The sequence below is a fragment of the Polaromonas sp. 39-63-25 genome (assembly GCF_002278925.1).
Classification (GTDB): Bacteria; Pseudomonadota; Gammaproteobacteria; order Burkholderiales; family Burkholderiaceae_C; genus Polaromonas.
This window is the reverse complement of sequence record NZ_NCJH01000006.1, coordinates 1-226,611: the sequence shown is the minus strand read 5'-3', so window position 1 is coordinate 226,611 and position 226,611 is coordinate 1. Positions and strand designations below refer to the sequence as shown.

Sequence of the window (226,611 nt, the reverse complement as noted above, 5' to 3'; positions counted from 1 at the left end):
GGATGCGCGCAGGATGCGGTTGGCTTTCTCGTTGTCGCGCAGTGCCGCTTCCAGCTGCTCGGTGCGGCGGCGTACCCGCTCCGTCAGCATGATCGTTGTCTGGAACGCGGTGAAATCGGACACATGGGCACTGGTGTTGCGTTCGGCGCGATCCATCAACGCCTGGATGATCTTGTTGAGCCGGGCGACCTCGGTCGGTCCGTCCGGCTGATTCGGGGCGGGAGGTGGGCCGGGCTCAGCCATTGACAGCCTCGCCGATGGCAATACCGGTCAGCGTCTGGTTGACATGGACGCCCTGGTACTGTTCCCCGTAGCTGTTAAAGCCGATGACCTTGTTGGAGAGGAATACCGCTTCGACACGATCAACCAGTCCGCTTTGGGCGATTTCCAGCTTGCGCAGGATGCAGTCGAAGCCGAGAATTAATTGCGGCGGGCCGATGACGGCCTGGATCCGGGCGAAGGCGTGCTCCAGATTCTCGACCAGGTCCACGCCGCGCGCCACACGCAGGACCACACCTTCCTCGATGGCGCAGAAAAAAGTCAGGCTGCCGTCGGGGTTGGCCTTCTGGATCGAGCGTACGTAATTCGTGCCGTCAATCACGACCACCACCGGCGACGCTGCAAAGCGCATCGGGTCCAGATTCTGCGCGTCCACTCCGACCAGCCGGGCATAAGCCTGCGCGGCTGGCCAGCCGTCGATTTCCCTGACTATCCTTTGTGCGGCATCGGCCTGCGTGACCACGACCCGCTGGTCCGTGGGAACGACATGCTGGATCTTGAATGTCTGGAAGGGCAAAGGCGTGGTGACCAGCACCAGGACGGCGCTGTCTGCGTGAAAATGCCCCTCGAAATACACCTGCGTTTTGCCGAAATTCATGCCGTCACCCGCCGAGCCGCCCACCAACGGGCGGCTTTCCAGGGCATTTTGCAAGGCCTGCGTGACCGGCTCTTCGCGCACGGACAAACCGTCGATCAGCAGCAATGCGAAACTGTTGGCGGCATTGGCCTGCGGCGCATGTTTTTCCAGCCCTTGCAATACCTCCTGGGCGAAAGCCTGACCCGTGGCCAGTTCGAATTGCTGCAAATGATCGATGCGACCACTCGCGGCAACAAAGCTGTCAGCAGGAAAACTTGCCCCGGAAAGGCTGTGATCTCGGCAACCCGTGGGGCCCATTTCGCCCGCCGTGGTGCAGCCGACGACCTGGACGCCGGCGAACAGCCTGTCCATCTCGGCGGCCAGAAGATCGAGATCGTACTGGCTGGAACAGAAGAACATCACCAGCACCATGTCCGGTTGCGCCACTGCAGCGTGAAATTCGCGCACGGCTTCAGACGGGTCTGTCGCGCTGGACTGCGCCCTGCGTATACGGTTCTTCATGGGAGCTTCCTGGTTTCGTCCGCTCGGGCTGATCGGGGATTCTGTGCCCGGATCTGCTGGCTAGTCGTGGTCGAAATTTTCCGCCACGGCATGTCTGCTGTTGTTGCTGTACATCAACGGCGAGACGGTTTTCCTCATCAGGGAGGGCCCCGGGGCGATCACCTTGCCGTCGCTGCTCCGTCAGGCCTCAGAAGAGCTGGTCAATAGTCGCTATCGAATCAATAGCGGTTTGCGCAACAGGGCCAAGGGTCGCTGCCGTTTTTGATTCAATGTGTTGAGCCTCGGCCGATGTGCCTGCCTTGAGCAGCGTGCCCACGCGCACGCCCAGCAGGCGCAGGCGCTTGTCCAGCGGGACGCGCTTGAGGCACAGGCCGGCGGTGTGGCGTATGGTCCTGGCGTCGGCGGTGTAGGCCTCTATCGTCTGGTCGCGCGTCACACTCTTGAAGTTGTCGTAACGCAGCTTGATACCTATGGTTTTCCCGACGTAGCCCTTGCGCTGCAGGTCGTCGGCCAGCTTCTCGCAGAGGCTGGTGAAAATGGCGCCCAGCTCCGCGCGGTCGCGCACCGCATGCAGGTCGCGCTCGAAGGTGGTTTCGCGGCTGATGGACACCGGTTCGCTTTCGGTGACCACCGGCCGCTCGTCGCGGCCCCAGGCGGCCTCGTGCATCCAGGCGCCGGTGGCCTTGCCGAAATGCCGGATCAGGAAGGCCGGCTCCTGGGCAGCCAGTTCGCCGATGGTGTGGATGGCCAGCGCCGCCAGTTTTTCGCCGGCCTTGGGGCCGATGCCGTTGATCTTGCGCACATTGAGCGGCCAGATTTTTTCCTGCAGGTCCGCTTCATAAACAACCGAGATGCCCTTGGGCTTGTTGAATTCGCTGGCCATCTTGGCGAGCAGCTTGTTGGGCGCCACGCCGACCGAACAGGACAGGCCGGTTTTCTCGAGAATCTGTTTCTGGATCAGGCGCGCCAGCACACGCCCGCCCTCGCGCTGGCCGCCGGGCACGTCGGTGAAGTCGATGTAGACCTCGTCGACGCCGCGGTCCTCCATCAGCGGCGCGATGTCGGTGATGGTGCTCTTGAACAGCCGCGAGTACTTGCGCACCTCGTCAAAATCCACCGGCAGCACGATGGCCTGCGGGCACAGTTTGGCGGCCTTCATCATGCCCATGGCCGAGCCCACGCCGAACTGGCGTGCGGCATAGGTCGCGGTGGTGATGACGCCGCGGCCCACATAGTCCTTGAGCAGCGGGAACTCCGCGACCGGGATGAAGCGCAACGCACGTTCGCCCTGCGCGGCCATCAGCGCTTCGTCCACCTTGCGGCGGCCGCCGCCTATGACCACCGGCAGGCCCTTGAGCTGCGGGTAACGCAGCAGCTCGATGGATGCAAAAAAGGCATCCATGTCGAGGTGCGCAATGCGGCGGATTCTGGACGGGCTGGAAGGGTTGGACGGGAGAGAGGCGCTCACCCGGCAAGCATAGCGTTGAACGGGGCGCCCCGCTGTTCCCGCCCGCCAGGGCGGTGGTCCGGCATTCGCCAGACGCAGCGGATGTAAATAGTTGCCTTCGCCAACAGGGGTTGCTGTGACTTATTGCCCGGCTTCCAGCGTGACAAGGCAGCGCCTGCTTTCTAGAATTTCGCCTTTGTCCCAAACGGGTGTGGACAGGGATCAAACCAGAGGAAAAACAATGAAACGATGGGTCAAGTGGGTTCTGGGCGCAGGGGCCGCCCTGGTGGTGCTGGCGGCCGGTGCGACGCTGGTGGGGACGGAGCTGGCTGATCAAAAAGCGCAGCGCCTCGTCAAGGTGAATGTGCGGCCCGTGGCTTTTCCGGCCGATGCGCAGTCGCTGGAGCGCGGCAAATACCTGTTCAATTCGCGCGGTTGTGTGGACTGCCATGGCGTCAACGGCGCTGGCCGCGAGTTCGTCAACGACGGCCATGGCTTGCGTCTGGCGGGCCCGAACATCACGCCGGGTGAGGGCAAGGTGGTGGCGCGCTACACATCCGAAGACTGGGTGCGTACGCTGCGCCACGGCGTCAAGCCCGATGGCCGGCCGCTGTTTGTCATGCCCAGCGAAGACTACAACCGCTTCACCGATGCCGACCTCGGTGCGCTGGTGGCCTATGTGCGCAGCCTGCCGCCGCAGCCGGGCGGCGCAACGGTGCTGGAGTTGTCGCTGCCGGTCAAGCTGCTGTATGGCTTCGATGCGATTGAAGACGCGGCGCAGAAGATCGACCATTCCCTGCCGCCGGCCACCGCCGTGGCCGAAGGCGTGACGGTGGCGCACGGTGCCTATGTGGCCAACATGTGCATCAGCTGTCACGGGGCGGGGCTTTCCGGCGGCAAGATTCCCGGTGCCCCGCCCGACTGGGCGCCGGCTGCCAACCTCACGCCGGGTGATGGCAGCGCGATGACGCGTTACAAGGATGCCGGCCAGTTTGTCGCCATGCTGCGCAGCGGCAAGCGGCCGGACGGCGCAGTCGTCACCGTGATGCCTTTTGAGTCACTGCGCGAACTCAACGATGTGGATGCCCAGGCGCTGTACGCCTACCTGAAAACCGTGCCGGCGCGGCCTTTTGGGCAGCGTTAGGTCCTAAAGCTGTTCGGTAACGGCTGCAAAAGCCAGGGCCGCACGCAGCAGCTGCAGCGCCTGCGGGCTGGAGAGCAGGGAGTCAGGGCGAAACAGCAGGCAGACCACGCGCCGGCCGGCATGGGCCAGGGCCACCGGCTGCCCCTGCTCGTCCAGCGCCCAAGCCTGCCAGCCGGCCTTCAGGTCGTCGGCCTGCAGCACGGCGCTGGCATAACGCGCTGCCGCAAAAGGGCCGTCGCTGCGCCAGGGCGCTGCAGCGGTGGTGCTGCACAGCAGCGTGCGGCCATGTTCGGGCCGGTCGGGCAACACGGTCCAGCCCGATGCACCGAGCAGGCGCAGGGCCGCATCACCGACAGCGACCAGGTGCTGCTCAGGACAAGCCGCCAGGTCGTTCGCCCCGACAAGCAGGCAACACGGCGCTTGCGGCGCGAGATCCAGGCCGAGGCCCAGGCCCAGCAGGCAGTCGCGCATGGCATGACCAAAGGGATCGCCGGCATCCACCAGGTGAACGGCGACGGGCAGGGCGATGTCTTGTTGCGCAGCAGCTTGTGCGGCTGCAGCTTCCAGCCCGAAAGCGCGCCACAGCGAAAGTGTCTTGAGCCGGGATTCCTGCTCCTCGCGTTCCGGCGACGAGTCGGCCATCAGGTCCCCGCCGGTGCGCACCTCCGCCACGCTACCCCGAACCGCGGCGGCGCGCAGGATGGTGCCGGCAAGGGCATCGCCGTTGGATGCCACCTGCACCACCAGGCCGCCGTACCAGCCGCGCGGGCTGGCCTCGAGTTCATCGATGGCCCGCAGCGCCTCGGCCCGCGGGGTGCCGGTGACCATCACCGACGCCGCCGTGGCCACGATGGCGTCCCAGGCATCGGCGCCGTCGCGCAGACGTCCTTCGAGCCGGTCCACCGCATGCACCACGGTCGCCAGCGACATCGGCCGGCGCCGGTCCAGCAGGCGCAGCGAGCCGGGCGCGCACAGCGGCGCCAGATCATTGCGCAGCGCGTCGGTGCAGACGGCAAGCGACGCGGCGTCCACCTCTTCATTGAGCAGCTCGCGCAGCGACTCGGCCTCGCCGATGGCGCCGGGCCGGCGTGCCACCGTGCCGCAGACCGGAAGGGTCTGGACGATGCGATTGGTGACGACCAGTTGCAGGTCGGGTGAGGCGCCGAACAGGCGCAAGCCCGAACCGTCGTTGACAAAAAAACTGGCCGGCGCGGGATTGGCCTCGCGCAGGCGCCCGAAGGCCGTCACGGCCGGCAGTTGCACGCGGCGGCGGTAGCTCTGGCTCAGGGTCAGCGACACCAGCGGACGCGCGCGCAGGCATTCCAGCGCGCGGCGCACCATGTCGGCGTAAGCGCCCACCGGAAAATCGTCACGGGGTTCGGCTGCGACCGGATCGAGGGCAGACCGGGAGGCGATGGGCGCTGCCAGCGAAGCGGTCGGCGGTGAGGCCGGCAACAGGGACCCGGGAAGGCTCAAGGCGACGTGTTGCCAGTCGCCTGCGCCATCCCGCCGAAGCAGGTGCTGGCCGAAAAAAAGCACACCCAGCGCGCCGGCATCGTTGCCGGGTTCGGTCAGGCGGTGGGCCGCAAACGGCAGGGCGCCCAGAAGCAGCACGTCGGCAGAAGGATCAAAACACGCCAGGAAAGCGCGCAGGGCCGTGATGCCTGAGACCTGCGGCCCCCGCACGGTCTGAGCGCGCCAGCGGGCCAGCCCGGGCTGCGCCAGCAGGTCTTGGCCAAAAACGGTGAGGGCCTCGACTTCCAGCCCGTCGCCATACAGACGCAGGGCCAGTGCGGGTTCGACCAGCAGCGTGGCCTGCAGCGGATGCAGGCCGGCAATGCCGGCATCGACGCCGAAATAAATGCCGGCCTCGGTCTCCAGCCGCGCCAGCGCCGCGTCGACCTCTGCCAAGGTGGCCGCGCTGCGCTGGACGCGCAGGCCGATCATGCGCACTGCGGCGCTACTCGACGGAGATGCCGGTGCGCTTGATGATGGGGGTCATCACGCGCAATTCCTGCTGCATGAACTTCTGCAGGTCCTGCTCGGAGCCGCCTATGGGTTCCATGTACTGGGCGTGGAGTTTTTCCCTGACCTCGGGCATGGCGAGCACGGCGTTGATTTCCTGGTTCATGCGCCGCACGATCTCGGTCGGCGTGCTGGCCGGGGCCATCACGGCCATCCAGGCGAGATTTTCGATCTCGGGCAGGCCGGCTTCCTTCATGGTCGGGATGTCGGGCATGAGCTGGCTGCGTTTGGCGGTGGACACGGCCAGAGCGCGCATCTTGCCCGCCTTGACCTGGGGGATCACCGCCACCGCGGGCACGCAGGCAAACTGCACGTCGCCCTGCAGGATGGCCAGGATGGCCAGCGGCGAAGAGGCATACGGAATGTGGACCGCGAAGGTGTCGGTCTTGACCTTGAGCAGCTCCACACCGAGCTGCGACAGGCTGCCCACGCCGGTCGATGAGAAGTTGAACTTGCCGGGATTTTTCTTCATCGCGTCGACCAGATCCTTGAGCGTGGTGATGCCCGAGTCGGCGCGTACCGCGCACACATTGGCCTGGCCGCCGGCCAGCACCACCGGGCGCAGCTCGGTGAACGGGTCATAAGGCAGCTTCTTGTAGAGCACGGTGTTGTACACCAGCGGCCCGTTGGTGCTGATGACGAAGTTGTAGCCGTCACCTGCCGATTTGGCCACGGCGCCGGTGCCGTTGTTGCCACCGGCGCCGGCGCGGTTTTCGATGATCACCGGCTGGCCCAGGCGCGGCGAGAGCTTGTCGGCCACGATGCGCGCGATCACATCCGGCGACGAGCCTGCGCCGTAAGGCACCACGATGCGTACCGGCTTGTTCGGCCAGGCCTGTCCTGAGCCTGTCGAAGCGGCCTGGGCCATGGCGCTGCTTGCTGCAAGCGCAACGGTGGCCGCCACGGCACAGCGTGCCAGCAGGTGTGTGAGTGGAAAGCGGGGCAGGGTGGTGTTCATGGCTTGATCAGTTCCGTGTCGTGAAAAAAAGTGCCCTCGCCCGCGATGTAGCCGGCGACAAGGGTGCGGTAGGTGGACTCGACGATGTCGGACAGTCCGGGGAAAGCGGCTTCGTGGTGTGCGGCAAGGGCCCGCACGCGCGCGAAGACTTCGGCCTGGCGCGCCGGCGCGGCCACCTGGAAGGCGTCGCGCTTGAAACGGGTGGCGTCACGCACACACAGCGCGCGCTGTGCGAGCAGCTCGACGATCTGCCCGTCCAGCGTGTCGATGCGCTCCCGCAGCGCGGCCAGTGTCGGGGCGACCTCGACATAGTCCGGGTCCTTGAAGCGGCGCACCGGGGGCGTGTGGATGGCGGGTTCCTGGGGAGAGGTCATGGGGAAAGCGAAGCGCCTGGAGCACCCCGGGTAATTGATAAGCAAGCTTATTTCTTTGGCAGCGCACTGTCATGGGGATATTCCCCAACAGGGCGACCGTCCATTGATCATCTGGCGGGCTGGATTTGGGGCGGGCTTGACCCGGCGCAATACGGTGCGGTGGCCTTTCGGGGATGATGTGGCGTTGCCTGTAGCGGGTGCATACGTGAGAGATGAGAGGCGAGAGATGAAGGGCTTGTGGTGCTGGATTTGATGACGAGTGATTGGCCGGATAGCGCGGCAACGGCGACGGACAGGGAGGTAGGCCGCCTCATGTACGCCAGCCAGAGCAATTTCACCGGCCCGGTGTTTCAGGAAATGCAGCGCATTCGCGAACACGCCTTGCAACGCAATGTGGCTGACGAGGTTCATGTGGCGCTTCTTCACCAGAGCGGCTGGTTCGTTGAATGGATGGAAGGGCCGCCTGCGGGTGTGCATGCCCTGATGGGGCGCGTCGCACGCGACACGCGTCACCGCGGCCTGCGCTTGCTGCATTCGAGCCGCGGCCCGCGCCGGCTGACGCAGCCCTGGTCCATGGCCATCGTGCAGGCGCTCGAGCTGCCGGCCGATTTCGCCCGGCGGGTGGTCACACTGCGCGAGGAGCATCAACAGGGCCGCGCGCCTGGTCCTGCGACGGTGTGGCGGCGCCTGTCCACACCGCTGACGCATCCCGGGGCGGCTGAACAGGCGGTCAGCGACCGGTTCCAGCGCGTCATGGTCTGTGCGGCCAGGGGTGAGGCTTCCTTCGACATGGTGCGCTGGCTGGGCAGGACGCACAAGGCCGAGGTGGTGCACCGGCGCTTCGCCGGCAGCCGCGCCGACGGGCTGGACGTGGCGACCGATTATGTGGATCTCGATTCCGGCGCCGTCGTGCGGCGGGTGATCGCCATGGCACGCAATGGCCTGCATCTCGGATTGACGCAGGCCTTTCTGCCCGACTATTCCCACGTGATCCTGCTTCTCAGCGGCGACAGCACCCGTGACGGCGACCTGATGCAGCGGCTGGTGGTGGCCTGTGCGCGTCTGGTGCACCGGCCCGTGGTGGTAGGACTGGGACAGCCGTTTTGCGATCACGCCGCGCTGCAGAAGATGGCGCACCGCGGCGGGCTGGTCTACCTGGACTGTGATCTCGCAGGGCACATAGACGCGCAGGCCTGGTGGGATGCCGCCGAGCCCCTGCTGGACCTGAGTCTGGCGGCCAACTCCGACTGGCTGCCGCTGTCAGTAAGTGCCGGGTAGCAAAATCCCCTTGTTCACCGTCTCGATGTTGGTGTGGCCGCAAAACGCCATGGTCAGGTCCAGCTCGCGGTGGATGATCTGCAGCGCCTTGCTCACGCCTTCCTCCCCCATGGCGCCCAGGCCGTACAGGAAGGAGCGCCCGATGTAGGTGCCCTTGGCGCCCAGCGCCCGTGCCTTGAGCACGTCCTGGCCGCTGCGGATGCCGCCGTCCATGTGGATCTCGATCTGGCTGCCGACGGCGTCCACAATCTGCGGCAGTGCGCGAATCGACGACTCGGCCCCGTCGAGCTGGCGCCCGCCGTGGTTGGAAACGATCAGCGCATCGGCGCCCGAGTTCACCGCGAGTTTCGCGTCTTCCATGTCCTGGATGCCCTTGAGGATCAGCTTGCCGCCCCAGCGTTTCTTGATCCATTCCACGTCGCCCCAGTTCAGGCCCGGGTCGAACTGCTTGGCGGTCCACTCGGAAAGCGAACCCATGTTTTCCACACCCTTGACGTGGCCGACGATGTTGCCGAAGCCGTGGCGTTTGGTGCCCAGCATGCCCAGGCCCCAGCGCGGCTTGGTCATCAGGTTCAGGATGGTGGCCAGTGTCGGTTTGGGCGGCGCACTCAGGCCGTTCTTGAGGTCCTTGTGGCGCTGGCCGAGGATCTGCAGGTCCAGCGTGAGCACCAGCGCCGAGCAGTTGGCGGCCTTGGCGCGGTCGATCAGGCGCTCGATGAAGTCGCGGTCCTTCATCACATAGAGCTGGAACCAGAAGGGATGGCGATCGGTCCCGGCCGCCACGTCCTCGATGGAGCAGATGCTCATGGTCGAGAGCGTGAACGGAATGCCGAACTTTTTCGCCGCACGTGCGCCCAGGATCTCGCCGTCGGCATGCTGCATGCCGGTCAGGCCGGTAGGCGCAATCGCCACCGGCATGGCCACGTTCTGGCCAATCATCTGCGTGGCCGTGCTGCGGTTTTCCATGTTGACGGCCACGCGCTGGCGCAGCTTGATGGACTGGAAGTCGCTTTCATTGGCGCGGTAGGTGCTCTCGGTCCACGAGCCGGAGTCGGCGTAGTCGTAGAACATGCGGGGCACGCGCTTTTTGGCCAGAACGCGCAGGTCTTCGATGGTGGTGATCACGGGCATGGAGTCTCCTTGGAAGCCCTTGATGCTAGCGGTTTGCGGAGCGCCCGGTTTGAAGAAATTTGCATGCGGGCGCACAATTCCGGAATTTTCTTCATGCCAAGCTTCACAACACCTGTTCTTCCGGACCTGAAACGGGTCATCAATGCCTGGGGAACGCCCACCCCTTATGGCGTCTCGCGCAGCGACCCCGCCGTGGCCGAGGCGGGGTCGCTGATGCTGCAGCGCCACGTGGTGCTGGCGGACCTGCAGGCCCTGGCCGGGCGCGAACTGGCGGCCTGGAGCGGGGCCGAGTCGGCCTGCGTCACCCACTGCAGTGCGGCGGCCATCACGTTGGCGGTGGCCGCCTGCATGGCCGGCACCGATGCGGCACGCGTGGCGCAGTTGCCGGACAACACGGGCATGCCGAACCGTGTGTTGCTGCTCGCGGCCCAGCAGGTGAATTACGGCCAGGCGATCACGCAGGCTGTGCGGCTGGCCGGCGCGCACCCTGTGCCGTGCCCGGCGCTGGCCGACCTTGCCGCCGACCTGGCGCGCGGAGGTGTTGCCTGTGTGCTGGCCGTCGAGTCGCACCTGGCGGTCGGCTCGGGGCCGGCGGTCACCGGCGAACTGGCGGCGCTGGCCCATGCGGCCGGCGTGCCTCTGGTGCTGGACGCGGCGGCGCAGGACTGGCGTGCACGCGAACTGGTCACCGGCGGGGCTGACCTGGTGCTGCTCAGTGGCCAGAAATACCTGCGTAGTCCGACGGCGGGGCTGGTGCTGGGGCGTGCGGACCTGGTCGCGGCGCTCGACGCACAACACGGCGGTGTGGGCAGGGCCATGAAGCCGACCAAGGAGGCGCTGGCCGGCGTGCTGGCTGCCCTCCGCCTGCGCGCCGACATGCCGCGCGATGCATGGTGCGCGGCCCAGCAGCGCAAGCTCGATGCCATGGCAGCCGCGGCCCGCGGCTGGCCGGGTGTGACGGTGGAACGCACGCCCGATCCGCAAGGCAATGGTTTTGCGCGCCTGTGGCTGAAGGTGGACGCGGCTGTCACTGGCATCAGCGCCGGCGGTGTGATCGGGCTGCTGCGCGCGGGTGATCCGGTGGTGGTGGTGGCGCCGCACCGGGCTGCGCAGGGCAGTATCGGGCTGGAGCTCACGGCGGTGCACGGGGAGGAACTGCCCGAGTTGTGCGCGCTGCTGGCCACTGCGCTGAACGCTGGCTGAGGCTGTTTACCGGCGCCGGCTCAGCTCCGGCCGGCCTTCACGCCCGCACCGCGCACTTCGATGCGGATCTCGTCCAGCACCTCGCCGCGTTCGCTGACCAACTGCACCACGTGCCGGCCCGGCCAGGGCAGCCACTGGGCCTGCGCGCCGCGCGCAAACTCCTTGCCGTCCATGCGCCAGCGCAACTGGTGGCCTTCGGCGGCAAAGCCCAGGCGTTGGCGCTTGGGCGGAATGTCGGGGTCCAGCGCCACGATGGTGCCGTTGGCGGGCGCGGTGATGCGAGCTGCGACAGACGACGCGCTGCCCGGATTTTTCAAGCCTTTTTGGCCTCCAGCCCTTGTCCTGTCTGCGCCAGCTGCTCCTGAATCGATAGTAAACAAGGTTTGCTCCGTGCCCCGGAGAAACCATTCGCTGCGCGCCGCCTCGATCGGTGTGCCCGCCGCATCGGCAAAGCTCACTGGTTTTTGCAGCACACCCGCCGGCGGCACCGGTGCGCGGCTGGGTTCGGTCTGGTGCAGGTAATTCATCAGTGCCGCCCAGACCGGTGCGGCGCCGCTGGTACCGCTGACGTCCCACATGGGCGCACCGCTGGCGTTGCCGACCCAGACACCCACGGTGTAGCGCTGCGAGTAGCCCAGCGCCCAGTTGTCGCGCATGTCCTTGCTGGTGCCGGTTTTCACCGCAGTCCAGAAACGGGTGGCCAGAAGGCTGTCCGTCCCGAAGGTGCGCGCGCGTGCCAGCGGGTCCGAAAGGATGTCGCTGACGATGAAGGAAGCACGTGCGTCGATGGCCGGGGTAGAGGCCAGCCTGGTATTCCTGGTGAGCGAGAGCGCGCTATAACGCCCGCCATTGGCCAGGGTGCGGTAGGCGTTGGTCAGCGAAAGCAGCGAGACCTCGCTGCTGCCCAGCGCCAGGCTGTAGCCGTAGTAGTCGCCGGTTTCCCGCAAAGGCAGGCCCACCGCCCTGAGCTGCTTGTGAAAGGCATCGGGCGAGACCATCACGAGCGTGCGCACCGCCGGCACGTTGAGCGAGGCACCGAGCGCGGTGCGACTGGACACCAGGCCCTTGAACTGGCGGTCGTAATTTTGTGGAATGTAGAGACCGCCGGCCGTGGGGATTTGCGAGGATGAATCTTCCAGCAGCGATGCGGCCGTGATGCGCCGCTCCGCGATGGCCTGGGCGTACAGAAAGGGCTTGAGCGTGGAGCCCGGCTGGCGCAGCGCCAGCACGCCATCGACCTCGGCCGCGTCGCTGAGTTCGCCCGAGGAACCGACCCAGGCCAGCACCTCGCCGCTGGCGTTGTCGAGCACGACGATGGCGCCGTCTTCCACGTGGCGGCCGCGCAGTTCGCGCAGGTGCTGGGTCAGGGTAGCCACGGCGAAGCGCTGCAGCGGGGCGCGCAGGGTTGACCTCATCACCGTTCGGGCTGAGCTTGTCGAAGCCTTGGATGCTGCGAACCCTTCGACAGGCTCAGGGCGAACGGTGGTGGAGAGCAGTCTCCGCGCCAGATGCGGCGCCACACCTTCGGAAGGGTCAAACGATTTACGCTGCAGCGCCGCGCTGGCAAACAGGTCCAGCCCCTCGCAATCCGTCTTGGCCGGGGCCTGCATGGCTTTCAACACGCCGCAGGCGCGCTGGCTCACTTGCACCGCTTTTGCATTCGGCGCCCGCACCAGCGCTGCCGCCAGCGCCGCCTCGCGTTCATCGAGACCGTGCGCCGCCTTGCCGAACAGCGTGCGGCTCAGCGCATCGATGCCGACGATCTCGCCGCGAAACGGCACGAGGTTGAGGTAGGCCTCGAGGATCTGGTCCTTGCGCCAGCTGCGCTCCAGCAGCTGCGCCGACACGGTCTGGCCAATCTTCTGCGCGACGCTGCGCCCACCCGCTGCGGCGCGCCAGTCTTCGTCGAGCAGCCCGGCCAGCTGCATGCTCAAGGTGGAAGCGCCGCGGGTTCTGGTGGCCCACAGATTTCCCCAGGCGGCGGCCGAGACGGCGCGCCAGTCCACGCCGCTGTGTTCGTAAAAGCGCTTGTCCTCGCTGAGCACCAGCGCCGTGCGCAGCGCCGGAGAAATGTCTGGCAACGCCACCCACTGGCCGCGCCGCACGGTGGCGTCGGTGCGCAGGCGCTGGATCACTTCGCCGTTGCGGTCCAGGATCAGCGTGTCGGAAGGTTTGAACTCGCGTTTTACTTCATTAAAAGTGGCTGTAGCCCAGGCGGGCCGGGCGCAAGTAGCTATTAAAAAAATAGCAACTGCGGCTGCCCTGATGGCGGAGGCGTTCATTTGACCGCTTCCACCTTGACCCGCGCATTCGGCGCTTCCCCAAACATCTCGGGCGCATACATCGCTTCCACACGACTCGGCGGTAGCGCGAAGTCGCCGACGTTGTTCAGGCGCACGGTGTATTCCATCTTCACCACGCCCTTGGGCAGGTATTCGTAATAACTGCGGAAGGCCTCGAAGCTGCGTTCTTCAAACGCCGGCCAGCCCGAGCCCGTTTTCTTCTCACCGCTGGTGGCGATCTGCGAATCGCGGCCCAGGCCGCTGCCGAGAATGGTCGCGCCGCCGGGCACCGGATCGCTGATCACCACCCAGGTCATGTCGGTACTGGCGTTGACTTCCAGCGTGATGCGGATCACGTCACCTCGTGTGTAGAGGCCCATTGGCAACGATTTATTGGCTTGCTCCACCGGTGTGATGGTCTTTTTGATCTGGTAGCCGGCGTTGAACGGCGCTTTCAGTGGGACCGCTGCGAGCGACTGCAAGGTCAGCCAGGGTTTGCCCGTGCCCTGGTGCGTCACGGTCAGCGTGTCTTTGCCTGTGCCGGCCCAGGGCAAAAACATGCTGTTGCCCCGGAGGTTGCCGGGTGATGCGGGCGCACCGAAGAAGGTGGTCTGGTTGGGTGCGCCGCTGGCGTCGGTCGTCTTGATGCGTTCGACCTTGCGCCAGTCCACACTGGCGGTTGCTGCGGCCAGCGCGGCCTTGGTGATACCGGCCACCGGCGTGGCCTCGAATTTCGCCGAGAAGCGGTCGAGTGCCAGCCCGCCCCACAGATTGGCGGTGGTGGTGTGCCACGCGCCTTGCTGCTGGCGTGCTATGAAGCCATTGGCCAGGCGACCCATGTCGTCCTTCCAGGCCGCATCGTCCATCACCGCCAGCATCAGACGCGCGGTGTTGACGTCGCCATTGGTCATGAGCCACCACCAGTAGTCGTCTTTTTCGGTGCTGAAGCTGACCTTGGTGCCTTGCCACGACAGGCGCGACTTGAGCACCTGGTTCGCCTCGGCCAGACGCTGCTCGCGCTGTGGCACGTCGGCCACGCGTTTGAGGATGTTCAGCCAGTCGATCACCGTGTGGGTCGGCCACTGATTCGGCGCAATCGTGATGCTGCCCAGCATGCGGCCCTGGGCCTTGCCGTAACGCGACAGCGCCTCGATCGCCGCGAGCTTGCGCATGTCGAGGTCCTTGCGCGGGCTCCAGAACTCGCGTTGGATGCGGCCCTCGACAAACGCAATCAGGCCGCGTTCCATCGGTGCGCGGGCGTCGTCGGGCAGGGCGAACGCCGGATTCAGGGCCGCGGCTTCGTGCGTGGCCGCCAGCAGGTAGGCCGTCAAGGTGTCGCTGCCGCGCGAGGCGTCGCCGTCACGCGGCGGGAAATAACTGGCCAGGCCGTCGCGGTCGAGGTAACCCGGTAGCTGCGCCAGCACGGTCTGCCAGAGTCTGGCGTCGCGCAGGCCGACGGCCTTGCTGGTTTTCTGCTCCAGGCAGACGAACGGGTAGTTGGCCCACCAGTCGCGCACGCCATCCAGACCCTCTGCGAGTTTCGGTTGCAGCGACATCTTCAAACCTCCGCGGCCGGGCAGGGCATCGGCCGGCGGGTTCACGCTGAGCATGAACGAACCATCGACCTGCACCAGCGTGGCTTGCTGCACCGTGAGCGGCACAGCGGGGATGATGCGCTGGCGTGCCTTGAGGCCGTCACGCGCGCCGCTGATGTTGTCCTTCGCCTCGATTTCCCACAGGATGGCTTCCGCGCGTGTCAGCGCCAGTTGCGCCGGCGCCGTGACCATCCACGCCACTTCACGCGCTTCGCCGGCGGGAATGTCGACGGTTTGCGGTTTGAGTTCGAGCAAGGTCGCACGCGGACTGACCTCGACCTTCATCGCCGCCTGGGTCGTGTTGCGCAGGGTCAGTTGCGCGCGGAACTGGTCGTCCTCGCGCACCAGCGGCGGCAGGCCGCTGATGATCTGCAGGTCCTGCGTGGCCCGGATGCTGGTCTGGCCGGTGCCGAAGAGGCCGGTGGCTGCATCTGCCACCGCGACGATCCTGAAAGTGGTCAGCGCATCATTGAGCGGCACCGTGACGACGGCCTGGCCTTTGGCGTCTAGCATGACCTTGGGGTTCCACAGCAGCAAGGTGTCCAGCAACTCGCGTGTGTTGCTGCGCCCGCCGCCGCCGCCCGCCGGCACGGCCTTGCGCCCGTAGTGCCTGCGGCCGATGATTTCCATTTGTGCGGTCGAGGTTTCCACGCCCCAGGCGCGGCGTTGCAGCATGGCTTCCAGCAGGCCCCAGGAGGTGTTGGGCATCAGCTCCAGCAGTGCCTGGTCCACCGCGGCCAGCGCCACCTCGGCGTTGGCGGCCGGCTGGCCATTGGGCAGTTTGGCGGTGATGGTGACCTGGGCCTGCCCGCGCACCGGGTAGCTCTCCTTGTCGGCCTTCACGCTCACCTCAAGCTGGTGTGCCTTGGTGCCCACGCGGATTTCGGCCACGCCCAGGCGGAAGGCTGGTTTGCTGAGGTCCACCAGCGCGGTGGGGGCCACATACTCGCGGCCCTCGTACCAGAACGAGGTCCACCATTCGCGCGGCGCCTTGAAACCCCAGGTGAAAAAGCTGTACCACGGCACTTCGCGCAGCCGGCCGCGCAGGGCCAGCACACTGACGTACACGTTCGGGCCCCAGCCGTCCTTGACCTGCAGCTGGATGGTTGGGTCCTGGCCGTTGAGCTGCACCACCTGGGTCTCGAGGATGCCTTCGCGCTCGATCGCCACCAGCGCGGTGGCAAAACGGAAAGGCATGCGCACCTGAAACTTGGCGGTCTCGCCGGGCTGGTAAGTTTTCTTTTCGGGCAGCACGTCCATGCGGTCGTGGTCCTCGCCGCCGAACCACAGCTCGCCCTGCTTGGTCACATACACCGAGCTGGCGGCCTGAATGGTGTTGCCGTCCTTGTCCTTCGCGGTCACGACCAGTTCCACTTCGCCGGGCTCGCCGAGTCTGGCCTCGCACAGCAGCAGGCCGCGCGCATCGCTGGGGCCGCTGCAGACAGAGCCGAGGTCCTTGATGTCGGTCTTGTTGTCGTAGGTGTAGAAGCCGCCCACCATGCGTTTGCGGCTGGTGGTGACGATGCGCGCCACCGCCTTCACCTCCAGGGGCACGCCGGCCGCCGGTTTGCCCGTCAGGTCCAGCGCCAGGGCCTGGAACCTGATCTTCTGGCCGGTGGACACCCAGCCCTCGGTCTTGATGCCGGCGACCACGGCGGCCGGCCAGAGCGTGGAGACGCTGCGAATCGTCTGGACCTCGCCGTTCGGGTCGGCGTAGCTGGCTTCGAGCAGCAACTCCCTGGGCTGCTTGCTGGCCGGCACGTCCTGGATGGTGAGCTTGCCGGCACCGTTGCGGTCCAGGCTCAGGGGCAGCTTGTCGGCAATCACGCGCTGGTCTTGCGCGGCCGTGGCTTCCTCCTCGCCTTCGCTGCCTTCCCCGCGCCGGGCGCGCGGCGGCGAGAAACTGAAGGCCTCGTGATCGCTGTAGCTCAAGGTTTTGCCGCGTACCAGTGCCGACACGCGCACCGGCAGGTTGACGGCGGCACCGCCAGAGACATAGTTGACCTGCACATCGGTGGGCACCGAGCCCACGTTGACCAGGGCTTTTTTGTCGGCCGGGGTGATGCGGCCTTCGAGCACCGGCAGGCGGAACTCTTCCACGCGGAATTGCCCGCTGCTGAAGCTGCGGTTTTTTTCGTCGTTGGCCTTGAGTTGCACCTCGTAGATGCCGAGTTTGGCCGCGGGCGGAATCACAAAGGTGTTTTCCGCGCTCTGGCCGCCGGTGGCGGTTTTTCGCCAGACGATGGGCTGGGTGTACTGCTGGCCGCTGCCGATATGGGTCACCACCAGGGTGGCTGGCGGCGCTTCGACGATGCCAAACCCGCGGCTGGTTTCGGTGCGCAGGATGTGTTTCATCGACACGATTTCGCCGGCGCGCAGCAGTGTGCGGTCGAAAATCGTGTGGGCGCGCGCATCGGGCTGCGGGTCCTGGCTGGTGGGCAGATTGAAGCGCCAGGGCTCGATGCCTTTTTGCCAGTTGCTCCAGGTGAAGGCCAAGTCTTCAATACCTCCCGAGGTGGCGCGCGCGCTCACAAAGTAGGCGTTGCCGCCGTAGTCGCCTTCGCCGCAGCGCAGCGGGTCCGACGACAGGCCGGTGAAGCGGGCCATGCCTTGTGCGTCGGTGACGGACTTGGCCAGCTCGGTCCCCCGGCAGTCCGACACGCGCACCACGGCGCCGGCGACCGGCGCGCCCTTGTCCAGCGTGGTCACCCAGGCCAGCGCGTTTTCGCGGCCCAGCTTGAAATGCACGCCCATGTTGGTCACCAGCGCCGAGGTGCGCACAACCATGGTCCGGCTGTCACCGTGGCGTTCGTCGAGCAGCGAGGTACCGAGTTTTTGCGAGGCGATTTCGACCACGTGAAAACCGGGCGAGAGCGGGATGCCGATCACCTCGAACGGACGCGGGTCGCCGCTCGCAGGCTTGGGCAGATCCAGCGTTTTTACGCCGGGTTGGCCGGCCAGCAGCGAGAGCATGCGCGACTGCACGTACTCCTTGCTTTGTGCGTCGAGGGCCTTGGGCAGCGGTCCCTTCACGTCCCGGCCGGCCTGGTCGCGGTCCACCTGGTAGTCGTTGTAATGCTCCACCTTGCGGAACCAGGCAATGATGTCGGCATCGGTTTTGGGCTGCAGGTCGCTGACCTTGCCGGGGGACAGGCCTTTGACCTGTAGCGCGGCTTCCACATTGCGCAGCGTCACGGGCAGCAGCGCCGGGTCACCCGCTCTGGCGCCGGGTTCGGCAAACCGCTCGACGATGCCAAACGGTGCGGCAGCAAACTTGGCCAGCGGCGGCATGGCACCGGTAGCCACCTTCAGGGGGAAGTTGTCGGCATTGCGCAGGCTGCGGCCGGACGCGTCCTTGAAGTCCTTGGGAAGCTCCAGCGTGAAGGCGGTCTGCTCTGCAAAAGGCGGCTTGAAGCTGACACCGTTGACCACGTTGTCGCCGTCGCTGCTCTCCGCGTCGAACACCGGCTTGAGCGTGTTTTTGGCAGATGTGAGGCGAATCGCCTCGGCCAGCTTGCGCGGCACCGGCGCGTTGAAGTTCAGGCTCATGGGTCGTATCGGCAGGCAGGCCGACTGGGCGTTTTCGCGCTCGCAGTTGAAGCTGGCAGAAAACGGCTCGCGCACCTGGAAGTTGTAGCGCCGCTCCACCGAGTTGGCCACGCCGCTCGGAGTGGCGACACCTTTTCCGTACACCAGCTGGAGCTTGCTCGCGGGTGTGAGGCGGCGGTTGCAGGCCAGTGTCACCACGCTCAAGGGGTCTTTTCCCGCCGCCTTGTCCAGGTTTTGCGACTTGAGCAGCGCATCCCGCTCCTTGCCTTCGATCAGTTTCACGGGAACCCGCTCGCCCAGGCCCTCGACCGAGCACCAGACGTTTTCGCGGATGCTGGCCAGGGTGGCCGGGCCGTTGAGCTGGAGCACGAAGTACTGTTCTTCGTCGATGCGTTGGTAAGTGCCGGGCCGCAGGTTCCGTACGAAAGGACCGCCGGTGTTGAACTTCCACGACACCTTGCCGCTGATGGCCTGGTCTTTGGGCGAACGGAAGGTGGTGATGCCTTGCAGCGTGCAAGTGATGCCGGGCGGAAGATCGTTGTCGAATTCAAACGCCCACTGGCGGTCGCTGATCCAGCGGCCCGAACCTTTGGTGGCCTGCGCGTCGCTGCAGCTCAGGCTGACAGGGGCGGGGGCTTTGGGGTCGCCGAAGTTGACGGCGCTCTCGTCAAACTTGACGGCAATCTGCCGTACCCTGGCAATTTCCCCCTGAGGCGAGACGCTGGTGACCTGCAGGGCCTGCGCGCTGGCGGGCAGGTACAAAGCAGCGGCTGCGGCCAGTGCTTCGGCTGTTCTTCTTATGGTGCTTGTGGCCACGGTTCCTCCTCGTTGGGAGGTCAAGCGTAGCTGATTTGCATGTAACAAAACAGCGCAAACGCATGGAATAAAGGCGCAAGAAAAAAGCGGGCTGCGGCCCGCTTTTGCCATCAACAGCGCTTGAAAATCTCAGCTGAGTTTGACCGGTACAAAAATCTTGCTGTCGCCACGCTGTATCAGCAGTGCCACCGATTTCTCCGCTTTGGCCACAGTGGCACGCACCTGCTCAATGTTTTTCACGGGAACTCCATTGATGGAGAGCAACACATCACCGGCCTCCACGCCGGCCAAGGCGGCGGGACCGCTGGCCTGCTGCACCAGCAGGCCGCTGTCCACACCGGCTTCCTGTTGCTCGTCGGGCTGCAGGGGCCGCAGCGCCAGGCCCAGCTTGCCCTGGGCGACGCTGTCTTTCGGGCCTGCAGCCTGGGCGGCCTTCTGATCGGCGCTGCCGAGCCGGGCCGTCAATTCTTTCGCCGCGCCCTGGCGCCAGATCTCCAGCTTGAAGCTGTCGCCGGGCGCTGCCAGGCCGATCACCGCCGGCAGGTCGCCGGAGGACACGATGGGCTGGCCGTTGACCTTGCGGATCACGTCGCCCGATTGCAGGCCCGCCTTGTCGGCCGGCCCGCCTTTTTCAACGCTGGAGACAAGGGCTCCCTCGGGTCTGTCGAGCTTGAAGGAGTCGGCAAAGGCCTGGTTGACTTCCTGCACGGCCACGCCCAGACGCGCATGCTCGACCTTGCCGGTGGCCACGATCTGGTTCTTGATGCGCCCCGCCACGTCGATGGGAATGGCAAAGGACACGCCCTGGTAGCCGCCGCTGCGGCTGTAGATCTGGGAATTGATGCCCACCACCTCGCCGCGCGCATTGAACAGCGGGCCGCCCGAGTTGCCGGGATTGATCGCCACGTCGGTCTGGATAAAGGGCACGCTGCTGTCGTCGGGCAGCGAACGGCCCTTGGCACTGACCACGCCGGCCGTCACCGTGTTTTCAAAGCCGAAGGGCGAGCCGATCGCCAGTACCCATTCACCGACCTTCAAGTCGCTGGTTTTGCCGATGGCGACCACGGGCAGGTTGGTCGCTTCGATTTTCAGCACGGCCACGTCGGTCTTGGGGTCGGCGCCCAGCACCTTGGCGCGGTACTCGCGCCGGTCGGTCAGCTTGACGCTGACTTCCTTCGCGCCGCGCACCACATGGGCGTTGGTCAGGATGGTGCCGTCGGCACTGACGATGAAGCCCGAGCCCTGGCCGCGCGTCGGCATTTCCTGCAGCGGGCCGCCGGGCCGGCCCTGACCTTGCTGGAAACGTTTGAAGAACTCGAAGAACGGATCGCCTGACGCGCCGTCCTCGTCATCGCCCTGCGCCAGCGGGGAGTTGTTGCTGACCGTGGTGGTGCCGGTCACGCTGATGTTGACCACGGCGGGCCCATAACGTTCGGTGATCTGCGAGAAGTCGGGCGGTGCGACGGCCTGGATGGGGGCCGCGGCGGCGATGGCCGGCGGCGCCGCAAAGGCCGCCGTGTGCACGGCGTTGAATGCGCTGACGCCGGCGCCGCCAATGGCGCCCGCGGCCAGCAGGGCAACAACGAGGCGGGTGTTTTTCAATGCTGCAGTGGTCATGACGAGTTTCCTTGAGTGGGGCACACCGCGGTGCCGACAGGACAACTATGGAGAGGCAGGCTTAGCTGAACCTTAAGCCGTGCCGCGCAGGGTACCCGGCAAATTCCATGATAAAAAGTGGCTCAAGCCCTTTGTGAGTGGGCGCAATATGCTATCAATTAGATAGCATTAAAAGCGGAGGCTGTTCAGGCCGCCGACGGCGACGGCGGAAAAAACACGCTGACCCGCAGGCCGCCCAGGCGCTCCGAGCGGTCCAGATGCAGCGTCGCGCCATGGCGCTCGGCGATCACCTCGACGATGGCCAGGCCCAGGCCGCTGCCGTTCTCGGCCACCGTGCCGCTGGCACGGTAGAAGCGGTCGAAGACGCGCTCGCGGTCCTCTGCCGCAATGCCCGGGCCACTGTCTTCCACTCGCAGCAGCGGCCGGCCCTGTGCCACGGCGAGCGACACGTCGACGCGGCCCGCGGCGGGCGTGTACTTGACGGCGTTGTCCAGCAGGTTGCGCAGCAGCACACGCAAGGCTTCGGGCTGTCCCTGCACACGCGCCGAAGAAGGCGGCGCATCGCCCGACAGGCCGAGGTCGATCTGCTTGAGCCGGGCCTGCGGCAACACGTCGGCCACCGCCAGCTTGACCACGTCCTGCAGATCGACCGGAACACTGCCCGCAGCCACCTGCCCGGGCCCCGATGGACCGGCCTCTTCGCGCGCCAGCACCAGCAGTTGCTCGACCAGCCGGATCGCGCGGTCTATGCCCTGGTTCAGGCGGGTGATACCGGCTTCGCGCTCGGCCGGGGTCTGGTCCGCCAGGCCATTCGGGCGCAGCGCCTGCGCCTGCAGCTTGAGTGCCGTCAGCGGCGAGCGCAGCTCGTGCGCAGCATCGGCGACAAAATTTTTCTGCGCATCGAAGGCGCCGCGCACCCGGCCGAACAGCAGGTTGAGCTCGTCGACCAGCGGCCGCACCTCGTCGGGCAGGCCGGCGCCGGCCAGCGGCGAAAAATCGTCGGCCGCGCGCTGCGCGACCTGGCGCCGCGTCCGTTCGATGGGCGCCAGCGACCGGTTGATGACCCACCAGACCGCCAGCATCAGCAGTGGCGTCAGCAGCGCGAATGGCAACACCGCTCGCGCTGCCAGGGCGCGGGCACGCGCGGTGCGGGCGTCCAGGTCCTGCGCAATCTGCACCGTCTGGAAAGGCGTCTGCAGCGAATACACGCGGTAGTGCTTGCCATGGGCCTCCACGTCGGAAAAACCCAGCACCGCGCGCGGCGGCAGCGCCGAACGGGTGGAGCGGAAAATCTGCGTACCGTCCTGGCCCCAGATCTGTACATAGAGGTCAAAGCCCGCATCGTCCTCGCCGTCGGGCAGCCCCGAACCCGGCGCGATGCCGCCGCGCAGCGAGCGCGCCATCTGCTGCAGGTGGTCGTCGAACATCGCGTCGGCTTGTCGCAAGGCGCTGCGGTAGGCGGTGGTGGCCTGCGCCACGGCGGCCAGCAAAATGGCGGCAAGCACGAACCAGAGCAAACGTTTTCTCAGGGAATGGCCTCTCACGCTTTTCGCTTCGCCGGATGCGCTGCCCTGGCTGGGAGGGATTGTCATTGTTTGGGTACCAGGTAGCCGAGGCCGCGCACGGTCTGGATGATGTCGCTGCCGAGTTTTTTGCGCACGCCATGGATATAGACCTCGACCGCGTTGCTGCTCACATCGTCCTTCCAGCTGAACAATTTTTCCTCGAGCTGGGCGCGCGACAGCACCGTGCCCGGCCGTGCCAGCAGCGGCTCAAGCACCGCCCATTCGCGCGCCGACAGTGACACCGGCTCGCCGTTCAGGCTGGCTTCATGGGTGGCGGGGTTCAGGCTCACGCCCCTGTGTTCAAAAGCCGGCTCGGCCCGGCCCGCGCTGCGGCGTATCAGCGCGCGTATGCGGGCCAGCAGCTCGTCGGTGTCATAAGGCTTGACCACATAGTCGTCGGCGCCGGCATCCAGCCCGGCGATGCGGTCGCCGATCGCATCACGCGCGGTGGCCACCAGCACCGGTGTGGTGTTGCGCCGCGCCCGCAGTGTGCGCAAGACCTCGAGCCCGTCGCGTCTGGGCAGGCCCAGATCGAGCAGCACCAGGTCGTAGTGCTCGCTGCGCAGGGCGGTATCGGCCATGGCGCCATCACGCACCCAGTCCACGGCATAGTGGGCGGATCGCAGTACCGCCAGCACGGCCTCGCCGATCATGGCGTCGTCTTCAACCAGCAACAGGCGCATGGCGCGGGCCCCCACGTTCGCTCACTGCGTGTAGCTCTCTGCCCCCCGAGGGGGCGCTGCGCCTGCGGCCCGGCGAAGCCGGTTCCGCGGCCCTGGCTGGAATGGAATCGCAGTTTGGCGGTAAGCGCATGGTGGTGTCCTTTGCAGCTCTTGACTCTACAAAGGACACCTTAGCCGGAGCTTAGGCCAGCCGCGCCCGGTGCCGCGCGATCTGTGCCCGCACCTGCACCGGCGCCGTGCCGCCCAGGGTGTTGCGGGCGTTCAGCGAGCCGCGCAGGCTCAGCACGTCGTAGACGTCTTTCTCGATCTTGGGATTGAACTCCTGCAGCACGGCCAGCGGCAACTCGGACAGATCCACCGCATGCGAGATCGCTGCCTTGACGGCATGGGCCACGGCCTCGTGCGCGTCGCGGAAGGGCAGGCCCTTCTTGACCATGTAGTCGGCCAGGTCGGTGGCGGTGGCATAACCCTTGAGGGCGGCGCGCTCCATGGCTTGTCTTCCTGGTTGTCCTTGTTGTAGGCCAGCGGCTGGCCTTTCATCAGGGTGATCAAACCCATCAGGTGGCCGACCACGCGGCCGGTCTTGCCGCGTGCGAGTTCGGGCACGTCGGGGTTTTTCTTCTGCGGCATGATGGACGAGCCGGTGGTGAAGCGGTCGGCAATTTCAATGAAGCCGAAGTTCTGGCTCATCCACAGAATCAGCTCCTCGCTCATGCGGCTGATGTGGACCATGGCCAGCGAGGCGGCGGCCGTGAATTCAATCGCGAAGTCGCGGTCGCTGACCGCGTCCAGGCTGTTCTGGCAGACCTGCGGCTGGCCCTTTTCATCGACCATGCCCAAGGTGGTGGCGACACGTTCGCGGTCCAGCGGGTAGCTGGTGCCGGCCAGTGCGGCGGCGCCCAGCGGCAGGCGGTTCACGCGTTTGCGCACGTCCTGCAGGCGCTCGGCGTCGCGCGCAAACATCTCCACGTAGGCCAGCATGTGGTGGCCAAAGCTCACCGGCTGCGCCACCTGCAGATGCGTGAAACCGGGCAGGATGACCTCGACGTTTTTCTCGGCAATATCGACCAGCGCCTTTTGCAGGTCGGTCAGCAGCGCATCAATCAGGTCGATCTCGCCGCGCAGCCACAGGCGCACGTCGGTGGCGACCTGGTCGTTGCGAGAGCGGCCGGTGTGCAGGCGTTTGCCGGCGTCGCCGACGAGCTGGGTCAGGCGCGCTTCGATATTGAGGTGCACGTCTTCGAGGTCCAGCTTCCATTCAAAGGCGCCGGATTCGATTTCGGCTGTGATCTGCGCCATGCCTTTCTGGATGGCCGCATGGTCGGCGGCGCCGAGGATTTTTTGCGCGGCCAGCATCTCGGCGTGCGCCAGCGAACCGGTGATGTCGGCTTGAGCCAGCCGCTTGTCAAAAAACACGCTGGCGGTGTAACGCTTGACCAGGTCGCTCATGGGTTCCGAGAACAGGGCGGACCAGGCTTGGGATTTTTTGTCGAGTTGGCTCACGGGAGGCTTTCTGTGGAGGACCGTCTGGCGGCAGCGATGGCGTGTCGCGGCGACAACATTATTGGGGGAAGTACGGGTTTGACGCCGGTTTCAAGCGGGTTGCCGGTGCAATACTAGGGCCTGATTTTATCTGCGTGCAGGAAAGCCCCGTCAAGCGGGGCGCCCGGGACCTCCGGGCCGGCCCGCGCGCAGAACCGGACACGGAACAAGCGAGCCTTTTTCATGCAGTTCAAGCCCGACCTTTCGTCCTTCGGCGAGTCGACCGTGCTGGGTGGTTACAGCCAGCCCGGGGATGCGCCTGCGCCCCTGCCGCCCCGTGTCAATGTGTTTGACGCCTGCAATGTCGGTGTGGTGCTGCGCGCCGTGTTGTTTGTCGAGGCGGTGGTGGGCGTCGGCGCGATGTTCGGCGCCGGCGTCTTTGTCGACTGGCTGCTGCGTTTTTCGCTGCTGACCGGCGGCGTGTTGCCCGCCACGCTGGCCTGGCTGATCGCCGCCTGTGTGCTCAAGGGGCGGCTGGCCCGGCTGGGCACGGCGCAGCAGTGGATGGCTGGCGTGTCGCTTGGCGCGCTGGCGGGCCTGTATGGCTGCGGCCTGCTGGTGCTGCTGAACCTGCTTGATCCGGCGCCCTGGTGGGCCAGCGCTGCGGCCGGCGCCCTGCTGTCGGCGGTGCTGGTGGCCGGGCTGGTCTGGCGCGCCAAGGCGCGCACACCGGCGGCCACGGCGGCGCGCCTGGCCGAGCTGCAGTCGCGCATCCGGCCGCATTTCCTGTTCAACACGCTCAACAGCGCCATCGCCCTGGTGCGCGCTGAACCGGCCAAGGCCGAAGCCGTGCTGGAAGACCTCAGCGAGCTGTTTCGCCATGCGCTGGCCGACCAGACCGAGTCGGTCACGCTGGGGCAGGAAATTGCACTGGCGCAGCGTTACCTGGCCATCGAGCAGATCCGTTTTGGCGAGCGCCTGCAGGTGCAGTGGAGTCTGGACCCCGGGGCCGACCCGGCCAAATTGCCGCCGCTGCTGCTGCAGCCGCTGGTGGAAAATGCGGTGCGCCACGGCGTGGAGCCCAGCGCCCAGGGCGCGCAGATCAAGATCACCACCGAACGGCGCGGCGGCGTGGTGGTGCTCAAGGTGACCAATTCCACCCCGGCCGGCGTCGGCGAGCGGGGGCACGGGCTGGCGCTGGCCAATGTGCGCGAGCGCCTGGCGCTGCTGCATGATGTGCAGGCGCAATTCAAGACCGTGTTCAAGGACGGTGTTTTTCAAGTGAGGCTGGAGATTCCGCTATGACAGGCAAGTTGAGGGCGCTGATTGTGGATGACGAGGCGCTGGCGCGTTCGCGCCTGCGCACGCTGCTGGGCGACTGCACGGCGCCGCCCGCCTGCGTGGCCGCCGAAGCCGCGCATGCGGCGCAGGCCATGGACGCGCTGCGCCGCGAAACCTTTGATGTGGTCCTGCTCGACATCCGCATGCCCGGCGCCGACGGCATCGCCCTGGCGCAGACCATTGCCCGTTTGCCGCAGCCGCCGGCGGTGGTGTTTGTCACCGCGCATTCCGAACACGCGGTGCAGGCCTTCGATCTCGAGGCGGTGGACTACCTGACCAAGCCCGTGCGGCTCGAGCGCCTGCAGCAGGCGCTACAAAAAGTAGAGCGGCTTGCGCATACGGGTAAAGGGCTGGAGGCCGATTCGAATGGTGATTTTCTGATCATCCAGGACCGCGGCCGGACCGAGCGTGTGCCGCTGGCCGAGGTGCTGTACCTCAAGGCCGAACTCAAGTACATCACGGTGCGCACGGCGGGCAAAAGCTACATCCTCGACGGCAGCCTCAACGAACTGGAGGAAAAATACCCCCAGCAGTTCATGCGCATCCACCGTAACGCGCTGGTGGCCCGCCGCGCGGTGCGCGCGCTTGAAAAACACTTTGATCCCGAAGAAGGGGAGGGCTGGGCCGTGCGGCTCAACGGCATCGACGAGTTGCTGGCGGTGTCGCGGCGCCAGCTCAGCGCGGTGCGCGAGGCCATCGCCGCTTGAGCACCCCACCTGGCTTGAAACCCTACCTGTTCTGGCGACGGCGTCCTGCACCGCCCGCCCGCCTGCCGCGGTGAAATGGGGCCGGTACAGGAATGGAGACTTCGTCCCAGGGCGGTTTTGCCAGTGACACCCCGCGGAGCGCCCCACAAGGAACACCAATGAGCGAAGAACACGTGCCCGAAATACTGCCGGCAGAACCTGCGGCGCCTGCCGATCCCGAGGTGACGACCTTCCCGGAGCCGGATCGCCTGCTGCTGCACATGCCGGTGGACATCCGCAACATGTCGCTGATGGTGCTTGCCGGCCTGGCCATTTTGTTCGTGCTGCACTGGGCCAAGGCAGTGTTCATTCCGGTGATGCTCGGCGTGTTGGCCAGTTATGCGCTCTCGCCGGTGGTCAACTGGCTGGAACTCAAGCGTGTGCCGCGCTGGCTCAGTTCTGCCGTGCTGCTGCTGGCGATTTTCGGTGCCATCGCCTCGACCACCTGGTCCCTCAGGGACAACGCGGCGCAACTGGTGGAGTCGCTGCCGGTGGCCGCGCAAAAATTCCGCAACGCCATGAAGGTCAAGGCCGGAGGTGCGGACAGCACCCTGGACAGCGTGCAGAAAGCCGCATCGCAAATCGAGCAGGCCACCCAGGAAGGCGCCAGACCGGGCAACACCCGTGGCGCCATGCGGGTGGTGGTCGAGCGGGCAAGTTTCAACGTCAAGGACTATCTCTGGACCGGCACCATCGGCCTGGTCACGCTGGTCGGTCAGGCCGTTGCGGTCATTTTCCTGACCTACTTCCTGCTGCTCTCGGGCGACAGCTTCCGGCGCAAGCTGCTCAAGCTGGCCGGCCCCAGCTTCAGCAAGAAAAAAGTGACGCTGCAGGCCCTGCATGAAATCACCGGCCAGATCCAGCGCTACCTGCAGGTGCAACTGCTCACCAGCGCGCTGGTCGGGGTGCTGACCTGGCTGGCCCTGCTGGCCATCGGACTGGAGAATGCGGCGGTCTGGGGCATTGTCGCCTTCGTGCTCAACTTCGTGCCTTATGTGGGCTCGCTGATCACCGCGGCCGCCACGGCGCTGGTCGGTTTCCTGCAGTTCGGCACGCTGAACATGGCGCTGGTGGTCGGCGGCGCCTCGCTGGTCATCCACACCATCGTCGGCAACCTGGTCACGCCCTGGCTCACCAGCCGGGCCAGCCGCCTGAGCCCGGTGGCGGTTTTTGTCGGCCTTCTGGCCTGGGGCTGGCTCTGGGGCGTGTGGGGACTGCTGCTGGGCGTTCCCATCATGATGATGGTCAAGTCGGTCTGCGACCGGGTGGACGACCTCAAGCCCCTGGGTGAGTTTCTGGGCCCCTGAGTCGGGCCGGATCTTTTTTAACCATTTTGGCCTCCAGCCCTTTCATAGACTGCGCAAAGTGCTATTGATTTGATAGTGAATGCATCGCCGCCCTGCCGCCCGGATTGTGCAGTCTGCCTGCGTCCGCAAAGCGCCTGCATCTGTGCCTGGGTCACGCCGGTGGCGCATGAGGTCGAGGTGCTGATCCTGCAGCACCCGCTGGAGGTCGATCACCCCAAGGGCAGCGCGCGGCTGCTGCACCTGAGCCTGCCGCGCAGCCGCCTGGTGACGGGCGAGGGGTTTGCCGACGCGGCCCTGTTGGCAGCACCTTTCGAGGCGGCCGGGGCCGTGGCGGGCACTCCCCGGCACAACCTTCTTTTGTACCCGGACATGCCGCAGGATCAGGCGCTGGGCGAACCGGCCCCGCCCGCCTTGCCGGCCGGGTGGCTGCGCGAGCCCGCCAGGCTGCGCCTGATCGTGCTCGACGGCACCTGGCGCAAGAGCCGCAAGATGCTTTACCTCAGCCCGCCGCTGCAGGCCTTGCCGCGCCTGTCGCTGCAGGGCTTGCCGCCGTCGCGTTACAGCATCCGCGAAGCGCACCGGCCCGACCAGCTGTCGACGCTGGAGGCAACCTGTGCGGCGCTGGCGCAGCTTGAAGGCGATGCCGAGAAGTTTGAACCGCTGTTGACGGCCTTTGACGGTTTCGTGGCGCAGCAGCTCGGCTACCTTTCTAGTCACCCAGGTCGATAACACCCGCCAGCGGCACACCGGCCGGTGCCGCATAGTCAGCGACCACGAAGGCGCGCAGGGGGTGGGCTGCGGCATCTTCCAGCAGTGCCAGAACAAAACCGATCGACGCCTTGTCCAGCGCGGCAAACGGCATGTCCAGCAGGGTGAGTGCCGCACCCGAGGCAAAGGCCGCCGCCAGCCAGACCTTGCGCTTTGAGCCGGTAGACAACATGAAAATCTGCTTGGTCAGCTCCGGCGCCAGCGCCAGGCCGTCCACACAGGTGGCCAGCACGCCATCGTCAAAGCCGGCATAGGCTCGGCGCTGCACATCGAAGTAGTGCGCCGGTGTCATCTGGTCGAATGCCTCCGTGCGTGGCTCTGTCCAGAACACCTGCCGGCGGTAGTCCGCAGCCTGATCCTGCAGGGACACGCTGTTGATCTTCAAGGAGCCTGCTGCAGCCGGTAGTTGCCCTGCCAGCAGACGCAGCAGCGTGGTCTTGCCACGCCCGTCGCCGCCATGCACGAAGGTGACGCCCGGTGAAATGGCAACCGACAAGCCGGCGAACAGTTCGCGCTCGGGATAACAAAAACGCAGGCCTTCCGCCTGGAGAACCATGGGGGAGGCCGCCGCACGCGGGGAGGGAAGGCTTTGACGATTCGTCTGGTCAGGCTGTGTCATGCCTGTATTGGACATGATCCGCCATGGCCCGCATGCCGGTGCCAACCACCGTTTCCATCGGCGCGTGCCAAAGGCCAGCCGGGTCAGGGTTGGTGGGCTGTGCAAAAAAAAGATCCCGGCCCTTCATTTTTCCTGCCCGCAGCCGTTATGCATGAAGGCACGCGTCACTGCGCGCCTGCCGTGCTCATCCGGCATTCCGGATTCAGAAAATAAAGGAACAGTCATCATGAAAAAACTTCTCCAGGTACTTGTGTTCGGTTTGGCGGCCCTGAGCTTCAACATGACGGCCATGGCTGCCGGCGAACAGGGGTCGGCCGCAGAAGCCACCGCGCTCGTCAAGAAAGCCATTGCCTACATCAAAGCCAACGGCAGGGAAAAGGCCTTCGCCGAATTCAGCAATCCGAACGGCCCGTTCAGGGATCGCGACCTTTACATGACCACCGTTGACACGGAAGGAAAGATGCTGGCACATGGCGTCAATCCCAAGCTCGTCGGCAAGTCGCTGATCGAACTCAAGGACATCGACGGCAAATATTTCGTCAAGGAATACGTCGACCTGGCGAAAACCAAGGGCAATGGCTGGGTCGATTTCAAATGGCCCAACCCGATCACCAAAGTCGTCCAGCAAAAATCCATGTATGTCGAGAAAATGGACGACCTGGTCGTTGGCTGCGGCATTTACAAATAAAGCGGCTCCGGCGTGGTCTGCGTGACAAGTCCGTCTCGCGCCAGCACTGCGAATGAAAAAGGCCGTTGGCCCTTATCCGGCAAGCGCAACATGCTCCCAAAAAAATAGCATTCCAGTTGCCGCTCGCCTCAGGGGCCGGCCTGCACCAGCAGGCTGGCCGACATCGGCAGGTCCGCCAGCCGCACTACTTCGCCGGGCGCCAGCACACGGTCCGGCTTGAAGCTTTCTTCCTGCGCCACATCGGCACGCTGCCAGCGCAAGGTCACCACGCGTCCGTCGAGCCGCAGCGTGATGCCAAACGATGGCCAGTGCGCGGGCACACGCGGCGTCAGCGACAGCTCGCCCTGGCGCACCGACAGGCCCAGCAGGGTTTCCAGCGCCGCGCGGTGCAGCCAGGCCGCCGAGCCGGTGTACCAGCTCCAGCCGCCGCGCCCGACATAGGGCGGGGCGCTGTAGATGTCGCCGGCCAGCACATAGGGTTCAATTTCATAGGCCGGGCCGCGGGTGGGGTGGGCGCTGCGGTGCGCCGGGCTCAGGGCTTCAAAGCTGCGCCAGGCGGTTTCGATGTCGCCGCCCAGGGCCTGCGCCATCATGGCCCAGACCCCGGCGTGGGAGTACTGGCCGCCGTTTTCGCGCACGCCGGGCGGGTAGGCCTGGATATAGCCCGGGTTGTTTTCAGAATGCTGCAGCGGCGGGTCCAGCAGGCGCAGCAACCCGGCGTCGGGGTCGGTCAGCTGCTGCTTGAGGGCCAGCATGGCCGGCACGGTGAAGGCCTCGGTGGAGGCGCCGGACAGCACGGACCAGGCCTGCGCGATCAGGTCGATCCGGCATTCGCTGTTGGCGCTGGAGCCGAGCGGCGAGCCATTGTCAAAAAACGCGCGGCGGAACCAGGCGCCGTCCCAGCCGGCGTCGTGCAGCGCGGCGATCCAGCCTTGCCGCGCGTGCAGCCATGTGTCGGCGCGTGCGGTCTCGCCTCTGGCCCGGGCCAGCGGCGCAAAGTCCTGCACCACGCGGCACAGGAACCAGCCCAGCCAGACGGACTCGCCCTTGCCCTCGTGGCCGACACGGTTCATGCCGTCGTTCCAGTCGCCGGTGCCCATCAGCGGCAGACCGTGCGTCCCGACGGCCAGGCTGCGGTCGATGGTGCGCGCGCAGTGTTCGTAAACGCTGGCCGACTGCGTGCTGGTTTGCGGCGGGTAGTAGGCGTCTTCGGCGCCGTCCGGGATGGCCGGTCCGTCGATGAAGGCCACGGATTCGTCGAGCAGGGCCAGGTCGCCCGTGATGTCGATGTAGTGCGCGCAGGCATGGGGCAGCCAGAGCAGGTCGTCGGAAAAATGCGTGCGCACGCCCTCGCCGCCGGGCGCGTGCCACCAGTGCTGCACGTCGCCTTCGGGGAACTGGCGCGAGGCATTGAGGACAATCTGCGCACGCAGCCGTGCCGGGTCGGCCAGGCCCAGCGCCATGGCGTCCTGCAGCTGGTCACGAAAGCCGAAGGCGCCACCGGCCTGGTAGAAGCCGGCCTTGGACCACAGCCGGCAGACCACGGTCTGGTAGATCAGCCAGCGGTTGACCAGCGCGTCGAACAGCGGGTCGGGCGTGCTGACCTCGACCTTGCCCAGCAGTTGCGACCACCAGGACTGAACCGCCTGCAGGGCCTGGCCGGTGTCCCGCTGTGCCCACTGCCTGGCCAGTTGCTCGGCGCCGGCCCCGTCGGCCGCATGACCGAGGAGGAAGCTGAACGTCAGGTCTTCGGTGCCCGCCAGCGAGAACTCGGTGGCGAGGGCTGCGCACGGGTCGACGGCGCCGCCGCTGCGCCGTCCGAGGATGGCGGGCAGCACCAGTTGGCCCAGCGTGTCGAAAAATTCGCTGCGGTCGCAGGTCCATTGCGTGCCGCCTGCCGCACCCGACAGGGCCAGGAAGGCCGTGCTGCCGCCAAAACCATCGCGGCTTTCACGCTGCTGGGCAAACACGGCCGCGCGTTCGGCGCCGTTCCAGGTGTGAAGCGTGCGCCGGCTGCCCCTGGCTTCGCCCATCTGCCACTCGACCATGGCCACGGCGCGCAGCCGCCGCCGGGCGCTGCCTTCGTCCAGCCGCACGCGCACCTGGACCACCTTGACCGCTTCATGCAGGTCGGCAAAAAAAGTGGTCTCCAGCTGCAGGCCGGCGTGCCGGCCCTCAAACACCGAATACCCCTGGCCATGGCGCACGTGCCAGCTGCTGCCGGGTGCGGCCAGCAGCGAAGGCGCCAGCGCGAACACTTCGCCGCTGTCCAGGTCCTGCAGCAGCCAGTGCTCAAACGCGGGGTCACGCACCGGGTCGTTCGACCAGGGGGTGATCTGATGCATGCGGCTGTTGCCGGCCCAGCTGTAGCCACTGCCGGTTTCCGACACCTGGAAACCAAAAGACGGATTGCCGATGACGTTGACCCAGGGCCGGGGAAGGCGCTGGCCGCCAGCCAGCTCGAACCGGTACTCGCCGCTGGCGGCATCGAAGCGGCCCGGGGCAAGCCCGTCTGCCACGGCAGGCGCGTGGCCGGCCAGCGCGGTTGGTGCCACGGTGCCGGACCGCCTCGGCAACCAGCTTTCGCGCAGGGCCGCGACCTGCATTTCCAGCGGCCGTCCGTCGGCGTTGAGCACCACCCGTGCCAGCCCGGTCAGCGCACTTTTTTCGCCGGAAGACATTTCCTGCTCGCGCAGCAGGAAAAAGCCCGCAGCCGACGATGCGGCTTCATCGCGCGGGAAACTGTGTTGCACCGCCTGCGTGAGACGGTCGCGCAGCGCCAGGATGTCGCGCTGCAGCGGCATGAGGTAGGAGTTGACTTCGCTGTTGACCACCACCACGTCGACCGCCAGCCCGCCGAAGGCCCACCAGGGCTGGGCGCGCAGCAGTGCATGCACCAGCGGCAGGCCGCTGGGTGAATGGATGCGCAGCAGCACGATGGGCTTGTCGCCGGAGATGGCGAAGCGCCAGAGCTGGCGCTGGTCCAGCGGCGTGCGTTCCGCCGGCCGGCCCACGCTGTACATCAGCGCCGTGCTCATGTCCTGCAGCGCCAGGTTTTCCTCCGGAGTCAGCGCCAGGTCGCGCAGCCGCACCTGGGCCAGCGTCGCGGCCATGCGGGTCGCGCGCTCCACGTGCATGGGTTGCAGGTATTTGTCGATGCGGGGCACCAGCTCGTCGGCCGTCTCGGCGGCCGTCGTGGCAAAACTCAAGCGGGCCAGGGCGCCGGGCGCCAGCCGCAGCGTCACGCGCAGGCTGGCCACCGGGTCCAGGCCGTTGACGGGATGGCCCTGCGCATCAAAGGGCTGCTCGCCCAGGGCCGGCTGGTGTGCCGGGTGGTGGCGTCCGGCGAATACGCGGCGGTCGGCGATACACGCCACCGAGATCAGGTCGGCGTCAGCCTCGGCCAGAAAATGCGCCACCGCCATTTGCGGGTCGCCGTGCAGGCGCGGCCGGCGCGTGAGCATGAGGGCGCGCCACTGCGGCTCCCAGCGGGTCTGCACAAACAGGCTGGAAAATGCCGGGTGGGCTTCGTCGGCGCGCGGGTCGGCCAGCACCGCCTCAAAGCAGGACACCAGTTCCAGCACCTGCTCGGTGCGACCGGTATTGAGCAGCGTCACGGTGCGCAGCTCGGTGTCGTCCTCGGGGCTGACCAGCACGGTCAGGGTGGTGCTCAGGTCTGCGCCCTGCGCGTCGAACTGCACCCGGTCGGCCATGAAGCGGGCCTGGTAGTGCCAGCCCGGGCCCGGCGCCGGCCGCGCCGTGAGCGAGCTGACGCTGGGAACACCGGCCTGGTCGGGATGGACCAGGTAGAAAAAGCTGCCGTAGCCGTCACGCAGCAGGTCATCGCGCCAGCGCGTGATGTTGCGGCCGCGCCAGCGGCTCAGCCCGGCGCCGTTGGCGCGCAGAGCAACGTTGTAGTTGCCGTTGGACAGCAGGTGCGTGGGTTTCCAGCCGCTGCCCAGCGGGTTCAGCTCGCGGGACTGGAACACCGGCTCCGGCGTGTAGCCGCCGGGCTCCGGCGGCAGGCGCGGGTCGGCACTGCGGACGATCTGGCGCGGCGTGTTTTCATGCAGCAGGCTTTCATGTGCCCGCACCAGCGGGTCGCCGCAGAACCAGCGCCGCGGTGCGTTGGTGCACAACACGTTGCACAGCGCCACCAGCGCCATGCCCTGGTGGTGCGCCATGAAGGCTTCCACAACGCTGAACGCCTCGGTGCCCGACTTTTCCGGCTGGCGGGCGACGGTGAAGTCCAGGGCTTCGTAAAACCCCAGCTCGCCGCGTGCGCCCAGTTTTTCCAGGCGCTGCAGGTTGCGCACCGCGCCGCGCGCATCGAACAGTGTGGCCAGCAGGGTGGCGTAGGGCGCGATCACGCGGTCGGTGTGCGGGGTGCGCCGCAGCGCCAGCCGCGGGACACCGAAAGGGGAGTACTGGAAGGCCAGCGAATGGTCCTGCGCGAAATAGCCGGACTCCGACACGCCCCACGGGAGTTGCTGCGCGGTACCGTAGGCGCGCTGCTCGGCCACAGCCGCGTGGGCCGCCGTGTGCAGCAGGCCGTGACCGGGCTCGGACATCAGCAGCGAGGGCATCAGGTATTCGAACATCGAGCCCGACCAGGACTTCAGGCCCGGCACCACGCCCACCGACAGGAAGGGCCGGCCGAGGGCGGCCCAGTGGCGCCGCGGAACGTCGCCCTTGGCAATCGCCAGAAAGCTGGTCAGCCGGGACTCGGAGGCCAGCAGGTCGTAATAACTCGCGTCGAGCACATGTTCGTTCACGCGCAGGCCGATATGAAACAGGTGGCGCTTGGCGTCGTACAGGCCGCGAAAGTCCATGGCTGCGTACAGGGCCTGGCAGCGCGCGGCCAGCTGCAGCAGGCTGGCCTGCGCCGGCTTGCCGTCGGCGCCGCTTTGCGCCAGGCCGGTGCAGGCCTGCGCGACGGCCAGCAACAGGCCGGCCAGGTTGCCACTGTCGACGACCGACACATAGGCCGGCTGCAGCACCTCCAGCGTTCGCGTGTCGTACCAGTTGAGCAGGTGGCCATCGTGCCTGGGCAGGCGGTCTATGCTGTCCAGTGAGGCTTGCAGCCGGCTGATGACTTCGTTCGTGCTGATCCAGCCGAACTCGCGGGCGCAGCAGATGGCCAGCAGGTACAGGCCGATGTTGGTCGGCGAGGTGCGATGCGCCAGCGTGGGCTCGGGCACCAGTTGCAGGTTGTCCGGCGGCAGGTGGTTGTCCTCGGCGCCGACCGATTGCTCGAAAAAGCGCCAGGTGTCGCGCGCCAGCGTGTGCAGGTAGGCCCGGTCCTCATCCCGCAGGCGGCGCGCGGGATCGGGCGGACGCGGTTTGCTGGCCCACCAGGCGCCCAGCGGCGACGCCGCCCACAGCAGGAACAGCGCCGTGCCAGCAGCCGGGTATGGGCTCCACAACGCGGCGACCGCCAGCGCCGCGCACAGCAGCGACACCGGCGCATGCTGGCGTACGAAGGCAGACAGCTCGTGGCGTGCGGCGGCCTGGGCCTGGGCAGCGGTGCTCCATTCGAGCAGCCCGCGGCGGCTCACACGCATGCGCCAGACAGAGCGCACGATGGCGTCCAACAGCAGGGTGGCCTGCACCGGCAACTGGCTGAACTGCCAGGCGGCGCCGCCCAGGGCACGCAGCATCTCGCTGCGGCCCACATGGAAAAAATGGCGCCAGGCAATGCCACGGCGTGTCGGCACCAGGCCGGCCAGCGCGCCGAGCAGGGGCCCGGCCAGCAGGGCCGCGAAGGTGACGAGCAGGGCCGTGGACAAGGGCATGGCCGCCGTGAAAACAACGCAGACGAGCAGACCGACGGTGGCAGGGATCACCAGCGAGCGGCGCAGGTTGTCGACCATCTTCCACAGGCCCAGTGCGTCGATGCCGTAGTGCCTGGCGCGCGCCATGAAGGGCAGCAACTGCCAGTCGCCGCGGGTCCAGCGGTGAATGCGCGAGGCGGCCACGCCCGCATGGTGGGGCTGCTCCTCGACCAGCGTCACGTCGCTGACAAAGCCGCAGCGCGCGATGTTGCCTTCGAGCAGGTCGTGACTGAGGATGGAACCCGTGGGCAGGCGGTCGTCGAGGACCGCATGTACGGCGGCGACGTGCAGCAGGCCCTTGCCGCTGAAACTGCCGCTGCCGAACAGGTCCTGGTAAACCTCGGACACGCCGTTGCTGTAGGGGTCAATCCCGCATTGCCCGGCAAACAGGCGGTGAAAGGGGGTGCGTTCAGCGGGCCCCGGCAGCGGTGTGACCACGCGCGGCTGCAGGATGCCGTAACCGGCCACCACGCGGCGCGACGCGGCGTCGACCTGCGGTGTGTTCAGCGGGTGAGCCGCCACCGCCACCAGGTCGCGCAGGGCGCCGGGCGGCAGGCCGGTGTCGCTGTCCAGCGTCACGATGTACCGGATGTCGTCGGCCAGCCGCTGGTCGTTGGCCAGCGGCATGAAGCCGGCCATGCTGCCGGTGACCAGTGCGCGCACCAGCTGTTCGAGTTTGCCCCGCTTGCGCTCCCAGCCCAGCCATTTTTGCTGGGTGTCGCTCCATTCGCGCGGGCGATGGATCAGCAGAAAGCGCGGTGCCAGCCCGGCCGCCGCGGGGTGGCGCGTATTGAGTTCGGCGACTTGCGCCAGCGCCGCGTTGAGCAGGGCCGCATCGCCCGGCATGGTTTCCCGCGGTGCATCCACCCAGTCGGTGAGCAGGGCAAACTGGGCCTCGCGCTCGCGGTTGGCCAGCCAGTGCAGCTCCAGCCGTTCTGCCAGCTCGCCAATGGTTGCGCTGGAGCTCAGCAGCGTCGGCAGGACCACCAGCACACGGTGTTCCGGCGGGATGCCGGCCGCGAAATCGAGCCGTGGCAGGGCGCGGATCTTGAGCGATTCGGCGATCAGGCGGTGCACGAAAGCCGCGGCGGCTTCGGACGCCGGCCAGGCCAGCAGGAACAGCGCCGCCACCGTCGGCCAGCTGTGCAGGTTCATGCGGTTGGCCGCCGCCAGCACGATCAGGACGGTGCCCAGGATGATGGGAGCGATGTACAGCGGCAGGCGCCAGTTGCGCAGGGCGGCCGCCGGCGCGCCGCGTGCCGTCATGCCCAGGGTCGCCTCCAGGACGGCCCGGCCGCCGCCGAGCAGGTAGTAGCCGGCCGTGCGCTCCACGGCGGTCGCGGGCAGGGTGTGGGGCACCGCCCGCGCGGCGGCGACCACGGCCTGCGCCACCTCGCGCTCGGACTGGCGGCTCAGGCGCGCCAGCCGCTCCATGGATTGGGTGATCTGCTGGCGCGTCAGCTCGCTTTCCCGGGCAAAGCTGGGCAACCGGCTGAGCATGCGCAGCGACCGGCTTACCGGCTCGATCAGCTCGACCCAGTCGGCCTGTCCGATCAGGCGCAGGGTGGTGATGATGTTGCCGACGGTGAGGTTGGCGGCCACTTGCGCGGTCTGGCTTTCAACCATCAGCGCGGGCCCGTCCGGACAATGCCGTTCGGTCCAGAGAACCAGCGAGGGCGAGATGTCCAGTTTGACCGTGGGCATGCGCTGCCACAGCTGCGTGAGGTAGTTGCGCTGCAGGCCCCGCTGCTGCATCAGGGCGTTGATCGCGTCGAGGTCGGCGTCGTCGAGGCTGTCCACGCAGTCCCACACCGCATGCGCGACTTCCCGGGCCACCTTGCTTTGGGCAATGTTGTCGGCCATGCGGCGAAGGTTTTCAAGCAGCACCACGCGCAGGGTGGTCGGCAGGGCCCAGAGCTCGCTCAGGCGCAGTTCGCTGTATTCCTGGTAGGCATTGAGAAAGGCGGTGAACAGTTCCGGGTTGAGCACGCTGTCGGTATGCGCGACATAAGCCCAGGCGATGCCGTAGACGCGCGGCAGGCCTTCCAGCGGTGCCGCCGCCAGTTTGGGCAGGCTCGCGTAGTAACGCCGCGGCACGCCCTCGCGGATCTGCTGCAGCTGGGCTTCGACGAGGTGAAAGTTGTCGAGCAGCCATTCGGCAGCAGGCGTCACATAGTGGCCGCTGCTCGAGGTCAGCGCCACATAGTCGTAGGCCTGGCGCAGCGCGACCAGGTTTTCCTCGACGCGCGGAAAAAAGGAAGGGCCACGCCGCGAGGGGCCGTCGGCCTGCACGGTCTGGGCCGCGGCCAGGCTGCGGCCATGTTGTTCGAAACGGTGGATGCCGAACAGTTCGGCGCGAATGGGCGGATCGGCTTCCGACCTCTGGGTCAGGAGGATCTGGCGTGCGTGCGGGGTGAGTGATTCCAGCCGGTCAAGAACAGCGGCGTTCACCCTCTCAAACCACGGCCAGCAAGGCTACGCCGCAGCAGACGAAGAGGGCGCCTGTGGTCACGATGCGCGGGGACGCGGTGGCGTGCAGGGACTCCAGTGCGGCACGCAGTGCAAAAAAGCGGCCGCGCGAAAGCTGGCAATCGTTCATGTGTGCGGCCAGTGCCGTGAAGTCACTGCTCACATGCGCATTGCTCATGGAATCATGGTGGGCGGAAAGGCGGCTGACCGCCTCGGCGTGTGGCGTAGACATGGTTCAGGCTCCAGGGGGGTGAGCGCCAGCAATGCCTTGGGCAATGCCGTGTGGCGTTAAAACCCATCTTAGGTTTCACCTGCGGTCGCCGCCATCGGATTCCACTGGAAGACCTGTAGGAGTAGTCCGACAGTGTGGTCCGCGGGCTTATTGCCGCCGGATCTTCCGCGCGGACCGGGCCTGCCAGAAAAAGAACGGCAGTCCATGCTGTCGTTTCTGGACAGGAAAATCGCATGGCTGGACGCCGGAGCGAACGGGCCGGCTTGCAGGCATGGCGGCGAACCGGTGATCCCGGCTCAGTGACCCAGGTCTGCCACCAGCTTGTTTGCCGCCTGAACGGCCTCCTCACGGGTGGGCCAGGTCCTGTCGCTGTCGTGCAAAGGCGGCATTGATTCCACGTGAATGACGGCTATGTACCAGGGACCGTCAGGGACATGACACAGCCGGGCCATGTAGTGCCGGCCGCCCGCGATGCCAGGGACGTATTCCTCCAGCGGCTCCGGTTCTTCCATTTCTTCCGGTTCTTGTGGTTCTTCAATTCCCATCGGGGTTCTTTCCAAATCCCGATTATCCGCAACCCGACCCGCGCTTCGGGGTCTGACGCTCAGTCCTTGAGGTCCACCCCCAGAAGTGCCAGCTTTTTCGCATACGAATCCCTGCGTTTTGCTGCCTTGGAGGCTGTTTCGACGGCCGCCTGAATCGCCTTGGGCCCTTTGCTTGCCACCGCTTTGATCAATCCGGCCTTGTGGGCAGCCTCTGCCTGCGCCCTCCTGTAGGTGGCGATGAGTTCGGCATGGGCAGTGGATGGATTCACAGGGACCTTGTTGGCTAAAGCGTCATTTTCTGCGCTTTGTTGCGCCCATCACCGTTGACGGAAATTCTAAGGAAAAAAGGCCGCCAGCCCTTATGAAAAGTGCGCCAGCAGCTACTGAATCAATAGCAACCTCCGCCTGCGCAGCGCAGCTCAACCGGTGTTGCGCAAGCCCGCCGCGATGCCGTTGATCGAGATGTGAATGCCGCGCTGCACGCGTTCGTCGGCCTTGCCTTCGCGGTAGCGGCGCACCAGCTCGACCTGCAGGTGATGCAGCGGGTCGATGTAGGGAAAGCGGTGGCGGATGGAGCGCTGCAGGGCCGCGTTGTTGGCCAGGCGCTGCTTGTCGCCGGTGATCAGCGTCAGCGCTTCGGCCGTGCGGTGCCACTCGACCTCGATCGCGCTGAAAATCTTCTTGCGCAGGCGCGCGTCGCCGACCAGTTCGGCATACCGCGAGGCCAGCGCCAGGTCGCTTTTGGCCAGCACCATGTCCATGTTACTGAGCAGGGTGCGGAAAAACGGCCACTGCTTGTACATCTTCTGCAGCAGGGCGAGCGCTTCCTTGCGACTGGCCGGTGTGCCTCCCTGGTCGAGAAACTGCGCAATCGCCGCGCCAAAGCCGTACCAGCCCGGCAGGGTCAGGCGGCACTGGCCCCAGCTGAAGCCCCAGGGGATGGCGCGAAGGTCCTCGATCTTCTGGGTGGCTTTTCTGGAAGCGGGCCGGGAGCCGATGTTGAGTTCGGCAATCTCGCGGATCGGTGTCGCGCTGAAGAAATACTCGGTGAAGCCCGGGGTCTCATAGACCAGCGCACGGTAGGCGCCCATGCTGGCCTGCGACAGCTGGTCGGCCGCTTGCAGAAAGGCCTTGGTGGCCGGCTTGGTGGGCTGCAGCAGGGTCGCTTCCAGCGTGGCAGCCACCAGGGTTTCCAGGTTGCGCCGGCCGATTTCCGGGTTGGCGTATTTGGAGCCGATGACTTCGCCCTGCTCGGTCAGGCGGATCTGCCCGCGCACCGTGCCCGGGGGCTGTGCCAGGATGGCCTGGTAGCTGGGGCCGCCGCCGCGCCCGACGGTGCCGCCGCGGCCGTGGAACATGCGCAGCTGGATGTTGTGCGAGTTGGCGAGCTGGTCGAACAATTCGACCAGCGCGATCTCGGCGCGGTACAGCTCCCAGTTGCTGGTGAAAATGCCGCCGTCCTTGTTGCTGTCGGAGTAGCCGAGCATGATGTCCTGCTCGGCGCCGCTGCGCTGCACGAGCCTGGCGATGCCGGGCAGGGCATAAAACTCGCGCATGATGGGGGCGGCATTGCGCAGGTCTTCAATCGTTTCAAACAGCGGCACGACGATCAGGTCGTTGCTTGCAGCGCTGTCCAGCGTGTTGTGCATCAGACCCACTTCCTTTTGCAGCAGCAGCACTTCCAGCAGGTCGCTGACGGTTTCGGTGTGGCTGATGATGTAGTGGCGGATGGCCTCCTTGCCGAAACGTGCACGCGCCGTGCGGGCCGCCTCGAAAATCGCCAGTTCGCCGGTGGCGTGCGCCGAGTAGGTGGTGCCGACCACACGCAGCGGCCTGGCGTCGTTGAGCAGTTGCAGCAACAGTTCCCGCTTGGCCATTTCGTCGAGGCCGGCGTAGTGGGGCTCGATACGCGCGACGGCCAGCAGCTCGGCAACCACTTCCTCGTGTTTGTCCGAGCTCTGGCGCAGGTCCACCGTGGCCAGGTGAAAGCCGAACACCTCCACCGCACGGATCAGCGGGTGCAGGCGCTGCGCGACCAGCGCGCCGCCGTGGTTGGCCTGCAGCGAGGAGGCAATCGTGCGCAGGTCAGTCAGAAAGTCCCCGGACGTCAGGTAGGCGTTTTGCGGCGCCACCGCATGGCGCGCGGCTTCGGTGCCGGTGAGATCTTTCAGTGTGGCGGCCAGCCGTGCGTAGACGCCGGTCAGCGCGCGGCGGTAGGGCTCGTCGAGGCGGTGTTCGTTGGTGTCGGGCGAGCTTTCGGCCAGCGCCCGCATCTGCGGCGTGAAGTCCACCAGCATGGCCGACAGCGAGAGCTCGCCACCCAGGTAATGCACCTCGGTCAGGTAGTGGCGCAGCGCCACTTCGGCCTGGCGGCGCAGGGCGTAGTTGAGGGTGTCCGCGCTGACGTTGGGGTTGCCGTCCCGGTCGCCGCCTATCCACTGGCCCATGCGCAGAAAGCTGTGCACCGGCTGGTTGCCCAGCGCACGTTCGAGGTCGGCGTAGATTTTGGGAATTTCACGCAGAAAGGTCGATTCGTAATAACTCAGCGCATTCTCGATCTCGTCGGCCACCGTGAGTTTGGTGAAACGCAGCAGCCGGGTCTGCCACAGCTGCATCACGCGCGCGCGCAGCTGCGCTTCGTTGGCGGCGAGTTCGCGCGGCGTCAGCGCGTCGCGCGCCGCATGGACGGCCAGGGCCAGCGCCTTGATCTCGTCGCGCGCCGTCAGCAACTGCGCGATGTCGCGCTCGGCGTCCAGGATGCTCTTGCGCTGCACCTCGGTCGGGTGCGCGGTGAGCACCGGCGAGACAAAACTGTGTGCCAGCATGTTTGCTATTGTTTTGGGAGCTATTCCCGCCCAGCGCAGGCGGGCCAGCGCCACTTCGATGCTGCCTTCCTGGGTGTCGCCGGCACGTTCGTGAATGGCGCGGCGGCGGATGTGGTGCCGGTCCTCGGCCAGGTTGGCCAGGTGGCTGAAGTAGGTGAAGGCGCGGATCACGCTGACGGTCTGGTCGCCGGACAGGCCCTTGAGCAGCTTTTTGAGGGCCTTGTCGGCCTCGTGGTCGGCGTCGCGGCGAAAGGCCACGGACAGCTTGCGCACTTCCTCGATCAGCTCGTAGGCGGCCACCCCTTCCTGCTCGCGGATCACGTCGCCGAGGATGCGGCCGAGCAGGCGGATGTCCTCGACCAGCGGGCGCTCGTTGTCCCTGCTTCGGGCGCGCGGGCGTTCACTGTCTTTGGCAGATCCCCCGGTTTGTTCCTTGGGGGGGGTCGCACGCGCCGTCGTTACCATGGTTCACCTCGTGTTGGCTCTTGTTTTGCAGTGCAGCATGCTAGCATCCGGGCACCCCCCAAGATTACAGACAGGTTACGAGTGAGCGCAGCTTCTTCCCCTTCCCTCCGCGTTGTCATTGCCACGCGCGAAAGCCGTCTCGCCCTGTGGCAGGCCGAACACGTCAAGGCCTTGCTGCAGACCCGCCTGGGCTGGCAGGTCGAGCTGCTGGGCATGACCACGCTGGGTGACCAGATCCTGGACCGCTCGCTGAGCAAGGTCGGCGGCAAGGGCCTGTTCGTCAAGGAGCTGGAAACCGCGCTGCTCGACGGCCGCGCCGACATCGCCGTGCATTCGCTGAAAGACGTGCCCATGGACCTGCCAGACGGCTTTGCGCTGGCCTGCGTGCTCGAGCGAGAGGACCCGCGTGATGCACTGGTGTCGAATCATTTTTCGTCGCTGGACGAGCTGCCGCCCGGCGCCGTCGTCGGCACCTCCAGCCTGCGCCGTCTGGTGTTGCTCAAGGCCCTGCGGCCGGACCTGAAAATTGAACCCCTGCGCGGCAACCTCGACACCCGCCTGCGCAAGCTCGACGAAGGGCAATACCAGGCCATCGTGCTGGCCGCCGCCGGCCTGAAACGCCTGGGCCTGGCTTCGCGCATCCGCTGTGCCTTCGATCCGGCGCAGATGCTGCCGGCCGCCGGGCAGGGCGCACTGGGCATCGAAGTGCGTGCCGACCGGCAGGATCTGCTCGAAGCGCTGGCCACGCTGGCGCACCAGCCAACCTGGCTGGCGGTGACGGCCGAGCGCACCGTGTCGCGTGCCATGGGGGGCAGCTGCTCGATGCCGCTGGCCGCCTTCATCCGCGAACCGCAGGGCGACGAGATGTGTCTGGAAGCCGCCTGGGGCGAGCCCGGCGCGGACGGACAAGGCGTGGCCGGCCAGCCGCTGGTGCGTGCCGAACACCGCGCGTCGGTGCATACCTTTGCGGACGCCGAGGCCCTGGGTGAACGCGTGGCCGCTTCCTTGCGGGCCGGCGGCGCCGTCTGGGCCGCCCCTGCGCCGCAGCCTTGAACGCTGTGCGTGTCATCGTCACCCGGCCTGAGCGCGAGGCCGCCGGCTGGGTGCAGTCCCTGCAGGCGCACGGCCTGCAGGCCGAGGCGCTGCCCCTGATCGAGATCGCTGCGCTGCCGGAGTCGCCGGCCCTGCAGCAGGCCTGGCGCGAGATCGGTACCTATTCGGCCTTGATGTTTGTCAGCGGCAATGCCGTAGACGGATTTTTTGCATCCAATCAGGCTGCGGCCCTTGTGCAGAAGGCGCAAGCAGCTACTGATTCAATAGCATCAATGGCAAGCGCGGGGCCGCGCTTTCTGGCGCCCGGTCCGGGAACGGTGGCCGCGCTGCGCCGTGCGGGAGTACCCGAGGCGCTGATCGACGCCCCGGCGGCAGACGCCGGGCAGTTCGACTCCGAAGCCTTGTGGGCGGTGGTGAACCAGCGCCATTGGCAGGGCCAGCGCGTGCTGATCGTGCGCGGTCATGGCGCAGGCAAGGACCAGGCGGGCGGGGCCGGGCGCGACTGGCTGGCGCAGCAGTTCGCCGCCGCGGGTGCCCGGGTCGAGGTGGTGGCGGTGTACCAGCGCCGCGCGCCGGTTTTCACTGAATCGCAGCGGCAACGCATAGCAGCCGCGGCGCACGACGGCTCGGTCTGGCTGCTGAGCAGCTCCGAGGCGCTGGCCCACCTGCCGGCAGGGGACTGGTCGCGCGCCCGCGCCGTCGCCACCCACCCACGCATTGCCGAAGCGGCGCGTGCCGCCGGCTGGGGTGTTGTTGTGCAGTCACGTCCGGAGATGGCGGATATCGTGGGCTCGATAGAATCAATACCACCATGAGCGACAGCGAACCCGTCCCCCCTCCCTTGCCGGTGCCCCTGGCCGAGCTGCCAGCCGCACCAGCGGCGGGTGCGGGGCGCCGTTGGCTGCTGGTGACCGGCTTGGTGGCCATTGCCGGCCTCGTGCTCAGCATCCTGCTGTGGCAAAAGCTCGGCAACATCCAGGAAGAGCTGGCCAGGCGCAGCACCGACGCGACCGCGCAGTCCATCGAGGCCCGCACACTGGCGCGGCAGGCGCAGGAAGGCACGCGCGAACTGACGGCGCGCCTGGCACTGCTGGAGACGCGGCTCAGTGAGGTGAGCCTGCAGCGCACCCAGCTGGAAGAACTGATGCAAAGCCTGTCGCGCTCGCGCGATGAAAACCTGGTGGTCGATGTGGAGTCTGCACTGCGTCTGGCCCAGCAGCAGGCCCAGCTGACCGGCGGCGCCGGGCCGCTGCTGGCGGCGCTCAAGTCGGCCGACCAGCGGCTCACGCGCGCCGCGCAACCGCGCCTCAATCCGCTGCAGCGCGCCATCGCCCGGGACGTGGAGCGCATCAAGGCCACCACGGTGACCGATGTGCCCGGCCTGCTGCTCAAACTTGATGAACTGACCCGCGCGGTGGACGATCTGCCGCTGGCCAACGCGATGGTGACCGGCGCGGCCGCCGCCCGTTTGGTGGCGCCGGCGGCTGCACCCGTGCCGGCCAGGCCCGCTTCCTCAGCAGGCACCTCCATGGCCTGGCTGGACAGCCTGGCGCTCAGGGCCTGGTGGCAGCGCACGTTGCAGGGCTCGCTGGACGAAGCCCGCGGTCTGCTGCGCGTGAGCCGCATCGACCAGCCCGACGCCGCGCTGCTGGCACCCGAGCAGGCGTTTTTCCTGCGTGAAAACCTCAAGCTCAAACTGCTCAACGCCCGGCTCGGCCTGTTGTCGCGCCAGACGGCCAGCGCCCGTTCCGACCTGGCCGCCGCCGGCGCCTCGCTGGCAAAGTACTTTGATCCTGCGTCGCGCAGGACCCAGGCGGCAGCCCAGCTGCTGCAGCAGGTGCAAAGCCAGATGAAGTCCAGCGAGTTGCCGCGCCTGGACGAAACCCTGGCCGCGCTGGCCACGGCGGCCGCGGGCCGCTAGGAAGCCGGGCTCGGTATGCGCAGCGCTCTCTGGCTCCTGGCCCTGTTCGGCATTGCGGTGGCGGTGGCGCTGGTGGCCGGCAACAACCAGGCGGTGGTGACGCTGTTCTGGCCGCCGCACCGCGTCGACATTTCCTTCAACCTGCTGGTGCTGCTGCTGGCCGGCCTGTTCACCCTGCTGTACCTCGCGCTGCGTGCCGTGGTGGCGGTGTTTTCGCTGCCGGCCGAGGCCAGGCGCTGGCGCGCCCAGCAAAAAGAGCGTGCCATGTACGCCGCCTTCATGGACGCGCTGTCGCACCTGATGGCCGGGCGCTTTATCCGCGCGGCCAAACTCGCGCAGAACGCCATCACCCAGGAAAAAAGCCTCAGCCTGCTGGCACGCGCCTCCGGCCATGTCGGCGGCTACACGCCGGCGCGCGCGACCCAGCTGCGTCTGCTGGCGCACCTGCTGGCTGCCGAAAGTGCGCAGGCCCTGCAGAACAAGGCCGAGCGTGAAGAGCAGTTGCAGCAGGCGCTGGAAGTCAGCAGCCACCGGATTGCCCAGGAGACCCGCGAAGGTGTGCAGCTGCGCGCCGCACGCTGGGCACTCGACGACCGGGACCCGCTCGGCGCGCTGGCGCTGCTCAACCAGTTGCCGCAGGGCGCGTCGCGCCGTACGCTGGCGCTGCGCACCAAATTGCGCGCCACCCGCCAGGCCGGGCAGATTCCACAGGCGCTGGAAACCGCGCGCCTGCTGGCCAAACACCGGGCTTTTTCGCCCGCCGCCGCGCAAAGCATTGTGCGCGGGCTGGCACTCGAGCTGCTCGGCGGCGCCCATGATCCGGCGCAGTTGCAGACCGCCTGGCAGTCCCTTGACGCCGGCGAGCGCGCCATGCCCGAGCTGGTGATTCACGCCGCCTCTCGCCTGATGGCACTGCACGGCGACGCCGACCTGGCCCGCAGCTGGCTGCTGCAGGTCTGGGAACCGGTGATGCGGCCGCACTCCGAGGTCAGCGACTCCCAGCGCATCAAGCTGATCCGGGTGCTCGAGCAGGGGCTGGACTCCATCGACGCCGCCTGGCTGGCACGCATCGAGACGGCGCAGCAGTTGCGGCCGCGCGATGCCAATGTCCAGTACCTCGCAGGCATGGCCTTCCTGAAGCGCCAGCTCTGGGGCAAGGCCCAGCAACTGCTATCCCAGGCCGTGCTGGCCCTGCAGGACGGCACCCTGCACCGCAATGCCTGGCACGCGCTGGCACTGCTGGCCGAGCAGCGTGGTGATGCGGTGGCTGCGGCGCAGGCTTACAAGCGGGCGGCCGAGGTGGGGGTTGCCCGGCGGCAACTCACTTTTCTTTTGCGTCGCCAAAAGAAAAGTAAGCAAAAGAAAAGGCGACCCTGCTGTCTGCGTCCCTCCGCTTCGCTACGGGCGACCTGCGGTGCTCGGTCCAGCCGGGGCCGGGCTCGAACTCGCTGCGCTCAGACAATCGCCCGTCCTGATCCGGCTGGACCTGCGCTCCTCGGCGCAGCCAGAAGGGGGTGGGTTCGGGTGCGGGAGCGGATTCGGATACGCCATCGGACTCCGGCGAGGACGCGCAAAGCGCGTCCTCGCCTCCCCGTATCCGCATTTGTATTCGTTTCCCCCACCCGTCGGGCTGGGCCGAGGAGCGCAGGCAAAAGCGGATCAGGGCTCGCGATTGTCTGAGCCGAAGGCGAGTTCGAGCGGGACCCCGCTTTTGTCGAGCACCACAGGGTGCCCGCAGCGAAGCGGAGGGACCCAGACCATCGGGTCGCCTTTCTTTTCCTTAGGTGTGGTGTTCGCCTAACTTCGCTTCGCGAAGTGAGCGAACCCCGCGCGTGCAACGCGCCTTTGGCGAGCAAAGAAAACCCGCTTTGCGGGTTTCGCCAAAAGTAAGTCGCCCGCCGGGGCGAGACCCGGCTTGCTGGCAAACCCCATAAAGTCGAGGCTTGTGATGGCTTGACCTCGTTGCGTCGGGAGCACGAACGCACGCCCCCAGTACAGACGAAAAAAAGGCAGCCCGAAAGCTGCCTTTGATCTGAAGTGCCAAGCCGGCACGAACGGCAGGATTACTCCGTGCGTTCACCCGCTGCTGGCGCGGCAGGCTGCTCAAACGGCAGGGTCATGTCGCGCAGGTCGCGTTTGGTTTCGACCAGCACCAGCGGGCTGGCGTCCAGTTGTGGTGCCGGTGGGCGCTCGCGTGGCACATGAATCGGTTTCGGTTCGGCGGCCATCGCCGCTTGTATTTCCGCGATCTTGCTGGCGTCGGAATTGACCCATTGCAGACCCGAGGACTGGGCCACCTGGGCCAGGTCCTGCAGCGGCAAGTCGTAGGTCTGGACTTTCGGCAGCGCACGTGCTGCGGGTGCAGCAGCGGCTGGCGCGGCGGCCGCAGGCTGGACGACGGCGGGTGCGGCGACAGGCGCCGGTGCTGCCACCGGCATTGCCGGAACGGGCGTAGGCACGGGTGCCGGTGCGACAGATGCTACAAATTCAGTAGCTGCCGGTGCACGTGTTTCCTGGGCTGCGGCCTGATTTGGCACAAAGCTTTCAGCGACAGCAGCCGGGGCTGCACCTTCGGCCTGACCCTCGGCGGGCTGGTCGCTGCGTTCTGAACGCTCGCGGCGGTCGCGGCCATAACGGTCCCGGCTGCGGCGCTCGCGCGGCTGGCGGTCCTGGCCTTCTTCCTGACCTTCAGCGCGCGGCTGGACGTCGGTGGAAGAAGCTGGCACCACCGGGTTGCCGGCTTCATCGAGACCGGCCACGACGGCGGGGTGCGCCGCATCAAAGCTGTCGGCCTGGGCGCCGGCCGCGGGTGCGGTGCTGCCGTCCGTGCGCTCATCACGACGCTCGTTGCGACGGCCTGCGCCGCGTTCACCGCGTTCGCCACGCTCACCGCGGGCTTCACCACCACGCTCGCCGCGTTCACGGCGACCCTGGCCTTCAGCGCGCGGCTGGCGCTCGCCGTCACGACCGGCGTCCTGAGCCGGACGTTCCTGGCGCGGCGCGGCATCACCTTCGTTCATGGCTGCGGCCATGGCGGCCTGGTTGGCCAGGGCCAGATCCTGCTCGATGGAGTCGCGTGCCGGACGGTCGGCACGTTCGCCACCGCGCTCGGCACCTCGTTCGCCACGGCCACGGCGGCTGCGTTCACCACGTTCGCCGCGGCCTTCGCTGTCGCCCTGGCCTTCAGGACGCGGTGGCCGCTCTGCGCGCTCGGGGCGGGCCTCGTTGTTGCGGCCTTCGGGCCGTGCTTCACCGGCGGGGCGTTCCTGGCGGGCACCTTCGGCGCGGCCATCGGCATTGCGCTCGCGGCGCTCGCCGCCACGGCCTTCACCACGTTCACCACGTTCACCACGTTCACCGCCACGCTGGTCGGGACGGGCTTCGCCGCGTCCTTCGCCCGAGCGGCCTTCGCTGCGGCCACCACGGCCGCCACGGCCGCCGCGTTCACCCCGGCCGCCACGGTCACCGCGCTCGCTGCGTTCACCCCGTTCGCCGCGCTGCTCGTCACGCCGGCCTTCGCCGCGTTCGTCTTTTTTGACTTCCTTGACAGGCGCCGGTGCGGGTGCAGCTTCTGCGCCTACAAAAAACTCCTTGATTTTGGCAAAGAAGCTTTTTTCCGCCGGGGCGGCAACCACCGGCCGGACCGGCTGGGCCGCCACCGGGGCGGGCGCCGGTGCCGGCTTGGGCACGACGATGGGTGCCGGTGCATCGGGCAACACACCCTTGATGATGGGTTCCTGCTTGTTGTGCTTTTCCTGGCTGCGGCGGGTGACCGTGGTCGGGTCTTCCATTTCCTCGGCCATCTTGTAGCTCGCCTCGATGTTGTCCAGGCGCGGGTCGTCGTGTTTCAGGCGCTCGAGCTTGTAGTTCGGTGTTTCCAGCGTCTTGTTGGGCACCAGCAGCACGTTGATGCGCTGCTTCATCTCGATCTTGGCGATCTCGGAGCGTTTTTCGTTGAGCAGGAAAGACGCGACATCGACCGGCACCTGGCACAGCACCGAGGCCGTGCTGTCCTTGAGCGACTCTTCCTGGATGATGCGCAGGATCTGCAGCGCCGAGCTTTCGGTATCGCGGATATGGCCGGAACCGCCGCAACGCGGGCAGGGGATCGATGCGCCTTCTGACAACGCAGGCCGTAACCGTTGACGGCTCATTTCCATGAGGCCGAACTTGCTGATGGTGCCGAACTGCACACGCGCGCGGTCCTGGCGCAACGCGTCGCGCAGGCGGTTTTCGACGTCGCGGCGGTTGCGAGACTCTTCCATGTCGATGAAGTCGATGACGATCAGGCCACCGAGGTCGCGCAGACGCATCTGGCGCGCGACTTCGTCCGCGGCTTCCAGATTCGTGCGGGTGGCGGTTTCCTCGATGTCGCCGCCCTTGATGGCGCGCGCCGAGTTGACGTCGACGGAAACCAGGGCTTCTGTGTGGTCGATCACGATGGCGCCGCCGGAGGGCAGCTGCACGGTGCGGGCATAGGCCGACTCGATCTGGTGCTCGATCTGGAAGCGGCTGAACAGCGGCGCGTCGTCGCGGTAACGCTTGACGCGGTGCTCGTGCTCGGGCATCACGTGGGCCATGAACTGGCGGGCTTGTTCGTAGACGTCGTCGGTGTCGAACAGGATGTCGCCGATGTCGCTGTTGAAGTAGTCGCGGATCGCGCGGATCACGAGGCTCGATTCCTGGTAAATCAGGAAGGCGCCCTTGCCACCCTTGCCGGCGCCGTCAATCGCGGTCCACAGCTTGATCAGGTAGTTCAGGTCCCACTGCAGTTCGGCGGCGCTGCGGCCGATGCCGGCGGTGCGGGCGATGATGCTCGAACCTGCCGGGTATTCCAGCTGGTCCATGTTTTCCTTCAGCTCGGCCCGGTCTTCGCCTTCGATGCGGCGGCTGACGCCACCGCCGCGCGGGTTGTTGGGCATCAGCACGACATAACGGCCGGCCAGCGAGACAAAGGTGGTCAGGGCGGCGCCCTTGTTGCCGCGTTCTTCTTTTTCGACCTGGACCAGGATTTCCTGGCCTTCACGGATCACGTCCTGGATGCGCGCCTGGCTGACCGACACGCCCTGGGCGAAGTATTGCTTGGAGATTTCCTTGAACGGCAAAAAGCCGTGGCGGTCTTCACCGTAGTCGACAAAACAGGCTTCGAGCGAAGGCTCGACACGTGTCACGACGGCCTTGTAGATGTTGCCCTTGCGCTGTTCGCGCCCTTCAATTTCGATTTCGTAGTCGAGGAGTTTTTGTCCGTCGACAATGGCCAGGCGGCGTTCTTCCGACTGGGTGGCATTGACCAGCATGCGTTTCATGGGGTTTCCTTCGTTCTTCTGTTCTCAAACATCACTGCCCGAAAAACGGGCAAACGACGCCGGGAGCAGACGTTGTGCGAACGTGGGGAATTGCCGGAGAGCTTTTGACGAAGCTACGGCGACTGAAAATCAGTCGCAGAGCAGTCTGGGCGTAGGCGCGTGGATGGGGCGAGTCGGGGTCTGACAGGTGTTTGCTACAAAAAAAGTAGCTGCTTGCGCCCGCAGGACAAGGGCTGACGGCTGATTAATGCCTGAAAGCGGGGCCAGAAGGCGCCGCAGGCATAAAAAAATCAGTGCTGCCAGTGATGTCAAGAGGCTACCCATGTAAAGACCAGATTTCACCTGGATCCGTGTCCAGCCCGCGGGGCTGCACACATCGTATTCCGTAGTTGTATTCGCAAAACGTCGACTCGTCTGCACAACATGTTCCTGCCGCGGGGTGCCTGGCACCGTGCGCTTGCGGGCATTTGCTGCCAGTGGCGTCGACCTTCCAGCAAGGCTGTTGCAGTGGGTTGATGGGTGTGTGGACTAAACTCCCAGACAAATCAACCACTTACAGCTTGTCGCTAGTGAAACACATTATAGGCGCAGGTTCAGGTAAAACACGCCGCCCGGGTAAACCCCTGACGGCAGCGCTGCCTGACCGACCCCGATCCCCCCCGCCTTTGCAAGCACCGCCGGAACTGCCCGCAAAAGCGCCCCCCCAGGCCACGCTGGTGACAGTGGACGCTGACTTTGCGGGCCAGCGCCTGGACAACTTCCTGATCCGCCAGCTCAAGGGCGTGCCCAAGACCCACGTCTACCGCATCATCCGTAGCGGCGAAGTGCGCATCAACAAGGGCAGGGCGCAGGCCGACACCCGCATCGAGGCCGGCGACATCGTGCGCCTGCCGCCGGTGCGCACCTCGGAGCGGGCCGACGAGAAGGCCCGGGCCATGGCCGTCGAGGTGGCGCGTCACGGCGCTGCGTCCACCACAGGTGGTTACGCGCCGTCACGGGAGTTCCCCATCCTGTTTGAAGACGAGCACCTGCTGGCCATAGACAAACCGGCTGGCGTGGCCGTGCATGGCGGCAGCGGTGTGGCTTTTGGCGTGATCGAGCAGCTGCGCATGGCGCGGCCCGAGGCGAGGTTTCTGGAACTGGTCCACCGGCTGGACCGTGAGACCAGCGGCATCCTGCTGGTCGCCAAAAAGCGAATGGCGCTGAAAAACCTGCAGGAGCAGTTTCGCGAGCGCGAGACCGACAAGATTTACCTCGCGCTCGTCAGCGGCGCCTGGCCGGTCAATAAAAAAGTGCTGGACGCCTCCCTGCAGAAATATTTGCTGCCCGACGGCGAGCGTCGCGTGCGGGTGGTGGACAAGGACCATCCGGACGCCATGCGTGCGGTGACCCTGGTCAAGGTGAAGTCGGCGCTGGCTGCGGCCGGGCGCGATTTCACGCTTCTCGAAGTGACCATCAAGACCGGTCGCACGCACCAGATCCGGGTGCACCTGGCCAGTGCCGGCCACCCGATTGCCGGCGACGACAAATACGGCGACTTCGAACTGAACAAAGCCTTGCAAAAAGAAGCCGGTGGCGTCGCTCTCAAACGCATGTTTCTTCATGCCTGGCGGTTAAAGTTCACCCATCCGTCCAGCGGCAAACGTATTGACCTGCTGGCCGCGCTCCCCCCCGATCTCGAGAGTTTCACGATCCATGCCACGCCCGTCCTCCCCGCTCAACTTTGACCTGATTGCCTTCGACTGGGACGGCACGCTGTTCGATTCGACCCAAATCATCGTGCGCTGCATCCAGGCGGCGGTGCGTGACGTGGGCGGCACCGTGCCGACCAACGAAGCCGCGGGTTATGTGATCGGCCTGGGGCTGATGCAGGCGCTGGCCCATGCGGCGCCCGATGTCCCGCCCGAGAAGTACCCGGAGCTCGGCGCGCGTTACCGCCACCACTACATTGGCCACCAGAACGACATCAGCCTGTTTGACGGCGTGCTGCCGTTGCTGGCCGCGCTCAGGGCGCGCGGCCACCTCCTGAGCGTGGCGACCGGCAAGAGCCGGCACGGCCTCGACGAAGCGCTGCAGGCGGTCGAACTCAAGGGCCGGTTTGACGGCTCGCGCACCGCCGATGAAACCGCCGGCAAGCCGCACCCGCGCATGTTGCATGAGCTGATGGAAGAGTTTGGCGTGAGTCCGGAGCGTACGCTGATGATTGGCGACACCACCCACGACCTGCAGATGGCGCTCAACGCCGGCTGTGCCAGCGTCGGGGTCAGTTACGGAGCGCACGAAAGTGCGGCCTTTGACGCCCTGCAGCCACGTTTTGTTGCCCACTCCGTGCAGGACCTGCACGACTGGCTGGCCCGCCATGCCTGATCCGGACCTGGCCCTGATCCCGCTGTGCCGCATCGGTGAACTGTTGGAGAGGGGCGAGGCCGTGCCTTTCGACGTGAACTACGCAGGCCAGACCTGCCGCGCCTTTGCCGTGCGCTTCGAAGGACGGCCCCACGCCTACCTGAACCGCTGCAGCCATGTGGCGATGGAGCTGGACTGGCAGCCCAACCGGGTCTTCGACGACAGCGGCCAGTGGCTGCTGTGCGCCAGCCACGGCGCGGCCTACCGACCCGACACGGGCGAGTGCAGCGGCGGTCCCTGCCAGGGCGGGCTGGTCAAGATTGATATTTCAGAAGGCGAGGGCCTTGTTTTCTGGCACACGTCCTACAAACTTAAAACATTGGAGTTCTAAACTACCCGTATGAATGATTCAAACCGCACCGAACCGTCCGACAACCCGGATTTTGATCCAAACAGATCGTCAGCCCAGCAAACACGGGCGCAGGCAGCTCCTGAAAACGTAGCAACCAGCAAGTCCCTGAGCACCGAGCCGGGCTGGGAGCGCGCGACGCTGGAGAAGCTGGCTTTTGCCGCCCTCAACGAGCAGAAGGCCACGCGCCGCTGGAAGACCTTTGTGCGCCTGTCCTGGCTGGCCTTTTTTGTGTTCCTGGTGTGGTTTGCCATGCACCGCGGCGCGGCCACCACCAACGTCAGCGCGCCGCACACCGCGGTGGTGGAAATCAAGGGTGAGATCGCCGACGGCGCCGACGCGAGCGCCGAGTTCGTCAATGCCGCGCTGCGCGCCGCGTTTGAAGACGAGGGTGCCCAGGCGGTGGTACTGCTGATCAATTCACCCGGCGGCAGCCCGGTGCAGGCCGGCATGATGAATGACGAGATCGTGCGCCTCAAGGCCAAGTACAAAAAACCCGTTTATGCCGTGGTCGAAGAGACCTGCGCCTCGGCCGCCTATTACATTGCCGCCTCGGCCGACAGGATTTTTGTCGACAAGGCCAGCATCGTCGGCAGCATCGGCGTGTTGATGGACGGCTTTGGTTTTACCGGCCTGATGGACAAGCTGGGCGTGGAGCGCCGCCTCATGACCGCCGGCGAGAACAAGGGTTTCCTGGACCCTTTCAGCCCGCAGACCGAACAGCAGCGCGCCTACGCCCAGACCATGCTGAACCAGATCCACCAGCAGTTCATCACGGTGGTCAAAAACGGCCGCGGCAAACGCCTCAAGGAAACGCCGGAGATGTTCAGTGGCCTGTTCTGGACCGGCCAGCAGGCCATCGAGCTGGGTCTGGCGGACCAGCTGGGGTCGCTTGAATATGTGGCCCGCGAAGTCGTCAAGACCGAAGAAATCATCGACTACACGCGCCGCGAAAACGTCGCCGAACGCCTGGCCAAGAAATTTGGTGCGGCCATCGGGGACGGCGCGATCCGCACGCTGAAGACGGTTCCTGCGATTCGCTGAAACAGCGCATCCGCTGGCCGGTTGCCAGGTAAAAAAAGCCCGCTTGCTGCGGGCTTTTTTTTGTTGTCGCGCCGGTTTAGCGGCCTATGCAGAATACCGTTGGCAGGGCCAGCGGTGCAGCAGGCTTGTCGCGTTTCCAGGTGCTGACTGACGCGCTACGCGACCAGCCGCCGGGCAGGCTCAGGCCGCAGCTCAGGGCCAGCCGCGTGTTGTGTTGCAGCGTCTGCAGCAGCGCCTGCAACAGGGCGGTGTTGCGGTAGGGCGTTTCAATGAAGATCTGCGTCTGGCCGGTCTTCAGCGCCAGCGATTCGAGTTCCCGGATGCGCTGGCTGCGTTCGCCGCCGTCCTGCGGCAGGTAGCCGACAAACGCGAAATTCTGGCCGTTCAGCCCGCTGGCGGCGAGTGCCAGCACCAGCGACATCGGCCCCACCAGCGGCAATACCTGCAGGCCCAGCTCGTGCGCGGCGCGCACGACGGACGAGCCCGGGTCGGCAATGGCCGGCATGCCGGCTTCGCTGACCAGGCCGATGTCCCGGCCGACCAGCGCCGCCGCCAGCAGCGGCCGGGCGTCGAAGTTGCCGCCGTGGTCGCCTTTTTTATGCACCTCGCGCGGCAGTTCCTGGATCTGCTGCGCCTGCACCGGCTGCTGCAGCGGCACCACCTCGCCCACCCGCTTGAGGTAAGCGCGCGTGCTTTTGGCGTTTTCGCAAATCCAGCAGGAAAGAGTCGCAGCAATTTGCAGCGTGCCCAGCGGCATCACGTCCTGCAACGGGGCCTGCACGTCACAGCCGAAATCCAGCGGCGCGGGTACCAGGTAAAGCCGGCCTTTGGCGGTGCCGGTCATGGTTTTCCCCTGCGTGCCGGCAGCAGCGGGATGCCGGCGGCCTGGATCATCCGGCAGGTGCGTATCAGGGGCAGGCCGACCAGGGCGGTCGGGTCGTCGTTCTCGATGGCCTCCAGCAGGGCGATGCCCAGCCCTTCGCTTTTGGCGCTGCCGGCGCAGTCGTAAGGCTGCTCGGCCTGCAGGTAGTTTTCGATTTCCTCATCGCCGAGTACGCGAAACTGCACTTTCACCGCTGCCAGGTCGGTCTGTTCAAACCCGCTTTGCAGGCAGACCACGGCCACGGCGGTCTGGAACACCACGCTCTGGCCGCTCATCTGGCGAAGCTGGGCGACGGCGTTGGCATGGTTGCCGGGCTTGCCGAGGGCTTGGCCCTTGAGGTCGGCGACCTGGTCGGACCCGATCACCACCGCATCGGGAAAAGCCGCGGCCACGGCACGCGCCTTGGCCAGGGCCAGCCGCCGGGCCAGGGGCGCCGGGGCTTCGCCAGGCATTGGGGTTTCATCGACCGCGGGGGAGGCCACCTCAAAGGGAATCTGCAGGCGTTGCAGCAGTTCACGGCGGTAGGGCGAGGTCGAGCCCAGGATCAGGCGGCGCGCTGTTGGGGGGTGGGCGCCGTTGCGGGCATCGGGAGAAGGTGCAGGGTTCATGCGTCGATTCTCTTACACTGCTGCCATGTCCAGACATCTTCACGCCCGCCGGCTCAACATGCAGGCCTTCGCCCAGGAGGGCCAACCGCTCGTCGAGCGCACGCCACTATCAAATATGGAGCGCCTGGCGCAGGAGCTGCATGGGCTGGCGCCCGATTTGGCTGTTAACTGGCAGGCGCGGGCCGAGCTGCGGCCGCACGCGGGTGCTGAAGACGAGGTCTGGCTGCACCTGCAGGCCAGCGCGACCCTACCGCTGACCTGCCAGCGCTGCATGGGCGCAGTGCCCACCGCGCTGGACGTGGACCAGTGGTACCGCTTTGTGGCCGATGAAGACATTGCCATGGCCGAGGACGACCAGTCCGAAGAGGACCTGCTGGTGATGGCGCCGCAATTTGACCTGCTGGCCGTGGTCGAGGACGAACTGCTGATGGCCCTGCCGCTGGTGCCCATGCACGAGACCTGTCCGGTGGCACCGGTGTTCAGTGCCGGCGAGGGCGAACTGGCGCAGCAGGAAGACGCCAAACCTCACCCTTTTGCCGCCCTGGCGCAGCTGAAAAAGAAAAAATAACCAGAAATCGCGCTGTGGAGCAAAGCCCGCCGGCACTGTGCAGGCAGGCTGTTCCAGACGGTTGTTGGAGAGGGTTTTCAGAGGGGATGGCGCCTGCTTGGTAACGCTTACTGGAAAAGTCGGCCGTATCGCGCTATAATCAAAGGCTTGGCGCCAAGACCCGCTCACGGGTTTTGTGCGTAATTTACCCACCCTATACCCCCTCAGGAGCGGATCATGGCCGTCCAGCAGAACAAAAAATCACCTTCCAAGCGCGGCATGCACCGTGCGCACAACGCTTTGACCGTTCCGGGCATTGCTGTCGAGTCCACCACCGGTGAGACGCACCTGCGTCATCACATCAGCCCCACCGGTTTCTACCGTGGCCGCAAGGTGCTGAAAACAAAATCCGAAGCGTAATTTCGCGCTTTAACGACTGGCCCGCACTCATCCTGCGGGCCTTTGTTTTGTTGAATTCCCATTTCCTGACTGCACCGGTCCTGCCATGATCAGGATAGCTGTCGACGCCATGGGTGGTGATGTCGGCCCGCAGGTCACCGTGCCCGCCAGTCTGTCCTTCCTGGACGGCCACCCCGAAGCGGCCATCCTGCTGGTAGGCCAGCCTGCCGTGCTGGCGGCCCATCCGCTGTTTCCCCGTCTTCAGGCTCATTCGCGCTGCCAGGTGGTCGCTGCCACCGAGGTGGTGACCATGGACGATCCGATCGAAGTCGCCCTGCGGCGCAAGAAGGACTCGTCCATGCGGGTGGCGATTGCGCAGGTCAAGGATGGCGCCGCGCAAGCCGCAGTCTCGGCTGGCAACACCGGCGCGCTGATGGCCATTTCGCGCTACATCCTCAAGACACTGGACGGCATTGACCGCCCTGCGATTGCCGGGCAAATCCCCAACGCCAAGGGCGGCGCCACCACGGTGCTGGACCTCGGGGCCAATGTCGACTGCACGGAAGACCATCTGTTCCAGTTTGCGGTCATGGGTTCTGCCCTGGTCGCGGCCATCGCCGACAAATCCAACCCCAGCGTGGGGCTGCTCAATATCGGCGAAGAGGCGATAAAAGGCAGTGAAACAATTAAAAAAGCTGGTGAATTGCTGCGATCTGCTGCTAAAAGTGGCGATCTTAATTTTTACGGCAATGTCGAGGGCAACGATATCTTCAAGGGTGTGGTGGACATCGTGGTTTGTGATGGTTTTGTCGGTAATGTGGCCCTCAAGGCCAGTGAAGGTCTGGCTAGCATGATTGGTGGTTTCATCAAGGCGGAGTTTTCGCGCAATATTTTTACAAAAATTGCAGCTATCGTTGCTTATCCGGTGTTATCTGCGTTTAAAAATCGGGTTGATCACCGACGTTACAACGGGGCAGCCTTGTTGGGCCTGCGTGGGCTGGTCTTCAAGAGCCACGGTTCGGCCGACGTCTTCGCCTTCGAGCAGGCCCTGAATCGGGCTTATGATGCAGCTCGCAACAATTTGCTGGACCGGGTGAGGGAACGCATTGCTCACGCGGCGCCGCTGCTGGCCACGGCCGGTGCGCCGCCTGCGGAACCCCCAGTCGTTCCGGCGCAGGCTGAACTGGCCGCCTCTGGCGCCGCACACTAAGTTATTCATGAGCCCTTATTCACGTATCACAGGCACCGGCAGCTATCTGCCGCCGCGCCGTCTGAGCAATGCCGAGCTGGCCGCCGAACTGGCGGCGCAGGGGGTTGAAACCTCCGACGACTGGATTGTCGAGCGCACCGGCATCCGTGCCCGCCACTTTGCCGAGCCCGGTGTCTGCAGCAGCGACCTGGGGGTGGAAGCCGCCAAAAACGCCCTGCAGGCCGCCGGACTCCAGCCCGGCGACATCGACCTGATCATCGTGGCCACGTCGACGCCCGACATGGTGTTTCCTTCGGCAGCCTGCATCCTGCAGAACAAACTCGGCATCGCCGGCTGCCCGGCGTTTGACGTGCAGGCGGTCTGCAGCGGCTTTGTGTATGCGCTGACCATTGCCGACGCCCTGATCAAGACCGGCTCCGCCAGCAAGGCGCTGGTCATTGGCGCCGAGGTGTTTTCGCGCATTCTCGATTTTTCGGACCGCACCACCTGCGTGCTGTTTGGTGACGGCGCCGGCGCTGTGGTGCTGGAGGCGTCCGAGACGCCCGGCATCCTGGCCAGCGACCTGCACGCCGATGGCAAACACGTCGGCATCTTGTGTGTGCCGGGCACCGTGTCCGGCGGCAAGGTGCTGGGTGATCCGCTGCTCAAGATGGACGGGCAGGCCGTTTTCAAACTCGCGGTCGGTGTTCTCGAAGATGCGGCGCGTGCAACCCTGGTCAAGGCCGGCCTGCAGGAGAGCGACATTGACTGGCTGGTTCCCCACCAGGCCAACATCCGCATCATGCAGGGCACCGCCAAGAGGCTCAAGATGTCCATGGACAAGGTCATCGTCACGGTGGACCAGCACGGCAACACCTCAGCAGCCTCCATTCCGCTGGCGCTTGACGTGGCGGTGCGCAGTGGCCAGATCAAAAAAGGGGAGACGCTGCTGCTCGAAGGGGTTGGCGGTGGCTTCACCTGGGGCGCGGTACTCCTGAATCTATAGCGGCTTGCGCCCGTTCCATCAGGGCGGGAAGCTGTTTTTATCGATACTTTTATGAAACCTTTTGCTTTTGTTTTTCCCGGACAGGGTTCGCAGGCCGTCGGCATGCTCGACGCCTGGGGCGAGCATCCGGCCGTGCGGGATACGCTGCGGGAGGCCTCGGATGCGCTGGGCGAGGACCTGGCCCAGCTGATCAGCCAGGGCCCCAAGGAGGCGCTGGGCCTGACCACCAACACGCAACCCGTGATGCTGGTGGCAGGTGTGGCGGCATACCGTGCCTGGATGGCCGAGACCGGCGCCGCGCCGGCGGTGGTCGCCGGGCATTCGCTCGGTGAATATTCCGCGCTGGTGGCTTCGGGTGTGCTGAGTCTCGCGCAGGCTGCGCCGCTGGTGCGCTTTCGCGCGCAGGCCATGCAGGAGGCGGTGCCTGTGGGTATCGGTGCGATGGCGGCCATTCTGGGCATGGAAGCGTCCCGTGTGATTGAAGGTTGCGCTGAAGCCGTTCGCAGTTTTGGCCTGAACACCGCGGAAGTGGTGGAGGCCGTCAACTTCAACGACCCGATGCAGACTGTGATTGCCGGCAGCAAGGCGGCCGTGGAAAAAGCCTGCGAAGTCCTCAAGGCCAACGGTGCCAAGCGGGCCTTGCCGCTGCCGGTGTCGGCACCGTTTCACTCCAGCCTCATGAAGCCCGCGGCGGACAGGCTCCGGGAAAAACTGGCGGCTACGGCCTTCGCTGCGCCGCAGATCCCGGTGATCAACAACATTGCGGTCGCTGTCGAAACCGATCCCGACCGTATCCGCGCAGCCCTCTACGAGCAGGCCTTCGGACCGGTGCGCTGGGTCGAATGTGTGCAGGCCATCAAGGCGCGCGGCATCACCACGGTGGTCGAATGCGGGCCCGGCAAGGTGCTCGCCGGCATGGTCAAACGTATCGATGCGGACATGACGGGCATGGCCCTGTTTGATCCGGACAGCCTGGCGCAGGCGAAGGAGGCACTGGTATGAGCGAGGTCAAATTTGAAGGTCAGGTAGCCCTGGTCACCGGCGCCTCGCGCGGGATCGGCGCGGCGATTGCGCTGGAACTGGCGCAACGCGGCCTGAAAGTGATTGGCACGGCCACCACGGACGATGGTGCCGCCAAAATCAGCCAGGCGCTGGCTGCTTTTCCCGGTTGTGCCGGTAAAAATCTCAACGTCAATGACGCAGCGGCCGCCGAGGCGCTGATCGATGCCATCGTCAAGGAATATGGCGGGCTGCAGGTGCTGGTCAACAATGCCGGCATCACGCGCGACATGCTGGCCATGCGCCTGAAGGACGATGACTGGGACGCGGTGCTGGACACCAACCTCAAGGCGGTGTTCCGCATGAACCGTGCCGTGATGCGCACCATGATGAAGCAGCGTTATGGCCGCATCATCAGCATCACCTCGGTGGTGGGCGCTTCCGGCAACGCCGGCCAGGCCAATTACGCAGCGGCCAAGGCTGGCGTGGCAGGCATGACACGTGCGCTGGCCCGCGAGCTCGGCAGCCGCAACATCACCGTCAACTGCGTCGCACCAGGCTTTATTGAAACCGACATGACGGCAGGTTTGCCCGAGGAACAACAGAAGGCGCTGCTGGGACAGATTCCGCTGGGGCACCTGGGCAAGCCGCAGGACATCGCGCATGCGGTGGCCTTTGTAGCGAGCCCGCAGGCCGGCTACATCACCGGGCAGGAGCTTCACGTCAACGGCGGGATGTACATGTAAACCATCCGGCGGCTGCCGATCTGCCCTGCGTCACCAGGATCATGAATAATGGTGACGCATGCAGCCTGCAGGCACCGGACCACAAGCCGGGTTTTATCCGTCCGGCTGGCGGGTTGGGAAATCAACCCCAACAACGCTAAAATCACGGATTAATTCACAACCCTCAGAGGGAACTATGAGCGATATCGAAGCACGTGTTAAGAAAATCATTGCCGAGCAACTTGGCGTGGAAGAAGGCCAGGTCACCAGCGAAAAAGCCTTTGTGGCCGATCTGGGCGCTGACTCGCTTGACACCGTAGAACTGGTCATGGCTCTGGAAGACGAGTTTGGCATCGAGATCCCCGACGAAGACGCCGAGAAGATCACCACCGTTCAGAACGCGATTGACTACGCGAACACCCATCAAAAAGCCTAAAGACTCCGGTCTTTTTTCAGCTCGCTCGAAAGGCCTTTGGTCTTTCGGGACTTTCTTCAGGATTTGCGCATGAGCCGTCGTCGCGTCGTTGTGACAGGTCTGGGTTGTGTCAGCCCGGTGGGTAACACCGTGGCCGACTCCTGGGCCAATGTACTTGCCGGAACGCCCGGCATTGACCTGATCACGCAATTTGATGCAAGCAGCTTCGCCTGCAAATTTGCAGGTGAGGTCAAGGGCTTCGACATCACGGATTACATCCCTGAAAAAGAAGCCCGGCACATGGACCGCTTCATTCACCTGGGTCTGGCCGCGGCCTGCCAGGCGGTGGCCGACAGCGGCTTGCCCACGGGCGATGCGCTGGACGAAGAGCTGGCGACGCGCATCGGCTGCAACATCGGCTCGGGCATTGGCGGTTTGCCGATGATCGAGCAGACGCACACCGAGCTGATCAACCGGGGTCCGCGCCGGATTTCCCCATTTTTTGTGCCGGCCTCGATCATCAACATGATCTCCGGGCATGTGTCGATCAAGTTTGGCTTCAAGGGCCCCAACATTGCCGTTGTGACGGCCTGTACCACCGGCCTGCATGCGATCGGCCTGTCGGCACGCATGATCGAGCATGGTGATTGCGACGTCATGGTGGCCGGCGGTGCGGAGGCGACGGTGTCGCCGCTGGGGGTGGGCGGTTTTGCCGCAGCCCGTGCCCTGTCGACCCGCAACGAAGACCCGAAGACGGCATCGCGTCCCTGGGACAAGGACCGGGACGGCTTTGTGCTCGGCGAGGGCGGCGGTGTGCTGGTGCTCGAAGAGTACGAACACGCCAAGGCGCGCGGCGCGAAGATTTACGCCGAGGTGATCGGTTTCGGCATGAGCGGTGACGCGTATCACATGACCACGCCGGACGTGAACGGCCCGCGCCGTTCCATGGACATGGCCCTCAAGGACGCTGGCGTCAATGCCAGCGACGTGCAGTACCTCAATGCGCACGGCACCTCGACACCGCTGGGTGACCTGAACGAGACGAATGCCATCAAGGCCGCGTTTGGCGACCATGCCAAAAACCTGGTGGTGAGTTCGACCAAGTCCATGACCGGGCACCTGCTCGGTGGCGCCGGCGGCATCGAGTCGGTGTTTACCGTGCTGGCACTGCATCACCAGAAAATTCCGCCGACCATCAATATCTTCAACCAGGATCCCGAGTGCGATCTGGACTACTGCGCGAACACGGCCCGTGATGCCAACATCGAGGTGGCTGTCAAAAACAACTTCGGTTTTGGCGGCACCAACGGGACGCTGGTGTTCAAGCGCGTCTGAGGCCCTTCCCCATTCCACACGCCCGGCCGCACCTGATTCCCATCACTTCGCACCCTGACCATGCATAACGCCCCGCCGGTTACTTACCCGCTGGGGCGTTCGCTTTTTCAGGGCATTGCCGTGCTGGGCCTCTGGCTCGCCGGGGCCGGCGTGCTGGCCCTGTGGTGGCGTGCTGCACCCGCAGCGGACTGGCGCTTGTGGACGGCTCTGGCCGCCGTGCTGGCTGCCGGTGTGGCTGCTGGCTGGGCATGGCTTCATTCGCCGATTGGCCAACTGCACTGGGACGGGCAGGACTGGCGCTGGGAAAGCCAGGGTTACCAGTCAGGCACACCGGTGCGTGATCTGGTGGTCGCACTCGATCTGCAGCGCACCATGCTGCTGCGGCTGGAAAACCAGGACCACGCCACCCTGTGGCTCTGGGCGGGCCGTTCGGCCCAGCCCGAGCGCTGGCTGGATTTGCGCCGCGCCGTACACGCGCAGCACAGGCCGTCTGCGGACCTGGTGCCGTGGGACGCCAGCTCTCCCGTGACCATCTCTGACTTTCCGGCGCAGTCTCCTTCGCTGCGCTCCGGTTCATGAGTACCGACGAGTCCCCGCAGGAGCCGGCCGCGCCAAGCGACAGCGATGCCATGCTGGTCGAGCGCACTGTCGCGGGGGACCAGAAGGCCTTTGAGCTGCTGGTCATCAAGTACCAGCGCCGCATCCAGCGCCTGATCGGGCGCATGGTGCGTGATGTGGACCTGGTCGAGGACATTGCCCAGGAAACCTTCATTCGTGCCTACCGCGCGCTTGCCCAGTTCAGGGGCGAAGCCCAGTTCTACACCTGGCTGTACCGCATCGCTGTCAATACCGCCAAAAAGGCCTTGATGGAGCTCAAGCGCGACCCCACGGTGTCAGAGAATTCCTTCAAATCCGGCCAAAGCGATGAAAGCGATGAAACTTCCCCGCTGGAAAACGAACTAATCAGTTCGGAAACGCCCGAAGCCGTGCTGGCCGGCAAGGAGATCGCGCAAATGGTCAACGCCGCCATGGAGGCTTTGCCCGAGGAGTTGCGCCAGGCCATCACGCTGCGGGAAATTGAAGGGCTGAGTTATGAAGAGATTGCGGAAGTCATGAACTGCCCGATCGGCACCGTGCGGTCGCGGATTTTCAGGGCCCGGGAAGCGATCTCTTCCAGGATCAAGCCCTTGCTGGAAAACCAGTCCGGCAAGCGCTGGTAGTTTGTCGAGAAGTAGCGACGAGCCGATGCAAGCCAGAGTAAACGACAGAGTAAACGATTGAAACCGGCAGACCCAAGCTGCCCATGGACACCATGAAACCGATGACGCAACACAGTGAGTTGATCTCCGCCCTGGCTGACGGCCAGCTGGCAAGCGAGGACTTTGCCCGTGCGCTGGCGGCCTGCGAGGCCGATGCCCAGGCGCTGGACAGCTGGAACACCTATCACCTGATTGGCGATGTGTTGCGTTCGCCGGAACTGAGCCCGCACGCAGCGGATACGGCCTTTATGGCGCGCCTGCGGGTGCGCCTGAGCCAGGAGCCGGTCATCGTTGCTGCGCCGGCTCTGCCGGAAGTACGTCACGCGCCGGGCGGGCGAGCCGGATGGACCGTAGGCGAAGCCGCCAACGACGCCAGCTTCCCCTGGAAGCTGGTGGCGGGGTTTGCGTCCGTCGCTGCGGTGGCGGCGATTGCCTGGAATGCCGGCGCCGGCCTGCTGTCGCCTTCGGCTGCACCGCAACTGGCCCGCTCGGAGCCTGCTGCGCAGCAGGTGCTGGTGGTGTCGGAGCGGGGGACCCTGGTGCGCGATGCGAGGACGCAGGAACTGCTGGCGGCCCACCGGCAACTGGGTGGCGCGTCGGCCCTGCAGATGCCCTCGGGCTTCCTGCGAAACGCCACCTTCGAGTCGCCCCAGGGCGAGCGTCGCTGACGTGGCTAGCACAGGCAAGACCAGGCCGGTTCATCCCATGAATTTCAGCTATTTTCGCCCGCTGGCCCTTGCTGCGTGTGCGCTATTTGCTGCAAATTATGTAGCGGCCCAGGCCCCGGCACCCGCAGCAACAGCAGCAGCACCGGGCCAGGCTGCGGAGCCCAGGAGCATCAACGATTGGTTGATGCGCATGCATGAAGCCTCCAGAAACCGGTCTTACGTGGGCACTTTTGTGGTGTCCTCCGGCGGCGTCATGTCCAGCGCGAAGATCTGGCATGTCTGCGACGGAACCCAGCAGATCGAAAAGGTCGAGACCCTGACCGGGGCCCCGCGTACTGTTTTCCGGCACAACGACCAGGTCGTGACCTTCATGCCCGACCAGAAGGTGGTGCGTGCCGAAAAGCAGGAGTCGCTGGGCCTTTTTCCCCAACTGCTCAAGTCCACCGACAGCCACATCGCCGATTTCTACAAGGCCCGACACGAGGGCAGCGAGCGGGTGGCAGGGGTGGAGGCCGACATCGTCGCCCTGATTCCCCGCGACACGATGCGCTTCGGCTACCGCGTCTGGGCCGAACAGAAGAAGGGCATGGTCGTCAAGCTGCAGACGCTCGATGCCGATGGCAAGGTGCTGGAGCAGGCGGCTTTTTCGGAATTGCAGCTCGATGCGCCGGTCAGGATCGACAAGCTGGCGCAAATGATGGCCAAGGTCGATGGCTACCGGGTCGAAAAACCGGGACTGGTCAAGACCACGGCCAGCGCCGAAGGCTGGGTGATGAAAACGCCGGTGCCGGGCTTTCAGTCCATGAGTTGCTACAAGCGCCCGCTCGCGGGGCAGTCGGGAAGCGAGCCCATGCAGTGGGTTTTTTCGGACGGCCTGGCGTCGGTATCGATTTTTGTCGAGTCGTTTGATGCCCAGCGCCCTCTCCGGGAATCCAGGGTGTCCCTGGGGGCCACGCAGTCGCTGACCCGGCGTGTCGACGCTTACTGGCTGACAGTGATGGGCGAGGTGCCCATGGCCACCCTGAGCCTGTTTGCCAATGGTCTTGAACGCAGGAAATAGCGCACCCATGTCGTCCTGGCCCTTGCCTGTTGTCGCGGGCCGGCCGGCACCTGATTCAACACGCGGGTTTCTCTTCTTTCCCGACAATTTTTTCAAAGGCTGATGATGTTTATATTGAACTGGAAACAAGGTCGCTCCTGCCTCGTCGCCGGTACGCTGGCGTTGGGCACCGTCCTGGCCGTGATGCCTGTGCAGCCGGTGATGGCGCAAGTCAGGACCCTGCCGGACTTCACGGACCTGGTCGAAGCGGTCGGTCCTTCGGTCGTCAACATCCGGACCGTTGAAAAAGTCAAGGCCGGAGCAGCCGGCAGCGCCGACGAGCAGATGCTGGAATTTTTCCGGCGCTTCGGCATTCCGGTGCCGCCCAACATGCCGCGCACACCCAAGCCGGACCGTGGCCAGCCTGACGAAGAGCAGCCGCGCGGCGTGGGTTCGGGATTCATCCTCAGCACCGACGGGCTGGTCATGACCAATGCCCATGTCGTCGAAGGCGCCGATGAGGTGCTGGTGACGCTGACGGACAAGCGCGAGTTCAAGGCGAAGATCATCGGTACCGACAAGCGCACCGACGTGGCTTTGGTCAAAATCGAGGCCGCGGGCTTGTCGGCCGTGAAAATCGGCGATATCAGCCGCCTGAAAGTAGGGGAGTGGGTCATGGCGATCGGTTCGCCTTTCGGCCTTGAGAACACGGTGACCGCCGGCATTGTGAGCGCCAAGCAGCGCGACACCGGCGACTACCTGCCTTTCATCCAGACCGATGTGGCGATCAATCCGGGCAACTCGGGCGGCCCGCTGATCAACATGCGTGGCGAGGTGGTGGGTATCAACAGCCAGATCTACTCGCGCTCCGGTGGCTTCCAGGGCATCTCGTTTGCCATTCCAATTGACGAGGCCACCCGCGTGGCCGACCAGTTGCGCACCAATGGACGGGTGACGCGCGGTCGCATCGGCGTGCAGATCGACCAGGTCAGCAAGGACGTGGCGGAGTCCATCGGACTGGGCAAACCGCAAGGTGCGCTGGTGCGCGGCGTCGAAGCCGGATCGCCTGCGGAAAAAGCCGGGATCGAAGCGGGCGACATCATCACCAGATTTGAGGGCAAGGTGATTGACCGGGCAACCGACCTGCCGCGTATGGTGGGCAATGTGAAGCCCGGTACCAAAACCACGATCACCGTCTTCAGGCGCGGCAGTACCCGGGACTTCAACGTGACGATTGCCGAGGTGGAGGCAGAAAAGCCGGTGCGCAAGGCCCAGGCACCCGAGAGCAAAGCACCGGTGGCCGGACCGGCGCAGGTGATCGGGTTGGTGGTCAGCGAGTTGCCCGAGGCCCTGAAGAAGGAGCTCAAGCTCAAGGGCGGCGTCAAGGTGGATGCGAGTGAGGGCGCCGCCGCGCGCGCCGGCTTGCGTGAGGGCGATGTGATTCTGGCGATTGCAAACACGGAGGTCACCAGCGTCAAGGACTTTGAAGCGGTGCTGGCCAAAACCGACAAGAGCAAGGTGATCAACGTGCTGTTCCGGCGCGGCGACGTGGCGCAGTTCGCGCTGATCCGTCCCTTGCGTTAAGGGCTGCGAGGGGTGGGCAACCATGCCCGCCGACTGCGCAGAAGCCTGTCCTGGCAGCCCCCATACCCTGACGGGCTTGGGGGTTTTGCCTGAAATGCCGCCTGACCGGCATGTCAAAAAAATATTTTTTCCCTGCTCCCGGGCTCGACGAATGTTTGCGTCTGCTAACTTGAGATTTGGCTAATGAGCGATTTGGGTAGAATGGAAGCCATATTCCGGATCATTCCGATATATCAAGCGTTGAAAAAACCGCTACGCTGCATGAATTGGCACGATTCACTGCTGATCCACAGATCACCCACATGTTGTCCATAGGCTCTCAGTTAAAATTGTGAATAACTTGTGCATAAGATTCATGTTGCTGCCCTGCAACGAGAAAAATTTGGCAATTTCGAGGCTATGCGTGGTCGGCTTTTTGCCTACAATGAAGCTTCCAACTATCGCAGTTGCCATAGATTGTTGGTTCAGGGCGCGTCACAAGTGACGCGCCCTTTTTTATGGCTTTCGCGAATTGACCGCGGGCTCTTCGCAATACTTTCAAGCACTTAGGCGTTCCCTTTGATGAATCACATCAGAAATTTTTCGATCATTGCGCACATTGATCACGGCAAATCCACGCTGGCCGATCGCATCATCCAGCGTTGCGGCGGATTGCAGGATCGCGAGATGAGCGCGCAGGTGCTCGACTCCATGGATCTGGAAAAGGAGCGTGGGATAACCATCAAGGCGCAGACCGCCGCGCTCAAATACAAGGCCCTCGACGGCCAGGTTTACAACCTCAATCTGATCGACACGCCCGGCCACGTCGACTTCTCGTATGAAGTGAGCCGCTCGCTGTCGGCCTGCGAAGGTGCGCTGCTGGTGGTCGATGCGAGCCAGGGTGTGGAAGCGCAGACCGTGGCCAACTGCTACACCGCACTCGACCTCGGCGTGACGGTGGTGCCGGTGCTCAACAAGATGGATTTGCCGCAGGCCGATCCGGAAAACGCGAAGCAGGAAATCGAGGACGTGATCGGCATCGATGCCACTGACGCGATTCCCTGCAGCGCCAAGACCGGCATGGGCATCGACGAAATCCTGGAGGCGGTGATTGCCCGCATCCCGCCGCCGCAGGGCAACCCGGACGGGCCGCTGCGCGCGATGATTGTCGACAGCTGGTACGACGCCTATGTGGGTGTCGTGATGCTGGTGCGTGTGGTGGACGGCCGGCTGGTCAAGGGCGAGCGCATCAAGCTGATGGCCAGCGAGGCGACTTACAACGCCGACCAGCTGGGGGTTTTCACGCCGCATACCGAGCCGCGTCCCGCGCTGGAAGCGGGCGAGGTCGGCTTCATCATTGCCGGCATCAAGGAACTTCAGGCGGCGCGGGTCGGCGACACCGTGACGCTGATCAGGCCGGGCACCGGCGGCGCGGCCGCCACCGCCACCGAGGCCTTGCCCGGCTTCAAGGAAATCCAGCCGCAGGTGTTTGCCGGTCTGTACCCGACCGAAGCCAGCGAGTACGACTCGCTGCGCGACGCGCTGGAAAAGCTCAAGCTCAACGATGCGTCCCTGCATTACGAACCGGAAGTCAGCCAGGCGCTGGGTTTTGGCTTTCGCTGCGGTTTCCTGGGCCTGTTGCACATGGAGATCGTGCAGGAGCGGTTGGAACGCGAGTTCGACCAGGACCTGATCACGACCGCGCCCAGCGTGGTCTACCAGGTGCTCAAGGCCGACGGCGAGATCATCATGGTCGAAAACCCGTCGAAAATTCCCGATGCCGGCAGGGTCAACGAAATCCGCGAGCCCATCGTGACCGTGCACCTGTACATGCCGCAGGAGTACGTGGGCGCCGTCATGACGCTGGCCAACCTCAAACGCGGCGTGCAGCTCAACATGGCTTACCACGGCAAGCAGGTCATGCTGACCTACGAAATGCCGCTGGGCGAGATCGTGCTGGACTTCTTCGACAAGCTCAAATCGGTCTCGCGCGGCTACGCGTCCATGGATTACGAGTTCAAGGAGTTCCGGGCGTCCGACGTGGTCAAGGTCGACATCCTGCTCAACGGCGAGAAGGTCGATGCGCTGTCCATCATTGTTCACCGCAGCCAGTCGGCCTACCGCGGCCGTGCGGTGGTGGCCAAGATGCGCGAGATCATTTCCCGCCAGCAGTTCGACGTCGCGATCCAGGCCGCCATCGGGGCCAACATCATTGCGCGTGAGACAATCAAGGCGCTGCGCAAGAACGTGATTGCCAAGTGTTACGGTGGCGACATTTCACGCAAGAAAAAGCTTCTTGAAAAACAAAAAGCGGGAAAAAAACGCATGAAACAAATCGGTTCGGTGGAAGTCCCCCAGGAGGCCTTCCTCGCCATCCTGCAGGTAGAAGAATAATGCTGGGTTTCATGAGTACGCTCACCGCGCTGGTGCTGATCCTGTTTGCCGGTTACGGCGGCGCCTGGTACATGGGCATGGTGGAAGGCAACTTCTCCCTGCTGCTGTTTCTGGCGACCGTGGTGACGGGCCTTTACTGGCTGGCCGAGAAGTTTTACTTCTGGCCCCAGCGCCGCAAGGCGGCCGAAATCATCGAGCAGGAGGCGGTCCGGCGCCGCAGCGAACTGGCCGCCCGCGGCATCAGCCAGGTCGATGGCAACATCGAGGAGGCCCGGGCGAGGGTTATCATGCAGCCTTGGTGGCTGGACTGGACCGCCGGGCTTTTCCCGGTCATCGTGGTCGTGTTTCTGTTGCGTTCTTTCCTGTTCGAGCCTTTCAAGATCCCGTCGGGCTCCATGATTCCGACCATGCTGGTGGGCGACCTGATCCTCGTCAACAAATTCCATTACGGCGTGCGGCTTCCGGTCATCAACCTCAAAATCGTTGACAACAACAGCCCGCAGCGCGGCGATGTGATGGTGTTCCGTTACCCGCCCCAGCCCAGCCTGGACTACATCAAGCGGGTGGTCGGTGTGCCCGGTGACGAGGTGGCCTACCTGAACAAAAAACTCACCATCAACGGCAAGCCTGTATCCAAGGTGGCGCTGCCTGATTTTTTTGACGAAGACGCCCTGCGTTACGCCAAGCAGTTCCAGGAAACCAGCGGCAACAAGCCCTACCGCGTGCTCAATGACGAGGACCGGCCGGCCTTTATTGCCGGCGCAGCCGACTTTCCCTATCGGCAAAATTGCCGTTACAGTAGCGAGGGCGTGGTTTGCAAGGTGCCGCAGGGGCACTATTTCATGATGGGCGACAACCGCGACAATTCGCTGGATTCGCGTTACTGGGGTTTTGTGCCCGAGGCCAACATCGTCGGCAAGGCCTTTTTTGTCTGGATGAATTTTGGTAACCTCAAACGCATCGGCAAGGTGGACTGAGGGATGATCCGGGCTGGCCCTGCCGGCAAGGCAGGGGCGGCGCGGGGCATGGGGCGCAACTAACAACAGCTGGGGAAACACATGATGAAAAATCGGCAACGTGGCATTTCGTTCATCGGCATCCTGTTCGTGGGCGGTGTACTGGCTTTCGCGGGCGTGATCGCGGCCCAGGTGTTTCCCACGCTGGTCGAGTTCCAGTCCATCACCAAGGCGGCCAACAAGGCGGCCGAGGGCAGCACCGTGCCCGAGGTGCGGATGATTTTCGACAAGGCGGCCGCGATTGACGACATCAGGTCGATCGGCGGCAAGGACCTCGAAGTCGGCAAAGAGGGCGACAAGGTCATTGTCAGTTTTGCCTACAACAAGGAAATCCACATTGGCGGGCCGGCTTACCTGCTGCTCAAGTACTCCGGCCGCTCCAAATAAGTGCGTGCCAGTCCTTCTTTGAGCCCGGACCTGCAGGCGCTGCAAACGCGTCTGGAGCACGAATTTTCCAATCCGCGCCTGCTGCAGCAGGCCCTGACCCATCGCAGTTTTTCGGCCGACCACAACGAACGTGTCGAGTTTTTGGGTGACTCCGTGCTCAACCTGGCGGTGGCCGGGCTGCTCTACGAGCGGCTGAGCGAGTTACCCGAGGGCGATTTGTCGCGGGTGCGCGCCAACCTGGTCAAGCAGGACACGCTGCACAAGCTGGCCGTGCAGCTCGGCCTGCCGCTGTTGATACGCCTCGGCGAGGGTGAAGCCAAGTCGGGTGGACAAAAACGGCCGTCCATCCTGGCCGATGCGCTGGAGGCGGTCATTGGCGCCGTGTTTCTGGACGCCGGTTTCGACAAGGCCGACCGCCTGGTGCGCCGGCTGTTCCAGGACGTCGAAATCAACCCGACCATGCAGGCCATCGGCAAAGACCCGAAGACGGAGTTGCAGGAATGGCTGCAGGGCCGCAAAATGAACCTGCCGATCTACCGCGTGGTCGGAACGCTGGGCGCAGCCCACAAGCAGACCTTTGACGTGGAATGTGAAATCAGCGAATTCGGCCGTGCGGAGCGCGGCATTGGCGGCTCGCGGCGCGCCGGCGAGCAGGCAGCGGCCGCCGCGATGCTGGCTTATGTAAAAACGCTCCCTTGATTTGAAACAGGCGCTGCAAGCGCAGCCGCCAACAGGCGACCCCCATGACCCCCGCAAAAAAGACTCCCTCCAAGCCGGCACGCCCGGCAGCGCCTGCCGGCACTACCAAAGCCAAGGCCAAGGCTGCGCCTGCTGTTGAACCGGCAGAGGCCGTTGTGCCCGCGCAGGACGCGGCCCTGGAAGCCATGCTGGCCAAGGCCATGACCTCGCAGGCCAACAACGCCCCGCCGGTCGAAGGCCAGCGCTGCGGCCTGATCGCCATCGTGGGCAAGCCCAATGTGGGCAAGTCGACCCTGCTGAACGCGCTGGTGGGGCAGAAAATCAGCATCACCTCGCGCAAGGCGCAGACCACGCGGCACCGCATCACCGGCATGCGCACGCTGGGCGCCACCCAGTTTGTGTTTGTCGATACCCCCGGTTTCCAGACCCGGCACGGCAACGCCCTGAACCGCTCGCTCAACAAGACGGTGGTCGGCGCCGTCAACGACGTGGACCTGATTGTGTTTGTCGTCGAGGCGGGCCAGTTCAACCAGGCCGATGCCAAGGTGCTGTCGCTGTTGCCGGCGAACATGCCGGCCATCCTGCTGGCCAACAAGTTCGACCTGATCCACCGCCGCGCGGATATCGCGCCCTGGCTCAAGGAGATGCAGGCGCGGCACAATTTTGCCGAGTTCGTGCCGATGTCGGCCAACAACGCCAAGGATGTCGAGCGCCTGTTCGGCATCTGCGAGAAATACCTGCCCCCGCAGCCCTGGATGTACGGGGCCGAGGAACTGACCGACCGCAGCGAGCGTTTCATGGCGGCGGAGATCATCCGCGAAAAGCTGTTCCGCCTGACCGGCGACGAGCTGCCCTACACCTCGACCGTGATCATCGACAAGTTCGAGCAGGAGGGTGAGTTGCGCCGGATCGCCGCCACCATCGTCGTCGAGCGTGACGGCCACAAGGGCATGATCATTGGCGAGAAGGGTGAAAAGCTCAAGCGCATCGGCACCGAAGCCCGCCATGAACTCGAAGCCCTGACCGGCGGCAAGGTGTTCCTGGAAATCTGGGTCAAGGTGCGTTCCGGCTGGGCCGACGACGAGGCTCGCGTCAAGACCTTCGGCTATGAGTGATTGGCCCCCACGGTCGCTCACTGCGTGTAGCTCCCTGCCCCCCGAGGGGGCCGCTGCGCCTGCGGCCCGGCGAAGCCGGTTCCGCGGCCCCTGCTGGTTTGAGACCGGGACGGTGGCTCTTGTTGGCACTCTTTCCCTCGTCTGACCTTCATCTTGGCCACCAAACGCATCAGTGACGAACCCGCCTATGTCCTGCACCGCTACGACTGGAGCGAGTCCAGCCTGATTCTGGAAGTGTTCACACGTAGCTACGGCCGCATTGCGCTGGTGGCGCGGGGTGCGAAGAAACCCAGCTCGAACTTCCGGCCCATTTTGCTGCCGCTGCAACCCCTGCACATTGCCTTTGGCGGCGACGCCGAGATCCGCATGTTGCGCAGCGCCGAGTGGCAGGGCGGGCATGTCATGCCGACCGGCGACGCGCTGCTGTCGGGGTATTACCTCAACGAGTTGCTGATGCGCCTGCTGGCGCGCGACGACCCGCACCCGGTGCTGTTCGACGCTTATGCCGCCACCGTGCAGTTGCTGGCCAGCCAGACCATCGACACGCTGGAGGTGGCCTTGCGCGCGTTCGAGTTGCGCCTGCTGCAGGGCATCGGCCTGCTGCCGGCGCTGGACGCCCAGACCGCCACCCTGGCGCCGCTGGAGCCGCAGACGCCTTATGTGCTGGTGGCCGAGGCCGGCCTGCGCGAGGCGCATGACGACGACCGCGCCAGCCTGCAGGGCCGGCAGTGGCTGGATTTGCAGGACACGCTCAGGGACGATGCACCGTTTACCGACACGGTGCAGGCCTGTGTGAACCATTTGCCGGCGCTCAAAACCCAGCTGCGCTCCCTGCTGCACTACCATTGCGATGTGAAGGTTTTCAAAACCCGGCAGATGATGATCGATCTGCAGGCTTTCTAAGGGATCAATGCCCACCATGGCTCCTGTACACGCCCCCGCTCCCCGCCACCGCACAGCCCTGTCGGTCAACCTCAACAAGGTGGCTTTGCTGCGCAACACCCGGCACCTGGGCATCCCCGATGTGCTGCGCGCCGCCGAGCTGTGCCTGGAGGCAGGTGCCCAGGGCATCACCGTGCATCCGCGTCCCGACGAGCGGCATATCCGCAGCGATGACGTCTACGAGCTGGCCGCACTCATGAAGGACTGGCCCGACCGCGAGTTCAATGTCGAGGGCAATCCGCTGCAGAACCTGATGGAGTTTGTGCGCAACCTGTCGGCGCGCGGCCTGCCGCTGCACCAGTGCACCTTTGTGCCCGACAGCGAAGGGCAGTTCACGAGCGACCATGGCTGGAGCTTTCCCCAGGATGCGGCCCGTTTGAAGCCGCTGATTGAAGAAGCCCACGACCGGGGCGTGCGCGTCAGCCTGTTCATGGACCCGCTGCCCGAAGCCATGGCGGCCGCCCAGGCCGTTGGCGCTGACCGGGTGGAGCTGTACACCGAGACCTATGCGAGGGCCTGGGGCACACCTGAACAAGACAAGGCTTTGGAGCCGTTTGTCCTTGCGGGGCGGGCGGCGGCAGCTATCAATTTGGGAGTGAACGCCGGCCACGACCTGAACCGCGACAACCTCACCGATTTTCTGCACGCGGTGCCCGGCGTGCTCGAGGTGTCGATCGGCCATGCGCTGATTGCCGACGCGCTGGAGCTCGGTTACAGCGCCACCGTCGCCGCTTATCTGCGCTGCATCGACAACGCGTTCCCCGTCGCCTGATGGGCACGTTGTTGCATCTTCTTCTCTTTGCCAGCCGGGGTCGCGGGTCTGGCTTTGCCAGCCCGCAGGCGCAGCGGCCCCCTCGGGGGGCAGGGAGCGACACGCAGTGCGCGACCGTGGGGGCCATATCCGGATGATTTACGGCATAGGCACCGACATCTGCGACGTGCGCCGCGTGCGCGCCAGCTTCGAGCGCCATGGCGAGCGTTTTGCGCAGAAGATCCTCAGCGACGCTGAGTTCGCCACCTGGCAGGCCCGCAGTGCCCGCTGGCCCGAGCGCGGCCTGCGTTACCTGGCCACCCGCTTTTCCGCCAAGGAGGCTTTCAGCAAGGCCATCGGCCTGGGCATGCGTTTGCCCATGACCTGGCGCCACTGCGAAATCGCCAAGGCCGCTAGCGGCAAGCCTGAAATTGTTTTACACGGTGCGCTCAAGGAATGGTTCGAGGCGCGCGGCCTCACCGCCCATGTCAGCGTGACCGACGAAACCGACTATGCCGCCAGTTTTGTGGTTGTAGAGAAAAACCCGTTATAACCCAAGCTGTATGTACGCGAACAGCTATTAAACTCATAGTAAATCAGAGATCCCTTCATGAGCCAACACGCCCCCCTGATCATCGATATTGCCGGCCTGACCTTAAGCAAAACCGACAAACGCCGCCTCAAACATCCGCTGACGGGCGGCATCATCCTGTTTGCCCGCAACTGGGAAAACCGCGCGCAACTGACCACGCTGTGCACCGAGATCAAGAAAATCCGCAAAGACCTGCTGATCTGCGTGGACCACGAAGGCGGCCGCGTGCAGCGCTTCAAGACCGACGGCTTCACCCACCTGCCGCCCATGCGCGCGCTCGGTGAGTTGTGGCTGAAAGACGCGATGGCCGCGACCAATGCCGCCACCGCCTGCGGCTACGTGCTGGGCGCCGAGCTGCGCGCCTGCGGCGTGGACTTCAGCTTCACCCCGGTGCTGGACCTCGACTACGGTGAAAGCAGTGTCATCGGCGACCGCGCTTTTGCGCGCGACCCGCGTGTCGTCGGCCTGCTGGCCAAAAGCCTGATGCACGGCCTGCTGCAAAGCGGCATGGCCAACTGCGGCAAACACTTTCCCGGCCATGGCTTTGTCAAAGCCGATTCGCACACCGACATTCCGGTCGACAGGCGCAGCCTGAAAGCCATCCTGGCGGACGACGCCGCCCCTTATGAGTGGCTCAACACCACGCTGACCAGCGTGATGCCGGCCCATGTGATTTACCCCAAGGTCGATGCGCGTCCGGCGGGTTTTTCGGAGAAGTGGCTGACCTACATCCTGCGCGGCCAGCTCGGTTTTGGCGGCGCCATTTTCAGCGACGACCTCAGCATGGCCGGTGCCCGCCTGCTCGACGGCAAGCAGGTCAGCTACACCGAAGCGGCGATGGCCGCACTCAACGCCGGCTGCGACATGGTGCTGCTGTGCAACCAGTCGATAGGTGAAGGCCAGGAGGTGGACGAGTTGCTGGACGGCTTGACGCAGGGCCAGCTCAGGCAACAGTGGGAACCGCTGGAAGCCAGCGAAGGGCGCCGTCTGGACCTGCTGCCCACCACACCTGCGATCGACTGGGACGCGCTGATGCTGCACCCGGCCTACATGCACGCGCTCGGGCTGGTTCCCTGAGTTTCTTTGAGCCTTTTCGTGCCCCAGCCTATATGGCGTGTGCGCAGACAGCTATCAAATAAATAGCGAACAGCGCCTGCTCAGCGGCTCACCGGCCACGGCGCTTGACCGCCGGCGGCCATGTGCGTCAGGTACAGGCGCAGGTCCAGCTCGAACTGATGGTAGTCCGGCTCCATGTAGGTGCAGAGCTGGTAAAACGCCTTGTCGTGCGCCTTTTCCTTCAGGTGCGCGAGTTCGTGCACCGTGATCATGCGCAGGAACTCGATGGGCACCTCCTTGAACAGGCTGGCCACGCGAATCTCGCGTTTGGACTTGAGCTTGCTGCCCTGCACCCGCGACACCGTGGTGTGGGTGCCCAGCGCATGGGCAATCACCTGCAGCTTGCTGTCAAACGCCACCTTGCTCAGCGCGTCGGCATTGCGCAGAAAGCTGTTCTTGATGTCCATCACGTAGTCGTACAGCGCCTTGTCGGTGCGTATCTCGTGCGCGCTGCGGTATTTTTTGAGCAGCATGGCGCCCAGCCGGTCTTGTGCGACGAGATCACGCACCTGGCTCTGCAGGGTGTCGGGGTAACCCGTCAGGTAGTTCATGGGGTTGGGGAGGGAGGCGGGCGAAGGGCGGAGGCAATGCGCGATTTTAGTCCCGCGTCCGATTCTTGCTAAGCTTGTGGCATGAACCTGCCCGCCGCCCCGGACCCTGCTGACGTGCCCGACACCGTGACGCCGCGCATCAACCTGGCGCTGCAGGGCGGCGGCTCGCACGGCGCCTTCACCTGGGGCGTGCTCGACGCCCTGCTGGACGACGGCCGCATAGCCTTCGAAGGCATCAGCGGTACCAGCGCCGGCGCCATGAACGCGGTGGCGCTGGCCCATGGCTTTGCCCGCTCCGAAGGCAAACCCCGGGCTGCGCGGCACGACGCGGCACGCGAAGCGCTGGACAGTTTCTGGAACGGCATTGTCGACATGGGCGCGCTGTCGTCCTCGCTCTCGCAATCGGTCAGCAAGATTCAGCAGGCGCCGTTCGGCATCCTGTTCGGCCTGATGGGCGGCGGCAACTGGTCCAGCAAGCTGTGGACCGACGCCATGACACGCTACTGGTCGAATGCGCTCTCGCCCTACCAGCGCAACCCCTTCGACATCAACCCGCTGAAAGACTTCCTGGAAAAGCAGGTGGACTTTGAGCGCCTCGCGGCGGCGGCCGACCCCGACACGCCCCAGGTGTTTGTGGTGGCCACGCGCGTGAGCAGCGGCAAGGCCGAGGTGTTTTGCGGCAAGCGGCTGACCGCCAGTGCCGTCATGGCCTCGGCCTGCCTGCCCATGGTGTTTCAGGCGGTGGAGATTGACGGCGACCACTTCTGGGACGGCGGTTATTCGGGCAACCCGGCGATTCACCCGCTGATCTACCGCTGCGAGAGCCGCGACATCGTGCTGGTGCAGATCAACCCGATCCAGCGCAACACCCTGCCGACCAAACCCGGCGAGATCATGGACCGCATGACCGAGATCACCTTCAACGCCGCGCTGATTGCCGAAATGCGAGCGGTCGATTTCGTCAAGCGCCTGCTCGCCGAAGGCAAGCTGGACCCCGCGCATTACAAGGACGTGCTGATGCACCGCATCGACGGCGGCCAGGCGCTGGAAAAATTCACTGCCGCCAGCAAGTCATCGACGGACAAGAGCCTGATTCATTCGCTGCGCGACCTGGGCATCGTCTGCGGCAAAGAGTGGCTGGCCAAACGCTTCGACGCACTCGGCGTGAAAAGCACAGTCAACATCGCGCGCGATTACCTGGATGACCTGCGCATGCCGGTGGAAAAGGCGGAGCCGGCACAGATCGAACCGCCGCCACCTGAGCCGCCGCCGGTTTTTCTGCCGGGGGCCGGGTTGCTGTAGAGCTTGGGTGGACGTGGTTACTATCATTTTGATAGCTGGTGGCGCCCGTCCCGCTTGGGTTAACTGCCGGTTTGATGCTGTATAGTGAGATAAGCCTATGCTTTCAAACACTTTTTTGAACCAGAGTCGCCGGTGTTCTCTGACTGGTGGCCATGTTATTCCACAGTTTTGCGGGATATATCAAAGTTAGGCGGCAAGAACAGATGTCCATGCGAAAGTCGGATCTGCTGACACAACGTATCCGCCGCTACTCCAGCGCGGAGAGAATGACGTTGCTCCGAAATCTCGGTTATGGCGGGGCGGCAGCTTGTCTCGCCATCTTGGCAGGTCTCGCCCAAGTGGGCGCCAAGGATCCAGCTCTGAAGGTCGCCGTCTACGCTGCTTCAATCGCACTACCAGCTTGGCTTCTGATCGGCTCGGTCTTTGAGTACTACATTTTCCTGGGGAAGCAAAGCTACCGTCACCTTCGCAGCAAGTTTGTTATAGCCTTAACTTCGACGCTTTATGTCGTTGCTGGCGTGGGAATGTTCGCTGCCACGGGCGGTATCGCTTGGTATCTCGCTCCCGAGGCTGCGTATGCCTTCGCATTCTCCGCATTTTGCGCAGTGGTCCTAGGCCTTGCGTTTCATGCTCATCTAGCAGGATGGTGGGACCGGGAAGTCGTTTCGAAGGGAAAGGACGATGTGGATGGCTAACGCCGGACTATCAGCGAGTAGAGCGTTGCCGTCTAACAGGTCGTTCGACGCAGACACGCAACAGCATTGCGCAGCAATGCGTGCTGTTGAGCGTACGCCTCGCGGCGCAATGCCGCTGCGCGCCGGTCAACTCCGACGTTAGATACTGAAGCATGTATAGCACCCGCCGATCCAAGGCGGAATGTCAGACCAAACCTCAAGCCTCGTGTCGCAGCGCCGGGAACAAAATGACGTCGCGGATGCTGGCGCTGTCGGTCAGCAGCATCATCAGGCGGTCGATGCCGATGCCGCAGCCGCCGGTGGGTGGCATGCCGTACTCCAGCGCGCGCACATAGTCGGCGTCGTAATGCATGGCTTCCTCGTCGCCGCCGTCCTTGGCGTCTGACTGGGCGAGAAAACGCGCGGCCTGGTCTTCAGCGTCGTTGAGCTCGCTGAAGCCGTTGCCGAACTCGCGGCCGGTGATGTAGAGCTCAAAGCGCTCGGTCACCTCGGGCCGTGCATCGTTGGCGCGGGCCAGTGGCGAGATCTCGGTCGGGTGCTCCATGATGAAGGTGGGCTGCCAGAGTTTTTCCTCGACCAGCTCTTCAAAATAAGTCACCTGCAGGCTGGGCAGCGAGCGGGCATCGAGCCTGTCCTTGGCGCTGAATTTGCCGAGTTTTTTCAGGGCGGCCAGCAGCCAGGCGGCGTCGTCCACATGGGCGCCGGCGTCGGTGTGTTTGAGGATGGCTTCGCGGATGGTCAGGCGTTCAAACGGCTGGCCCAGGTCCACCGGCCGGCCCTGGTAGCTCAATTGCGTGCCGCCAGTCACCCGGGTGGCGACGTGGCGGATCAGGTCTTCGGTGAAGCTCATCAGGTCTTCGTAGTTCCACCAGGCGGCGTAGAACTCCATCATCGTGAACTCGGGGTTGTGCCGCACGCTGATGCCTTCGTTGCGAAAGCTGCGGTTGATCTCGAACACGCGCTCAAAGCCGCCGACGATCAGGCGTTTGAGGTAAAGCTCGGGCGCAATGCGCAAAAACATCTGCTGGTCCAGTGCGTTGTGGTGCGTCACAAACGGCTTGGCATTCGCGCCACCCGGAATCGGGTGCAGCATGGGTGTTTCGACTTCGAGAAAATCGTTGTCCACCATGAAGTTGCGCATGGCCGAGACGGCCTTGCTGCGGGCGGCAAAACGTTTGCGCGCGGCTTCGTCGGTGATCAGGTCCACATATCGCTGGCGGTATTTGACCTCCTGGTCGGCCACGCCGTGGAACTTGTCGGGCAGCGGCCGCAGGCTTTTGGTGATCAGGCGGATGCTGGTGGCGTGGATCGACAGCTCGCCGGTCTTGGTCTTGAACAGCGTACCGGTCGCGGCCACGATGTCGCCCAGGTCCCAGTGCTTGAAGGCGTTATGAACCTCTTCACCCACGCCTTCGTTGTTGATGTACACCTGGATGCGCCCGCCGGAAGGGCCGAACGACGCGTCCTGCAGCGTGGCAAAACTGGCCTTGCCCATCACGCGCTTGAGCATCATGCGGCCGGCCACGCTGACGTTGACGGCCAGCGGCACCAGCTCTTCCTTGGTCTTGTCGTCGTACTGCGCAAACAGGGCTTCGGCCCGGTGTTCCGGCTTGACGTCGTTCGGGAAGGCCACGCCCTTGCCGTCGGCCTGGTGCTGACGCATGACCTTGAGCTTTTCGCGGCGCTCGGCCATGAGCTGGTTCTCGTCATGCGCGGGCGCGGCGGCGGGGCTGGTGATGGTGTTGGACATGAAAAAGGTTCTCGAAGAAAGAGGGCAGGCCGGGCGCACAGGGCGGCAGGCCGGAAAAACCGGCGGGACCGGGCAAAGTGCCAAACCCCTGATTTTAGGCTGCGTTGCCGCCCGCACCGGGGGCGGCCTGGGGGCTACATCGCGATACCGGTTTTTTCGAGGATGTCGCTGACCAGTTCCAGCCGCACCAGCGGGTTGTCCAGCTCCATCAGGCGCTGCTTGAGCTCCAGCGGCATGGGCAGCAGTTCGCACCAGCGGTTGGCCACCCAGCCGCAGTCGTCGAGCCGGTAGGGCGGCTCCAGCGGCATCTGGTCCGCTGGCACGCCGCGCTCCTGCAGGCTGCGGATCAGCTTGCCCAGCGCATTGGCCGTGCCGCGCAAGTCTTCGGGTACCGGGATGGCCTGGTCGTCGTCCAGCCGCGTCACGTCGGCGATCCACAGGCCGTGTTTGAGCTTTTCGCGGCTGGAAATCTCGAAACGCTGCGTGCCGCTGCAACGAATCACCATCAGGCCCGGTTGCGGCACCGAAAAGCTGGTGATGGTGGCCAGCGTGCCGACGTTGTAGAAGGCCTCGCTGGCAAAACCATCGCCGCTGGGCCCGTCCTCGGGCTTGCGCACTTCGGAGCCCTGGGTCAGCGCCACCACGCCGAAGGGCGCGCCGGTCTTGTGGCATTTGCCGATCATGTCGAGGTAACGCACCTCGAAAATCCGCAGCGGCAGCAGGCCACCGGGGTAAAGCACCGTGCCCAGCGGGAACAGCGGCAGCGAGGAGAGGGTGAGCACGTCAGACATCGATCAGGCGGGGGAATTTCTGTGAAGCACTATCTTCCCACGATCCTGTTTCCCCATGTGCGGGCTTTGGTGCCCGCCGGGCTATTCGTGCCAAGTGGTTTGCCGACGGGTAGACAGGGCCCGGACCGGCTGGGCGCGTTGTCATTCATGAAAACAGCCTCCAGCCCTTTTCCACAGGGCGCCGGCAGCTATCAATTTGAGAGTGAAGCCCTGCCGGGCCGACGCCCGTGGCTGCCGTGGCCTCAGGCGACGGCGTCCGCCGGCTGGCGCAGCAGCATGGCCAGTGAGTTCGCCACGGTCTTGCGCAGTTCACGCCGGTCGCAGATGAAATCCACCGCCCCCTTGGTCTGCAGGAACTCGGCGCGCTGGAAGCCTTCGGGCAGGGTCACGCGCACGGTGGACTCGATGACACGCGGGCCGGCAAAACCGATCAGCGCTTTCGGTTCGGCAATCACGATGTCGCCGACAAACGCGAAGCCGGCACTCACCCCGCCCATGGTCGGGTCGGTCAGCACGCTGATGTAGGGCAGGCCTTTTTTGGCCAGGCGGGTCAGCGAGGCATTGGTCTTGGCCATCTGCATCAGGCTCAGCAGGCCCTCCTGCATGCGTGCGCCGCCGGTGGCGGTAAAGCAGATGAAGGGCACTTTCTGCTCGATCGCGGCATGCACACCACGCACAAAACGCTCGCCGACCACGCTGCCCATGCTGCCGCCCATGAAGTCGAACTCGAAGCAGGCCACCACCACGCCGATGCTGTGCACCGCGCCGCCCATGACGATCAGGGCGTCGGTTTCGCCGGTGTTTTCCAGCGCTTCTTTCAGGCGCTCGGGGTATTTGCGGCTGTCCTTGAACTTGAGCGGATCGACCGGCAGCACTTCCTGCCCGATTTCATAACGGCCTTCCGGGTCCAGAAACGAGTCCAGCCGGGCCCGCGCGTCCATGCGGTGGTGGTGGCTGCACTGCGGGCAGACGTTCTGGTTTTTTTCCAGGTCCGTCTTGTAGAGCACGGCTTCACAGCTGGGGCACTTGACCCACAGGCCTTCGGGCACGCTGCGGCGCTCGGTCGGGTTGGTCGGGCTGATTTTCGGCGGGAGGAGTTTTTCTAGCCAAGACATGATGGGTCCTTATGTCCTTGTGGGGTGGTGCCCCCGGACGGCGCAGGCCGCTCGCAGGGGTAAAACCGGAAAAGAAAGGGGATTATGCGCTGTCTCCGGGCCCGGCCGGCGCGTCCAGCGCCTGCCGGACATCGGCCAGGAAATCACGCACCAGGGGCACCACTTGCGCGCGCGGCTGGTCGGTGATCAGCTGGATGATGCGGCTGCCGATGACCACCGCGTCGGCGACCCGGCCGATGGCCCTGGCCGTGGCGGCGTCGCGGATGCCGAAGCCCACACCGACCGGGATGCTGACGTGTTGGCGTATGCGCGGCAGCATGGCCTCCACCGCACCCAGGTCCAGCGTGCCGGCCCCGGTCACGCCCTTGAGCGACACGTAGTACACATACCCACTGGCCACCTGGGCGACCTGCGCCATGCGTTCCGGCGTGGAGGTTGGCGCCAGCAGGAAGATCAGGTCCATCTCGTGGGCGCGCAGGGTGGCGGCAAAGGCCACACATTCTTCGGGCGGGTAGTCCACCACCAGCACGCCGTCCACACCGGCCGCCGAGGCGTCGCGCACAAAGGCGTCCTTGCCGCGTTTGAGGTCATAGGCTTCGATCGGGTTGGCGTAACCCATCAGCACCACCGGTGTCTTGCTGTCTTTCTGGCGAAAGAGGCGAACCATCTCCAGCACCTGCGCCAGGCCAATGCCCATGGCGAGCGCCTGGTCGCCGGCTTTCTGGATCACCGGGCCGTCGGCACTCGGATCGGAAAAGGGCACGCCAAGCTCAATGACGTCTGCGCCGCCGGCCACCATGCCGTGCATGAGATCGGGCGTGATGTCGGCAAACGGGAAGCCGCCCGTGACGTAGGGGATCAAAGCCTTGCGGTTTTGCGCCTTGAGCGCTTCAAAAGTTGTGGCAATACGGCTCATGATGGTGTTCCACTTCCCTTGACGGTGTGGCCGCGCATCGAGGGCCGGTCGTAAAAATCCGCGCCCGACAGGTCGGCCACGGTGCCGATGTCCTTGTCACCACGGCCTGACAGGTTGACCAGGATGGACTGGTCGCTGCGCATGGTACTGGCGAGTTTCATCGCGTAGGCCACGGCGTGGCTGGACTCCAGCGCGGGAATGATGCCTTCGGTGCGGCACAGGTAATGAAAGGCCGACAGCGCTTCCTTGTCGGTGATGCCTACATATTCGGCGCGGCCGATGTCTTTCAGAAACGCGTGTTCGGGGCCGACACCGGGGTAATCCAGGCCGGCGCTGATGCTGTGGGTCTCGGTGACCTGGCCGTCCTCGTTCTGCAGCACATAGGTGCGGTTGCCATGCAGCACGCCCGGGCTGCCGCGCTGCAGCGAGGCCGAGTGTTTGCCGCTGTCCATGCCTTCACCGGCCGCCTCGACGCCGATCAGGCGTGTTTTCTCATGCGAGATATAGGGGTGGAAAATGCCCATGGCGTTGCTGCCGCCGCCGACACAGGCAATCACCGCGTCAGGCTGTTTGCCGCTGGTCATTTCCGGCATCTGGGTCAGGCACTCCTCGCCGATCACGCTCTGGAAATCGCGCACCATCATCGGGTAGGGGTGCGGGCCGGCGACCGTGCCAATGATGTAGAAGGTGTTGTCCACATTGGCGACCCAGTCGCGCATGGCTTCGTTGAGTGCGTCTTTCAGGGTCTTGCTGCCTGACTCGACCGGCACCACGGTGGCGCCCAGCAGCTTCATGCGGTAGACGTTGGGGCTCTGGCGCTTGACGTCCTCGCTGCCCATGTAGACCACACATTCGAGGCCGTAACGCGCGCAGATGGTGGCCGTGGCCACGCCGTGCTGGCCGGCGCCGGTTTCGGCGATGATGCGCGGCTTGCCCATGCGCCGGGCCAGCATGGCCTGGCCGATGGTGTTGTTGATCTTGTGCGCGCCGGTGTGGTTGAGGTCTTCGCGCTTGAGGTAGATCTGCGCGCCACCCTGCTCGCGGCTCATGCGGGCGGCATGGTAGATCGGGGAGGGGCGGCCGACGAAATGCTTGAGCTCGTAGTGGAATTCCGCGAGGAAGGCCGGGTCGTGCTGGTATTTTGCGTAAGCGTCTTTCAGCTCATTGATCGCATGGGTCAGCGTTTCAGAGACGAAACTGCCGCCGTAAATCCCGAAGTGACCGGTTGGGTCAGGTTGCTGGTAGGTGTACATGGTTTTCTGCAAGTAAGTCGTCGGCGGCACGAACGGCTGCGACGAACTGATGGATCTTGTCGGCGCTTTTGATTCCCTTGAGGGTGGCCCCTCCGGTAGCGGAAATCTCGACGCCCGAACTGACATCGACGGCCAGCGTCTTACAACGCGGCCGCACTTGCAAAATGCCATCGGTCACATTTGCAGGTGTGAGTCCACCAGACAAAACGAGGTGAGCGTTGACGCTTGGAGGAAGAAGTGACCAATTGAATGTTTTTCCGCCGCCCCCGAATCCGTCGACATGGGCGTCGAGCAGGATGGCCTGGGCGGCCTTGAAGTCTTCCGCGTATTTTACGAGATCAAAAGCGGCACTCCCCTCGGCGGGGTTTTCCTCCAGGGGAATACGTGCCGCGCGCAGGAAGGGACGCCCGGCCCGCAGGCAGGTTTCCGGCGTTTCATCACCATGAAATTGAAGTAAAGCCATTGGTACACGGGCGCAGGCAGCTATGATTTCAGGAGCATCTGCATTGACGAAAAGCAGGACCGGGGTGACAAAAGGCGGCAGGCGGCGGGCCAGCTCGGCGGCGCGTTCAGCGCTGACGCTGCGCGGGCTGGGCGCGTACATGACAAACCCCACGGCATCGGCGCCGGCGGCCACGGCGGCGTCCACGTCCTCTTCACGCGTGAGGCCGCAGATCTTGATACGAGTCCTGTGCATGGTCATGGCAACCAATCATAAGCCGCGGTGCGCTCGGGCAGGCCGTAACCAGGGTCATACCGGGGCCCCAGGAAGTACAGGCCGTCGGGCGAAAACGTGGGGGCGGCCACGTCCCGGCGGCGTGCGGCCAGCACCTCGGCGAGCCAGTCGGGTGGATGCTGGCCCTGTCCGACGGCGACCAGGCAACCCATGATGTTGCGGATCATGTGGTGCAAAAAGGCATTCGCTTCAAACTCGAAGCGCCAGTAGCCTGCCCGTTGCGAAATCTCGATGCGGCTGATGGTTTTGACCGGCGACTTCGCCTGGCACTGTGCCGCGCGGAAGGAGCTGAAGTCGTGTTCACCCAGCAGGTGGACGATGGCTGCGCGTATGGCTGCCGCGTCCATCGGCCGGTAGACCCAGCCGACACGGCCGACCTCGACACTGGGGCGCACCGGCGACTCCAGCAACACGTAGGCATAGCGACGGCTGATTGCGCTGCCGCGGCAATGAAACTCGGCAGGCACCTCACGCGCCCATTGCACGGCGATATCGCGGGGCAAAAAAGCGTTGGTGCCGCGCACCCAGGACGGCAGCTCGCGCTGCAAGGAGGTGTCGAAATGAACCACCTGCATCAGGGCGTGAACCCCGGCGTCGGTGCGCCCGGCACACAGGGTGCGCAAAGGCTGGGCGGCGAACTTGCCCAGCGCCTTTTCCAGCCGGTCCTGCACCGTGTTGCCCGAGAGCTGGCTTTGCCAGCCCTCGTAAGCGGTGCCGCTGTAGCTCAGTCCCAGAGCGATCCTCACGGGCAGCCCTCAGGGGAAAGGTGCAAGGGGTCAGGCCAGGGCGTTAAGAAATGCCTGGGCCTTGCTTTTGAGCGAGCCGCTCGATTGCGCCAGCACTTCCTCGGCCAGCGAGCGTGCGCCATCGACATCGCCAATCGCGCGGAACTCTTCGGCCAGTGCAAACTTGGTTTCCAGCGGGTCGTCACTGTCTACCGACGGCGTGAGCTCGCTGGCGGCGGTGATTTTCTGGCTTTCCGTGGTCGGGCTGTCGAGATCGAGCGACAGGGCGCCCATATCAAACTCAAGCATGCCGCCAGAGGTGTCCAGATCTGCGGCACCTGTGTTCACGGTGGCCGCTTCGGTGGAGAAGTCCAGGCTGTTCCCTGCTACGGGCGAGGCGACGGGGGCATCGGCTTTCGCCGGAGCCGGTGCCGGTGCCGCAGCAGGCATGGACACTGTTGCGGAACTGAAGTCCAGGCTGTTGTCGGCGGGCGCGGGCGCCGCAGCCGGCATGGCCAGAACGGGTTGAACCGGTGCCACGGGGACCGGCGTCGCAACGGCTACGGGTGCGGCGGGTTCGTCGTCCAGCGAGAAATCAAGGTCCAGGTCGAAATCCACGGCCGCAGCCGCCGGCTCTGGCGCCGGGCTGGCGGCCTGGGCCACAGTCGGTGCGGTCAATCCTGCGGCGGTGGCGCCGGCAACGGCCATGCTGCTGCTTGCGGCTGTGGCCCCAGGTTGTCCACCGGGTTGGTACATGGGGTTGGCAGGGTCCAGCTCACGGCCCATTTCAGCCATGTGCGCCCATTCAACACCCTGGCCCCGGGTCAGGTTGAACGCTTCGTTCGCCACCATTTCAAAAGCCTTGGTGTCGCGGCGTTTGGCGTAGATCTCCATCAGCTTCGCATGGATGGCCACACGTGTGGGGGTCACACGGATGGCTTCCTTGAGGATTTCCTCGGCTTGGAGGTCACGACCGTAAGCCAGGTAAACATCGGCTTCAGCCACCGGATCCACATCGCCGGCGGCATCGAGCTGGCTCGGTGAATACACCATCGACGAGCCTGTGACGTTGGCCTCATTGGTGTCTATGCGCTGGCCGCCGCTGGCGCCGAAGAAGGAATCGGGCTGCAGGCGACTTTCAAGGAAGGAGCTGTCGACCGAGACAGCATTTTTGCGCTGACGGGAGCGGTACACGCCGAAGGCTGCCAGAAGCACCAGCAGGGCAGCGCCGCCAGCCAGCATCAGCGGGTTGTCGAGCAGTTCGTCGATCAGGCTCGGCTCCGGTGGCGGAGGAGGAATCACGACCGGTTTTTTCACCGGCGCCGGGGCCGCTGCAATCACTGGGGCGGTGGCGCTGGCAGTGGCTGCGGGTGGCACGGCCGCGCTGGCGGGACTCGCGGCAGCGGCGGAAGCCGCAGGGACTGCAGCAGACAATGCGCCGGGTGCAGCGGATACGGCCGCCGGTGTTGCCACGGCCAGTCCCGGCGCTGCAGGGGTGGTTGCCGCAGGAGCAACGGGAGGCGTGGCGGGCGTCGCCGGAGCGGCTGGCGCTGCAGGCGCACTGGTCAGCTTGTTCAGGTCGCTGATATTTTTCGACAGCTCGGCCACGCGTGCGGCCGCTTCCTTGGCCTGGCGTTCCTGCGCGATTTTTTCTTCGGCCGCTGCCTTGCTCTGGACCGCACCTTTGGAGAGGGTCAGTTTGTCAGGCGTTGCGGCGGCAGGCGTCTTGTCCTCGACCTTGGCCTGGACCTGGCCTGCGGCCTTGCGGTCTGCACCGGCAACCTGGGTCGTCGGGGCGCCTTCGGCCAGTTTGCGGCGGAACTCGTTGAAGTCCTTGCTCTGCGCAACAATGGTCCGGGTGGCCTCGCCGGCGGGGATGTATTCCGCCTGGTCGCCAGCCGGGATATCCAGCACGGCACCGGCTTTGAGGCGGTTGACGTTGCCGCCTATGAAGGCATCGGGGTTGCTGCGCAGCAGCGCGACCAGCATCTGGTCCAGCGACACGCTGGCCGGTTTGGCCTGCGCCGCAATTTTTCCGGCTGTATCGCCAGGTTTGACAACAATTTTCTGGCCATCCGCGGAGGCTGGCCGTTCGGCGGGTGCCGGCTGCGGCGTGGGCGCCTTGGCCACCGGGGCCGGCCTGGACGGAGGGGCCGACGGTGTCGCCGCGACGGCCGGCCGCGGTGGAGCCGGCAAGGCTGCCACCGGAGGCGGGGCGGCAGGCCGCGAAATGACGGGTGCGGTCGGGGCCGGCATGGCAGGCGCGGCGGCCTGGCGCAGATTCGGTGGATCGAACAGCATCGTGTAGTCACGCACGATGCGTCCGGATGCCCAACGGGCTTCTAGGATCAGGTCGACAAAAGGTTCGCTGACGGGCCTGTCGCTGCTCAGGCGCAGGAAAGACCGGCCATCGGTGCGGCGCTGCAGGCTGATCTGGACATTGGCAACTGCGGCGGTGTATTCCAGTCCGGCGGCCTTGAAGGCATCGGCATTGGCGACGCTGGCCCGCAGGGATGCTGCTTCGTCGGCACTGATTTCGACGATTTCGATTTCTGCCCGCAGTGGTTCGCCCAAGGCGGACTGGACGATGACCCGGCCCAGCCCCAAAGCATGTGCCGGCAAGGTGGCGATGCTACCCAAAACAGCCATGGCAGCCGCCACGGCTCCCATGCGCCAACGGACGGGTTGATTCATGGGAATTGGAGCCTCCGGTGCCCGGGTTGCATTAAATTTTATTCTGCTGGTCCGCACAAAAACCTCAACGCTAATTTTCGACAAAACAACATTAACATCAAGGCATTAGGCTGACAAGCTAAGACAGCACTTAAGTTTTGACACCCGGGGTTAGCATCAACTTACAACTTCCAGATGTTGCCTGACGACAACGGGCCGTCACAAGTGGTTACGGATGGTGGCCGGGCATCACCAGCCACTCCCTCCTGATTTCAGGCCTGCAGCAGGATGCGCAGCATGCGGCGCAAGGGCTCTGCCGCACCCCACAACAACTGGTCGCCGACCGTGAAGGCGCCCAGGTAATCCGGCCCCATGGCCAGCTTGCGCAGACGGCCGACCGGAATGGTCATGGTGCCGGTCACGGCGACCGGTGTCAGGTCGGTGATGCTGGCTTCGCGGGTGTTGGGTACCACCCTGACCCACTCGTTGTCGGCCGCGATCATGGCCTCGATGTCGGCCAGCGGCACGTCTTTCTTGAGCTTGAAGGTCAGCGCCTGGCTGTGGCAACGCATGGCGCCGATGCGCACGCAAAAACCATCTACCGGCGTTTCGGCGGTGCCGAAGCTGGCGCCCTGGCCCAGGATTTTGTTGGTTTCGGCGCCGCCCTTCCATTCTTCCTTGCTCATGCCGTTGCCGAGGTCCTTGTCGATCCAGGGGATCAGGCTGCCGCCCAGCGGCACGCCGAAGTTCGCAGTTTCTGCGGACGACAGCGATTGCTGTTTGGCCAGCACGCGGCGGTCGATTTCGAGAATGGCCGATTTCGGGTCGTCCAGCAGCGCCCGGACTTCACCGTTGAGTGTGCCGAACTGGGTCAGCAACTCACGCATGTGCTGTGCACCGCCGCCGGAGGCGGCCTGATAGGTCATGGAAGTCATCCACTCGACCAGGCCGGCCTTGTACAGCGCGCCCACACCCATGAGCATGCAACTGACCGTGCAGTTGCCGCCAATCCAGTTCTTGCCGCCCTTGGCCAGCGCGTTCTGGATCACCGGCAGGTTGACCGGGTCCAGCACGATGATGGCGTCGTCGTTCATGCGCAGGGTCGATGCGGCATCAATCCAGTGGCCGGTCCAGCCGGCCGCGCGCAGCTTGGGGTAGACCTCGGAGGTGTAGTCGCCGCCCTGGGCGGTGATGATCACGTCGCAGCGCTGAAGGGCCGCGATGTCGTAGGCATCTTTCAGCGTGGTTTCGTTTTTTGCCTGCGCCGGGGCTTTGCCGCCGGCGTTCGAGGTCGAAAAGAAGACCGGCTCGATCAGGTCGAAGTCGCCTTCGGCCTGCATGCGGTCGATCAGCACCGAGCCGACCATGCCGCGCCAGCCGACGAGTCCTGTGAGATTGCCCTTGAGTTTCATGATGCGCCCTTCAAAAAGTCAAAAATGAAGCTTTTCGGCCCGGCTCATCGAGCCGGCAGGGCACGACGAACCAGGCTTGTCAGCCTTTAATGGTGGTCGTTTTGGTGGTCTGGGCAAAAACCGGCGCAGCGCTGATCGCGCGCGAAGCGGCGATGAGGCGGATGAGTGCGGGGTTTTTGCGCATGGAGCTATTGTAACCAGGGCGCGCCCGACTTCGATGACAAACGCCGTGTGCGATGAAAACCTGTCAGCTGATTACCACGGACACAAAGTCAAGCAGGGGCCGCGGAACCGGCTTCGCCGGGCCGCAGGCGCAGCGGCCCCTCGGGGGCAGGGAGCTACACGCAGTGAGCGACCGTGGGGCTCTATTTCAAGGCTTTGACCACCGCGTCGCCCATCTGCACCGTGCCGACCTTGGTCGTGCCTTCGCTGTAGATGTCGGGCGTGCGCAGGCCTTGCGTCAACACCGCGTCCACGGCTTTTTCAATCCGTGCGGCGGCTTCCGGCTGGTTCAGACTGAAACGCAGCATCATGGCCGCGCTCAAAATCGTTGCCAGCGGATTGGCCACGCCCTTGCCGGCGATGTCCGGCGCGCTTCCGTGGCTGGGTTCGTACAGGCCCTGGTTTTTCGTGTTCAGGCTGGCCGAGGGCAACATGCCGATGCTGCCGGTCAGCATGGCGGCCGCGTCGGACAGGATGTCGCCGAACATGTTGCCGGTGACCACCACGTCGAATTTCTTGGGCGCCTTGACCAGCTGCATGGCGGCGTTGTCCACATACATGTGGTCCAGCGCGACGTCGGGGTACTGCAAACCGACCTCGGTGACGATGTCTTTCCAGAACTGGAAGGTTTCCAGCACATTGGCCTTGTCCACGCTGGTCACGCGGCTGCCGCGCTTGCGTGCCGCCTGGAAGGCGACATGGGCGATGCGTTCGATCTCGGGGCGCGAATAACGCATGGTGTCAAACGCTTCCTCGCTGCCGGGGAAGTGGCCGTCCACGGCGGTACGCCGTCCGCGCGGCTGGCCGAAGTAGATGTCGCCGGTCAGCTCGCGGATGATCAGGATGTCCAGGCCGGACACCAGTTCGCGCTTCAGGCTGGAGGCATCCACCAGCTGCGGATAACAGATGGCTGGGCGGAAGTTGGCGAACAGGCCCATGTTCTTGCGCAGGCCCAGGATGGCCTGCTCGGGGCGCAGGGGGCGGTCGAGCTTGTCGTACTTCCAGTCGCCGACGGCGCCGAACAACACCGCGTCCGAGGCTTGTGCAAGTTTCAGGGTGGCGTCGGGCAGCGGATGGCCGTGTGCTTCGTAGGCGGCGCCGCCCACCAGTGCAGTTTCCGTTTCAAATGCCAGGTCCAGTGCGCCCAGGACCTTGACGGCCTCGGCGACGATTTCGGTGCCGATGCCGTCACCGGGAAGAATTGCGATTTTCATGGTTGCTCTTTTATTGATAGCTGTTGGCGCACGTCCCATAAGGGATGCAGGCACTTTTTACATATAAAAACAGGGAGATCAGGCGATCAGGGTGTGCGCCAGCCAGGGCTTTGTCGCCAGGCGTTCGGCTTCAAACGCCTTGATCTTGTCGCTCTGGCGCAGGGTCAGGCCGATGTCGTCGTAACCGCCGAGCAGGCAGAATTTCTTGAAGGCCTGCACCTCGAAAGGAATTTCTTCGCCTTGCGGCCTGATCACCACCTGGCGCTCCAGGTCGATGGTGAGCTGGTAGCCGGGGAAAGCCAGCGCCTCGTCGAACAGCTGGCTGACCTGCGCCTCGCTGAGCACGATGGGCAGCAGGCCGTTCTTGAAGCTGTTGTTGAAAAAGATGTCGGCGTAGCTGGGCGCGATGATGGCGCGAAAGCCGTACTGGTCCAGCGCCCAGGGTGCGTGCTCGCGCGAGGAGCCGCAACCGAAGTTCTTGCGCGCCAGCAGGATGGACGCGCCTTTGTAGCGCGGCTGGTTCAGCACGAAGTCCGGGTTCGGCCTGCGTGTGGCCGGGTCCTGGCCCGGAAAGCCGGGGTCCAGGTAGCGCCAGGCGTCAAACAGGTTGGGGCCGAAGCCGGTCTTGCGGATGGACTTGAGAAACTGCTTGGGGATGATCGCGTCGGTATCGACGTTCTCGCGGTCCATCGGAGCGACCAGGCCTTTGTGTACGGTGAATTTCTGCATGATGTGACTCTCAGGAGAATTTGCGGATATCGACGAAGTGGCCGTGTACCGCAGCGGCAGCGGCCATCGCCGGGCTCACCAGGTGGGTGCGGCCGCCAGCGCCCTGCCGGCCTTCGAAGTTGCGGTTGGACGTCGAGGCGCAACGCTCGCCCGGCTCGAGCCGGTCGGCGTTCATCGCCAGGCACATGGAGCAGCCGGGCTCGCGCCACTCAAAGCCTGCGGCGACAAAAATCTTGTCCAGGCCTTCGCGCTCGGCCTGTTCCTTGACCAGGCCGGAGCCAGGCACGACCAGCGCGAGCTTGACGTTGCCGGCGACCTTCTTGCCGATTTTCTGGAGGATGGCGGCCGCTTCGCGCATGTCCTCGATGCGGCTGTTGGTGCACGAGCCGATGAAGACCTTGTCGACCAGGATGTCGTTGATAGCCTTGCCGGGCTGCAGGCCCATGTAGGTCAGGGCGCGTTCGATGGCGTCGCGCTTGTTCGCGTCTTTTTCCTTGTCCGGGTCGGGCACGCGGTCGTCGATGGACAGCACCATCTCGGGCGAGGTGCCCCAGGTGACCTGCGGCCGGATCTGGCTCGCGTCGAGCTGCACCACGGTGTCGAACACGGCATCGGCATCGGACTGCAGCGTGCTCCAGTACTGCGCCGCCTGCTCCCACTCGACGCCGGTGGGTGCCAACGGCTTTCCCTTGACGTAGGCGATGGTCTTGGCATCCACCGCCACCAAGCCGGCTCTGGCACCGGCTTCGATGGCCATGTTGCAGACCGTCATGCGGCCTTCCATGCTCAGCGCGCGTATCGCCGCGCCGCCGAATTCAATCGTGTAGCCGGTGCCTCCCGCGGTGCCGATTTTTCCAATGATCGCCAGCACGATGTCCTTGCCGGTCAGGCCCGGGGCCAGCATGCCGTCCACGCGGACCAGCATGTTTTTTGCTTTTTTGGCGAGCAGGGTCTGCGTGGCCATCACGTGTTCGACTTCGCTCGTGCCAATGCCGTGCGCCAGTGCGCCAAACGCGCCGTGGGTCGAGGTGTGCGAGTCGCCGCAGACCACGGTCATGCCGGGCAGGGTGGCGCCGGTCTCGGGCCCCATCACATGCACGATGCCCTGGCGTTTGGACAGGAAGGGGAAGTAGGCGGCCGCACCGAACTCGGCGATGTTGCTGTCCAGCGTGGTGATCTGTTCCTTGCTGACCAGGTCGGTGATGCCGTCATAGCCGAGCTCCCAGCCGGTGGTCGGCGTGTTGTGGTCGGCGGTGGCGACGATGGAGCTGATGCGCCAGACCTTGCGGCCGGCTTCGCGCAGGCCCTCGAAGGCCTGCGGGCTGGTCACCTCGTGCACCAGGTGCCGGTCGATGTAGAGGATGGCTGTGCCGTCTTCCTCGGTGTGGACGACGTGTTCGTCCCAGATCTTGTCGTAAAGGGTGCGTCCCATGTGTTTTTCCTTCGTGGTCTGTCGATTTTAAGGGGGGAGGGGTGCGCCGTCCGGGGTCACCGCACGCGCAGTGAGGTGGTCGACCAACAGGCGAGCGGTGACGGGCAGGCTGGAAAAATCGCGTGCCACCAGGGCTATCTGGCGCGACGCCCAGGCATCGGTCAGCGCGACCGATTCGAGTTCGCCGACGCCGTGCATCAGTTCGAACGCCCGCTGCGGCATCACGCCGACGCCCAGGCCGTTGTGGATCATGCGGCACATTGCGTCCAGCCCGGTCACGTGGATGCGCAGCTTGATCGTGCGGCCGGCCTGCGCCGCGGCATCGCGCATGGCCAGGTAGATCGAGCTGTTCGAATGCAGGCCGACATGGTCGAAGTCGAGGCTGTCCGCAAAGGCGATGCTGTCCCGCGTGCCCAGCACATGGCCGCGCGGCACGATCATCACGAGGCGGTCCTGGCGGTAGGGCAGGGTCTGCAACTTGCCGATGCCGTCGGCCGTGTTGCAGATGCCGAGATCGGCCGCGCCTTCCTGCACCGCGCGCACGACTTCCGTGCTCAGGTGCTCCTCGAGGTCGATCTTGACCTCCGGATGCTGGCTGATGAAGGTGCCCAGGTCTTCCGGCAGGAACTGTACGATGGCCGAGATGCTGGCATGCACACGCACATGGCCGCGCACGCCGGCCGCGTATTCGCTGAGTTCGCCCTGCATTTTCTCGAGGCTGAACAGCACCGAACGGGCATGGTGCAGCAGGCTCTGGCCGGCCGGCGTCAGGTCCACGCCGCGCGTGTGGCGGTACAGCAGCGGGGTGTCGAGCGCGGCTTCGAGGTCGGACAGGCGTTTGCTGACGGCCGACGCGGCAATGAATTCCCGCTCCGCCGCCTTGCCGATGCTGCCAAGCTCACACACGGCCACAAACAATTGCAGCGACGTGAGGTCCATGCGGCGGGCGAAATTGCGTTCTGAGCTGCTCATCAAAGGGGTCAAAGTCATCGTGGTTCACGATGTTTGCCTATTTTGACCGCTTTGTTCGGGCTCTGTCATCGCGGAATGCGATGACTGGCTTGCCCGCTGGCTGGGGCAGGCGCGGCCGTCCGCGGGGAGGCTTTCAGGTGTTTTTGGCCTCCAGCCCAGCGGGGACGGGCGCAAGCAGCTATTTAATTGATAGCAATCAGTCGATGATCCCGCCGGGATCGAGCGCCCGCACCCGGTGGTCCACGTTGTAGCCGCCGAACTCGGTGTAACGCAGCAGGTGCCGCTCGCAGCGGCCGCAGTGCCAGACCTCGCAGCGGTTGTAGGGGAAAAAGCCGACGGCCACCGGGGCATCGGGCGAGTCGTAACGGGTGCCTCGGGGGTGTTTTTCTTCCAGGGTGGGTTCGTCCACGGTGGGGTCGCGCAAGGTGGCGATCAGGCTCATCTGCTTGGCTTCCCAGCGGTACTCGGCCAGGCTCTCCCAGCCGGCGCAGGCGCCCAGTGCGCAGTCGCAGGCGCGAGGCGCGGTGGGGCGGGCGATGGCCGCACGCAGTTCAGCGGCAGTCTGGATGAATGTCAAGGGTGAACTCCTCAAGTGGTCTTCATGTGGCCAGGGCCGCAAAAAAGCCCGCCCATGTTGCCACGGGCGGGCTGGATGTCAGGCGTACAGGCGGATCAGCGTGCGTTGATCGGCTTGACGTCGCGCTGGACGGAACCGTTGAACAGCTGGCGCGGACGGCCGATCTTGTACTCGGGGTCGCCGATCATCTCGTTGAGCTGGGCGATCCAGCCGACCGTGCGGGCCAGCGCGAAGATCGCGGTGAACAGCGGCACGGGGATGCCGATGGCGCGCTGCACGATGCCGGAATAGAAGTCGACGTTGGGGTAGAGCTTGCGCGAAACGAAGTATTCGTCTTCCAGGGCAATCTTTTCCAGCGCCATGGCCAGCTTGAACAGCGGGTCGTTTTCCAGACCCATTTCCTGCAGCACTTCCTTGCAGGTTTCCTGCATCAGCTTGGCGCGCGGGTCGTAGTTCTTGTACACGCGGTGGCCAAAACCCATGAGCTTGACGCCGGAGTTCTTGTCCTTGACCTGCTTGATGAACTCGCCGATGTTCTCGATGCCGCCGTTCTTCTGGATGTCGCCCAGCATGTTGAGGGCCGCTTCGTTGGCGCCGCCGTGGGCCGGGCCCCAGAGGCAGGCAACACCGGCTGCAATTGCTGCAAACGGGTTGGTGCCGGACGAGCCGCACAGGCGAACGGTGGACGTGGAGGCGTTCTGCTCATGGTCGGCATGCAGGATGAAGATGCGGTCCAGCGCACGTTCGAGCACCGGGTTGACCTTGTACTCCTCGCATGGCGTGGCAAACATCATGTGCAGGAAGTTGCCGGCGTAGCTCAGGTTGTTCTTGGGGTACATGTAGGGCTGGCCCATGGTGTACTTGTAGGCCATGGCGACCAGGGTCGGCATCTTGGCGATCAGGCGGATCGCGGCAATCTCGCGGTGCTCGGGATTGTTGATGTCGGTGCTGTCATGGTAGAAGGCCGACAGGGCGCCGACCAGGCCGGTCATGATGGCCATCGGATGCGCGTCACGGCGGAAGCCGCGCAGGAAAAACTGCATCTGCTCGTTGACCATGGTGTGGTTGGTCACACGGCTGACAAATTCCTTTTTCTGGTCGGCCTTGGGCAGTTCGCCGTAAAGCAGCAGATGGCAGGTTTCCATGTAGTCGCAGTTGGTGGCCAGCTGCTCGATCGGGTAGCCGCGGTACAGCAGCTCACCCTTGTCGCCGTCGATATAGGTGATGGCCGACTGGCAGGACGCGGTGGACAGGAAGCCCGGATCGTAGGTGAACATGCCGGTCTGTGCATACAGCTTGCGGATGTCGACGACGTCGGGACCCACGCTGCCGTGGTACACCGGCAAATCAACACTGGGGCTGCCATTGCTGAAGGAGAGGGTGGCTTTGTTGTCAGCTAGCTTCATTTTTGCGTCTTTCTTGTCAAATCAAAAGGGGTCAGTCACGGGGGCTGTGGCTGCGGCGCGAATCAAGTTTAAGACCTGCATGGCCTCGTAAGTAGATGCACTTACCTGCGCGTCCGCTTCAGAAAGCTGGCTGGGCTCTTTTCGTTTTAGCAGAAGGTCCAGCAAGTCGTTGTCAGACAAATCCATTAAATCATTCAGGCCTTGGGCCTGGCTGACGGTCAGGGTGGCTTCGTGGCGCCGGAAGAACTTTTCGATCAGCAGGTCGTTTTCCAGCAAGCCCCGGCGGCAACGCCATTTGAGTTTGCTCAGGGCCCGTTCGCCAAGCAGTTCGTCGGTTGTCTGCATGGTTCAGCTGGAGGTTTCGCTGCCGAGCGAAGCGATGGGCGCGGGACCTCTGTCTTCACCAGCCGGGGCCGCGGAACCGGCTTTGCCGGGCCGCAGGCGCAGCGCCCCCCCGGGGGGCAGCGAAGTACGCGAAGCGACGAGCGTGGGGGCCATATTTTTAGACCGTGCGCAGGACCATCATTTCCTTGATCTTGCCGATGGCCTTGCTGGGGTTCAGACCCTTGGGGCAGACATCGACGCAGTTCATGATGGTGTGGCAGCGGAACAGGCGGTAGGGGTCTTCGAGGTTGTCCAGGCGGTCGGCGGTGGCTTCATCGCGGCTGTCCGCAATGAAACGGTAGGCCTGCAGCAGGCCGGCCGGGCCGACAAACTTGTCCGGGTTCCACCAGAAGCTGGGGCAGGACGTCGAGCAGCTCGCGCACAGGATGCACTCGTACAGGCCGTTGAGTTCGTCGCGTTCCTCGGGGCTCTGCAGGCGCTCTTTTTCAGGCGGCACGTTGTCGTTGATCAGGTAAGGCTTGATCGAGTTGTACTGCTTGAAGAAGTCCGTCATGTCGACGATCAGGTCGCGCACCACCGGCAGGCCGGGCAGCGGCTTGAGCACGATGGTGCCCGGCAAGGTGCGCATGTTGGTCAGGCAGGCCAGGCCGTTCTTGCCGTTGATGTTCATCGCGTCCGAACCGCACACGCCTTCGCGGCAGGAGCGGCGGAAGGAAATGGTCGGGTCCTGCGCCTTGAGTTTCATCAGCGCGTCCAGCAACATGCGTTCGCTGCCGTCGAGCTCGACCTCGATGGTCTGCATGTAGGGCTTGGCGTCGGTGTCGGGGTCGTAGCGGTAAATCTGGAAAGTGCGTTTGGACATGGAGGTTCTCGCTGATCTTGTTGGCTTGGGCTTAGAAGCTGCGCACGGTGAGCGGCACGGAGTCGACCGTCAGGGGCTTCATCTGCACCGGTTTGTAGGCCAGGCGGCTGCCTTCGCTGTACCACAGGGTGTGCTTGTGCCAGTCGGTGTCGTTGCGGCCGTTCGGGTGTTCCGGCGTGTCGCCGTAATCGTCCACCGAATGCGCGCCGCGGCTTTCGTGGCGGGCCGCGGCCGAAACGATGGTGGCCTGCGCCGCCTCGATCAGGTTTTCGACTTCCAGCGCCTCGATGCGTGCGGTGTTGAAGATTTTCGACTTGTCCTTCAGGCCGATGTTGCTCACGCGCTTGCGCAGTTCGGCGATCTTGGCGACACCGGCATCCATGATGGCCTGGGTGCGGAACACGCCGGCATGCTGCTGCATGGCTGCACGGATGTCGTTGGCCACGTCCTGGGCGTATTCGCCGTCCGTCGCGTTGTCCAGGCGGGCGATGCGCGCCAGCGTGGCGTCGGCGGCGTCGGCAGGCAGGGACTTGTGGGCGGTGGTCTTGTTGAACTCGACGATGTGGTTGCCGGCGGCGCGGCCGAACACCAGCAGGTCCAGCAGCGAGTTGGTGCCCAGGCGGTTCGCGCCGTGCACGCTGACGCAGGCGCATTCACCGACCGCGTACAGGCCGTTGACAACCTGGCTCTTGTTGTCGGCGTCCTGGGTGACCACCTGACCGTGGATGTTGGTCGGAATGCCGCCCATCTGGTAGTGGATGGTGGGCACCACGGGAATCGGTTCCTTGGTGATGTCCACGTTGGCGAAGTTGTGGCCGATCTCGAACACCGAAGGCAGGCGCTTCATGATGGTCTCGGCGCCCAGGTGGGTCATGTCGAGGTTGATGTAGTCCTTGTTCGGACCGCAGCCGCGGCCTTCCTTGATTTCCTGGTCCATGCAGCGCGAGACATAGTCGCGTGGTGCCAGGTCCTTGTAGGCCGGTGCGTAACGCTCCATGAAACGCTCGCCGTTGCTGTTGCGCAGGATCGCGCCTTCGCCGCGGCAGCCTTCGGTCAGCAACACGCCGGCGCCATGCACGCCGGTCGGGTGAAACTGCCAGAACTCCATGTCTTCGAGCGGAATGCCGGCGCGCGCAGCCATGCCCAGGCCGTCGCCGGTGTTGATGAAGGCGTTGGTCGATGCGGCAAAAATGCGACCGGCGCCGCCGGTGGCCAGCAGCGTGGTCTTGGCTTCGAAGATGTGCACGTCGCCGGTTTCCATCTCGATGGCGGTCACGCCAACGACGTCGCCGGCGGCATCACGGATCAGGTCCATGGCCAGCCATTCAACGAAGAAGCTGGTTTTTTCCTTGACGTTCTGCTGGTACAGCGTGTGCAGCATGGCATGACCGGTGCGGTCGGCCGCGGCGCAGGCGCGCTGCACCGGCTTTTCGCCGTAGTTGGCGGTGTGGCCGCCGAAAGGGCGCTGGTAAATCGTGCCGTCGGGGTTGCGGTCGAAAGGCATGCCCATGTGCTCGAGGTCGTACACGACCTTGGGCGCTTCGCGGCACATGTACTCGATCGCATCCTGGTCGCCGAGCCAGTCGGAGCCCTTGACGGTGTCGTAGAAGTGGTAGTGCCAGTTGTCTTCGGACATGTTGCCGAGCGAGGCACCGATGCCGCCCTGGGCCGCCACCGTGTGCGAGCGCGTCGGGAACACCTTGGAGAGAACGGCCACGTTCAGGCCGGCACGCGCCAGCTGCAGCGAGGCGCGCATGCCGGAGCCGCCGGCCCCGACGATCACCACGTCAAATTTGCGTTTGGGAAGCTTGGAGGATGCAGTCATGATTGCTTTTTCAAAAGTCGGTCGTCAAAAGTGGAGGCTCGGTTCCGGGGCTCAAAGGCGCCACAGCACCTGGATGCCCCAGCCGGCGCAGGCCACCAGCCACACGATCGTGAACACGTCCAGGGACAGCTTGAGCCACACCGGCTTGACGTAGTCCATCCAGATGTCGCGCATGCCGACCCATACGTGGTAAAGCAGCGCAAGGATCACGACAAAGGTCAGCACCTTCATCCACTGCGACGAAAAAATACCGGCCCAGCGGTCATAACCGAGGGGCCCCTTGGTGAAGATCACTTGAGCCAGCAGCAGGATAGTAAAAAGGGCCATCAGGGCCGCGGTGACGCGCTGGGCCAGCCAGTCACGGGTGCCGTAATGCGCGCCGACAACGAGGCGTTTGGAGCCGTAGTTCACAGACATGGGTTGCTCCTTGAATCAGTAGAGGCCGAACAGCTTGGCGCCCAGCACCAGCGTCAGCGCGATGCTCAGTGCCAGCGTGACCAGTGCGGTGCTTTTGCCGAATTCGTTGCTGAGCCTGTGGGTGGCGTCCATGTAGAGATGGCGCAGGCCGGCGATGAAATGGTGCAGGTAGGCCCAGATCAGGGCGAGGGCCACCAGCTTCCAGATGAAGCCGGGCAAACCCAGCATGCCGATGTTGAAGGCCGCCTTGAATTTCTCGAATGAAATTTCGGAAGAAATCGAGGTGTCGAACATCCAGATGATGAAGGGCATCAGGATGAACATGATGGCGCCGCTGGCGCGGTGGAGGATGGACACCCAGGCCGCCGGTGTCATGCGGTAGGTGGTCAGGTCTTTAAAAGCGTTGATGTTGCGGAACTCGGGCCGCTTTGCACGCTGTTTGGATGCCAGCTCTGTCATTGTTGGGCTTTCGTGGGGAGAGGTCTGGTAACTGCCTGGTAACTGCCCGTGAAGCACGACGCAATTACAACTGAAAACCTTCGAATTCTATTGCAACGCAGCATCCATCCGGACCAACAGGACGATGGCAGCAGGTTATTGTCAGAAAAACGGGGCAAGAACAGAGCCATTCGGGCGCCGATGGTCCCGGGCCTGGGGTAAGCTGACTCAAGCATTACAGCTCTCCGCTGCGGCCGGCATGAACTTTCCTGTTGCTGGTTTGTTCGCGCGGCCGGGCCTTGCACGGCAGCGATGACTTGTTGCCCTTGAAACCCATCGCTGCTTTCAGTTCAGGGTATTGCGGTAGTAGTGGGTGTCGGTGCGGTAATAACCGCGCCGCAACTCCATCGGCACATCGTTGTAGGTGTAGGCGATGCGCTCCACGCTCAGCAGGGGCGTGCCATGCGCTACTTTCAGGAGCAGCTCGCGCCCGTCGATGGCTGCTTCGGCGCGTATTTTCTCTTCAGCGCGAACCATGCGCACATTGAACTCGGTCTCGAACAGCGCGTACATCGGGCCGTGGTAGTCGGCCAGCCGCTCGGCGGTCAGGCCCTTGAACGGGGCGGCAGGCAACCAGAGGTCTTCGAGAATCGTCGGTGTTCCGGCAAAACTCAGTACGCGGCGTGCCTGCAGCACGGCATCGCCGGTGCGCAGCGCCAGCGCGCGGGCAATGTCGGCGCTGGCGCGCACGCGCCGGCAGTCGATGATGTCGCGCTGGGCCGGGCCTTCGCTGCCCGGTGTGCCGCTGTCGGGCACGAGTTTGAGGAAACGGAACTGCACATGCTGTTCGGCATGGGTCGCGACAAACGTGCCCTTGCCCTGGCGGCGCACCACCAGGTTGTCGGCCGCGAGTTCATCAATGGCCTTGCGCACCGTGCCTTGGCTCACGCGGTAGCGGGCGGCCAGGTCCATCTCGGAGGGGATGGCTTCGCCCGGCTTCCACTCGCCCGATTGCAGGCTTTGCAGGATCAGGCCCTTGATCTGCTGGTACAGCGGGCTGAAAGCCGGCGTGGCACCTGGAAAATCGTCAGGGGAGGGGGTGGGGAGGGCGGCCATGGCTTGGGGTGTGAATACCTGCAATGATATCTTATATAAGACATAAGACAAATTGACGCCCGCAGGTTTTCCAGCGTAAAATCTTTGGCTGAGCCGACCGCAAGGCTGCGTTTCATGTGACGTATTTCACATGTCCGGAACGCATCCAGCCACGCCAAACCCCGCACTCTCACCCCTTCAACCGATTTTCAACCTTCCTGGAGTTCTCCATCATGAGCAAAAAACCCGTCCGTGTTGCCGTTACAGGGGCCGCTGGTCAAATCGGTTATGCGCTGCTGTTCCGTATCGCTTCCGGCGAAATGCTGGGCAAGGACCAGCCGGTGATCCTGCAACTGCTGGAAGTGCCTGTGGAAGGCCCGCAAAAGGCGCTCAAGGGCGTGATGATGGAGCTCGACGATTGCGCTTTCCCGCTGCTGGTCGGCATGGAAGCCCACAGCGACCCGATGACCGCCTTCAAGGACGCCGACTACGCACTGCTGGTCGGTTCGCGTCCACGCGGCCCGGGCATGGAACGTGCCGAACTGCTGGCCGTCAATGGCGCCATCTTCACGGCCCAGGGCAAGGCACTGAACGCGGTGGCCAGCCGCAACGTCAAGGTGCTGGTGGTCGGCAACCCGGCCAACACCAATGCCTACATCGCGATGAAAAGCGCGCCCGACCTGCCACGCAAGAACTTCACCGCCATGCTGCGCCTGGACCACAACCGCGCTGCCAGCCAGCTCGCTGCCAAAACCGGCAAGGCCGTGGCCGACATCGAAAAACTCACCGTCTGGGGCAACCACTCGCCCACCATGTACGCTGACTACCGCTTTGCCACCATCAACGGCGAAAGCGTCGCCAAGATGATCAACGACCAGGAATGGAACGCCAACGTGTTCCTGCCGACCGTCGGCAAGCGCGGCGCCGCCATCATCGAGGCGCGCGGTTCGTCGTCGGCGGCTTCGGCTGCCAATGCCGCCATCGACCACATGCGCGACTGGGCGCTGGGCACCAAGGGCAAATGGGTCACCATGGGCATTCCGTCGGACGGCCAGTACGGCATTCCCAAGGACACGATGTTCGGCTTCCCCGTCACCTGCGAGGGCGGCGAATACAAGCTGGTCGAGGGTCTGGAGATCGACGCTTTCAGCCAGGAACGCATCAACAAGACCCTGGAAGAGTTGCAGGGTGAGCAGGCGGGTGTCGCCCACCTGCTCTGATTGCAGAAGCACATACTGTAGTGACACATCCTCGCGACGTTCTTCTGGGGGCACAGGCCGCGGCGGTTTTTTTGCCGGTCTGTGATCATTACAGCGGCGTCGAGGCGCGGATGCGCAAAAGCCTGCAGCTGCAGGCGGAGATGACCGAGGAGTTCGGCACCTGCATGTTCGACGTGACGCTGGACTGCGAGGACGGCGCGCCCGTCGGTGGCGAGGCCGACCACGCGGCGCTGGTTTGCGCGCTGGTCGCGCAGGCCGGTGACGGGGCGCGTGTGGCGGTGCGGGTCCATGCGGTGGACCATCCGGCGTTTGAGGCGGACATTGCCACCATTGCCGGCCAGGTCGGCGGCAGGCTCTGCCACCTCATGGTGCCCAAGGTCGAATCGGTTGCGGACGTCGAACGCGTGGTGGCTGCCCTGGCCGCCGTCTCGCGGGTTACGCTGCCGGTCCATGTGTTGCTGGAATCGCCCGCTGCGGTGCACCGTGCTTTCGACATTGCAGCCCACCCGCGCGTGCAGTCACTCAGCTTTGGCCTGATGGACTTTGTCTCCAGCCACGGTGGCGCCATTCCTGCCGGGGGCATGAGCAGCCAGGGCCAGTTCACGCACCCGCTGGTGGTGCGTGCCAAGCTCGAGATCGCCTCCGCCTGCCACGCGTACGGCAAAGTCCCCTCGCACTGTGTTGTCACCGAATTCAGTGACACTTGCGCCATGAAGGCGGCTGCGCAAAAAGCCGCCCTGGAGTTCGGCTACACCCGGATGTGGAGCATCCACCCGGGCCAAATCCCCCCCATCCTGGAGGCTTTTGCGCCCAGCGAAGGCGAGATTGAAAATGCTACAAAAATAATAGCTGCTGCCGCCCGTGCCGATTGGGCGCCCATCAGTTTTGAAGGTCAGTTGCACGACCGCGCCAGTTACCGCTATTTCTGGCAGGTGCTCGAACGCGCGCACCAGACCGGCCGTGTGCTTGCGCCAGAGGCGCAGGTCTATTTTTCCGCTGCGCTTCATTAGACCGATTGGCTCATCCTCATCCGTTTTCCAAGGACCCCTCATGAAACTCATTGTTCTCACCGCCCTGGCACTTGCCGCTCCCGCCATGCTGCTGGCCCAGACCGCACCTGCCAAGGCTGCACCTGCCAAGGCTGCCCCGAAGGCCGCGTCTGCGTCCACCCAACCTGTCCAGGCCGCCAAACGCGCGCGCATCAAACGCTCTGCCGCCAAGGTGGTGGAAGAAATGACGCCCATCGATGACGACCCCAGCGTCACGCTGACCCCCGAAGACCTCGAACTCGCCAAGCGGGTTCATGTGGGCACGATTCCCTGCGAACTCGGCGTTTCCGTCACCATCACGCCGAGCGAAAAGCGCCCGGGCTTTTTCCTGGTGCAAACCGGCAAGACGCGTTTCCGCATGCACCCTGTCGGAAGCCGCACCGGCGCCATCCGCCTGGAAGACGGCCGTGCCGGCGCGATGTGGCTGCAGCTGGGCAACAAGTCCATGCTGATGAGCCAGAAGCTGGGCCAGCGCATGGCCGATGAATGCATGAGCCCGTTGCAGGCCACCTTTGCCGACGAGATGAAGAAGAACCCTCCGGTGAGCATTCTGGATCCCCTGCCCGCAGACAAGCCGGCTACCGCGCTGGCTGGCACGGGTTCTGCTCAGCCCGCACAAACGCCGGCCAAAGCCGAATAACACCAGGCGGGTACCCCGCCAGGCGCGCACCACTTTGACTTTGCAAATTTTTGAGTACAGGAGAAGAAAACCATGATGCCCGAGTTCATAACCACCTACCGCAACCACGTGGCCGAGCGGGCCACACTCGGCATTCCGCCGTTGCCCCTGTCTGCCAAACAGACGGGCGAAGTCATCGAGCTGCTGAAAAACCCGCCCAAGGGCGAAGAGGCCTTCCTGGTTGAACTGATCACGCACCGCGTTCCGGCCGGTGTCGATGACGCGGCCAAAGTCAAGGCCAGCTATCTGGCCGCCGTGGCGCATGGCACCGAAAAGTGTTCCCTGATCTCGCGTGAAAAAGCCACGCAACTGCTGGGCACCATGCTGGGCGGCTACAACATCAGCCCCATGATCGATTTGCTCGACGACGCTGAAGAAAGTGTCGCCAACCAGGCCGCCAGCGGCCTGAAAAACACCCTGCTGATGTTCGACCAGTTTCACGACGTCAAGGAAAAAGCCGACAAGGGCAACAAATACGCCAAGGCCGTGCTGCAGAGCTGGGCCGATGCCGAGTGGTTCACCAGCCGCCCCGAAGTGCCGGAGTCGATCAAGCTGACCGTGTTCAAGGTGGCCGGCGAGATCAACACCGACGACCTGTCGCCCGCACCCGACGCCTGGAGCCGCCCCGACATTCCGCTGCACGCGCTGGCCATGCACAAAAACGCCCGCCCTGGCGTCACACCGGAAGAAGACGGCAAACGCGGTCCGGTCAAATTTATTGAAGAACTGAAAGCCAAGGGCAATCTGGTGGCCTACGTTGGCGACGTGGTGGGCACCGGTTCTTCCCGCAAGTCCGCCACCAACTCGGTGTTGTGGTTCACCGGCCAGGACATTCCCTATGTGCCAAACAAACGTTTTGGCGGCGTTTGCCTGGGCTCCAAAATCGCGCCGATTTTCTACAACACCATGGAAGACTCCGGCGCGTTGCCGATCGAGCTCGACGTGAGCCAGATGGCCATGGGCGACGTGATCGAGCTGCGCCCCTACGAGGGCAAGGCGCTGAAAGACGGCAAGGTGATTGCCGAGTTCAAGCTCAAGAGCGAGGTGCTGTTTGACGAAGTGCGCGCCGGCGGCCGCATTCCGCTGATCGTCGGCCGCGGCCTGACGGCCAAGGCACGCTGGGCGCTGGGGCTGCCGGTCTCGACGCTGTTTCGCCTGCCGCAGGCGCCCGTCGCCAGCGAGCGCGGCTTCACGCTGGCACAAAAAATGGTCGGCCGCGCGGTCGGCCTGCCGGAAGGCCAGGGCGTGCGCCCCGGAACCTATTGCGAGCCGAAGATGACGTCCGTGGGTTCCCAGGACACCACTGGCCCGATGACACGCGACGAACTGAAAGACCTGGCCTGCCTGGGCTTCTCCGCCGACCTGGTGATGCAGTCCTTCTGCCACACGGCGGCTTATCCGAAGCCGGTCGATGTGAAGATGCACCATGAACTGCCCGAGTTCATGAGCGACCGCGGCGGCATCCCGCTGCGCCCGGGCGACGGCATCATCCACAGCTGGCTCAACCGCATGCTGCTGCCCGACACCGTCGGCACCGGCGGCGACAGCCACACGCGTTTCCCCATCGGCATCAGCTTCCCTGCAGGTTCCGGCCTGGTGGCTTTCGGTGCCGCCACCGGCGTCATGCCACTGGACATGCCCGAGTCGGTGCTGGTGCGTTTCAAGGGCCAGATGCAGCCCGGCATCACGCTGCGCGACCTGGTCAATGCGATTCCGCTCTACGCGATCAAGGCCGGCCTGCTGACGGTCGCCAAGCAGGGCAAGAAAAACATCTTCTCCGGCCGCATCCTGGAAATCGAAGGTTTGCCCGATCTGAAGGTCGAGCAGGCGTTTGAACTGAGCGATGCTTCGGCCGAACGTTCTGCCGGCGGCTGCACGGTGCACCTGAACAAGGAACCCATCATCGAGTACATCACCAGCAACATCACCATGCTCAAGTGGATGATTGCCTCGGGTTACTCGGACGTGCGCACCATCAAGCGCCGCATCGCCGCCATGGAAGCCTGGCTGGCCGACCCGCAGCTGCTCAAGGCCGACGCGGACGCGGAATACACCGCCGTGATCGAGATCGATCTGGCCGACATCCACGAACCCATCGTGGCCTGCCCGAACGATCCGGACGACGTGAAGACGCTGAGTGAAGTGGCCGGCAGCAAGATCGATGAAGTTTTCATCGGCAGCTGCATGACCAATATCGGCCATTTCCGCGCAGCCTCCAAGCTGCTGGAAAACAAGCGCGACATTCCGGTCAAGCTCTGGATGGCGCCGCCCACCAAGATGGACGCCAAGCAGCTGAGCGAAGAAGGCCACTACGGTGTGCTGGGTTCGGCCGGTGCGCGCATGGAAATGCCGGGCTGCAGCTTGTGCATGGGCAACCAGGCGCAGGTGAAAGAGGGCGCGACCGTGTTCTCGACCTCGACGCGCAACTTCCCGAACCGCCTGGGCAAGAATTCCAACGTGTACCTGGGTTCTGCGGAACTGGCCGCCATCTGCTCCAAGCTGGGCCGCATCCCGACCAAGGCCGAATACATGGCCGACATGGGTGTGCTGACCGCCGCCAGCGCCGAGGTCTACCAGTACCTCAACTTCGACCAGGTCAAGGATTACACCGACATGGCCGACACGGTGAAAGACAGCGTGCCGGCCTGATTCCCGCCGCTGCGCTGACTGCCTGTGCAGCGAGCCCCGTGACTTCGGTCCCGGGGTTTTTTTATTCGGTGATGAAATGCCGAAAGCCCAGTAACGAGAATGTTAAAAATTGTTTCAATCGTTACAATGAGAAGGCAAAGCTCTTTTTGCCTATAAGGGATCAAAACAATGAAAAACAGTCTCAAATGCCTGGTGTCGGCTGTGCTGCTGTGCGCCGGCACCGTTGCGCTCGCCGTGGACGATTACAACGCCCCTCCGGCGGGCGACAAGCAGTATGCCGCCTGCATCAGCTATTCAAACAAGAATTACGAAGGCGGCAATGAAAAAAGCCCGGTGAAGGGCCAGTCCAAGGCGCAGGCGTTTTGCACCTGCATGTGGAACGAAACGCCGGAGGACTTCAAGGGCAGCCTGGCCAAGTTCGCTGAAACCGCCAAGGGCAAGTCCACCAACAAGACCTGCGAAAAGCATTCCGACTGGGGCAACTGAGTCGCGGCAGGCCCTGTTGCACAAGGCCTGATCCCACCACCAACATCACCATGCACCGCCGGCCACGGCGCTGCGCTCAAGCCCTGCAGCCTGGCTGCAGGGCTTTTTTCTTTTACAGCCCGGCCGGCAGCGGATCGACGATGCGCAGCTCCGAACCATCGACGAAACGCACGTACCAGAAGTCCGGCGCGGCGGGCAGGTTGGGCCGCACGTGGCTGATATTGCCTGGTGCGAAATACACCGTGCTGACCCGATCGTCGGGCGGCGGCGCCAGGTAGTGGCGCGTGGCGCTGACCAGGCCGCCGATGGCGCTGACCACGGTGGCGGTGGACTGGGTGACCGCGTTGACGCTGGTGCCCTGGCCCAGCAGGTGGATGATGGCCTGGCCGATCTGGTCCGGCCGTGACGCTTCGACGTAGAGCACGGCTGCGGGGTTGATCCGCAGGTCGTCGGGTGCGCTAGGGTCTGTGGCCTTGTTAAAGCAGAGAAGTGGCATGTCGTGCAACCGGTGTTTCAGGACAGGCTCAGTTCTTTGTGCTCGCCCAGGTTTTTGGGCGGCTCGCCGGTCAGCGCGGCTTTGGCCATCTTGGCCAATTGCACCATCTTGCTTTCCTTCACGTCCCAGTATTCGGCGTGGCGGATGCTGACTTCCAGCAGCGCCAGATCCGGATCGGTGGGGCCTTCCGGAAACCAGGCCTTGGCCATCGGCGACCAGAGGGCTGCCTTTTTGACGCCATCCTCGACAATCGCGCCCTGGCCCGACAGGGACACGTAGCTGTCCTTGCCCGGGTCGGCATAGGACACGTTGACGTTGCCGTCCTGCTGCAGGCGACGGGCGATTTCGCTGTGGTGCGAAACGAAGAAATACAGGCGCGAGCCTTCATCGGCGGACTGGTTCAGGGTGGTCAGCGGGTGGCTGTGCAGCATGCCGTCGCTGTGGCGGTGCGTCAGCATTCCGAATTTGATGTCCTTGATCAGGTCCCACAGGGTTTGCTGGTCGGAAGTGTTGGTGGTCATGCGGACTCCGTAAGTGGATAAATGGGTACGTCGGGCGGCTGGATTCATCAACCACCTTAGGCGCCGGTGGCACGGTCCTTCATCAGTCGCTGTCCCCGCTGGCTGTCAGTGCATGCCGACAGCTGTGCCGGGGCCGGCGCAGGCCGTTGTTGCAGGATGAATGAAAAAAGTGCCTGCAGCCCTTTCCGGACGGGCGCAAAAAGCTATCAAAAACAGAGCAACGGGACGCAGCGCCGGGCATCAACGCGGGCGGGAGTGGTGTGATGTGGACGCTGTTGATGGTCTTTGGTATGCTATTGTGTACGCCGTACACAATAGGCAAAGGAGTATTCGGTGGCAGCCTACGTTTTTCACGTTTGTTTTGAAAGCCGAACCATGGACCTGCCGACCTTGCGGCTTTCCGTCCAACCCGCATTGCCGGCGTCCGGCGTTTCCTGGAGGTGTGCATGAATGCCGGGATGGACAGCCGCAAACGCTGGTGGGCACTCACTGTGCTTTGCCTCGGTGTGCTGATGATCGTGCTCGACACCACCATCGTGAACGTGGCCCTGCCGTCGATCCGCACCGACCTGGCTTTTTCGGAAACCTCGCTGGTCTGGGTGGTCAACGCCTACATGCTGACCTTTGGCGGTTTTCTGCTGCTGGGCGGGCGGCTCGGCGATCTGTACGGCCAGCGCCGGCTGTTTCTGGCCGGCCTGGTGCTGTTCACGCTGGCCTCGCTGGCCTGCGGGCTGGCCAATTCGCAGTGGCTGCTGGTGGTGGCGCGTGCCGTGCAGGGCCTGGGTGGTGCGGTGGTGTCGGCCATCGCCCTGTCGCTGATCATGGCTCTGTTCACCGAGCCGGCCGAACGTGCCAAAGCCATGGGTGTGTATGGTTTTGTCTGTGCCGGCGGCGGCAGCATCGGCGTGTTGCTCGGTGGCGTGCTGACGGATGCCTTCAACTGGCACTGGATCTTTCTCGTCAACCTGCCGATCGGTGTGGCGGTGTTTGCCCTGTGCCTGGTGCTGCTGCCCGATGGGCGCGGGCAGTCCGCCGGTGCGCGGCTGGATGTATGGGGTGCGGTCACCGTGACCACGGCGCTGATGCTGGCGGTGTATGCCATCGTCAACGGCAACGAGGCCGGCTGGACCTCGGCGCTTACGCTGGGGCTGCTGGCCGCTGCCGCTGTGCTGATGGCGATTTTCCTGCGCATCGAATCGCGCGTCCCCACGCCGCTGGTGCCTCTGGGCCTGTTTCGCCTGCGCAATGTGGCCGTCGCCAACATCGTCGGCGTGTTGTGGGCGGCCGCCATGTTTGCCTGGTTCTTTATTTCCGCGCTCTACATGCAGCTGGTGCTGGGCTACAGCGCGCTGCAGGTCGGGCTGGGTTTTCTTCCGGCCAACCTGATCATGGCCGCGTTTTCGCTGGGTCTGTCGGCCCGCATCGTCATGCGTTTCGGCATCCGCCTGCCGCTGGCGGCGGGCCTCCTGCTGGCGGCGCTCGGGCTGGCGCTGTTTGCGCGGGCGCCGGTGGGCGGCCAGTTCGTGGCCGACGTGTTGCCGGGCATGCTGTTGCTGGGCCTGGGTGCGGGCATGGCCTTCAATCCCGTGCTGCTGGCCGCCATGAGCGATGTGGCACCCAGCGAGTCGGGCATTGCGTCGGGCGTGGTCAACACCGCCTTCATGATGGGCGGGGCGCTGGGGCTGGCCGTGCTCGCCAGCGCCGCTGCCGCGCGCACCGGTCACCTGACGAGCGCTGGCGCGCAGCCGCTGGCGGCGCTCAACGGCGGTTACCAGCTGGCCTTTTTGCTCGGTGCCGTGTTTGCCGCCATGGCGGCGCTGCTGGGCGCGTTGCTGATGCGCACCGGGGCCGCCGCTGCGCCTGGGGGCCGTGCCGACCGGCCGGCGGCCACTGGTCAGGGGGCCGAGTGAGCCGCACCGCACTTTTCAGATGGTCAACCAAGCAGATTGAGCTGCTATTTATTCAATAGCTGCTTGCGAAAGACCAGCAAGGGCTGGAGCCTTGTTTTGTTTAAAAAAATCAGGCGCCAACGGGTTCCAGCACCACCGGCACGCCGCTGAGCACGGCGTTGCCCGACAGCGGATCGCGCCAGTCTTCGTCAAGCAGTGCATTGAGGTTGACGCCTGGCCGTTCTGCGGCGAGCGCCATGCGGGTGCCGGTCAGGCCATGGCCCCAGCCGTGCGGCAGGCTGACCACGCCGGGCATCATCTCCTCACTCACCTGCACCTGCGCATCGATGCTGCGTCCCTGATTGCTGATGCGGGCCAGCGCGCCGTCGGCCAGGCCCAGGCGCTTCGCGTCGGCCGGGTGGACCAGCGCGGTGCAACGCATCGGCCCCTTGGCGAGGACGGGCAGGTTGTGCATCCAGCTGTTGTTGGAGCGCACGTCGCGCCGGCCGACGATCACCATCGCCGGCACCGGCTGCGTGATGGCCTGCGCGGCGCGCTGCAGGTCCTGCAGCAGCGCGGGCGGCGCCAGTTCGATCTTGCCGGACGGCGTGCGCAGCACCTCGGGCATGCGCGGCTGCAGTTCCCCCAGGTCGATGCCGTCCGGTGCGGCCCGCACCTTGGCCAGGGTCAGGCCCTCGGGCTCGCGGCCAAACTGATCGCCATAGGGGCCGGTGCGCAGCGCGAGTTCCAGCAGGCGGTCCGGGCCATGCAGGCCTTGCGTGGCATCGATCACGGCTGCGGCCTGCTCGCCGAACAGCTTTTTCGCGTCTTCGGCAAAGTAGCGGTCGTCGATCTCGCGTGCCGGGGTTTGTGCGCCCTGGCCCTGCACGATGGCGGCCAGCTTGAGCAGGGTTTCCCATTCCGCCGGCTGTTCTTCGGGCGCAGCAAACACAGGCGCGCTGTAACGGGCGTGGTTGCGCCAGGAGAACTGAGGGAAAGCCACGTCGTAATGCATGTCCTCCAGCGGCGAGGGACCGGGCAGGATCACGTCGGCATGGCGCGAGGTTTCATTGACATAGATGTCCAGGCTGACCATGAAGTCCAGGCTGTCCAGGGCCCGCGCGAGCCGCGCGCCGTTGGGCGAGGAGAGCACCGGGTTGCTGGCCACGGTGATCAGCGCGCGCACCTGGTCGGGGCCGGGCGTCTCGATTTCTTCGGCCAGGCAGGTCATGGGCAGTTCGCCGAAGACTTCGGGCGCGCCGCTGACCCGGCTGGTATGCCGCCCGGTGCTGATGCCGCGGCCGCTGCCCGGCTGGCCAGCGGTGTTGTGCGCAAACGCGGCGGCTTTCGGGAACATGGCACCACCGGGCTCGTCGAGGTGGCCGGTCAGCACGTTGAGCACATCCACCAGCCAGCTCGCCAGCGTGCCGTATTCCTGCGTACAGGTGCCGATGCGGCCATACACCGCGGCGCGCGGTGTGGCGGCGAGTTGGCGTGCCAGGCTGCGAATCGTTTCGGCGGCTATGCCGCAGCGCGGCGCGACCACCTCGGCACTGAAGGCTTCCACGGCGGCTTCAACGGCATCCACGCCATGGATCAGGGGCGCGATGCGTCCCAGCCGAACCAGCTTTTCGTCAAACAGCGTGTGCACCAGGCCGAGCAGCAAAAACACATCGGCACCGGGCCGGATGAAGTGGTGCGCATCGGCCATGGCGGCGGTTTCGGTGCGGCGCGGGTCGATCACCACCAGCTTGCCGCCGCGCGCCTGCATGGCCTTGGCCTTGCCCTTGAAGTCGGGCACGGTCCACAGGCTGCCGTTGCTGGCCAGCGGGTTCGCGCCCAGCACCAGCAGGAAATCACAGCGCGGGAGGTCCGGCACGGCGATGCTGAGCCAGTGGCCGAACATCAGCCCGCTGGACAACTGCTTGGGCATCTGGTCCAGCGTGGACGCCGAAAACACATTGCGCGAACCCAGGGCCTTGGCCAGGCGCGAGAAATAAAGCAGCAGCCCGATCTTGTGCGCCGACGGGTTACCTACGCTGATGGCCCCGGCCTGGCGGCCGTGCTGCGCAAGAATCGGCGGCAGGCGGCGTTCGATTTCGGTAAAGGCCTCGTCCCAGCTGGCGGGGACAAATTGCCCATCGCGCTTGATCAGCGGCGTGCGCAGCCGGTCCGGGTCTTCGTGCAGGTCTTTCAGCGCCACGCCCTTGGGGCAGATGTAGCCGGCGCTGAAGACGTCGCTGTCGTGGCCGCGGATGCTGATGACCTTGCCGTCGCTGACCTTGAGTTCCAGGCCGCAGCAGGCTTCGCACAGCGGGCAGATTCGGTGGTGGATGTTGTCGCTCATGGTTGTCTCCTGGCTGCATGGTGCGTCAAGCCCCGCCGCCGCGCGATCACGCGGGCGACAGCAGCTTGCGCAACACCTCGCCGGTCAGCGCGTCGGCCGGGAAAAAGGTCTCCAGCATCAGCTCCTGCAGGGTCACGTCCACCGGGGTGCCGAAAATCGTGACGGTGCTGATGAAACTCAGCACGCCGTAGGCCGTGCGGAACTGGAAGGGCATGACCACGCCCAGGTGTTCGCCTTCAAGGTGGGTGTCGTCGGCGCCTTCGGGCAGGGGGTAGGCCTGCAGTTCGGCCAGCAGCTCCGCCAGCACCGGGTCGGCGGTGGCGGCGATCTGCTGGCGCAGCCGCTCGAACAGGTGATTGCGCCATTGCGCGAGATTGACGATCTTGCTGGCCAGGCCGCGGGGGTGCAGGCTCAGGCGCAGCACGTTGATGGGCGCCTGCAGCAGCTCGGGGTCCGCGCCGGCCAGCAGGTGCGGCAGGGCGGCGTTCGCGGCCAGCAGGTTCCAGTGCCGGTCCAGCGCCAGCGCCGGAAAGGGTTCGTGGCCCTTGAGAATCAGCTCCACCGCCTGCCGGGCTGACGCCAGCGCCGGGTCGTCCAGCGGGCGTTCGCGGTACATGGGCGCGTACCCGGCCGCCACCAGCAGCGTGTTGCGCTCGCGCAGGGGAATCGCCAGGCGCTCGGACAGGCGCAGCACCATTTCGCGGCTGGGCACGGCCCGGCCGGTTTCCACAAAACTCAGGTGCCGGGTCGAGATGTCGGCCTCGCTGGCCAGGTCCAGCTGGCTCAGGCGCCGGTGCTGGCGCCAGTGGCGCAGGTGCTCGCCAAAGGGCAGTGGGGTGGACGGGTGAGGCCGTGCGGTGGGGTGAAGGCTGGCAGTCATGGCGCCATCGTAAGGCCGGCGCGGCCGGATGCCATTACCTGGGAGGTTATCGACGCTGCGCACTCCGGCGGCAATCATGGCGCCATGACCGCAGCGATGGACAGCCGGCTGCGGCAACGGAATCAGGCCGCTGTCCCCTGTCCCTCAACTTACCTACTCAAGGAGTTTTTCATGTCTGCTGTTGCATCCTTTTCCTCCCTGGCCGCATCGCCCCTGTTTTTGCGCCGTGTCTTGTGGCTGGACGCCGCCACCGGCGCGGCCACGGGCGCGCTGCAGTTGCTGCTGGCCGGTTTCCTGGCTGGCCTGCTGGGCCTGCCCGAGACCCTGCTGGTGGTGTCGGGCTGGGTGATGTTTGTCTATGTGGCGGGCATCGGTTTCATCGCGACGAGGCAGTTCGTGCCCGCAGCCCTGGTCTGGCTGCTCATCGGCGCCAACTTTCTCTGGGTGCTGGGCTGCCTGGCGCTGCTGCTGGGCGACCTGGTGATGCCCACGTTGGCTGGCAAGGTCTTTATCGCCATCCAGGCAGTGACCGTGGGCCTGCTGGCCGAACTGCAGTGGGTCGGACTGCGCAAGGCCGTGGTGCGGCCCGGCTGGTGAAGGGCAGGGCTGGCGCCGGACTTTCTTGTATGCTGTGCGTTCTGGCGATCCGACCGGGTCGTCCGACCGACTTCCTTCCCTCCTAGAAAGCCCTCTCCATGACACGCGCCTTGAACTTCAGTGCCGGCCCGGCCACCCTTCCCGAAACCGTGCTGCGCCAGGCTGCCGCCGAAATGCTGGACTGGAACGGTTCCGGCATGTCGGTGATGGAGATGAGCCACCGCGGCAAGGAGTTCATCTCCATCCATGCCCAGGCCGAGGCTGATCTGCGTGAACTGCTGGCGATCCCGGCCAACTACAAGGTGTTGTTCCTGCAGGGCGGTGGCCTGGCGCAAAACGCCATCGTGCCGATGAACCTGCTGCGCGGCCATGCCGGTGCGGACTTCATCAACACCGGCGAGTGGATGAAAAAATCCATCAAGGAAGCGAAAAACTTCTGCAAGGTCAACGTCGCCGCCAGCGCCGAAGCCGGCGGCTTCACCAGCGTGCCGAAATTCGACACCTGGAAGCTGGACCCCGATGCGGCCTATGTGCACATCTGCTCGAACGAAACCATTGGCGGTGTGGAGTACCACTGGACGCCCGACACCGGCAAGGTGCCGCTGGTGGCCGACATGTCGTCGAATCTGCTGTCGCGGCCCATCGACGTCGGCCGCTATGGCCTGATTTACGCCGGCGCGCAGAAGAACATCGGCCCCTCGGGTCTGACCATTGTGATTGTCCGCGAGGACCTGATCGGCCAGGCGATTCCCCACACGCCTTCCGTGTTCGACTACAAGCAGCAGGCCGACAACGACTCGATGTACAACACGCCGCCCACCTATGCGATCTACATCGCCGGCCTGGTGTTCAAGCACCTCAAGGCGCTGGGCGGCCTGACCGCCGTGGAGGCGCACAACCGCCGCAAGGCGGCCCTGCTGTACGACTACCTCGATGCCACCTCGTTCTACAGCAACCCGGTGGCGCGTGAAGACCGCTCGCTGATGAACGTGCCCTTCAAACTCAAGGACGAGTCGCTCGACGAGGCCTTCCTCAAGGGTGCGCAGGCACGCGGGATGGTGCAGCTCAAAGGCCATCGCTCGGTCGGCGGCATGCGTGCCTCGATCTACAACGCCATGCCGCTCGAAGGTGTGCAGGCGCTGGTGACGTATATGAAGGAGTTCGAGGCCAGCCATGGCTGAGGCCGCTGGCGCGGCCGGCCGGCGCTTCGACATCCTGGTACTCAACCAGATCTCGGCCAATGGCTTGAAGCGCCTGCCGGCAGACCGCTACAGCACCGGCAAGGACATGGCCCGGCCCGACGCCGTGCTGGTGCGCTCGGCCGACATGCACGCCATGGTGGTCCCCGACAGCGTGCAGGCGATTGCCCGCGCCGGCGCCGGCACCAACAACATCCCGGTCCAGGCCATGAGTGCACGCGGCGTGCCGGTGTTCAATGCGCCTGGCGCCAATGCCAATGCCGTGAAGGAGCTGGTGCTGACCGGCATGCTGCTGGCAGCGCGCAACATCGCACCGGCGCTGCGTTTTGTCGCCGGCCTGGACATCACCATGGCTGACATGGACAAGGCGGTGGAAGAGGGCAAGAAACACTTCGCCGGCTTCGAGCTGGCCGGCCACACGCTGGGCATCGTGGGCCTGGGCAAGGTTGGCTGCCTGGTGGCCGACGCCGCCATCAAGCTCGGCATGAACGTGCTCGGCTACGACCCCGACATCACGGTGGATGCCGCCTGGAGCCTGCCGGCGCAGGTCAAAAAGGCGGCCAGCGTCGCCGAGGTGTTGAAAAACTCAGACTTCGTGACCCTGCACGTGCCGCTGGTGGCTGCCACGCGCGACCTGGTCAACGCCGACAACATCAAGCTCATGCGATCGGCTGCGGTACTGCTCAATTTTTCGCGTGAAGGCGTGGTCAGCGAAACCGCGGTGCTGGCCGCCCTCGACGCGAAGCAGCTGCGCGCCTATGTCTGCGATTTCCCTTCTGCAACGCTCAACCACCACCCCCAGGTCGTGGCGCTGCCGCACCTGGGCGCGTCCACCCGCGAAGCCGAGGAAAACTGCGCCATCATGGTGGCTGACCAGCTGCGCGACTACCTCGAGCATGGCAATGTGGTCAATGCGGTCAACTTCCCGGCCGTGGCCATGGCGCGCGAGTCGGCCTACCGGGTGGCCATTGCCAACGCCAATGTGCCCAACATGCTGGGGCAGATTTCCACCGCCATGGCGCAGGCCGGCCTGAACATCCACAACATGGTCAACAAGTCGCGCGGCGACATGGCCTACACCCTGGTGGACGTGGAAAGCCCGGTGGGCGACGCGGTGCTGGACCACCTGCGGGCGATTGAGGGCGTGCTGGCGGTGCGTTACCTGCCCGATCCGGCCGGCGGCTAAGCCCCGCAGTTGTTGAGAGAAATCTGGCGGGGCGACAATAGCGAAAACCACACACCAAGGAGTTCGCCATGGCCCACGAGTTCGCCAAGACCCTGAAAACCTTCACCACCGCGTCAGGCAAGACCGGCAGGTTTTACTCCTTGCCCGCGCTGGCCAAGCAGTACCCGAAAATCTCGCGCCTGCCGGTGTCCATGCGCATCGTGCTCGAATCCGTGCTGCGCAACTGCGACGGCGAGAAGGTCAGCGCCGAACATGTGCGCCAGCTGGCCAACTGGTTCCCGAATGCCGACCGCACCGAGGAAATTCCCTTTGTCGTCTCGCGCGTGGTGCTGCAGGACTTCACCGGTGTGCCGCTGCTGGCCGACCTGGCCGCGATGCGCAGCGTGGCGATCAAGCTGGGCAAGAACCCGAAGGCCATCGAGCCGCTGGTGCCGGTGGACCTGGTGGTGGACCACTCCATCATGGTGGACCACTATGGCAAGAAAAATTCGCTGGACCTGAACATGAAGCTGGAGTTCCAGCGCAACAACGAGCGTTACCAGTTCATGAAATGGGGCATGCAGGCCTTTGACACCTTCGGTGTCGTGCCGCCGGGCTTCGGCATTGTCCACCAGGTGAACCTGGAGTATTTGGCCCGTGGCGTGCACAAACGTGCCGACGGCGTGTATTACCCCGACACGCTGGTCGGCACCGACAGCCACACCACCATGATCAACGGCATCGGTGTCGTCGGTTGGGGCGTGGGCGGCATCGAGGCCGAGGCCGCCATGCTGGGCCAGCCGGTCTACATGCTGACGCCTGACGTGGTCGGGTTCGAGCTGACCGGCCGGCTGCGCGAGGGCGTTACCGCCACCGACCTGGTGCTGCGTGTGACCGAGGCCTTACGCAAGGAAAAAGTGGTCGGCAAGTTTGTCGAGTTTTTCGGCGAAGGCACGCGTACCCTGGCGCTGCCAGACCGCGCGACGATCGCCAACATGGCGCCTGAATACGGCGCGACCATGGGTTTCTTCCCGGTGGACGAAAAGACCATTGACTACTTCACTGGCACCGGTCGCACCAAGGCCGAGATCGAGGCCTTCGAAGCCTACTTCCGTGCGCAGGGGCTGTTCGGTGTGCCGCTGCCTGGCCAGATCGATTTCTCGCAGGTGGTCAAGCTCGACCTCGGCGATGTGACGCCCAGCCTGGCCGGCCCCAAGCGCCCGCAGGACCGGATCGAGCTGGGCCAGGTGGCGACCCAGTTTGCCTCGCTGTTCAGCAAGCCGATTGCCGAGAACGGCTTCAACCAGCCGGCCGCCATGCTGGCCACGCGCCATCTGCTCTTGCAGGCCGGGCAGGCGCACCCCGACACGACGCCAGGTGTGCCGCCCACGCCGGCAGGTGCACCGCGCATGGTGGCCGAGATGGAGGCGAACCGCCCCACGCTGGAGACGGCCCACGCGGACGTCCCGGCGCCCGCCACGCCCAAGGCCGGCGGCATCACCATCGGCAACGGCGACGTGCTGATTGCCGCCATCACCAGCTGCACCAACACCTCCAACCCCAGCGTGCTGCTGGCGGCCGGCCTGCTCGCCAAAAAAGCCGTTGAAGCGGGGCTGAAGGTGCAGCCGCACATCAAGACCTCGCTGGCGCCGGGCTCGCGCATTGTCACCGAGTACCTGACCAATACCGGCTTGCTGCCCTACCTTGAAAAGCTCGGCTTTGCACTGGCCGGTTACGGCTGCACGACCTGCATCGGCAACGCCGGTGACCTGACGCCCGAGATCAACGAAGCCATCAACAAGAGCGACCTGGTGTGCGCCGCCGTGCTGTCGGGCAACCGTAATTTCGAGGCGCGCATCCATCCCAACCTGAAGGCCAACTTCCTGGCCAGCCCGCCGCTGGTGGTCGCTTATGCGATTGCCGGCACGGTGATGCGCGACCTGATGACCGAGCCGGTCGGCAAGGGCAAGGGCGGCAAGGATGTCTACCTCGGCGACATCTGGCCGACCAGCGACGAGATCTACAAACTCATGAAGTTCGCGATGAACGGCAAGGCCTTCCGCGAGAACTACGCCAAGGTCAAGACCGAGCCCGGCAAGCTGTGGGAAAAGATCCAGGGGGTGACGGGCACCGCCTACACCTGGCCCGTCAGCACCTACATCGCCGAGCCGCCGTTCTTCAAGGACTTCGCTATGGAAAATGTAGCTGCCCGCGCAGAGAGGACGGGGGCTGCAGGCCAAAAAGATGCAGTGTCTGTGAAGGGTGCCCGCATCATGGCGCTGTTCGGCGACTCCATCACCACCGACCACATCTCGCCGGCCGGCTCCATCAAGGGCAGCTCGCCGGCCGGCCAATGGCTGCTGGCGCACGGCGTGCAGAAAGCCGACTTCAACAGCTACGGCGCGCGCCGCGGCAACCACGAGGTGATGATGCGCGGCACCTTTGCCAATGTGCGCATCAAGAACCTGATGATTCCCGCCGGCCCCGACGGCTCGCGTGAGGAGGGCGGTGTCACGCTGTTCCAGCCGGGCGGCGACAAGATGTTCATCTACGACGCGGCCATGAAGTACATGAACGAAGGCATGCCCACGGTGATTTTTGCCGGTGAGGAATACGGCACCGGCTCCTCGCGCGACTGGGCCGCCAAGGGCACGCAGCTGCTCGGCATCAAGGCGGTGGTGGCGCGCAGTTTCGAGCGCATCCATCGCAGCAACCTGGTTGGCATGGGGGTATTGCCCCTGCAATTCCTGCCGGGTGATTCATGGCAGACCCTGCGCCTGACGGGCAAGGAAGTGATCGACGTGTTGCCCGATCCCGAGCTCAAGCCGCAAAGCCGGGCCAGGCTGGTGGTCACGCGCGAAGACGGTTCGCGCGAGGAGATCGAAGTCATCCTGCGCATCGACACGCCGATCGAGGTCGACTACTACCGGCACGGCGGCATTCTTCCTTTTGTGCTCCGGCAACTGCTGGCGTGATGCTCCGGCAGGCCCTGATTGCCGGCGGCGGCATAGGCGGACTGGCGGCGGCGCTGGCGGTGTCGCGCGCCGGCTGGGACGTGCGCCTGTACGAGCGTGCATCGGTGTTCAGTGAGGTCGGCGCCGGTATCCAGCTCGGCCCGAATGTCGTCAAGGTGCTGCATGGCTGGGGTCTGGCCGATGCGCTGGCCGGTGTGGCGGCTTTCCCCGAACGCCTGGAAGTGCGCAGCGCGCTGACCGGCGAAACCCTCGGTGTACTGCGGCTCGGCGATGTGATGGCGCAGCGTTATGGTGCGCCTTACGCCACGGTGCACCGCGCCGACCTGCATGGCCTGCTGCTGGACGCGGTGCAGCAGGCCGGTGTGACGCTCAAGCTCAACCGGACCTTGAACCGCTTCACGCAGAACCTGGAAGCCGTGACCGTGCAGAGCGGTGACGACCCGCCCGTCGAGGGCGAGGTGCTGGTCGGCGCTGACGGCTTGTGGAGCCCGGTGCGCCAGTGGCTGCTGGGCGACGGGCCGCCACGCGCCACCGGCCACGTGGCCTACCGCGCGCTGTTGCCGCAGGCCGACCTGCCCGACACCCTGCGCTCCGGCCAGGTCACGGCCTGGTTGGGACCGAAATTACATGTGGTGCAGTACCCGGTGTGCGGCGGCAGGTCGCTCAACGTGGTGGGCATTGTCGAAGGGCGCACCGGGGGTGATCTCGACAACTGGGACCAGGGTACCGATGGCGCCGGCCTGCACGCCGCGCTGGCCGGCAGCTGCGCGCCGCTGCAGGACCTGGTGCGGGCGATTCCTGCGTGGCGGCTCTGGGCACTGTGCGACCGGCCGCCCATGCAGGGTGCGTACCAGCACGCGCTGGGCCGCGTTGCCCTGCTCGGCGACGCGGCCCACCCCATGCGCCCCTACCTCGCCCAAGGCGCGGGCATGGCCATCGAAGACGCCGCCGAACTCGGGCGCATGCTGGCGCAGGCGCTGGACCCGGCCTTCGACGTACCGACGCTGCTGGGCCGTTACGCGCTGAACCGCTGGCAGCGCAACGCCCGGGTACAGGCGCGCGCCATCCGCAACGGGCAGATTTTTCATGCGGATGGGGTAGTCCGGCTGGGGCGGGATGCGTCGATGAAGCTGCTGGGGGAGCGTTTGCTGGATGTGCCGTGGCTCTATGGCGGGCCCTGACCGGATCCCGTTTTCGCTGTCGCCCCGGATTCGATCCGGGTCCATCCTGGCAATCCACCGAGTTGCCCGGCGGCAAGTAACTTTCTTTTGCGTCGCCAAAAGAAAGTCACCAAAGAAAAGGCGACCCGATGGTCTGGGACCCTTCGCTTCGCTACGGGCAACCTACGGTGCTCGCCGAAAACGGGGTCGAGCTCGAACTCGCTGCGCTCAGACAATCGCTCGCCCTGATCCGTTTTCGGCTGCGCTCCTCGGCCCAGCCCGACGGGTGGGGGGACCAATGCGGGGACGGATACGGATTCGGGGAGACGATGACGCGCTTTGCGCGTCATCGTCGGAGTACGGGACCGTCATGTTTGCACGCGGGCGCAGCACACGCGACCAAATGAAGTCCCCCTCCATCGCCCAGCGGGGCGAGGGAGGGGTTAGGGGTGGGAGTGGGGAGTTAGACCCTACTGTGCCTGCGCACGCCGCGAAAGCAGCGTGATGCCGATATCGCTATCAATTAAATAGCTACTGGCGACCGCAGGAAAAGGGCTAGGACCCTATTTGTCTTACAAATTGGTCCGCAGTTTCCAGATCTCCGGAAACAACACCACATCCAGCATCTTGCGCAGATAACTCACGCCACCGGTGCCACCCGTCCCGCGCTTGAAGCCGATCACACGTTCCACCGTCGTCACATGGCGAAAGCGCCAGAGCCTGAACGCGTCTTCGAGGTCGGTGAGTTCTTCGCCGAGCTGGTACAGGTCCCAGTACTGTTTGGGGTCGCGGTAGACCACCAGCCAGGCTTGTTCGACCGCGTCGCTTTCCACGTAAGCCCGGGTCCAGTCGCGCTGCGTGTGGCTGATCGGCACGGGCAGGCCGCGGCGTGCCAGCAGGCGCAGGGCTTCGTCATAGAGCGACGGCGCTTCAAAGGCGGCCTGCACCTGCGCCAGCAAATCGGGGCGATGTGCGTGCGGCTTGAGCATGGCGGCGTTCTTGTTGCCGAGGGCAAACTCGATGCAGCGGTATTGCGCGCTCTGGAAGCCGCTGGAGTTGGCGAGGTAGGGGCGTATCGCGCTGTACTCGGGCGGGGTCATGGTCGCCAGCACGTCCCAGGCGTGTACCAGTTGCTCCATGATGCGGCTGACGCGTGCGAGTTTCTTGAAGGCGTCGCCGAGTTCGTCCTTAGCCACGTTCGCAATCGCTGCGCCCAGCTCGTGCAGCATCAGCTTCATCCAGAGTTCGCTGGTCTGGTGCTGGACGATGAACAGCAGCTCGTCGTGCGCGGGGGAAAGCGGCTTCTGCGCGCCAAGAATCGCATCGAGCTGGAGGTAATCGCCGTAACTCATGTCGCGGCTGAAATCGAGCTTGGCTTTTTCGTCGGTGACGATGTTTTCGGGGGTGGTCATGGTCAGGTCACCGCGTGTTTCTGGTTGAATTCGGGGCGTTGCCACTCGCCGGTTTCCAGCACCTGCTTCAAATGCTCGACCGCATGCCAGACATCCTCAAACCCGATGTACAGCGGCGTGAAGCCGAAGCGCAGGATATCCGGATGCCGGCCGTCGCCGGAGCCGGCCCGGAAGTCGCCGATCACGCCGCGCGCAATCAGCGCTTGCACGATGGCGTAGGCGCCTTCGCTGCGCGAGAGGCAGACCTGTGAGCCGCGCTCCGCATGCTCGCGGGGTGTCGCCAGTCCCAGTCCATGGCCGGCGCAACGTTCTTCCACCAGCGTGATGAACAGGTCGGTCAGTGCCAGCGACTTGGTCCGCAGCGCACCCATGCCACCGAGGGCGTCCGCGGCGCCGAACACCTCCAGCCCGCACTCGAGCGCGGCCAGGCTCAGGATGGGCTGGGTGCCGCACAGGTAACGCGTGATCCCGGGGGCGGGCTGGTAGTCGGGCGTGAACTCGAACGGCGCGGCATGGCCCCACCAGCCGGACAGCGGTTGGCGGAAACGGTCGGCGTGCCGGGGATGCACCCAGACGAAAGCCGGTGCGCCGGGGCCGCCATTGAGGTATTTGTAGCCGCAGCCGATGGCAAAGTCGGCGTTGGCGCCCTGCAGGTCCACCGGCACGGCGCCCGCGCTGTGCGCCAGGTCCCACACCACCAGAACACCCGCCGCATGGGCGGCGCTGGTGAGCGCCGCCATGTCGTGCATGGCGCCGGTGCGGTAGTTCACATGGGTCAGCATCAGCACGGCGGCGTCTTGCGTCAATGCGGCAGTGATTTCCTCAGGCTCGACCAGCTGCAAGCGGTAGCCGCGCTCGCGGCACAGGCCCTCGGCAATGTAGAGATCGGTCGGGAAGTTGCTGCGTTCACTGACGATCACTTTTTTTGCCGGTGCATCTTCGGCGGCCATGTTCAGGGCCGCGCTGAGGACCTTGTACAGATTGACCGAGGTGCTGTCGGTGGCGACCACCTCGCCCGGCCCGGCGCCAATCAGCGACGCAATCCTGTCGCCCAGGCGCTGCGGCAGGGTAAACCAGCCGGCGCTGTTCCAGGCGCGGATCAGGTCCTGGCCCCATTCGCGCGTGATGACTTCGGCCACACGTGCCGCCGTGCTTCTGGGCAACACGCCCAGGGAGTTGCCGTCGAGGTAAATCACGCCCTCGGGCAGCACAAAGTGGTCGCGCAGCGGGCGCAGCGCGTTGCGAGCGTCGAGCGCGCGGCAGTCATTAAGTGTGGTCATGGGTTTCCAGCGCCGTTCCCGGGCAGTTCGCGCAGCACGGCGCGAACGGGCGAGGCGTCGGCTTTTGTCAGTTTGAGAGGCAGGGCAATCAGCTCGTAGTCGCCTTCCGGCACCTCGTCGAGCACCAGGTTTTCCAGCACGCGCAGATCGTGCTTGAGCAGCAGGTGGTGGCTGGGCAGGTCCTGGCTGGTGGCGGGGTCCACGCTGGGCGTGTCGATGCCGATGAGTGCTATGTTTTTTGTAGCTAACAGCGCAAGCGTGGCGGGCGCAATCGCCGTAAACGATGCCCAGGACTGGCTGGCGGCCGCGGCCGTGCGCAGCAACACGCGCGCGGGCAGGTTTTCCAGCGCGTGGGCGATGTGCTGCGGCTCCACCAGCGGCCCGCAGTCCAGGCAGTGGATCACGCGGCAGGGCCCGAGGTAGGGCTGCAGATCCACGGCGCCAATGGCCGGCGCGCCGTTGGCATAGTGCATGGGGGCATCGGCATGGGCGCCGGTGTGCGGCGAGAAGGTGAGGGTGTTGACATTGACCGGGCAGCCGGGCGAGAGCGCAAAGTGCAGCTTCTGCGAATACGCTGCGTCGCCCGGAAACACGGCGGCCTGCTCGTCCACGGCGGGCGAGATGTCCCAGATTTTCCGCGGCCGGGCGGCAGCGTGTTCAGTGGGTGCAGGGGTGGCGCGGGACGTCATCGCGCAAAGGTAGCACTGCTGCAAATGGCGTGGTGTCGGTAATTTCCAACAGCTTTTCAAAATAGTTGAAACCTAAAGCAGTTGCCCGGGACGCCGCCTGCTGCGGCACCCGGGCGCCAGCGCCACCGGTGTTGCTGGGGCACAATCTGCGCAGGGCGGGGCCACGTGCTGGCAGGCCGTCCTTTCCTCCACAACATCCAGAGACAAAGGCTCACCCATGACATCAAACGGCAAGGTTGCACTCGTTACCGGCGCAGGCACCGGCATTGGCAAGACGGTGGCGCTGGCGCTGCTGCGTGAGGGTTACCGCGTGGCGCTCGTGGGCCGGCGCGTGGAGCCTTTGAACGAGGTAGCCCAGGCGTCCGCCGCTGGCGACAGGGCACTCGCCGTGCCCTGCGATGTCAGCAACCCCGACGCGGTGCGTGCGGCCTTCGACAAGGTTCACGCCGCCTTTGGCCGCCTGGACCTGCTGTTCAACAACGCCGGCGTCGGTGCGCCCGCCGTGCCCATGGAAGAATTGACGTTCGAGCAATGGCAAAACGTCGTCAACATCAACCTGACCGGCTCCTTCCTGTGCGCGCAGCAGGCCATCCGCCTGATGAAGGCGCAGTCGCCGCAGGGCGGCCGCATCATCAACAACGGCTCGATCTCGGCGCACGCACCGCGTCCCCACTCGGCGCCCTATACCGCCACCAAACACGCAATCACCGGCCTGACCAAGTCGATCTCGCTCGACTGCCGCCAATACGACATCGCCTGCGGGCAGATCGACATCGGCAACGCCCAGACCGAGATGGCCGCGCGCATGGCCAAGGGTGTGCCGCAGGCCAATGGCGAAATTGCGATCGAACCCTTGATGGACGTGAACCATGTGGCCGACGCGGTGGTACACATGGCCGCGTTGCCGCTGGCGACCAATGTGCAGTTCATGACCATCATGGCGACGAAGATGCCATTTGTGGGGCGCGGCTAGTCCGTAGGGCTGAAGGCGCAGTCACCTTTTCACGCCAGCTGCTGTGGTGTGCCAGCAAGCCGGGACTCGCCCCGGCGGGCGACTTACTTTTCTTTGCTTCGCCAAAGAAACCTAAGGAAAAGAAAGGCGACCCGATGGTCTGGGTCCCTTCGCTTCGCTGCGGGCAACCTGTGGTGCTCGGCAAAAGCGGGGTCTGGCTAAACTCGCCTTCGGCTCAAACAACGCCAGCCCTGATCCGCTTTTGCCTGCGCTCCTCGGCCCAGCCCGACGGGTGGGGGAAACGAATGCGGGTTCGGGTACGGAGAGACATGACGCGCTACGCGCGTCATGTCGGAGAACGTGGCCGTCATGTTTGCACGTGCTTGCAGTACACGCGGCCAAATGAAGTCCCCCTCCATCGCCCAGCGGGGCGAGGGAGGGGTTAGGGGCGGGAGTGGGGAGTTGACACTACTGCCCGAAGTGAACCGGGGACGGAGCGTGATGCCTCAATGGACTTATCCCACCTTGCCCAGCAGCAAAAACTCCATCAAGGCCTTCTGCACGTGCAGCCGGTTTTCGGCTTCATCCCAGACAACGGACTGCGGCCCGTCGATCACCTCGGCTTCGACCTCTTCCCCGCGGTGCGCCGGCAGGCAATGCATGAAGAGGGCGTCGGGTTTGGCGGCCTTCATCATGTCGCTGTCCACGCACCAGTCGGCAAACGCCTTTTTGCGCTCTTCGTTCTCGGCTTCGTAACCCATGCTGGTCCAGACGTCGGTGGTGACCAGGTCGGCGCCGGCGCAGGCCTGCATCGGGTCCTTGAAGACCTTGTAGCTGTCGGCCGAGCGGATGCCGGCCACCGACTGGTCCACCTCGTAACCGGTCGGTGTGCTCAGGTGCACCTTGAAGCCGAGGATCTCGCTGGCCTGCAGCCAGGTGTTGGCCATGTTGTTGCCGTCACCGACCCAGGCGACTGTCTTGCCCTTGATGCTGCCGCGGTGCTCGATGTAAGTGAAGATGTCTGCCAGGATCTGGCAGGGGTGGAACTCGTTGGTCAGGCCGTTGATCACCGGTACGCGCGAGTGTTCGGCAAACAGCTCGATCTTGGTCTGTTCGTAGGTGCGGATCATCACCAGGTCCACCATGCGGCTGATGACCTTGGCGCTATCCTCGATCGGCTCGGCGCGGCCCAGCTGGCTGTCGCCGGTGGTCAGGTGCACCACGCTGCCGCCCAGCTGGTACATGCCGGCTTCAAAACTCACGCGGGTGCGGGTCGAGGCTTTTTCGAAAATCATGGCCAGCGTGCGGTCCACCAGCGGCTGGTGTTTGTCGTAGGCCTTGAATTTTTTCTTGATCAGGGCGGCGCGCTCGAAGACGTAGGCATATTCGGCGGCATTGAAGTCGCTGAACTGCAGGTAGTGGCGGATTGCGGTGTTGACCGGGGTGCTCATGGTTTTTCCGCCAGCAACTGCTTGATCAGCGGGCACAGAATGGCCACGACTTCGTCAGCCTCGGCTTGCGTGATGATCAGCGGCGGCACCAGCCGGATCACACTGTCGGCCGTCACACTGATCAGGAGGCCCTTGTCGGCAGCGCGTTTGACCAGGTCGCCGCAGGGTTTGGCCAGGTCGATGCCCAGCATCAGGCCCATGCCGCGGACTTCCTTGACCGTGCCCGAAGCCAGCTCGGCGGCCAGTTCGCGGCCAAGGGCCAACTTCAGGTGTGCGCCCACCTTGGCGGCGTTGGCCAGCAGGCCTTCTTCTTCCATGATCCGGATGGTCTCCACCCCGGCGCGCATGGCCAGCGGGTTGCCGCCGAAGGTGGTGCCGTGGTTGCCGGGGGCAAAGATGTGGGCCGCTTTCGGGCCTGCCACGACGGCGCCTATCGGTACGCCCGAGCCCAGGCCTTTGGCCAGCGGCATCACGTCCGGCTTGATGCCGGCCCACTGGTGCGCGAACCACTTGCCGGTGCGGCCCATGCCGCACTGCACTTCATCAATCATCAGCAGCCAGTCGCGCTCGTCGCACAGGGCGCGCACTTGCCGCAGGTAGTCGGCGTCCATCGGGTTGACGCCGCCTTCGCCCTGGATGGCTTCAAAAAAGACGGCCACCACATTCGGGTTGCCGGCCGTGGCGGTTTCCAGCGCGGCCACGTCGTTGAGCGGCACGCGGATGAACCCTTCGACCAGCGGACCAAAACCGGCCTGCACCTTGGGATTGCCGGTGGCGCTCAGTGTGGCAATGCTGCGGCCATGAAAGGCTTTTTCGTACACCACGATTTCTGGGCGTTCGATGCCCTTGTCGTGGCCGAACTTGCGCGCCAGCTTCAGCGCGGCCTCATTGGCTTCGAGGCCGGTGGAGCAGAAAAAGACGTTTTCCAGGCCCGACAGCTCGACCAGCTTGGCCGCCAGCACTTCCTGGTTGGGCACGTGGTAGTAGTTGGAGCTGTGGATGATCTTGGCAATCTGGTCCTGCAGGGCCGGCACCAGCTTGGGGTGGTTGTGGCCCAGGGTGTTGACCGCAATGCCGCCCAGCGCGTCCAGGTATTCCTTGCCGTTGACATCCCAGACGCGGCAGCCCTGGCCATGCGACAAGGCTATCGGCAGGCGGCCGTAGGTGTTCATCACGTGGGGGGAAGCGGCTTCGATGTGCTTGGGAAGGGCAGCGGTCATGAGGGAACTCCGGAAAAACGGGGACTGAAAAAACAGGAAACCGCGATGGGATCGGCGGTTCTGAAGTGATTTTAGGCGCAGACCCTGCGGCCTTTGGTGAAGATCCTGCATCACAGCCATGCGTGCAGTCGGAAGTCAGGTAAGCTGGCCTCAGTCTTATATAAGATAGAATCGTTGTGCGCTGCAACATGGGGCTCGATCCTGGCCCCGGGCACGCCAAAACCCTCCACCCGATGGTCTCCAACACCGCCAAAGAAGTCTTCATTCAAGGCATCACCCGCGACGGCAAAACCTTTCGCCCCAGCGACTGGGCGGACCGGCTGTGCGGGGTGATGAGCCAGTTTCGCCCCGGTGGCCCGCAGCCCGGCAGCCATCTGACCTATTCCCCGTGGTGTGTGCCCACGGTGATCAACGGCGTCAAATGTGTGGTGGTCAACAGCGACCTGCGCGACGCCGAGCCCATGGCCTGGGACTTTGCGATCAATTTCGCCAAGGACAATGACCTGCAGATCGCCGAGGCCTGCCTGATTCCGGACAAGCCATAAAGCTACTGCGCGGGCGCGATGAAGCGTTGCGCCTGACGGGAATGAAAAGGGGCCCGTCTCCCTTTTCGTCGTCATCCTCATGTACCCAAAGTACATTCCGGTGCCTGCGCTCCGTGCGCCTTGCTTCGCGCCCGCTCGCTACGCTTTCTGGCTTGTCCTCCGGGACTGAAGCGCAAAACAAAAAAGCCGTCGAAAGACGGCTTTTTTGCTTTGCTGGCAGCGCACCCTGCAGAACGGCGAACTGAAGATCAGTCCGGGCGGGTTGCCTGATTGCTCAGGCGGTGGGTTTTACGCGGCGGGAGTGGCCAGGGCGAGTGCCTTGACCTTGGTGGACAGGCGGCTCTTGTCGCGTGCTGCCTTGTTTTTGTGGAAGATGCCCTTGTCGGCGATCGTGTCCACAATGCTCTGCGCCTTGGCGAAGAGTTCGGTGGCTTTGGTCTTGTCGCCGGCGGCGACAGCTTTTTCGACGTTTTTCACGGCGGTGCGGTATTTCGAACGCAGCGAGGTGTTGGCGGCGTTGAGTTTGCTGTCCTGGCGGACGCGTTTGCGGCCGGAGGCCAGGCGGGGGTTCTTTTTCTTGGGTTTGGCGGTAGCCATATAAGTGTTCCTTTAAATGAGGAAGGGTCTGCGGATGATGCTTAGCAAAGCCCACCATTATATAACTTCCCTCAATGTGCCGCCTTAAAGCCCGTCCGGGCCTGTGATCCGGGGCGCACAGGGCTCCCGGCATCTGCCTAAATCAGGCTGACATCCTTCAGTGGCTTGAGCACGCTGGACGGTGTCATGCCGAAGGTTTGGCGGAACATGCGGCTGAAGTGTGAGGAATCCACAAACCCGCCGTGCAATGCGGCATGGGTCAGGTTGCTGCTTGTTGTCAGCCCGACCATGGCGGAGCGTACCTGGGACCATACGCGGTAGCTGCGAAAACTCACGCCCATTTCAGCGCGGAACAAGTGGTTAAAGCGTGAGGCCGACAAGTGTGCGGCGGCCCCGGCGCAGTCACGGCCGAGCGGTCCCTCGCGCTGCGTGCGCAAGGCGAGCAGGCCGCGGGCGACCCGCGCGTCGATCGGCGCGACCTGGTGGCAGGTCAATTGCAGCAGCGAATGCACATCGAAGGTACGCAAATGCGCATCCATGCGGCTGCGCGAGGTCACCCGCACAGCTGGCTCGAAAATCACCCCGCCTTCCACCTGAAAATGGGTGCGCAGACCCCGTGCTTCCACAGAGTCTGGCTCAAGGTACATGAGTGCGACATGTTCGCCGCAGGGGTCGAATACATGTTCCACACCGGTGTTGATCAGCGCGCTGTTGCAGGTCTGGGGGTGCTGGTTGGGCAATTGCACCGCGAAGCGGCCCGACAGCCCCATCAGCAGCACCGGCGACGCATGGCGGTGCCAACCCGTTGCCGGCAACTCGCCCACATACAGAGCCCGGTTGGCGCCGAGCGTCAGGGTATTGGTTGCGCGCATAGCCTAAACGTACAAGTTTTTCGTCATGCTTTCTGTATTCTCCCGAACGCTGCTCGTCCCCCCTGGCCAGCGGTATGGATCCACATCCCCATTACACGGAGACTTCCTTGAAACGTCTTGTTCCTGCATGGTCTGCATTTCTGTTTTTATTGCTTGCCGCGACGGTGTTGATGTACTACAGCTTGCCTGGCGCATTTGTGCAACCGTTGTTGAGCCTGAACCGTGAATTGTCCGGTCTCTCGGAAAAAACGGTATCAGTGGGCGCGCATGAGATCCATTATCTTGTTGGCGGAAGCGGCGAGCCGGTCGTCTTGCTGCATGGCATTTTTGCCGAGAAGGATCATTGGGTTGACTTTGCAAGGCCCCTGACCCGCCGCTATCAGGTGATTGCACCCGACCTGCCTGGCTTCGGGGAAAGCGGCAGGCTGCCGGATCAGAGCTATGACTACGCCAGCCAAACAGAGCGCCTGAAGGCTCTGTTGGATGTACTTGGTATCCAGCGGGTGCACCTGGCTGGAAATTCGATGGGCGGCACCCTGGCGGCGCTGTTTGCCATCCGTTATCCAGCGCGCGTGGCAAGTGTTGCCTTTATCGGTGCGCCGCACGGCATCAAGACGCCCAGGCCCAGCGAGATGGACGGATGGATCGATGCCGGCAAGACGCCCCTGATTGCGCACAACACGGTTGAGTTTGAGCAGATGATGTCGCTGCTGTTCAACCAACGCCCTTTCCTGCCGTATCCCATCCTGCAGGCGACGCAGGCCGATGCACTGCGCAATGCACCGTCGAATGTCCGTCTATGGACGGAGCAATTGAAAGACCGCTACCTTCTGGATGCGCACATTGGCGCCTTGAAACAGCCCAACCTGACGTTATGGGGCGGCGATGATCGTCTGTTTGATGTTTCAGGTGCGGACGTGGTGCATACGCGCCTGAAAAACTCCCGCATCCAGGTGCTGCAAGGGGTGGGACACTTGCCAATGATGGAGGCGCCGAAGTCAACGGCACAGCTGTACGCCGGTTTCCTGGCGGACTTTTCCACGCAGCGTTAGGGAAGCGCTGAACCCGGAGCGTGGGCCTTAAACTCCCGTTGTGTCACTTTTCAAATCCGCGTCCACCGTTTCCCTGTTCACGCTGGTTTCCCGGATCACCGGTCTGGTGCGGGAGCTGCTGGTGGCCTCGACGTTTGGCGCCAGCGCCATGACGGACGCCTTCAACGTCGCTTTCCGCATTCCCAACCTGTTCCGTCGCCTGTTTGCCGAGGGCGCATTCAGCCAGGCGTTTGTGCCGGTGCTGGCCGCCAGCAAGGCCCAGCACGGCGAGGCGGCCACCCAGGTGCTGGTCAACCGGGTCGCCACCCTGCTGGCCTGGGCGCTGCTGCTGACCTGTGTGATCGGGGTGGCGGCGGCCCCGGTGCTGGTCTGGCTGATGGCCAGCGGGCTCAAGCAGGAGCCGCGCGGTTTCGAAGCGGCGGTATTCATGACGCGCTGGATGTTCCCCTACATCGGTTTCATGTCGCTGGTGGCCCTGTCGGCCGGCATTTTGAACACCTGGAAGCGTTTTGCCGTGCCGGCCGCCACACCGGTGCTGCTGAACCTCTCCATGATTGGCGCGGCCTGGTTCGGTGCGCCCTGGCTCAAGACCCTGGGCATTGAGCCGATTTACGCGATGGGCGCCGGCGTGATGTTGGGCGGAGCCCTGCAGCTGGCGGTGCAGGTGCCGGCCCTGCTGCGGATCGGCATGTTGCCGCGCATGGGCCTGGGCTGGACGGCCATCCGCAACGCCTGGGCCGACCCCGACACCAAAAACATCGCCCGCCTGATGATGCCGGCGCTACTGGGGGTCAGCGTGGCGCATGTCTCCACCATCATCAACACCCAGATCGCCTCGCACCTGACGCCCGGCAGCGTCAGCTGGCTGACCTACGCGGACCGCCTGATGGAGTTTCCCACCGCCATGCTGGGTGTGGCCATCGGGGTGGTGCTGATGCCGCAGTTGGCCGCCGCCAAGGCCGCGGGCGACGGTGACGCCTATTCCGCCATGCTGGACTGGGGCCTGCGCATCGTCGTGCTGATGGCCGTGCCGAGCGCTGTCGCGCTGCTGACCTTTGCCCAGCCGCTGGTGGCCACGCTGTACCACTATGGCGCCTTCACCGACCGCGATGTGCAGCAGACCACGACGGCGCTGATGGGCTACGGTGCCGGCCTGGTGGGCCTGGTGGCCATCAAGGTGCTGGCGCCCGGTTTTTACGCGAGCCAGGACATCCGCACGCCCGTGAAAATTGCGCTGGTGGTGCTGGTGATCACGCAGCTGCTCAACCTGGCCTTTGTGCCGCTGCTGCAACACGCCGGGCTGGCCCTGGCCATCGGCATAGGCGCGCTGATCAATGCGCTCTGGCTGCTGATCGGCCTGCGCCAGCGCGGCAGCTACAAGCCGTCGCCCGGCTGGGGCATGTTCTTGTTGCAGGTGCTGGCCGCCACGGCGCTGCTTGCGGTCTTTTTGATGTGGTCCGCCCAGGCTGTCAGCTGGACCGGGTTGCGGGCCGAAGCCTTCAAGCGAATCGGGTTGCTGGCCCTTGTCCTGCTTGCGTCAGCTGCTATTTATTTCGGAGCACTTTGGGCCACCGGCCTGAAAGTGCGAAAGTTGATGCGGCGCTGACGGTTTTCCGGCGCTGGCACTCGCGTCGGCCGACGCTTTGTGAGAAAGTAGCGGCATGCCTCTCAATCTCGATGTTCCGTCGCCCCTGCAGTACTTTGCCAGCCTGGTGCAAAGCGATGAGCATTTTCCGCTGCTGGAAGCGGCGGTCAGTGTGGCCCAGGACGAGTACCCTGATCTGGATGTGGAGCAGGTGCTCGGCGATGTGGACCAGCTGCTGGCCCGCCTCAAGCGCCGCTTGCCGTCGGACGCCTCGGCCCTGCAGCGGCTGCGGGCGCTGAACCAGTTCTTCTTCCGCGATCTGAACTTCGGGGGCAACGTCAATGATTATTACGATCCCGACAACAGCTACCTGAACGCTGTGCTGAAAACCCGGCGCGGCATTCCGATCTCGCTGGCGGTGCTCTGGCTGGAACTGGCCGGCGGTGTCGGGCTCAATGCCCGCGGCATTGCTTTTCCGGGCCATTTCATGGTCAAGGTCAACCTGCCCAAGGGCCAGGTGGTGATCGACCCCTTTACCGGCCAGTCGCTGAGCCGTGAAGAGCTGGCCGAACGGCTCGAGCCGTTTCGCCAGCGCAGCGGCTTGGTGGACGACTTCGAGGTGCCGATCGGCCTGTACCTGCAGTCGGTGCCGGCGCGCGACATCATCAGCCGCATGCTGCGCAACCTCAAGGAAATCCACAAGACCCAGCAGGACTGGCCGCGGTTGATCGCCGTGCAGGACAGGCTGATCGTGCTGCATCCCGATTCCTGGCCCGAGTACCGCGATCGCGGCCTGGCGCTGGCCGAGCAGGGTGAGGCCGGACGCGCCGTGCCGGACCTGGAGACCTACATCGCGCATGCCGAAGACGCACTGGACCTCGACGTCATCGCCGACCGCCTGGCCCGCTTGCGGCGCCAGAAAAGCTGACCGGATGGCTGGTGCGGGGCCGCACGCAGCAAGTGATCGCGGGGGATTTTTTCGAGCATGGGCCGAGGGGCTGGAGCCTGCGGCTCCAAAGCTGCTTGAGCAGCTTTGGACAGGCGACAGAGGCGAAGCGTCTCGCGAGCCGCGGCCTGCAAGGCCTCGGGCGCTACACGCAGTGAGCAACCGTGGGGGCTCTGCTAACCGCTGCGTTTCAAAAACTGTGGAATCTGCGGGCTGTCGGCTGCGCGTGCGGGGCGGACCAGGGTGGGGGCGACCGGGGGGCTCGCCGGGGCGGGGGTGGTGCGACCGGCGCTCAGGGTGGACATGCGGCCGCCCTGGACCATGGACTCCTGGGCCGGCATCAGGCTGCCCGGCAGCGAACCCAGCCGTTTGGACACCACTTCGCCGGGCGCTTTCAAGGGTGATGCCGCACCTTTGGGCGCCAGGGTGCGTGCCGGGGGGCGCACCACGCCTGCCCCGTCGTTGGCGGCTTGGGGCGGGTAGAGCTGGGGCTTGAGCCACTGAAGGATGGGCGCCCACTGGGCCAGATCTGCAGCGGCCAACTGGGGCTGCAGGTCAAAAATCGTCAGGCCGCGCTCCAGGCTGCGCACGTAAAGCTGCGTTTCGCGCAGGGCGCCCAGAAAAGGCACGCCCAGCGATTCCGACCATTCTTCGAGGGTTTGCGCGGCATTGGTGCGCCCGTCGATACGCATGCCGACCACCGCCAGGCGGCAGCGGCCGCTGGCCACGCGCGGCATGGTCATCAGTTCGGCGTGGCAGGCTTCGGCCGATTCGCGGTCGAACATCGAGTTGCACACCGGCATCACGATGGCGTCGGCAAACATCACGACGCGAGCGAGTTCAAAGCCGTGCATGCCGCCGGGGGTGTCGAGCACGACGTGGGTGATGCCGGTCGGCACACGCAACATGTTTTTCTGGTCCACCGCCCAGGGCGCGATGGCCGGCAGCGAGCCGTCGCGCCGTTTCAACCAGGCACGCGCCGACTGCTGTCGGTCCACGTCGCCAAGCATGACGGAGCTGCCATTGCGCGCGCACCATGCCGCGATGTGGGCGGCCAGTGTGCTTTTGCCACTGCCCCCCTTGCGGTTGACGACTGCGATGACCGGCATGAACGCTCCAGAATCGGGTAGAAGGAACAGTTTGATACAAATTGCCTCAAAAGTCCAGTCTGCCCAATGAATGCGGGCGCAAGCAGCTAGTATTTTTGTAGCAAAAAAGTCTTATTCAGGGGGAGGCCGCGGCCGCATCGCGGACCCGCGCCCCGCGCCAGCACCCCAGCAGCGCCAACGCCGCCAGGCTGAAGACCGCACCCGCCACAAAGGTCACCGGGGCGCCCAGCTGGTCCCACAAGACCCCGGCCACCGTGCTGGCCAGCAGCATGGCCAGGCCGCTCATCAGGTTGAAAAACCCGAAGGCGGTACCGCGCAGGTCGGCCGGTGCGGCGTCGGCCACCATGGTGGCCAGCAGGCCCTGGGTCATCGCCATGTGCAGGCCCCACAGCGCAATGCCGGCCCAGACAAAGGTCCAGTGGTTGCCCGAGGCCAGCACCACATCGGCGGCGATCAGCACCACCAGCCCCGCTGCCAGCAGCCTGGTGTGGCTCATCTGGTCCGACAGCTTGCCGAAGGGGTAGGCGCCCAGGGCGTAAACGACGTTCATGCCGATCAGCACCAGCGGCGTCCAGGCGATGGGCAGGCCGCCCTGCAGCGCGCGCAGCACCAGAAAGGCTTCGCTGAAACGCGCGAGGGTGAAGACGGCGCCAATCACGACCACGCGCCAGTACGGGGCGCCCAGCCGCCGCAACTCGTCCCGGCTGATCGGGTTGCGGCGTGGCGCCGCGGTTTTGTCCTGTGCCGGCGCAGCCTCCTGTACGCCGAACAGCAGCAAGGCCACCGCCATGAAACCCGGAACCATGGCGACCCAGAAAATCGCCCGGAAGTCGTTGGCCCAGAGCAGCATCAGGCCCATGGCGAGCAGCGGCCCGACAAAAGCGCCCACGGTGTCGAGCGACTGGCGCAGCCCGAAGGCCGCACCGCGCATGCCGGGCGGGGCCAGATCGGCTACCAGCGCGTCACGCGGCGCGCCGCGTATGCCTTTTCCGGTACGGTCGATCAGGCGGGCGGCCAGCACCATGCCGGTGGTGGTGGCCAGCGCAAACAGGGGTTTGGAGGCGGCGCCCAGGCCGTAACCCAGCACCGCCAGCGGCTTGCGCCGGCCCCAGTAGTCGCTGAGCACGCCCGAGAAGACCTTGACGATCAGGGCCGTGGCCTCGGCTACACCTTCAATCAGGCCGACGGCCCACATGCTGGTGCCCAGCACCGTCACCATGAAGACAGGCAGCAGGCTGTGGATCATCTCGGAGGAGATGTCCATCAGCAGGCTGACAAAACCCAGTGCCCAGATGGCGGCCGGAAGCCGCCGTGGCGGGATGGGGGGTGTGCCGGGCATGGCGGGGTTGTCCGTGCGGTCTGTAGCGCCTGCCCCGTGCCTTGCGTCCTGGGGCCTGGTTCTAGCTGACCGCGACCGCGGCGCCGTCGCCCTGAGGTGCAATCACACCGATTTCATACACCTGCTCGCCGGCGTCGCGCAGGGTTTTTGCGGTGGCCAGGGCGCTGGCGGCATCCACCACCACCACCATGCCGATGCCGTTGTTGAAGGTGCGGTTCATCTCGAAGTCGGAGATGGCGGCGGTTTTCTGCAGCCAGGCAAACAGCTCGGTCTGCGGCCAGCTGCCCTTTTTCAGATGGGCGGCCGTGCCTTCGGGCAACACGCGCGGAATGTTTTCCAGCAGGCCGCCGCCGGTGATGTGGGCCAGCGCCTTGATCGGGTGGGCGGCCAGGGCGGCCAGCACGTTTTTCACGTACAGGCGGGTCGGCTCCATCAGGGCCTGCCTGAAGGGTTTGCCGTCCAGCGTGGCGGGCAGGTCGGCGCCGGCGCGTTCGATACATTTGCGCACCAGGCTGAAACCGTTGGAATGCACGCCGCTGCTGGCCAGGCCCAGCACCACGTCGCCGGGCTTGACATCCTTGCCGGTCAGGATTTTGGACTTTTCAACGGCACCGACCGCAAAACCGGCCAGGTCGTATTCGCCCTCGGGGTACATGCCCGGCATTTCGGCGGTTTCGCCGCCTATCAGTGCGCAACCGCTGAGTTCGCAGCCTTTGGCAATGCCGCCGACCACGGCTGCGGCGGTGTCCACATCAAGCTTGCCGCAGGCGAAGTAGTCCAGAAAAAACAGCGGCTCGGCGCCCTGCACCAGCACGTCGTTGACGCTCATGGCCACCAGGTCGATGCCCACGGTGTCGTGCATGGCCCATTCGAACGCCAGGCGCAGCTTGGTGCCCACGCCGTCGGTGCCGCTGACCAGCACCGGCTCCTTGTAGCGTTTGGGCACCTCGAACAGCGCGCCAAAGCCGCCGATGCCGGCCAGCACGCCTTCGCGCATGGTTTTCCTGGCCAGGGGCTTGATGCGTTCAACCAGGGCGTCGCCCGCGTCGATGTCAACGCCGGCGTCTTTGTAGCTCAGGGGGGAAGAGGAGGAGGTGGTCATGCTGCTTGAGTGGTGGGAAGGGGCCGGCGGGACGGACATGCAAGCCCGATAGAATCCAAGCCAAGATTCTAAGGGTTCACCCCCGTCCGCCTGCATGCAATTTACTTCTGCCCAAAAACGTACAGCCGCCTGGTGCCTGATCGCGGCCCTGGTGATGCTGGCGTTGTGGCTGCTGGGGCCGGTGCTCACGCCTTTTGTGGTGGGTGCCGTGCTGGCCTATGTGCTGACGCCGGTGGTGAACTGGCTCGACGGCCTGGGTCGCGGACGGATGCCGCGCGTGCTGGCCGTCCTGATCGTGGAGACCCTGTTCATCCTGGTCTTGCTGTCCATCCTGCTGCTGGTGGTGCCGATTTTTGCCAAGGAACTGCCGCTGCTGCGCGAGCAGTTGCCGCTGCTGGCCGATCGTGTCAACAACGCCCTGGGGCCGTGGCTGGCGCAGTTCGGCATCACCGTGGCGCTGGATGTGGCCAGCATCAAGGCCTTTGTCGTGAAGTACCTCAGTGCCAACTTTGAAGATGCCTTCGGCTCGGTCCTGTCTTCGCTCAAGCTGGGCGGCAGCGTGGCGCTGGCCATCGTGGGCAATGCCGTGCTGATTCCGGTGGCCCTGTTTTTCCTGCTCAAGGACTGGGGCCGCTTCGTCGGCCTCGTGGTCGAGCTGGTGCCGCCCAAGCTGCGCGCTTCATTTGACAGCTTCATGGACGAGGCGGATGCTGTGCTCGGTCAGTACCTGCGTGGCCAGTTGCTGGTCATGGGCGTGCTGGCGATCTATTTCAGCGTGGCGCTGGCGCTGTTCGGGTTCGACCTGGCCGTGCCGGTCGGTGTTTTCACCGGCCTGGCGTTTTTTATTCCCTACCTGGGCTTCGGGCTGGGGCTGGTGCTGGCGCTGCTGGCCGGCGTCCTCCAGTTCGGTGGCCTGTATGGCGTGCTGGTGGTCGCCGGCGTGTACGGCGCGGGGCAACTGGTCGAGAGTTTGTACCTGACGCCGCGGCTGGTCGGTGAGCGTATCGGCCTGCACCCGCTGGCCGTCATTTTTGCCCTGCTGGCTTTCGGGCAGCTGTTTGGCTTTCTCGGCGTGTTGATTGCCTTGCCGGCCAGCGCCGTGCTGCTGGTCGGCATTCGTCGCGTGCGCGCCGGCTACATGGCCAGCAAGCTGTATCAAGGCTAGAACATGGCCCCCACGCTTGTCACTTCGTGTACCTTCGGTGGTGCGCTGCCCCTTGCACGAATAGGAGGGGCCGCTGCGCCTGCGGCCCGGCAAAGCCGGTTCCGCAGCCCCTGCTTGAAGGGGAGATTTTCGCCACGTTCGAGCCTCGCCCGAGGGTTGCAAAGATGAAACAGATCGCACTGGACATCGGGCTGGCATCGCCACCGTCGTTCGCCAATTTTTTTGCCGGCCCCAACGAGGCGGCGCTCCGGCACCTGGAACTGTGGGCCGGCAACAGCCTGCGCTCCCCGGTGCCGACCTACCTGTGGGGGGAGCCCGGCAGCGGCAAGACCCACCTGCTCAAGGCCGTCAGCGAGGCGCTGCGCGAGCAGGGCGCGTCGGTGGGCTGGCTCGATGCCTCCATGCTGGAGCCGCCCGAATTCAATGAAAAATGGGCGGCGGTGATCATGGACGACTGCCACCTGTACACCGCGGTGCAGCAGCAGGCGGCCTTCAACTGGTTCGTCAATGCCCTCAATGCCGCCGACGGCCACCCGCGCTGGGTGCTGGCGGCTGGCAACGCGCCGCCGGCCGATCTGGCCCTGCGCGAGGATCTGCGCACGCGCCTGGGCTGGGGCCATGTGTTTGCGCTGCAGGCCCTGACCGAGACGGAACGCCGTGCGGTGCTGCGCCAGGAGGCCGACGCGCGTGGCGTGTTCCTCAGCGACGAGGCCATGGATTTCATCCTGAGCCGCTTCTCGCGCGACCTCGGCAACCTGATGCAGCTGCTGGACCAGCTCGACGCCTACGCGCTGCAGACGCAACGCGCGATCACCATTCCGCTGATCAAATCCATGCTGGAGACCCTGTGACATCACGCCCTGGCGCCGCAAAACGGCGCATCGCCCTGTTCGACCTCGACCACACGCTGATTCCCATCGATTCCGACTACGAGTGGGGCGAGTTCACGATTGCACTGGGCTGGTGCGAGGGCCACGAGTTCAAGCGCCGCAACGCCGAGTTTTTTGCCCACTACCAGGCCGGAACGCTCGACATCCATGACTACGTGCGTTTTGCCACCCAGGCCATCCGGGAGCAGGGCGCTACAAAATCAATAGCTGCTCACGCCCGTTTCATGGGCGAAATCGTGCAAAAAGGCATACAAGCCACGGCGCTGGATCTGGTCCGCGGCCACCAGGCGGCAGGGGACGACACCGTGATCGTCACCGCCACCAACGAATTCGTGACCCGGCCCATCGCCGAGGCGTTCGGGGTGACCGAGCTGATTGCGGTGGAACTCGAGCGCGACGCCGCCGGCCAGCTGACCGGTGAAATCCGCGGCACCCCGTCTTTCCGGGAAGGCAAGGTAGCCCGGGTCCAGCAATGGCTGGCCGACCGCGGGCTGCACTGGGAGGCGGTGGAAAGCACTTTTTACAGCGATTCCATGAACGATCTGCCTTTGCTGGAAAAAGTCACCCACCCGGTGGCCACCAACCCCGACGAGCGCCTGCGGGCGATTGCCACCGAGCGCGGATGGCGCATACTTGAGCTGTTCTAACTGCCGTGGACGGCCGGCCTTGCCCTGCAAGCGCGGTCTGTCCGGCAAAATCTCCTGATTCCATGATCAAAAAATTTATCGACAAGCTGTTTGGCAAGTCCGCCAGTCCCGCCAGCGGTGCCACCCGGTCCAAAAAATCAGTTTTCGGGGAGCGCCGCGAAGTCGGTCCCCAGGACCATGCGATCAACCCCAAGCTGGTCGATGAGCGCGCGATGGACGTGGTGCACACCCTCAAGCGGGCCGGCTACGAGGCCTTCATCGTCGGCGGTGCGGTGCGCGACCTGCTGGTCGGCCTGCGTCCCAAGGACTTCGATGTGGCCACCGATGCCACGCCCGAGCAGGTCAAATCGCTGTTCCGCCGCGCCTTCATCATCGGCCGGCGCTTTCGCATCGTGCATGTGATTTACGGCCGCGGCCGCGAACACGAGGTGATCGAGGTCTCGACCTTCCGCGCGCATCTGGACAGCAGCCTGGCCGAGCAGGTCGGCGGCAACGAGCGCACCAGCAAGAGCGAACTCGCCGGCATGAAACACGCCGTGGACGCCTCCGGCCGCGTGCTGCGCGACAACGTCTGGGGCCCGATGGAAGAAGACGCCGCGCGGCGCGACTTCACCATCAACGCCATGTATTACGACCCGGAGACGCAGATCGTGGTCGACTACCACCACGGCATCCGCGACGCGAAGAAAAAAATCATCCGCATGATTGGCGATCCGGCCACGCGTTACCGCGAAGACCCGGTGCGCATCATCCGCGCCGTGCGTTTTGCCGCCAAGCTCAGCGATCTGGGCTTCAAGTTTGAAGAAAAGACCGTGGCGCCGCTGCGCGAGATGAAAGGCCTGCTGGCCGATGTACCGCAGTCGCGCCTGTTCGACGAAATGCTCAAGCTGCTGCAAACCGGCCACTCGCTGGCCAGCATCGAGCAACTCAAGTTCCTGGGCCTGAACACCGGCATCTATCCCCTGCTCGATGTGGTGGTGGATACGTCGGAAGAGCCCTTCCTGCAGCTGGCGCTGCTCGACACCGACCGCCGCGTGGCCGAAGGCAAGCCGGTTGCGCCAAGTTTTCTGCTGTCCTGCGTGCTCTGGGCCGATGTGCGCGAAGGCTGGGCCCGGCGCCTCAAGCGCGGAGAGAACACCATGCCCGCGCTGCAGGACGCGATCGACGATGCCTTCAACGCGAAGATTGGCGATGTGTCGGGTCGCGGCAAGCTGGGCACCGACATGCGCGAAATCTGGACCATGCAGCCGCGTTTTGAAAAACGCACCGGCAGCTCGCCTTATTCGCTGCTGGAGCAGCCACGCTTTCGCGCGGGCTTTGACTTCCTGCGCCTGCGCGCGCAGACCGGCGAGATCGAACCCGAGCTGTCCGAGTGGTGGGAGAAATTCAGCACCGCCTACGACGACGAGCGCCACGAGATGATCGAGCAGGCCAGGCTCGAACAGTCGAAAAAGCCGCAGCCGCCGCGCACCCGCGTCAAGCGCGCCGAAGGTGACGCGCCGCGCAGCGACGATGCCGGCCATGGCCCGGCACCTGCGCCCGAAGCCGGCGAATCCGGTGAACCCGCGCCCGCCAAAAAGCGCAGGCGCCGCCGCAAGCCGGCCAACCGCGAAGGCGGCTCGGCTGCATCGACAGGTCCGGCTTCCGACACCCCGACCGACTTCTAAGTCAGCCGGCCATGGGGACGGCCCTGCGCCCTGAGCGGTCCGATGGTGTCACGGCTTATGTCGCGCTGGGCGCCAACCTCGGTGACGCCGCCGCGGCGGTGCGGTCGGCCATGGATGCCCTGGCGGGCCTGCCGCTGACCCGGGTGAGCCGCCGCTCCAGCCTGTACCGGACCGCGCCGCTGGCTGACGCAGGCGACACGCCCGGCCCGGCTGCCGGCGGCGACTACATCAATGCCGTGGTGGAAGTGCAGACCGCCCTGAGCGCGCCCGAGCTGCTGCGCCAGCTGCAGGCCCTGGAACAGGCCGCCGGCCGCGAGCGGTCCTACCGCAACGCACCGCGCACGCTGGATCTCGATCTTCTTTTGTACGGCAGCGGCCGCATCGATTCAGCCCGCCTCACCGTGCCGCATCCGCGCATGCATCAGCGCGCGTTTGTGCTGGTGCCGCTGGCGGAAATTGCGCCGGCGCTGGTGCCGCAGGCGCAGCTCGAGGCGGTGGCGGATCAGGCGATCCAGCGTCTGGACGCTTGAGGCCTGAGGCGACCCGTTTCAGGGCGCCAGGCGCTCGCGCAGCCAGCCCGCCTCGACCTGGGTGTAGCGCAGCCGGTCATGCAACCGGCTTTTGCGGCCCTGCCAGAACTGCCAGTTGTCGGGCTTGAGCCGGTAGCCACCCCAGTGCGGCGGCCGTGGCGGCTGCAGCAGGAATTTCGCGCCGTACTTCGCCGCATTGGCCACCAGCACGCTGCGGCCGGAGATCACCTGGCTTTGCGGGCTGGCCCAGGCGCCGATGCGCGAATCCAGCGGCCGGCTGTGGAAGTACTCGTCGCTTTCCTCGGCGGACACTTTTTCGACCCGACCTTCGATGCGCACCACGCGCTCGAGCTCGACCCAGTGAAACTGCAACGCGGCGAAGGGGTTGGCGGCCAGCTCCTGGCCCTTGCGGCTCTCGTAATTGGTGTACCAGACAATGCCGCGCTCGTCATACCCTTTGATCAGCACGACGCGGGTCGAAGGACGTCCGTTGGCGGCCACCGTGGCCACCGTCATCGCATTGGGCTCGGGCACCTCGGCCGCGATGGCTTCCTTGATCCACTGGTCAAATTGCTGCAGCGGGTCGGCATGCGAGGCCTCTTCGTTGAGTTCGGCGCGTTCGTAGCTTTTGCGCAGGCTGGCGATGTGTTGGGTAGGCTCTGACATACTGGAAGTATAGGTAGTCCACCATGTCCTTGTCTTCATCGCCCGTCTCCCCCCCGCCTCTTGCGCTGCCCACCGTCATCGTGCTGGCCTCGGGCCGCGGGGAACGTTTCATCGCGTCCGGCGGCCACACCCACAAGCTGCAGGCCCTGCTGGCCGGCAAGCCGGTGCTGCAGCACACGCTGGACGCAGTGATCGCCAGCGGCCTGCCCTGGCACCTTGAGGACGCCGGGCATCCGGGCATGGGTGACTCGATTGCGGCGGCGGTGCGTGCCACGCCGGATGCCACGGGCTGGCTGGTGCTGCCGGGCGACCTGCCGCTGGTGCGCAGCGACACGTTGCGGGCCGTGGCCCGGGCGCTGGCGCAACACGCGGTGGTGATTCCGCTGTACCAGGGCGCGCGCGGCCACCCGGTCGGCTTTGCCGCGGCGTGCCGGGACGGTTTGCTGGGATTAACGGGAAATCAGGGCGCAGCGCCCGTAGTGCGGGCGCAGGAAGCTATGAATTCAGTAGCGGTCCTAGCGCTTGACGATGTCGGCATCGTGACCGATGTCGATACCGTGGACGACCTGGCGCGCGCCGAAGCACTGCTCGCCGCGCGTTGATTTCCCTAATCAAGCAGGGGCCGCGGGTCCGGCTTTGCCGGCCCGCAGGCGCAGCGGCCCCATCGGGGGGCAGGGAGCTACACGCAGTGAGCGACCGTGGGGGCTAACGTATTACCGCACAAGCCAGCCGCGGGCCGGCGTTGCCGGTCGGCTGGGTTTTGTAGTCATCGGGGTCGCGGTGAACAATCAGGCCGCGGCCCACGACGTCGGTCACGCCGCTACCGACAGCCAGAGAGCCTGATTCAAAGTTGAAGCGGGCGACACCGCCGGCATCGGCTTTCAGGCTGGGCAGGTCGCCGGTGTGGTGCATGCCCATGCCGTGGCTGCCATGCGGCGCGCCGGTGGGGTTGAAGTGCCCGCCCGCGCTCATGCCGTCGCCGCTGGAGCAGTCGCCTTTTTCGTGCACATGAAAACCGTGTTCCGCATTCGGCTTGAGGCCACGGATTTCGCCGCTCACCAGAACCTTTTTGCCCTTCTGGACAAAACTGACGCTGCCGCTGGTGGTGTTGCCGGTGGTGGGCTGCAACTGCGCGGTGGCGCGTGGGCCGCTGGGGGTGCTGGCACAGGCGCCAAGCAGGGCGGCGGCCGCAATCAAAAGCATTCTGGAAACCATGTGGAACTCCTTTTTTACAGTGGACGAAGCGGGCACGGCTTGACTCTAGGCCATGCGTCAGGCCTGCGAAGTAGGACAGGATGCCAAGTTGAGCAGCCGGGCCAGGGTGGCATCCGAAATGCCGTGGCTGCGCAGGCTTTCCAGCGTCTGGCGTGCGTAGTCGTGTGTGGTGCCGTAACACCCGCAGGCGCTGGAGAAAATCTGCCGGTAACGCGCCTCGCTGAGTTCGCCGGTGAAGCTGGGGCTGCGCCGTGAGAGGGTGAAGGCCAGCGCCTGGACCGGCCCCTTGTCGGTGTTGCAACGCAGAGAGCGCGGGTCATACACGCCCATGGCCATCTCGCGCAGCCAGAGCCTGGCCACCACGTCCGGCACTTCGTGGCGCGGCACACGGTAGACCACGCCGTGGCAGCTGCCGCCCGAGAGCAGCGCAAACACCAGCCCCGGGCACTCGGGCGTGCCGCGGTTGATGCGGCTCCACATCTTCAGCGCCCGGTGCCAGCCGTGCACCCGCGCGCGCCGCAGTTCGGCAAAGTCGAAATCGGGCCGCCAGATCAGCGACGCGTAGCCGAAAATCCAGAGGTCCTCTCGGCCGCCCCACTGGTGCAGAAAACGCTCCAGCATGGGCGCCGGATCACGCAGGGCGGACAGGTCATGGTGCGGGGGAGTTTCCACAGTCACACTTTACAATGACCGGCTCTCACCGGCGAAGCAGCCGGTTATTTTTTGCGGCCGGCACAGGCGCCGCAGCCTGTGCAGTTTCACGGAGTTTTATCCATGTCTTCCTCATCGGATGATGAACAGCTGGGCCCGGTCCTGGGCCTTGTTTTTGCCATCATTGCCCTCGTGATCGCGTTGGTGATAGGCGCCGCGCTGCAGCGCCGGGGTGCGCCGGCCTTGCCCGCCGTGGCAGGCGCCGCCGCGTTGCCTGTGCTGGCCGCGCCGGTGCCGGCTGCGCCTGCCAGTGCCGCTGCGCCGGCAACAGCGCCATCGGCACAGGCCGTGTCGGATGCCGCCAGCATCACGGTGGAATACGGGGTGGTGAAATTTTATTTTGCGTCGGGCAAGGCCGATCTGGCGCCTGGTGCCGGCGCGGTGCTGGTCGATGTGGTCAGGGCAGCTAAAACCGGCAAGAAGGTGGTCATTGCGGGTTTTCACGACCCCAAGGGCAATGCCGCAGCCAATGTTGAACTGGCCCGCCAGCGCGCACTGGCGGTCCGCGATGCGCTGACAGCAGCGGGTGTGACAGCCAGCCAGATCACGCTGCAAAAACCCGAGCAGGTGGCGGGCTCGGGCAGCGACGCCGAGGCGCGCCGGGTCGAGATCACCTTGCAATAGGGCGGGACGCCAGGGGCGCGCTCAGGGGCCGCGCTACCCGCGCCTCTTGTCCCTGCGTGGTACCCGGTCTGTAACCCGCGCCTTTCCAAAGGTGGGGTAAACAAGTACGATGAGCAGCGTAATAAAGTTACCGACTCATCTTCAGCCACCTGCTTGGCCCACACCCCCCATGACCCTTCATTCCACCGTCGCCGACGTCACCGCGCGCATTCGCGAGCGCAGCCGGGCGACGCGCAGCGCCTACCTCCAGCGCCTGGACGGCGCGGCCACCCGGGCCATCAGTGTTGACCGCATGGGTTGCGGCAACATCGCGCACGCGGTGGCCGGCATGCCGCTGGACGACCGCTTCAAGGTGGTCACGCAGCGCGCGCCCAACATCGGCATCGTGACCGCCTACAACGACATGTTGTCGGCGCACACGCCGCTGCAGCCGTATCCGGACCTGATCAAGTGGGAAGCGCGCCTGCATGGCGCCACCGCCCAGGTCGCCGGCGGTGTGCCGGCCATGTGTGACGGTGTCACGCAGGGCACGCCGGGCATGGAGCTCAGCCTGTTCAGCCGCGATGTGATTGCCATGGCAACCGCCGTCTCCCTGAGCCATGACATGTTCGATGCGGCGCTGATGCTGGGCGTGTGCGACAAGATCGTGCCGGGCCTGCTGATAGGCGCGCTGCATTTCGGCCACCTGCCCATGGTGTTTGTGCCGGCCGGCCCCATGCCGTCCGGCCTGCCCAACAAGGAAAAAGCCCGCGTGCGCGAGCAGGCCGCGCAGGGTCTGGTCGGGCGCGCGGAATTGCTCGAGGCGGAGCTCAAGAGTTACCACAGCCCCGGCACCTGCACCTTTTACGGCACGGCCAACAGCAATCAGATGCTGCTTGAAGCCATGGGCCTGCACGTGCCCGGCACTGCGTTTGTGAACCCCGGCGGCGACCTGCGCGACGAACTCACGCGCGAGGCGGCGCGTACCGTGTTGGGCATCGTGAAATCCTCGAAACGTTTTTCGCCCATCGGGAAAATCGTCGATGAAAAGGCCATCGTCAACGCCATGGTCGCGCTGCTGGCCACCGGCGGCTCCACCAATCACCTGATCCACTGGGTGGCAGTGGCGCGTTCGGCCGGCATCCTGATCGACTGGGACGATTTTTCCGCCTTGTCCGCGGTGGTGCCGCTGTTGACCCATGTCTATCCCAACGGCAGCGCCGACGTGAACCAGTTCCAGGCGGCCGGCGGCACGGGTTTCGTGATCCGTGAACTGCTCGATGCCGGCTTCATGCACGAGGACGTGCTTACCGTGCGCGCAGGTGGCATCCGCGAATACACCCGTGAGCCGGCCATGGACGGCGACAAGCTGGCCTGGCACGAGATGGGCGCGACGAAAGACGAGGCCATCGTGCGGCCGGCCAGCGCGCCTTTCAGCGCCACCGGCGGCCTCAAGCTGCTGCAGGGCAACCTGGGCCGCAGCGTGATCAAGGTCTCGGCCGTGCCCGACGACCGCCATGTCATCGAGGCGCCGGCACGCGTGTTTGATTCGCAGGAGGACCTGCATGTGGCTTTCCGTGCCGGTGAACTGGACCGCGACGTGGTCTGTGTGGTGCGCTGGCAGGGCCCGCAGGCCAACGGCATGCCCGAGCTGCACAAACTCACGCCACCGCTGGCGGTGTTGCAGGGCAAGGGGTTCAAGGTGGCGCTGGTGACCGATGGGCGCATGAGCGGCGCCTCGGGCAAGGTGCCGGCGGCCATCCATGTGTCACCGGAAGCGGCGGCCGGCGGCCCGCTGGCGAAAGTGCGTGATGGCGATGTGGTGCGAGTCGACGCGTTCACCGGCACGCTGGAGGTCAGGATCACAGCCGACGAATGGGCGGCGCGGCCGACCGCGGTCATGCCGCAGGCGCTGCGTGATGCCAATGGTCAGGGTCTGGGGCGCGAACTGTTTGCCGGCATGCGCCGGCACGCGCTGACGGCCGAAGAAGGAGCGTTATCGTGGATGTGAGTATCGATATCCAGGGCCCGCTGACGGCCCTGCAGGTGATGCAGGATGCGGCGGTCATTCCGGTGATTGTGCTGACCGATGTGGCGCACGCCGTGCCGCTGGCGCGAGCGCTGGTGGCTGGCGGGATACGCATGCTGGAAGTGACCCTGCGCACGCCGCAGGCGCTGGCCTGCATCGAAGCGATTGCGCGTGATGTGCCCGAAGCCGTGGTCGGCGCCGGCACGGCGCGCAGTGCGGCCGACGTGCAGGCCTGCGCGATGGCCGGCGCGCGTTTTATCGTCAGCCCGGGCTACACGCATGCGGTGGGCGCGGCCTGCCGCGATGCGCACCTGCCGCTGTTGCCCGGCGTGGCCACGGGCAGCGAAATCATGGCGGCGCAGGAAGACGGGTTCACCGAACTCAAGTTTTTCCCGGCCCTGCAGGCCGGCGGGCTGGCCATGCTCAAGGCCTGGAGCGGCCCGTTTGGTGACGTGACGTTCTGTCCCACCGGCGGCATCACGGCAGCGAACGCGGCCGAGTTTCTGGCACTGCCCAACGTGGTGTGTGTCGGCGGCTCCTGGCTGGTGCCGGCCGATGCGCTGGCGCGCGGCGATTGGGGCCGCGTGACGGAGCTGGCCCGGCACGCCAGTGAGTTGCCGCGGCAAGCGGGTTGATTTCGACTCGAGAAGAATCGTGTGTTGGCCCAATGGATTCGGGCGTATGCAGCTATTGAATTCATAGCGCCTGCTTTTCCGGCCCTGTCATCCCGGACTTGATCCGGGATCCATGTTCGTGGATCACCTGCGTTGTTCTTGCTGTCGTGGTCTGCCGGCAAGCCGGGGGTTGCCCGGCGGCAACTCACTTTTCTTTTGCGTCGCCAAAAGAAAAGTAAGCAAAAGAAAAGGCGACCCGATGGTCTGGGTCAAAGAAAAGGCGACCCGATGGTCTGGGTCCCTCCGCTTCGCTACGGGAAACCTCCGGTGCTCGCCGAAAGCGGGGCCGAGCTCGAACTCGCTTCGCTCAGACAATCGCTCGTCCTGATCCGCTTTCGGCTGCGCTCCTCGGCCCAGCCCGACGGGTGGGGGAATCGAATGCAGGACCGGGGTCGGGATCGTATGCGGGGGACGTGACGCGCGCAGCGCGTCACGTCGTTCTTACGCAGCAGTCATGTTTGCACGCGAGCGCAGCACACGCGGCCAAATGAAGTCCCCCTCCATCGCCCAGCGAGGCGAGGGACGGGATAGGGGAGGGAGTGGGGAGTCGCTCCTACTGCCTTGGGCGAACCGCAGTCGCGGCGTGAAGCCGGCGATCCCCGGGTGCCAGGACGCCAGAGATGCAATGCCCTCAGCGCAGCCCCGCACCACCCGTATCGTTCTTGCGCTCAATCAACTCGATCTTGTAGCCATCCGGATCGGTGACAAACGCAATCACGGTTGTGCCGCCCTTGACCGGCCCGGCCTCGCGCGTCACGTTGCCGCCAGCTGCCTTGATTTTTTCGCAGGCCGCGTAGGCGTCGGGAACGCCCAGTGCAATATGACCATAGGCGGTGCCCATCTCGTAGCTGTCGGTGTCCCAGTTCCAGGTCAGTTCGATCTCGGCCTGGCCCGGATTGCCGCCCTCGTAGCCGACAAAGGCCAGGCTGTATTTGTATTCCGGGTTTTCCGACGTGCGCAGCAGCGTCATGCCGAGCACCTGGGTGTAGAAATCAATCGAGCGTTGCAGCTTGCCAACGCGCAGCATGGTGTGCAGGAGTCTCATCGTGTTTCTCTTCCTTTTGAACAGGTGTTGGCATTGTCCGGCAATCCAGAACCCCCCAACACAACGGGGGAAATTCACGGTTTTCCGGGCGATATACTGGCCAGCTATTTACGCAGCGCCCCTCATTCATGCCCCTGTCTTCCACGACTGATCAGCCTCATGACTGGCTGTGCTCCACCCGCCTGCTCGATCTTGATGATCCCAAACTCCGTATCCAGGCCATGCGCATCACGCAGCTGGCGACCACGCCAACCCGGAAGGCCGTGGCCCTTCATGACTTCGTCAAGTCGCTGCCTTTTGGTTGCGTGGCCGGTTTTGACCATGTACCGGCGGCGGCCGTGCTCAAGGCGGGACGCGGCGACTGCCACACCAAGGGCACGCTGTTTGTAGCCATGCTGCGTTCGGTCGGCGTGCCCGCCCGGCTGCGTTTCGTGACCCTCTCCAGCGGGTTTCTCAAGGGCATCATCGATGTGCCGCAGAGCACCATCACCCATGCCGTGGCGGAGGTTTACCTGGACGCGCGCTGGATACAGACCGACACCTATGTGACGGACTCCCTGCTGGAGGCGCAGGCTGCAGAGTTGCTGAGCCAGACCGGCTGTCTGGTGGGCTACGGCATCCACGTCCGGGGCATGCATTTCTGGGATGGCCGGCATGCCGCGCATGCGCAGTACAACGTTTCCGACCCGGCCAGCCTGCCGCTGCATGACTGGGGCGTGGCGCACGATCCCGAGCATTTCTACAGCAGCAAGGACCATGCGGAGCTGGAGCTCGGCTGGCTGACGCGGGCCAAATGGATGCTCGCCGCCGCGCTGGTGAACCGGCGTGTGGAGCAGGTCCGGACCCAGCCCGGGGCGGCAGGGCAGCCCGCCTAGGAATACCTTCCCGTCCGAAGTTCAGGCCGCTTTTGGCGGCGGCACCTCAAACACCAGGCAGGTGGTGGTGGCGTGGGCATACAGCTTGCCGTCCGGCCCGATGATGCGGGCTTCGGCCGTGGCCATTTGCCGGCCGCAATGGATGACCGTGCCGATCGCACGCAGCGGTCCGGTTTTATGGGACGCGGCCCGCACGATGTTGACGCCGAGTTCCGCCGTGGTGTAGGCGCGGCCGGCCGGCATCATGGTGTGCACAGCGCAGCCCAGCGCCGAGTCCAGCAGCGTGGCGTACCAGCCGCCATGCACCGTGCCCAGCGGGTTGTAATGCTTGAGCTGCGGCGTGCCCTGGAACACCGCTTTGCCGGGGCCGACCTCCACCAGCGAAAAATCGAGTGTGTCGGCAATGTGCGGAAAGGGCAGCTCGCCGGCCAACATGGCCTGCATGATCTCCAGCCCGCTCTTGCCGGCCACCATGGACGGATGGGCCAGGCCCGGTTTGCCGCCGCCGGCCAGCATGCGCTCGACGACGGCGTTGCGCTCCTCGTTCCATAACGCCAATGTTTCTTCCGGGGTCATTGTTTCTCCTTTGATTGCACCTGCAATAATTGTAGCTACAATTATCACATGTCCAGAAAAACCGCTGCCGCCACCCAGGCCGACCTGAAAGCCCTGGGTTGCACCAACCTGAAGCTGCGCCAGCTGATGCGGCGTGTCGCCACCTATTACGACCTCGAGATGGCGAAGTCGGGCCTGAAGACCACCCAGTATTCGCTGCTGTCCCATGTTCTCAAGCTCGGCCCCCTGCGTCCCGGCGAGCTGGCGCAAAGCATGAAGGTCAGCGCCTCCACCCTGACGCGCAATCTCAAACCCCTGATCGATGCCGGCTGGATCGAACTGACCGCTGGCACCGATGCACGCAGCCGCAGTGTGGCCATCACACCGGCGGGCCGTGCCAAACGCGAGGAGGCCCGCCATCGCTGGAAGGTGGCGCAGGAGGGCTTGAACCACCTGCTGGGCGCGCAGCGCGTGCTGGCGCTGCATGGCCTGATCAATGAGTCGCTGGAGCTGCTGTCCCCCGTTGAAACCGGATCCGGAGCCGATGATGAATAAACCTTCCTCTTCCTCGTCTGCCAGGCGGCATGTCGCGCTGTGGCTGGTGCTGCTGGCCGCGGCCGGCACCTTTGCGCTGACCATGGGCGTGCGACAGACCATGGGCCTGTTCCTGTCGGCGCTCAATACCTCGACCGCGCTGGGCATAGGCAGCATCAGCCTGGCCTTTGCGTTTGGCCAGTTGTGGTGGGGGTTGACCCAGCCTTTTGCCGGCGCCGTGGCCGACCGCATCGGCACCGGCCGCGTGATTTTTCTGGGCGTGTTGCTGGTGGCCACAGGCACCATCCTCACGCCGCTGATGACCAGCACGGCGGGCCTGATATTTGCCATTGGTGTGCTCGCCGCGGGTGGTGCGGGCATGGCTGGCCCGTCGGTGCTGATGGCGGCGACCGCACGCCTGGTGCCGCTGGAAAAACGCGGCTTTGCCAGCGGCATCGTCAATGCGGGCGGCTCCTTCGGCCAGTTTGCGATGGCGCCGATCGCGATTGGCCTGACGGCGACCGTCGGCTGGGCCAACGCGATGCAGTGGTTGGGCGTGCTGATCCTGCTGGCGCTGCCGGCGGTGTGGGTGCTCCAGGGCAACTCGAACGCCCTGGCAGCACAGGCCGCGGCAGCCTCCGGCAAGAAAGCACTGAGCGCCCGCCAGGCGATTCGCCAGGCGTTGGCCACGCCCAGTTACCGATACCTGAGCCTGGGGTTTTTCGTCTGCGGATTCCACGTCGCCTTTCTGGCCACGCACCTGCCGGGTGTGGTGGCTGCCTGCGGCCTGCCGCCGGAGATCGGCGGCTGGGCACTGGCCATGATCGGCCTGTTCAACATCGTCGGCAGCCTCGCCATGGGCTGGGCCGTGGGCCGTTGGCGCATGAAGTCGCTACTGGCGCTGCTGTACGCGACGCGCGGCATCGCGGTACTGATCTTTTTGCTGGCGCCGAAAACACCGGCGGTGATGCTGGTGTTTGCCGCCGTCATGGGCGTGACCTTTCTCTCGACGGTTCCGCCGACCGCGGGCCTGGTGGCCAAGATGTTCGGCACGGCCAACATGGCCATGCTGTTCGGCATCGTGATGCTGGCGCACCAGATCGGCGGCTTTTTCGGCGCCTTCCTCGGTGGTTATGTCTTTGAAGCCACCGGCAGCTACGACTGGGTCTGGTACATCGACATCGTGCTGGCCGCGGGTGCCGCCCTCGTGAACCTGCCGATCCGTGAGGCCAAGTTGCCGCGTGCAAGCAGGGCTGCAACATGAACAGCGCCAATGCGTCGAGTACAGCCTCTTCAAGTCAAGCAGGGGCCGCGGAACCGGCTCTGCCGGGCCGCAGGCGCAGCGCCCCCTCGGGGGGCAGCGAACCACACGCAGTGGGGAGCGTGGGGGCTGGTCTTGACCCACGCACGCGGCTGCTGCTCGAAGCGCCGATTGCGCCCACCCTGCTGCGCCTGGCCGCCCCCAATGTGCTGGTCATGCTCGCGCAGGCCGGTGTCGGGCTGATTGAAACTTACTTCGTTGGCAAACTCGGCACCGACGCGCTGGCCGGCATGGCCCTGGTGTTTCCGGTGGTGATGCTGATGCAGATGACCTCGGCCGGCGCCATGGGCGGTGGCATCGCTTCGGCGATTGCCCGCGCCCTCGGCGCACGGCGCAAGGGCGATGCCGATGCGCTGGTGCTGCACGCCATCGTGATTGCCGCCGTGTTCGCGCTGCTGTTCACGGTGGCGGTGCTGGGCGGCGGGCGCTGGCTGTATGCCCGCATGGGCGGCACCGGTGGCGCGCTGGAGGCGGCCATGGTGTATTCCAACTGGGTGTTTGCCGGCGCGGCGCTGGTGTGGATTTTCAACACACTGTCGGCGGTGATCCGCGGCACCGGCAACATGGCGGTGCCGGCCAATGTCACGGTGCTGGGTGCGCTGGTGTTGTTGCCGCTGTCGCCGCTGCTGATCTTCGGTTGGGGTCCGCTGCCCGCGCTGGGCATTGCCGGCGGGGCCATTGCGCTGCTGGCCTATTACCTGGTGGGCAGCCTGGTGCTGGCGGCCTACCTGTGGTCGCCGAAAAGCCTGTTGCGCCCGTCGCTCGCACACATCCGTTTTCGTTGGCCGCTGTTCAAGGACATCCTGCGTGTCGGCCTGGTCGGCACGGTGTCCACGGTCGCCACCAACCTGGCCATAGGCATCACCACCGCGCTGGTCGGTAGTTTCGGCACCGCAGCGATTGCCGGCTACGGCACGGCCTCGCGGCTGGAGTATCTGCTGGTGCCGCTGGTCTTCGGTTTCGGTGCGCCGCTGGTCGCGATGGTGGGCACCTGCATGGGTGCGGGCCAGCGCGAACGCGCGCTGCACGCGACCTGGATAGGCGCGGGCATGGCCTTCGTGATGACCGAAGCCATCGGCCTGTGGGCCGCGGCGTTTCCCAAGGCCTGGCTCTCACTGTTCAACAGCGATCCGGCCATGATCGAAGCTGGCAGCGCCTACCTGCGGGTGGTGGGGCCGGTGTATGGCTTTTTCGGGCTCGGCCTCGCGCTGTACTTTGCGTCGCAGGGGGCCGGGCGGCTGCTCTGGCCGGTGCTCGGCAACCTGGCGCGGCTGGCGGTGGCCCTCGCCGGCGGCTGGCTGGCCCTGCGTTGGGACGGTGGCCTGGCCGGGGTTTTTCTTGCCCAGGCGGTGGCGCTGGTGATCTACGGCGTGCTCAATGCCTGGGCGGTGGCCGGCGGCGCCTGGTTTGGCGGCATCGGCTGGCCGCGCAGCACGGCGGGGCTGCTGAAAAGAATTCCATCAGCCGGGGTTTGAAAAGAAAAAGGCCTCCAGCCCAATAACCACGGGCGCAAGCAGCTATGTATTCAGTAGCAAATGACTGTCGCCTTCAAACCGGTGGCGTGAAGGCCGCGCGTGCCGCCAGCGCCTGCGCGCGGCTGGCGCAACCTTCGAGGTGGTCGTTGACCAGGCCCATGGCCTGCATGAAGGCGTACATCGTGGTTGGACCGACAAAGGTCCAGCCGCGTTTCTTCAGGTCTTTGGACAGCGCCGCCGAGGCGGGCGAATGGGGCAGGGCGCGCACGGCTTCCAGCGTGATGTGTTTGGGCCGGCTGGCGGCGTCGGGCTCCAGCCGCCAGACATAGGCGGCCAGCGAGCCGAACTCGCGGCGCAGCTCCAGGACACGCCGTGCGTTGTTGATGCTTGATGCGATCTTGCCGGCGTGGCGCACGATGCCTGCATCGGCTAGCAGGCGCTGGACATCGGCGGCATCAAAACGCGCCACCTGTTCGGCATCGAAGTTGGCGAACGCGCTGCGAAAGGCTTCGCGCTTGTTCAGGATGGTCAGCCAGCTCAGGCCGGCCTGAAAACCTTCGAGGCAGATCTTTTCAAACAGCCTGCGTTCATCGGCGACTGGAAAGCCCCATTCGGTGTCGTGGTAGTGGCGGTACAGCGGCGTGGCCTGGCACCAGGCGCAGCGGGTGTCGCCGCCCGCTTCGGTGAACAGGCCGGGTGCGTCGGCGGGCAGGGAGGTGGCGGCAGGCATGGCAGTCAGGGACTGGGCCCCGCTCAGGGCGTTTTGGTACGCAGCAGCAGTTCCTGGCGAAGGGCAACCAGTTTGGCCTTGAGCCGGCGTTCATGGGCCGGACCGACACGCAGCATGATTTTTTGCCCCGCCGACAGCGACTCCAGCGCCGGATCAGCGAACTCGTAACGCACCCACGGCCGCACCGGGGCGATCGGTCCCTTGACCTCTGTCAGCCGCACCGGCACCGGGCCGGCCGGCTCCGGCGTGGCGAGCAACTGGTCGATCACCGCGATCAGCCTGTCGTTGAAATAACGCTTGGGGTAACCCAGTTCTTCATAGGCCTGTTGCAGCAGCGGGTACATGTGGATGTACAACCCCACCGCCCGCGCCGGCGAGACGCTGTCGGCCAGGGCCACCAGCGGCGCATAACGCAGGCTGTTGTCTGCGGCGATGAAGCTGCCGCCGCCGGCGGGCTCCTCGACCGTGAAGCGGCCCGCTGTCGGCTGTACCGGCCAGAGCAGCGGCGGCGCGTGGGCGCGGCCGAGGGTGTCCACGGTGGCCACAAAGCGGCGCGGGAAGTCCTCGACCTGGAAAAAGGTGGCCATGGCCGGCTGGCCCAGCAAGGCGGTCAGCGCCGCGCCTATGCCCGAGGCCGCCAGGGGCGGCTCCGCGGCGGGTGGCGCGACCGGGTGCAGGATCGGCGGCGCCGGCTCGTCCACCGGGGCCTGGGCCGGCTCAGGCAGGGCAGGCGCTGCGGCCACCGGTGCGGCGGCCGGCGCGGGCGCCGGGGTCCGCGAGCTCCACCACAGGGCGGCGGCGGCCAGCGCGGCCACAAGGACGGCAGCGAACAAGAGGCGTGAGCGTGTGCTCATCGCGGACCTGGGGCGTACGCAACACGCGGGTGCTGCGGCTGGGGTTGAAGCGCCGGCAGGTCCGGGCGCGGTGTGGATTGCTTGACCATGTTTTCACCTTAACACGCGCACAAGGCATGGCGCGGGTCAGGGTTTTCGGGATGTGGCCTTATGGCAACCAGACACCGAGCCAGACCGCCGCGATCATCAGCACCAGCCCCGGCACGATACGCGCCGCATACGCGGCACCCCCGGCGTGGAAGGCCACAACGGCCTTCATCAGCGAATTGGTGCTCAGACCGGCGAGGATGGGCCACAGCGCGGCGTCCGGCGACAGTTTGCCGGACGCCACCAGCGACGCGACCGAGGCGGCGGTTGCGTGGGCATCGACCAGCCCGGTGACTGCGGCCGCCAGCAGGGCGCCGGGTGCGCCCAGCCAGGCGCTGAGCGCGGCCGACACCACCAGCACGACACCGACGATGGCGGCAAATGCCAGCGCGGTCTTGAGGTCGAAGGCCCGGCCCAGGTCCTGTGGTTCCGGACGGCCGGTGGCTGCTTGGGCCGCCAGTGCTCCCCGCGGGAAGAACAGCAGGCTGTAGGCGCATGCCGCCAGACCGCCGAGAACCAGCGGCCACCTCAGCGCGTCGAGCAGCGCCGGTTGCACCGCAGCCACCACGACCGCCAGCTGCACCATGGTGGCCAGGCTGGAGAGCACCGCACCGGCGATGGCCCCGTCCGCCTGGGTTTTGGCCCTGGCCGCACGTGTGCCCATGGCATGGATGGTGGCGGTGCTCGAAATGAAGCCCGCCGCGAACCCGGCCAGTGGCAGGCCGTAACGCGGACCCAGTGCGCGCGTCGCCACATAACCGAGCGCACTGATGGCCATCACCAGCACCACCAGGCGGGTGATGGCATGGGGGTTGACGGCATCGAAAGGACCCATGAACCGGTCCGGGGCCAGCGGCAGGGCGATCAGGGCCGCCGCTGAAAACAGCAGGGCATCATGCAACTCACGCTCGGTCAGCACGCCGCGCACAAAATGGTGAAGGCCGTTGCGTGCCGCCAGCAGCGCCGCCAGCGCTGCGCCCACACCGGCGGCCAGGGCCGCGTTGCGCATCGCCAGCCCGCCGAGCAGGCAGGTCAGCAGCAGGGCGATCTCGGTGGTCATGCCCGGGTCGCGCTCCCGGGTGCGCTGGTAGGACACGACGGCCAGGGCGCCGATGACCAGGGCGACAGCCGCCAGCAACAGGCCGCCGCCCAGCAACACCCCAACGGCGCCCAGCACCGAGGCCACCGCAAAAGTGCGTATGCCGGCCGCGCCGCGCGTCGGCCCGCTGCCTTTGCGGCGTTCGCGTTCAGCGCCGACCAGCAGGCCGATGCCCAACGCCACACTCAGGCCGAGCAGGGTGGAGAAGTCAGGCAGGGAAGGCATGGCGGCAGTGTAAGGGCGCACGGGCGCCCGGCCTTGCCGGACAGGCTGCGGGTGTCGCGGGCAGACCGATCACGCAGAGATGGACAAACGGGCCTTGCGCAGCCTCAGCGCGTTGCTGATCACGGACACCGAACTCAGGCTCATCGCCAGGGCCGCAATCATCGGCGACAGCAGCCAGCCGGTGAAGGGGTAGAGCAGGCCCGCGGCCAGAGGCACGCCCAGGGCGTTGTAAACAAAGGCAAAGCCGAGGTTCTGCTTCATGTTGGCGATGGTGGCCTCCGAGATTGCCCTGGCCTGTGCGATGCCGCGCAGGTCGCCCTTGACCAGCGTCACCTGGGCGCTGTTCATGGCCACGTCGGTACCCGTGCCCATTGCGATGCCCACATTGGCCTGGGCCAGGGCCGGCGCGTCATTGATGCCGTCGCCGGCCATGGCCACGATGTGACCCTCCTCCTGCAGGCGCTTGACCAGGACAAGCTTGTCGGCGGGCTGGACGCCGCCGTGGACCTCGGTTAGCCCCAAGCGTGCGGCGACGGCCTTGGCGGTGGTCAGACCGTCGCCGGTGGCCATGATCACGCGCAGGCCTGCGACCTTCAGCGTCGCCAGCGCCTCGGGCGTGCTGGCCTTGACCGGATCGGCCACGGCCAGCAGGCCGGCAAGCTGGCCGTCCACAGCGAGGTGCATCACGCTGGCGCCCTCGGCGCGCAGCGCTTCTGCTTGTGTCAGCAATACGTCGACGGCTACACCGGTCTGCTCCATCAGCGCCGTGTTGCCGAGCGCGAGTGCCCGGCCGGCCACATTCCCGCTGACACCGATGCCGCTGGCCGACTCGAAACTTTCGGGTTTGTCCAGCGCCAGGCCGCGCTCGCGCGCCGCCGCCACGATGGCGTCTGCCAGCGGGTGTTCACTGCCCTGGTCCAGGCTGGCGGCCAGCCGCAATACCTCGTCGGCGCTGAAGCCGGCGGCCGGAACCGCCCGGTCGAAGGCCGGCTTGCCGGCTGTCAGCGTGCCGGTCTTGTCAACGATCAGCACATCGACGGTGCGCAAGTGTTCGATCGCTGCCGCATCGCGGAAAAGAATGCCCTGGCCGGCCGCCTTGCCGGTGGCCACCATGATGGACATCGGCGTGGCCAGGCCCAGCGCGCAGGGGCAGGCGATGATCAGCACCGCCACCGCGTTGATCAGGCCATAAACCCAGCTCGGCTGCGGTCCGAAAAAACCCCAGCCGAAGAACGTCAGTACCGCCACCGTCACCACGGCCATGACGAACCAGCCGGCCACCTGGTCGGCCATGCGTTGCATGGGCGCCTTTGAGCGCTGGGCCTGCGCCACCATCTGCACGATTTGCGACAGCATGGTCTGCGCGCCCACACGTTCGGAGCGCATCACCAAAGCCCCGCTGGTGTTGAGTGTGGCGCCTATGAGCTTGTCGCCCGCCCGCTTGCTCACGGGCAAAGGCTCCCCGGTCAGCATCGACTCGTCGACCGCGCTGCTGCCTTCGGTGACGACGCCATCGACCGGCACCTTCTCGCCGGGGCGCACCCGCAGGCTGTCGCCCACATGCACATGGGTCAGCGGCACGTCTTCTTCCGCGCCGTCGGCCCGGATGCGGCGGGCGGTTTTGGGCGCCAGGCCCAGCAGGGACTTGATGGCGGCCGAGGTCTGCGAACGCGCTTTCAGCTCCAGCATCTGGCCGAGCAGTGTCAGCGAAATGATGACTGCCGCCGCTTCAAAATAGACGGCCACGCGTCCCATGGAAATGAACGAGTCGGGGAAAACGCCGGGTGCCATGGTTGCCACCACGCTGTAAACAAAAGCGGCGCCCGTCCCCAGGCCGATCAGGGTCCACATGTTGGGACTGCGGTGGATGACCGACTGCGCACCCCGCACGAAAAACGGCCAGCCCGCCCACAGCACCACGGGCAGGGTCAGCACCAGCTCGATCCAGCTCTGGGTGGCCATGTCGAACCAGCCGAACTGGTGGCCGGCCATCGCCAGCACAGTGACCACCACCGTCAGCGGCAGCGTCCACCAGAAGCGGCGGGTGAAGGATTGGAGTTCCGGGTTCTCCTCCTCGTCGAGGCTGGGCATGACCGGTTCCAGCGTCATGCCGCAGATCGGGCAGTTGCCGGGATGGTCCTGCCGTATCTCCGGGTGCATGGGACAGGTGTAGACGGTGGTCCCGGCCTGGTCATCGGCAACTGCGGTTTTTGCTTCAGCAGCGGGTGCATCTGTCGGCTTGTCGAGGTAGGCCGAGGGATGGGCGGCGAATTTTGCCAGGCAAGCGGCGCTGCAGAAATACCAGGACCTGCCTTCGTGCTCGAGCTGGTGCCCTGACGCGGTGGTAACGGCCATGCCGCAGACGGGGTCCCTGAGACCGGCTGGGTCGTCAGAGTGGGTTCGACTGTGGTCATGTCCGGTGCCATGCGCAGAGCCTGCGGCCACGCCATCAGGGTGAGGTTGAGGGTAAGGAGTGTGTTTCATGGAAAGCATCCCTTTGCGAAGACCTGAACAGAAGATCTGAACAGCTTCATGAAAAGGATAAACCTTCCCATGATGGAAAGGTCAAGCCGCCAGCGGCCTTAACCCTGCCCGCAGGAGGGGTAGCGACGCGGATGGTGCCTCAGGTGGACCGGCCGCCGTCGCGATCGAGCAGGGCCTTGCGCTCTTCGTACCCCGCCACGGTGATGTCGCCACTGGCCAGCCGTCTGCGCAACATCTCGTGCGGCGTTTCACGCCGGTCATCTTCGCGGTCCGTGTAGCGGCCCCGGCCGAAAAGAAAAACCCCGGCGAGAAGAACCAGTAGAACCAACAGAACCAGCCACCCCAGCCCGTGCATGCCCATCATGTAGCCACCGTCATAAAACAGACCGGGCATACGCTGACCTTCTCAGGTTTTCGCGGCGCCGCCGGGTGCCACCGTCAGCGCCGAGCGAACCCGCTCGAGGCGGCTGCGGACCTCGTCGGCCACCCGGGCCACTTCGGGGTCGTCGGTCATCTGCATCACCGCCACCGGGTCCATGAAACCCACGGTGTAGCTGCCGTCGTCGTCTTCACGCACGATGACGTTGCAGGGAAGCAGCAGTCCGATATCGGGCTGTGCGGTCAGGGCGCGATGCGCCAGCGGCGGATTGCAGGCGCCCAGGATGCGGTAGGGCCGCACATCGACCCCCAGCTTGGTTTTCATGGTCGCCTGCACGTCGATGTCGGTCAGCACGCCAAAGCCTTCGGCCTTGAGGGCGTCGGTGACGCGGCTCACCACATGGGCGAAGCTCTTGTCGTCCAGCTTGCAGTAAAAGCCGTAAGCTGCGCCGGCGGAGGGCGTGGTGCTGGAGGTCATGGTGTCTTTCAGGGTTTGGCGGGTGCCGGGGGCAGGCGGTCCATCATCATCTGCATCATGGACTGCATCATCTCCATGCGTTTTTCCATCCATTGCTGGCGTGCCGCCGGATCAGCAGCCATGGGGCCCGGACCAGGTCCCATCATGCCACCCCTGCCACCCATGCCGCCGGGGCCCATGCCACCCATCATGCCCATGCCGTCCTGCATGAGTTTGTGGTGCTCGGCCATCAGGGCGTTGCGCTCCTCCGGCGTTCTGGCGCGTGACATCCTGTCATGCATGGAACGCATGGCGGTCATGTGGTCGTCCATACGCGCCATGGGGCCGCCGGGGCCGGCCATGGGCATGGCTTGTCCGGACGCCGGTGTTGCGCCGCTGTGATAGGCCATGTGACCGTAACGTGTCTGGGCGCAACCGGCCAAACCCAAGGTGGCAGCGACTGCGGCGATGGAAATCAGGCGAATTGACATCATGGTGAACTCCGGTTGTTGAACGGCCAGTCTATTGAATCTGGCCAATTTTTGGGAGTTCGCCCACGCGTATCCATGATCCATGTCAACGGGAAGCGGCAATCAGCCGCATTCCTGTGGCCGGCCGGACCGGCTACACCGGAACGGTGTAATTCAGGGTCATGCGGCCACCGTCAACCACCACGATCTCGCCGGTGATGTAACTGGCCGCATCGCTGGCCAGGTAGGCCACGGTGTCGGCAATCTCGGAGGGTTCGCCCAGGCGTTTCATGGGCGTGCGGCTCATGATGCGGGCAGTGGCCTCGGGGCTGGTCAGCACGGCTTTGGCGGCCAGCTCGGTGGCGATGGTGCCGGGCGCGACGGCGTTGACACGCACGCCTTTATCGGCCAGCGCCAGTGCCATCACGCGGGTGAGCTGGTTGATGCCGCCCTTGCTGACGTTGTAGCTGGCAATGGTCGGAATGGTCAGCACGGCGTTGACCGAACTCATGTTGATGATGCTGCCCTTGCCCGCGCCGGCCATCACGCGCGCCACGGCCTGGCCCACCAGAAACGAGCCCTTGAGGTTGATGCGCAGCACGGCGTCGAAGTCGGCTTCGGTGACCTCCAGAAAGTCGGCGGCCCTGAAAATGCCGGCGTTGTTGACCAGCACATCGATGCGGCCGTGGGCGGCCATGGTTTGCGCCACCAGCGCATCGACCTGGGCCTTGTCGCCGACGTCGCAATGCACATACAGGCCGCCCAGCTCGGCGGCCAGGGCCGCGCCGCGGCTGTCGTCAATGTCGGCAATGACGACCTGGGCCCCCTCGCGCGCAAAGCGCCGTATACACGCCTCGCCGATGCCCTGGGCGCCGCCCGTGACCATGCAGACGCGGCCCGCGAGGCCGAAAGAGATGACTGATGAATTGGAGGATGAAATAGTGCTCATGTTTTTATGTTACCAGCGCAAGCAGCTATGAATTTTGTAGCATTTTCAGCGACTTCTGCGGCCGCCATGCCGGGCTTGTAAAGCGCCGACCCGATGCCGAAGCCGCTGGCGCCTGCTGCGAAATAAGCTTCCATGTTGTCCGGCGTGATGCCGCCCACCGGCAGCACCACGGTCTTGGCCGGCAGCACTGCGCGCAGCGCTTTCAGCACGGCGGGCGTGATCATTTCCGCCGGGAAAATTTTCAGGCCGGTGGCGCCGGCTTCGAGCGCGGCAAAGGCCTCGCTGGCCGTCATCACGCCGGGCAGGCAGACCAGGCCCAGGCGCACGGCTTCGCGCACGACGGCCGGGTTGAAGTTGGGCGAGACGATCAGCTGGCCACCGGCGGCCTGCACATTGCGCACATCGTTCACACCCAGCACCGTGCCGGCGCCGACCAAGGCCTGGGGACAGGCGGCGGCCAGGGCCGCAATGCTGTCCAGCGGCTGCGGTGAATTGAGCGGGACTTCGATCAGCGTCCAGCCGGTGGACAGCAGCGCCTGGCCCACCGGGACGGCCTCGGCGGGGCGCAGGCCGCGCAGGATGGCGACCAGCGGCAGGGTCTGCAGGGCAGCGGCAAAGTTTTGGGAGGCGTTCATGGGTTCATGGTGGAGGGGGTGGAGGCAAGGTGTCTGCAATGGCGCGCAGGCCGCGCCAGGTGGCGCTGGCGCCCACGCGACGGACCGTCACGCCCAGTTGCGCCAGCGCCTGTTCATAACGCGCGGTCAGTGCCTCTGCGCCCATGAGCACCACGGACTCGCCGCGCTGCAGCTTCTGGCTTTTGAGTTCTTCGCCGATGAGCAGTCCCGACAGGTAGCTGGGCAGGGCATCGGGCGGCAGGTGCTTGAACAGGGACAGGGTGCGCGTGCTGAAGGCGGTGTGCAGCAGGCCGGGGCCGGCCAGCGCTCGGGCCACGCCCTGCTCGAAGGCGGCGGTGTCCGCTGGCGGCTCCCCCGCGGGCAGCGTGCGCGCCAGAATCGAGTGCTGGCGCAGCAGGGCGTAAAACTCGCCGGTCATCCAGGTTGAAAAATCCGTGATGCGGCCGTCGGCGACCGTGACCCATTTGCTGTGGGTGCCCGGCAGCACCAGGCGCGCGTCGGTGATGCCCAGCAGCAGCAGGGCACCGACAATCTGCGTTTCCTCGCCGCGCATGACATCGGGGACACCGTCCGTGCTGATGCTGAGGCCGGGCACGATGGCGATGCGGCCGGGCTCCAGCCATTCAAGCCTCGCGGCGATGTCGCTGAAACCCGCCGGACAGGCGCAGTAGGGCGCTTCCCGCCAGCCCTGCTGGCTGCCGGCCATGCCCGAGATCAGGCACAAGGTGCCGGCCGTCATCCAGTCGCCAAACGCGTTTTCAAAAACCGCCGGAAATTCGCCTGCCGCCACACTGAGAATGCCGCGTGCCAGGGCGCGTTCTTCCAGCACCTGACCGTCAGGCGCCACCAACGCGCCGCGCAGCGACGAGGTGCCCCAGTCCACGGCCAGCAATCGTCGGCCGTTCATGCGGGCTGCGTGCAGGGAGCGGCGTCAGGCCTGCCGGTGGGCATGGTTCAGGACATGCCCTGCAGGGCATCGGCCGGGTAGGCGGGGCTGCGGCAATCCTCGATGTACTGTTCAATGATGGCCTTGAAGGAAGCGTCGGGCTTCAGGCCGAGGGCGTGCGCCCGACCGGCGCTGGCGCCGCGCGCCCAGTTGGCGACGATGCCGGCGATGCGTTCGTCGCGTTCAAAACGCACCCGCCGGCGGACCTCGGGGCCGGCGACCTCTTCCAGGGCCTGCAGCATCTCACCGACGCTGACATTGAGGCCCGGCAGGTTGAGCGCCAGCCGCCCGCCCATGGCTTGCTGGCTGGCCTCGAACACGGTAATCAGGCCATGCACCGTGTTCGACGGCGATGACACGGGATGCGTGACGCTCGCATCCACCGGGCAGGTGGTTTCCACGCCGGCCAGGGGCTCGCGGATGATGCCGCTGAAAAACGAGGACGCCGCGCCGTTGGGTTTGCCCGGGCGCACGGTGACGGTCATCAGGCGCGCCGACCGGCCGTCGACAAAACCCTTGCGGGTGTAGTCGGTTATCAGGTGTTCACACACCAGCTTGTGCATGCCATAGGAGGTCTGCGGCGACGGCAGGGTGTGGTCGCTCACGAGGTCTGGCAGCGGGTTGGATACATCCGGGCCGAAGACCGCCACCGAACTGGCGAACACCAGGCGCGGGGCATTGCCGGCCTGGCGCAGGCCGTCGAGCAGAAGGCGGGTGCTGTCGAGGTTGGAGCGCAGGCCCAGGTCGAAGTCCAGTTCGCACTCGCCCGACACGGCCGAGGCCAGGTGGAATACGGCGTCGAAGCCGCTGGCAAACAGGACCGACTGGTTGAGCAGCGGGCCGGTGTGCACCCGCACCCGCGTGTCGGCCGCCAGATCGGCCGGCGGGGCAAACATGTCGGCAATGTGCAGCTCGTCAACGGTCTGGCCATCGAGCTGGCCCTTTTGAAGAATTGCGCGGGCCAGCCTGGCGCCCACAAAACCGGCGCCGCCTGTGATGAGTAATTTCATGTCAAGCCTTGTGAATCAGTGGTTGTCGCGCGGCACGAAGGAGCCGCGTTTGCCGACCAGGAAGTCCAGGTCCACGCCCTCGTCGGCCTGCAGCACATGGTCAACATACAGTTTCCAGTAACCCGAGGACAGCGGCGGCGGGGGTGCTTTCCATTCGGCCAGGCGGCGCGCCAGCTCCTCGTCGCTGATATGCAGATGCAGCTTGCGCTCGGGCACGTTGAGTTCGATCAGGTCGCCGTTCTGCACAATCGCCAGCGGGCCGCCGGCCGCCGCTTCGGGCGCCGTGTGCAGCACCACCGTGCCGTAGGCGGTGCCGCTCATGCGGGCGTCGCTGATGCGCACCATGTCGGTGATGCCCTTGCGCAGCACCTTGGGCGGCAGCGGCATGTTGCCGACTTCGGCCATGCCGGGGTAACCCTTGGGACCGCAGTTTTTCAGCACCATGACACAGGTCTCGTCGATGTCGAGGTCTTCGTCGTCGATGCGGGCGTGGAAGTCCTCGATGTTTTCAAACACTACCGCACGGCCGGTGTGCACCATGAGTGCGGGCGTCGCCGCACTCGGCTTGATGACGGCGCCGCGCGGCGACAGGTTGCCGCGCAGCACGGCAATGCCGGCCTTGTCCTTGAACGGCGTGGCCAGCGGACGGATCACCTCGGTGTTGTAGTTCTGTGCATCGGCAATGTTCTCGCCTATGGTTTTTCCATTGGCGGTGATGGCGCCCGTGTGCAGGTGCTGCGCGATTTCCTTCATGACCACCGGCAGGCCGCCGGCGTAGCAGAAATCTTCCATCAGGAACTTGCCGGACGGCTGCAGGTTGACCAGGCAGGGCAGCTCGCTGGCCAGGCGGTCGAAGTCGTCCACTGTGAGTTTCACGCCGATGCGGCCGGCCATCGCAATCAGGTGGATCACCGCGTTGGTCGATCCGCCAATCGCGGCCAGGGTCTTGATGGCGTTTTCAAACGCTTCACGTGTGAGGATTTTCGAGAGTATCAGGTCTTCATGCACCATCTCGACCGCACGGCGTCCGGCCATGCGCGCCAGCACATTGCGCCGGCCATCGACGGCCGGGTAGGCCGCGTTGCCCGGCAGGCCTATGCCCAGCGCCTCGACCATGCTGGCCATGGTGGAGGCCGTGCCCATGGTCATGCAGTGGCCGTGGCTGCGGTGCATGCAGCTTTCGGCTTCAAAAAAGTCGGCGAGCTTGAGCGTGCCGGCACGCACCTGCTCGCTCATGCTCCAGACGCCGGTGCCCGAACCGAGCTCCTGCCCGCGCCACTTGCCGCTGAGCATGGGGCCGCCGCTGACGCCCACGGTGGGCAGGTCCACGCTGGCCGCACCCATGACCAGCGACGGCGTGGTCTTGTCGCAACCCATCAGCAGCACGACGCCGTCGATCGGGTTGCCGCGAATGCTTTCCTCGACGTCCATGCTGGCGAGGTTGCGGTACAGCATGGCGGTCGGGCGCAGCAGGGTTTCGCCCAAGGACATGACCGGGAACTCCAGCGGGAAACCGCCGGCCTCGTACACACCGATCTTGACCTGCTCGGCAATCGTGCGGAAGTGGCTGTTGCAGGGTGTCAGTTCGCTGAAGGTGTTGCAGATGCCGATGACGGGCCGGCCGTCGAACTGGTCGTGCGGCACACCCTTGCCCTTGACCCAGCTGCGGTAGGCGAAACCGTCGCGGTCCTGGCGGCCAAACCATTGCTGGCTGCGTAGCTCTTCGGGTTTCTTCCGGGGGGTCTTGGGGTCGGTCATAGGGAAAATCCTTAATTGATAAACATATTATCGTCATACCATTGCGCCGCGAATCCTAGTAATAACCACTAAACAGGCGGCAATGATCAAAAACGTTCACGGCAATACGGTTGACCACCTTGGCGAAGCCATTGTTGCGGGCCGGTATGCCGTGGGCGCGTCGATCCCTCCCGAGCCGGTGTTGTGCCAGGAGCTCGGTGTCAGCCGCACGGTGGTGCGTGAGGCCGTGAAGTCGCTGATTGCCAAGGGCCTGATGACCACCGGGCCCAAGGTGGGCACCCGCGTGTTGTCGGAGGACCACTGGAACTGGTTCGACCCCGACGTCATCATCTGGCAGTCCAAGGCGGGGCTGACCCCCGAATTTTTGCGCGACCTGCAGGACCTGCGCCGCGTGGTGGAACCTGCCGCGATGCGCCTGGCGGCGGAGCGCGCCACGGCGCAGGACATTGCCGAGGTCGAGGCCGCTTACGCCGGCATGAAACATGCCGTCGAAGAGGGCGGCGACTATGTCACGCACGACCTGCGTTTCCACCAGGGCCTGCTGCGCGCCAGCCGCAACCGCATGCTGGTGCAGATGAGCAAGGCGCTGGGGGCGTTGCTGCGCACCAGCTTTGAAATTTCCACACGCCGCAAGGACGGCCCGACCCACTCCCTGCCGCTGCACCGTGCCGTGCTGGACGCGGTGATCGCGCACCAGCCCGACGAAGCCGAGCGCGCGATCCGCGTGCTGATCGACGGCGCGAAAGAGGACATCGAAGAGGTGCTGGCCTCGCGCCGCCGCCTGCCCATCCTCAGCAGTCCCGCACGGCAGCTCAAGGCGGCCTGAGCCATCTCACCAGACCATAGGCGAAAGATGAATTTTCAAAACACGATGGATGCGGCGATCCACTGGTTCTTCAAGTTGCTGGAGCTGCTGGTGGTCGTCTGCATGGTGGCCATGGTCATCATGGTGTTCGGCAATGTGGTGCTGCGTTACGCGTTCAATTCGGGCATTTCCGTCTCCGACGAAATGTCGAGGTACTTCTTTATCTGGCTGACCTACATCGGTGCGATGCTGGCCATGCACGAAGGCGGGCATCTGGGCGTGGACACGCTGATCAAACACCTGCCGGTGCTTGGCAAAAAGGTCTGCCTCTTCCTCAGCGAAGCACTGATGCTGTTCTGCAATGTGCTCTTCTTCATGGGCACTTTCAAGATGCACGAACTGCAGGTCACCAATGTTTCGCCGGTGGTCGGCATTTCCATGATCTGGATTTACGGCATCGGCTATGTCGTCAGCGTGGTGATGGCCATCATCAATCTCAACGTGCTGGTCCGGCTGGTGACGGGGCGCATCAGCGAGGAAGAGCTGGTGCAGGTGGTCGAAACCGAAGGCCTGGCCGACGTCGAAAAACAGATGCAGGGAAGCAAGGCATGACCGTCAGCGTTTTTATTCTCAGCCTGCTGGCCGCCATGGCCATTGGCATGCCGATTGCCTATGCGCTGCTGGTCTGCGGCGTCACGCTGATGGCTTTCCTTGCTGCCACCAGCGGCCTTGTCACGTTCGACAGCCAGATCCTGGCCCAGCGGTTTGTCGACGGTGCCGACAACTTCCCGCTGTTGGCTGTGCCGTTTTTCCTGCTGGCCGGTGAATTCATGAATGCCGGCGGCATCAGCCGCCGCATTGTGAACCTGGCGATGGCCTGGGTCGGGCATTACCGCGGGGGCCTCGGTTACGTCACGGTGATCGCCGCGGTGATCATGGCCTCGCTGTCGGGTTCGGCGATTGCCGACACCGCCGCGCTGGCCGCGCTGCTGATTCCCATGATGCGGGCTGCCGGCTACGACGTGGGCCGCGCTTCCGGCCTGATTGCCTCGGGCGGCATCATTGCGCCGGTGATTCCGCCGTCGATCGGCTTGATCATTTTCGGCGTGGCCGGCAATGTGTCCATCACCAAGCTGTTTCTCGCAGGCATTGTTCCCGGCCTGCTGATGGGCATGGCCATCGGCCTGACCTGGTGGTGGCTGGCGCGCAAGGAAGACGTGCAACCCGCGCCCAAGTTGTCCATGGCCGGCCGGCTGCACATCACGGCCGAGGGTGGTTTTGCGCTGACCCTGCCCATTGTCATTATTGGCGGCATGAAGTTCGGCGTCTTCACGCCGACCGAAGCCGCCGTGGTCGCCGCGGTCTACAGCTTTGTGGTCGGGATGTTCATCTACCGCGAACTCAAATGGTCCGCACTCTACGGTCTCATCCTGTCGGCCGGCAAGACGACGGCTGTGGTGATGTTCCTGGTGGCGGCAGCCATGGTCAGCGCCTGGCTGATCACCGTCGCCAACATTCCGACGGAAGTTGCCGAAATGATGACGCCTTTCATGGACAACAAGATGCTGCTGATGGTGGTGATGATGGTGCTCGTCGTGGTCGTCGGCACCGCGCTCGACTTCACGCCGACGGTGCTGATCCTCACGCCGGTGCTGATGCCCGTGGTGCTCAAGGCCGGCATCGACCCGGTGTATTTCGGGATCATGTTCATCATGAACAATGCCATCGGCCTGATCACGCCGCCGGTGGGTACCGTGCTCAACGTGGTGTGCGGCGTTGCAAAAATCAGCATGGACACCGCCTTCAAGGGTGTGCTGCCCTTTCTGCTGGCGCAACTGTCCGTGTTGGCCCTGCTGATTGCTTTTCCCGCCATCGTCACCGAGCCGCTGAAGTGGCTGATGCGGTGACTTCCCTTTCCCAACCCCTGTCGTTTATATAAAAGGAGACAACCATGTTCAAACGCAGAACCCTGGCCCTGGCCGCAGCCGCCTTGCTGGTGGCCACTTCGAGCTTCGCGCAGTTTGCCGACCGCACGATCAAGTTCACCAACGGTGTCAACGAAGACCATCCGGTCGGCGTCGGCGTCAAGAAGATGCAGGAAGTGCTGGCCGCCAAGACAGGCGGCAAGATGAAGATCAATGCCTTCTGGGGCGGCGCCGCAGGCGGCGACCTGCCGGCCACGCAGGCGCTGCGCGCCGGCACGCAGGAGATGGTTTGCACCTCGAGTTCACCGCTGGTGGGCATCGTCAAGGAGCTCGGTGCTTTCGATCTGCCCTTCCTGTTTGCCAACGAGAAGGAAGCCGACGCGGTGCTCGACGGCCCCGCTGGCGCCTACTTCAACAAGAAGCTGGAAGAAGCCGGCCTGATCAACCTGGCCTACTGGGAGAACGGTTTCCGCAACCTGACCAACAGCAAGCGGCCGGTCGCCAGGGCGGAAGATTTTGACGGCGTCAAGGTCCGCGTGATGCAGAACAACATCTTCATCGACACCTTCAAAACCCTGGGGACCAACGCCGTGCCCATGGCTTTTGGCGAGGTGTTCACCGCGCTGGAAACCAAGACCATCGACGGCCAGGAAAACCCCTTCGTGACCATTGAAACCTCCAAGTTCAACGAAGTGCAGAAGTACCTCAGCGTCACGCGCCACGCCTACACGCCCTTCCTTATTCTCTACAGCAAGAAGCTGTGGGACCAGCTGAACCCGCAGGAGCAGGCCGTGCTGCGTGAAGCGGCGATGGAGGGCCAGAAGGTCCAGCGCGTTGCCAACCGTGCGCTCAATGAAAAGTCCCTGACCAACCTCAAGAAAACCATGACCGTCAACGAAGTGTCATCAGCCGAGCAGAAACGCATGTTCGACAAGGTCAAACCCGTCTATGACAAAAACATTCCGACGATTGGCGCCGAGCCGGTCAAGATGGTGATGGACGCGCTGAAGAAGGCGCGCGGCGGTTAAGCGGCCCATTGGTCGTATCGTCACAAGGCCGCAGGGGTTTGCTCTTGCGGCCTTTTTTATGGAGCCTACTTTGAAAATCACCAAAGTCGAAACCCTGCGCCTTGGCGAGTTTCCCAACATCATCTGGGTCCGCATTTACACCGACGGGGGTCTGGTCGGCCTGGGTGAAACCTTCATGGGGGCCGCGGCCGTGGAAGCCTACATCCACGAGTGGGCCGGCCCCAAGCTGCTCGGCAAGGACCCGCTGGCCATCGAGGCGCGCAACAAGGACATCACCGGCTACCTCGGCTGGCGCGGCTCCGGCGTGGAGACGCGCGGCAACTCGGCCATCGACATCGCGCTGTGGGACATTTTCGGCAAGGCGGCCAACATGCCGCTGTACACGGCGCTGGGCGGCAAGAGCCGCGACAGCATACGCATCTACAACACCTGCGCCGGTTACCAGTACGTGCGCAGCACCGTCAACCAGACCAGCGCCAACTGGGGCATCGGTGACGCGAAGCAGGCCAATGCCGGGCCGTATGAAGACCTCGAAGGGTTTTTGCACCGTGCCGACGAACTGGCCGAATCGTTGTTGTCCGAAGGCGTGACGGCGATGAAGATCTGGCCCTTCGATCCGGCGGCCGAAAAAAGCGATGGGCAATACATCAGCAACGCGGACCTGGTCCTGGCGCTGGAGCCGTTTCGCAAGATCCGCTCTGCGGTCGGCGAGCAGATGGACATCATGGTGGAGTTCCACAGCCTGTGGCGGCTGCCGATGGCGCAGAAGATCGCGCGCGCACTCAAGCCCTTCAACACCTTCTGGCACGAAGACGCGATCCGCATGGATTCGCTGGACCTGCTCAAACAGTATTCGAAAGACTGCGACGCGCTGATCTGCGCGAGCGAAACGCTGAGCTACAAATGGGGTTTCAAGGACTACCTGCAGACCGGCGTGGCCGGTGTCGCCATGCTGGACCTGAGCTGGTGCGGCGGCCTGACCGAGGCGCGCAAGATCGCGGCCATGGCCGACGCCTGGCAACTGCCGGTGGCGCCGCACGACTGCACCGGGCCGGTGGTCTGGGCGGCGTCCAGCCACCTGTCCCTGCACGCACCCAATGCCCTGATCCAGGAAAGCGTGCGCGCCTTCTACACCGGCTGGTACAAGGAACTCGTGACCGAGCTGCCCACGGTGACCCAAGGCATGCTCAGCCTGAACGGCAAACCCGGCCTGGGGCTGGAGCTGCTGCCCGACCTGCACCAACGCGCCGACGCCACGGTGCGTTGGTCGGCTTAGTCGCCAGCGTCGATCGAGAAGGCAGAATGTGACGCAGATGTGTTCCGATATTTTTGTGGTCATGGGGGTCAGCGGCTGCGGCAAAAGCACCGTGGGCGCCCAGCTGGCGGCCGCCCTGGGCCTGGAGTTCCTGGAGGGCGACAGCCTGCATCCCGCCAGCAACGTGGCGCGCATGGCCGCCGGGGTGGCGCTGAGCGACGAGGACCGCGAGGGCTGGCTGCAAACGCTGGCCGGTCGGCTCCAGCAGGCGCAGGCGGCCGGGCGCGGCCTGGTGCTGTCGTGCTCGGCGCTCAAGCGCTCCTACCGCGACATCCTGCGGCGCGGTGCGCCCGACGCCCGTTTTCTCCATTTGCAGGGCGACTACCCCTTGCTCGCGGCCCGCATGGCCGCGCGGACCGGCCATTACATGCCGCTGTCGCTGCTGGCCAGCCAGCTCAGCACGCTGGAAGCGCCCGGCCCGGAGGAAAATGCACAAAGCTTCGACTTGGCCAGCCGGCCCGAAGATATCGTGGCCGCTGTGCTTGCCTGGCGGCGAGCCACCGGCGCATGAACGCACCCTTCATTTACTTTTCACGGATTGCCCATGACTGTTTTCACCAAGACCACGCTCTACACCGGTCCCGATGGCCGTGCCGGATTCCGCGAGGAGCCGCTGGCGCTGACCGAAGGGTCGCCGCAAGCGCTGTTGTCGCCCTTGATGCCGTCCACCGGTTACCAGCTGCGCCACAGCCCGGTGGGGTTTCGCAGCCAGTTTCATTGCACGGGGACACCGCAGTGGGTGGTCATTCTCGGCGGCCAGATGGAAATCGGCCTGCAGGACGGCACATCGCGCGTGTTCAAGCCCGGGGAGCATTTTTATTCGGCCGATCTGCTGCCGCCGGGCGCCGCGTTTGACGCGGCCATCCACGGCCACTGGAGCCGCCAGGTCGGGCCGGACCCGCTGGTGACGCTGTTTCTGCAGGGCTGAAAGGCATGCCGGCAAAGCACCCATTGCTATTGAATCAGTAGCTGAAGGCGCCCGTCTGTCAATGGCTGGAGGCCAAAAAGGCCGCTAATTTTCAGGAGAACTGCAGCTCACCCGAGAGCAACACGCGGCGCCCCGGCTGACCGGCCTTGACGGCGTTCACCAGCGCCGCGGCGACGTCGGCCGCTGCAACCACGCGGTAGTTGCGCGGGATCAGCGGCTTGAGCAGGCGCATGGCGACCAGGGCGAGCTGTTCGCCGGGGCGGGTGGCCTGTGCCAGGACCGCGCGGTCGCCCGCCAGAACCGAGGGGCGTGCGAAGACCACGCTGTTGTAGCCGAGCTGGCTGACAGCGTCTTCCATCTCGCCTTTGACGCGGTTGTAAAAAACAGGGGACTCGGTGTCGGCGCCCATGGCGCTGACGATGCCCAGGCGGGTTGCGCCGGCGGCACGCGCCGATCGGGCCAGGGCCACGACAGCGTCGAAATCGACCGCCCGGAACGCCTGCTGGCTGCCCGCCACCTTGATGGTGGTGCCCAGCGCGATGAAGACATCGTCCACCGGCGGGGCTGGGAACTCAGTGAGCGAATCGGTCAGATGCACCACCAGCGAGGGGTGCACGGAATCAGGTTTGCGGCGGCCCACGCAGTGGACCGCCGACCAGCTTTTATCGGCCAGTAAACGAGCCAGAATTTCCCGACCGACCAGACCCGTTGCTCCGGCCACCAGGGCCACCCGAGCGTCCGCCGCCACCGGCTGGCCGGCCGCCGCCGCGGTAGTTGCCGCGGTTGCCGCCTGTGGGCTGGCCGGAGGAAGGGAAGCCTGAGGAAACATGGCTGGCGGGTTGGGCATCATCGTCGCGCTCCTGGGTGTTGCGTGGACGGGGAGGCTGGGCATTCGGGTTGCGTGCCTGCTGCTGCGCAGGCTGGCCGCCTTGTGCGTAGCCCGAATTCTGGCGCGGCTGGCCGCCCTGGGGCTGGCTGCGACCACCACCATTGCCGCCTCCGCCGCTGCGGCCGCGTCCACCACCATTGCCACCACCGTTGCCGCCGCCGCCATTGCCGGCGCCTCGGCCTGCCTGGGGCTTGTTCTCGCGGATACGCGTCATCATTTCGGATCTAGCTGCCTTGGCGGCGGCCTGCATCACGTCACGACTCGGCGGTTTGCCCAGGCCGCCCCAGATGGTCTGGCGGCCCATGGCCAGCGGCTCGGCTTTTTCGCCGGGCTCGGCTTCAAAACCGGGCACGATGACTTTTTCGATGTTCTGCTTGGTGAAACGCTCGATGTCCTGCATGAAGCCTTCCTCGTCCAGGCAGACCAGGCTCACGGCCTCGCCGCTGTTGCCGGCGCGGCCGGTGCGGCCGATGCGGTGCACATAGTCTTCGCTGACGTTGGGGATTTCATAGTTCACGACGTGTGGCAGCTCGTCGATGTCGATGCCGCGGGCGGCAATGTCGGTGGCCACCAGCGCGCGTATGCTGCCGCTCTTGAAGTCCTGCAGTGCCTGGGTGCGGGCGGTCTGGCTCTTGTTGCCGTGCAGTGCCATCGCGGGGATGCCGTTTTTTGTCAGGTGTTCGGCCACATTGTTGGCGCCGAACTTGGTGCGTGTGAACACCAGCACCTGGCTCCAGTTGTGCTCATTGATGATGTGCGTGAGCAGCGCTTTTTTCTTGCCGCGGCCGACCGGGTGGATGGTCTGCGTGATGCGCTGCACCGTGGTGTTGCGCGGGGTCACCTGGATGTGCAGCGGGTCGCGCAGCAGGCCGTTGGCCAGGTCGCGGATCTCGTCGCTGAAGGTGGCGGAAAACAGCAGCGTCTGCTTCTGCTTGGGCACCAGGGCCAGCACCTTCTTGATGTCGTGGATGAAGCCCATGTCCAGCATGCGATCGGCTTCGTCGAGTACCAGGATCTGCACCTGGCTCAGATCCAGCGTGCCCTGGCTGGCGTGGTCCAGCAGGCGGCCGGGGGTGGCCACCAGAATGTCGACGCCGCGGCGCAGTTTTTCAATTTGCGCGCCCATGCCGACACCGCCGAACATCACCATGGAGGAGAGTTCAAGGTATTTGCCGTAGACGCGGACGCTTTCTTCCACCTGGGCGGCGAGTTCGCGCGTCGGCGTCATGATCAGGCAGCGCACCGCATTGACGCCGCGCTTGTTTTTCAGGGACGGCTCGGACGACAGGCGCTGCAGCATGGGCAGCACGAAGGCTGCGGTTTTGCCGGTGCCGGTCTGGGCGCCGCCTAGCAGGTCGCCGCCTGCCAGCACGGCAGGAATGGCCTGGGCCTGGATCGGGGTGGGAACGGTATAGCCCTGCTCAAGCACGGCTTTAAGAATGGCCGGGGCCAAGTTCAGATTTTCAAAAGTCATTGATGGTGCACGCGGAGGTGCCAAAGATCGGCCAGTCGGGGGCTGTTGAAGCCTCCGCCAGTGAAAGGCAGACGGGTAAAAAAGTCAGGCTGGGCACCCAAACTGTCACCGAAGGTGTGCCTAATTGCTGCAGGCAACTGGAGCCAGCAACCCGTGTATTGTCGCATGGAACGATAATCGGGGGGTTCACGCCAGAAACGCGCCTTGATTCAGGGTGCCTGCCCCCCAGCTAAGGCGTGTGGTTTTTGTTTGCAGCATCACCGCCGGCCAGCCTGCCTTGCAGGCCGGTCCGGTCAGGTTCCCTGCGTTGTTTTCCCCTTAAGAGAAGTTAATCCCGATGGCCCAGTACGTATTTACCATGAACAAGGTCGGCAAGATCGTGCCGCCCAAGCGTCAGATTCTGAAAGACGTTTCCCTCAGCTTTTTCCCGGGCGCCAAGATCGGCGTGCTCGGCACCAACGGTTCCGGCAAGTCCACGCTGCTCAAGATCATGGCCGGTCTGGACAAAGAGTACGAAGGCGAGGCCATGCCCATGCCGGGCCTGAACATCGGTTACCTGCCGCAGGAGCCCAAGCTGGACCCCGAGCACACGGTGCGCGAGAGCGTGGAGGCCGGCATGGGTGCGGTGTTTGCCGCCAAGGCCCAGCTCGAAGCCGTCTACACCGCTTACGGCGAACCCGATGCCGACTTCGACGCGCTGGCCGCCGAGCAGGCGCGCCTGGAAGCCATCATCGCTACCTCGGGCACCGACTCCGAACACCAGCTCGAGATCGCCGCCGACGCGTTGCGCCTGCCGCCCTGGGATGCCAAGGTCGGCGTCCTCTCGGGTGGCGAGAAACGCCGCGTGGCGCTGTGCAGCCTGCTGCTGTCCAAGCCCGACATGCTGCTGCTCGACGAGCCGACCAACCACCTGGACGCTGAATCGGTGGACTGGCTCGAGCAGTTCCTCCAGCGTTACCCCGGCACCGTGGTGGCCATCACCCATGACCGCTACTTCCTGGACAACGCTGCCGAGTGGATTCTGGAGCTGGACCGCGGCCGCGGCATCCCCTGGAAAGGCAACTACAGCACCTGGCTGGAGCAAAAGGGCGAACGCCTGGCGCAGGAGCAAAAGGGCGAGGAAGCCCGCGCCAAGGCCCTGAAGAAAGAGCTCGAATGGTCGCGCCAGAACCCGAAAGCGCGCCAGGCCAAGAGCAAGTCGCGTCTGGCACGGTTTGAAGAGCTGTCCGACTTTGAATACCAGCAGCGCAACGAGACCCAGGAGATTTTCATTCCCGTGGCCGAGCGCCTGGGCAATGAAGTCATTGAGTTCAAGAACGTCAGCAAGTCCTTCGGCGACCGCCTGCTGATCGACAACCTGAGCTTCAAGATTCCGGCCGGCGCCATCGTCGGCATCATCGGCCCCAACGGCGCCGGCAAGTCGACGCTGTTCAAGCTGATCGCCGGCAAGGAGCAGCCCGACTCCGGCGAGGTGGTGATCGGCAAGACCGTGCGCATGGCTTTTGTCGACCAGCACCGCGACGACCTGGCCAACGAAAAAACCGTCTGGGAAGACATCTCCGGCGGGCTCGACATGTTGACCGTCGGCAAGTTCACCATGCCCAGCCGTGCTTATGCAGGCCGCTTCAACTTCAACGGTGCCGACCAGCAAAAACGCGTGGGCACCCTGTCCGGTGGCGAGCGCGGGCGCCTGCATCTGGCCAAGACCCTGATTGCCGGCGGCAACGTGCTGATGCTCGACGAACCCTCGAACGACCTCGACGTGGAAACGCTGCGTTCGCTGGAAGACGCCTTGCTCGAATTCGCCGGCTCCATCATGGTGATCAGCCATGACCGCTGGTTCCTGGACCGCATCGCCACCCACATCCTGGCGGCCGAAGGCGACAGTCAGTGGACCTTCTTCGACGGCAACTACCAGGAGTACGAAGCCGACAAGAAGAAACGTCTGGGCGAAGAGGGTGCCAAGCCCAAACGCATGCGGTTTAAAGCGTTGCACTGAGCCCCCACGGTGATGCTAATGCCCCCACGGTCGCTCACTGCGTGTAGCTCCCTGCCCCCCAAGGGGGCCGCTGCGCCTGCGGGCTGGCAAAGCCAGACCCGCGGCCCCTGCTTGGATCGAGAGCTGGAGTGGGCGTGACTGACGAAGCGATCCTTGCGGCGACCCGGCACTGGCTCGAAAAAGCCGTGATTGGCCTGAACCTGTGCCCGTTTGCCAAGGCGGTGTATGTCAAGAACCAGGTGCGCCTGGTGGTCAGCCATGCGCGCCATGCCGACGATCTGCTCGAAGATCTCGACAGGGAACTCGACCTGCTGGTGGCCACGCCGGCCGAAGAGATCGACACCACGCTGCTGATCCATCCCACGCTGTTCGATGACTTCCTGGACTTCAATGATTTCCTGGAAATTGCCGAAGGTGTGGTGGACGAGCACGAGCTTGAAGGGGTGATCCAGCTGGCCAGTTTTCATCCGAAGTTCCAGTTCGAGGGCACCGAGCCCGACGACATCGGCAACTTCACCAACCGCGCACCGTTTGCCATCCTGCACCTGTTGCGCGAAGACAGCGTGGAGCGTGCGGTCGAGGCCTTCCCCGAGGCCGATGCCATTTTCGACGTCAACATCCAGACGCTGGAAAAGCTGGGTCACACAGGCTGGAAGGCGCTGGGGCTGTGAGGTAAAGCGGTCGACCGGGTTCTCCACACCCGTGCCGATGCATGAATGCCCGATGGTTGCCGGCGGCTGATTTCCCGGCCCCCGCTTCCCCCCGGCCCCTGCTGCCAAAATTCTGCTGCAATTACCCCTGCGCCGCGTCCTGAAAAGGTGGCCAGGAATCCGGTCTGTTCCCCGGGAACGGCTCAACACGAGCAGCCTGTCCACTGAGGAACTTGCACAGCAGTTCGATCACGCCTCCGGCAAGCATTGTTTTTGTGAGCCGTGTCCCGTCAAGGCCGTTTGGGCAAGACAGTTTTGTGCCGCGCAGCACTGTCGGGCTACCACAGTGGCTCCGAACCCTCAACTCCGAATCAAGGCGTGGATGACCGCAGAAAAACGCGGGTGCGAGCCATGTTTGAACGAAAGTTTCAATCGCGCAACGCATGGGGTGTGAGCGCAGCCTGCGCAAGATCCTGCAGCGACAGCGGCTTCCAGTACCCCCATCGTCCTCATGTCCCTGTGGACCGCACCCTGCGGTGTTTTCACTGCATGGTGGCTGAAAAATCACCCCTCAAACCACTGGCCATCCGAAGCGCGCTTCTCGCCGGGCGACGTTGAGCCCTGGATCCCCAAAAGTGTGCATACACACCTCCAATTGACTTTTATCAATCAAAAGTTTTCATGCAAGGCGCAAAGTCGCATCTGCAACAAGGTGTAAGGAGAAGCCCCAAAGGCAAATCCCGACCCTGTGCAAATCCGGTACTCGCCTCCAGGGCGGGATTTTTGATTTCATTGCTTCAGGAGAAACCCAAGTGAAAAACTTCGTAAAAACCTTCATTGCCGACGAGAGCGGCGCCACTGCCATTGAATACGGTCTGCTTGCTGCACTGATCGCCGTGGTGATCATTGCAGGCGCCACGGCACTCGGCACCAGCATCAATGATCTGTTCACTGCCATCGCGACCTGCATCAAGACGCCTGCCAGCTGCGCTCTGTAAACGGCCCGATTGCGTCACGGTCCCTCATTCCCACCGACCCATGAAACATCGTCACAGCGCACTGCGGCCCACTTTTCCGCAACAGCGGGTTTTGCCGTTTCTGTCGGTGCGAATGCAGGGGGCAGTGTCGATCGAATATGCGCTCGTGGCCTCGTTGATCGCATTGGTCATTGTTGTCGGCTTCGTGGTGGTCGGCACGTCGCTTGGGGCCGTGTATGACAGGCTGGCGGCTTGTTTCGTGAACCCGGCAAGTTGTTTGGATGGGCTATGAATCCCGACCTGACCCACGCGTTGTGGTTTGCCGCGTACGCGGTCATGCTCGTTGTAGCCGTGTGGCTAGACGCGACGGTGCGGCGCATCCCGAATCGGGTCGTGTTGTTCGGGACGGTGGCCGCCATGGTGCTCTCGGTGTTTCCCGGTGGCACAGGTTTCGGTAACGCGGTGGCCGGGCTGGTGGCAGGTCTCGTTGTGCTGCTGCCCTTTTACCTTCTGCGGGTCATGGGGGCGGGCGACGTGAAGCTGCTCGCGGCGGTCGGTGCATTCGTTGGATTTCCGGGGGTGTTTGGTGTTGTTCTGGTGACCTTTCTCGCGGGCGGCCTGATGTCGCTGGTCTGGGCCATCCGTACGCGCAGTCTCCGCGCGGTGCTCATGAATCTTCGCACCGGACTCTCCACTGGCATGGGCCGGGTGGCGGGCGGGAGTTTGCCGCGTGATGGCGATTTCCCTGTGAGTGCAGTTCGTGTTCCCTATGCCTTCGCGATAGCCGCTGGAGCGGTCGCGCATGGGCTGCTGAGTAACAAGTTTGGCTGGAAGAACGTTTTCTAGGTGCAAGCGTATCAAGCGCCGCGCCATGAAGACAAGAAAGGATCAATGATATGAAGAACGCAAGGCCCTTGCTGGCCATCCTGGTTTCGATCGTGGTGGGAGCCGTCGCCGTCATGGTCGCCGCCCAATGGGTCGCCCGGCAGGCGAGTATCGCAACGACCAAGGTCGTCGTTGCGGCGCGCGACCTCGAGGTCGGCACGCGGCTGCGCGCCGACATGCTCCAGCTCGTTGACTGGCCGGCGGGCGCTTCGCTCAAGGAGCCGTTTTCCGCGCCTGAGAAAATTTACGAGCGCGTGATCAATACCCAGGTATTGCGCGGCGAGCCTATCGTCGCTGCCAGGCTCGCGCCTCCGGGCGAGAAAGGCGGCCTTTCGGCCGTGCTCGGCCAGGGCAACCGCGCAATCACGGTCAAGGTCAACGAGATTGTTGGCGTCGCGGGTTTCGCGCTGCCGGGCAATTATGTTGACGTGATGGTGAACACCCCCGATGACGCGAATCGCCCGGTCTCGAAGATCGTGCTTGAGCGCATTCTCGTGCTTGCCGTCGCCCAGGACGTTGCGACCGGCGACACCAAGCCGCGCGTGGTGAATGCGGTCACGCTCGAAGTGACGCCGCAGCAGGCCGAGCAGATTGACCTCGCACGCAGCATAGGCTCCCTTTCGCTGGTGCTGCGCAGCCAGAGCGACAAAGCCAGCGTCACAACCACCGGCGCGCGCAAGAACGATCTGCTCAAGCAGGGGCCCGCTGCCGTGGAAAAGCGCCTCGGAGATCCGAACGCAGGGGCTGCACCAAAACCGGTGGCGAAGTCCGGAACGCCGGCAGTGCGGCGAGCCGTCGTGGCGCCTGCGCCAGAGACGGTTGAAGTGATTCGCGGCCTGAAGAGAAGCACCGAATGACGCCCCGTGGCCTGACCCCTAACGTAAATTGCGAGCACATCATGAATAGAAAAGCTGCCCCTGTTTCCTCGCGCTCGTCACCGCTTGCGATGACTGCGCTGGCCTTCGCCTGCCTGCTCTGCACGGCGGCGTTCGCGGCCGGGCCGGTCGCACCCGCCAAGCCTGTGGCCGTTCCGGCGGCTGCGCCCCCGGTGGCGGCGCAGGTCTCCAAAGCGCCAGCCTCGATCACGCCGCAGAACGCTCATTACGCCGGTCCAACCGAAGTGGCGCCTTCACTGCGCCTGACGGTCGGAAAAACGGCCTTGATCCGTCTGCCCGCCGACGCTGCGCGGCTGTCCGTCGGAAATCCGGACATTGCCGACGTGATGCTGATCAACCCGAAAGAGGTCTACCTGCTTGGCCGGAAAATCGGTTCAACCAACGTGTTCGTATGGACCAAGGGTGGGCCCACGACGATCATGGACGTGGTGGTCGGTGTCGACACGGCCACGCTCAAGAGCCGGCTCAACGAATTCATTCCGTCGGAAACGTCAGTGACGGTCGAATCCCTGGGCGACTCGGTGGTGCTGGGTGGTCGCGTGAGCGACCCCATGAAGGTGCAGCGCCTGGTCGCACTCGCCGAAGTCTATGGCGGAGGCAAGAAAGTGGTGAACCTGCTGAGGGTCGAGGGTTCGCAGCAGGTGATGCTTGAGGTCAAGGTTGCGGAGGTGTCGAAAACCCTGCTGGACAAGCTCGGCGCCCAGCTCAACGCAACGCGCAGCATCGGCAATACCCGCTTTACCCTGCTGACCCAGTTGCTGACCGGTGCTGCGGGCTCGCTGACTGCCGCGCGGGCGAGTGGCAGTACGGCGCTTTCCCTCGATGCAGAGGTCAGGAACGGTCTCGTCAAGATTCTTGCCGAGCCGACCATCATGGCGATGAGCGGCCAGGAAGGCGCCTTCCTGGCGGGCGGGAAGATTTTCATCCCGGTGCCGCAATCGGGCGCAAGCGGCGCGGCCACGGTCACGCTGGAGGAAAAGGAGTTTGGTGTGGGTTTGCGCTTCACGCCGACCCTGCTTGAAGATGGCCTCATCAACCTGCGTGTCACGCCAGAGGTTTCCGAGCTGTCCCAGGTAGGCACCACGGTCAGGACGGGAGGGCAGACCAGCGTGTTGCCCACCATCACGACACGGCGTGCGTCGACCACGGTGCAGTTGCGTGACGGCGAGAGTTTCGCGATCGGCGGCCTGATCAAGAGCAATGTCACGGAAGCGGTGAAGGCGTTCCCCGTTCTGGGTGAAGTGCCCGTTCTGGGCGCCTTGTTCCGCAGCAGCGAGTTTCAGACGGATCGCTCCGAGTTGCTGTTCATCGTCACACCGCGTCTGGTGAAGCCGCTGCCGCAAGACTACGCGTTGCCGACTGACAGCTTCATCCAGCCCAGCCGCAGCGAGTTCTTCCTCGGCGGCAGACTGGAAGGCGAGGCAAAGCCTCAAGCCTCTGAACCACCTGCAGCCCAACCCGGTGCGCAGTCCGGCGGTTTTCAGCTCAAGTGAATCGCCAACACGTGAAAAATCCACCAAGGAGTCTCCCCATGCGTACCCCCATCCTTCTGGCGATTGCAGCGGTTCTATCGACCGGCTGCGTCAGTTATCCCTCGGCAGTTGACGCCAACTTCGGCCAGGCCGTCAGGCGCGCGCAGGCCCAGCAGGTGATCGACCCCGATGCCGCTTCGCGTCCGCGTCCGGCCGCCGGGGCAGATGGCCAGGCTGCGAAATCGTCGATAGACCGCTACCAGAAATCCTTCGACGTTCCGCCAGCGCCCGTGAATGTGCTCAATATCGGTGTCGGTAGCGGCACCTCCGGGCAATAACGGAACGCTTGGGCTCAGCCTTCACGAATGCAGAAAATGACCAACGAACGTGTTCACTGCACGGGGCAAAAGCCACGGAGCCGCCAGCAGGGTGCGGTGGCCGTGCTCGTCGCTCTTGCGGTGATTCCCCTCGTCCTCATGCTTGGCCTGGTACTCGATATCGGGCATCTGTACGTCGCGAAGAGCGAGTTGCAGAACGCCGCGGACGCCTGTGCGCTCAGCGGCGCGCGCGAGTTGAATGACCTGAGCGCCGGCGCGCTTGACCGCGCCACGTCGGCGGCCAGGACCGTGGGCAACCGCAATCGGGTCGATCTGCAGAAGGATGCGGTCGACATCCAGGACGCCGATGTGACCTTCAGCGAGGCCCGGGACGGACCTTTCGCGCGGGTGATCACGCCGCAAACCAGATACGTGCGTTGCGCACCGCACGAGAGCAATCTCAAGAGCATCGTGCTCTGGTTCATGGCGATCACGGGCGTGACGGACTGGAGCCTGAGCGCCGAGGCCGTCGCAAGACCGGTTGGCGGACAAAGCATGTGCGCGATCCCGATCGCGATGTGCAGCACAGCGGCACCCGGCACGCCGAACCTCGGCTTTGTCACCGGCACCTGGTACTCGGGGCGGCTGTCCGCGGGAAGCGCGACGCAGGGTAACTACGACTGGATCCGCTTCGAAGGTGAGCAGGGTGGGCGCGATCTCGGCGAAATTCTGGCGGGAGCGGGCATGTGCAACCTGGGGCCGAACCGCGTCGACGCCGAACCCGGCGTGACGACCGGCGTCGCGAAGGCCTGGAACACGCGCTTCGGCCTCTACGCGAGCCCCTATAACGACATTGACCTGTATCCGCCAGATCGCACCGGCTATGCCTACACACCGGATCGCACCGACAACAAGGGCGTCACGATTCCGGGCAGTTGGCCCGCACCGCCGCCCCAGAACGCCTATGCCGACTATCTGCCGCGCAAGAACATCACGCATGACCCCTACAACCCCTCGGCGCTCGTCGAGAAGAACGGAAAACCGGTGAACCTTCCGGGTAACCCTGCGCCGCTCGCCCAGTCGCTGCACGCGAGCAAAGGCCAGGACAGGCGGATGGTGTTTGTGCCGGTCATCGCCTGCCAGCAATGGGCGCCCAACAAGAAGAACATGGCGGTGCTTGACTATGCCTGCGCCTTCATGACCAGCCCGATCGACGATCCCGGCAACGACGTCCAGCTGGAGTATCGCGGGCTCATGAGTCAGGGCGCCTGCGGGACTGCAGGCTTTCCCGGCGACTTCGGCCCGCCCGTACCGGCCTTGGTGAAATGAGGACGGTCGAGATGAAAGCCATCCATAAATTCAGGGGTGTGGCGGCGGTGGAGCTGGCCATCTTGCTGATACCCCTGGTCATCATGACCTTCGGCATGACCGAGCTTGGGCGCGCCTTCTACTATTACAACAGCCTGCTCAAGTCGACGCGCGACGCGTCGCGCTACCTCTCGATGCAGTCGCGCGGGGAGGGTGAAGCGCAGGCGCGTTGCCTCGCGGTTCATGGAGAAACCGGGTGCGGCGGAGAAGCCCTGGTGCCGGGCATGGCAGCCGGCATGGTCCAGATCACCTACGAGGCGGGCGTCGAAACCGGCCACGGCGCCATTGACCTGGTGCGCGTCACGGTCACCGGGTTTCCGTTCTCGTCGCTCGTTCCACTTGTGGTGACGAACATGGTGTTCGGTCCGATTTCGAGCACCATGCGGCAGGGGGCGTCATGAAGCGCCAGCGCGGAGCTGCCGCCGTCGAGTTTGCGCTCGTCGTGATTCTGGTGATCTTTCTTCTCTTCGGGCTGATCGAGTTCGGGCGCGCGTTGTTCAAGTGGAATTCGGCCGTGGACGCGACGCGGCGCGGCGCACGTACCGCCGCGATTGTCGCGGTCGGCGACTCGGCCGCGGTGCTTGCCGAGATGCGCCTGATGATGCCCGAGCTTGAAGCCGGCAACGTCGCCATCGAATACTCGATCGACGGCAACTTTCCGGGCGCTGCCTGTGTGCGCGGCACCTGTCGTTTTGTACGGGTGAGCGTCAACCATGCGTTCCGGCCCCTGGTGTTCTTCCTGCCCGGGACGATTCCGATGCCGCCTTTCTCCACGACCTATCCAGTAGAGGCCCTTGGCGCCACTTGACCATGAAATTCAACACGCCATGAAAGCAACCATCATTTCCAGAACCGGGAGCTTGCTCGAAGAACTTCGCAGCGCTGCTGAAGCCGAGGGCTACGAGGTCGCGCAGGCGCTGTTGCGAAAAGGCAACCAGCCGCTCTCGTCGCTGCTCGCCGATATGGGCGGCGACCTCCTGATTGTGGACAGCGCGGGCGCGGAGCCCGGCGACGACCTGGTCACGCTCGAGGCGCTGACCAGAACGCATCCGTCGCTCGCGGTGATCATGCTCAGCACCAGCGGGGATGCCAACGTGCTGATCGCCGCGATGCGGGCCGGCGTCCGCGAGGTGCTGCAGTCGCCACCCAAAGCGGGCGAACTCACAGACGCGTTGCGGCACGTGGCGCAGCGCCAGCAGGCGGTCCCGTCTGAGGCAGGTCGGGGCCGCGTGATCGCGTTCATGTCGGTCAAGCCCGGTAGCGGGGCAACAGTTCTCGCCACGAATCTGGCTTACCTGCTCGCCACCGCGCACCAGAAAAGGACCGCGCTGATCGATCTTGACTTTGTGCTGGCCGAAGCTTCGTTCTTCATGAGCGACAGTCACGGAAAGACGAATATCAGCGAGGTCGCGAAACAGGTCAGCCGCCTGGACGGAAAGCTGCTCGCCGCCAGCATGCTCAACGTTGCACCCAACCTGTTTCTGCTCGCGGCGCCAGACGGTCCGGAAGAAGGATACGGAGTCACGGCCGAACAGATGGGCCGGGTGCTCGAGGTCGCGCGTGAACACCACGATTTCGTGGTCATCGACCTGGTGCGCACACCCGATGCGACTGTGTCGATGAAGGCGATCGACATGGCCGATTTCATCTTTGTAGTGCTCGAAGCCACGGTGCCGCATCTGCGTGACCTGAAGCGCTCTCTGGGCATTCTTCGCTCGCTCGATTGCCCGGACAGCAAGTTGCGCCTGATTGTGAATCGTTACGACAAGCATGTCGCGATCGAGCTGTCGCAGATTGAAAAGACGATCGGCTTGAAGGTGGACTACACGATTCCGAACAGCTTTGCCGAGGTGTCCGAATCGCTGAATACCGGCGTTCTGCTGGCAAAGGCCCATCCCAAAAATCCGGTCGTGCGCGGCTTGCGCGAGATCGCTGACGAGCTTGTCGGAAAGCCTGCGGGGAGTGGGCACAGCTGGATTGGCCGACTACTCGGCGAGCAGGGCTGATCGAAGGTACGTAGGCAACGAAAGGGAAAATCATGTCGCTCAGGGAAAAAATAGAACAAGTCAAGCCGGAGATCGCGGCGAAGCCCGCGGACAACGGGAAAATGCCGCTTGACTCATTGCGCGGCACGGCATCGATCATGTCGCGCATCCACAAGGAAATCCTGTCGCTGGTCGATCTGCGCACCATGGAGAGCATGCCGCCCGAGCGCTTGCGCGGCGAGCTCAAGGTTCTCGCTGAACGGCTGCTCGACGAAGGCCACATAGCCGTCAACGAGAGCGAACGCCGCAGGATCGTCGAATCGATCCAGAACGAGGTGATGGGACTGGGGCCGATCGAGCCCTTGCTGGCCGATCCGTCCATCTCGGACATCCTGGTCAACGGCCCGGGCAAGGTCTATGTCGAGCGGCGCGGACGGCTGGAGGCCACCGACGTGCATTTCGACAACGTGGAGCACCTGATGCGCATCATCGACAAGATCGTCTCGCGCATCGGACGCAGGATTGACGAGTCGAGTCCCATGGTTGATGCGCGCCTGCCGGACGGCTCCCGCGTGAACGCCATCATCGCGCCGCTCGCGCTCGATGGCCCGGTGTTGTCGATCCGCCGCTTCTCGGTGGTTCCCTACACCATGGAAGACCTGCTCAAGTTCGGCACCCTCACGCAGGAAATGGCTGACCTGATCACGGGCCTGGTCAAGGGCCGGATCAACCTGCTGATCTCGGGGGGCACCGGAAGCGGCAAGACCACGCTGCTGAACGTGATTTCCGGTGCGATTCCGCCCAACGAGCGGATTGTCACGATCGAGGACGCTGCCGAGCTGCAGCTGCAGCAGCCGCATGTGGTGCGGCTGGAGACCCGGCCGCCGAACATCGAGGGCAAGGGCGAGGTGACCCAGCGCGCCCTGGTCCGGAACAGCCTTCGCATGCGTCCGGACCGGATCGTTGTTGGCGAGGTGCGGGGCGCCGAGGTGCTTGACATGCTGCAGGCAATGAATACCGGTCACGAAGGTTCGATGACGACCGTCCATGCGAATACGCCGCGCGACGCGCTGACCCGGCTGGAGCACATGCTTGGCATGACAGGCATGCAGGCGAACCCGCGCACCATGCGCCAGCAGATCAGTTCGGCGCTGTCGGTCGTGGTTCAGATTTCACGCCTTTCCGATGGCCGGCGCAAGGTCACCAGCCTGCAGGAGATCACAGGCATGGAAGGCGACATCATCACCATGCAGGAGATCTTCCTTTTCGATCAGACCGGCGTCACGCAGGACGGATCCGTGCAGGGGCGCTTTCGCGCCACCGGCATCCGGCCGAAGTTTGCGCAGCGGCTGCTGACCCGTGGAATCGGGCTGGCCGAGGATCTCTTCGATCCGGCCCGTTACCAGGATTGATGCCATGGATCCGCTCTACTCCATTTTTGTGGTGCTTGCCTTCCTCGCGGTGGTGCTGTTCCTGGAAGGACTGTATCTGACCTGGAACGCTTACCGCGGTCCCGAGGCGCGCCGTATCCAGCAGCGCCTGCAGTCGCTTTCCGCCACGGGCAACGACAGTGTTGCGGCGCCGCTTGTCAGGAAGCGGCTGCTGAGCGATGTTTCCACTATCGAGCATCTCCTGTTGAAGCTGCCGCGCATTCATGTATTCGACCGGTTTCTGGTGCAGTCCGGAATGAACCTGAGTGTGGCGGAGGTACTCGGCATCGCGGCCGGACTTGCGTTTGCCGTCGGCATGGTGCTTGCGCTCGCCGGACTGCCTCTGTTGTTGAGCGCGGGCGCTGCCATGCTTCCGATCGTTCTCTGGATTGGCTATATCCAGCGCCGCCGCATGCAACGCATGCGCCTCATTGAGCAGCAGTTGCCCGATGCGCTCGACCTGATGGCCCGCGCGATGCAGGCCGGCCACGCCTTCTCAAGCGCGCTGCACCTGGTGGGTACCGAAGGACCGCAGCCGATTGCGCAGGAGTTCCATACGGTCTTTGATGAAATCAACTTCGGGATTCCTTCAGAGAAAGCGCTGGGCAACCTCGCCTCGCGCGTCGCCAGTGGAGATCTGCGCTTCTTCGTGATCGCAGTCGTGATCCAGCGTGAGACCGGCGGCAATCTCGCCGAGATCCTCACGTCCATCGCGGCGCTGATCCGTGAGCGGCAAAAGCTGGTCGGAACCATCCGGGTTCTCTCGGCCGAAGGACGTATTTCGGCATGGATCCTCACGCTCATGCCGTTCGTGCTGGCGGCCGCGATCAGCCTGGTCAATCGTGAATTCATCTCGAAGCTGTGGACCGATCCGCTGGGTCTTCGCATGGTCGGCATCGCGCTGGCCCTCATGCTGGTGGGCGTCTGGTGGATGTGGCGGCTGGTGAAGATCCGCATCTGACGGAGGAACATAAAAATGACGAATTTCCAACCTGTCTTTTTCGCCGTGGTGTTTGTGATTGTCGCGTTGATCTGCTACCTGGTCCTGCGCCAGTTGCTGCCAACGGCACTCGACAAACGTGTCGAGGCGCTCGGTGGTGCCCATCCGGATTCATCGCCGCGGCCGGGCGTTGCGGCATCGCTGTCGGGGGCTGTTGCACGCTGGCTGACGCCATTTGCGAGGCCTTCGCTGCCCAAGGGGGCCTGGGAAAAATCTCCGCTGCGCCTGCGCTTTTACAACGCGGGATTCCGCACGACGACAGCACCCATTGCCTACTTCGGCGCCAAGACTGTCCTGACCTTCGCACTTCCGGCCGTGCAGCTGTTTTACGTCTGGACCTTCCCGGTCGAACTCCAGGCGACCCCGCTGCTCGCCCTCCTGGTTTTTCTGGCGGCCTTGGGGTACTACCTGCCGAATGTCGTGCTGGCGCACATCATCTCGCGCCGCCAACGCGAACTGTTCGAGGCATTTCCGGACGCGCTCGACCTGATGCGTGTCTGCGTACAGGCGGGCTTGGGCATGGACGCCGCGATCGAGCGGGTGGGACGTGAAATGGAGCTGGAGAGTTCTGCGCTTTCGGAGGAGTTTCACCTGGTCAGCCTTGAGCTTCGTGCGGGCGCCTCGCGTGCCGATGCCTTGCGCAGTCTTGCGTTGCGCGTATCGCTCGAGGACATCGATGCGATGGTCGCGACGCTTGTGCAGGCCGATCGCTTCGGTACCAGTGTCGCCGAGTCGCTTCGGGTGCATTCGGAGACGCTCAGAACCAAAAGGCGGTTGATCGCCGAGGAGTCTGCCGCCAAGCTCCCGGTCAAGTTGCTGGTGCCGCTGATTTTTTGCGTATTTCCTGCGTTGCTCACGGTTCTGCTCGGGCCGGCGGTGATCAGCGTGTACCGGATCCTGCTTCCCCGACTTACCGGCCAATAACCAAGGAAAACACCATGAACTCCCATGCTCACGCGCGTTCCCAGCCGCCCCGGAAGGCCCATGCCTGCGTCAAGGCGGATCGACAGGAGGTCACCATGCCCAGGTTCAGGACCATCGTGTCATTGATCGTCGGCGCCGGTGCCGTCATGGGTTGCGCGTCGCCCGGACAGGAGCAATTCGCCGGGCCCTATGTTCGGCCCATGCAGACTGTGCGCCATGGCGCCGATTCACAGGCCCTGTACCAGACGGGCCGCTATTTTCAGGGACAGGGCCGTTACGAGCAGGCGATCGCTGCGTACAGTCAGGTGCTCAAGGCGAACCCGGACCATGTGGACGCGCACAACGCGCTTGGCGTGACCTATTCGCAGCAGGGGCGACCGGAGCTTGCCGAGCAGCAGCTCAGGGCTGCGCTTGAGATCGCACCCGACACGGCGCGCGTACACAACAATCTCGGCTATCACCTGATGGGCAGTGGGCGGCTGGAAGAGGCGCTCGCCTCGTTTGAGCGTGCCCTCGCGCTGGCGCCGAAGGATGCCCTGATCACCGCGAACCTGGCGGTGGCGCGGGAGAGGCTGGGCCTGCGCACCGATGTGCAGCGGCCCACGGTTCCCCAGGCAGCCGCGCAACCGGTCGCGGTGGTCCTCGCGCCAGCGCAGGCGCTTGCGTCCGCCCCTGTACCCGACGTGACGATGCGGCTTGATCGCATCTCCGACGGCATGTGGGCGTTGCGCAGTTCCACGGCAGCGCAGCCTGCAACGGCAACTGCAGCCGGCACCCGGACTGCTGCGGCCGCGCAAGACCGTATCGAAGTCTACCCGCGCAGCGTCGCGGTTGTGCCGTCCCCGGCTGCCACGGCAAACAGGATTGCGGCCGAGGCCCGCATCGAGATTGCCAACGGAAATGGTGCGACCGGGCTTGCGAAGCGGGTCTGGAACCTGCTTGCACCGCACGGGATGGAGCGTCCGCGGCTCACCAACGACAAACCCTACGGCGTGGTCACTTCGCGCATCGAGTACGTCGCTGGCGCCGAACAGGTGGCGCGCGATGTCAACGCGGGTCTGCCTGCGCAGTTGCCGCTGGCGCGCGTGCCTGTTCTGGAGCGCAACGCCAGCGTACGCGTGTTGCTTGGCAAGGATTTTCCGGGCATTGCAGCGGCGGTTGTGGCGGACGCGCAGGTGCCAGTCAAGTTGACGGCTGCAAGTCCATCAGGGGGGCCGCTCAATCAGTGACTTTTTCAACCGGCTTTTTGACCTTTCATTTTTTTAACCAGGAGCTTCTCATGAACGACCAACCTATCATCGACCCGAAAAATCTCCCTATCTGGACAACGGCCGGTTTCACGATCGCGCTGCTTGCGCTCGTCCTCGCCCTCATCGGGCTGTACCGCACCAATGCGGTCCTCGTCGCCACGCAAATGCAGATCATTTCACTCAACAAGAAGGTCGCAGAGCAGGGCAAGCGCCTGCCACCCGCGCCGCAGGCGGCAGCTGCCGCGGCCCCGCAGGCGTCTGCCAATCCGGCGATCAAATAGTCCCTGCTGAACGCGGGCATGGGAGCCGTGCCCGCTGTCCGGCATACTGTCGGATAACGCAGTTTTCCCTTCGGTGAATTGCTTTACCTGATTGGCGGGCATCGATGGGCTTTGGGGCATTGTCACCGTTCCTGAATTCGCTGAGAGGTCGCGTCCTCCTGCTGGTCTGCGTCCCGTTTGCCTTCTTGCTGGGTCTCCTGGGGTATCAGGCCGTCAGCGACAAGGATTTTCATCTCCAGGAAATGCGCCAGCGTGTCCGCGATGCGGCGGCTGTGATAGTGCTCCAGAAAACCGGCGTCATCGAGCATACCCGGTTGCTCGCCACCAGCCTCGCACAAGCCTCGCAGAGGCCGGTGCTTACCGTCTCGTCCACCTGTCTGCGCAAGCTGTCCGACAGCATGCGGGAAGCCAGGCACATCGCCAAGATGCTGCTCATCCTGCCTGTCGGCGAGACGGTCTGCAGTACGCTGAAGAATGACCCGGAGGTCGATTTCAGTGCTCATCCCGAGTTTCATCGGGCGCTCCTGACCCCGAATGTCGTTGTCGGAGAAGCACGCCCCGCCGGCATGAGTGGAAGACTGGGCTTGCCGTTTTACATGGCGATACGGGACAACAACGACAAGGTCCTGGGTGTGGTGATGGTGGTTTTCGATCTCGCCTGGCTCAACAGCGAAATCGGCAGTGACCGTTTTCCCCCGGGGTCCCGGATCGGCCTGATCGCCGCCGATGGAACCGTGCTCTCCCATTCTCCTGATCCCGAGGGATGGGCCGGTCGGCGCATAACGGAAACGTCCTTCTTCAAGTCACTGATTGCGCCGGGCAAGGAACAGGTCGCCGAGGACACTGGATTCGACGGCGAGAAGCGGGTTGTTGCCGTGACGCGATTCGCTGAAACCACCGGCGGACCGATACTGCTTTGGATCGGTATTCCCAGGCAATATGCCGATGGGCTCGTGGAGCAGCAATTTTCCTGGGCGCTGGGGCTGGCCATCGCCTTGCTGACGGGCGTTTTCGGCGCGATTTATTGGGGGGGCAACCGGCTTCTGGTCAGGCCTGTCGAGGCCCTGGCGAAAGCGGCCCGCCGTCTTGGGCAGGGGGACGTGAGCGCCCGCAGTGGCCTGAACCACTCGAGCGATGAGTTCGGCCAGCTGGCAGCTGCTTTCGACGACATGGCGCAGTCGCTGTCGTCCCTGCGCCAGACCCTGCGCGGAAGCCGGGCGCTGCGCGTGCTGGCCGCTGGTGCCCGGGAGCGGGCGGGCGGGAAGGACGACATCGCGCTGGCCGAGGACACCTGTCGTGCGCTGGTGGACGGTGGCGGCTACCGGCTGGCCTGGGTGTCGTATTCACAGGGCGCGGGCGATCGCCAGGAGCCTGTTGCCCAATGGGGGCTGGACGCCCCATCCGCGCAGATCCTGCAAGTGCTGTGGAGCAGGGCATTGCGCCAGACCTACGGCAGCAACGTTGCCTCCAGTGATGATCCAGTCGTTATCCGTGACATTTTTTCCGGAACGACAGCGCAAGCGCTTCGCGATCTTGCCGGGCAACATTCCTTTGCTTCAGGCGCTTCCTTTCCGTTGATTGTCGATGGCGCCCTGATCGGTTCCGTCAGCATCTGTGCGCAGGAGGCAGACGCCTTCGACGTGGAGGAAATTGTTCTTCTCAAGGAGGCCGTCAAACACCTTGCACTGGCGATTGCTGTGCAACGAGCCAATGCAACGCGCATTTGGCTGGAATCCAGCCTGGTGGGCGCGAAAGATCTGTTTCGCGCCGCGTCCAATGCCACCGTGGACGTTTTGTTTTTCTTCCGCAGCCTCAAGGATGAGACAGGCCAGGTGGTTGACCTGGAGTGCACCCACACCAACGGGCGCGCAAAGGCCATGTTTGGCGAGGTTGCGAACACATTCATCGGGAAAAGGGCAGCTGAAATCCTGCCCTTTGACAAGGGCAGCGGTGTCCTGGAAAAATTCCTGCGCGCCGCCATGACAGGGTCGCCTTTAGAGGGGGAGTCCGAGACCAATGCCCTTCCCGGTGGACCCCGGTGGATGCGGTTTCAGGCGGTGCCTCTGCGCGACGGCCTGGCCATTTCGGTGCAGGACATTTCAGCGCGCAAGCGTGACGAGCAGGCATTGCGCGATCGGGCTCTCCAGCAGGAGATCATCGCGTCGCTGGGCCGCTCTGCGCTCTCCGAGGCTGACCCTGACCACCTGTTTGCGGGGGCTGCCGCTGCGATGGCCCAGGGCCTCGGCGTGGCGTACAGCAAGGTGATGCAACTCGTCCCCAGCGACCGATCTTTTGTCCTGAAGGCGGGCGTGGGCTGGGGTCCCGACTGGGTGGGTCGGCGCATCTCCGGCCTGGATGATGTCAATGTCCGGCTTGCCGGGGGGATTTCGCCGCGCCAATCGTGGGTCATCGACAGCCACGCCGGCGACGCGCAGGATCCGGCTTCTGAAATTCTTCGTGCACACGGCATCGTCAGCGGTCTGGATGTGGCCATCGTCGGCAGCGAGGGCCTGTGCGGCGTACTCGGTGTGTACTCGCGCGAACCGCGCCAGTTCAGTGCGGACAATCTCGATTTTCTGCAGAGCATTGCCAATATCCTTGCCACGGCCATGGACCGAAACCGTGGGGAAGAACAACTGGCGCACCTCGCCCAATACGATCCCCTGACCGACCTGCCCAACAGGGCGCTCCTCAAGGACCGCCTTTCGGTTGCGTTGGCAGAGGCGCAGCGTTCGGGGAAACGGCTTGTCGTGATGTACATGGATCTGGACCGGTTCAAGAACGTCAACGATTCGTTCGGACACGATTTTGGGGACAAGTTGCTTCAGGAAGTGGCTCACCGATTGAGCGCCGCTGTACGGGCGTCCGACACGGTGAGCCGGCAGGGCGGGGACGAGTTCCTGGTAGTGCTGCCGGAAGTCGACAGCGAGAGGGATGCAGCCCGGGTCGCCGAGAAGCTGATCGCGTCGATCGCCGAGCCGGTGACCGTCGGGGGGGTGGAACTGTCCGTGACCGGAAGCATCGGTATCGCGTGTTACCCGGACAACGGCAGCGACATGGATACCTTGCTGCGCAACGCCGACGCTGCCATGTATGCCGCCAAGGAAATGGGGCGGGACCGTTACCAGTTCTATTCGCAGGAGATGAATGCCCATACCCGCCAGCGTCTCATGCTGGAAACCGACCTGAGACGGGCCATCGAGCGCAACGAGCTTTTTCTCCAGTTCCAGCCGCAGGTGGCACTGGGTTCGCTGGCGGTCGTCGGCGTGGAAGTACTTGTGCGCTGGCAACATCCGGTCCACGGCGAGATGCTGCCCGACGACTTCATTCCCATTGCGGAAGAGATCGGCCTCATTGTTTCAATTGGACGCTGGGTGCTGGAGGCCGCGTGCCTGCAGCAGGCGCAATGGGTGCGGGAGGGCATTGCATGCGGGACCCTGGCGGTCAATGTGTCCGCGCCGCAGTTTCGGCAACCCACTTTTGTTGCCACGGTCATGCAGATCCTTGCGCAGACCGGGCTTGAGCCGGGCCATCTCGAGCTGGAAGTGACCGAAAGCATCGTCATGCAGGGAACAGACGTCGTGCGCGAGAAGCTGATGAGTCTGGCCAGATTAGGCGTGAAATTCGCCATTGATGACTTCGGTACCGGTTATTCGAACCTCAGCTACCTCAAACGCTTTCCTCTCCACCGTCTCAAGATCGACCAGTCATTCATCAGCGCGTTGCCGGGGGACAAGGAGAGCAGGGCCATCGTCCAGGCGGTGGTCAGCATGGGCCACAGCCTCGGGCTGAAAGTCATCGCGGAGGGCGTCGAGACCGAGGCGCAGGCGGAGTTCCTGCAGGCGCTGCAGTGCGACGACGCGCAGGGCTTTCTGTACGCCCGCCCCCTGCTGCCGGCCGATTGCGCCGCGTTTTTGCGCAACGATGGCTGGCCTGCCGATGGCCCGGTCCAGCAGGGGATGTGACGGCATCGACCAGGACAGGACAATACGGCTACCGTTTCTGCAGCTTCTGGCGCACCAGCTGGATATTGTTGCGAAGCGCATAAAGCTCGTCGGCGTAGGACAGCGGCACGCTGATTTTTTCGGCGCGGCGTTCGAGCTGGTTCAGCTCTTCGAGCAGTTCCGGGGTGCCCCCGGTTTCTTCCGCCCGCATCTCGATATGGCGCAGCTGGCCGTACCAGCGGAAGATACGTGAGCGCACGCGAAACTCGTAAAGCGGTGGCACGATGCGTGACAGCGGCAGCAGCACCGCAATGATGATGCCCATCACCAGCCACATGCGCTCGACCAGGTTGGCCACCCAGAACGGCAGGTAGCGCTGCAACAGCGGCGCGCCGGCCTGGATGCTTCGCTCGGCTTCCTTGGCCACCGGCCGTTCGTTGTTCTTGACATTGGGGTATTCGCGGGCGCGCTTGAACCAGCCGGCGCTGCCGTGGATCTCGTTGCCGGCCAGCGCAAACAGCTGCAGCAGCGCCGGATGGGTGCTGGTACGCGTGAGCAAGGTGGTGGTGGGCGCGACCAGGCGCACGTCCTGCGGCGGAATGTTGCCGGCTAGATCCACCACCCCGCGCGGCAGCACGGCCGGGCTCAGGAAGGCGAAGCGCCGGGAGTAGGCTTCGCTCTGGGCAAAGTCCATCAGCCTGATGCCCGGTGTCTGCAGCAGCATCTGCACCATCAGCGATTCAGGCGCCGAAGCAAACACAATCGCGTCCAGTTCGCCCTGCAGGAAGGCAACGGTGGCGGGGGTCTGTTCGAGTTGGGAAATCTTCAGCGCGCCGGGCTCGATGCGGTTGCTTTCCAGCAGCTTGTTCATCAGGTTGGGCACACCGCTGCCGGGCGTGCCGACGTTGACGCGCAGGCCCTGCAGTTGCGTCAGCGAGGCCAGCACCGCGCCGGCGTCCGCGCCCTGGCCGCTGTTGCCGGGGGGTGCCGCCGCGACTTTGCGTGCGGCCTCTTCGCGATAGAACAGCCACACCGGCTCAAGGAACAGGCTGCCCAGCGATTCGAGATCCTCGTCGGTGTCCACATCGGTGGCGCTGGTGCCGCCCTGCACAAAACCGAGATCGGCCTTGCCTTCGCGCAGCAACTGCAAGTTGGCCGCGGAGCCTTCGGAGGGCAGCAGCTCCACGGTGATGCCGTCTTTGGCGAGGATGCGGGCGTAACGTTTGCCGAATTCCTCATACGCACTTTGCGCGGGACCGGTGGCCAGCGTGACACGTTTGGGCGGGTTCGGGTCCAGCCACCAATAGGCCAGCACCAGCAGCGTGGCGGCCAGCACCACGAAGGGGCCGGCAGAGACGGCCAGATCGCGCAGCGACAGCAGGGTGTAGCGTATGGTTTTTGGCATGCCGGCACCTTAACATGGACCCGCCCAGACTACGGCGGGCATGTCCTTTTCAGCATAAAAACAGGCTGCAGCCCAATTTCCATCTGCGCCGCCAGCTAGATTATTGATAGCGTCAGGAGCCGCCGTGCAGGAACACCAGCACCGCATTGAGCAGGTAGGTGGCCAGCAGGCCCACGCTGACCCAGCTGGCAAAACGCAATACGCGCCCCTGGGGCCGCATCACCAGCCCGATCATCACCAGCCCGCTCATGACCACGGCGGCGACCGCCGTGCCCGCATGCACGGGTGCGGCGTCGGCAAGCAGCGGGCCGCGGGTGTAAAAGAGGTCGTCGATCGCCAGAATGGTCACGTTGAACAGGTTGCTGCCGAGCAGGTTGCCGATGGCCATGTCGAGCGCACGCAGGCGCAGGGCCGACAGCGTGACCGCGATTTCGGGCAGCGTGGTCACCAGCGCCATGAACAGCGTGCCGACAAAGCTGCGGCTCCAGCCCATGGCCTGGGCCAGCTGGTCGGCGATGGCGGGCAGCCAGCTGCCGGCCGCCAGCACCACCAGCGCTGCGAGTCCGAAGCGGATCCACTGCCGCCTCAGTGGCGGCGTTGGTCCGGAGGTCGCATCGCGATCCGGCTTCTGCCGCAACGACTGCTCGTGTCCGAAGACGCTGCGCAGCGCCAGCAGGTAAAGCGCCAGCAGCACCGGGCTGTACAGCCCCAGATGCAGCATGGCCGGTGTGGCGGCAGGCAGCAGCAGGCTCATGGCGACAAAGCCCAGCATGACCACGCCAAAGGCGGCAGACAGCAGGTGCGCCGCGCTGGCATGGCGGTAGATCGGCTGGCGCGGCTGCAAGGCATCGATCACCACCAGGAACACGAGGTTGAACACGCAGGCGCCCAGCGCATTGCCTACGGCCAGGTTGGGCGCATTGATGACCGTGACGGCGCTGATGCCCGAGGCCAGCTCGGGCAGCGAGGTCACGGTGGCCAGCAGCGCCAGGCCCATCCAGCCGCCCGTGAGTCCGGTGGCTTTGGCGATCTGGTCGGCACTCTGGCACAACACATAACCCGCGCCGGCGATCAGCACCGCACACAGCAGGAACTGCGGGACGAGTACGAGCAGGCTCATGCGGTCCGCTTCTGGCGCAGGCGAACGACGAACTTGCGCAGTTCTTCCGCCCACAACACGCTGCTGGCCAGCAGCAGCAAGGGCAGCAGGGAGGCGGGCGCCAGCGGCACCGTGTAGAACAGGGTGTTCATGAACGGGGCATACAGCACCAGCACCTGCAGCGCGATGCTCAGGGCCAGGCCGCCGAGCAGCCAGGGGTTTTTCAGCAGGCCCAGCCGGAATGCCGAGCGGGTGGCCGACTGGCAGTTGAGCACGTTGAACCACTGGCACATCGCCAGCACGGTGAAGGTTTCGGTACGCACCAGCTCAATCGGCAAGCCCTGCCCCAGCCGCCAGACGAACCAGCCGAAGGTGACCAGCACGGCGGTGGCCGACATCAGCAGCACCCGGCCCAGCATGGCGCGGTCCACCAGCCTGTCGTTGCGCGGTACCGGTGTGCGCTTCATCTCGTCGCCGTCGGGGGGGTCCATCACCAGGTTCACCGTCAGTGTGCCCTCGGTCACGATGTTGATCCACAGGATCTGCACCGCCGCCAGCGGCAGCGGGTAGTCGGCCAGCAGGGCCAGCAGCAGCACCACGACCTCGTCGATGGAGGTTGCGAACAGGTAGAGGATGACTTTTTTCAGGTTGCCGTAAACCACGCGCCCCTGCTCGACCGCGCCGACGATGGTGGCGAAGTTGTCGTCGGTGATGATGATCTTGGCCGCGCTTTTGGCCACCTCGGTGCCGGTGATGCCCATCGCCACACCGACATCGGCGCGCGCCAGCGCCGGTGCGTCGTTGACACCGTCGCCGGTCATCGCCACCACCTCGCCGTGTGCCTGCAGGGCTTCGACGATGCGCAGCTTTTGCGCCGGATGCACACGCGCAAAGACGGAAATGAGATCGAGCCCGTCGCGCAGGTCCGCCTCGTTCATGCGTTCGAGCTCGGCGCCGTCCACCGCACGGTCACCGTCACGCGCGATGCCGAGCTCACGGGCAATCGCCAGGCCGGTGAGTTTGTGGTCGCCGGTCACCATGACGGGCCGGATGCCGGCCGCGCGGCATTCGGCGACAGCGGCCTTGACCTCCTCGCGCGGCGGGTCGATCTGCCCGGCCAGGCCGAGCAGGTGGGCGCGCCCGGCCAGCGCGTCGAAACCGGCCTCGGGGTCCAGCACATCGTCTTCCACCACGGCAAAGGCCAGCACCCGCAGCGCGCGTGCGGCCATGGCGTCTGCGGCCGCGCGGGCCGCGTGGATCACGGCCGTTCCGTCGGCCGCGCACAGGTGCAGCAGCACTTCGGGCGCGCCCTTGATGAACACGCGGCGCGGTGCGCCGGCGAAGCGATGGCGCGTGGCCATCATGCGGGTGTCGGCATCGAAGGCCAGTTCGGCCTCGCGCGGCGCCTCGCGGGCAAGTTGTTCCAGATTGATGCCCGCCTTGGCAGCCAGCACCTTCAGCGCTCCTTCTGTCGGGTCGCCCAGCACCGACCACTGCGTGCGCGCCTCCTCGGGTGGCAGCAGCTGCGCGTCGTTGCACAGCGCGGCAGCCTGCAGCAGCGGCAGCAGGGCCGCATCATCGGAACTCAACCGGCCCTCGGGCGCATAGCCGGTGCCGCTGACGGACACCTCCAGCCCGCCGGGCAGCCACAAGGCGCTGACCGTCATTTCGTTGCGTGTCAGTGTGCCGGTCTTGTCGGTGCAGATCACGGTGGTCGAACCCAGGGTCTCGACGGCCGACAGGCGGCGGATGATGGCGCCGCGCCCCGCCATGCGCTGCATGCCGACGGCCAGCGCAATGGTCATGGCCACCGGCAGGCCTTCGGGCACCATGGACACCATCTGGCTGATGGCCACCATCAGCACATCGGCCAGCGGCAGATCCCGGAACATCCCGAGCGCGACCACCGCGACAAAAAGCACCAGCGCGGCGACGACCAGCGCGCGGCCAAATTGCGCGATGCGCTGCTCCAGCGGTGTCTGGGGATCGGCTGCGGTTTCGGTCAGCCCGGCAATGCGGCCGACTTCGGTGTGGCTGCCGATGGCCACGACCACCGCGCGCGCGCGGCCGGCGGTGGCATAGGTGCCGGAGAACAGCATGTTGCGGCGGTCCGCCAGCCCGGTGGACTCGGCCAGTGGCGCCACCGCCTTGCTGACCGGAACCGACTCGCCGGTCAGTGCGGCCTCGGCGACCTGCAACTGGGCTTCCTCGATCAGCCTGGCGTCGGCACCAATCGCGTCGCCGGCGGCCAGCAGCAGCAGATCGCCCGGCACCAGCTCACGCGCCTCGACCAATGCCTCCTGCCCGTCGCGTAACACCCGCACCCGCAGCGCCGCCAGCCGGCGCAACGAGGCCATCGAGCGTTCCGCGCGGCCTTCCTGGAAGGTGCCGACCACGGCATTGACCAGCACCACGGCCAGGATGACCACGGCGTCGCCGTAATGCGCCATCGCAACCGCCAGGACCGCGGCGGCAAACAGAATGTAGATCAGCGGGCTCCTGAACTGGCGCGCAAACACGGCCAGCATCGAGCGGCGCTGCGCTTCGGGCAGGGTATTGGCGCCTTCGCGCGCGCGTCGTTGCTCCACGTCTGCGGCGCTGAGCCCGACGGCGGGGTCGCAAGCCAGCTGGGCCAGGACCTCGCCGGCCGGCAAGGCATGCCACAGTGGAGAGGCGGGCGCAGGCCCGCTGTGTGAGGAGAGGGTCTTGGCGGTCATGGGAAGGGCAGGTTGTTGCCGTCAGGGTAGCGCAAAAATCGGCCACCCCGGCCCGCAAGCCGCAGCCTCGGCGAACGGGATGGCCTGCCGCTTGCGTTACATCAAGCCCCGTGCCATTGCGGTGATCACGCCGCCGATCAGCGGCCGAGGCTGCACCGCAGGACGTATGGCTGTTTGCATGGCGACATCATGTGGGGGTTCGATGGATCGAACGGTCTCGGTCTCGCCTGCACGAAAACGCAAAAGCCGGGCAGGAATGTGCACAAGAATCCCGCAGGGTGGCAGCGGAGGGACGTACCCACATGCCTCAACTGTTTGATGCATATCAATCAGCCATCGCGGGACCCCGGTAGCATGAACGAATCGAAACCTGTACCTCCATGAAGCTTTCTCTCAACACCCGTACCAAACGCCGCACCGCATTCCTGGTGTTGCTGGGGTGGCTGTTTGCGCTGGTTTCAGGGGTTGCCAATGCGTGCTTGCTGGAAGCGCGCGTCACGCACACCCACGCTGCACCCTTCGAATTATCCGAAACCGTGCAGGCCCCCCTTGTCTCCGCAGGTCATGCGGGCGTTGTGGCTGACCACGACGACTCGCATGTTGCCAAGGCCCCGTGCCTGAAGGCCTGCGACGATGGCGCGCATTCCTTGCCCAAGCGGGACTTGACGGCGACCCAGGCAGATCCTGGCCCGGCGCCTCTCATGTCAATTCTCTGGACAGCGGCAACGCCTGTTGCTCCGACGACTTGGCGAATGGACGACGTCCAGCCCGCCTTACCCGAGCGGCCCATCCGGGTCCGCTATTCACGGCTGGCACTTTAGCCGCCTTCTGACGGCTGGCCCGGAACCTCGCGCTCCGCATACCTGCCGTCCACTTCCGTTCCAGGGCGCCATCTCCAGGTGATTGGGCTTGGGGACGCGCGTTGCGCCTACGCCTGCGTTTACTTTACGCCAGTACGCCGCATTTTCAGCACAGATTATTTCCTGAGGAGATCGACATGTTTGACACACGAGACTGCCCATTGAGTCGGCGTAGCTTGTTCGCTGGTGCGCTGACCTGCGCTGGCCTTGTGCTGGCGACAGTGCCTTGGGGTGTGATGGCTCAGGCAAGTCCTGAAGGGATGGCCACACGGTCGACGAGCGATCAGGGCGTGACGATCAAGGTGACCCCGAAGTCGTTCGGAAGCCCGGACAGCCGGTGGGAGTTCATGGTTGTGCTGGATACGCACAGTGCTGACCTGAGCGATGACCTGACCCGCAGCGCCACCCTGGCGACCGACGAGGGACGCACATTCAAGCCTTCGAGCTGGCAGGGCGCACCAGCCGGCGGCCATCACCGCGAAGGGGTGTTGACCTTCGATGTTCCGGCGCCACGACCGGGCGTGATTGAACTCAGGATTGTGCGACCGGGTGAATCCGCCCCCCGTATTTTTCGCTGGCTACTTTGAAGGAGAGTCATCATGGACCCGTTTGACAATGATCGACAGGCGCCTTCGTTCTGGCGTCGCCCTGCCGGCATGGCGGTCGCAACGGCCGCCCTGATTGCCGGCTTCTACCTGCTGCGTGAGCACTGGGGCCATGTCCTGGGCTACTGGCCGTACCTGCTTTTGCTGGCCTGCCCGCTGATGCACCTGATGCATGGACACGGCCATGGCGGCCATAAGCATCGGCGAGACGAGCCGGAGCGCACGAACCAAGGTGCGGGTTAAGGGGATGGGACTGAACACGCATCACCATGGCCCGCGGAGCAACCGTGCATGAGTGCACCGTTCCAGCTTCATCGGGAAGCGCTGGTCGGGATTGCCGCAGATTCCGCAGCCGTCTTCGCGTGGCTGGACGATCAGACGGCTGTCCGCGCACATGGAGAAACGGTCTCTCATGATGGCGGGCGCAACGATGAAAACTGAGTTCGACAGCCAGCGGGGCCAGGCGGTCGGATCAGTGATACGCATGACAGGCCGGGTTCTCGGTGTGTCTTTGCATGTGGAGGAAGCTGTTACCCACTATGAGCCTCCTGTCCGGAGAACCTGGGAAACGCGCGATCAGCCGCGCGTGCTGGTGATCGGACGGTACCGCATGGGATTCGAACTTTCCCCGGCTGCCACCGGTACCCGCTTGCGTGTCTGGATTGACTACAGCGCTCCAACCGGCCTGGCAGGGCGCTGGCTGGGAAAACTCCTGGGCCAAGCTTACGCAGAGTGGTGCGTGACACGCATGGCCCGGGATGCAACGGGATTTTTAACAAGGAGTAATCATGTCTGGAATCAGAAACTGGCTGGTGATGGCGGCAATGCTGTCAGGATGGGGTGTCGCGGGTGTCTGCTTGGCGGCAGACAAGGTGTATGTAGCGAACGAGGAGGCCGACACGGTCAGCGTGCTGGACGCTGCGTCGTTCAAGACGCTCGCCAAGGTGCGTGTAGGCGCAAAGCCGCACAACGTGCAAGTCTCACCGGATGGCACGCGGCTGTGGGTGACCAACAATGGGGAGCCTGTCGCAGATGCTGCTGCGCATCAAGGCATGGGCAAGGACGAACATCAGGCCATGGGTGTTGGTGCCGTCTGGGTGATTGATACCGCGACCGATGCGGTGGTTTCGAAAGTAGGGGTAGGCTTGCATCCAGCGCATGTTGTGCTGACACCGGATGGCCGCTTTGCCTACGTCACCAACGGCGGCGACAACACGGTGAGCGTGATAGACGCCTCGACGCAACGCCCGGTGTCAACGATAGCGGTCGGGAAATTTCCCCACGGCATTCGATTCAGCCCGGACGGCACGCAGGCCTATGTGGCAAACCTCAAGGGGGGCACGGTATCCGTGGTGGATACGGCCAGTCAAAAAGAAGTGACGCAAATACCGGTGGGCAAAGGCCCTGCCCAGGTTGGGTTCACACCCGACGGGCGTCTGGCTTTTGTTTCACTGTCCGTGGAAAACGCGGTTGCGGTGATCGATCCTGCCACCCGCAAGGTCTTGCGCAGGATCGCCGTCGGAACGGTCCCCATTCAGTTGTTCGCAACGCCGGATTCCACCACCTTGCTTGTTGCCAACCAGGGCACGCGCAAAAAACCCGGAAAGACCGTCAGCATGATTGATCTGGGAAGTTTCGAGGTGGTCAAGACCGTTGAAACCGGATCCGGCAGCCACGGCGTGGCGATGGACCGGGAAGGACGGTACGCGTACATCACGAACACCTACGCTGGATCCATGTCGGTGATCGATATCAGGAAGCGCAGTGTGGTGGCAACCGTACTCGTTGGCAAAGGGCCCAACGGGGTCAGCGTGAGACCGTGACGTGCCTGGGCCGGATTTCAGGGCTGATGCGTGACCTGTGAGAAAGCGGGTCGCAGGTAGCACAGTCAGAACGTGTCCAGCCACGGCTGAATGAATGCAAACCAGCCACCCGGGAGATAGATCACCGCGCTCACACCCTATACCCGGGGTGAAACTTTCCGGGTGCGCATGCAGGCTCGGCGCAGCGCCGGACCGAGTGGGCAGGGCGCAAACCGGTTGCGCCATTGCAGCACGCCACTGAAGACCCGTATCAATCCTGCCAATGCGAATACGGCTTTCCGGCACTCGCTGGCCTCGAGCTCGTGTCTATTTGGCCGGCTCGATCGACATCACCGTATAGGCACCGTTGACCTTGTCGGCCGTGAAGCTGACCTTGTCGCCGGCCTGGACCTTGTCGAGCAGGGCCTTGTCCTTGACCTGGAACACCATGCTCATCGGCGGCATGTCCAGGTTCTTGATTTCGCCGTGTTTGAGGGTGATCTTGCCGGCGTCCTTGTCGACCTTGCGGACTTCGGCTTCAGAGACGGGCAGGGCGGCCTGCGCGAACGCGGCCGAGGTCACGAGGGTGGCGATCAGTGTGGTGAAGTGTTTCATGTCAATTCCCTTGAATGCGCTCAGGCGCGGTGATAACTTTGATAAACGCGGGTCGTCCCGCTGCGGCTGATGAGCACCACGTCATACGGGTCCTTTCGGTTGCCGTAAATGGCGCCATCCATGCCGGGCGAGCCGACCGGCATGCCGGGTACCGACAGACCGACGGCAACCGGGCGTTCCTTGAGCAGGCGATGCACCTCGCGTGCCGGCACATGGCCTTCGATGGCGTAGCCGCCGATCAGTGCGGTGTGGCAGGAGCCGAGCTTGTCGGGCACGCCCAGCCGCTTGCGCGCAGCGGCGTTGCCGCTGTCGTGGACCTTGACATCGAAACCGTTGGCTTCCATGTGGATCACCCAGTCCTTGCAGCAACCGCAGTTGGGGTCTTTCCAGACTTCGACCTGCGGCCGGGTCTGGGCCATCAATGCAGGCGCCAGCAGGGAAGTGCCGGCGAGGCTGACCACGGTTTGAATAAAAAATCTTCTTTGCATGATTTCTCCTGGAGTGATGTTTAACGGGATGCCGCGGTGACACTGATCTTGCCGATCATGCCCGCCTGGTAGTGGCCGGCGATCAGGCAGGCAAAGTCGAACTCGCCGGCGCGGTTGAAGGTCCAGATCAGGCCACCGCGCTTGCCAGCGCCGACGTGGGCCATGTAAGGTTCATCGTGCTGCATGGTGGGAAACTTCAGCATCAGGGCAGCATGTTCATCGAGCTCCTTTTTCGTGCCGATGACCAGCTCGTGCAGCAGCTTGCCTTTGTTGCGGATGACAAAACGCACGGTCTCGCCCTGCTTGAAGTCCAGCTTGTCGGGCGTGAAACGCATGTTGTCGTCCATGGTCAGGGTCACGGTGCGCGTGACCGATCTGGCGTCACCTGCGATGCCCCATTCCTTCTGCTCCTTGATGGCTGCAGCTGCCTTGTGCGTTTTCGGATCGTCTCCATGGGCAAGGCTCAAGGTGGTGGTGCCCGCGAGCAGCAGCGCGGCGAGGAGAGGGTGAAATTTTTTCATGAACATGTCTCTTTCAAATCAGTGCTTGTGGGTGGAGGCGGCGGCCGGCGCTGCGTTGTCGGCAGGCCCGGCATAACCGCGCAGTTGCGCATAACGGGAGATCTGCGTCGGTGTCAGCAGCGCGGTTTGCTGCAGATGGGTGTCCAGGTGCGACTTGCGCAGCAAGGCCTGCAACCGGCCTGTGCTGTCGGTGTGGGCCGCCAGCCGGGTCGCATCGATCTGGCGCGACGCAAAAGCCTGGTCCAGCGCACGTTCGGCCTGCACCAGTTGCGCGCCCAGGTCTCGGGCCTCCGCCTTGTGGCGGTTCATCAGCGCTTCGCTGGCCTGCTTCTGCTCAGCGCTCAGTTCGAGTTGCGCGGCCAGCTCCAGCGTGTGCATGGGCCCGGGGTAGCCGTTGAGTTCGGCGGCCTTGGCCAGCTCCATCCCCTTGCCGGCGAGCAGGTCGGCGGTCTGGGCAGACGAGAGGGTCTTGATCTCCCGGGTCTGCTGGCCGGCATAAGGGCTGGCATTGTGCGTGGGCGCGTGAACATGTTGGCCAAATGTGCCTCCAGCCCCCACCAATAAAGCGCTGGCAGCTATCAATTTGAGAGTAAAACGTGTCGTCATGGGTGTTCTTTGAATCAGTGGCCGGCATGGCCGGAAGGTTTGCGGATCTGGACCTGTGTCACGGGGCCCGGTGAGGTCGCCGGCATGGCCTTGCTGCCAAGACGTGGCCGCGTCGCGTCGGGCAATGCGCCCGTCCATTCATAGGCCTGGGTACCGGCCGGGTGCTTGTACCAGCCCGGGTCCTTGTAGTCACCGGGTTTCTGGTTTTTGCGCACCTTGAGCATGCTGAACATGCCGCCCATTTCGACCGGGCCGAAGGGGCCGGTGCCGGTCATCATGGGGGCGGTGTTTTCGGGGATTTCCATCTCCATCTCGCCCATGTCGGCCATGCCGCGTTCGCCCATGACCATGTAGTCGGGCACGGCCTTCTGCAGCTTCTTGATCAGGCCGCGGTGGTCCACACCTATCATGGTCGGCACATCGTGGCCCATGGCGTTCATGGTGTGGTGGCTCTTGTGGCAGTGGAAGGCCCAGTCGCCTTCCTCGTCTGCCAGAAACTCGATCTGCCGCATCTGGCCTACCGCGACGTCGGTGGTGACCTCGTACCAGCGTGTCGATTTCGGCGTGGGCCCGCCGTCGGTGCCGGTGACCATGAACTCGTGGCCGTGCAGGTGGATGGGGTGGTTGGTCATGGTCAGGTTGCCCATGCGTATGCGCACCTTGTCGCCCTTGCGCACATTGAGCGTGTCGATGCCCGGAAAGACCCGGCTGTTCCACGACCACAGGTTGAAGTCCGTCATGGTCATGATCTTGGGTGTCATGCTGCCGGGGTCAATGTCGTAGGCGTTGAGCAGGAACACGAAGTCGCGGTCCACCTCGTCGATCAGCGGGTGTTTCGCCTTCGGGTGGGTGATCCAGAAACCCATCATGCCCATGGCCATCTGTGTCATCTCGTCGGCGTGCGGGTGGTACATGAAGGTGCCGGGCCGCCGCGCGACAAACTCGTAGACAAAAGTCTTGCCGACCGGAATGGCCGGCTGCGTCAGGCCTGAGACGCCGTCCATGCCATTGGGCAGGCGTTGACCGTGCCAGTGCACGCTGGTGTGTTCGGGCAGCTTGTTGGTGACAAAAATGCGCACGCGGTCGCCTTCCACCACCTCGATGGTCGGGCCGGGGCTTTGCCCGTTGTAGCCCCACATGTTGGCCTTGAAACCGGGCGCCATCTCGCGCACCACCGGCTCGGCCACCAGGTGAAACTCCTTGACGCCGCTATTCATGCGCCAGGGCAGCGTCCAGCCGTTGAGCGTGACCACCGGGTTGTAGGGCCGGCCGGTGCTGGGGACCAGCGGCGGCATGGTGTCGGGTTTGCCCTGCAGCACCGGCTCGGGCAGGGCAGCCATGGCAACGCGGCTGACCGCGCTGGCGGCCACCGCAGTCGCTGTGGCAGCGGCTGCGCCGGCAAAAAATCGTCTGCGTTCGTTGTTGATGTTCATGTCAATGTCCTTTGGCGTCGCTGCTGCCGGCAGCAGCGCCGGCGGCCAGGGGCGCCATGCCGGCGGAGGTCCCTGTCAGTGTGGTTTGCAGGTCGGTATCGGCCAGCCAGAAGTCGCGCTGCGCCTCGATGCTGGCGTTGACCGCCGTGATGCTGGTGCGCGTATCGGCCAGCAGCTCGAACACGCTGGAGAGCATGCCGTTGTAGCGCAGCAGCAGCTCGTTGTTGATGAACTTGCGCAGCGGCACGACCTCGTTGCGGTAATGCAGCGCCAGGTCATGCGCGGTGCGCCAGGCGTGGTAACTTTCGCGCGCCTCGGAGCGGGCCTGGATGGCCGTCTCGCGCACACGCGCGACCGACTGCATGTACTGGCCCTGCGCGCGTGCGTTGCTGGCGCCGCCCCAGTCAAAAATCGGCAGTGGCAACTCCAGCTCCCAGCCGCGCTTGATCTCCTTGTCGCCGGTGGCGTTGTCAAAGGTGGTGTTGCGTGAGTATTTGGCATCGAGGGCGTTGATGAAGCCTGTGCTGCGGGTCAAGCCCATGTTGTCGGCGACGTAGCCTGCCTGCGCCACACTGGCGCGCACGTCGAGGCGATCGCGCAGGGCTCTAGCCTCGATGTCCGGCATGTCGGCAATGGTTTTCGGAAGATCCGGCAAGCGCTCGCTGAGCGTGAACTGCGTCTGTGCACCCCACAGGCCCATCAGGCGTATGAGTTTTTCGCGTGCGGCATAAGCTGCGTTCTGGCTGCGTGCCAGCTGCGCTGCGGCATCGGCAACAAAGGCCTGCTCGCGCGCCTGGTTCAGCTTGCTCCAGTTGCCCACACGTGCCAGGCGCCGGGCCAGTTCACCGCTGGCCTCGGCTGCTTCCTTGGCATCTTTCATGTAGCTGGCGGTCTGTTGGGCGGCGACGGCGTTGATCCAGGCTTTGCGCGTGTCAGATGCGAGTTTGACGACCTCCTGCGCCGCCTGCAGTTTGGCCACCTCATGCTGCTGGTTCTGGTATTTGGCGCGCCAGGGCAGGGTGAGCAGGCCGATGACATTGAAGCCGATGCCGCGCTCGATCTCCACCTTGCTGCCTTCGACGAAACGGCCAATCGAGAAATGCGGGTTCGGCAGCGTGCCGGCGCGCACACGGTCGGCATCGCTGATGTTCAGCGTGGCCATGGAAGCATGGATGCCCGGGTTGTTCAGCAGCGCAATACGCACGGCCGATTCGGTGGTCAGCGGCCCGGCCAGCAGCCGGGTCACCGCGTCGCGGGTTTCTGCGCTGTCGCCGCGCCCGACCGGCGCGTTGATGCCCGCTGTCTTGCCGGCGGTCAGGGTGTTGATGTCCGTCTGGTTGCCGTCGGGCGACAGGCTGGCACAGCCGGCCAGTGTCGCGACCGCCAGCAGGGCCGTTGCGGATTTCTGGAATGAAAGCATGGTGAAGCTCAATGTTTGTAGGGATGGGCCGCCGCAGGTGGGGCGGTATCCGGCGTGGCCGCAGGGGCCGCTGGCGCTGCCTGCTGCTGCTCCGACTTGAGGATGTCGATATGGCCGCGCGTGAAGCGGCCGACGTCGTTGTTGGCTTTTTTCCAGTCCTCCCGGCCAGCTTCCACGCCGGTGGGCAGGTCGGCAAACACGGAGCGGTAGCTCACCGTCGGCACGGGCGCCGCGGGGTCGGCGGCCTGCGGGGCCGGTGCGCCCTGCGCATGGACGCTGCCCAGCGGCAGGAGCAGCATGCAAAAAAGGATACGGAAGGTCACAAAAATCTCCTGAGGGACAAGCGGGGCGATAGGAAAAATCGCGCGAATCCGGCAAAAAGGGCAGGCTGCCCGTGCCGGATGACAAGTACAGACCCACTACGGGCCTGGAGGTCAGGAAATGGGTGGTTTTTGGCCCAGCGTCGCGAAGGCGCTGGCAAATTGCGCGGCCGGCGAGTGCGGCAGTGCAGGGGAAACGGCAAGGGAGGCAGTGCTGGCTGTCACCGGCGACAGCGCCACCGTGTTGCAGGCCTGGCAGGCGGCGCAGGAGTCGCAGTGCCCGGTGGCGCCCATGGGGTCGGAAGTCTGGCCGGAGGCGTGTCCTGCGCAATCCGGAGGAGTCGCCGAATGCGTCATGGATGCTGCCGGCTCCATTGCCATGTCATGGTCAAAATGGTCGTCAGCCCATGATTCATGGGCGTGCGCAGCTACTGATTCTGTAGCGGGAGAAACTTGTTGCAGATGGCCGGCGGCCATGCCAGTGGCCATGGCATCGCCCACCCAGCCGCGCAGGAGCAGCAGGAAGATCATGGCAATGAACAAGGGACGGCGCATAGGTAGATGATACGGCGGCAGGCGGAAAGTTCAAAAGCAACGCGATTCGGCCATCTCGGCAGCCTGCCGGATCAGCCGGCTCAAACGCGCATCAACCGGCATGGGCGCCAACGCGCTGACGGTGGCGCGGTCGCTGTTGCCGGCGGGCAGGCGCCGCAGGAGGTGGCCCAGCGGGACCAGGGCCAGGCGCTGCACCTGCCCCGCTGCCTCGCCCAAGTCCCGGGTTTGCAGCGCGAAGCGCAGCATCGCCGTATGCGAGGCCCAGTGCAGGGCGAATTGCTGCTGCCCGACCACATGCGCGGCTTCGAGCCAGGCCCAGCGATCAGCGACGTCTGCAGAGTCGGCCGTGCTGAAACTGCGCATCAGCGCCATGAAAAGCCGGCGGCGCTGCGCGGGCGTGAGGTTGTTCATACCGGCTTTTGGGACAAGCGGCCGGCCTGCAACTCGCGCCGCGCCTGCTGCATCACCGACCAGCCGCCCCAGATGGCCAGGCTGGCCATGACCGCCGCCACCGCCAGGTCGGGCCAGGCGCTCTGGGTCCCGAACACGCCGAGCGCGGCCAGCATCACGGCCAGGTTGCCGATGGCGTCGTTGCGCGAGCACAGCCAGACGCTTCGCATGTTGGCATCCCCTTCCCGGTACGCATACAACAGGGCAGCGACCGACACATTGGCGATCAGGGCAAGCAGGCCGATCGCGCCCATGGTCAAGGCCTCGGGCGTACCGCCCTGGCTGGCCGCCCACCATGCCCGCACCAGCACAAACACGCCGAAGGCCAGCATGCTGGAAGCCTTCAGCAGCGCCGCGCGAGCACGCCAGACCAGGCCCAGGGACAACACCGCCAGGCTCACGCCGTAGTTGGCGGCATCGCCGAAAAAGTCGATGGCATCGGCCAGCAGCGACACCGAGCCGGAGCGAAAGCCCGCCGCAATTTCCAGCGCAAACATGGCGAAGTTGATGAGCAGCGCGATCCAGAGAATTTTCCGGTAGCGCGGGCTGTTGGCTTGGGCGGCGGTGGCGTCGTGGTCGCAGCAGTGGGCAGACATCGAGGGGTTCTCCAGAAACATCGGGTTGATGGCATGATTGGAAACCCTCAAGTCACTTCAAGGTCAAGCGATGCCTGTATCAAGTCCCTCCGCGCCCAGGGGTTACCAGATCGGTGAAGCCGCGCGGCAAAGCGGCGTCAGCCCCGCGAACATCCGGTTTTATGAGAAGGAAAGCCTGCTCAGCCCGCTCGGACGGGGCGACAACAGCTATCGTTTGTATAGCGAAGGCGACGTGCATCAGCTGCGTTTTATCCGCCTGTGCCGGGCCATGGACATGTCGCTGGCCGAGGTGCGTACCCTGCTGGGGCTGGACCTGAACAACAAGACCGATTGCGCGGCCGCACGCGGCGCGCTGGACGGGCACCTGGGCCATGTGCGCGCGCGGCTGGCGGAATTGAAGGCGCTGGAAAAAGACCTCAAGGCGCTGCGCAACCGCTGCGACGGAACCGACGCCCACTGCCACATCATCGAAGCGCTGCACGAGCTGGCCGATGCGCAGGCCTCGGTCCCGGCGGAACCGGCGCCGAAAAAGCGCCATGTCTAGGGTGTGTCGTCCGGCGGGTTGGCCAGTGGTGCCAGTCGCTCGATGAGCACATCGGCCTCGGTGTAGCCGCTGGCCAGCAACTGGGCCTGGCCATCACGCACGGCCAGCAATGCCGGAAAGCCGCGTATGCCCCAGCGCTGCGCCTGCGCAAAATCGTCTCTTGTCTGCTGGCGCATGGCTTCACTCTCGAAGTCGCGCAAAAAATCAATGTGGCCCCAGGCTTCCTTGCTGCGGCCATGCACCTCGTCCCAGATTTCACCGAGCACCGCTGCCTTGGTGACGTCGCGTCCTTCGGCATAAAAGGCCTGCTGGATCGCGTGGTACATGTGCAGGGCCATCGCCGGCGCATGCTGGCGCACCGTGACGACCGCGCGGCAGGCCGGCTCGGTGTCGTAGATGAAATCCTCGCGCTCGAACAGCGCCTGTGAAAACGGCTGGCCGGAGCGCCTGCCGACTTCTGCCCAGGCGTTGCGCAGCTTGTCTTTCAGCGCGGCGTCCATCACCTGCGTGTTGTAGGCGCGCAGGCCGCCCAGCACCAGTTGCACCGGCAGCTCGGGGAAACGTTCGAGCAACTGCCCCAGCGGCACGCCAAAGCCGTAACACCAGGAACACATCGGGTCGCCGACGTAGATCAGGGATAGTGCGGAAGAGGGTGTGGTCATGGCGTGTTCTTTCAGGCGGAGTGTGCAGTGGTGTCGGCCACGGGCCGCACATGCGCGGGTTCAAAAACCAGCGTCAGCAACGCCAGCAGGCCGAAGGGCACGCCGACCCAGCCGAGTTGCGACAGGTGAAGGTGGTCCAGCATGGCGCCGCTGATGACGGCGCCCAGTGCCGTGCCCACATACAGCATGGAGCCGTTCAGGCTCAGCAGCAGCGGCGCCTGGGCCGGTGCCATGCCGGCCAGGCGGCTTTGCTGCGGCGCCATCACGCCGAAACCCGCAATGCCCCAGACGACGAGTGTCGCCATGGTGGCGTACAGATGGCCACGCGTGAGCGGCAGCACGGCCATGGTGGTCACCAGCACGGCCAGCTGAACGCGCATGGTCGGTAGTGAGCCGAAGCGGTCGTTGGCCCAGCCACCCGACAGCGTGCCGGCCACCCCGGCCAGGCCGAACACCGCCAGCGTGATGGACAGCTGCGTCGAGCTCATGGTGTTGAGCGCCTGCAGCACCGGACCGATGTAGGCAAACACGCTGAAAATCGCCACGAAATAAAGCAGGGTGCGCAGCCAGGTGCGCAGCACGGCCGGTTGCCGCGCCGCCGCGCCGAAGCCGGCAAAATTGGCACCGGCCGAAGCCATGTTGGCGGGCAGCAGCCAGCTGGCCGCCACCAGAGCCGCCAGGCTGGCGCCGGCCGAGAGCCAGACCGGCACGCGCCAGCCGTATTCAAAGCCGAGCCAGGCACCGACCGGCACGCCCACCGCATAGCTGATGCTCATGCCCAGAAAGGTGATGGACAGGGCCCGGCCGCGCAGTGCCGGCGCCACCAGGCTGACAGCCAGCGCTGAAGCCGCGGCGCTGAACATCGCTCCGGCGCCCATCAGCACCCGGCCCAGCAGCAGCATGACGAGGTTGCCCGACAGCGCGCACACCAGGCAGCCGGCGGCGAACAGGGCCAGCGCCAGCTGCACGGCACGTTTGCGCGGCCAGCGTGCGGTGGCAATGATCAAGACCGGCGCCAGCAGCGCGGTGGACACCGCATAGGCCGTCATGGCCTGGCCGGCTGCGGCCAGGCTGACGTGGAGCGACTCGCTCAGCGGCACCAGAATGCCGCCCAGCACAAACGCGCCACTGCCGATGACCAGGTTGCACAGGGCGAAGAGATAAAGAACAGGCGGCATGGGATGCAGGTGGGCAGACAGCACCCGGGCGTTTGACGTACACGGGGCAGGTGCTGGAAATAATCAATAAAACAGGGCCTTAGCCCAATACAGACGGACGCAGACTGCTATCAAAAACAGAGTGACTGCCGTCTGGTTATTCGCTGATTGTGCCCGGATGGCGGCAAACGCGCGCCGCTTGAGCGCGGTCCTGCACCGGACGGTACGGTCACATCGTTTCGCCGACGCGGCCGGGCTGCCACACGTCATTGGAGGGCAGGAGGGGAGCGAAGACGTGACAGGGTGTTTCCGTGTGGTTGTTGTTGTGCTTTTCTGGCGGCCCCCTCGGGGAGAGGTCTCCGGCTTCATCATGGTCAGGCTCGGTCGCTGAGGCGACAGCTTTTTATACGGAGCTTCCCCGATGCAATGACAGCGTAGCCGGGGTAGGCTGGAGGCCCGCCTGAAGTGAAACTGGAGCCCCGACTTGTCCGACCACCCCACCGCTGCACCGGCAGCGACTCATCCAGCCCCTCCCCATGACCTGCATTACAAGGTCTGGCCCAAGCGCCTGCCGCACCGCATCTCGGCTCCGGCCACCTCGCTGTGGCACAACCTGGCGGTCAGCGCGCTGCGTTACCCGAACAAGGCTGCACTGGTGTTTTTCGGACGTGTCTTCACCTACGCCGAGGTGCTGGACAAAGCCGAGCGCCTGGCGGCCACACTGCATGAGATGGGCGTCAAAAAAGGCGACCGGGTGGTGCTGGACATGCAGAACTGCCCGCAATGGGTGATTGCCCACTTTGCGATCCTGCGGGCCGACGCCGTGGTGGTGCCGGTCAACCCGATGAACCGCGCGGAGGAGCTCAAGCACTACATCACCGACCCGGACGCCCGGGTGGCCATCACCGCGGCGGACCTGGCACCGGAACTGGTCAAGGCCAATGTCCAGCTGCCGCCCGGGCAGCAGCTGCAACACCTGATCGTCACGCATTACAGCGATGCTTTTGATGTGCAGGCCGAGGCGGCCGCGTTGCCGCCGGCCTGGCAGGAGTGGCTGGGCACGCAGCACCCGGCGCCCGCGGCCGGTGATTGCCAGGTCACGTCCTGGGCCGAGGCACTGGCGCAGGGCGCGCAGGGCCGGCTGCCCGACCACACGGCGACACCGCAGGACCTGGCGGTGCTGCCCTACACCAGCGGCACCACCGGGCTGCCCAAGGGCTGCATGCACACCCATGCGAGCATCATGCACAACGCGGTGGCCAGCTGCCTGTGGGGCAACAGCACGCCGGAAAACACCGTGCTTTCGGTCGTGCCCATGTTCCACATCACCGGCATGGTTTCGGTCATGCATGCTTCGATCTACGGCGGCGCAACGCTGGTCATCATGCCGCGCTGGGACCGCGAACTGGCGGGCCGGCTGATCTCCAAATGGCGCGTCACGCACTGGACCAACATTCCGACCATGGTGATCGACCTGCTTGCCAGCCCGAACTTCGCGGAGTTCGACCTGAGCAGCCTGGTCTACATCGGCGGTGGCGGCGCGGCCATGCCGCAGGCCGTGGCCCAGCGCCTGTGGGAGCAGTACGGCCTGCGCTTTGCCGAAGGTTACGGCCTGACCGAAACCGCCGCACCCTCGCACAGCAACCCGCCCGACGCCACCAAGCAGCAATGCCTGGGTGTGCCTTTTCTCAATGTGGATGCGCGCGTGATCGACCCCTTGAGCCTGGGGGAAATGCCGCTGGGCGAGCAGGGTGAAATCATCATGTGCGGGCCACAGAATTTCTCAGGCTACTGGAAGCGGCCCGAGGCCACCGCCGCCGCGTTCATCGAGATCGACGGCAAATCTTTCTTCCGTTCGGGCGACCTCGGGCGCGTTGACGAAGAGGGCTACTTCTTCATCACCGACCGGCTCAAACGCATGATCAACGCGTCGGGCTTCAAGGTCTGGCCGGCCGAGGTGGAGGCGCTGATGTTCAAGCACCCGGCCATCCAGGAGGCCTGCATCATCTCCACGCGCGACGCCTACCGCGGCGAGACCGTCAAGGCGGTGGTGGTGCTGCGGCAAAGCCACAAGGGGCAGGTCAGCGAGGCGGACATCATCGACTGGTGCAAGGAGAACATGGCCGCCTACAAGTACCCGCGTGTTGTGCAGCTTGTCGATGCCCTGCCGAAAAGCGGCTCGGGCAAGGTGATGTGGCGGACCCTGCAGGAGGCGGAAGTCGCCACCGCCTGAAGTTTGTGCATGAAAAGTGCCTGTAGCCCTTGTCGGGCGGGCGCAGATAGCTATCAAAACAAGAGCAATCTGGAAAAGCCGGAGCCCATGCCCGGCAACATCGGTTAAGGTTCGTCTCCCGGACTTCGAACAGGTGCGACGCTCCAGAGGCGTTGCTTGCGCTCATGGAAAAACCTTCACCGCCCATCTCTGATCCCTTGCACGACAAGCCGCTGGCCGGCTGGCGGCTGCGCCTGTACACCATCATTTTTGAAGCGGACACTCGCGCCGGACGCCTGTTCGACCAGGCCCTGATCGCCGTCATCCTGCTCAGCATTGCCGTGGTGATGGCTGACAGCGTGCAGGCCGTGCGCCTGGTTTATGGCCACGCACTGACCTCCGCGGAGTGGGTTTTCACGCTGCTGTTCACCGTCGAGTACATCGCGCGCCTGCTGTGTGTGCGCCGGCCGCTGAAGTACGCGACCAGCTTTTTCGGCATCATCGATCTGCTGGCTGTATTGCCGACCTACCTGGCGCTGTTTGTCCCCGAGCTGCATGCCCTCATCGATGTGCGTGTGCTGCGGTTGCTGCGTATATTCCGGGTGTTCAAGCTCGCGGCCTATGTCGCGGAATACCAGTTCCTGGTGAGTGCCCTCGCCGCCAGCGGGCGCAAGATCCTGGTGTTTCTGTCGGCCGTGCTGATGGTGGTACTGGTCCTGGGCACGCTGATGTATGTGGTCGAGGGCCAGACCAACGGATTTACCAGCATTCCGACCTCGGTTTACTGGGCCATCAGCACCGTCACTACCGTGGGTTTCGGCGACATCGCGCCCAAGACCGATCTGGGCCGGTTGATCGCTTCTTTCATGATGCTGATGGGCTGGGGCATTCTGGCCGTGCCGACCGGCATCGTGACGGCGGAGATGGCAGCGCAGCGCCGCATGCATTCTGGCCAGGCGCCGACCACGCGCACCTGCCACGAATGCCTGACCGAAGGCCACGCCGCCGATGCGAATTTCTGCTTCAACTGCGGTGCCCGGCTGCCGCCTTACCAGCAGCAGGCCGGCGAGGCATCCTGACGGCGTGAGTTCTAGCCGCCAGCCGTGAGCCGGATCGGCGTGATCTCGACCGACTCGCTGCCGGTGCTCATCCAGACCGTGCCGTCCTGAATCGTCACCTGCAGCTGGATGGTGCGGTTGGCCAGCCTGGCCAGCGCCTGGCTTTGCGCCGCCTCGATCTGCCAGACCACCAGGTTGGCCGCGCGCGTGAGCTTGCTTTCGATGGTCTTCCACCAAACCGGCGTGCTGCTGGCAAAGCTGTAGACGGTGACGCGTTCGGCGCGTCCGGCGGCGCGCATCAGGCGCTTGTCGTCGGGCTGGCCGACGTCGATCCAGTGCAGGATCTGGTCGGTGTAGTCCTTGTGCCACAGGGCCGCCTCGTCGACATCCCACAGGTCCTTGGCGAACTCCAGCTTGCCTTTGTTGTCGTCGGCCGTCACGTTCAGGGCATAGGCCAGCAGGCGGATCATCATGCGTTCATCGGCCTCGGAAGGGTGGCGCGCGATCGTGACGTTGTGGTCGGCGTAGACGCCGCGGTCCATGTCGGCAATGGCCAGTTGTGCTTTGTAGATGGTGGCTTTGAGTGCCATGGGGGTCTGCTGGTTGGGTGAGGGGCGGGTGGTAACCCCCTATTGGAACAGACCTTTGTCCGCCCGCGTGTCCGGGCACCTCAGGCTGGCTATAGTTCATGCATGATCCGATTGTCCGTTCTCGACCAGTCCGTTGCCGTCACCGGCCGCAGCGAAGACGCCTCCATCCGCGAAACGCTGGCGCTGGCTCAGCACTGCGAGGGCCTCGGTTACGAGCGTTTCTGGGTCAGCGAGCACCACAGCCACCCGACGATTGTCGGCAGCGCGCCCGAGGTGCTGATGGCCGCCATCGCCGCGACCACGCAGCGCATTCGCATCGGCAGTGCCGGCGTGATGCTGCCGCATTATTCGGCGCTCAAGGTCGCCGAGCAATTCCGCGTGCTGGAGGCGCTGGCCCCGGGCCGCATCGACCTTGGTGTCGGTCGTGCGCCGGGTTCGGACGGGCGCACCGCCCAGCTGCTCAACCCGAATGCGCGCCATGCGGCCGATGATTTTCCCCGCCAGGTGCGCGAGCTGCAGGCCTGGGTCAGCGGCGTTGATCTGCCCGAAGGCCACCCGGGCCGCGGCGTGACTGCCAACCCGACCGGGCCGGGCGCGCCCACGCTGTGGATGCTGGGCAGCTCGAACTACGGCGCGCAACTGGCGGCGCATTACGGCCTGCCTTATGCGTTTGCGTATTTCATCACCGACGGCCAGGGGGCCGAAGAGGCGCTGGCCATTTACCGCGAGCTGTACCGGCCCAGCCCGCAACATCCCGAGCCGCAGGCCGCACTGTGTGTGTGGGCACTGGCCGCTGAGACCGAAGCCGAAGCCTGGCAGCTTTTCACCAGCCGCGAGCGCTGGAAAATCGACCGCCAGCAGGGCGCGCTGGGGCCGCTGCAGTCACCGACGGAAGTCGCGCAGCGGCCCTACAGCGCGGCCGAGCAGGCCGAGACCGAACGGCTGCGGCGCACGGCGCTGGTCGGCAGTGCCGGGCAGGTGGCCGGCAAGCTGCGTGCGCTGTCCGACAGCCTGCAGGTAGAGGAGCTGGTGGTCATCACCTGGACGCATGACCCGGTGGCGCGCCGCCGTTCCTATGAGTTGCTGGCGCAGGCGTTTGGCAGCACCCCACCTCCGGCCGGCCAGGCCTGAACCCATCACTTCATCAGACAACAACCCCATCAGACAACAACCCGAGGACCCCACCATGACTTCACCCCTGTTCAGCGCCACCATTGCCGGCAGCCTGCCCAAACCTGCCTGGCTGTCGGAAACCCACAAACTCTGGCCGCAGTGGAAGGCCGAAGGCGCCGAACTGGCCCAGGCCAAGGCCGATGCCACGCTGCTCTGGATCAAGGCGCAGGAGGATGCCGGCCTGGACGTCATTGGTGATGGCGAGCAGTCGCGCCAGCATTTTGTGCACGGCTTTCTCGAGCAGGTCGAAGGCATCGACTTCGAGCACAAGGTCAAGATGGGCATACGCAACAACCGCTACGACGCCATGGTGCCGCAGGTCGTGTCCGCGCTCAAGCTCAAGGGGCGTGTGCATGCGGCCGAGGCGCAGCTGCTGCGCGCCCACACGACGAAAAAGATCAAGTTCACCCTGCCCGGACCGATGACGATCGTCGATACCGTGGCCGACCAGTTTTATGGCGACCGCGTGAAGATGGCCATGGCCTTTGCCGAGCTGCTGAACCAGGAAGCGCTGGCGCTGCAGGCCGACGGCGTGGACATCATCCAGTTCGATGAGCCGGCCTTCAACGTCTACATGAAAGACGCCGCCGAGTGGGGCGTGAAGGCGCTCGAGCGTGCCGCGCAGGGCCTGACCTGCACGACGGCGGTGCACATCTGCTACGGCTACGGCATCAAGGCCAACGACGACTGGAAGAAAACACTGGGCGAAGAATGGCGCCAGTATGAGCAAATCCTTCCCGCGCTGGCGAAAAGCAGCATCCAGCAGGTCAGCCTCGAGTGTTACCACTCGCATGTACCGCCGCACCTGATGGCCCTGCTCGAAGGCAAGGACGTGATGGTCGGTGTGATCGACGTGGCGAGCGACGAGATTGAAACCCCCGAGCAGATTGCCGACACCATCGGCGAAGCCCTCAGGTACGTGCCGAAAAACCGCCTGCTGCCCTGCACCAACTGCGGCCTGGCGCCCATGGACCGCGACGTGGCCCTGAAGAAGCTGCAGGCCTTGGCCCAGGGTGCGGCGCTGGCGCGCGAGCGTTACGGCGCCTGAGGCGGGCAGCATGACCGAACTGGCTTTTGCCGCGCCCGCCGAGGTGGGCCTGTGCCCTGACCGCTTGCAGCGCCTGCTGGCCGTGCTGCAGGCCGACATTGACCGCGGGCGACTGCCCGGCGCGGTGGTGCTGGTGGCGCGCCGCGGCAAGGTGGCCCTGTTCGAAAGCCTGGGCCGGCAGAACCCGGCTGCGGGCAGCCCGATGACCCGTGATTCGATTTTCCGCATCTACTCCATGACCAAACCCGTGGTGTCGGTCGCGGTGATGATGCTGGTGGAGCAGGGCAGGTTGCTGCTCAGTGACCCGGTGGCCAGGCACCTGCCGGAATTTGCCAACCAGAAGGTCGCGGTGGAACAAAACGGCCAGGTGACGCTGGACGATGTCCACCGGCCCGCCACCGTGCAGGACCTGCTGCGGCACACGGCCGGCCTGACCTATGAATTTCTGGGAAACGCCGACGTGCAGCGCCAGTACGCCAGGCTGCAGATGGGCTCGCGCGAGCGCAGCAACGCGGAGTTTTCCAGGGTGCTGGCCGGTTTGCCATTGATGTACCAGCCCGGCAGCGTCTGGGAATACAGCCGCGCGACGGACGTGCTGGGGCGGCTGGTCGAAGTGCTCAGCGGCCAGACCCTGGGCGAGTACCTGCGCCGCCACATCTTCATTCCCCTGGGCATGCACGACACCGGTTTCTCGGTGGCCGAGACCGATCACCCGCGTATTGCCGAGCCCTTTGCCCACGACCCGGACGGCGGCGTGCCGATGCGCGTGCTGGAGCCGCGCCGTGCGGCGGCCATGGAAAGCGGCGGCGGTGGCCTGTTGTCCACGGCCATGGATTACGCGCGTTTTCTGCAGTTCATGCGCAACCGGGGCGAACTCGATGGCGTGCGCCTGCTGGGTTCGCGTACCGTGGACTTCATGACCGCCGACCATCTGGGCGCCATCCCCGTCACGGGTGACGTGTTGCCGCCCGGCTATGGCTTCGGTCTCGGGTTTGCCGTGCGCACCGCCACCGGCATCGCGTCCGTGCCCGGCTCGAAGGGGCTGTACTACTGGGGCGGTATCGCCGGCACCACGTTTTTTGTGGACCCGGCCGAAGACCTGTATGCCGTGCTGATGATCCAGGCGCCCAACCAGCGCGACCACTACCGGCCGCTGTTTCGCAGCCTGGTGTACGCTGCCCTGCTGGACTAGAAACTGGTTTTTTTCTCGGAGACACACCATGAGCCACGACACCGGCCACAGCCATCCTCACGGGCACAGCCACGCGCCCGAAGGCACCGACTGGAAACACGACGGTGTGCGCGTGATCCCCGGAGGCCAGCTGGACGGCAATGTGCCGTCCACGCCCGGCATGGACCGCAAGGCGGCCATCAATTTCGCCCGCGTCGGTGCGCAAAAACTCTGGGCCGGCACCGTCACCATCCATGCCAACGCCAAGACTGGTGCGCACCACCACGGCCATCTGGAAAGCGTGATTTATGTCGTCAGGGGTCGTGCCCGCATGCGCTGGGGCGAGCATCTGGAGTTCACCGCCGAGGCGGGCCCGGGCGACTTCATCTATGTGCCGCCCTATGTGCCGCACCAGGAAATCAACGCGAGTCCGACCGAACTGCTCGAGTGTGTGCTTTGCCGCAGCGACGGCGAGGCGGTGGCCATCAACCTCGATATTGCGCCGGCCGAAAAGCCCGAGCAGGTGTTGTGGATTGATCCGACCCACCCGCACGGCGGCGTGTAAAGCGCAGGTCAAGCCGCGGTGAGCCGCGGGTGAAGCTGTTCGCAAGTGCGCAATAACGCACGCTTTGAGATGGGTCGCGCTAACCTTCCCTTACGAATGTCACGTCGTCCTACATCCGCGTTCACATGAGTTGGTTACAACTGAGGCTCAACCAAGGAGTACCCATCATGGATACAAATAACCAGACACCAGCCACCCCCGGCAGCCAGCCCGCCTTTTCGCAACGCATGCAGCACAGCAAATCGCTGATCGCGATTGTGGCCGTGCTCGGGGTCACGGTGATGGCGCTCGCCGCCGCGCTGGTGGTCAATCGCTCGGATGCGCAGCCGGGCGGCACCGAGGCCCAAGCCCCCACAACACAGTCCAGCACGGCTGCCAAGCTGGCCAGCAATGGAACGACCAGCACCCCGGCCAAGCTGGCCAGTAACGGTACGACCAGTACGACCACTGCCAGGCCGGCGCCGGCCAAACCGGTCGTCCAGCCGCGGCCTGCGGTCGTGGCCCAGGCACCGGCACCCAAGCCCGTGGTTTGCGCCGACTGCGGCACGGTGGAAGCCGTGACGGCCGTGCAGCGCCAGGGCGAGGTCAACGGTGTCGCCGTGGGCAACACCACCGTCGGCCTGGGCACCGTTGCGGGCGGCGTGGTTGGCGGCCTGTTGGGCAACCAGGTGGGCGGCGGCAGCGGCAAGACGGCCATGACGGTGCTGGGCGTCGCCGGCGGTGCGTTTGCCGGCAACCAGATCGAGAAAAACATGAAGAAGGTCACCGTCTACCAGGTGCGTGTGCGCATGAACGACGGTTCTGTCCGCACCGTGGAAGTGTCCAGCTCGATTCCCGTCGGCTCCCGCGTGATTGTTGAAGGCAACAACCTGCGCATGGCCTGATGGGTCGCCGCTGCGGCGGCGTGATCCTGCACAGAACTGCGTCAAAGCGTGATGGGTGACCATCACGCTTTTCTTTTTGTCTTTTTCCTTTTCCCGGCCGGCCTCGCATTCCCTGCAGAGTGTGCGAAGATTGTTGGCAGGCAACCCCCTTTCCCCTTTTTATCCTTTTCCCCCTCCGCACACGGCGGACCCCGGCAACCCATGAAAGAAGCGACATGAAGGCTATCTGGAACGGCGCAGTGATTGCGCAAAGCGACGATACCGTGGTGCTCGAAGGCAACCACTATTTCCCCGAAAGTTCGCTCAACCGCGACTACATCACCTTCAGCAACCACCACACCATGTGTGCGTGGAAAGGGCAGGCCAGCTACTACTCGCTGCTGGTCAATGGCGAGATGAACACCGACGCCGCCTGGTATTACCCCGACCCGAAACCCGAGGCCGACAACATCAAGGGCCATGTGGCTTTCTGGAAGGGTGTGAAGATCGAACCCTGATGTCCCGGCCCGAGTGCGTTTTTCTGAAGGAAGCCTGATCATGTTCAAACACATCCTGCTGCCGGTCGACGGCTCGTCCACCTCGATGATGGCGGTCGAGAAGGCCTGCGGGCTGGCCCAGGCTTTCAAAAGCACGGTGACGGTGATCTACGTGATCGATCCCTACGCCTTCAGCGGGGTCGGCACCGATTTCGCCTACGGCCAGGCCCAGTACCTCGGGGCGGCCACGGCGGAAGCCAACGAAGCCCTCCAGGGCGCCACGCAGGTGCTGGAAGCCGCAGGTGTGACGGTCAAGGCCTCCATCATCGAAGGCCACGCGATTTACCGCGGCATTCTGGAGACCGCCGGTGCTGTCGGTGCCGACCTGATCGTGCTGGGTTCGCACGGGCGCCGCGGACTGGAAAAGCTCGTGCTCGGCAGCGTCGCAGCGCAGGTGCTGGCGCATGCGCACTTGCCGATTCTGGTGGTGCGCGACTGAGTCCTTCGCTCGGGGGACTGTCTGATCTTGCCGGATTTGGCATTAAATCGGGTTGTAGCCCATACCCGGTGGGCGCGAACAGCTATTAAGTTTATAGCAACCCATCTTTCAGGCTGTCATCCCGGACGTGATCCGGAATCCATGTGTTTGCTCACTACTCATTTTTTTGAAGCGCTGCAGTTTGCCTGCAAGCCGGGGGTTGCCCGGCGGCAAGTAACTTTCTTTTGTGTCGCCAAAAGAAAGTCACCAAAGAAAAGGCGACCCGACTGTCTGGGTCCTTCCGCTTCGCTCCAGGCAACCTGCGCTGCTCGATTGCGGCGGGGGTCCGCAGAACTCGCTGCGCTCGGACAACTGCGGCCCTGATCCCGCCTCCATCTGCGCTGCTCGGCCCAGCCCGACGGGTGGTAGGGCAAGAATGCGGCAACGGATGCGGGGAGACATGACGCGCGAAGCGCGTCATGTCGGTCTTACGCGGCCGTGATGTTTGCACGCGGCGGTAGCACACGCGGCCAAATGAAGCTCCCCGCCATCGCCCAGCGGGGCGAGGGGAGGGCGTGGGGAGTTGCGCCTACTGTCCAAAGCGGACCACAGACGCAGCGTGACGCCGAAAAAATTCCCGCCGAGAGCTTGCGAACGAAATAGGCCCTCAGCCAATGGCTTGAAAGCGTAAGCAGCTATCAAAGCCGTAGCGTTCTGGAATCAGTCGCGCACATCCGCCACCGGCTGGCTGCCAAAGTCCGGCCGGGCCAGGTAGGCCAGGATGCGCGCGGCGGCTTCGTCGGGCGACGTGAGCTGGCCCTTGTCCTTGAGGCTGATGAAGTTGTGCTGGTCGGGAAAGGCCGACGCGTCGGCGCTGCGTAGCTGGACCTGCATGTCGGTGTCGATCACGCCAGGCGCGAGCGAGCAGACCGCTGCGCCGTTGGGCTTGAGCGCTTCTTCGAGCGCCACACAGCGCGTGAAGTGGTCCATGCCGGCCTTGGCCGCGCAATAGATGGACTGCGAGGCCATGGCCTTGCGTCCCAGTCCCGACGAAATATTGAGCACCTTGCGCCGCGCCGGCCAGCTTTCGGTGGCGCGCAGAAAAGCCGCGGTCAGCTGCATGGGTGCTTCCAGGCCGACACGCAGCCCCAGGCGCAGGTCGTCGGCGTCGGCGTCGCTGAGCGGGCCGATGCGCGGAATCATGCCGGCATTGTTGATCAGCACGGCGCTGGAAAAACCGGCGTGGGCCTGCTCGCGCAGCCATTGTTCGAGCCGCGCACTGGCGTCCGCGCTTCGCGCCAGATCCAGCGTCCACTGCAGGAGCGGCGTGCCGGCGATTTTGGCCTGCGCGGCCAGCGTCTCATTGGCCTTGCGTGAAATGCACAGAAGTGTGTTGCCCGGCATGAGCAGCTTGCGCGCCATGGCCAGGCCCATGCCGCGGGAGGCGCCGGTCAGGATAAATAGGTGTTGGGTCATGGCTGGCAATGTTACCGACAAACGGTGACGCCGTTCCGTGTCCCGGCGATTCAGGCGGCCAGAGTGATGGGAAAGCGGGCCTGCAGGCCGTCGCTGCCCGGCGCAAAGGGCACGGTCAGGGCAGCCCGGTCGGCCTCGCCCAGGCTGCGCCACAGGAAGTCGCGCGGATTGCCGGGGTCGCCGGCCACATACAGCTGGGTGGTCAGCAGTTCCCGCTGTCCGAGTTTGACCTTGACGTGGATGTGCGGTGTGCGCCCGGCATACGCCACCGGGCGCAGGGTGCGAAAGCGGTAGCGGCCTTCGGCATCCACTGTCACCCGGCCAAAGCCCTGGAAGCGGCGGTCGGCCCGGTCGCCGTCACCGGGGTGATGGTAGTGGCCAGCGTGGTCGCATTGCCAGATCTCGACCTGCGCGCCGGCCACGGGTTTGCCGGCCAGGTCGCTGACGCTGCCCTCGATCCAGGCGCTTTGCCCTTCGGGGTAATTGAGCGCCCCGTTGCGCAGCAGGTCATGGTCGCTGTCCCGGGGCAGGACCACCGGGTAATACGGTCCTTCGGTTTGCGCCGGTGTGGCGCGGCGGCTGGCGGCCGGCTGGGCGCGCGGGCCCAGCCACAGCACAGGCGCTGCCACCAGGGCGGCAGCCACGGTGCGGCGGCGCAGCACGGCGGCGGGGGAAAGGGGTGGTGAGGCAGGGCGCATCGACGGTCTCCGGTGATCAGCATGGGATGCGAAGCAGGCGCTGAAGTTCCGGCCCGGCGCCCTGGTCAGAACGGCGCCGGGCTGTCGAACTGCAGGGCCATGCCGCTGACCGGGTGCACAAAACCCAGCGCGCAGGCGTGCAGCAGCAGCCGGGGCGCGCGGGCCTGCACGTCCTCGGGCGCATACAGCCTGTCGCCCAGAATCGGGTGGCCCAGTGCCTGCAGGTGCACACGCAACTGATGCGAGCGGCCGGTGACGGGCTCGAGTTCCACGCGGGTGCTTTGGCTGGGCGCGTCAAACGCCACGGCCCGCCAGCGCGTCTGGCTGGCCTTTCCGCGTTCGGCGTCGATGATGCGCAGCGGCCGGCGCGGCCAGTCCACCACGATGGGCAGGTCGATCAGGCTCCAGCCCCCGGGACCGGCACCGGGTGTGGCCGTGGGCCGGCCATCGACCACGGCGATATAACGTTTGTGGATCTCGCGGCGTTCGAACAGCGCGCCCAGGGCACGCTGGATGCTGATGCTGCGCGCCATCAACATCAGGCCCGAGGTCGCCATGTCCAGCCGGTGCACCACCAGCGCGTCGGGGTAGCTTGCCTGGACGCGTGCGCTCAGGCAGTCCTGCTTGTCCTCGCCCTTGCCCGGCACCGCCAGCAGGCCGGCGGGTTTGACCAGCACCAGCACGGCGGCATCGGCATGGACGAGGTCGAAGCCACTCGCACCGTCATTACCTGCAAGGTCATGGATCTCCGGCCGACCTGCATTCATGATGGACCCATCAGCAAGTACCTTGAAGGAGAAAAATCATGAGTGATGCAGGTGCCATTTCGATTGCATGTGGTTTGATGATCGGCCTGGGCGCGATTGGCGCCTGCCTGGGCATAGGCGTGATGGGCGGCCGTTTCATCGAAGGGTCGGTGCGCCAGCCCGAACTGATGGAGCCGCTGCAGGTCAAGATGTTTTTGCTGGCGGGCCTGATCGATGCCAACTTCCTGATCGGTGTCGGCGTGGCCATGATGCTGCTGTTCGCCAACCCGATGGCAGCTTAGTTTTTGGGTGGCGGGAAGTTGTGCACGGTCGGGGCGGCACGCCGCTGCTCGCGCAGCATGAAGAGGTAAAGGCTTTCGACCTTGTCCCGGGCCCACGGGGTCTTGCGCAGGAACTTCAGGCTGGACGGCACGCTGGGTTCGAAGGTGAAACAGCGGATCGCGATGCGCTGCCCGAGTTCCTCCCACCCATAGTGGTCCGACAGGGCGGTGACCATGGCTTCCAGCGTGACGCCGTGCAACGGGTCTGTCATGGAGCCCCCACGCTCGTCACTTCGTGTACTTCGCTGCCCCCCGAGGGGGCGCTGCGCCTGCGGCCCGGCAAAGCCGGTTCCGCGGCCCTGGCTGGTAAAGAGGGCACTGCCTTATTTGTTTTTCAGCTTGCCGCGCAGGGGGACTTGCGTGACCACGGTCGGGCGCACCGCATCGGGCGACACCGCTTTCGGGGGGGCCGTGTCCTTCTTGGGCTTCTTGACCATCTTGTCCTTGTTTTGCTGTCCTTTTGCCATGGCGTTCTCCGGTGGGTTGATGGGGATGTGGTCTGATTATCAGTGCAACTTGATGCGCGGACGATAGGTGCGGTCAATCATTTCCGACAGCGTGATCAGGGCGGTTTTTTTCCAGCCGCCCAGCGCCAGCTGGTGCTGCTTGTGCAGCGCCCAGTACATGATCTTGGCGAGTTGCCCCTCGATGAAAAAGCTGCCTTTGGTCAGGCTGCCCATCAGGCTGCCGACCGAGGAATACTCCGACAGCGACACCAGCGAACCCTGGTCCCGGAACACAAAGGGGGAAACCGGCTCGCCGCGCTGCAGCCGCGGCAGCGCCCTGACCAGGTACATGGCCTGCTGGTAGGCGGCCTGCGCGCGCGGCGGCACCCAGGTGCCGTCGGGCTGTTGGCAGGCGGCGCAGTCGCCGAAGGCGTAGATGCTGGCATCCGTGGTCTGCAGGTTGCCGCTGACGACGAGCTGGTTGAGCCGGTTGGTCTCCAGGGGGGCATCGCCGCCCAGGGTTTTGAGGAAGTCCGCTGCCTTCACGCCGGCCGCCCAGACCGAGAGGCTGGAGGAAATCACCTTGCCGCTCGCCATCTTCAGGCTGTCCGCGGTGACTTCCACCACTTTTTCATTGGTGTGCACCTCGATGGCCAGCTTGCGCAGTTCGCGCAGGGCCGCGTCGCTCAGCCGCTCGGGCAGTTGCGCAAGCAGGCGCGGCGCCGCTTCGACCAGCACGATCTGCAAGTCCTTTTCCGGGTGGATGTGGTCAAAGCCGTAGTTGGCCAGCACCTTGGCCGAGGCATGGAGCTCGGCGGCCAGTTCCACCCCGGTGGCACCGCCGCCGACAATGGCCACCGTCAGGCGGCCGCTGCCGGCGCTGCGCGGCACGGCCTGTGCGCGTATGCAGGCATTGATCAGGCGGTCGTTGAAACGTTTGGCCGCCTGCGGGCTGTCCAGTTTGATGGTGTGTTCGGCCGCGCCCGGGGTACCGAAGTCGTTGGTCTGGCTGCCCACCGCAATCACCAGCGTGTCGTAGCCGAGCTGCTGCGCCGGCGTGATCTCGCGCCCGGCCTCGTCGTGGCTGGCGGCCAGCTGCACGGTCTTGGCGGCACGGTCCACACCCTCCAGTCGGCCAAGGCGGAATTTGAAATGGTTCCAGCGCGCCTGGGCCAGGTACTCGATCTCCTCGGCGTGGGTGTCAAAACTGCCGGCCGCCAGCTGGTGCAGCAGCGGTTTCCACACATGGGTGCGTGCGGCGTCCACCAGCGTGATTTCAGCCTGGCCCCTTTTGCCCAGACGCTTGCCCAGTTGCGTGGCCAGCGCCAGCCCGCCTGCGCCCCCGCCGACGATGACGATGCGTTGCATGAATTTCCCTCCTCGGCATCAGGCTGCCGGCAGTGTTGTTGTGGCGACATGGTAACTGCCGGGGGAGCCTGGTGCTGCTGCGGGTTTGGGGTGGGGACTCTATCGTTGTGAATATCTGGCTGATGGGTGATTGGTTTTTTGGTGTGGATAGCTTTGGTGGTTGGCCAGCAAGCCGGGGGTTGCCCGGCGGCAACTCCCTTTTCTTTGTCTCGCCAAAGAAAAGGAAGCAAAAGAAAGGCGACCCTGCTGTCTGCGACCCCCTTCGCTTGCGCTACGGGGGCAACCTGCGGTGCTCGGTCCAGCCGGGGCCGGGCTCGAACTCGCTTCGCTCAGACAATCGCCCGTCCTGATCCGGCTGGACCTCCGCTCCTCGGCGCAGCCAGAAGGGTGGTGGGGTCGGGAGCGGGTTCGGGTACGCAGTCGGGCTCCGGCGAGGACGCGCAAAGCGCGTCCTCGCCTCCTCGAATTGGTATTGGTATTTGTATTTCTCCCAACCCGTCGGGCTGGGCCGAGGAGCGCAGGCAAAAGCGGATCAGGGCTCGCGATTGTCTGAGCCGAAGGCGAGTTCGAGCGAGACCCCGCTTTTGTCGAG

Annotated in this window: 208 protein-coding genes and 3 pseudogenes (1 of these 211 only partly in view); 111 read left to right on the top strand and 100 right to left on the bottom strand. The window is 64.8% G+C overall.

The window, feature by feature from the left end:
* The 3 genes from B7X65_RS07605 to dinB form a co-directional block, all read right to left on the bottom strand.
* On the bottom strand, positions 1–243 hold the 5' portion of the coding sequence (locus B7X65_RS07605; protein WP_293593685.1) for a sensor domain-containing diguanylate cyclase. 1,662 nt of this gene lie to the left of the window's left edge; 243 of the gene's 1,905 nt are visible here — the first part of the coding sequence; its start codon is at positions 241–243; its stop codon lies beyond the left edge, outside the window.
* Positions 236–1,378 (bottom strand): nitric oxide-sensing protein NosP, encoded by a 1,143-nt coding sequence (gene nosP / locus B7X65_RS07600; RefSeq protein ID WP_293593684.1) that lies wholly within the window; start codon positions 1,376–1,378, stop codon positions 236–238. Before nosP ends, B7X65_RS07605 begins: the two co-directional genes overlap by 8 nt.
* Positions 1,379–1,565: 187 nt before the next feature.
* Positions 1,566–2,780 (bottom strand): DNA polymerase IV, encoded by a 1,215-nt coding sequence (dinB, locus tag B7X65_RS07595; protein ID WP_293594101.1) that lies wholly within the window; start codon positions 2,778–2,780, stop codon positions 1,566–1,568.
* 286 nt (positions 2,781–3,066) lie between these two features.
* Between dinB and B7X65_RS07590 the strand changes: the two genes are divergently transcribed.
* Complete coding sequence (locus B7X65_RS07590; protein ID WP_293593683.1) at positions 3,067–3,969, top strand: cytochrome c; 903 nt, start codon at positions 3,067–3,069, stop codon at positions 3,967–3,969.
* Between the two features lie 3 nt (positions 3,970–3,972).
* On the opposite strand, the gene B7X65_RS07585 is transcribed toward B7X65_RS07590, so the two are convergent.
* Genes B7X65_RS07585 through B7X65_RS07575 form a run of 3 tightly spaced genes read right to left on the bottom strand, consistent with a single transcriptional unit; the run spans position 3,973 to position 7,326 of the window.
* Positions 3,973–5,916: a chorismate-binding protein gene (locus B7X65_RS07585; protein WP_293593682.1), complete on the bottom strand. Its 1,944-nt coding sequence runs from the start codon at positions 5,914–5,916 to the stop codon at positions 3,973–3,975.
* 13 nt (positions 5,917–5,929) lie between these two features.
* Positions 5,930–6,952, bottom strand: coding sequence for a tripartite tricarboxylate transporter substrate binding protein (locus B7X65_RS07580; RefSeq protein ID WP_293593681.1), 1,023 nt, complete (start codon positions 6,950–6,952; stop codon positions 5,930–5,932).
* On the bottom strand, positions 6,949–7,326 hold the full coding sequence (locus B7X65_RS07575) for a chorismate mutase (RefSeq protein ID WP_293593680.1): 378 nt from the start codon (positions 7,324–7,326) through the stop codon (positions 6,949–6,951). Before B7X65_RS07575 ends, B7X65_RS07580 begins: the two co-directional genes overlap by 4 nt.
* 312 nt (positions 7,327–7,638) lie before the next feature.
* Here B7X65_RS07575 and B7X65_RS07570 point away from each other — a divergent pair, with 312 nt between their 5' ends.
* Complete coding sequence (locus B7X65_RS07570; RefSeq protein WP_293593679.1) at positions 7,639–8,604, top strand: BLUF domain-containing protein; 966 nt, start codon at positions 7,639–7,641, stop codon at positions 8,602–8,604.
* Here B7X65_RS07570 and B7X65_RS07565 read toward each other — a convergent pair.
* The gene (locus B7X65_RS07565) at positions 8,587–9,735 is read right to left on the bottom strand and encodes an alpha-hydroxy acid oxidase (protein WP_293593678.1); all 1,149 of its coding nucleotides are present in this window, start codon (positions 9,733–9,735) and stop codon (positions 8,587–8,589) included. The two genes, B7X65_RS07570 and B7X65_RS07565, sit on opposite strands and share 18 nt — an antisense overlap.
* Before the next feature lie 93 nt (positions 9,736–9,828).
* Between B7X65_RS07565 and B7X65_RS07560 the strand changes: the two genes are divergently transcribed.
* Entirely contained in the window at positions 9,829–10,938 is a 1,110-nt protein-coding gene (locus B7X65_RS07560) for a hypothetical protein (protein WP_293593677.1), read from the top strand.
* A gap of 20 nt (positions 10,939–10,958) precedes the next feature.
* Here the strand turns inward: B7X65_RS07560 and pbpC are convergent, their stop codons facing one another.
* From pbpC to argH, 6 genes and pseudogenes are all read right to left on the bottom strand, one after another.
* The gene (gene pbpC, locus B7X65_RS07555) at positions 10,959–13,220 is read right to left on the bottom strand and encodes a penicillin-binding protein 1C (RefSeq protein ID WP_293593676.1); all 2,262 of its coding nucleotides are present in this window, start codon (positions 13,218–13,220) and stop codon (positions 10,959–10,961) included.
* Positions 13,217–19,144 (bottom strand): MG2 domain-containing protein, encoded by a 5,928-nt coding sequence (locus B7X65_RS07550; protein ID WP_293594100.1) that lies wholly within the window; start codon positions 19,142–19,144, stop codon positions 13,217–13,219. The genes pbpC and B7X65_RS07550 overlap by 4 nt, the downstream gene beginning before the upstream one ends.
* A 165-nt stretch (positions 19,145–19,309) precedes the next feature.
* Positions 19,310–20,797, bottom strand: a complete 1,488-nt coding sequence (locus tag B7X65_RS07545; protein ID WP_293593675.1) for a DegQ family serine endoprotease — start codon at positions 20,795–20,797, stop codon at positions 19,310–19,312.
* Positions 20,798–20,982: 185 nt separating this feature from the next.
* Positions 20,983–22,389, bottom strand: coding sequence for an ATP-binding protein (locus B7X65_RS07540; RefSeq protein ID WP_293593674.1), 1,407 nt, complete (start codon positions 22,387–22,389; stop codon positions 20,983–20,985).
* Positions 22,386–23,045 carry a response regulator gene (locus B7X65_RS07535; protein WP_293593673.1) on the bottom strand — a complete coding sequence of 220 codons (660 nt, stop codon included), beginning with the start codon at positions 23,043–23,045 and terminating at the stop codon, positions 22,386–22,388. The genes B7X65_RS07540 and B7X65_RS07535 overlap by 4 nt, the downstream gene beginning before the upstream one ends.
* 181 nt (positions 23,046–23,226) lie before the next feature.
* Positions 23,227–24,548 (bottom strand): annotated as a pseudogene (argH, locus tag B7X65_RS07530) (argininosuccinate lyase).
* 222 nt (positions 24,549–24,770) lie between these two features.
* On the opposite strand from argH, the gene B7X65_RS07525 reads away from it, so the two are divergent.
* From B7X65_RS07525 to B7X65_RS07510, 4 genes are all read left to right on the top strand, one after another.
* Positions 24,771–25,832, top strand: a complete 1,062-nt coding sequence (locus B7X65_RS07525) for a histidine kinase (protein ID WP_293593672.1) — start codon at positions 24,771–24,773, stop codon at positions 25,830–25,832.
* The gene (locus B7X65_RS07520) at positions 25,829–26,575 is read left to right on the top strand and encodes a LytTR family DNA-binding domain-containing protein (protein ID WP_293593671.1); all 747 of its coding nucleotides are present in this window, start codon (positions 25,829–25,831) and stop codon (positions 26,573–26,575) included. The genes B7X65_RS07525 and B7X65_RS07520 overlap by 4 nt, the downstream gene beginning before the upstream one ends.
* Before the next feature lie 158 nt (positions 26,576–26,733).
* Positions 26,734–27,921: an AI-2E family transporter gene (locus B7X65_RS07515; RefSeq protein ID WP_293593670.1), complete on the top strand. Its 1,188-nt coding sequence runs from the start codon at positions 26,734–26,736 to the stop codon at positions 27,919–27,921.
* Positions 27,922–27,996: 75 nt separating this feature from the next.
* Positions 27,997–28,650 carry a tRNA-uridine aminocarboxypropyltransferase gene (locus B7X65_RS07510; protein ID WP_293593669.1) on the top strand — a complete coding sequence of 218 codons (654 nt, stop codon included), beginning with the start codon at positions 27,997–27,999 and terminating at the stop codon, positions 28,648–28,650.
* Here B7X65_RS07510 and B7X65_RS07505 read toward each other — a convergent pair.
* Complete coding sequence (locus B7X65_RS07505) at positions 28,631–29,308, bottom strand: ATP-binding cassette domain-containing protein (RefSeq protein WP_324488280.1); 678 nt, start codon at positions 29,306–29,308, stop codon at positions 28,631–28,633. The two genes, B7X65_RS07510 and B7X65_RS07505, sit on opposite strands and share 20 nt — an antisense overlap.
* A 226-nt stretch (positions 29,309–29,534) precedes the next feature.
* On the opposite strand from B7X65_RS07505, the gene B7X65_RS07500 reads away from it, so the two are divergent.
* On the top strand, positions 29,535–29,996 hold the full coding sequence (locus B7X65_RS07500) for a cache domain-containing protein (protein WP_293593668.1): 462 nt from the start codon (positions 29,535–29,537) through the stop codon (positions 29,994–29,996).
* Positions 29,997–30,124: 128 nt separating this feature from the next.
* Here B7X65_RS07500 and B7X65_RS07495 read toward each other — a convergent pair whose 3' ends face one another.
* The 5 genes from B7X65_RS07495 to ppc form a co-directional block, all read right to left on the bottom strand.
* A complete protein-coding gene (locus B7X65_RS07495) occupies positions 30,125–38,281 on the bottom strand; it encodes a glucoamylase family protein (protein WP_293593667.1) in 8,157 nt (2,718 codons plus the stop codon).
* 4 nt (positions 38,282–38,285) lie between these two features.
* Complete coding sequence (locus tag B7X65_RS07490; protein WP_293593666.1) at positions 38,286–38,531, bottom strand: hypothetical protein; 246 nt, start codon at positions 38,529–38,531, stop codon at positions 38,286–38,288.
* 296 nt (positions 38,532–38,827) lie between these two features.
* Positions 38,828–39,076, bottom strand: coding sequence for a hypothetical protein (locus tag B7X65_RS07485; RefSeq protein WP_293593665.1), 249 nt, complete (start codon positions 39,074–39,076; stop codon positions 38,828–38,830).
* A 59-nt stretch (positions 39,077–39,135) separates the two neighbouring features.
* Positions 39,136–39,345 carry a hypothetical protein gene (locus B7X65_RS07480; protein ID WP_293593664.1) on the bottom strand — a complete coding sequence of 70 codons (210 nt, stop codon included), beginning with the start codon at positions 39,343–39,345 and terminating at the stop codon, positions 39,136–39,138.
* 150 nt (positions 39,346–39,495) lie between these two features.
* Positions 39,496–42,366 carry a phosphoenolpyruvate carboxylase gene (ppc, locus tag B7X65_RS07475; RefSeq protein ID WP_293593663.1) on the bottom strand — a complete coding sequence of 957 codons (2,871 nt, stop codon included), beginning with the start codon at positions 42,364–42,366 and terminating at the stop codon, positions 39,496–39,498.
* Between the two features lie 81 nt (positions 42,367–42,447).
* Here ppc and hemC point away from each other — a divergent pair, with 81 nt between their 5' ends.
* From hemC to B7X65_RS07455, 4 genes and pseudogenes are all read left to right on the top strand, one after another.
* On the top strand, positions 42,448–43,419 hold the full coding sequence (hemC, locus tag B7X65_RS07470) for a hydroxymethylbilane synthase (RefSeq protein ID WP_293593662.1): 972 nt from the start codon (positions 42,448–42,450) through the stop codon (positions 43,417–43,419).
* Positions 43,416–44,234, top strand: a complete 819-nt coding sequence (locus B7X65_RS07465; protein WP_293593661.1) for a uroporphyrinogen-III synthase — start codon at positions 43,416–43,418, stop codon at positions 44,232–44,234. The genes hemC and B7X65_RS07465 overlap by 4 nt, the downstream gene beginning before the upstream one ends.
* Positions 44,231–45,340: a uroporphyrinogen-III C-methyltransferase gene (locus tag B7X65_RS07460; RefSeq protein ID WP_293593660.1), complete on the top strand. Its 1,110-nt coding sequence runs from the start codon at positions 44,231–44,233 to the stop codon at positions 45,338–45,340. The genes B7X65_RS07465 and B7X65_RS07460 overlap by 4 nt, the downstream gene beginning before the upstream one ends.
* Before the next feature lie 15 nt (positions 45,341–45,355).
* A pseudogene (locus B7X65_RS07455) lies at positions 45,356–46,642 on the top strand (heme biosynthesis HemY N-terminal domain-containing protein); the annotation flags it as partial.
* A 761-nt stretch (positions 46,643–47,403) separates the two neighbouring features.
* Here B7X65_RS07455 and B7X65_RS07450 read toward each other — a convergent pair.
* Positions 47,404–50,646: an Rne/Rng family ribonuclease gene (locus tag B7X65_RS07450; protein ID WP_293593659.1), complete on the bottom strand. Its 3,243-nt coding sequence runs from the start codon at positions 50,644–50,646 to the stop codon at positions 47,404–47,406.
* Between the two features lie 569 nt (positions 50,647–51,215).
* Here B7X65_RS07450 and B7X65_RS07445 point away from each other — a divergent pair.
* The 4 genes from B7X65_RS07445 to B7X65_RS07430 are packed head-to-tail and all read left to right on the top strand — an operon-like array spanning position 51,216 to position 54,445.
* Entirely contained in the window at positions 51,216–52,373 is a 1,158-nt protein-coding gene (locus B7X65_RS07445; RefSeq protein ID WP_324488541.1) for an RluA family pseudouridine synthase, read from the top strand.
* The gene (locus B7X65_RS07440) at positions 52,342–53,013 is read left to right on the top strand and encodes an HAD-IA family hydrolase (RefSeq protein WP_293593657.1); all 672 of its coding nucleotides are present in this window, start codon (positions 52,342–52,344) and stop codon (positions 53,011–53,013) included. Before B7X65_RS07445 ends, B7X65_RS07440 begins: the two co-directional genes overlap by 32 nt.
* Positions 53,006–53,383 (top strand): Rieske 2Fe-2S domain-containing protein, encoded by a 378-nt coding sequence (locus B7X65_RS07435; protein ID WP_293593656.1) that lies wholly within the window; start codon positions 53,006–53,008, stop codon positions 53,381–53,383. Before B7X65_RS07440 ends, B7X65_RS07435 begins: the two co-directional genes overlap by 8 nt.
* Positions 53,384–53,392: 9 nt before the next feature.
* Positions 53,393–54,445: a S49 family peptidase gene (locus B7X65_RS07430; RefSeq protein ID WP_293593655.1), complete on the top strand. Its 1,053-nt coding sequence runs from the start codon at positions 53,393–53,395 to the stop codon at positions 54,443–54,445.
* 76 nt (positions 54,446–54,521) lie between these two features.
* Here B7X65_RS07430 and B7X65_RS07425 read toward each other — a convergent pair whose 3' ends face one another.
* Both B7X65_RS07425 and B7X65_RS07420 read right to left on the bottom strand, forming a co-directional pair.
* The gene (locus B7X65_RS07425) at positions 54,522–55,289 is read right to left on the bottom strand and encodes an SAM-dependent methyltransferase (RefSeq protein ID WP_293593654.1); all 768 of its coding nucleotides are present in this window, start codon (positions 55,287–55,289) and stop codon (positions 54,522–54,524) included.
* Positions 55,286–55,936: a Maf family nucleotide pyrophosphatase gene (locus B7X65_RS07420; RefSeq protein WP_293593653.1), complete on the bottom strand. Its 651-nt coding sequence runs from the start codon at positions 55,934–55,936 to the stop codon at positions 55,286–55,288. Before B7X65_RS07420 ends, B7X65_RS07425 begins: the two co-directional genes overlap by 4 nt.
* A gap of 25 nt (positions 55,937–55,961) precedes the next feature.
* Here B7X65_RS07420 and B7X65_RS07415 point away from each other — a divergent pair, with 25 nt between their 5' ends.
* The 22 genes from B7X65_RS07415 to nagZ all read left to right on the top strand — a co-directional run bounded on the left by B7X65_RS07415 (position 55,962) and on the right by nagZ (position 76,053).
* Complete coding sequence (locus B7X65_RS07415) at positions 55,962–56,504, top strand: YceD family protein (RefSeq protein WP_293593652.1); 543 nt, start codon at positions 55,962–55,964, stop codon at positions 56,502–56,504.
* A gap of 216 nt (positions 56,505–56,720) precedes the next feature.
* The gene (gene rpmF / locus B7X65_RS07410; RefSeq protein ID WP_096669354.1) at positions 56,721–56,903 is read left to right on the top strand and encodes a 50S ribosomal protein L32; all 183 of its coding nucleotides are present in this window, start codon (positions 56,721–56,723) and stop codon (positions 56,901–56,903) included.
* 85 nt (positions 56,904–56,988) lie between these two features.
* Entirely contained in the window at positions 56,989–58,092 is a 1,104-nt protein-coding gene (gene plsX / locus B7X65_RS07405; protein WP_293593651.1) for a phosphate acyltransferase PlsX, read from the top strand.
* Positions 58,093–58,099: 7 nt separating this feature from the next.
* On the top strand, positions 58,100–59,077 hold the full coding sequence (locus tag B7X65_RS07400) for a beta-ketoacyl-ACP synthase III (RefSeq protein WP_293593650.1): 978 nt from the start codon (positions 58,100–58,102) through the stop codon (positions 59,075–59,077).
* A 51-nt stretch (positions 59,078–59,128) separates the two neighbouring features.
* Positions 59,129–60,079 carry an ACP S-malonyltransferase gene (fabD, locus tag B7X65_RS07395; protein ID WP_293593649.1) on the top strand — a complete coding sequence of 317 codons (951 nt, stop codon included), beginning with the start codon at positions 59,129–59,131 and terminating at the stop codon, positions 60,077–60,079.
* Complete coding sequence (gene fabG, locus B7X65_RS07390; RefSeq protein ID WP_293593648.1) at positions 60,076–60,822, top strand: 3-oxoacyl-ACP reductase FabG; 747 nt, start codon at positions 60,076–60,078, stop codon at positions 60,820–60,822. Before fabD ends, fabG begins: the two co-directional genes overlap by 4 nt.
* Positions 60,823–60,997: 175 nt before the next feature.
* Positions 60,998–61,237 (top strand): acyl carrier protein, encoded by a 240-nt coding sequence (gene acpP, locus B7X65_RS07385; protein WP_011484542.1) that lies wholly within the window; start codon positions 60,998–61,000, stop codon positions 61,235–61,237.
* Positions 61,238–61,306: 69 nt separating this feature from the next.
* The gene (gene fabF, locus B7X65_RS07380; protein WP_293593647.1) at positions 61,307–62,551 is read left to right on the top strand and encodes a beta-ketoacyl-ACP synthase II; all 1,245 of its coding nucleotides are present in this window, start codon (positions 61,307–61,309) and stop codon (positions 62,549–62,551) included.
* A gap of 60 nt (positions 62,552–62,611) precedes the next feature.
* Positions 62,612–63,130, top strand: coding sequence for a hypothetical protein (locus tag B7X65_RS07375; RefSeq protein ID WP_293593646.1), 519 nt, complete (start codon positions 62,612–62,614; stop codon positions 63,128–63,130).
* On the top strand, positions 63,127–63,771 hold the full coding sequence (rpoE, locus tag B7X65_RS07370) for an RNA polymerase sigma factor RpoE (RefSeq protein ID WP_293593645.1): 645 nt from the start codon (positions 63,127–63,129) through the stop codon (positions 63,769–63,771). Before B7X65_RS07375 ends, rpoE begins: the two co-directional genes overlap by 4 nt.
* Before the next feature lie 83 nt (positions 63,772–63,854).
* Positions 63,855–64,478: a sigma-E factor negative regulatory protein gene (locus tag B7X65_RS07365; RefSeq protein ID WP_293593644.1), complete on the top strand. Its 624-nt coding sequence runs from the start codon at positions 63,855–63,857 to the stop codon at positions 64,476–64,478.
* A 37-nt stretch (positions 64,479–64,515) separates the two neighbouring features.
* Positions 64,516–65,538, top strand: a complete 1,023-nt coding sequence (locus B7X65_RS07360; protein WP_293593643.1) for a MucB/RseB C-terminal domain-containing protein — start codon at positions 64,516–64,518, stop codon at positions 65,536–65,538.
* Between the two features lie 105 nt (positions 65,539–65,643).
* Complete coding sequence (locus B7X65_RS07355) at positions 65,644–67,101, top strand: DegQ family serine endoprotease (RefSeq protein ID WP_293593642.1); 1,458 nt, start codon at positions 65,644–65,646, stop codon at positions 67,099–67,101.
* A gap of 561 nt (positions 67,102–67,662) precedes the next feature.
* A complete protein-coding gene (gene lepA / locus B7X65_RS07350) occupies positions 67,663–69,474 on the top strand; it encodes a translation elongation factor 4 (RefSeq protein ID WP_293593641.1) in 1,812 nt (603 codons plus the stop codon).
* A complete protein-coding gene (lepB, locus tag B7X65_RS07345; RefSeq protein ID WP_293593640.1) occupies positions 69,474–70,451 on the top strand; it encodes a signal peptidase I in 978 nt (325 codons plus the stop codon). Before lepA ends, lepB begins: the two co-directional genes overlap by 1 nt.
* Before the next feature lie 84 nt (positions 70,452–70,535).
* Complete coding sequence (locus B7X65_RS07340) at positions 70,536–70,877, top strand: DUF4845 domain-containing protein (protein WP_293594098.1); 342 nt, start codon at positions 70,536–70,538, stop codon at positions 70,875–70,877.
* An 18-nt stretch (positions 70,878–70,895) separates the two neighbouring features.
* Complete coding sequence (gene rnc, locus B7X65_RS07335) at positions 70,896–71,576, top strand: ribonuclease III (RefSeq protein ID WP_096669483.1); 681 nt, start codon at positions 70,896–70,898, stop codon at positions 71,574–71,576.
* 185 nt (positions 71,577–71,761) lie between these two features.
* Positions 71,762–72,691, top strand: coding sequence for a GTPase Era (era, locus tag B7X65_RS07330; RefSeq protein ID WP_293594097.1), 930 nt, complete (start codon positions 71,762–71,764; stop codon positions 72,689–72,691).
* 153 nt (positions 72,692–72,844) lie between these two features.
* Positions 72,845–73,594, top strand: coding sequence for a DNA repair protein RecO (recO, locus tag B7X65_RS07325; protein WP_293593639.1), 750 nt, complete (start codon positions 72,845–72,847; stop codon positions 73,592–73,594).
* 16 nt (positions 73,595–73,610) lie between these two features.
* On the top strand, positions 73,611–74,405 hold the full coding sequence (locus B7X65_RS07320; protein ID WP_293593638.1) for a pyridoxine 5'-phosphate synthase: 795 nt from the start codon (positions 73,611–73,613) through the stop codon (positions 74,403–74,405).
* Between the two features lie 133 nt (positions 74,406–74,538).
* Positions 74,539–74,937: a holo-ACP synthase gene (gene acpS / locus B7X65_RS07315; RefSeq protein ID WP_293593637.1), complete on the top strand. Its 399-nt coding sequence runs from the start codon at positions 74,539–74,541 to the stop codon at positions 74,935–74,937.
* 57 nt (positions 74,938–74,994) lie between these two features.
* Positions 74,995–76,053, top strand: coding sequence for a beta-N-acetylhexosaminidase (gene nagZ / locus B7X65_RS07310; protein WP_293593636.1), 1,059 nt, complete (start codon positions 74,995–74,997; stop codon positions 76,051–76,053).
* A gap of 80 nt (positions 76,054–76,133) precedes the next feature.
* Here nagZ and B7X65_RS07305 read toward each other — a convergent pair whose 3' ends face one another.
* Positions 76,134–76,643, bottom strand: coding sequence for a YgjP-like metallopeptidase domain-containing protein (locus B7X65_RS07305; protein ID WP_293593635.1), 510 nt, complete (start codon positions 76,641–76,643; stop codon positions 76,134–76,136).
* Positions 76,644–76,724: 81 nt separating this feature from the next.
* Between B7X65_RS07305 and B7X65_RS07300 the strand changes: the two genes are divergently transcribed.
* On the top strand, positions 76,725–77,945 hold the full coding sequence (locus B7X65_RS07300; RefSeq protein WP_293593634.1) for a patatin-like phospholipase family protein: 1,221 nt from the start codon (positions 76,725–76,727) through the stop codon (positions 77,943–77,945).
* Between the two features lie 152 nt (positions 77,946–78,097).
* A complete protein-coding gene (locus B7X65_RS07295) occupies positions 78,098–78,640 on the top strand; it encodes a hypothetical protein (RefSeq protein WP_293593633.1) in 543 nt (180 codons plus the stop codon).
* Between the two features lie 196 nt (positions 78,641–78,836).
* On the opposite strand, the gene lysS is transcribed toward B7X65_RS07295, so the two are convergent.
* The 21 genes from lysS to B7X65_RS07190 form a co-directional block, all read right to left on the bottom strand.
* The gene (lysS, locus tag B7X65_RS07290; protein WP_293593632.1) at positions 78,837–80,390 is read right to left on the bottom strand and encodes a lysine--tRNA ligase; all 1,554 of its coding nucleotides are present in this window, start codon (positions 80,388–80,390) and stop codon (positions 78,837–78,839) included.
* Positions 80,391–80,524: 134 nt separating this feature from the next.
* Positions 80,525–81,181 (bottom strand): LON peptidase substrate-binding domain-containing protein, encoded by a 657-nt coding sequence (locus B7X65_RS07285; protein ID WP_293593631.1) that lies wholly within the window; start codon positions 81,179–81,181, stop codon positions 80,525–80,527.
* 242 nt (positions 81,182–81,423) lie between these two features.
* On the bottom strand, positions 81,424–82,296 hold the full coding sequence (gene accD, locus B7X65_RS07280; protein ID WP_293593630.1) for an acetyl-CoA carboxylase, carboxyltransferase subunit beta: 873 nt from the start codon (positions 82,294–82,296) through the stop codon (positions 81,424–81,426).
* Positions 82,297–82,378: 82 nt separating this feature from the next.
* Positions 82,379–83,212: a tryptophan synthase subunit alpha gene (gene trpA / locus B7X65_RS07275; RefSeq protein WP_293593629.1), complete on the bottom strand. Its 834-nt coding sequence runs from the start codon at positions 83,210–83,212 to the stop codon at positions 82,379–82,381.
* Entirely contained in the window at positions 83,209–84,465 is a 1,257-nt protein-coding gene (gene trpB, locus B7X65_RS07270; protein WP_293593628.1) for a tryptophan synthase subunit beta, read from the bottom strand. Before trpB ends, trpA begins: the two co-directional genes overlap by 4 nt.
* A complete protein-coding gene (locus B7X65_RS07265) occupies positions 84,443–85,162 on the bottom strand; it encodes a phosphoribosylanthranilate isomerase (RefSeq protein WP_293594096.1) in 720 nt (239 codons plus the stop codon). Before B7X65_RS07265 ends, trpB begins: the two co-directional genes overlap by 23 nt.
* A 2-nt stretch (positions 85,163–85,164) precedes the next feature.
* The gene (gene truA / locus B7X65_RS07260) at positions 85,165–85,947 is read right to left on the bottom strand and encodes a tRNA pseudouridine(38-40) synthase TruA (protein WP_293593627.1); all 783 of its coding nucleotides are present in this window, start codon (positions 85,945–85,947) and stop codon (positions 85,165–85,167) included.
* Positions 85,948–85,977: 30 nt separating this feature from the next.
* Complete coding sequence (locus B7X65_RS07255; RefSeq protein WP_293593626.1) at positions 85,978–88,620, bottom strand: FimV/HubP family polar landmark protein; 2,643 nt, start codon at positions 88,618–88,620, stop codon at positions 85,978–85,980.
* Positions 88,621–88,871: 251 nt separating this feature from the next.
* A complete protein-coding gene (gene asd, locus B7X65_RS07250) occupies positions 88,872–90,011 on the bottom strand; it encodes an aspartate-semialdehyde dehydrogenase (protein ID WP_293593625.1) in 1,140 nt (379 codons plus the stop codon).
* Between the two features lie 365 nt (positions 90,012–90,376).
* Entirely contained in the window at positions 90,377–91,447 is a 1,071-nt protein-coding gene (leuB, locus tag B7X65_RS07245) for a 3-isopropylmalate dehydrogenase (protein ID WP_293593624.1), read from the bottom strand.
* 78 nt (positions 91,448–91,525) lie between these two features.
* Positions 91,526–92,176: a 3-isopropylmalate dehydratase small subunit gene (gene leuD / locus B7X65_RS07240; protein ID WP_293593623.1), complete on the bottom strand. Its 651-nt coding sequence runs from the start codon at positions 92,174–92,176 to the stop codon at positions 91,526–91,528.
* 10 nt (positions 92,177–92,186) lie between these two features.
* Positions 92,187–93,608: a 3-isopropylmalate dehydratase large subunit gene (gene leuC, locus B7X65_RS07235; protein ID WP_293593622.1), complete on the bottom strand. Its 1,422-nt coding sequence runs from the start codon at positions 93,606–93,608 to the stop codon at positions 92,187–92,189.
* Positions 93,609–93,635: 27 nt separating this feature from the next.
* Positions 93,636–94,580, bottom strand: coding sequence for a LysR family transcriptional regulator (locus B7X65_RS07230; protein ID WP_293593621.1), 945 nt, complete (start codon positions 94,578–94,580; stop codon positions 93,636–93,638).
* 196 nt (positions 94,581–94,776) lie between these two features.
* A complete protein-coding gene (locus tag B7X65_RS07225; RefSeq protein ID WP_293593620.1) occupies positions 94,777–95,157 on the bottom strand; it encodes a hypothetical protein in 381 nt (126 codons plus the stop codon).
* Positions 95,158–95,252: 95 nt separating this feature from the next.
* The gene (gene gltA / locus B7X65_RS07220; protein WP_293593619.1) at positions 95,253–96,563 is read right to left on the bottom strand and encodes a citrate synthase; all 1,311 of its coding nucleotides are present in this window, start codon (positions 96,561–96,563) and stop codon (positions 95,253–95,255) included.
* 21 nt (positions 96,564–96,584) lie between these two features.
* Positions 96,585–96,908 (bottom strand): succinate dehydrogenase assembly factor 2, encoded by a 324-nt coding sequence (locus B7X65_RS07215; RefSeq protein ID WP_293593618.1) that lies wholly within the window; start codon positions 96,906–96,908, stop codon positions 96,585–96,587.
* A gap of 157 nt (positions 96,909–97,065) precedes the next feature.
* On the bottom strand, positions 97,066–97,770 hold the full coding sequence (locus B7X65_RS07210) for a succinate dehydrogenase iron-sulfur subunit (RefSeq protein ID WP_096698760.1): 705 nt from the start codon (positions 97,768–97,770) through the stop codon (positions 97,066–97,068).
* A gap of 31 nt (positions 97,771–97,801) precedes the next feature.
* Positions 97,802–99,595: a succinate dehydrogenase flavoprotein subunit gene (sdhA, locus tag B7X65_RS07205; protein ID WP_293593617.1), complete on the bottom strand. Its 1,794-nt coding sequence runs from the start codon at positions 99,593–99,595 to the stop codon at positions 97,802–97,804.
* A 51-nt stretch (positions 99,596–99,646) separates the two neighbouring features.
* Complete coding sequence (sdhD, locus tag B7X65_RS07200; protein WP_293593616.1) at positions 99,647–100,012, bottom strand: succinate dehydrogenase, hydrophobic membrane anchor protein; 366 nt, start codon at positions 100,010–100,012, stop codon at positions 99,647–99,649.
* A 15-nt stretch (positions 100,013–100,027) separates the two neighbouring features.
* Entirely contained in the window at positions 100,028–100,471 is a 444-nt protein-coding gene (gene sdhC, locus B7X65_RS07195) for a succinate dehydrogenase, cytochrome b556 subunit (protein ID WP_293593615.1), read from the bottom strand.
* A gap of 324 nt (positions 100,472–100,795) precedes the next feature.
* A complete protein-coding gene (locus B7X65_RS07190; RefSeq protein WP_293593614.1) occupies positions 100,796–101,566 on the bottom strand; it encodes a GntR family transcriptional regulator in 771 nt (256 codons plus the stop codon).
* A 212-nt stretch (positions 101,567–101,778) separates the two neighbouring features.
* On the opposite strand from B7X65_RS07190, the gene B7X65_RS07185 reads away from it, so the two are divergent.
* The 5 genes from B7X65_RS07185 (at position 101,779) to B7X65_RS07165 (ending at position 107,628) form a co-directional block, all read left to right on the top strand.
* Entirely contained in the window at positions 101,779–102,765 is a 987-nt protein-coding gene (locus B7X65_RS07185; protein WP_293593613.1) for a malate dehydrogenase, read from the top strand.
* A gap of 20 nt (positions 102,766–102,785) precedes the next feature.
* Entirely contained in the window at positions 102,786–103,775 is a 990-nt protein-coding gene (locus B7X65_RS07180; RefSeq protein WP_293593612.1) for an aldolase/citrate lyase family protein, read from the top strand.
* A 40-nt stretch (positions 103,776–103,815) separates the two neighbouring features.
* Positions 103,816–104,454, top strand: coding sequence for a hypothetical protein (locus tag B7X65_RS07175; RefSeq protein ID WP_293593611.1), 639 nt, complete (start codon positions 103,816–103,818; stop codon positions 104,452–104,454).
* A gap of 72 nt (positions 104,455–104,526) precedes the next feature.
* Positions 104,527–107,142 carry a bifunctional aconitate hydratase 2/2-methylisocitrate dehydratase gene (locus B7X65_RS07170; protein WP_293593610.1) on the top strand — a complete coding sequence of 872 codons (2,616 nt, stop codon included), beginning with the start codon at positions 104,527–104,529 and terminating at the stop codon, positions 107,140–107,142.
* Positions 107,143–107,310: 168 nt separating this feature from the next.
* A complete protein-coding gene (locus B7X65_RS07165; protein WP_293593609.1) occupies positions 107,311–107,628 on the top strand; it encodes a hypothetical protein in 318 nt (105 codons plus the stop codon).
* Positions 107,629–107,740: 112 nt separating this feature from the next.
* On the opposite strand, the gene B7X65_RS07160 is transcribed toward B7X65_RS07165, so the two are convergent.
* Together B7X65_RS07160 and B7X65_RS07155 are read right to left on the bottom strand one after the other, a co-directional pair.
* Positions 107,741–108,124, bottom strand: a complete 384-nt coding sequence (locus tag B7X65_RS07160; RefSeq protein WP_293593608.1) for a hypothetical protein — start codon at positions 108,122–108,124, stop codon at positions 107,741–107,743.
* Between the two features lie 17 nt (positions 108,125–108,141).
* Positions 108,142–108,645, bottom strand: a complete 504-nt coding sequence (locus tag B7X65_RS07155; RefSeq protein ID WP_293593607.1) for a pyridoxamine 5'-phosphate oxidase family protein — start codon at positions 108,643–108,645, stop codon at positions 108,142–108,144.
* Between the two features lie 446 nt (positions 108,646–109,091).
* Here B7X65_RS07155 and B7X65_RS07150 point away from each other — a divergent pair, with 446 nt between their 5' ends.
* Complete coding sequence (locus tag B7X65_RS07150; RefSeq protein ID WP_293593606.1) at positions 109,092–110,555, top strand: DHA2 family efflux MFS transporter permease subunit; 1,464 nt, start codon at positions 109,092–109,094, stop codon at positions 110,553–110,555.
* Positions 110,556–110,664: 109 nt separating this feature from the next.
* On the opposite strand, the gene B7X65_RS07145 is transcribed toward B7X65_RS07150, so the two are convergent.
* Together B7X65_RS07145 and B7X65_RS07140 are read right to left on the bottom strand one after the other, a co-directional pair.
* Positions 110,665–112,881, bottom strand: a complete 2,217-nt coding sequence (locus B7X65_RS07145; RefSeq protein ID WP_293593605.1) for a molybdopterin-dependent oxidoreductase — start codon at positions 112,879–112,881, stop codon at positions 110,665–110,667.
* A gap of 46 nt (positions 112,882–112,927) precedes the next feature.
* Complete coding sequence (locus B7X65_RS07140) at positions 112,928–113,761, bottom strand: helix-turn-helix transcriptional regulator (protein WP_293593604.1); 834 nt, start codon at positions 113,759–113,761, stop codon at positions 112,928–112,930.
* Positions 113,762–113,932: 171 nt separating this feature from the next.
* Here B7X65_RS07140 and B7X65_RS07135 point away from each other — a divergent pair, with 171 nt between their 5' ends.
* From B7X65_RS07135 to B7X65_RS07115, 5 genes are all read left to right on the top strand, one after another.
* Complete coding sequence (locus B7X65_RS07135; protein WP_293593603.1) at positions 113,933–114,358, top strand: hypothetical protein; 426 nt, start codon at positions 113,933–113,935, stop codon at positions 114,356–114,358.
* A 98-nt stretch (positions 114,359–114,456) separates the two neighbouring features.
* Entirely contained in the window at positions 114,457–115,539 is a 1,083-nt protein-coding gene (gene serC, locus B7X65_RS07130) for a 3-phosphoserine/phosphohydroxythreonine transaminase (RefSeq protein ID WP_293593602.1), read from the top strand.
* On the top strand, positions 115,532–116,743 hold the full coding sequence (locus B7X65_RS07125) for a phosphoglycerate dehydrogenase (RefSeq protein ID WP_293593601.1): 1,212 nt from the start codon (positions 115,532–115,534) through the stop codon (positions 116,741–116,743). The genes serC and B7X65_RS07125 overlap by 8 nt, the downstream gene beginning before the upstream one ends.
* A 68-nt stretch (positions 116,744–116,811) precedes the next feature.
* Complete coding sequence (locus B7X65_RS07120) at positions 116,812–119,697, top strand: aconitate hydratase (RefSeq protein ID WP_293593600.1); 2,886 nt, start codon at positions 116,812–116,814, stop codon at positions 119,695–119,697.
* The gene (locus tag B7X65_RS07115) at positions 119,697–120,878 is read left to right on the top strand and encodes an FAD-dependent monooxygenase (RefSeq protein ID WP_293593599.1); all 1,182 of its coding nucleotides are present in this window, start codon (positions 119,697–119,699) and stop codon (positions 120,876–120,878) included. The genes B7X65_RS07120 and B7X65_RS07115 overlap by 1 nt, the downstream gene beginning before the upstream one ends.
* Positions 120,879–121,429: 551 nt before the next feature.
* Here B7X65_RS07115 and kynA read toward each other — a convergent pair.
* From kynA to kynB, 3 genes are read right to left on the bottom strand one after another with little or no spacing between them, the layout of a single operon-like run.
* Complete coding sequence (gene kynA / locus B7X65_RS07110) at positions 121,430–122,269, bottom strand: tryptophan 2,3-dioxygenase (RefSeq protein ID WP_293593598.1); 840 nt, start codon at positions 122,267–122,269, stop codon at positions 121,430–121,432.
* Positions 122,270–122,271: 2 nt separating this feature from the next.
* Positions 122,272–123,549, bottom strand: a complete 1,278-nt coding sequence (kynU, locus tag B7X65_RS07105; RefSeq protein WP_293593597.1) for a kynureninase — start codon at positions 123,547–123,549, stop codon at positions 122,272–122,274.
* Complete coding sequence (kynB, locus tag B7X65_RS07100) at positions 123,546–124,238, bottom strand: arylformamidase (RefSeq protein WP_293593596.1); 693 nt, start codon at positions 124,236–124,238, stop codon at positions 123,546–123,548. Before kynB ends, kynU begins: the two co-directional genes overlap by 4 nt.
* Positions 124,239–124,455: 217 nt before the next feature.
* Between kynB and B7X65_RS07095 the strand changes: the two genes are divergently transcribed.
* Positions 124,456–125,211, top strand: coding sequence for an SDR family oxidoreductase (locus B7X65_RS07095; protein WP_293593595.1), 756 nt, complete (start codon positions 124,456–124,458; stop codon positions 125,209–125,211).
* A gap of 494 nt (positions 125,212–125,705) precedes the next feature.
* Here the strand turns inward: B7X65_RS07095 and argF are convergent, their stop codons facing one another.
* Entirely contained in the window at positions 125,706–126,641 is a 936-nt protein-coding gene (gene argF, locus B7X65_RS07090; RefSeq protein ID WP_293593594.1) for an ornithine carbamoyltransferase, read from the bottom strand.
* Positions 126,638–127,861, bottom strand: coding sequence for an aspartate aminotransferase family protein (locus B7X65_RS07085; protein WP_293593593.1), 1,224 nt, complete (start codon positions 127,859–127,861; stop codon positions 126,638–126,640). Before B7X65_RS07085 ends, argF begins: the two co-directional genes overlap by 4 nt.
* Before the next feature lie 233 nt (positions 127,862–128,094).
* Here B7X65_RS07085 and B7X65_RS07080 point away from each other — a divergent pair, with 233 nt between their 5' ends.
* Positions 128,095–128,406 (top strand): DUF3579 domain-containing protein, encoded by a 312-nt coding sequence (locus tag B7X65_RS07080; RefSeq protein ID WP_293593592.1) that lies wholly within the window; start codon positions 128,095–128,097, stop codon positions 128,404–128,406.
* A 288-nt stretch (positions 128,407–128,694) separates the two neighbouring features.
* Here B7X65_RS07080 and rpsT read toward each other — a convergent pair whose 3' ends face one another.
* Both rpsT and B7X65_RS07070 read right to left on the bottom strand, forming a co-directional pair.
* Positions 128,695–129,003, bottom strand: coding sequence for a 30S ribosomal protein S20 (gene rpsT / locus B7X65_RS07075; protein ID WP_096667998.1), 309 nt, complete (start codon positions 129,001–129,003; stop codon positions 128,695–128,697).
* Positions 129,004–129,140: 137 nt separating this feature from the next.
* Positions 129,141–129,875 (bottom strand): helix-turn-helix transcriptional regulator, encoded by a 735-nt coding sequence (locus B7X65_RS07070; protein WP_293593591.1) that lies wholly within the window; start codon positions 129,873–129,875, stop codon positions 129,141–129,143.
* A 107-nt stretch (positions 129,876–129,982) separates the two neighbouring features.
* Between B7X65_RS07070 and B7X65_RS07065 the strand changes: the two genes are divergently transcribed.
* The 3 genes from B7X65_RS07065 to B7X65_RS07055 are packed head-to-tail and all read left to right on the top strand — an operon-like array spanning position 129,983 to position 133,440.
* Complete coding sequence (locus tag B7X65_RS07065) at positions 129,983–130,927, top strand: alpha/beta hydrolase (protein ID WP_293593590.1); 945 nt, start codon at positions 129,983–129,985, stop codon at positions 130,925–130,927.
* Positions 130,928–130,967: 40 nt separating this feature from the next.
* Positions 130,968–132,533, top strand: coding sequence for a murein biosynthesis integral membrane protein MurJ (murJ, locus tag B7X65_RS07060; RefSeq protein WP_293593589.1), 1,566 nt, complete (start codon positions 130,968–130,970; stop codon positions 132,531–132,533).
* A gap of 55 nt (positions 132,534–132,588) precedes the next feature.
* Positions 132,589–133,440 (top strand): tetratricopeptide repeat protein, encoded by an 852-nt coding sequence (locus tag B7X65_RS07055; protein WP_293593588.1) that lies wholly within the window; start codon positions 132,589–132,591, stop codon positions 133,438–133,440.
* Between the two features lie 194 nt (positions 133,441–133,634).
* On the opposite strand, the gene B7X65_RS07050 is transcribed toward B7X65_RS07055, so the two are convergent.
* From B7X65_RS07050 to purM, 3 genes are all read right to left on the bottom strand, one after another.
* On the bottom strand, positions 133,635–134,567 hold the full coding sequence (locus tag B7X65_RS07050) for a ParA family protein (RefSeq protein ID WP_293593587.1): 933 nt from the start codon (positions 134,565–134,567) through the stop codon (positions 133,635–133,637).
* A gap of 115 nt (positions 134,568–134,682) precedes the next feature.
* On the bottom strand, positions 134,683–135,906 hold the full coding sequence (locus B7X65_RS07045; protein WP_293593586.1) for an MFS transporter: 1,224 nt from the start codon (positions 135,904–135,906) through the stop codon (positions 134,683–134,685).
* A 61-nt stretch (positions 135,907–135,967) separates the two neighbouring features.
* On the bottom strand, positions 135,968–137,008 hold the full coding sequence (gene purM / locus B7X65_RS07040; protein ID WP_293593585.1) for a phosphoribosylformylglycinamidine cyclo-ligase: 1,041 nt from the start codon (positions 137,006–137,008) through the stop codon (positions 135,968–135,970).
* A 94-nt stretch (positions 137,009–137,102) separates the two neighbouring features.
* Here purM and B7X65_RS07035 point away from each other — a divergent pair, with 94 nt between their 5' ends.
* The 5 genes from B7X65_RS07035 to folK all read left to right on the top strand — a co-directional run bounded on the left by B7X65_RS07035 (position 137,103) and on the right by folK (position 141,907).
* Complete coding sequence (locus B7X65_RS07035; protein WP_293593584.1) at positions 137,103–138,173, top strand: AI-2E family transporter; 1,071 nt, start codon at positions 137,103–137,105, stop codon at positions 138,171–138,173.
* Positions 138,174–138,337: 164 nt separating this feature from the next.
* Positions 138,338–139,024 (top strand): DnaA regulatory inactivator Hda, encoded by a 687-nt coding sequence (hda, locus tag B7X65_RS07030; protein WP_293593583.1) that lies wholly within the window; start codon positions 138,338–138,340, stop codon positions 139,022–139,024.
* Positions 139,021–139,710: an HAD family phosphatase gene (locus tag B7X65_RS07025; protein ID WP_293593582.1), complete on the top strand. Its 690-nt coding sequence runs from the start codon at positions 139,021–139,023 to the stop codon at positions 139,708–139,710. The genes hda and B7X65_RS07025 overlap by 4 nt, the downstream gene beginning before the upstream one ends.
* 62 nt (positions 139,711–139,772) lie before the next feature.
* Complete coding sequence (gene pcnB, locus B7X65_RS07020) at positions 139,773–141,377, top strand: polynucleotide adenylyltransferase PcnB (protein ID WP_293593581.1); 1,605 nt, start codon at positions 139,773–139,775, stop codon at positions 141,375–141,377.
* Between the two features lie 11 nt (positions 141,378–141,388).
* Positions 141,389–141,907 carry a 2-amino-4-hydroxy-6-hydroxymethyldihydropteridine diphosphokinase gene (folK, locus tag B7X65_RS07015; protein WP_293593580.1) on the top strand — a complete coding sequence of 173 codons (519 nt, stop codon included), beginning with the start codon at positions 141,389–141,391 and terminating at the stop codon, positions 141,905–141,907.
* 18 nt (positions 141,908–141,925) lie between these two features.
* On the opposite strand, the gene pdxH is transcribed toward folK, so the two are convergent.
* Positions 141,926–142,573 (bottom strand): pyridoxamine 5'-phosphate oxidase, encoded by a 648-nt coding sequence (gene pdxH, locus B7X65_RS07010; RefSeq protein ID WP_293593579.1) that lies wholly within the window; start codon positions 142,571–142,573, stop codon positions 141,926–141,928.
* A 23-nt stretch (positions 142,574–142,596) separates the two neighbouring features.
* Here pdxH and B7X65_RS07005 point away from each other — a divergent pair, with 23 nt between their 5' ends.
* A complete protein-coding gene (locus tag B7X65_RS07005) occupies positions 142,597–143,175 on the top strand; it encodes a nucleotidyltransferase family protein (protein WP_293593578.1) in 579 nt (192 codons plus the stop codon).
* Positions 143,176–143,278: 103 nt separating this feature from the next.
* Here B7X65_RS07005 and B7X65_RS07000 read toward each other — a convergent pair whose 3' ends face one another.
* Positions 143,279–143,788 (bottom strand): superoxide dismutase family protein, encoded by a 510-nt coding sequence (locus B7X65_RS07000; protein WP_293593577.1) that lies wholly within the window; start codon positions 143,786–143,788, stop codon positions 143,279–143,281.
* Between the two features lie 57 nt (positions 143,789–143,845).
* Positions 143,846–144,409, bottom strand: a complete 564-nt coding sequence (locus B7X65_RS06995; protein WP_293594095.1) for a gamma-glutamylcyclotransferase — start codon at positions 144,407–144,409, stop codon at positions 143,846–143,848.
* A gap of 153 nt (positions 144,410–144,562) precedes the next feature.
* Between B7X65_RS06995 and B7X65_RS06990 the strand changes: the two genes are divergently transcribed.
* The 3 genes from B7X65_RS06990 to eda all read left to right on the top strand — a co-directional run bounded on the left by B7X65_RS06990 (position 144,563) and on the right by eda (position 147,766).
* Positions 144,563–145,123 carry an OmpA family protein gene (locus tag B7X65_RS06990; RefSeq protein ID WP_293593576.1) on the top strand — a complete coding sequence of 187 codons (561 nt, stop codon included), beginning with the start codon at positions 144,563–144,565 and terminating at the stop codon, positions 145,121–145,123.
* A gap of 169 nt (positions 145,124–145,292) precedes the next feature.
* Positions 145,293–147,113, top strand: coding sequence for a phosphogluconate dehydratase (gene edd, locus B7X65_RS06985; RefSeq protein WP_293593575.1), 1,821 nt, complete (start codon positions 145,293–145,295; stop codon positions 147,111–147,113).
* On the top strand, positions 147,110–147,766 hold the full coding sequence (gene eda, locus B7X65_RS06980; RefSeq protein ID WP_293594094.1) for a bifunctional 4-hydroxy-2-oxoglutarate aldolase/2-dehydro-3-deoxy-phosphogluconate aldolase: 657 nt from the start codon (positions 147,110–147,112) through the stop codon (positions 147,764–147,766). Before edd ends, eda begins: the two co-directional genes overlap by 4 nt.
* 670 nt (positions 147,767–148,436) lie before the next feature.
* Here the strand turns inward: eda and gloA are convergent.
* The gene (gene gloA, locus B7X65_RS06975) at positions 148,437–148,850 is read right to left on the bottom strand and encodes a lactoylglutathione lyase (RefSeq protein ID WP_293593574.1); all 414 of its coding nucleotides are present in this window, start codon (positions 148,848–148,850) and stop codon (positions 148,437–148,439) included.
* Positions 148,851–148,978: 128 nt separating this feature from the next.
* Between gloA and B7X65_RS06970 the strand changes: the two genes are divergently transcribed.
* Positions 148,979–149,725 (top strand): transglutaminase family protein, encoded by a 747-nt coding sequence (locus B7X65_RS06970; protein WP_293593573.1) that lies wholly within the window; start codon positions 148,979–148,981, stop codon positions 149,723–149,725.
* A gap of 21 nt (positions 149,726–149,746) precedes the next feature.
* Here the strand turns inward: B7X65_RS06970 and B7X65_RS06965 are convergent, their stop codons facing one another.
* On the bottom strand, positions 149,747–150,301 hold the full coding sequence (locus B7X65_RS06965; protein WP_293593572.1) for a PaaI family thioesterase: 555 nt from the start codon (positions 150,299–150,301) through the stop codon (positions 149,747–149,749).
* 48 nt (positions 150,302–150,349) lie between these two features.
* On the opposite strand from B7X65_RS06965, the gene B7X65_RS06960 reads away from it, so the two are divergent.
* From B7X65_RS06960 to B7X65_RS06950, 3 genes are all read left to right on the top strand, one after another.
* Positions 150,350–150,835: a MarR family winged helix-turn-helix transcriptional regulator gene (locus B7X65_RS06960; RefSeq protein ID WP_293593571.1), complete on the top strand. Its 486-nt coding sequence runs from the start codon at positions 150,350–150,352 to the stop codon at positions 150,833–150,835.
* On the top strand, positions 150,828–152,078 hold the full coding sequence (locus B7X65_RS06955; protein WP_293593570.1) for an MFS transporter: 1,251 nt from the start codon (positions 150,828–150,830) through the stop codon (positions 152,076–152,078). The genes B7X65_RS06960 and B7X65_RS06955 overlap by 8 nt, the downstream gene beginning before the upstream one ends.
* A 119-nt stretch (positions 152,079–152,197) precedes the next feature.
* Complete coding sequence (locus B7X65_RS06950) at positions 152,198–153,610, top strand: MATE family efflux transporter (protein ID WP_293593569.1); 1,413 nt, start codon at positions 152,198–152,200, stop codon at positions 153,608–153,610.
* 73 nt (positions 153,611–153,683) lie between these two features.
* Here the strand turns inward: B7X65_RS06950 and B7X65_RS06945 are convergent, their stop codons facing one another.
* The 12 genes from B7X65_RS06945 to B7X65_RS06890 form a co-directional block, all read right to left on the bottom strand.
* Positions 153,684–154,340 (bottom strand): DNA-3-methyladenine glycosylase I, encoded by a 657-nt coding sequence (locus B7X65_RS06945; RefSeq protein WP_293593568.1) that lies wholly within the window; start codon positions 154,338–154,340, stop codon positions 153,684–153,686.
* 23 nt (positions 154,341–154,363) lie between these two features.
* Positions 154,364–155,194 carry a DUF3014 domain-containing protein gene (locus B7X65_RS06940; protein WP_293593567.1) on the bottom strand — a complete coding sequence of 277 codons (831 nt, stop codon included), beginning with the start codon at positions 155,192–155,194 and terminating at the stop codon, positions 154,364–154,366.
* A gap of 148 nt (positions 155,195–155,342) precedes the next feature.
* Positions 155,343–156,605 carry a DUF4010 domain-containing protein gene (locus tag B7X65_RS06935; RefSeq protein WP_293593566.1) on the bottom strand — a complete coding sequence of 421 codons (1,263 nt, stop codon included), beginning with the start codon at positions 156,603–156,605 and terminating at the stop codon, positions 155,343–155,345.
* A 69-nt stretch (positions 156,606–156,674) separates the two neighbouring features.
* A complete protein-coding gene (locus B7X65_RS06930) occupies positions 156,675–159,050 on the bottom strand; it encodes a heavy metal translocating P-type ATPase (RefSeq protein WP_293594093.1) in 2,376 nt (791 codons plus the stop codon).
* 178 nt (positions 159,051–159,228) lie between these two features.
* A complete protein-coding gene (locus B7X65_RS06925; protein ID WP_293593565.1) occupies positions 159,229–159,483 on the bottom strand; it encodes an SHOCT domain-containing protein in 255 nt (84 codons plus the stop codon).
* 12 nt (positions 159,484–159,495) lie between these two features.
* The gene (locus B7X65_RS06920) at positions 159,496–159,945 is read right to left on the bottom strand and encodes a DUF302 domain-containing protein (RefSeq protein WP_293593564.1); all 450 of its coding nucleotides are present in this window, start codon (positions 159,943–159,945) and stop codon (positions 159,496–159,498) included.
* Between the two features lie 8 nt (positions 159,946–159,953).
* Positions 159,954–160,418 (bottom strand): hypothetical protein, encoded by a 465-nt coding sequence (locus tag B7X65_RS06915; RefSeq protein ID WP_293593563.1) that lies wholly within the window; start codon positions 160,416–160,418, stop codon positions 159,954–159,956.
* A gap of 130 nt (positions 160,419–160,548) precedes the next feature.
* Complete coding sequence (locus tag B7X65_RS06910; protein WP_293593562.1) at positions 160,549–161,343, bottom strand: SDR family NAD(P)-dependent oxidoreductase; 795 nt, start codon at positions 161,341–161,343, stop codon at positions 160,549–160,551.
* On the bottom strand, positions 161,340–161,978 hold the full coding sequence (locus B7X65_RS06905; RefSeq protein ID WP_293593561.1) for a 2-dehydro-3-deoxy-6-phosphogalactonate aldolase: 639 nt from the start codon (positions 161,976–161,978) through the stop codon (positions 161,340–161,342). Before B7X65_RS06905 ends, B7X65_RS06910 begins: the two co-directional genes overlap by 4 nt.
* Positions 161,979–161,982: 4 nt before the next feature.
* Positions 161,983–162,885: a 2-dehydro-3-deoxygalactonokinase gene (locus tag B7X65_RS06900; RefSeq protein ID WP_293593560.1), complete on the bottom strand. Its 903-nt coding sequence runs from the start codon at positions 162,883–162,885 to the stop codon at positions 161,983–161,985.
* Between the two features lie 47 nt (positions 162,886–162,932).
* Positions 162,933–163,934 (bottom strand): D-erythronate dehydrogenase, encoded by a 1,002-nt coding sequence (gene denD / locus B7X65_RS06895; protein ID WP_293593559.1) that lies wholly within the window; start codon positions 163,932–163,934, stop codon positions 162,933–162,935.
* Positions 163,935–163,949: 15 nt separating this feature from the next.
* Positions 163,950–165,692 carry an IlvD/Edd family dehydratase gene (locus B7X65_RS06890; RefSeq protein ID WP_293593558.1) on the bottom strand — a complete coding sequence of 581 codons (1,743 nt, stop codon included), beginning with the start codon at positions 165,690–165,692 and terminating at the stop codon, positions 163,950–163,952.
* Between the two features lie 82 nt (positions 165,693–165,774).
* Between B7X65_RS06890 and B7X65_RS06885 the strand changes: the two genes are divergently transcribed.
* From B7X65_RS06885 to B7X65_RS06855, 7 genes are all read left to right on the top strand, one after another.
* Positions 165,775–166,518 carry a FadR/GntR family transcriptional regulator gene (locus B7X65_RS06885; protein WP_293593557.1) on the top strand — a complete coding sequence of 248 codons (744 nt, stop codon included), beginning with the start codon at positions 165,775–165,777 and terminating at the stop codon, positions 166,516–166,518.
* A gap of 27 nt (positions 166,519–166,545) precedes the next feature.
* Entirely contained in the window at positions 166,546–167,109 is a 564-nt protein-coding gene (locus B7X65_RS06880; protein WP_293593556.1) for a TRAP transporter small permease, read from the top strand.
* Positions 167,106–168,404, top strand: a complete 1,299-nt coding sequence (locus tag B7X65_RS06875; RefSeq protein ID WP_293593555.1) for a TRAP transporter large permease subunit — start codon at positions 167,106–167,108, stop codon at positions 168,402–168,404. The genes B7X65_RS06880 and B7X65_RS06875 overlap by 4 nt, the downstream gene beginning before the upstream one ends.
* A 44-nt stretch (positions 168,405–168,448) precedes the next feature.
* The gene (locus tag B7X65_RS06870; RefSeq protein WP_293593554.1) at positions 168,449–169,450 is read left to right on the top strand and encodes a TRAP transporter substrate-binding protein; all 1,002 of its coding nucleotides are present in this window, start codon (positions 168,449–168,451) and stop codon (positions 169,448–169,450) included.
* 70 nt (positions 169,451–169,520) lie between these two features.
* The gene (locus tag B7X65_RS06865; protein ID WP_293593553.1) at positions 169,521–170,726 is read left to right on the top strand and encodes a mandelate racemase/muconate lactonizing enzyme family protein; all 1,206 of its coding nucleotides are present in this window, start codon (positions 169,521–169,523) and stop codon (positions 170,724–170,726) included.
* Between the two features lie 37 nt (positions 170,727–170,763).
* A complete protein-coding gene (locus B7X65_RS06860) occupies positions 170,764–171,276 on the top strand; it encodes a gluconokinase (protein ID WP_293593552.1) in 513 nt (170 codons plus the stop codon).
* Positions 171,277–171,309: 33 nt separating this feature from the next.
* Positions 171,310–171,693: a hypothetical protein gene (locus B7X65_RS06855; protein ID WP_293593551.1), complete on the top strand. Its 384-nt coding sequence runs from the start codon at positions 171,310–171,312 to the stop codon at positions 171,691–171,693.
* Between the two features lie 91 nt (positions 171,694–171,784).
* Here the strand turns inward: B7X65_RS06855 and B7X65_RS06850 are convergent, their stop codons facing one another.
* Together B7X65_RS06850 and B7X65_RS06845 are read right to left on the bottom strand one after the other, a co-directional pair.
* On the bottom strand, positions 171,785–172,333 hold the full coding sequence (locus tag B7X65_RS06850) for an epimerase (RefSeq protein ID WP_293593550.1): 549 nt from the start codon (positions 172,331–172,333) through the stop codon (positions 171,785–171,787).
* Positions 172,334–172,355: 22 nt separating this feature from the next.
* Complete coding sequence (locus tag B7X65_RS06845) at positions 172,356–174,056, bottom strand: DEAD/DEAH box helicase (protein ID WP_293593549.1); 1,701 nt, start codon at positions 174,054–174,056, stop codon at positions 172,356–172,358.
* A gap of 337 nt (positions 174,057–174,393) precedes the next feature.
* Here B7X65_RS06845 and ettA point away from each other — a divergent pair, with 337 nt between their 5' ends.
* The 17 genes from ettA to B7X65_RS06760 all read left to right on the top strand — a co-directional run bounded on the left by ettA (position 174,394) and on the right by B7X65_RS06760 (position 189,490).
* The gene (gene ettA / locus B7X65_RS06840; RefSeq protein WP_293593548.1) at positions 174,394–176,055 is read left to right on the top strand and encodes an energy-dependent translational throttle protein EttA; all 1,662 of its coding nucleotides are present in this window, start codon (positions 174,394–174,396) and stop codon (positions 176,053–176,055) included.
* A gap of 134 nt (positions 176,056–176,189) precedes the next feature.
* Positions 176,190–176,726: a DUF1415 domain-containing protein gene (locus B7X65_RS06835; RefSeq protein WP_293593547.1), complete on the top strand. Its 537-nt coding sequence runs from the start codon at positions 176,190–176,192 to the stop codon at positions 176,724–176,726.
* Positions 176,727–177,517: 791 nt separating this feature from the next.
* Entirely contained in the window at positions 177,518–177,703 is a 186-nt protein-coding gene (locus tag B7X65_RS06830) for a Flp family type IVb pilin (RefSeq protein WP_293593546.1), read from the top strand.
* A gap of 40 nt (positions 177,704–177,743) precedes the next feature.
* The gene (locus B7X65_RS06825; protein ID WP_293593545.1) at positions 177,744–177,974 is read left to right on the top strand and encodes a Flp family type IVb pilin; all 231 of its coding nucleotides are present in this window, start codon (positions 177,744–177,746) and stop codon (positions 177,972–177,974) included.
* On the top strand, positions 177,971–178,528 hold the full coding sequence (locus tag B7X65_RS06820; RefSeq protein ID WP_293593544.1) for a prepilin peptidase: 558 nt from the start codon (positions 177,971–177,973) through the stop codon (positions 178,526–178,528). Before B7X65_RS06825 ends, B7X65_RS06820 begins: the two co-directional genes overlap by 4 nt.
* Before the next feature lie 50 nt (positions 178,529–178,578).
* Complete coding sequence (gene cpaB, locus B7X65_RS06815; RefSeq protein ID WP_293593543.1) at positions 178,579–179,424, top strand: Flp pilus assembly protein CpaB; 846 nt, start codon at positions 178,579–178,581, stop codon at positions 179,422–179,424.
* A gap of 41 nt (positions 179,425–179,465) precedes the next feature.
* Positions 179,466–180,956, top strand: coding sequence for a type II and III secretion system protein family protein (locus tag B7X65_RS06810; protein ID WP_293593542.1), 1,491 nt, complete (start codon positions 179,466–179,468; stop codon positions 180,954–180,956).
* A gap of 38 nt (positions 180,957–180,994) precedes the next feature.
* Positions 180,995–181,273: a hypothetical protein gene (locus B7X65_RS06805; RefSeq protein ID WP_293593541.1), complete on the top strand. Its 279-nt coding sequence runs from the start codon at positions 180,995–180,997 to the stop codon at positions 181,271–181,273.
* Between the two features lie 36 nt (positions 181,274–181,309).
* On the top strand, positions 181,310–182,581 hold the full coding sequence (locus B7X65_RS06800) for a pilus assembly protein TadG-related protein (protein ID WP_293593540.1): 1,272 nt from the start codon (positions 181,310–181,312) through the stop codon (positions 182,579–182,581).
* 11 nt (positions 182,582–182,592) lie between these two features.
* Complete coding sequence (locus tag B7X65_RS06795) at positions 182,593–183,021, top strand: TadE/TadG family type IV pilus assembly protein (protein WP_293593539.1); 429 nt, start codon at positions 182,593–182,595, stop codon at positions 183,019–183,021.
* Positions 183,018–183,428, top strand: a complete 411-nt coding sequence (locus B7X65_RS06790) for a TadE family protein (protein WP_293593538.1) — start codon at positions 183,018–183,020, stop codon at positions 183,426–183,428. The genes B7X65_RS06795 and B7X65_RS06790 overlap by 4 nt, the downstream gene beginning before the upstream one ends.
* Positions 183,429–183,447: 19 nt before the next feature.
* Positions 183,448–184,626, top strand: a complete 1,179-nt coding sequence (locus tag B7X65_RS06785) for an AAA family ATPase (RefSeq protein WP_293593537.1) — start codon at positions 183,448–183,450, stop codon at positions 184,624–184,626.
* A 32-nt stretch (positions 184,627–184,658) separates the two neighbouring features.
* Positions 184,659–186,017: a CpaF family protein gene (locus tag B7X65_RS06780; protein ID WP_293593536.1), complete on the top strand. Its 1,359-nt coding sequence runs from the start codon at positions 184,659–184,661 to the stop codon at positions 186,015–186,017.
* Positions 186,018–186,021: 4 nt separating this feature from the next.
* Positions 186,022–186,996, top strand: a complete 975-nt coding sequence (locus tag B7X65_RS06775; protein ID WP_293593535.1) for a type II secretion system F family protein — start codon at positions 186,022–186,024, stop codon at positions 186,994–186,996.
* A 15-nt stretch (positions 186,997–187,011) separates the two neighbouring features.
* Positions 187,012–187,959: a type II secretion system F family protein gene (locus B7X65_RS06770; RefSeq protein ID WP_293593534.1), complete on the top strand. Its 948-nt coding sequence runs from the start codon at positions 187,012–187,014 to the stop codon at positions 187,957–187,959.
* A gap of 14 nt (positions 187,960–187,973) precedes the next feature.
* A complete protein-coding gene (locus B7X65_RS06765) occupies positions 187,974–189,188 on the top strand; it encodes a tetratricopeptide repeat protein (protein WP_293593533.1) in 1,215 nt (404 codons plus the stop codon).
* Between the two features lie 50 nt (positions 189,189–189,238).
* On the top strand, positions 189,239–189,490 hold the full coding sequence (locus B7X65_RS06760) for a hypothetical protein (RefSeq protein WP_293593532.1): 252 nt from the start codon (positions 189,239–189,241) through the stop codon (positions 189,488–189,490).
* 122 nt (positions 189,491–189,612) lie between these two features.
* On the opposite strand, the gene B7X65_RS06755 is transcribed toward B7X65_RS06760, so the two are convergent.
* Complete coding sequence (locus B7X65_RS06755; protein ID WP_293593531.1) at positions 189,613–189,798, bottom strand: hypothetical protein; 186 nt, start codon at positions 189,796–189,798, stop codon at positions 189,613–189,615.
* A gap of 6 nt (positions 189,799–189,804) precedes the next feature.
* On the opposite strand from B7X65_RS06755, the gene B7X65_RS06750 reads away from it, so the two are divergent.
* Entirely contained in the window at positions 189,805–193,455 is a 3,651-nt protein-coding gene (locus B7X65_RS06750) for an EAL domain-containing protein (protein ID WP_293593530.1), read from the top strand.
* Positions 193,456–193,483: 28 nt separating this feature from the next.
* On the opposite strand, the gene B7X65_RS06745 is transcribed toward B7X65_RS06750, so the two are convergent.
* From B7X65_RS06745 to B7X65_RS06735, 3 genes are all read right to left on the bottom strand, one after another.
* Positions 193,484–194,839, bottom strand: coding sequence for a TAXI family TRAP transporter solute-binding subunit (locus tag B7X65_RS06745; protein WP_293593529.1), 1,356 nt, complete (start codon positions 194,837–194,839; stop codon positions 193,484–193,486).
* 112 nt (positions 194,840–194,951) lie between these two features.
* The gene (locus B7X65_RS06740; protein ID WP_293593528.1) at positions 194,952–195,959 is read right to left on the bottom strand and encodes a sodium:calcium antiporter; all 1,008 of its coding nucleotides are present in this window, start codon (positions 195,957–195,959) and stop codon (positions 194,952–194,954) included.
* Positions 195,956–198,655 carry an HAD-IC family P-type ATPase gene (locus B7X65_RS06735; protein ID WP_293593527.1) on the bottom strand — a complete coding sequence of 900 codons (2,700 nt, stop codon included), beginning with the start codon at positions 198,653–198,655 and terminating at the stop codon, positions 195,956–195,958. The genes B7X65_RS06740 and B7X65_RS06735 overlap by 4 nt, the downstream gene beginning before the upstream one ends.
* Before the next feature lie 380 nt (positions 198,656–199,035).
* On the opposite strand from B7X65_RS06735, the gene B7X65_RS06730 reads away from it, so the two are divergent.
* From B7X65_RS06730 to B7X65_RS06705, 6 genes and pseudogenes are all read left to right on the top strand, one after another.
* Positions 199,036–199,476 carry a hypothetical protein gene (locus B7X65_RS06730; protein WP_293593526.1) on the top strand — a complete coding sequence of 147 codons (441 nt, stop codon included), beginning with the start codon at positions 199,036–199,038 and terminating at the stop codon, positions 199,474–199,476.
* Between the two features lie 176 nt (positions 199,477–199,652).
* Positions 199,653–200,102, top strand: a complete 450-nt coding sequence (locus B7X65_RS06725; protein ID WP_293593525.1) for a hypothetical protein — start codon at positions 199,653–199,655, stop codon at positions 200,100–200,102.
* Between the two features lie 12 nt (positions 200,103–200,114).
* Positions 200,115–200,363 (top strand): DUF2933 domain-containing protein, encoded by a 249-nt coding sequence (locus tag B7X65_RS06720; RefSeq protein WP_293593524.1) that lies wholly within the window; start codon positions 200,115–200,117, stop codon positions 200,361–200,363.
* A gap of 48 nt (positions 200,364–200,411) precedes the next feature.
* Positions 200,412–200,561, top strand: a complete 150-nt coding sequence (locus tag B7X65_RS06715; RefSeq protein ID WP_293594114.1) for a hypothetical protein — start codon at positions 200,412–200,414, stop codon at positions 200,559–200,561.
* Positions 200,515–200,817: pseudogene (locus tag B7X65_RS06710) on the top strand (SRPBCC family protein); the annotation flags it as partial. The gene B7X65_RS06715 and the pseudogene B7X65_RS06710, both read left to right, overlap by 47 nt.
* Positions 200,818–200,908: 91 nt before the next feature.
* Positions 200,909–201,943: a cytochrome D1 domain-containing protein gene (locus tag B7X65_RS06705; RefSeq protein ID WP_293593523.1), complete on the top strand. Its 1,035-nt coding sequence runs from the start codon at positions 200,909–200,911 to the stop codon at positions 201,941–201,943.
* Positions 201,944–202,249: 306 nt separating this feature from the next.
* Here the strand turns inward: B7X65_RS06705 and B7X65_RS06700 are convergent, their stop codons facing one another.
* The 10 genes from B7X65_RS06700 to B7X65_RS06655 all read right to left on the bottom strand — a co-directional run bounded on the left by B7X65_RS06700 (position 202,250) and on the right by B7X65_RS06655 (position 208,926).
* Entirely contained in the window at positions 202,250–202,537 is a 288-nt protein-coding gene (locus tag B7X65_RS06700) for a copper-binding protein (protein WP_293593522.1), read from the bottom strand.
* Between the two features lie 20 nt (positions 202,538–202,557).
* Positions 202,558–203,025 carry a DUF411 domain-containing protein gene (locus tag B7X65_RS06695; protein WP_293593521.1) on the bottom strand — a complete coding sequence of 156 codons (468 nt, stop codon included), beginning with the start codon at positions 203,023–203,025 and terminating at the stop codon, positions 202,558–202,560.
* A gap of 20 nt (positions 203,026–203,045) precedes the next feature.
* Entirely contained in the window at positions 203,046–203,546 is a 501-nt protein-coding gene (locus B7X65_RS06690) for a cupredoxin family protein (RefSeq protein ID WP_293593520.1), read from the bottom strand.
* An 18-nt stretch (positions 203,547–203,564) separates the two neighbouring features.
* Complete coding sequence (locus B7X65_RS06685; protein ID WP_293593519.1) at positions 203,565–204,152, bottom strand: periplasmic heavy metal sensor; 588 nt, start codon at positions 204,150–204,152, stop codon at positions 203,565–203,567.
* 14 nt (positions 204,153–204,166) lie between these two features.
* Entirely contained in the window at positions 204,167–205,585 is a 1,419-nt protein-coding gene (locus tag B7X65_RS06680; protein ID WP_293593518.1) for a copper oxidase, read from the bottom strand.
* Position 205,586: 1 nt separating this feature from the next.
* Complete coding sequence (locus tag B7X65_RS06675; RefSeq protein WP_293593517.1) at positions 205,587–207,005, bottom strand: TolC family protein; 1,419 nt, start codon at positions 207,003–207,005, stop codon at positions 205,587–205,589.
* An 8-nt stretch (positions 207,006–207,013) separates the two neighbouring features.
* A complete protein-coding gene (locus tag B7X65_RS06670; RefSeq protein WP_293593516.1) occupies positions 207,014–207,328 on the bottom strand; it encodes a hypothetical protein in 315 nt (104 codons plus the stop codon).
* Positions 207,329–207,439: 111 nt separating this feature from the next.
* A complete protein-coding gene (locus B7X65_RS06665; RefSeq protein WP_293593515.1) occupies positions 207,440–207,880 on the bottom strand; it encodes a hypothetical protein in 441 nt (146 codons plus the stop codon).
* A gap of 30 nt (positions 207,881–207,910) precedes the next feature.
* Positions 207,911–208,291, bottom strand: a complete 381-nt coding sequence (locus tag B7X65_RS06660; protein WP_293593514.1) for a DUF3703 domain-containing protein — start codon at positions 208,289–208,291, stop codon at positions 207,911–207,913.
* Positions 208,288–208,926 (bottom strand): cation transporter, encoded by a 639-nt coding sequence (locus tag B7X65_RS06655; protein ID WP_293594092.1) that lies wholly within the window; start codon positions 208,924–208,926, stop codon positions 208,288–208,290. The genes B7X65_RS06660 and B7X65_RS06655 overlap by 4 nt, the downstream gene beginning before the upstream one ends.
* Positions 208,927–208,996: 70 nt before the next feature.
* Here B7X65_RS06655 and B7X65_RS06650 point away from each other — a divergent pair, with 70 nt between their 5' ends.
* A complete protein-coding gene (locus tag B7X65_RS06650; RefSeq protein ID WP_293593513.1) occupies positions 208,997–209,470 on the top strand; it encodes a Cd(II)/Pb(II)-responsive transcriptional regulator in 474 nt (157 codons plus the stop codon).
* Here B7X65_RS06650 and B7X65_RS06645 read toward each other — a convergent pair.
* Positions 209,467–210,132: a DsbA family protein gene (locus B7X65_RS06645; protein WP_293593512.1), complete on the bottom strand. Its 666-nt coding sequence runs from the start codon at positions 210,130–210,132 to the stop codon at positions 209,467–209,469. The two genes, B7X65_RS06650 and B7X65_RS06645, sit on opposite strands and share 4 nt — an antisense overlap.
* An 11-nt stretch (positions 210,133–210,143) precedes the next feature.
* Positions 210,144–211,310: an MFS transporter gene (locus B7X65_RS06640; RefSeq protein WP_293593511.1), complete on the bottom strand. Its 1,167-nt coding sequence runs from the start codon at positions 211,308–211,310 to the stop codon at positions 210,144–210,146.
* A gap of 520 nt (positions 211,311–211,830) precedes the next feature.
* On the opposite strand from B7X65_RS06640, the gene B7X65_RS06635 reads away from it, so the two are divergent.
* Together B7X65_RS06635 and B7X65_RS06630 are read left to right on the top strand one after the other, a co-directional pair.
* Positions 211,831–213,522, top strand: a complete 1,692-nt coding sequence (locus B7X65_RS06635) for a long-chain fatty acid--CoA ligase (protein WP_293594091.1) — start codon at positions 211,831–211,833, stop codon at positions 213,520–213,522.
* A gap of 164 nt (positions 213,523–213,686) precedes the next feature.
* Entirely contained in the window at positions 213,687–214,580 is an 894-nt protein-coding gene (locus B7X65_RS06630; RefSeq protein WP_293593510.1) for an ion transporter, read from the top strand.
* Between the two features lie 11 nt (positions 214,581–214,591).
* On the opposite strand, the gene B7X65_RS06625 is transcribed toward B7X65_RS06630, so the two are convergent.
* Positions 214,592–215,149 (bottom strand): YaeQ family protein, encoded by a 558-nt coding sequence (locus B7X65_RS06625; RefSeq protein WP_293593509.1) that lies wholly within the window; start codon positions 215,147–215,149, stop codon positions 214,592–214,594.
* A 105-nt stretch (positions 215,150–215,254) separates the two neighbouring features.
* Between B7X65_RS06625 and B7X65_RS06620 the strand changes: the two genes are divergently transcribed.
* The 7 genes from B7X65_RS06620 (at position 215,255) to B7X65_RS06590 (ending at position 220,965) form a co-directional block, all read left to right on the top strand.
* On the top strand, positions 215,255–216,280 hold the full coding sequence (locus B7X65_RS06620) for an LLM class flavin-dependent oxidoreductase (protein WP_293594090.1): 1,026 nt from the start codon (positions 215,255–215,257) through the stop codon (positions 216,278–216,280).
* Positions 216,281–216,347: 67 nt separating this feature from the next.
* Positions 216,348–217,370, top strand: a complete 1,023-nt coding sequence (locus tag B7X65_RS06615) for a methionine synthase (protein ID WP_293594089.1) — start codon at positions 216,348–216,350, stop codon at positions 217,368–217,370.
* Positions 217,371–217,380: 10 nt separating this feature from the next.
* Positions 217,381–218,562, top strand: a complete 1,182-nt coding sequence (locus tag B7X65_RS06610; RefSeq protein WP_293593508.1) for a serine hydrolase — start codon at positions 217,381–217,383, stop codon at positions 218,560–218,562.
* Positions 218,563–218,590: 28 nt separating this feature from the next.
* Entirely contained in the window at positions 218,591–219,106 is a 516-nt protein-coding gene (locus tag B7X65_RS06605; RefSeq protein ID WP_293593507.1) for a cupin domain-containing protein, read from the top strand.
* Between the two features lie 167 nt (positions 219,107–219,273).
* Positions 219,274–219,990 (top strand): glycine zipper 2TM domain-containing protein, encoded by a 717-nt coding sequence (locus B7X65_RS06600; RefSeq protein WP_293593506.1) that lies wholly within the window; start codon positions 219,274–219,276, stop codon positions 219,988–219,990.
* 215 nt (positions 219,991–220,205) lie between these two features.
* Positions 220,206–220,487: a DUF427 domain-containing protein gene (locus B7X65_RS06595; RefSeq protein ID WP_293593505.1), complete on the top strand. Its 282-nt coding sequence runs from the start codon at positions 220,206–220,208 to the stop codon at positions 220,485–220,487.
* Positions 220,488–220,527: 40 nt separating this feature from the next.
* The gene (locus tag B7X65_RS06590; RefSeq protein ID WP_293593504.1) at positions 220,528–220,965 is read left to right on the top strand and encodes a universal stress protein; all 438 of its coding nucleotides are present in this window, start codon (positions 220,528–220,530) and stop codon (positions 220,963–220,965) included.
* Positions 220,966–221,664: 699 nt separating this feature from the next.
* Here the strand turns inward: B7X65_RS06590 and B7X65_RS06585 are convergent.
* From B7X65_RS06585 to B7X65_RS06575, 3 genes are all read right to left on the bottom strand, one after another.
* Positions 221,665–222,420 (bottom strand): SDR family NAD(P)-dependent oxidoreductase, encoded by a 756-nt coding sequence (locus B7X65_RS06585; protein WP_293593503.1) that lies wholly within the window; start codon positions 222,418–222,420, stop codon positions 221,665–221,667.
* 50 nt (positions 222,421–222,470) lie between these two features.
* Positions 222,471–223,118 (bottom strand): protocatechuate 3,4-dioxygenase, encoded by a 648-nt coding sequence (locus tag B7X65_RS06580; RefSeq protein ID WP_293593502.1) that lies wholly within the window; start codon positions 223,116–223,118, stop codon positions 222,471–222,473.
* 65 nt (positions 223,119–223,183) lie between these two features.
* Complete coding sequence (locus B7X65_RS06575) at positions 223,184–223,885, bottom strand: pseudouridine synthase (RefSeq protein WP_293593501.1); 702 nt, start codon at positions 223,883–223,885, stop codon at positions 223,184–223,186.
* 38 nt (positions 223,886–223,923) lie between these two features.
* Here B7X65_RS06575 and atpE point away from each other — a divergent pair, with 38 nt between their 5' ends.
* Positions 223,924–224,166, top strand: coding sequence for a F0F1 ATP synthase subunit C (gene atpE, locus B7X65_RS06570; RefSeq protein WP_293593500.1), 243 nt, complete (start codon positions 223,924–223,926; stop codon positions 224,164–224,166).
* Here atpE and B7X65_RS06565 read toward each other — a convergent pair.
* From B7X65_RS06565 to B7X65_RS06555, 3 genes are all read right to left on the bottom strand, one after another.
* Positions 224,163–224,417, bottom strand: coding sequence for a VF530 family protein (locus B7X65_RS06565; RefSeq protein WP_293593499.1), 255 nt, complete (start codon positions 224,415–224,417; stop codon positions 224,163–224,165). The genes atpE and B7X65_RS06565 overlap by 4 nt on opposite strands.
* Before the next feature lie 111 nt (positions 224,418–224,528).
* Entirely contained in the window at positions 224,529–224,672 is a 144-nt protein-coding gene (locus tag B7X65_RS06560) for a hypothetical protein (protein WP_293593498.1), read from the bottom strand.
* 39 nt (positions 224,673–224,711) lie between these two features.
* A complete protein-coding gene (locus B7X65_RS06555; protein WP_293593497.1) occupies positions 224,712–226,019 on the bottom strand; it encodes an NAD(P)/FAD-dependent oxidoreductase in 1,308 nt (435 codons plus the stop codon).
* Positions 226,020–226,611 lie beyond the last annotated feature (592 nt).

Excerpts from the sequence above, each read along its gene's own strand:
- B7X65_RS06685 (WP_293593519.1), bottom strand. The coding sequence starts at position 204,152 with ATGACGACACGTTTTACTCTCAAATTGATAGCTGCCAGCGCTTTATTG.
- B7X65_RS07285 (WP_293593631.1), bottom strand. The coding sequence starts at position 81,181 with ATGTCTGACGTGCTCACCCTCTCCTCGCTGCCGCTGTTCCCGCTGGGC.
- B7X65_RS06905 (WP_293593561.1), bottom strand. The coding sequence starts at position 161,978 with ATGAACGCCTCCCAAAACTTTGCCGCTGCCCTGCAGACCCTGCCGCTG.
- B7X65_RS07460 (WP_293593660.1), top strand. The coding sequence starts at position 44,231 with ATGAGCGACAGCGAACCCGTCCCCCCTCCCTTGCCGGTGCCCCTGGCC.
- ppc (WP_293593663.1), bottom strand. The coding sequence starts at position 42,366 with ATGGTAACGACGGCGCGTGCGACCCCCCCCAAGGAACAAACCGGGGGA.
- era (WP_293594097.1), top strand. The coding sequence starts at position 71,762 with ATGCTGGCCAAGGCCATGACCTCGCAGGCCAACAACGCCCCGCCGGTC.
- B7X65_RS06765 (WP_293593533.1), top strand. The coding sequence starts at position 187,974 with ATGAACTCCCATGCTCACGCGCGTTCCCAGCCGCCCCGGAAGGCCCAT.
- B7X65_RS07435 (WP_293593656.1), top strand. The coding sequence starts at position 53,006 with ATGCCTGATCCGGACCTGGCCCTGATCCCGCTGTGCCGCATCGGTGAA.
- rpsT (WP_096667998.1), bottom strand. The coding sequence starts at position 129,003 with ATGGCTACCGCCAAACCCAAGAAAAAGAACCCCCGCCTGGCCTCCGGC.
- B7X65_RS07035 (WP_293593584.1), top strand. The coding sequence starts at position 137,103 with ATGCAATTTACTTCTGCCCAAAAACGTACAGCCGCCTGGTGCCTGATC.
- B7X65_RS06725 (WP_293593525.1), top strand. The coding sequence starts at position 199,653 with ATGTTTGACACACGAGACTGCCCATTGAGTCGGCGTAGCTTGTTCGCT.
- B7X65_RS07520 (WP_293593671.1), top strand. The coding sequence starts at position 25,829 with ATGACAGGCAAGTTGAGGGCGCTGATTGTGGATGACGAGGCGCTGGCG.
- leuB (WP_293593624.1), bottom strand. The coding sequence starts at position 91,447 with ATGAAAATCGCAATTCTTCCCGGTGACGGCATCGGCACCGAAATCGTC.
- B7X65_RS06875 (WP_293593555.1), top strand. The coding sequence starts at position 167,106 with ATGACCGTCAGCGTTTTTATTCTCAGCCTGCTGGCCGCCATGGCCATT.
- B7X65_RS06560 (WP_293593498.1), bottom strand. The coding sequence starts at position 224,672 with ATGGCAAAAGGACAGCAAAACAAGGACAAGATGGTCAAGAAGCCCAAG.
- B7X65_RS06715 (WP_293594114.1), top strand. The coding sequence starts at position 200,412 with ATGAGTGCACCGTTCCAGCTTCATCGGGAAGCGCTGGTCGGGATTGCC.
- B7X65_RS06940 (WP_293593567.1), bottom strand. The coding sequence starts at position 155,194 with ATGAGCACACGCTCACGCCTCTTGTTCGCTGCCGTCCTTGTGGCCGCG.
- lepA (WP_293593641.1), top strand. The coding sequence starts at position 67,663 with ATGAATCACATCAGAAATTTTTCGATCATTGCGCACATTGATCACGGC.
- B7X65_RS06650 (WP_293593513.1), top strand. The coding sequence starts at position 208,997 with ATGCCTGTATCAAGTCCCTCCGCGCCCAGGGGTTACCAGATCGGTGAA.
- B7X65_RS06590 (WP_293593504.1), top strand. The coding sequence starts at position 220,528 with ATGTTCAAACACATCCTGCTGCCGGTCGACGGCTCGTCCACCTCGATG.
- nosP (WP_293593684.1), bottom strand. The coding sequence starts at position 1,378 with ATGAAGAACCGTATACGCAGGGCGCAGTCCAGCGCGACAGACCCGTCT.
- B7X65_RS06925 (WP_293593565.1), bottom strand. The coding sequence starts at position 159,483 with ATGCCCGGTCTGTTTTATGACGGTGGCTACATGATGGGCATGCACGGG.
- B7X65_RS06990 (WP_293593576.1), top strand. The coding sequence starts at position 144,563 with ATGTCTTCCTCATCGGATGATGAACAGCTGGGCCCGGTCCTGGGCCTT.
- B7X65_RS06745 (WP_293593529.1), bottom strand. The coding sequence starts at position 194,839 with ATGCCAAAAACCATACGCTACACCCTGCTGTCGCTGCGCGATCTGGCC.
- rpmF (WP_096669354.1), top strand. The coding sequence starts at position 56,721 with ATGGCCGTCCAGCAGAACAAAAAATCACCTTCCAAGCGCGGCATGCAC.
- fabF (WP_293593647.1), top strand. The coding sequence starts at position 61,307 with ATGAGCCGTCGTCGCGTCGTTGTGACAGGTCTGGGTTGTGTCAGCCCG.
- B7X65_RS07210 (WP_096698760.1), bottom strand. The coding sequence starts at position 97,770 with ATGTCCAAACGCACTTTCCAGATTTACCGCTACGACCCCGACACCGAC.
- B7X65_RS07175 (WP_293593611.1), top strand. The coding sequence starts at position 103,816 with ATGAAACTCATTGTTCTCACCGCCCTGGCACTTGCCGCTCCCGCCATG.
- B7X65_RS07590 (WP_293593683.1), top strand. The coding sequence starts at position 3,067 with ATGAAACGATGGGTCAAGTGGGTTCTGGGCGCAGGGGCCGCCCTGGTG.
- B7X65_RS06945 (WP_293593568.1), bottom strand. The coding sequence starts at position 154,340 with ATGCCTGCCGCCACCTCCCTGCCCGCCGACGCACCCGGCCTGTTCACC.
- B7X65_RS06790 (WP_293593538.1), top strand. The coding sequence starts at position 183,018 with ATGAAGCGCCAGCGCGGAGCTGCCGCCGTCGAGTTTGCGCTCGTCGTG.
- B7X65_RS07570 (WP_293593679.1), top strand. The coding sequence starts at position 7,639 with ATGTACGCCAGCCAGAGCAATTTCACCGGCCCGGTGTTTCAGGAAATG.
- edd (WP_293593575.1), top strand. The coding sequence starts at position 145,293 with ATGACCCTTCATTCCACCGTCGCCGACGTCACCGCGCGCATTCGCGAG.
- dinB (WP_293594101.1), bottom strand. The coding sequence starts at position 2,780 with ATGGATGCCTTTTTTGCATCCATCGAGCTGCTGCGTTACCCGCAGCTC.
- accD (WP_293593630.1), bottom strand. The coding sequence starts at position 82,296 with ATGTCTTGGCTAGAAAAACTCCTCCCGCCGAAAATCAGCCCGACCAAC.
- B7X65_RS06885 (WP_293593557.1), top strand. The coding sequence starts at position 165,775 with ATGATCAAAAACGTTCACGGCAATACGGTTGACCACCTTGGCGAAGCC.
- B7X65_RS07585 (WP_293593682.1), bottom strand. The coding sequence starts at position 5,916 with ATGATCGGCCTGCGCGTCCAGCGCAGCGCGGCCACCTTGGCAGAGGTC.
- B7X65_RS06735 (WP_293593527.1), bottom strand. The coding sequence starts at position 198,655 with ATGACCGCCAAGACCCTCTCCTCACACAGCGGGCCTGCGCCCGCCTCT.
- kynU (WP_293593597.1), bottom strand. The coding sequence starts at position 123,549 with ATGACCACACTTAATGACTGCCGCGCGCTCGACGCTCGCAACGCGCTG.
- B7X65_RS06825 (WP_293593545.1), top strand. The coding sequence starts at position 177,744 with ATGAAACATCGTCACAGCGCACTGCGGCCCACTTTTCCGCAACAGCGG.
- B7X65_RS06780 (WP_293593536.1), top strand. The coding sequence starts at position 184,659 with ATGTCGCTCAGGGAAAAAATAGAACAAGTCAAGCCGGAGATCGCGGCG.
- B7X65_RS07560 (WP_293593677.1), top strand. The coding sequence starts at position 9,829 with ATGCCAAGCTTCACAACACCTGTTCTTCCGGACCTGAAACGGGTCATC.
- B7X65_RS06775 (WP_293593535.1), top strand. The coding sequence starts at position 186,022 with ATGGATCCGCTCTACTCCATTTTTGTGGTGCTTGCCTTCCTCGCGGTG.
- B7X65_RS07450 (WP_293593659.1), bottom strand. The coding sequence starts at position 50,646 with ATGAAACGCATGCTGGTCAATGCCACCCAGTCGGAAGAACGCCGCCTG.
- asd (WP_293593625.1), bottom strand. The coding sequence starts at position 90,011 with ATGAAACTCAAGGGCAATCTCACAGGACTCGTCGGCTGGCGCGGCATG.
- B7X65_RS07440 (WP_293593657.1), top strand. The coding sequence starts at position 52,342 with ATGCCACGCCCGTCCTCCCCGCTCAACTTTGACCTGATTGCCTTCGAC.
- B7X65_RS07355 (WP_293593642.1), top strand. The coding sequence starts at position 65,644 with ATGTTTATATTGAACTGGAAACAAGGTCGCTCCTGCCTCGTCGCCGGT.
- B7X65_RS06995 (WP_293594095.1), bottom strand. The coding sequence starts at position 144,409 with ATGCTGGAGCGTTTTCTGCACCAGTGGGGCGGCCGAGAGGACCTCTGG.
- B7X65_RS07360 (WP_293593643.1), top strand. The coding sequence starts at position 64,516 with ATGAATTTCAGCTATTTTCGCCCGCTGGCCCTTGCTGCGTGTGCGCTA.
- B7X65_RS07145 (WP_293593605.1), bottom strand. The coding sequence starts at position 112,881 with ATGAGCGACAACATCCACCACCGAATCTGCCCGCTGTGCGAAGCCTGC.
- B7X65_RS06645 (WP_293593512.1), bottom strand. The coding sequence starts at position 210,132 with ATGACCACACCCTCTTCCGCACTATCCCTGATCTACGTCGGCGACCCG.
- B7X65_RS06555 (WP_293593497.1), bottom strand. The coding sequence starts at position 226,019 with ATGCAACGCATCGTCATCGTCGGCGGGGGCGCAGGCGGGCTGGCGCTG.
- B7X65_RS07115 (WP_293593599.1), top strand. The coding sequence starts at position 119,697 with ATGCTCCGGCAGGCCCTGATTGCCGGCGGCGGCATAGGCGGACTGGCG.
- atpE (WP_293593500.1), top strand. The coding sequence starts at position 223,924 with ATGAGTGATGCAGGTGCCATTTCGATTGCATGTGGTTTGATGATCGGC.
- B7X65_RS06910 (WP_293593562.1), bottom strand. The coding sequence starts at position 161,343 with ATGAGCACTATTTCATCCTCCAATTCATCAGTCATCTCTTTCGGCCTC.
- leuD (WP_293593623.1), bottom strand. The coding sequence starts at position 92,176 with ATGCAGAAATTCACCGTACACAAAGGCCTGGTCGCTCCGATGGACCGC.
- B7X65_RS07400 (WP_293593650.1), top strand. The coding sequence starts at position 58,100 with ATGAGCCCTTATTCACGTATCACAGGCACCGGCAGCTATCTGCCGCCG.
- kynB (WP_293593596.1), bottom strand. The coding sequence starts at position 124,238 with ATGACGTCCCGCGCCACCCCTGCACCCACTGAACACGCTGCCGCCCGG.
- B7X65_RS07425 (WP_293593654.1), bottom strand. The coding sequence starts at position 55,289 with ATGACCGGCACCGCCAAAGGCCGGCTTTACCTGGTACCCGCGCCGCTG.
- B7X65_RS07365 (WP_293593644.1), top strand. The coding sequence starts at position 63,855 with ATGGACACCATGAAACCGATGACGCAACACAGTGAGTTGATCTCCGCC.
- B7X65_RS06880 (WP_293593556.1), top strand. The coding sequence starts at position 166,546 with ATGAATTTTCAAAACACGATGGATGCGGCGATCCACTGGTTCTTCAAG.
- B7X65_RS07575 (WP_293593680.1), bottom strand. The coding sequence starts at position 7,326 with ATGACCTCTCCCCAGGAACCCGCCATCCACACGCCCCCGGTGCGCCGC.
- B7X65_RS06640 (WP_293593511.1), bottom strand. The coding sequence starts at position 211,310 with ATGCCGCCTGTTCTTTATCTCTTCGCCCTGTGCAACCTGGTCATCGGC.
- B7X65_RS07265 (WP_293594096.1), bottom strand. The coding sequence starts at position 85,162 with ATGCACAGGACTCGTATCAAGATCTGCGGCCTCACGCGTGAAGAGGAC.
- B7X65_RS06915 (WP_293593563.1), bottom strand. The coding sequence starts at position 160,418 with ATGATGTCAATTCGCCTGATTTCCATCGCCGCAGTCGCTGCCACCTTG.
- B7X65_RS06810 (WP_293593542.1), top strand. The coding sequence starts at position 179,466 with ATGAATAGAAAAGCTGCCCCTGTTTCCTCGCGCTCGTCACCGCTTGCG.
- B7X65_RS07525 (WP_293593672.1), top strand. The coding sequence starts at position 24,771 with ATGCAGTTCAAGCCCGACCTTTCGTCCTTCGGCGAGTCGACCGTGCTG.
- B7X65_RS06675 (WP_293593517.1), bottom strand. The coding sequence starts at position 207,005 with ATGCTTTCATTCCAGAAATCCGCAACGGCCCTGCTGGCGGTCGCGACA.
- B7X65_RS07165 (WP_293593609.1), top strand. The coding sequence starts at position 107,311 with ATGAAAAACAGTCTCAAATGCCTGGTGTCGGCTGTGCTGCTGTGCGCC.
- trpB (WP_293593628.1), bottom strand. The coding sequence starts at position 84,465 with ATGTACACCTACCAGCAACCTGACCCAACCGGTCACTTCGGGATTTAC.
- sdhA (WP_293593617.1), bottom strand. The coding sequence starts at position 99,595 with ATGACTGCATCCTCCAAGCTTCCCAAACGCAAATTTGACGTGGTGATC.
- B7X65_RS06795 (WP_293593539.1), top strand. The coding sequence starts at position 182,593 with ATGAAAGCCATCCATAAATTCAGGGGTGTGGCGGCGGTGGAGCTGGCC.
- B7X65_RS07005 (WP_293593578.1), top strand. The coding sequence starts at position 142,597 with ATGTCCTTGTCTTCATCGCCCGTCTCCCCCCCGCCTCTTGCGCTGCCC.
- pcnB (WP_293593581.1), top strand. The coding sequence starts at position 139,773 with ATGATCAAAAAATTTATCGACAAGCTGTTTGGCAAGTCCGCCAGTCCC.
- B7X65_RS06720 (WP_293593524.1), top strand. The coding sequence starts at position 200,115 with ATGGACCCGTTTGACAATGATCGACAGGCGCCTTCGTTCTGGCGTCGC.
- gloA (WP_293593574.1), bottom strand. The coding sequence starts at position 148,850 with ATGAGACTCCTGCACACCATGCTGCGCGTTGGCAAGCTGCAACGCTCG.
- B7X65_RS06870 (WP_293593554.1), top strand. The coding sequence starts at position 168,449 with ATGTTCAAACGCAGAACCCTGGCCCTGGCCGCAGCCGCCTTGCTGGTG.
- B7X65_RS07095 (WP_293593595.1), top strand. The coding sequence starts at position 124,456 with ATGACATCAAACGGCAAGGTTGCACTCGTTACCGGCGCAGGCACCGGC.
- B7X65_RS06655 (WP_293594092.1), bottom strand. The coding sequence starts at position 208,926 with ATGTCTGCCCACTGCTGCGACCACGACGCCACCGCCGCCCAAGCCAAC.
- B7X65_RS06785 (WP_293593537.1), top strand. The coding sequence starts at position 183,448 with ATGAAAGCAACCATCATTTCCAGAACCGGGAGCTTGCTCGAAGAACTT.
- nagZ (WP_293593636.1), top strand. The coding sequence starts at position 74,995 with ATGAGCCAACACGCCCCCCTGATCATCGATATTGCCGGCCTGACCTTA.
- B7X65_RS07150 (WP_293593606.1), top strand. The coding sequence starts at position 109,092 with ATGAATGCCGGGATGGACAGCCGCAAACGCTGGTGGGCACTCACTGTG.
- B7X65_RS06770 (WP_293593534.1), top strand. The coding sequence starts at position 187,012 with ATGACGAATTTCCAACCTGTCTTTTTCGCCGTGGTGTTTGTGATTGTC.
- serC (WP_293593602.1), top strand. The coding sequence starts at position 114,457 with ATGACACGCGCCTTGAACTTCAGTGCCGGCCCGGCCACCCTTCCCGAA.
- B7X65_RS07535 (WP_293593673.1), bottom strand. The coding sequence starts at position 23,045 with ATGCGCCTGTTGCTGGTTGAAGACGACGCCATGATCGGCGAGGCCGTG.
- fabG (WP_293593648.1), top strand. The coding sequence starts at position 60,076 with ATGAGCGAGGTCAAATTTGAAGGTCAGGTAGCCCTGGTCACCGGCGCC.
- B7X65_RS07505 (WP_324488280.1), bottom strand. The coding sequence starts at position 29,308 with ATGACACAGCCTGACCAGACGAATCGTCAAAGCCTTCCCTCCCCGCGT.
- B7X65_RS07190 (WP_293593614.1), bottom strand. The coding sequence starts at position 101,566 with ATGGCCGCCCTCCCCACCCCCTCCCCTGACGATTTTCCAGGTGCCACG.
- B7X65_RS07080 (WP_293593592.1), top strand. The coding sequence starts at position 128,095 with ATGGTCTCCAACACCGCCAAAGAAGTCTTCATTCAAGGCATCACCCGC.
- lepB (WP_293593640.1), top strand. The coding sequence starts at position 69,474 with ATGCTGGGTTTCATGAGTACGCTCACCGCGCTGGTGCTGATCCTGTTT.
- B7X65_RS06605 (WP_293593507.1), top strand. The coding sequence starts at position 218,591 with ATGAGCCACGACACCGGCCACAGCCATCCTCACGGGCACAGCCACGCG.
- B7X65_RS06700 (WP_293593522.1), bottom strand. The coding sequence starts at position 202,537 with ATGAAACACTTCACCACACTGATCGCCACCCTCGTGACCTCGGCCGCG.
- gltA (WP_293593619.1), bottom strand. The coding sequence starts at position 96,563 with ATGAAGCTAGCTGACAACAAAGCCACCCTCTCCTTCAGCAATGGCAGC.
- B7X65_RS07340 (WP_293594098.1), top strand. The coding sequence starts at position 70,536 with ATGAAAAATCGGCAACGTGGCATTTCGTTCATCGGCATCCTGTTCGTG.
- B7X65_RS07320 (WP_293593638.1), top strand. The coding sequence starts at position 73,611 with ATGGCTCCTGTACACGCCCCCGCTCCCCGCCACCGCACAGCCCTGTCG.
- B7X65_RS07490 (WP_293593666.1), bottom strand. The coding sequence starts at position 38,531 with ATGTCTACGCCACACGCCGAGGCGGTCAGCCGCCTTTCCGCCCACCAT.
- B7X65_RS06970 (WP_293593573.1), top strand. The coding sequence starts at position 148,979 with ATGCCCCTGTCTTCCACGACTGATCAGCCTCATGACTGGCTGTGCTCC.
- purM (WP_293593585.1), bottom strand. The coding sequence starts at position 137,008 with ATGACCACCTCCTCCTCTTCCCCCCTGAGCTACAAAGACGCCGGCGTT.
- kynA (WP_293593598.1), bottom strand. The coding sequence starts at position 122,269 with ATGACCACCCCCGAAAACATCGTCACCGACGAAAAAGCCAAGCTCGAT.
- B7X65_RS06565 (WP_293593499.1), bottom strand. The coding sequence starts at position 224,417 with ATGACAGACCCGTTGCACGGCGTCACGCTGGAAGCCATGGTCACCGCC.
- B7X65_RS06800 (WP_293593540.1), top strand. The coding sequence starts at position 181,310 with ATGACCAACGAACGTGTTCACTGCACGGGGCAAAAGCCACGGAGCCGC.
- B7X65_RS06575 (WP_293593501.1), bottom strand. The coding sequence starts at position 223,885 with ATGAATGCAGGTCGGCCGGAGATCCATGACCTTGCAGGTAATGACGGT.
- fabD (WP_293593649.1), top strand. The coding sequence starts at position 59,129 with ATGAAACCTTTTGCTTTTGTTTTTCCCGGACAGGGTTCGCAGGCCGTC.
- B7X65_RS07000 (WP_293593577.1), bottom strand. The coding sequence starts at position 143,788 with ATGGTTTCCAGAATGCTTTTGATTGCGGCCGCCGCCCTGCTTGGCGCC.
- B7X65_RS07580 (WP_293593681.1), bottom strand. The coding sequence starts at position 6,952 with ATGAACACCACCCTGCCCCGCTTTCCACTCACACACCTGCTGGCACGC.
- plsX (WP_293593651.1), top strand. The coding sequence starts at position 56,989 with ATGATCAGGATAGCTGTCGACGCCATGGGTGGTGATGTCGGCCCGCAG.
- B7X65_RS07045 (WP_293593586.1), bottom strand. The coding sequence starts at position 135,906 with ATGCCCGGCACACCCCCCATCCCGCCACGGCGGCTTCCGGCCGCCATC.
- B7X65_RS06960 (WP_293593571.1), top strand. The coding sequence starts at position 150,350 with ATGTCCAGAAAAACCGCTGCCGCCACCCAGGCCGACCTGAAAGCCCTG.
- trpA (WP_293593629.1), bottom strand. The coding sequence starts at position 83,212 with ATGAGCCGTATTGCCACAACTTTTGAAGCGCTCAAGGCGCAAAACCGC.
- B7X65_RS06660 (WP_293593514.1), bottom strand. The coding sequence starts at position 208,291 with ATGAACAACCTCACGCCCGCGCAGCGCCGCCGGCTTTTCATGGCGCTG.
- B7X65_RS06820 (WP_293593544.1), top strand. The coding sequence starts at position 177,971 with ATGAATCCCGACCTGACCCACGCGTTGTGGTTTGCCGCGTACGCGGTC.
- B7X65_RS07185 (WP_293593613.1), top strand. The coding sequence starts at position 101,779 with ATGAGCAAAAAACCCGTCCGTGTTGCCGTTACAGGGGCCGCTGGTCAA.
- B7X65_RS07160 (WP_293593608.1), bottom strand. The coding sequence starts at position 108,124 with ATGCCACTTCTCTGCTTTAACAAGGCCACAGACCCTAGCGCACCCGAC.
- acpS (WP_293593637.1), top strand. The coding sequence starts at position 74,539 with ATGATTTACGGCATAGGCACCGACATCTGCGACGTGCGCCGCGTGCGC.
- B7X65_RS06680 (WP_293593518.1), bottom strand. The coding sequence starts at position 205,585 with ATGAACATCAACAACGAACGCAGACGATTTTTTGCCGGCGCAGCCGCT.
- B7X65_RS06740 (WP_293593528.1), bottom strand. The coding sequence starts at position 195,959 with ATGAGCCTGCTCGTACTCGTCCCGCAGTTCCTGCTGTGTGCGGTGCTG.
- B7X65_RS07085 (WP_293593593.1), bottom strand. The coding sequence starts at position 127,861 with ATGACCGCTGCCCTTCCCAAGCACATCGAAGCCGCTTCCCCCCACGTG.
- cpaB (WP_293593543.1), top strand. The coding sequence starts at position 178,579 with ATGAAGAACGCAAGGCCCTTGCTGGCCATCCTGGTTTCGATCGTGGTG.
- B7X65_RS06610 (WP_293593508.1), top strand. The coding sequence starts at position 217,381 with ATGACCGAACTGGCTTTTGCCGCGCCCGCCGAGGTGGGCCTGTGCCCT.
- B7X65_RS06695 (WP_293593521.1), bottom strand. The coding sequence starts at position 203,025 with ATGCAAAGAAGATTTTTTATTCAAACCGTGGTCAGCCTCGCCGGCACT.
- B7X65_RS07295 (WP_293593633.1), top strand. The coding sequence starts at position 78,098 with ATGTTATTCCACAGTTTTGCGGGATATATCAAAGTTAGGCGGCAAGAA.
- B7X65_RS06600 (WP_293593506.1), top strand. The coding sequence starts at position 219,274 with ATGGATACAAATAACCAGACACCAGCCACCCCCGGCAGCCAGCCCGCC.
- B7X65_RS07050 (WP_293593587.1), bottom strand. The coding sequence starts at position 134,567 with ATGCCGGTCATCGCAGTCGTCAACCGCAAGGGGGGCAGTGGCAAAAGC.
- B7X65_RS07500 (WP_293593668.1), top strand. The coding sequence starts at position 29,535 with ATGAAAAAACTTCTCCAGGTACTTGTGTTCGGTTTGGCGGCCCTGAGC.
- folK (WP_293593580.1), top strand. The coding sequence starts at position 141,389 with ATGGGGACGGCCCTGCGCCCTGAGCGGTCCGATGGTGTCACGGCTTAT.
- B7X65_RS06965 (WP_293593572.1), bottom strand. The coding sequence starts at position 150,301 with ATGACCCCGGAAGAAACATTGGCGTTATGGAACGAGGAGCGCAACGCC.
- B7X65_RS07540 (WP_293593674.1), bottom strand. The coding sequence starts at position 22,389 with ATGACAATCCCTCCCAGCCAGGGCAGCGCATCCGGCGAAGCGAAAAGC.
- hda (WP_293593583.1), top strand. The coding sequence starts at position 138,338 with ATGAAACAGATCGCACTGGACATCGGGCTGGCATCGCCACCGTCGTTC.
- B7X65_RS07300 (WP_293593634.1), top strand. The coding sequence starts at position 76,725 with ATGAACCTGCCCGCCGCCCCGGACCCTGCTGACGTGCCCGACACCGTG.
- B7X65_RS07215 (WP_293593618.1), bottom strand. The coding sequence starts at position 96,908 with ATGCAGACAACCGACGAACTGCTTGGCGAACGGGCCCTGAGCAAACTC.
- ettA (WP_293593548.1), top strand. The coding sequence starts at position 174,394 with ATGGCCCAGTACGTATTTACCATGAACAAGGTCGGCAAGATCGTGCCG.
- B7X65_RS06855 (WP_293593551.1), top strand. The coding sequence starts at position 171,310 with ATGACTGTTTTCACCAAGACCACGCTCTACACCGGTCCCGATGGCCGT.
- lysS (WP_293593632.1), bottom strand. The coding sequence starts at position 80,390 with ATGTCCAACACCATCACCAGCCCCGCCGCCGCGCCCGCGCATGACGAG.
- B7X65_RS07305 (WP_293593635.1), bottom strand. The coding sequence starts at position 76,643 with ATGAACTACCTGACGGGTTACCCCGACACCCTGCAGAGCCAGGTGCGT.
- B7X65_RS07415 (WP_293593652.1), top strand. The coding sequence starts at position 55,962 with ATGTCCAGACATCTTCACGCCCGCCGGCTCAACATGCAGGCCTTCGCC.
- denD (WP_293593559.1), bottom strand. The coding sequence starts at position 163,934 with ATGAAATTACTCATCACAGGCGGCGCCGGTTTTGTGGGCGCCAGGCTG.
- B7X65_RS06955 (WP_293593570.1), top strand. The coding sequence starts at position 150,828 with ATGAATAAACCTTCCTCTTCCTCGTCTGCCAGGCGGCATGTCGCGCTG.
- B7X65_RS07375 (WP_293593646.1), top strand. The coding sequence starts at position 62,612 with ATGCATAACGCCCCGCCGGTTACTTACCCGCTGGGGCGTTCGCTTTTT.
- B7X65_RS06665 (WP_293593515.1), bottom strand. The coding sequence starts at position 207,880 with ATGCGCCGTCCCTTGTTCATTGCCATGATCTTCCTGCTGCTCCTGCGC.
- B7X65_RS06730 (WP_293593526.1), top strand. The coding sequence starts at position 199,036 with ATGAAGCTTTCTCTCAACACCCGTACCAAACGCCGCACCGCATTCCTG.
- argF (WP_293593594.1), bottom strand. The coding sequence starts at position 126,641 with ATGAGCACCCCGGTCAACACCGCAATCCGCCACTACCTGCAGTTCAGC.
- B7X65_RS06860 (WP_293593552.1), top strand. The coding sequence starts at position 170,764 with ATGTGTTCCGATATTTTTGTGGTCATGGGGGTCAGCGGCTGCGGCAAA.
- B7X65_RS07120 (WP_293593600.1), top strand. The coding sequence starts at position 116,812 with ATGGCCCACGAGTTCGCCAAGACCCTGAAAACCTTCACCACCGCGTCA.
- B7X65_RS07170 (WP_293593610.1), top strand. The coding sequence starts at position 104,527 with ATGATGCCCGAGTTCATAACCACCTACCGCAACCACGTGGCCGAGCGG.
- pdxH (WP_293593579.1), bottom strand. The coding sequence starts at position 142,573 with ATGTCAGAGCCTACCCAACACATCGCCAGCCTGCGCAAAAGCTACGAA.
- B7X65_RS06755 (WP_293593531.1), bottom strand. The coding sequence starts at position 189,798 with ATGCTCGATGACGCCGGTTTTCTGGAGCACTATCACAGCCGCCGCATC.
- B7X65_RS07430 (WP_293593655.1), top strand. The coding sequence starts at position 53,393 with ATGAATGATTCAAACCGCACCGAACCGTCCGACAACCCGGATTTTGAT.
- B7X65_RS07420 (WP_293593653.1), bottom strand. The coding sequence starts at position 55,936 with ATGAACCCTGCACCTTCTCCCGATGCCCGCAACGGCGCCCACCCCCCA.
- B7X65_RS07565 (WP_293593678.1), bottom strand. The coding sequence starts at position 9,735 with ATGCCCGTGATCACCACCATCGAAGACCTGCGCGTTCTGGCCAAAAAG.
- B7X65_RS07485 (WP_293593665.1), bottom strand. The coding sequence starts at position 39,076 with ATGGGAATTGAAGAACCACAAGAACCGGAAGAAATGGAAGAACCGGAG.
- B7X65_RS07140 (WP_293593604.1), bottom strand. The coding sequence starts at position 113,761 with ATGACTGCCAGCCTTCACCCCACCGCACGGCCTCACCCGTCCACCCCA.
- B7X65_RS07155 (WP_293593607.1), bottom strand. The coding sequence starts at position 108,645 with ATGACCACCAACACTTCCGACCAGCAAACCCTGTGGGACCTGATCAAG.
- B7X65_RS06920 (WP_293593564.1), bottom strand. The coding sequence starts at position 159,945 with ATGACCTCCAGCACCACGCCCTCCGCCGGCGCAGCTTACGGCTTTTAC.
- rpoE (WP_293593645.1), top strand. The coding sequence starts at position 63,127 with ATGAGTACCGACGAGTCCCCGCAGGAGCCGGCCGCGCCAAGCGACAGC.
- B7X65_RS06580 (WP_293593502.1), bottom strand. The coding sequence starts at position 223,118 with ATGCGCCCTGCCTCACCACCCCTTTCCCCCGCCGCCGTGCTGCGCCGC.
- acpP (WP_011484542.1), top strand. The coding sequence starts at position 60,998 with ATGAGCGATATCGAAGCACGTGTTAAGAAAATCATTGCCGAGCAACTT.
- B7X65_RS06890 (WP_293593558.1), bottom strand. The coding sequence starts at position 165,692 with ATGACCGACCCCAAGACCCCCCGGAAGAAACCCGAAGAGCTACGCAGC.
- B7X65_RS06630 (WP_293593510.1), top strand. The coding sequence starts at position 213,687 with ATGGAAAAACCTTCACCGCCCATCTCTGATCCCTTGCACGACAAGCCG.
- B7X65_RS06900 (WP_293593560.1), bottom strand. The coding sequence starts at position 162,885 with ATGAACGGCCGACGATTGCTGGCCGTGGACTGGGGCACCTCGTCGCTG.
- B7X65_RS07255 (WP_293593626.1), bottom strand. The coding sequence starts at position 88,620 with ATGAATCAACCCGTCCGTTGGCGCATGGGAGCCGTGGCGGCTGCCATG.
- B7X65_RS07545 (WP_293593675.1), bottom strand. The coding sequence starts at position 20,797 with ATGACCACTGCAGCATTGAAAAACACCCGCCTCGTTGTTGCCCTGCTG.
- B7X65_RS07055 (WP_293593588.1), top strand. The coding sequence starts at position 132,589 with ATGCCTCTCAATCTCGATGTTCCGTCGCCCCTGCAGTACTTTGCCAGC.
- B7X65_RS06935 (WP_293593566.1), bottom strand. The coding sequence starts at position 156,605 with ATGCCTTCCCTGCCTGACTTCTCCACCCTGCTCGGCCTGAGTGTGGCG.
- B7X65_RS07135 (WP_293593603.1), top strand. The coding sequence starts at position 113,933 with ATGTCTGCTGTTGCATCCTTTTCCTCCCTGGCCGCATCGCCCCTGTTT.
- pbpC (WP_293593676.1), bottom strand. The coding sequence starts at position 13,220 with ATGAACGCCTCCGCCATCAGGGCAGCCGCAGTTGCTATTTTTTTAATA.
- B7X65_RS06705 (WP_293593523.1), top strand. The coding sequence starts at position 200,909 with ATGTCTGGAATCAGAAACTGGCTGGTGATGGCGGCAATGCTGTCAGGA.
- B7X65_RS06690 (WP_293593520.1), bottom strand. The coding sequence starts at position 203,546 with ATGAAAAAATTTCACCCTCTCCTCGCCGCGCTGCTGCTCGCGGGCACC.
- B7X65_RS06805 (WP_293593541.1), top strand. The coding sequence starts at position 180,995 with ATGCGTACCCCCATCCTTCTGGCGATTGCAGCGGTTCTATCGACCGGC.
- sdhD (WP_293593616.1), bottom strand. The coding sequence starts at position 100,012 with ATGTCTGTGAACTACGGCTCCAAACGCCTCGTTGTCGGCGCGCATTAC.
- B7X65_RS07070 (WP_293593591.1), bottom strand. The coding sequence starts at position 129,875 with ATGCGCGCAACCAATACCCTGACGCTCGGCGCCAACCGGGCTCTGTAT.
- B7X65_RS06760 (WP_293593532.1), top strand. The coding sequence starts at position 189,239 with ATGAACGACCAACCTATCATCGACCCGAAAAATCTCCCTATCTGGACA.
- B7X65_RS07125 (WP_293593601.1), top strand. The coding sequence starts at position 115,532 with ATGGCTGAGGCCGCTGGCGCGGCCGGCCGGCGCTTCGACATCCTGGTA.
- B7X65_RS06595 (WP_293593505.1), top strand. The coding sequence starts at position 220,206 with ATGAAGGCTATCTGGAACGGCGCAGTGATTGCGCAAAGCGACGATACC.
- sdhC (WP_293593615.1), bottom strand. The coding sequence starts at position 100,471 with ATGACAGAGCTGGCATCCAAACAGCGTGCAAAGCGGCCCGAGTTCCGC.
- B7X65_RS06625 (WP_293593509.1), bottom strand. The coding sequence starts at position 215,149 with ATGGCACTCAAAGCCACCATCTACAAAGCACAACTGGCCATTGCCGAC.
- leuC (WP_293593622.1), bottom strand. The coding sequence starts at position 93,608 with ATGGGACGCACCCTTTACGACAAGATCTGGGACGAACACGTCGTCCAC.
- B7X65_RS07515 (WP_293593670.1), top strand. The coding sequence starts at position 26,734 with ATGAGCGAAGAACACGTGCCCGAAATACTGCCGGCAGAACCTGCGGCG.
- B7X65_RS06585 (WP_293593503.1), bottom strand. The coding sequence starts at position 222,420 with ATGACCCAACACCTATTTATCCTGACCGGCGCCTCCCGCGGCATGGGC.
- B7X65_RS06845 (WP_293593549.1), bottom strand. The coding sequence starts at position 174,056 with ATGACTTTTGAAAATCTGAACTTGGCCCCGGCCATTCTTAAAGCCGTG.
- B7X65_RS07230 (WP_293593621.1), bottom strand. The coding sequence starts at position 94,580 with ATGAGCAGCTCAGAACGCAATTTCGCCCGCCGCATGGACCTCACGTCG.